The sequence below is a fragment of the Neobacillus sp. NRS-1170 genome (assembly GCF_050468025.1).
On sequence record NZ_JBITPF010000026.1, the window covers coordinates 1 to 185,760 of the forward strand.

Here is a 185,760-nt window from a genome sequence, read left to right on the forward strand (position 1 = left end):
AAAGGGGATAATATCATATTTAGGTCTTTTTCTCAAAACTATGTTAAAAACGTTTAACCACCAAGACCCTTTGTAATCAAAGTAATGACCAATGGGCCTAAAATAACGATAAAGAGTGCAGGGAAAATGAATAATACCATTGGAAAAAGCATTTTAACCGGGGCCTTCATCGCCTGCTCGCGTGCTGCCTCACGCCGCTGCTCCCGTACGCGAACAGTCAGATTGCCAAGCACCTTTGCCATCCCGATCCCAAGCTGATCGGCCTGAATCAATGAGGTAATAATGCTTTGAAATGAATCAGACGGGACACGTTTCCGGAGATCATAAAATGCTTCCCTTCTGGACTTGCCTAGCTTCATATCCTCTAATGTTTGCAGAAACTCATCTGCCAAAGGGCCTTTAATTTTTTGTGAGACCTCGGCTAAAGCCAAATCGAGCCCCATCCCTGCTTCTAGCAAAAGATTGACGGTATCGAAAAAATCAGGCATGGATCGATTAATCGTTTTAATTCTCGCAGTCTTCCTTTTACCGAGGTAAAACACAGGCAATCGGAACCCTAAAAATGCCATGGTGAGGATCATCACCCAGGTTAACATTTTGTTTTCTGAAATTGGCAAAAGAAAGAGAAAGATAGGTAAACTCATCCCTGCACTGAGGACAAATTGGAACAGCCTGAAGTCGATGGCGGACTTAAAAGGATGGCCAGCATCTCGCAGAAGAATATCTAACTTTTTTCTTTCTTCCATCGAAACCCTTTTATTTAACGCCTCTGTTCCTTTGTTCCAGTAAATTGTAATCATTATTTTAAACCTATTTTGTTTCTTTTCCTTTTTAAGGCTCTCTTTTTGTATTTTTACCGAGTCACCAAAATACGTATTTACACGTTCATGGAAGGCAATTTGCCTTTTATAAAGAGTTAACAATATTCCTGCCAGAAGCATAGTTACAAACCCGCTTAATAGAATCATCAATACAATATCCAGCATTTTCTCTACACCTCAATTCGGATGATCTTCTGGATAATCGCCCAGCCGATAAGAATGGAAACGGATGCAACCGAGAGCATCACCCAGCCCAATGGATGATGAAGCATAGGTGAAAAATATTCCTTATTCACCAAGGATAAATATAGCCCTAATGCAACAGGAAGCAAAGTAATAATCCAGGATGACATCCTCCCTTGCGCTGTTAATGTGCGCAATTCTTCCAAAATACGGACCCTTCCTCTAATCGTTTCTTCCATCGTCTCAAGCAGTTCAGCAAGATTGCCCCCGCTTTTCCGCTGTGCAAGGATGGCCCTTACTACTACTTCCAGTTCTTTATTAGGCAAACGCTCAACTAACTCTTCGAATACGTCATCTAACGGGATACCCAATCCCGCCTGTCTTACAACTCGGTCGAATTCAGGTCCAAGCGGATCTGACACTTCTTTACCGACAAGCTGCATCGCCTGCATAAAGCTGAAGCCTGCCCTCATCGAATTGGCCATCATTCCTAATACTTCAATTAGCTGATAATTTATTCGAGATAACCGTTTTTTTCTTTTACGATTTAGACTGATTTTTGGTAACACAAAACCAATAACAGCAGCCAATATCGCAAGGAACCAAGGAAGTTCAATCAATCCTGCAACGATTCCCAAACCAGCTGCAGTTAAGATTCTTAGTGCCAAAAACTCCTCCGGTTTCAGTTTACTTCCAGATTCAAGCAATACTTTTGCAGTACTCTCACTGAATCGAACATTTTTAAACATGGTAGACATGGTAAGGAAAAACTGTTTAAGTAAAGTTGTCTTTTTTACTTGATCAACAGTTGATTCCACTTGATGAGATGGTAAAAACTCTTTTATTCGGTCTTTCATTCTCCTTTTATCTGCTAACCTTTTTAAGATTAAAAACATCAATAGAGTAACGATTATAAAAATAATAAACAGTTCTATGACTATTTTCATTTCTGCCACTCTCCAACAAACCAGGAGCCAGGTATTTTAAATCCGTTCATTTCGAGCTGTTCCGTGAACCGTGGAAGAATCCCTGAACTTATGAATCTACCTTCAATTCGTCCATCCTGGGAAATACCCAATTCTCTAAAAACGAAAAGATCCTGGAGGACAATGGTTTCGCCTTCTAGGCCCAATACTTCCGTTATATGGGTTATTCTTCTCGTTCCATCCTTCAGCCTGGATTGATGAACAATGATATCGATAGCATTCGTAATTTGATCACGAATCGCCTTAACCGGCAGCTCATAACCTGCCATTAGAACCATTGTCTCCAAACGCGAAAGGATATCCCGTGGAGAGTTGGCGTGTCCTGTACTTAAGCTGCCATCGTGACCCGTATTCATCGCCTGAAGCATATCCAGCGCCTCGGCTCCGCGAACCTCACCGACAACAATTCGATCAGGACGCATCCGCAGCGAGTTTCGGACTAAATCACGAATGGTGACTTCTCCCTTTCCCTCAATATTGGGAGGTCTGGACTCGAGCGATACAATATGCTCTTGAATAAGTTTTAGCTCTGCGGCGTCTTCAATGGTGACAATTCGTTCAGTATTTGGAATAAAGGAAGATAATACATTCAAGGTCGAAGTTTTTCCCGAACCTGTCCCTCCACTAATAAAGATATTGAGTTTGGATTTTACACAGACCTCAAGAAATTCTGCCATCATTTCATTTAAGCTTCCAAAGTGGATTAAATCTTTTATTGTAAAAGGAGTATCAGAGAATTTCCGAATGGTTAAGCTCGGCCCCTTTAAAGAAAGAGGCGGGATAATCGCATTCACACGTGAACCATCGGGCAGCCTGGCATCAACCATTGGCGAGCTTTCATCTACCCTCCGGCCAATCGGTGATACGATTCGCTCAATCACCCGCATGACATGCTGGTTATCGATAAAATTGACGTTGCTCCGAAAAACCTTGCCGTTTTTCTCATAATAAACTTCATCATAGTTATTCACCATCACTTCACTTATTAAGGGGTTGTCCAGCAACGGCGAAATCGGCCCGTAAGCCAAAAGCTCATCTTTGACGTAATTTAAAATTTCCTGTTTTTCTTCAAATGTTAGTCTTCCACCCTCTACGTCGAAAAAGGCTTCCGCCAATTCCTCTATTTTCTTAATTTCTGATTCTTTGTTTTGAACTGGATACTTCTTTAACTCTTCTAATAAATAATTGTGAAGATTGCTTTCTAGATTCCAAAATTCTTTCGATCTTTTTGGGACGGAGACATCAAAAGTATCTTTAGTGGAGGCAATCGTATTAGCTCCTTCTATATACCGTTTAAATAATGACATCTACCTAACCCCCCAATTCCCAACTAAAAATCTTTTCTTACTCTTCTTAAGCTCCGTTAGTTCATTGATTTGTTGTTTATAAAGCTCTTCAGATAGATTCCAAACCGCTTTCCCAATGACGCTGCGTGAGTTTGAAAGAATAAAAGGGTGCCCAACTTTTATTGAAGCGGAAGTTATCTTAGGTTGATCTGGCAAGGTAAAATAAACCTTTATCCCTAATATTTCCTCGATCTTTTTTTGTTCCAGCCCCTGCCCTTTCAAATGGCGATTCAAAATTAGTTTAGCCTTATCTTTTAGGTTAATAGTGTCTAATGTTTCTAGATAGAGCTGGCTTAACCTTAGAACAGATATTTCATTTAGGGTGAGAAGTAAGATCTCATCGGACAAGGCCAGGCATCGCAAATGAATATCTGATAGATGTACCGGCAAATCTATCAGGACGACATCAAATGCTTCCTTTGCTGATTCGATTGCTTCCTTCATATGGTTTTCGGAAATTCCTTCAAAAAATTCAGGACGGGGTGGAGCAGCCAAAATCGAAACATCCCCATCGACAAGAGTCATATATTGGTCGATGGAATAAATGGAGCGGCCATACCCTTCCTTTACCCATTCATAAATCGTTTTCTTCGGTTTCGTATTATAGTACATGGCGACTTCGCCAAATTGGAGGTTCCCGTCAATAACAGCGACTTTCTTTCCCGTTCTTGCTAACGCAGCTGCAAGATTTACAGTAAGGACCGTCTTACCAACGCCCCCCTTTGGACTAGCGACGGCGATGACTCTGGATTTTTCTTTCTTTAAATGGTCAAAAGTATTAACCATACTTGTACGATGCTCCATGAATTTTATTGCGTGATTGATTGTTTCACTGAGTTCTTTGGACGTATTCGATGCACGTAGAGCATCCGACGCCCCCATCAGCATCGCTTTTTTTAAATTTTCCATATTATCTGGAGTGATTAAAATGATATAGACATGCGGATATCGAGCGGCGATTTCTTGGCTAAACTCATAAACGTTATACAATGTATGCGCTTTAATGAATAGGACAGTATGATTGTTTTCATTTAAGAGGGTATGCAGCTTATCCAATTCATTGGTTGCTGACAACGGAAATTGCTTTTTCTCCAAAAGTGTTTGTATTTCCCCGGGAGGAATGTTTGTATCAGAAAAATAAACCCAGTTTATCATCATTTGTTTTCCTCCTGTGAATCATCTTTGATTACTTCTCTTGTTTGCTTTAGACCTGTTTTTCCTGTTCCTGTATCCTCAGGATTTCGGAGCATTAGATAGAATCCATCCTTATCTTTAGAAGCTAAACTAAGCATGACCCCTTGTTCTGGAGTGACTTCCAAAGTAACTGTTTCATAGTTTAGTGCCTCTACTTTGCTGTCTGCCGATTTACCCGAGGATAACACTTTGATATTTTCAAGGACCAACACGGCAGATTTATATTGTTTCTTTGTTTTATCATCCTTGGTTGTTTCATAGGCCATCACATCTACCAGTGAATTTGGAGCAATATAACCAGAAACACCTTGTTCTAAATCCACTTTGATTGAAATCGCCCTTTTTCCTTTGCTTATGTCAACGAGGGGATTTTTGATGTCCCTCGCATACTTTTTCTTTTCATCAGCTTTTTTCTGTTCTTCTACTTGTTTTTCCAAATTACTGTCTGTTTTAGCTTCCTTTTTATCCTGACTAACCTCCGCTGTTGAAGTGGTTGTAGCGGCTTTTCCTTTCGAAATGATCGTCAGATAGGCAACACCTGCTACTGCGATCCCTAATATTAATGAAATGATCCAAATCTTTCTCGTATTCATAATGTCCCCCTATATCTATTCAAAAAGCTTTACACCGAATAAGTTATAATCCCCAATGGCTGTTTCGTTGCCAATCTCTCCTGGTGATACCATTTTGATAAATTGGCCGTAAAGAGTTTTATCTTGGTATTTATCAATCCAATAGGCAGCAAAGCCAACAATCGTTAAATTACTCTTTCCATTTGCATCTGCCCATGTATCAATTACCACAACGGTAATGACTCTTTTACATGAATTATCAGCCGTGGCAGCACTTTGACAATATGATTTAGACGCATCACTATCTATTAAAGATTGAATTGCATCACGCACTGGGCCCTGTTTTCCCCCCGGTTCTGTTTCTGCTATTTTAGAATCCACGTCAAATGTACTTCCATTTACGATCCCGTCCGCGAGACCGTTGGCTCCACTTCCATTTAAATCAATATAGCCGCAATTCCCATGATTTTTTCCAGGATTACTTTGTCCGCAATTTAATACAAGAGAGTTGGGTACGGAATTTTTGTCAACCGCGATAGGAGCAACACCACTGGCTTTCTTAAGAGGAGCAACGATTGCTTTTGCTGTTGCACTAACATTTGTATTTTTAAAGCCTAATACCCTAGCAAAAGTAAGCGGTACATTTATTTGTTTTGTTGCCTTAATCGAACTGCTAGTAAAAGTTAGATCCGCATCCGTTAGCGTAACTCCATTTTTTTGTGATACATCCTTTGCATTTGAAGTAGCCATCGCTTGACTTGTTTTCAATTCCTGAGCTCCAGAAAGAACCGCGGCATCTAAGGCTTTCTGCAGCCTGCTTTTTTCCGAATAGAGCCTACCTCCATCTATCGTTATAGCGGTGAATCCCAAAAGTACTACCATTGAAATAGCAACCGTTACTAGAACAGCACCGCTTTCATCCTTAAATTTTTGCAACCTTAGAAATCTCTTCATTTATTCCACCCTCATTACTGTGGTATCTGTCAAAGTTAATGGACCGATAATGTTTCCTATCATTGGAGTGAGAAATGTAACGGGATAGGTAATTTTAATTGTGACATTACTTCCAGAAGATCGAGTTCCTGTAGGTGTTACCACGATTTTATCGGCTGTTAAACCTATACTTGAGGCATTATTAACACCAGTACTTTTTATGCTGGCATCATCTTTTCCAATGCTGGCTGCACGAGCAGCTTCCCTGCCTGCATGATCCATTGTCAGATATACATGGAAAATTCGAGCAAAATCAATTATGCCTAATAACAGCAAAATCAAAATCGGTAAGATCAAAGCAAACTCTACGAGCGATTGGCCTTTTTCGGATTTCATTAAAAACCCCCCCAGATAAGTGTGCTTAATGTACCTAGGACGATAGCTACTCCATACGGGAAGGATATACTACTTTTATTGTCTTTTGGCAAAACCATGGAACCTAGATTACTTCTAAAAAAAACAACATTAAAAAATAATGATTTTATCGAGTTGGTAAAACCTCTAGTTTTAATAATGAGCAGCAACGCAATCACACCTCCAATTATGGCTGTGTAAATAAACGAATAAAAAACGAAGCTGGTTCCCATCAGGGCACCAATTGCTGCCATTAGTTTCACATCCCCTGCTCCCATCCCGCCAAGTAAATAGGGAATGATAAGTAAGCCCAAACCAGCAAGAAGGCCTTTTCCGCTAAAGAGAAATCCTGCAAACCCTGTGGTAAAAATGTTATAAACAATACCGAAAACAATCGTAGGTAGAGTCACAATATTTAAAATTTTTCTTGATTTTACATCTGTATAAAGGCAAATAAAAAGAACAATTATTAGGATGATATATTCCAAGATATCTCTCCTCCTTTCTTATAGATATGCCCTGCTTTCTTTATTAAAAAGCAGGGCTACAAATTTAAATAAAACCTTTTAAATTTTTATAAAACATCTTCCTTATTAAGGAAGCTTGGCACTAATAGCATCTGCAATATCTTCAAAGACTTTTGTTAGTTTAGGTCCAAATGCTGCAAATACTCCTACTGCAAGTGCAACAATCAATGCAAGTATCAATCCATACTCCGTTAAAGCTTGTCCTTCTTCTTGAACTACTAGATTCTTAATTTTTTTCAACATGTTTTGTTCCTCCTAAAAATGGTTTATTTTTTGAGTGGTGTTCACTTTATCGAACAACAATCTTTTTCGAGATCTGTTCTATATTCTTAACGAACATTTTGTACTTCGTTCTTTATAATGAACACCTCTTGAATAAATAATAGTATGATTGTCCCGAATTGTAAATAGAAATTATGAAAAATGTTCTAAATACTGTACGACACAATTCTACATTTTTCACTATTGAGAACAAACCGTCATTAGTATATATTCAATATATAGAACATATTTTATGATAGGGGCTATTAAATATGGACCATTCAATTAGAACTCTTCCTTATTCTATTAACCTTGCAGATTCATTTTTTAAAAGATTAAAAGGATTGATGTTTCGAAAGGATCAGCTGGTGGAGGAGGGATTATGGATTGTACCGTGCAACTCCATCCATATGTGCTTTATGAATTTCGATATTGATGCTGTGTTTCTGAATAAAGAGGGGCAAATTGTAAAAATGGTGGAGAAACTAAAGCCATGGAAGTTTGTGAAACCGGTACGAGATGCCTACTCCGTCATAGAACTTCCACCAGGTACTGTTGCAAAATTAGGTTTAAAACAAGGAGACATGCTTCAACTATAAAAAACAAACCATCTCACGAATGCGAGATGGTTTGTTTTATTGATAGGCCTTTACATTTAATAATTTGTCTAACCCGACGATTTCAAAATTTCTCTTTTGAAGTTTCTCAATGATGATTGGCAGGGCCTTTTTGGTTTCAGTTTGCTCTGGAGTGGTATGCATTAAAATAATTTCGCCGTTTCTGACATTATCCATAACATTTTTTACAATATTACCTGCTTCCTTTTGCGACCAATCAAGCGTGTCAATCGACCAAATCACAATCGAAAAGCCTTCTTTTTGGGCAATGTTAACCACCTGTTCATTCGTTTCTCCATATGGCGGACGGAGGATAGCAGGGCGATTTCCAATAATCGCGGCGATTGCATCATCTGTTTTTTCAAGTTGCGATTGTATTTCTTGATTATTTAATTTGGTTAAATCGACGTGATTATAGCTGTGATTCAGAATTATGTTGCCTCTGTCATACGCTTTCTTTACAACCTCAGGATATTTCTCTACATTGCTTCCAACGAAAAAGAAATTTCCTGTAACCTTATATTTATCTAATATATCAATGATATCAGAAGTAATCGCGGCATCTGGACCATCATCAAAAGTAAGGGCAACCCTTTTTACATTAGGACCATTAATGTAGACATTTTCCTGTCCCTTTGAAAAATTGACGATTTGTTTCCGCCATTGCAGCATTTTATCCCACGCAGTTGCAGATAGTTGATTCGAGTTCCCTTTAATTTCAAGTAGATATCGTTCCGACCTTTGTTGATTTAAAACGGAGATATGGTCTACCACCTTGGTCTTCTCTGGAATGATGAACTTTAGTTGGATTGCTGCATTGATATTGTAAGTGTAAATTTTATCATTATTGAATTCTGTTACTTGTGCTGGGCTTCCAAAATAGGCTTTAATGTCATCGAAGGTAATTTCCTGTATATCTTTAGAATAGGATCGGACATCGAATATTTTTCCTTCAACATTAAAGCCAAAAGCAATTCCCTTTTTTTCAAATGTCGCATAATAGCCTGAGCCGGCACTGTCAATTCGTTCTGGCTCTCCCCATTTTTTCTTCACTTGATCGATGGTGCTATCGAGAGCACTAAATTCGCAATCATTGACCAATCCTCTTTTTGCATTATTTTTAATTTCATCTAATTGGATTGAAATAGGATTTTCTTCTTTCGGCTTGAGTTCCGTTTGCTTTGGCGGCAAATCTTCAACCGTTTTTTTATCTCGGTTTTGAGTAGTACATCCTGCTAAAAAAGATAGAGCTATTACGATGAAGAGAAATCTCCATTTAACCACGATTAACACATCCCCTCAAATTGCCCTTCAGTTATAATAGACGTTTTATCTGATGTAGTATTTCATAAAATTGTCAAAATTAAGTTGTCGAAATCTTATTGACAATGATTCTCATTATCTTTAAAATGACGGTATAGATAACAGAGATATTTTTTTACGGAGGGAGATTATCAACATGTTTAACATGCTATATGGGTTGAAGGATATTCATACGGTTATTTCTAATCATCGTAAAATCGGCGGTGCCGCTGAAGCGGATTCGATTCGCTTATCATCCGGTGAAACCTATCAAAACCCGGTGTTTACCAATGTTGATATCTCTAAAGGACAATATGTATCCGTCGGCTTTATCGATGAAAATGGCACAAATATGATTATCCATGTCGATCAAATTGCAGTCATTAAAGGACTGCAGCACAAATTAATCTGTCAGTTGAATAATTCTTTTATTAAACAATTATTGCTTCGCGATACGTTGCAATACTTACAAAAACTTTGTGATGTAAACCAAGGCTTCGTCACAAGCTCCTTTAAAAAAGAAGCACTAAAACTTGTTCGCGATATCAGTGTGAAGGAATTGAAAAACCATAACATTTCACTTCCATTCCCAGTTGAAGAAAAATTAGTACAGTTATTTGCATAGCAAAACGAGGTCCCTTTCATGGAGGACCTCGTTTTTTATTGAAGAATTTCTGCTTGGCAGGCCAGGCGATACCCATTGTTTAATGCATTAGCCAGCTTTTTATGCTCCTGCTCATTAGGCGGAGATAGTGTTGGACCTTGTAAAACCTTCACGGTACATTGACCGCATGTTCCTTTTCGGCATTTGTACTGGATTGGTTTCCTTTGGTTAAGCGCCGCGTCTAACAGTTTCCCTTTAGCAGTGGAAATCTCAAATTTTTGGCTGCCTTGTTGAATGATAATTTTTTCAGGAATTGACCTGACAACTGGTTGTGGCTGCTGCTGAATAATTGGCACTGAAATGCTGCCTGGTATTAGGGAGCCAACAGTAAATGCTCGCTGCCTCACCAGTTAATCCCCTATCGATTCCAGCGTACAGATGGCGGACGGCCGTTTGATTCTTAAAACAACGGTTTCATATACACGGAACGGATGGTTCATCCCTTCCTGCCCCATATAGGCTGTATCAAAATCCTCTGATACGGCAAGATCGAGATTGTTTCGTCCAGTATTGAGGATGACTCCGGCCCTGCCCTTTAACATTGGTGATTGGAACACCCCGTCTGTCACCAATTCACGAATATGTTCAATTTCTAAAACATTGGTATCCTTATGTACACGATGGATAAGGGAATAAAGTTCCGGCGATAGAACAAGCGCAAATGGTCCATGGTGATTCATCTCGAGCAGCTTGCTCCTGGCTTCGACAATATCCTGAAAGGCACTGCCTGATTCATACCATTCACCAATTAAATGGGTTAAACGGCCTGAAACATTCATTAATCCTGGGATGTCAAATTCCTTTGCCCCGTGAAAAATCATTTGGTCCTCTAAATTGGCGACGTCTCTGGCTGCATTGGCAGCAGGTGAGAAATCAATCGGAATGTCTAATACCTTTGCTTGTTCAAGGTCGCGCCAAAATAAAACAAAGTCCTTATATAGGAAGGGAATCGTATGGTTGACGCGTTTGCTGGATTCAAAGGTGGTGTCAAAAGAGCCTTGGATATCCATTTTTGCTTCGTTGTTTTCTGTAAAAATGTCGTTGGCTATTGCTTGGACTCCACGTCCGAGCGGACCGTATAATTCGATAAACCGGCGGCCGACGAGCTGCCTACGGGCTGTATCAATAACGGTTTTATCTAATTGGGAAAATTCTGAATCCGTTAGGGGTGAATCAGGGAATAATTGTGATTTGTTCATTCGTTTTTCCTCTCCTTTTATAATAGTTGTTTCAGGATTTCACGCGTTTTTGAGTGATTCCCGCGAATTCAAGCCTTTATTCCGCGAAGTATGATGATAATTCCGCGGAATCTAAGATTAATTCCGCCAACTTTGCGATTTATTCCGCGAAAACCCGTTTTTTATCTCAAACTTCCGACCGTAAATCCCTTTTTCATTTTGGCTGGAACGATTACTGGAGTTGCTGCAACTGGTTCAGTACCCGAACGGTCTAAATGATCATGATGCTCATCATGATGGGCATGCGGGTCAACATAGTTAGTATCAAAACGGCTGTTGATCTCATTTAACATCCCTTTTACCTGCTGATAGTCCTGGTAGGATACTTCCCGCAATTGATTTAGCATCGTGCTCCGCTCTTCATCTGTAAAGCGAAATAAGGCTAAATCGAGGTGTTCCACAAAGTTATGTAAGCCGAATTTTTCAAGATTGAGCTCTTGCAAAAGTCGATTAAACTCATTATTAGTCGGAGCGAAATCCTTCTCGCTTTTTTCCTTTTCAAATTTGCTGATGAGTGGAATTAGTTCCACCAAGCGCGACAGCCGCTGCTCCTCCTCTTCAAAAATATGGTGGTAATACAATCGCTCATGATCGTCAGTTGCATTTTGAATAACCGGATCGAGCATGCTCATAAATTTTTCAATCGCATCCTTTGTGGTGGTAAAAATCCGATAAAATACCTTCAATTCTTCTTTCATTCTGCACACCCCTGAATAATCAACTAGGATTCATTATTGACGTTTAAGAGTATCTTTAAAACTGTCTTTCCATTATTTTTGAATAACTCTCGCTTCCCGAAACATACTAACTATGGTTATGTTCAATATCAGTAGGAGGAGATTAATATGATGCAAAACCAACAACAAGGACAAATGCACCAAAATATGCATACAGGAGCAGTACCGCCGCAAATGAATCACGGGGGACATGAACTTTTCGATGTACATGAAGTTTTATCAAGCGCTATTGGGACATTAAATTCGTATTTAATGCTGCGTCAACACGTAAAAGATCCAGAATTAATGGATATTCTCGATAGGCAGTATCAATTTATACAGGATGAATACAATATCACCTTGGAGTGTTTCAAAACAGGACAAGATCCATCGAAACCAACAGGCAAATATATGATGAAGCAAGGCAACGACTGGGTCTACGGCATGAAACCATCTCAGCCCAAAAAACCTTGGCAATCCGCATCTGAGATTAATGATGAATACATTTCAAGCTGCATGCTAGCCTCATGTAAAACAGGCGCTTCGATGAAGGCTGTGGCTGCTTGTGAGGTAACCAATCCGGTTGTGCGCCGTGTACTCGCTGACTCTATTCCGAATTGTATTGAAATGGCTTATGAACTTTCTATTTATCAAAATAAAAACCATTACTACCAAGTGCCGCAGCTTGCCCAGCAGGATATGCAACAAATCTTGAACGCATTTGGGCCTGCTCAAGGCATGCCACAGATGCAAAACAATATGAACAACATGAATATGAATAATATGAACATGAATAATATGAATCATTAAAAAAAGCTATCCTTTCCGATGTGGAGAGGATAGCTTCTTTCTTATGTTTGTTTTTCTTAAATCGGCTTAAAAAATTAATGCTCCAATGACAAGAAATATCCGTTATCATCAAACTTCATTTCATGGAGATCTTCTAATACTTCGATATTTTCTTGATCCTTCAACTCATTAAAAATAACTTCAGATACATATAACTCACCAATGTGAAGCGTATTTGGAATCCTTACGATTCTTGCCTCTTCGGAAGCAACTCCCCATGTAGCGCGTAAAGCCGCTTTTAGTGCTTCTTGGTCATTATCAAGAACAATTGGAATACTAGCCCGAGCTAAAAATGTACTTGTGACTACATTCTCATTCATCGTTTTCAAATCGATCTTTTCGAATAAACGCTTGGTTGTCAGGTCCGCCAAGCCAATCCCTAATGCATTACCATGGCTTACTTCACTTAAATTGGAAGCAATTACATATTTGATACTAGGCTTTTTCGGTTCTTCTACTCCTAAAACACGGATTCGGCCGATAATATTCGTATCCATACCCGTGCCGCTGTAGTTTTTGCCAATCTCATCAACGACCAATATATCGATTTCATCGACTGGTAGACTTGGCATCAAGTTAAAGGCTTTTTTCAATAATTCTCTTTCACGTTCTTCAATTTGCTCTGCTTCAATCGCTTCAATAATCGCCGTTTCTTCATGAGCATTTTCCACAATTGCTACACCAAAAAGGGTATTGGAATTGGCAATCGCCACTTTTCCTACTTCAGGCATCATCTCACTAATTCCATAAATGCCATAAGTATGTAAAGCCAATGCCTGCTTATGTTTGCCCATACCAATAGAAGCCATTTTTAAGACGCCGCTTTCAATTTTATTTTTAAAATCGGTATGCGGCTTCACACGGCCCATTACGATAATTCCATCAGCATTGTAAGCAATCTTATCCACATAAACAGGAATACCTGCTGACGTGACTCCGACTTCCACCACATCCATGGATGAACGAATTTCACAACCAGTGAATTCTTCCGTACAACCTAAACTTTCCACCATCTCTTTCTGCCCTTCAGCTGTTGCGCCGCCGTGGCTTCCCATGGCAGGAATGATAAATGGAGTTGCCCCTCTTTTCTTAATTTCATCAGCTACACTTTTCACAATTAAAGGAATGTTGTTAATCCCCCTGCTTCCTACGGTAATGGCAATCTCCATGCCAGGCTTTATTTTTTCGTCTGCATTCACATGATTAAATTGCTCGGAAATCGTTCCTGGAATATCCTTTAGACTTTCCACCACAAAATTTTGTCTGATTTTAGCCATTTTAGGAAAAGACATCATACAAGTCCCCTTTCTTTATTGACAATACGTGAATAGCAAGAGATCATCGATGACCTCTTGCTTGAATATCTTTATTATAATTTCTCAGGAGCCAATTCAATCGCCATCCGAATTGCTTCTTTTAACGAAAGCTCATCCGCGATATTTTTTCCGGCAATATCAAAAGCGGTTCCATGGTCAACGCTTGTACGAATAATTGGAAGACCAACCGTAATATTGACGCCAGCTTCCAGACCCAATACTTTAATTGGCCCATGCCCCTGGTCATGATATTGTGCCACAACAATATCAAAATCGCCGCGTCTTGCTCTAAAGAATAAGGTATCGGCTGGAAGAGGCCCTTGTACATTAATTCCTTCTGCCTGAGCTTTTTCTACTGCAGGAATGATTTTTTCTTCTTCTTCTCCATTTCCGAAAAGGCCATTTTCGCCGGCATGAGGGTTAATTCCGCAAACGGCGATGCGTGGAGATTTAATCCCTGCTTTTTGTAAAGTATCATGTGCAAGTTTGATAACTGTGTATTGACGGTCAACATTAATTTTTTTAACCGCATCGATAAGTCCGATATGGGTAGTTACATGAATAACACGTAATCCAGGAGCGGAAAGCATCATCGCGAAGTCTTTTGTGTTGGTTAATTCCGCTAATATTTCAGTATGTCCTGGATAAATATGGCCAGCTTTATGAAGCGCCTCTTTGTTTAAAGGTGCGGTACAAATTCCATGAATTTGTTTTTCATTTGCAAGAGCAATCGCCTTTTCTAAATAGCGGAATGCCGCATTTCCTGCCTCAGCAGAAACTTGTCCCCACGGTAAATCTTCAGAAACTAAATCCAAATCAATAATATCGATGGTTCCGTATTGGAACTTTGCTTCTTCCGGATTTGAAATGCTATTCAATTGAAAATCGCTATTGGTTACATCTAAAGCTCTTTTTAAAATTTTAAGATCGCCAATTACAAATGGTCGGCAATTTTCATAGATGTTATGATCGTTTAACGATTTAACGATAATTTCCGGTCCTACTCCTGATGGATCCCCCATTGTAATCGCGATACTTGGTTTGTTGGCTGCCATTTTTGTTTCCTCCCATTATAAAATTTCCAATTGTCATTTATGAAATATTTATATATCTTCTATCGCAGTTTTCAATATGCGCATTAACTTCAGTAATCGTTTGAAGAGCTTTTGAAAGGGCTTGTTCAGTTCCAAATGCGCCCGCCTTTGTCACAAGAGGCATCCCGTCGAAGAAGCCGCCGAACAATTTCCCGTAAGGAATACCGGCTTCTACTTCACCAATGACCCGAATTCCTTCGCCATTCAATACCTTACATGTGGCGCCTGCAATTTCACCGCCTGTTAAAACGGCCCCGCAAATCTTCCTGCTTTCTATTAATCGGCCTGCAATGATCCCCATCGATTGGGCGATGGTATTCCCTACATCAAAGTTCGATAAACCAAGCTGGCGTTGAAGCTCCTTCACCCTGTTGATGGTTTCGCGCTCCCGGTTGGTAGTGATCACTAAATCGCCTTTTTCTAATAAAGCTTGACCGGTTTTCACAATCCGATTAATTTCACGTTTTCTTCTATCTTCGTAAAAGAATTCTTCAGGAGAAATCACAATTTCTTCAACATGATTTTTCTCTTTAAGCACGTCTATTTGCCGATCAATGATCGGATTCACACTGCCTGCTACCACTAGTACCGGATGTCTTTCCCCAGTTTGTTTGCTGCATAGTTGCTCCTCAGGCTGGCCTGTGTTGAAAAGATGATAAGCAATCCCAGCTGAACCAACCCAAAGAAAATTCTCCTGTAAAATTTCTGCAGCTTCCACAATCGTCTCTAGTTCTTCATCCGTAGTGGCATCAATGATAATGATTTTCGACATTTCACCTGAGGACAGGTCATGCATTTTCTCAGATAAATGGCTTTTTCCTTTCCTTACATCAGAGATGGAAATGATTTCGATCTCCCGCTTACTTTGCTCCTGCAGCAATTTAGGCAGGTAACTTTCTTTTACGGGGGTGACCGGATCTTGAGCGATTTCCGTTTCCCCTAAAAGAACACCATTAACAAAATGATTACCATTCATTGTAATCCTGTTGCTCTTTGGGAAAGCCGGGACAACGAACGAAATCTTATAGTTAAATACATCCATAACGGCATCAATTTCCGGACCAATATTTCCTCTCATGGTGGAGTCTATTTTCTTAAATATCTTTGGAACATTTAGGTTTTTCAATTGTTCTGCCAGATGAAAAACGACACTGTAAGCCTTTCTCGAATCTACCGCTCGGCTATCTGAATTTAAAACTATGACATCTTCATTTAAATGTGATGGTTGTAATGTTGTATCTGAAAATAGCACAGTGGTGTGTAGGCCCTGTTTGGCAAATTGGACACCCGTGTCATTTGCACCTGTTAAATCATCTGCTATCACCGCTAGTTTCACCTACATCCCTACCCCCTTTACGCGCAATTTCAATATGTTTGCGTTTTATTATTTTTAGTCCGACTTCAATCGCCTATTCAAGTTTGGCTCTCATAACCGCTCTAAATACTGTTTCATTTTCAAACGTTAAAAACGCTTACAGCACTAATAATATTAAATCAAAATGTTGCATTTAGCAATATTTTTTTATAAAAAATTCTACAAATTTTCATTATGTTGCTATTTGCATCGTTTTAGCCATAAAAAAAAGGCAAGCTATTATTTTAGCTTGCGCCATAAGGTCGAGCGGTTAATCCCTAAACGTTTAGCTGCTTTGGATTGATTCAACCCTTCCTCTTCGAGCACCTTCGTGATTACTTGTTTTTCGATTTCTTCCAATGTTCCGCTTAAATCGATCGGTGCCAATGCATCACTCTTCTTATCCTGCTGATCGAATCGTTTTAAAACGACGTCAACATCCTCTTTTTCAATATAATAAGCTTTTGTTTGTAAAAACAATTGCTCGATTACTTGTTTTAGCTGTTCAACATTTCCTGGCCAATCATAGTTGGTCAATTCCATTAATGCGTCCTGTCGAATCCCCACCACCAAACTGCCATATTTGGGATGTAATTCAGAAATAAAGACATGGACCAAGTCCTCAATATCCTCTCTGCGTTCCCGGAGCGGCGGTATACAAATGGTTAATTTTCCTAACGAATGATACAATTCACCATTAAACGTGCCAGTTTTAACCTTTTCTTCCATATTGCATTCAGAAGACACAAGCCATTGCAGTTTATTATACTTTTCATTCTGGACGATTTTGTTTAATTCATTTTGCAAATAACCGTTCAGCTGATCGATGTTCTTTAAGTAGATAACCCCATTCGCAAACTTTCGGAGAAAGTCATCGTTTATCAAATCCTTTAGCTGCTCTGCGTTTAATACGTCACATTGTACGACAATAAATGGTTCATTCATCGATTTCCTTTTTGAATAAAGGGATTGGGCAGCTAATTCTTTGCCATTTCCCGTTTCTCCAATAATCCAGACGGGTTCTTCACCTATACTGTATTGATCGATTTGTTTTAACACCCGCTGAATCGCTTCACTTTTTCCTGAAATCGGGGTATACGATGCGGATGTATGAATTTCTATCGCATTCTTTTGGATACTTTCCCGATCCTGAAAATGCGTTTGATGAGGAAGGCTTTTTTCAAAAAATAAGACAACCGCATCCTCTTTAGAGCTTGCTGTTATTTTCCAAAACGAAGGATGGATGTGGATGGTTTTGATTTGAATTTCATCTCTCGTCTCTTGTATTAATCTTTTAATTTCCGGCAAATTCTCTAGGTTCATACCATGAAATTCTTTATTGAAACGCTCATTTCCATATACCATTTTTTCTTCGCGGTTAAAAACCCCGACCGCCTGTTCATTGCAATCGAGAATCGATTGAAATAAAGAAACATCCTGTTGGAGCTGCGAATATATCCGATAAGTCCTTCTCGCTTCTTCTAATGCATCAATAATAGCTTCCTTACCAGAAGTAATGAGAACTCCTGTCAGCCCCAATTGTCTGGCAGACTGGACCGTTACAACGTCTCCAATGACCACCTCATAGCCAAGGCTTTTTAAATGGGCTAATTTTTCTTGAACCTCGATCTCCTGTGTAATCGTGAATGTCTCAATATCTAAATCAAGCAGCTTACAGATCGTAGCAGCCCCATGTGTAATATTCGAGAAACCAACAATGGCAGCTTTACGTGAAAATCCTTTAACGAGTGTGATAATGCGTAATACATCATAGCCAGTCACCTGGATATCTATCACAGGTAAAGATACGGCCTCCTGGATCATCGAAGCTGTTCCGCCGCGGCTGATGATGACATGGTAGCCATTATGCTCAGCTGCTTTGGCAATAGCTACCCCTTCATGCAAGTTCCCTAATTCAATATCTAATTGAATGTCATCCACCTGTTGCTGGATTTCTTTCATCATTTCAAACAATCCCTCATAAGGGACAATCACCAATGCCTTCATCATTACCCTTCACCTACTAAGATATCCTCTATTCTTCTATTTTCCATTATTGGCTCACCTTAGTAAAGCTTGGGTTCAACACTTTATTCATACTGCCGCTGACATAGCCTTGAAGATCAAGCGTGACATATTTGTAACCGAAGTGTTGAAGGTTTTCCAATATATCTTGGTAGTGTGCCAGCACCAATGGCATATCCTGAGGCTCTACTTCAATTCTTGCGATTTCTTGATGTGTCCGCACGCGCACTTGTCTAATTCCCAAGCCTTTGATATAAGCCTCGGATTTTTCAATCTTCGTTAATTTTTCCTGCGTAATTTTTTCACCATAAGCAATGCGAGACGATAAACAGGCGAAAGAAGGTTTTTCCCAAGTTGGCAAGTTTAATTGTTTCGAAAGCTCCCGGATTTCTTCTTTAAAAAGATTCGCCTCTTGGAGCGGCCCGCGGACACCATGTTCTCTGGCTGCACGTACACCAGGACGATGCTCACTCATATCGTCAGCAATCAAACCGTATACTACGTTTTCAAACCCCTGCTGATGCATAATCGGAATAATTTGTTCAAACAAGCCATTTTTACAGAAATAGCAGCGGTTTTGGTCATTTTCTACATAGCCCGGTATATTTAATTCAGAGGTTTCAATCACTTGATGGTCTGCCCCAATCATTTTTGCTAATCTTTTAGCTTCTTCTAATTCACTGGAAGGGTACGTTTCCGAATCAGCCGTCACAGCCAGGACTTGTCCCACTCCTAAAACATCGACAGCTACTTTTAATAAAAACGTACTATCCACACCGCCAGAAAAAGCAACAACTACATTGCCCATTTCACGTAAAATTTCTTTCAAACGTTCATATTTCTCATTCATGCCGCATTCCACCTATCTCAATATTTTAAACCATTTCAGCTTTCAACTTATGCATTTTGCAACACCATTAAAAGTATAAGCTAATTTCTATTAAAGTAAAAGCAGGCAGTAATTGATTTGCAATTTTCGCAAATTTTTTGTCCATTAAAAAAAGAAACCATTTTATAGAATCTATAAAATGGCCCCTTCTTTATTTTATAAGAACATATCTAATATTAAAGTGAAGACTAATCCTGATACACCAACGATTGTTGAAAGCACCGTGTAAGTTCCAAATGCTTCTTTGATGTTCATGCCTAAAGATTCTTTAACCATCCAGAATCCAGCGTCGTTCACATGTGATGCAATCGCACTTCCAGCACCAGTTGCCAGAGCAACAAGTTCCAAGTTAACATCCGGCATTGTAGCAAGCATTGGAAGCACTAACCCAGGAGTTGTTAAGGTAGCAACGGTACCAGAGCCTAAACATACACGTAATAATGCTGCAACAATCCAAGCAAAAAGAATCGGTGACATATGAGTACCCTCGAATAACTTAGCAACATAATCACCAACATGGCCATCAATAAGCACTTGCTTTAAGGCACCGCCGCCGCCGATAATTAAAAGCAGCATTCCTAAAGCGTTTACCGCTGAAGAACAAGAATCCATTAACGTTTTCACTGGAATCTTTCTTTGTAATCCCATCGAGTAGACGGCGAATAAAACGGAAAGGATCATAGCAGAGTCAGAGTTCGTAATAAAGCGGATAAATCCAATTACCGCATTATCTTTAAATCCTAACGTTTGCTGCGAGATATCCACAATGGCACCAATCGCCATTAAGATAACAGGGAATAATGCAGTGAAAACAGAGATTCCAAAACCTGGTGTTTCTTCTGGTTTAAATGTTTTTTGTACGCCGAAAGACGAACTGCCTTCTCTAGTGAATGCCGATGGAACAATTTTTTGAGCAATTCTAGGATACCAAATACCAGCTAAAATGACCGTTGGGATGGCAACGATGATTCCGTAAAGTAACATGAGACCAACATTGGCATGATATTCTGCTGCAACCGCGATTGGGCCCGGATGCGGAGGCAAGAAAGCATGTGCCGCCAGGGCAGCTGTTACCATTGGAAGTCCTAATTTTACGATGGATACTTTTAATTCTTTTGCGATTGAGAAAATAATTGGGATTAATAATACGATTGTAACTTCAAGGAATAAAGCGATACCACAAATGAATGAAGCGACTAAAACCGCCCATTGAATTCTTTTTTCACCGAATTTGTCAATTAAAGTTGTAGCAATTCGGTTTGCACCGCCTGCATCGGCGATTAAACGGCCAAGCATGGCACCAAGTCCAAAAATAATTCCAATATGGCCAAGCGTTCCACCTAAACCGGTTTCAATTGATTTAACAACATCTTTCATTGGAATGCCCAATGCTAATGCTACAAGATAGGCAACGATGATCAATGATACAAATGTGTTTAATTTGAAGCGCATAATTAAAATAAGTAATAATAGTACCCCTAATGCAATTATTACTAAAGGCATAATTGTTTTCCCCCATCTTCTTTCTTTTTTATAAAAATATTAAATGATTTCTTTTACATATGACGTATATCGATTGTTCTTACATACAACGTTTCTGCACTTTCGCATAGTGACTCTCGGCACGTTTGCAAATGCTTTCATCAAAGCGGATAAAAATATCAGGAGTGTAGACTCACTGATCTTTATTCCCTATTATTCGCTTGAGTTAGAAATGTTGTTCTATAAAACACTATTTTCTTTGCCTAAAGATAAAATTGCAACAATATTGTCAGGCGTGATTATAGTTTTCGCAAGAACTGTCGTATATCGCATCACATGTTAACGTTATCATTTTATAATCTTCATTAAAAGTTGTCAATAGGACAAGCTGTATTATTTTTTTGTTAGTTTTTTCAACAAATATTATTTTGAATGAAAGATCACCTCTTATTCTCGCAACATAATTGGGCGAATTGACCTTTTATCGTTTGTTGGAACTATATTTATTTTCTCCTAAAATCTGCAAGGTATTACCAACTATTAATGATATAAAAAAGCGGATAAAGGCCCGAAACCTTTACCCGCTTTTTGAACATTTTTATTCATCTTGATCGAGTTTCTTCCAAACCTGCTCATATACTTGTTTCAAAGGGATACGATGAAGTTTGGCTATTTCTTTACACTCCTCATACTCTGGGGCTCTTTGGACAAGCAGGCCTTGATAATATCCTTCTTTCACTGTCACAGGGCCCCACACGGTTTCGACGCGCTTAAACTGTCTCTCAAGCCGATGGACCGTTAAGGGATAATAGCGCACCCCTAAAGTGGTGGTTTCGTTAAATAATATTTCTTTCATTTTTTCTAATTTGTGTCGTGAGGAAAGAAGCTGCAACATAACTCCCGGCCGATTTTTTTTCATATAGATGGGGGTATAAAATACATCATTCGCCCCTGCTTCAAAAAGTAAATCCATGACATAACCGAGCCATTCACCCGGTACATCATCAAGATTCACTTCCATCTTGACCATTTCATCATCAATATGTTCGTTGTTATGAGGATGTGAAACCAATTTTACTCCTCCTACGGCCTATTCTCCAACAATGACACGGAGTACATTTGGACGGTCTTTAAAAGTTTTTGTTCCAGCACCGTACCCAATTGATTCTACTTTCATAGATGGAATCGCGCAAAATTCTTCTGCCAGCACTGCTACAATAGCTGCACCCGTTGGGGTTGTAAGTTCAAATCGCACGTTACTTTGTTCAATCGGTACACCTTTTAATACCTCTAGTGTGGCTGGTGCTGGAACTGGATAAATACCGTGATCAATATGTATTTTTCCTGAGCCGACAGGAACAGCTGAAGATTTTATTTTTTTAATGTCTAACTGATGAATTAAGATGGCAGCTCCAACAATATCAATAATCGAATCGACTGCACCTACTTCATGAAAATGAACTTTTTCTAATGGCATCCCGTGAATATGTCCTTCTGCTTCACCAATTTTCCGAAAGATTTTTAATGAAGTCTCTTTCACTTCAGGTGCCAATTCGGATGATTCAATCATTTTTACAATATCACTGTATGAACGGTGATGATGATGGTGATCATGGTGATCATGGTGATCGTGTGCATGTTGGTGGTCATGCTCGTGATGGTGGTCATGTCCATGATGGTGGACATGCTCATGATGGTCGTCATTCTCGTGATGGTGATCATGTGCATGATGGTCGTCATGCTCGTGATGGTGATCGTGAGCATGATGGTGGTCATGCTCGTGATGGTGGTCATGTGCATGATGATGGTCATGTTCGTGATGGTGATCGTGTGCATGTTGGTGACCAGTTTGTGCTAACACTACATCAAACTTAGTACTTGTGATTCCGTTCTTCACAATTTTCTTCCACGTTAATTGATATTCATCTTCAAAATTAAGCTTTTTTAATTCATTTTCTAATACAGCCGAATCTGCCCCTGCATCTAAAAGCGCTCCAATGAACATATCACCGCTGATCCCCGAAAAACAATCGATATAAAGTGTTTTCATCCCTTGTTGCCTCCTTTTCTTGCGATGTTATCAATCAGTACAGCGTTGTAGGCAGCACCAAACCCATTGTCGATATTCACAACACTTATGCCAGACGCGCACGAATTCAACATGGTCAATAATGCTGATAAACCATGGAAATTAGCGCCATAACCAATGCTGGTTGGAACGGCAATGACCGGATGCGATACGAGCCCGCCAACAACACTTGGAAGAGCTCCTTCCATTCCTGCTACTACTACTGATACAGTCGCCTGTTGGATTTGTTCAATATTGTCAAATAATCGGTGAATCCCAGCAACACCTACATCATAAAAGCGGCGTACTTCACTTCCTAATGCCTCTGCAGTTACTGCTGCTTCTTCAGCCACCCTCAAATCGGATGTGCCAGCACAAACAATGGCAACGTAGCCTTGATAAGAATCCTTACTATTTTTGTTCTCTTTCCAGAAGAGAATCTGCGCTGTTTCATTATAGATAAATTCAGGATGCTCACGAAGAATAAAATCAGCCTTTTCTTCTGAAATCCGTGTAACTAAGACATCATTACCTTTTAATTTGATGGCTTGAATGATGGAAAAGATTTGTTCTTTCGTCTTCCCTTCCCCATAAATCACTTCCGGGAACCCTTGACGATTCTTGCGATGATGATCGACCTTGGCAAAGCCTAAATTCTCATATGTGGCTAACTTATCTTTCGCCTCTGAAACACTTAATTTGCCCTCTTGAACTTGCTGCAATATCTCTTCCAGCATTATTTTCACACCCTAAACAATCTGTTTTCCTAATCCATATTTCCCATTATTTTCCTTGACAGGTTCAAAAATACTTTGAAACATCATTAGATAACATTTCATACTGCCAGTATTTTTATAGCCCCCCCATTATAGAATATTTTCCGGTAAATACATAGCCAAAAGATTCTTACTATTACTTTGGTTTTGTCAATTCGTATTAATTTCCGTTTTTCACATTTCCATATTATTGAAAATTTTTGATAGTTATAGTAAAATAAAAACAGAACGAATGTTCTGTTTTATGATAATTTTAATTTTAATAAAGGAGGTATAGTCCCTAATGGAATGCTGGGAAGCAGCTTATATTGCGGGGATTATTGATGGTGAAGGCTCCATTTCTTTAACAAAAATGCATGAAAATGAACATCGGCGACCCTTGTATTTCAATCGCCTCAACAGATAAAGAACTCTTAGTTTACATTCAATCGTTAGTCGGAGGACAACTCAATACAAAAAAGAACTATAATCCTAATCGTCACAAAGATTCATTTACCTTAAATATAAAGAAAAAAGAGACAGTCTTATTAACTTTAAAAGAAATTTCCCCGTTTCTTAGAGTTAACAAAAAAAGAAATCGAGCCTTATGGATACTGGAAAACTATGAAAAGTGCACTCCAAGGAACGGTAAATATAATAAGGAATTACTTAAAAAGAAAATAGCTTTTGAGAAATTTTTTTTTCAAATATAAAAAAGACCAGCTTCTCAGCTAGTCTTGTTATCCACCTATGTATGGTGGAGACGGCGGGACGTGCGTTTCCATGCTTTCGTCATGGCACTGACTATATCTTGAACCTGCTAATGAAACAGGTCCTCCGGCGTATTATGCGAAACATATATTTGCCTTTAAGAGGCTGAATTTCGCATCCTAGTACTACCACTTAAACATGGCAGCCTATAAGTCGATACACGGCTGTTGGATTACTCCACATACCGCTCGGCATTGCCTTATCGTCATTTGAGCGACTTAGGTTTCACCGATAAAGCCGAATTTTCACTTGTGTGTTACCACACAAGGCGACTAATTACTAATCGAACCCGCGTCCAAAGATATCGGCACTTAAGCTTCTACGAGTGTAGTCGACATATTCGCGTTTCGCTGAGCCATTTGCCTATCGACAGGCGTCCGGTCAGCTAGTCTGGTTGTTCTCTTCCTTCGCCCTCAGACGGTGGACTCCGGCGTAGCCTACTAAGAGTGAGTCCGCTACCCTACCACATAGGCGATGGAGGGGCGAACAGCTATGCAGTATTAAGCTGCGAAAGCTAAGTTGTTGTTAGTTTTGCCAGTTATAGGCGTTGACGTTTTAACGAGGCCGATCCCCTCGACTCGCAACCCAAGCTCGAACTACCCCTGTCGAATCCGTAGCGTCCCCATTATAAAATGTGCTAAAACAACTTAATGTTTCTAGCAGACGATATCGGATGCTCAACAAGTTGTTTGAGCAAAAGATTGTGTCGCAACTTAGCGACAAACTTATTATAACACACTGTACGTATTTTTCAATTGTAATTATTTGTAAGTTACATTTTCTGACGATCGCGGAATGCCCGCTCGATTTCACGCTTCGCTTCTTTTTGCTTTAACGCCTCACGCTTATCATAATTTTTCTTACCTTTTGCCAGGCCGATTAATACCTTGCAAAAACCATTTTTCAAATACATTTTTAAAGGAACAAGTGCATATCCTGCTTCTTTGGTTTCACCAATCAGCTTATTGATTTCACGCTTATGAAGCAAAAGCTTTCTTGTTCGCAATGGGTCGTGATTGTAACGATTCCCCTGCTCGTATGGGCTAATGTGCAATCCAATTAATACAGCTTCCCCATTTATTATTCGCGCATAGGAATCCTTGAGATTTATTTTTCCTGCGCGAATGGACTTTATCTCTGTCCCCTGAAGAACGATGCCTGCTTCGTATGTTTCTTCGATAAAATAATCATGGTAAGCCTTTTTATTATTCGCAACGACTTTCCCTTCACCTTTTGGCATATTTTTCACCTCGTTTATGCATTTTATTTTAGCAAAATAAACTAGCATGTACAATTAAAAGAATGGCAGTCACACTGTTATTGGTTTGTGGACTTTATGAGACAGTCTCTTATCGACCGTGAAGACAATTTTTTCAGCTTCACGGGCTTTATAAACAGGTCTTATCGACCTCGACCTCCCTTTTTTCGGCTTCACGGGCTTTATGAACCAGTCTTATCGACCTCGACCTCTCTTTTTACTGCTTCAAGGGCTTTATAAACAGGTCTTATCGACCTCGACCTCTCTTTTTACTGCTTCACGGGCTTTATGAACCGGTCTTATCGACCTCGACCTCTCTTTTTACTGCTTCACGGGCTTTATGAACCGGTCTTATCCACCTCGGCCTCTCTTTTTCGGCTTCACAGTCTTAATAAACAGGTCTTATCGACCTCGATTTCTCTTTTTTTGGCTTCACGGGCTTTATAAAATGGTCTTATCGACTGTTAGCTCCCAATTATCTACTTTACGTGCTTTATAAATCTTTCTTTTCAACGGCTAATCTCTATTTTCAATTTTATAAATAAAAAAGCAATGCATGTGCACTGCTTTTTACATGTTTAAAAATTCCGTTTGTTTTTCCGCTTCGTGCTCTTATTTTTTGGGACATTTTCGTAAAATTTACGTTTCTTTTTCGTCTTTTTGCCTTGACCGCCGCCGGCGTCAGAACTACCTTGCTGGCTGCCGCCTTGATTGCGCCCTTTGTTTCGCCCTTGGCTTCTACCTTGATTACGGTCTTGATTCTGCCCACCCTGCTGTTTATTCCTGCGCGGCTTATTGGTGTCACTGCCGGTTTTAAAAACTTTTGGTGTTTCTGAACGTTCGCGTCGCGGTGTCCCCTTCATGCCGACAATTTCAAAATCAATAACCCGTTCTTCCTTGTTCACTTTCACAACACGAACAGTAATTTCATCACCGATACGGAACACATTTCCTGTCCGCTCGCCAATCATCGCATAATGGCGCTCATCAAATCGGTAATAATCATCGGTCATATAGCTGACATGGACAAGACCTTCGATCGTATTAGGAAGCTCGACAAACATACCAAAATTGGTCACCGAGCTAATAATGCCGTCATACTCAACACCAATCTTGTCCTCCATATATTCGGCTTTCTTCAATTCATCCGTTTCACGCTCGGCATCTACGGCACGGCGCTCCATTTTCGAAGAATGCTGGGCGATTTCCGGCAATTGGGCATTCCATTTTTCCCGTGTCGCTTCATCCAGCTTTCCTTCAATCAAATAAGTACGAATCAAGCGATGAACAATGGTATCAGGATAACGGCGGATCGGCGATGTGAAATGAGTATAAAACTCGGTTGATAAGCCGAAATGTCCGAGACTCTCAGGATCATACTTTGCCTGCTGCATTGAACGGAGCATAACCGTTGAAACAACCATTTCCTCCGGTTTTCCTTGAACCTCTTCGATAATTTCCTGCAAAGCTCTAGGATGAACATCGTTAGCAGTTCCTTTTACAATGTAGCCAAAGTTCGTGATAAACTCGAAAAACTTCCGCAGCTTATCTTCCTTGGGATCCTCGTGTATACGGTAAATAAACGGAACCTCCATCCAGTGGAAATGTTCAGCAACCGTTTCGTTTGCCGCTAACATAAACTCCTCTATTAATCGCTCTGCTACTGAGCGCTCACGAAGAATGACATCTGTTGGCTTGCCTTCCTCATCAACTAATACCTTTGATTCTTTAAAATCAAAATCTATGGCTCCTCGCTTCATCCGTTTGTTTCGAAGAATCGCCGCGAGCTCTTCCATCAATTCAAACATCGGAACAAGAGGTTCGTAACGTGTGCGAGTTTCTTCGTCTTTATCGATTAGGATTCGGTTCACATCATGGTAGGTCATCCGCTCCGTTGTTTTAATTACACTTTGAAAAATTTCATGCGAATCTACAGTACCTTCAGATGTAATTTCCATTTCACACGATAAAACTAACCGGTCCACCTTTGGATTTAACGAACAGATTCCATTCGATAACCGGTGCGGAATCATCGGAATCACTCGGTCTACTAGGTATACACTTGTCGCCCTGTCCTCTGCCTCAACGTCTATAGGTGTTCCTTCTTTAACATAATAGCTGACATCGGCAATATGAACACCGAGCTTATAGTTGCCGTTTTCAAGCTTCGTAACGGTTACGGCATCATCAAGATCCTTCGCATCAGCCCCGTCAATCGTTACAATGGTTTCGTTGCGGAGGTCGCGGCGGTTGGCCAATTCACTTTCATCAATGGTATCTGGCGTTTCATTTGCTTGCTTTAATACATCGTCAGGAAACGCCATCGGCAGTCCGTGCTTATGTATAACCGAAAGAATATCAACTCCAGGGTCGTTTTTGTGACCGAGAATAGTGATGACTTCACCCTCTGCACTTTTTCGCCCTTCCGGATAGGTGACAAGCTTCACCACTACTTTATGACCCTCGACGGCTCCCTTTGATGCTGATTTAGGTATGAAAATATCACTGGCAAACTTTTTATCATCGGGAATCACAAACCCGAAGCTTTTGCTTTCCACATAGGTTCCAACTACTTGTTGGACGCCGCGCTCAATGATGCGGATAATGCTTCCTTCCCGGCGCTGCCCGGACGATTCTGAAGAAACCCGGGCTAAGACCGTATCGCCATGCATCGCAGTGTTTGTTTCATTTGGCGGGATAAAAATGTCATCCATACCCGGTTCATCAGGAACGACAAAAGCAAAGCCTTTCGCATGCCCAGTCAACTTACCGCGGATTAAATTCATTTTTTCCGGAAGGCCGTAGCGGTTGCTGCGGGTACGGACAACCAGCCCTTTTTCCTCCATTTGCACGAGGGCTTTGACAAATTCCTTAAAGGCACTGGAATCTTCAATGCCAAATGCTGCTTCCAGTTCTTGAACTGTTAATGGCTTGTATGCCTCGTCTTTCATATATTGCAAAAGCCTGTCAATGTGCTTTTGTATGTTTTCTTCCAAAAAAATCTCTCCTTTTAATCGCGCCAGTCCAGTTTTTCTAAAAAGGCGAAAACGTCCTCATGCAGCTGGTCGCGTTCCTTATCAAGCGTAATGACGTGTCCAGACTCTTCGTACCATTTGATTTCCTTTTCAACTGACTCGATTTCGTTGTAAATAATATTGGCACTTTCGGTGTTGATCATATTGTCGTGGCGTGCTTGGACCACGAAGGTTGGCGCATAAATCATGTCGACATTATCGCGAACCTCTGCGATTAATCCCTGCAGCGCTTTTAAGGTGTTCATCGGTGTCTTTTTAAACTCGTTCATTTCCAATTCGATTTGCTCGTCTGTTTTTCCTTCCCGTTTCTTAAATTCCCGTGCATAATCGAGAACTCCCTCGTACATCACGTCTTCACTTTTTATATACATAGGCGCACACATCGTTACAATTCCTTTTATAGGTACAGTGTATCCTAATTTCAAAGAAAATACGCCGCCAAGGGAAAGTCCCGCCACCGCAATCTCTTCATGGCCTTTATTTTTCAAAAATTCATATCCCTTTAGAACGTCCTCCCACCAATCCTCAGGACCGGTGTGAACGAGTTCTTCTGGCGGGACCCCATGCCCTTTGTAATGCGGCGCATGGCTGGTATAGCCTTTTTTTTCAAGGAATCGTCCCAGCATCCGGACATCCGCAGAATTACCGGTGAATCCATGCAGCAAAAGAACCGCTCGCTTTCCTCCCTCAAAGGTAAATGGCTTTGGTAAAGTAACTCTCATGCAAAAAACTCCTTCTATATCTATTAGCTTATCTTAGTTTAAGCAAAGCAGTGATGAACATTCCAGAAAAAAGGCTTATGGAAAGTGAATTTCACCTGTTTACACAATTAATTCGAGAGCATCCATTTCTACACACAAAAAACCTGACCCACTGGCCAGGTTTTGCATTTTTTAATATTAGATTTTAAAGTAAGTAACAGCAAGAGCGAGCAGGAAAAATAAAACAGATAATACAATCGTAATACGATGTAGGATCAAATCAATTCCACGTGCTTTTTGCTTACCGAATAAGGATTCAGCACCACCTGAAATGGCACCAGATAATCCAGCGCTTTTACCTGATTGAAGTAATACAACAATAATAAGTCCAATACTTACGATTACTAATAATGTAACAATTAATGCATGCATGAAGGCCACCTCCTGTTAGAGCGTACATTTCACAGTATTCTTAATTTACCATATTATTTCCCTTTTAACAATAGGAGTTATTGTGACAGCTTTTGGGAATGCCGTTTATTGTTTAACTTTGAAATTCTCTTCGATAAAATCTCTTTCTTCTTTGGAGGAGGCAAGTCCATCTGCTTTCCCTACGGTCCCTTTTTGAAGGCTCCAGATTGCATTATGGTCTTCATCCGCACGGGAAAAATCCCCTTTAGCCCAGCGCTTTAAAATACCGTAATAAACATCCGTGTTTATATAGTTCGCCTGATTTTCTTTTACTACTTCTAATAATCGATTTACCCGCTTATTGGTTAGCGGAATCGCTCCCCACTTTTTATCAGCCACTACCTTTTGATGTGACATTTGGTGAATGACATCCCTCATGTCATTTTCGGACATATTTAAAGGAAAGTCTTTAGCAATTTCTTCACTGTTCTTATCCTGAATTTGAATGACGGTTTCTCCTTTGTCCGTTTTTTGTACATTTACGGTTACCGCATCCTTTTGAACTGGCAGTGCTCCTTTTGAAAAATAATAAATAAATCCTAAAGAGAGGACAGCAAAGAGAATAATGATTTGTTGAGTCCGTGATAGTTTAGATAAATATTTTTTCATCTATGTCTCCCCAGTTTTTTTGTTTATTTTTATATTAAACATGAACTGGTTATTTCCCTGCTTTTTTATTCCCAAAAATGCAAAACCCTTGCCCATTAGGGGCAAGGGTTTTTTAATAAAAATTACTTCTTAAGATTGTAGAATGATTTAAATCCGTTATATTGGCTATTTTCACCTAATTGGTCTTCAATGCGAAGCAATTGGTTGTATTTTGCCACACGGTCTGTACGTGATGGAGCTCCAGTCTTGATTTGACCTGCGTTCGTTGCAACGGCAATGTCAGCGATTGTGTTGTCTTCTGTTTCACCAGAGCGGTGGGAAATTACAGCTGTATAACCAGCGCGTTTTGCCATTTCAATCGCATCAAACGTTTCAGTAAGAGTACCGATTTGGTTAACTTTGATTAGGATGGCGTTGCCAATTCCTTTTTCAATACCTTCAGCTAATTTTTTAGTGTTAGTAACAAATAAATCGTCACCAACTAATTGAACTTTTTTGCCAAGACGCTCGGTTAATAGCTTGTGGCCTTCCCAGTCGTTTTCGTCTAAGCCGTCTTCGATTGAAATGATTGGATATTTAGAGCAAAGTTCTGCATACCAATCAACCATTTCTGCAGAAGTCTTCACAACACCTTCGCCTGCAAGATGGTATTTTCCATCTTCTTTATTGTAGAATTCGGAAGATGCAGCATCCATTGCCAGCATGACTTCTTCGCCAGGCTTGTAGCCGGCTTTTTCGATAGCTTCCACAATCGTTTGAAGTGCTTCTTCGTTAGAACCTAGGTTTGGTGCAAAGCCGCCTTCATCACCAACAGCAGTGTTAAGACCTTTAGATTTTAAAACTGATTTTAAGCTGTGGAAAATTTCTGCACCCATGCGAAGTGCTTCTTTAAAGCTTGGAGCACCTACTGGCATAACCATGAATTCTTGGATGTCCACATTGTTATCAGCATGCTCGCCGCCGTTAACGATGTTCATCATTGGCACAGGAAGCTGCTTAGCGTTGAAGCCGCCAAGGTATTGGTATAAAGGAATATCTAAGTAGTTTGCAGCCGCATGAGCAACCGCCATAGAGACACCAAGGATGGCATTTGCACCTAATTTACCTTTATTGTCTGTGCCGTCAAGCTCGATTAAGGCGTTATCAACAGCCACTTGATCAAGGACGCTGAACTCTTCGCCAACAAGCATTGGAGCAATAATTTCGTTTACATTGTCAACCGCTTTAAGAACACCTTTTCCAAGGTAGCGTTCTTTGTCGCCGTCACGAAGCTCAACAGCTTCGTATTCACCAGTTGAAGCACCGCTTGGAACTAAAGCGCGGCCAAAAGCGCCGGATTCAGTGAAAACTTCAACTTCAACTGTAGGATTACCGCGGGAATCTAATACTTCACGTGCATATACATCAGCAATAAATGGCATTTGTTTTTCTCTCCTTAAAATTGGATTATTTTATTAAAGATGTACCAGTCATTTCTGCTGGTTTTTCCACATTTAATAAGTCTAACATGGTTGGCGCTAAATCCCCAAGGATTCCGCCTTCACGTAGATCTACACCTTGCTTTGTTACGATAACCGGTACAGGATTTGTTGTGTGAGCTGTCATTGGCTCGCCTTCCAAAGTTATTACTTCGTCTGCATTGCCATGGTCAGCTGTAATGATGGCTGTGCCGCCTTTTTCAAGGATTAAATCGACAATTTTTCCTAAGCATTCATCAACAGTTTCAATCGCCTTAATGGTAGGCTCAAGCATCCCTGAATGTCCGACCATATCTGGATTGGCAAAATTTAAGATAATGGCATCAAATTTATCATTTTGAATTTCATTTAGAAGCGCATCCGTTACTTCATAAGCACTCATTTCCGGCTTAAGGTCATAGGTTGCAACCTTTGGAGAGTTGATTAAAATCCGTTCTTCGCCAGGGAACTTAGCTTCACGACCGCCGCTCATAAAGAAGGTGACATGCGGATATTTTTCTGTTTCCGCAATCCGCAGCTGCTTCAAATTATTCTGCGACAGCACTTCGCCTAAAGTATTGTCCAAGTTACTCGGTTTAAAAGCAACATAACCATTGACCGATTCACTGAAGTGGGTTAAGCAAACAAAGAACAAATCCTTCGGATGCTTTGGTCCGCGGTCAAACGCACGGAAATCTTCGTTCGTGAACGTGTTCGAAATTTGAATCGCACGGTCTGGACGGAAGTTATAGAAAATAACAGCATCATTGTTTTGAATAGTGGCAACTGGCTGGCCATCTTCTTTTGTGATCACCGATGGAAGCACGAATTCGTCAAAGATTCCATGTGAGTAGGAATCCTCCACTACCTCTAACGGATTGCTATAAGTTGGTCCCTCACCGTATACCATCGAACGATAGGACTTTTCAACGCGCTCCCAGCGCTTGTCCCTGTCCATGGAATAGTATCTTCCAGAAATGGTGGCGAACTCGCCGACACCATACTCCTTCATTTTATCCAGTGTTTGCTGAATATATGTTGCAGCAGTCTTCGGACCGACATCACGGCCATCAAGAAAGGCATGAACATAAACTTTTTCCACGCCTTCTTCTTTAGCCAGCTTAAGCAAGGCAAACATATGGCTGATGTGGCTGTGAACACCACCGTCAGATAGTAAACCGAATAAATGAAGGGCTGTACCGTTTTTCTTCACATGCTCCATGGCGCCGGTAAAGGTTTCATTTTTTTCAAATTCACCTTCGCGGATCGCGATGTTAACACGTGTTAAGCTTTGATAAACTATGCGGCCGGCACCGATATTCAAGTGCCCAACCTCGGAGTTTCCCATTTGTCCTTCAGGAAGACCGACCGCCTCACCTGAAGCTGTTAAGTGGGAATGTGGGTAGGTGCTCCAAAACCGGTCAAAATTTGGTTTTTTCGACTGTGCCACGGCATTCCCTTTCGATTCGCCCCTGCATCCAAAGCCATCGAGGATGATCAGAGCAACTGGAGATTTACTCATACTTACCTGCCTCCAGTAATTGCAAAAATGATTGTGCTTCAAGGCTTGCGCCGCCTACTAATGCACCATCAATATCTGACTCCGCCATATATTCTTTAATATTTTCCGGCTTTACGCTGCCGCCATATTGAATTCTTACTGCGTCGGCAACATCTTGTGAAAATTGCTGTGCAATTACTTGACGGATATGGGCACATACGTCATTGGCATCTTTAGAAGTGGAAGATTTACCTGTTCCAATTGCCCAAATCGGTTCGTAAGCAATGACCGTTTGTTTCACTTGCTCCTCTGTTAAACCAGCTAGTGCCTTTGCAACTTGGTCACCGACTAATTGGTTTGTTTCACCATTTTCACGCTGTTCTAACGTTTCGCCGCAGCATACGATTGGAGTTAAGTTGTATTTAAAGGCCGCAAGAGTTTTCTTGTTAACAGATTCATCCGTTTCATTGAACATTTCACGTCGTTCAGAGTGTCCAATAATCACATATTGTACGCCAAGGTCAGCAAGTGCCTTAGGGCTGATTTCTCCCGTAAACGCACCGCTTTCTTCAAAGTGCATGTTTTGGGCACCAATTTTCACATCGCTGCCTGCAGTAACTTCTAATAGGCTTTGTAAAAATAAAGCAGGTGCACAAATGACTGAATCCATCTTGTCTGGAGCTGGTACAAGTCCTTTTACTTCTTCTGCAAAGCTTTTTGCTTCCGAAATGGTTTTGTTCATTTTCCAGTTTCCTGCAATGATTGGTTTACGCATTGAGGCACATCCTTTCTGGTGAAAAAAATTATTTATCGTTCAAGGCCACAACGCCTGGCAATGCTTTGCCTTCCATAAACTCAAGTGAGGCACCGCCGCCTGTGGAAATATGGCTCATTTTTTCCGCTAAATTAAACTTTTCAACTGCTGCTGCAGAATCTCCGCCACCGATAACGGAATAAGCGCCCTCTGCTTCAGCAAGTGCTTCTGCTACCGCTTTTGTTCCGCCAGCGAATTTATCGATTTCAAACACACCCATCGGTCCGTTCCAAATCACCAGCTTAGATTTTTGAATGACATCACGATAGATTTCAGCCGTTTTTGGTCCAATATCCAGGGCTTCCCAGTCAGCAGGAATTTCTTCGATTGAGACTACTTTAGTGTTAGCATCTGCAGAGAAATCATCAGCAACAATAGCGTCAACTGGCATGTAGAAGTTAACACCTTTCGCCTTTGCTTTTTCCATAAATGACTTAGCAAGTTCAATTTTATCTGCTTCTAGCAGAGATTTTCCGATTTCATGACCTTGTGCTTTTACAAATGTATAAGCAAGGCCGCCGCCAATAATTAAGTTATCTACTAATTCTAGGAGATTTTCAATTACACCAATCTTATCCTTTACTTTCGCACCGCCGATAATCGCTGTAAAAGGACGCTCTGGATTGGAAAGAGCCTTGCCAAGTACTTCAAGTTCTTTTTCCATTAAAAAGCCAGATACAGCTGGAAGATAGTGAGCTACTCCTTCAGTTGAAGCATGGGCACGGTGTGCAGCGCCAAAGGCATCATTCACATAAACATCAGCAAGTTCAGCAAATGATTTAGCAAGTTCCGGATCATTCTTTTCTTCACCAGGATAGAAGCGAACATTTTCAAGCAGAAGAACGTCGCCTTCGTTCATGGTATCAATCGTTGCCTTAACTGAATCACCATAAGCTTCATCCGCCTTATTCACTTCTTTGCCAAGAAGCTCAGACAGTCTAACACCAACTGGAGTCAAGCGCATCTCTTCAACAACTTTACCCTTCGGACGGCCAAAATGGCTCGCTAAAATCACCTTTGCACCATTGTCTACTAAATACTGAATTGTTGGCAATGCGGCACGGATTCGTGTTTCATCCGTAATTCTTCCATCTTGCATTGGAACGTTGAAATCAACCCGGCAAAATACGCGTTTGCCTTTTACATCGACATCTTTTAAGGTTTTCTTGTTCAAGTAAAGGACCTCCCACATATGTAAGTGACGTGCAATAAAAAAGGAGAGGGGGAATCCTCCCCACTCCCCTTGGAATACCATTAACCATTATAAATGATTTATTGTTGGAAATTCAATCCAATATTATAGTCCTTTAGAAGCAATATAATCTACTAAGTCAACAACACGGTTTGAGTAACCAACTTCGTTGTCGTACCAAGATAATACTTTTACCATGTTGCCTTCAAGAACCATTGTAGACAATGCATCAATTGTTGAAGAAGCAGTGCTTCCGTTAAAGTCTGTAGAAACTAATGGAAGCTCAGTGTAAGCTAAAATTCCTTTTAATGGGCCTTCAGCCGCTGCTTTTAATGCTACGTTGATTTCTTCAGCAGTTACTTCTTTTTCTAATTCAGCAACTAAGTCTACAACAGAAACGTTTGGAGTTGGAACGCGCATTGCCATACCATTTAATTTACCCTTTAATTCTGGTAAAACTAGAGCAACCGCTTTTGCAGCACCTGTTGTTGTTGGGATTATGTTTTCAGCTGCAGCACGAGCACGACGGTAGTCTTTGTGCGGCAAGTCAAGGATTTGTTGGTCATTTGTGTATGAGTGAACAGTTGTCATCATACCGCGCTTGATTCCAAAAGTATCGTTTAACACTTTAGCAAATGGCGCTAAGCAGTTTGTTGTACAAGAAGCGTTTGAAAGTACGTGGTGGTTAGCCGCATCGTACTTGTCTTCGTTAACACCCATAACGATTGTGATATCTTCGTTAGAAGCTGGAGCAGAAATGATGACTTTCTTAGCACCTGCTTCAAGGTGTTTCGCAGCATCTTCACGCTTTGTGAAACGTCCAGTTGATTCAACTACTACATCCACACCAAGGTCGCCCCAGCCAAGCTGTGCAGGGTCGCGCTCAGCGATAACCTTTACTTTGTGTCCGCCAACAACTAGGTATTCACCGTCAACTGTTACATCTTCAGCAAGAGTTCCGTGAACAGTATCATATTTTAAAAGATGAGCAAGCATATTTGCATCTGTTAAATCGTTAATTGCCACGATTTCCACATTGTTATGTTTTAATGCCGCACGAAATACGTTACGACCAATACGTCCAAATCCATTAATACCAACTTTAACTGCCATGATAAAATTCCTCCTTTTATTTGGGTAAAGATGTATATTTTTTAAAAGGATTTACCCTTTCAATAACCTGGTTGCGACACCTTCATCGGTGATTAAGATCGTCGATGCCGGCGCTTGTTTCATATAGGCTTTGATTGCTTTTGCCTTTGATGCTCCCCCTGCCACCGCAATCACGTTCGGAATGTTTGCTAAGTCTTCAAGCTGGAGACCAATCGTCAGAACCTTGTGGACTATCTCGCCTTCTTCATTAAAATAGTAACCAAATGCTTCAGAAGCAGCTTTTTCCTGTTCAAGCTTTTTTAAGATGTCAGGACTGCTTTTTCTCCTTTTGGCCATTGTGATAGCATCCCCAATTCCGTGGAGAACCATGCTTGCTGACCTAATCAGGTTTAAAACCTCATGAATGTCAGGTTCTTTAATCAGCGATTCATAAATCTCCATACTGACTTGGTCGGGAACATAAAAGACGCGATGCTTTGAATGAGTGTTTTGAGACATAATCGAGCTGATCGTGTTTGCTTGATTATGGACATCCTCCCCCACTCCGCCGCGGGCCGGAACAAACAATAATTCCTTATTCGAAATCTCTGGCGAAAGTCTATCTGCAACAGCCGCCATCGTGGACCCGCCTGTTACTGCGATGATATTTTTTCCTTCAAGAAGCCTTTTCATGCAGGCTGCACATGCCTTGCCAAGTTCGCCTTTTACCATAGAGGACTCATCACTATCACCGGGTACAATTATAACTTTTCGAATGCCCAGACGGTGTTTTAATTCCAGCTCCATGACATCCATACCCTTTAATTCACGCATGAGGCCTTCCAAATCTTCTAGTAAATTTTTCCCTTCGTCAGTTAAACTCATTCCCACGTTGTTGATGTAAATAAGATGCTGATCTTTGAGGAAGTCTACTTCACTACGAAGAATTCTTTCGGTAAACCCAAGGCTAACGGCTAAACTTCTTCTTCCTACCGGCTGCATAAATCCTATGTAACGCAGGATAGAATAACGTTTTTGCAGAACCTGAAGGAAATCGGGTAATAATCTTTTTGTGATATCGATGAATGACTGCATGATTACCATGCTCCTTTATAATATGTTGCTGGGCAAAAAATGTCCACCCTAGACATATTATGTCCCACCTGACCCAAAAAAAATCACCCTTGCTACATTTTTCATTGTAACAGGAGTGAAAACCTATTTCAACTTATAAATCCACCTTTTTTTCCTGTAAACGGTTACTTATGTCAAATTTGTTAACCATACCATAGGCAACCTCATCCCCATCGAGATGAACAACAGGAATCATCAACCCGTAAAGCTCGGTTAATTCATCACTTTCTTCGATATCCATTTCTTTGAGTTCGAAATCCCACTCCTCTTTAAGTTCAAGAAGTACGGCCTTTGCCTTATCACAAAGCGGGCAGCGATTTCTAGTATACAACGTAATTTGCGGCATTGATTTTTTCCTTCCTTAGTTAAATCTTTTTCTTTTTGATGAGGACGGGATCCCCAGCTGGTCACGGTATTTGGCAATAGTCCGCCTCGAAACTACGATTCCCTCTGCCGTCTTCAATTGTTCCACAATTTCCTGATCCGATAGCGGTTTTTCTTTATTCTCTTTTTCTATCAGCCTGGTAATGGCATTTTTCACTTGAGTTGAGGAGGTATTTTCATCCTCTGAGACCGTTTGGATTGTACTGGTGAAAAAGGATTTTAACGTAACGGTTCCTACTGGTGTTTGCACGTATTTTTCCCTTACAGCACGGCTGACGGTCGATTCATGAATGTCTAGTTCCGCGGCCACTTCCTTCATCGTCATCGGTACTAAATATTGTGCACCTTTTTGAAAAAAAGCAGGCTGCTTTTCAACAATCTTTCCTACAACCTTTGTCAGTGTTTCTTTCCGCTGTTCAATACTTCTTAAGATCCATTGGTAATCCTGGAATTTTTCCTGTAAAAAACGGCTTACCTGAATATCCTGGTCTTTGAATTTTTTATAGTACGTCTCATTGAAGCTTATCCTTGGAATCGGATCATCAAACATCCGAACTGTTAAACCTTCCTCAGTTTGCTCAATAATCGCATCGGGCGTAATGTAGGCTGCACTAGCAGTTCCCCCGGTTAAAATCGCTGCAGGTTTTGGATTAAGAACCTGGATTTCATCGAAAACATCTTGAATTTCCTTTAAAGTAACCTTAAGCTCTTTTGAAATTTGCTTCCATTTCTTTTCAGCGAAAGGAACAAAATAGTTAGCAATAATATTAAGGGCAAGCTCATTATTAGGATTTTGATAATAAATTTGCATCAAGAGGCATTCTTGTAGGTTTCTTGCACCAATTCCCGCTGGTTCGAGCGTTTGCAGCACGGCTAAACATTCCTCTACTAATTCCTCTGATACCTTTAGGTTTTCAGCAATTTGGCTGAAGTCACCAAAGAAGTAACCGTTTTCATCTAGATTCTGTATAAGATGGCGAATGACTCTCAATTGGTCCGCCGACAATTTTTTTATGTTTAATTGAGAAATTAATTGCTCTTCTAACGAAAATTTCTTTTCGGCAATTTGGTCGATCCAGTCTTTTTCTTCTTTTTGATGTTTGCGGCGATTTCGATCGATTAGGGGATTCATCGGCTTTACATTCGCATGCTCCACTTGGATCAGGGGATTTTCTAGCGCCTTATTTTCCAAAAAAGCAGTCAGTTCCTGCGCTGAATATTGCAATAAGGCTATCGCCTGGGATAATTCTTGCGTCATCGCGAGTTTTAATGTTTGCTGTTGCCATAATCCTGCCTTTAAATTCATTTTAATCTCTCCCCCTTATTATCTATTTTACATGAAAGAGGAGTTTTGGGGTATGGAAATTGGCAACCAGCTATTTATATATACCGCTTATCGATATATTTATAATAAAGGAGTGTTTTATGAGATGAAGAAGATTCATTGTCATTTAAAAGATTTATTTAATGAAAGAAATATGTCTCAAGAGGAAATAGCTGGTCTTTCAAAAGTAAATGAGTCTACCATTAATTCACTTTATAATAATGAGCTTAACACTATTTTAAAAAAAGAAATGTGCAGATTGCTGAAGCTCTTAAAATTGACGATATTTCACAGTTATTTTCAATAGTTGAAAAATAAAAACCCCCTGTTTGCGAAAAACAGAGGGCTTTCATGACGCGCTCGGAGGGAATCGAACCCCCATTTTAAGAACCGGAATCTTACGTGCTATCCGTTGCACCACGAGCGCAAAATTATTAACGACTTACATATTATATGCCAGATTCTTTCACTTTGCAAGTAGAAAATGGGTTTAAAATGAACTAATCTGGATATGATGAATTAGGGAAAGCTGTCGAACTTTTTAAAGTCAAACTGTTTGACCTTTATTGACCATCCAGTGTATGATAACAATACATAATGTTTTTACCTTTTCTAATCAAAGGAGGAAGAAAAATGAATTTGATCCCTACAGTAATCGAACAAACGAACCGGGGCGAAAGAGCATATGACATCTATTCCCGTCTATTAAAAGACCGGATCATCATGCTTGGAAGCGCCATTGATGATCATGTAGCAAACAGCATTGTTGCTCAATTATTATTCCTTGAAGCTGATAACCCAGAAAAAGATATATCCCTATATATCAACAGCCCTGGCGGAAGCATTACTGCCGGTATGGCGATTTATGATACTATGCAGTTCATTAAGCCAAACGTGCAAACAATCTGTATCGGTATGGCTGCATCCATGGGTGCATTCCTTCTTGCAGCAGGTGAAAAAGGCAAGCGCTATGCCCTTCCGAATGCTGAAGTTATGATTCACCAGCCACTAGGCGGTGCACAGGGACAGGCAACGGAAATCGAAATTGCTGCTAAGCGCATCCTCTTCCTTCGTGAAAAATTAAATGGAATTCTTGCTGAGCGCACTGGCCAGCCGCTTGAAGTGCTCCAAAAGGATACTGACCGCGATAACTTCATGACTGCTGAACGTGCGAAAGAATATGGTCTAGTTGACCACATTATTACTCGTAATTCTCTTGATGATAAAACGAAAAAGTAATTGTTTTGAGCAACCGGCTTTAGGGCTGGTTGCTTTTTTATTTTTGTGGCCTGTGGGGGCTTTTAGGCGCCCTTCTTTCTTCGAGCATCAGCATTAGGGGATTTTCTTAATGGCAGTGAAATTTCATGTTATATGGTCATAGAAAATCCTCATAAAACCAAAAAGAGGTTTGGCATCTTAATGAGCCAAACCCCTTTTCTATTATTGATCCTTCTGAATAAAATCAGCTAAAGCGTGGATGGCGTTTTCTTCATCATCACCGTCTGCAATGATATTAATCACGACTCCTGAGCCGACTGCTAAGCTCATTAAGCCCATGATGCTTTTGGCATTTACTTTCTTGCCATCCTTCTCTAGAAAAATATCGGCAGAAAACCGGTTGGCTTCCTGGACAAAAAGGGCCGCTGGGCGCGCTTGAAGTCCTGTTCTCAATTTAACTTCTACTTCTTTCACTAGCATAATCATATTCCTCCTCATTTTTTTCTTTATATATCTTTGAAGCTTATTCAAAATTTCACAAACTATTCTAGTTTCTAACTTACATTTCCCCAACACGCAGCTTCTCGGCGATTTCATCAATTTTTCTTAAGCGATGATTGATGCCGGATTTACTGATAGTGCCGCCGGAGACCATTTCACCAAGTTCTTTTAAGGTCACATCGGTATAATTTAAACGAAGCTCGGCAATTTCTCTTAGTTTTTCCGGTAGGATTTGCAATCCGACTGTCTGATCGATAAATCGGATATTTTCTACCTGCCTGATGGAGGCTCCAATCGTTTTATTGAGATTTGCGGTTTCGCAGTTGACAAGACGATTAACAGAATTCCGCATATCCCTTACAATTCTTACGTCCTCAAAGCGGAGCAAAGCATTATGGGCACCGATGATATTTAAAAACTCGGTGATTTTCTCTGCTTCCTTTAAATAAGTAATATAGCCTTTTTTCCGCTCAAGCGTTTTACTGTTAAGACCAAATGTATTCATTAATTCGCACAAAGAATCATTATGTTCTTTATAGAGCGAAGCAATTTCTAAATGATAGGAAGACGTTTCCGGATTATTGACAGAACCCCCGGCGAGAAAGGCACCACGTAGGTAAGAACGCTTACAACACTTCTTTTTGATAAGTTCAGGTGCAATATCATGAATAATGGTAAACCCTTCACCAATAATTTTCGTGTCCTCGAGAATCTCCTTGGCCTGATCGGATAAGCGCACAATATAGACATTGTTCTTTTTCAGGCGCATCTTTTTTCGTACTAGCAATTCTACCTGAACTTGGTAGCTTTTTTTCAATAACGTATAAATTCTTCTGGCAATCGCAGCATTTTCGGTTTGAATATCGACAACTAACTTGCGATTTGAAAAGGAAAGGGAACCGTTCATGCGGATTAAAGCCGAGAGCTCTGCATGAATACAGCACGTTTTCACTTCCAAGTTAGTTAATTCCTTTTTCGTTTCCGAAGCGAAAGACATTCCCCTCACCCCAATCACTTACTTTAGTTTTACATGCATACCTTATTTACGCTTTATAACGCTTTTTGGTTTCAGTAATCAGCAAATTATATAAAATTTTCGCCACTTTTTTGGGATCGTGCCGAAGTGCCCCATTTTCTAAATAAGCGATTTCGGCATGTACGACCTCAATGCCAAGTTCGAATAACTCCGGCAAATCGTATGCCACCGGCTGAGCCAGCTCTTCTTTGTAGCGGAGCTGTACATCCGGCGGAACTTCTTCATTATTTACAAGAATGGTATCTATAAAAGCGCAGCTCATGTGATCATAAAGAGCCTTTACATGGTCGCTGGCGGAATACCCATGTGTTTCTCCAGCCTGTGTCATCAAATTACAGATATACACCTTTTTAGCATGTGAACGGCACACTTCATCCCCTAAACGGGGAACAAGCAGATTAGGCAATATGCTTGTATACAAGCTTCCAGGGCCGATGATGATTAAATCAGCCTGCCGGATTGCTTGAATCGTTTCTGGCAAGGGACGAATTTGGGCTGGAGTCATAAATACCTTTTTGATTTTTTTACCAGAGTAAGGAATTTTCGATTCTCCTGACACAATCGTGCCATCTTCCATTTCTGCATGCAAAATCACACTTTGATTCGCGGCTGGCAATACTTTACCACGAACATTTAAGATCTTACTCATTTCTTGAATGGCATGAACAAAATTGCCGGTAATCGATGTCATCGCTGCTAGGATTAAATTTCCCAGCGAGTGACCCGAAAGCTCATTCGATGTTTTAAAGCGATGCTGAAACATTTCCTCAACAAGGGGTTCAACATCTGAAAGGGATGCTAAAACATTGCGAATGTCACCTGGAGGAGGGATATGCAGGTCCTCGCGCAGCCGTCCGGAGCTTCCCCCGTCATCGGCAACTGTCACAATGGCGGTAATATCAACAGGATACTGCTTTAAACCACGCAATAATACCGGTAATCCTGTTCCCCCGCCAATGACGACAATGCGAGGCTGTCTTAACTCTCTCATGTTGTTTTATCCTTTCTCCTCTCGATGTCACGGTGTGAAATACAAGTCTTGTAATCATTTTGGAAAAAGCGTCCAATATATTCAGCTAAGGCCACGGAACGATGCTGCCCGCCAGTACAGCCAATAGCAATCACCAGCTGGGCCTTCCCTTCCCGCTTATAATGTGGAAGCATGAAACTTAGCAAATCCGTAACTTTTTCCAAAAATTTATGCGTCTCATTCCATTTCAAAACATAATTGGAGACTTCTTCATCCAGCCCAGTTTTCGGACGCATATGGTCGATATAGTGAGGGTTCGGCAAGAAGCGGACATCGAAAACAAGATCCGCATCAATCGGAATCCCATGCTTAAAGCCAAACGACATGACATTGACAGTAAAGATTAGTTGTTTATTCGCGGTAAATTCCGTTAATATCTTCTCACGTAATTCACGCGGTTTCATCTGGGAAGTGTTGTAAATTAATTGGGCACGCCCTTTTAACTCTTCAAGGAGCTCCCGTTCAAGGGTGATTCCTTCCAGTGGAGAACCAGATGGCGCAAGCGGATGTGAGCGTCTCGTTTCTTTATAGCGTCGGACTAAGGTTGCATCATCCGAATCTAAAAATAAAATCTGCGGATTCACCCAGGAAGTTTCTGCAAGCTCATCTAAGGCTTTAAAAAGGTGGTCGAAAAATTCTCTTCCTCTTAAGTCCATGACAAGGGCTACTTTATTCATTTTATTCCCTGATTCCTTCATAAGTTCAAGGAATTTCGGAAGCAAGGTAGGAGGTAAATTGTCGACACAGAAGAACCCCAAATCTTCAAAGCTTTGAATTGCCACTGTTTTTCCAGCTCCGGACATTCCTGTAATAATGACCATCTGAGTGTCGCTTGTCGAACCGGTACTCATTTCCCATTCCCCCTGTTATTTAACTTGGATCTAATCGATAGCTGATTAGTGCAAAATCTTTTGTATACGTAAAAGTACCGTAAATGATTCCTTTTCCATGAATCATGTAATCAATAATATGATAATCACCGGCGGCCATTGGCAGATTTTTAATTTGACTGATAGGATGCCACTCCAGTTTTCCTTCTTCAGATTCATCCAAATCCAGTCCATCAGAATCAGCTGCCACGAAGGTAAACATCATCCATTCAGATAAAAGCTGGTCGCCTTCTTTCATGATGAAGGTAAAAATTCCTTTTAATTGTGGGTTTTTTAAGTATACTCCCGTTTCTTCACGGTATTCTCGGATGCAAGAGTCCCGCACCGATTCGCCTGGCTCCATTTTGCCGCCCGGAGCAACCCACCAGCCGCGCCTCGGTTTCTGCAGCAACAATACTTTATCGTCTCTTATTAATACGCAATTGGTGACACGCTGCACAATACACACCTTCTTTTATAAAGCGAAAGCGCCTTGACCAGGGGCGACAAGAATAAGACGAGCCGGCAGGAAGGTTGTTCTTTAACCTTCATGCCGGATTGGCTTAGACCAGAGATCCCCTGGGCGCTGTAGCTAGAATGCTCATCCTAATATAATTCATTTCATTATACTATTTTTAGGATGCAGTCACAATGAATACAAAATCGATATTTCTGTTAATTTTTATAGTGGTAAAAACTTATTTATTTTGCAGCAAACAAAAAAAGAGCGCAGGCTGCTGGACCTGCGCTGGAAAAGGTATATATTTTTAAAGGGGGTCAATTTACCTTATCATACCTTATCAATATTTCACCATTGTTACAGGAGAGTTAAAACCGAGTTACTTTTTTGGAAGCGTTTTCCATTCCCTTTTATTGTTTTAATTTCATTTCTTCCTTTAATTCTTCTACATAATGCGCGGCACTTGATGCAGCGATGCTACCGTCACCGGTAGCTGTAACAATCTGGCGAAGTGTTTTTTCGCGTATATCCCCAGCTGCAAAAATTCCCGGCACCTTCGTTTCCATCAACTCATTTGTTTCAATATATCCATTTTCATTTGTAATTCCAAGGCTCTCAAATGGCTTCGAAAGTGGCACCATTCCGATATAAATAAATACTCCATCTGCAGGAAGTTCTGTTTCCTCCCCATTTTGCGTCGAAACAAGCGTGACGCTGCCAACTTTACCATTTGTGTCATTAATCGATTTAACCGTATGGTTCCAGATAAAATCAATTTTTTCGTTAGCAAAAGCACGATCTTGAAGTATTTTTTGCGCCCGCAGCTGATCACGGCGATGAACGATGGTAACTTTGGTGGCGAAGCGAGTTAAGTAAACTCCCTCTTCGACCGCAGAGTCGCCGCCGCCGATAACATAAAGCTCTTTACCTTTGAAGAAGGCTCCGTCACAAACCGCACAATAAGAAACACCGCGTCCGCCAAGTTCTTTTTCGCCTGGTACGCCGACTTTTTTATACTCCGCACCGGTTGAAATAATTACGGAATAGGCTTTATATTGCTTCGAACCAGCGGTCACAACCTTATATTCGCCATGGTCAACGATTTCTTTAATATCGCCATAGGCATATTCAGCACCAAACTTTTTCGCATGCTCGAACATTTTGGTGGATAAATCAGGACCTAAGATGCTCTCAAAACCCGGATAGTTTTCTACGTCTTCGGTATTGGCCATCTGACCGCCAGGCATGCCGCGCTCAATCATAAGCGTGGAAAGATTTGCACGTGATGTATAAACAGCCGCTGTCATCCCCGCAGGACCAGCACCGGCAATAATAACGTCATAAATTTTTTCTTCAGACATGCTGTTTCACTCCTTAAATAAAAAAAACGATTAAGTTTAGTATTTCCAACTTAATCGTATAAAACTATGATATTATAGTCTAATTTTATGCTCAAATTGACATCCTAATTAAGATAGTCATTCACTATTTTTACATATTTTCCGATAGTGGCCGCTGATACTCCGTAGCGACCTGCAATCTCCTGCTGCGACACTTTTTCACTACGCATTTTATGCCAGACATACTCCACTGCGGCTGCCCAGGCCCGTTTATTTTTCAAATGGACATTTGCTTTGGAAACTTCAATGAAAACCGAAAACCACATGAGGTAAAGCCCAGCCTCAATGGTGCCAATCGGCTGATGGTTTTCATAAAATATCTCAGCAATTTCTTGGGCATCAGCTGCCACCGATGGTCTTCCAGAGCGGATAAGGGAAATATATTCTTTTTCCAAGGCAGTGAATTTTTGATTTTGGATCAACCGTTTTGAAGTGAGAATCTCCTCTTTTTTATCGGAAACAGTTGTTAGGAAAAGGGCAAATAAGCGCTCTTCGGCATAGTCGCTTTCGAGTTTTTGAAAAATGGATCCGGAATGGTCCTCAAAGCCGGCAGCCTGATCCATATTCCAAGGCTCAGTACCCTCTTTATCAGGATTGATTTCTATAACTTTTTTCCAAATATTGATGGCAAAGGTTTCATTACCAGTGTAATAAGCAGAGTAAGATAGCCAGTAATAAAACGGTCCGTCACCATTAAAACCATGCTTATAGAGCTTTTTCAACCATAAATAGGCATGTTCATATTCGCCGACCAAAGCGAAAGAGGCACCTAATTTAAATTGATGCTCGCTCAGCATCGGTTGTATTTTTTTCAAGACTTCAAGCAGATTTGCAACGTTTTCGGCTTGGCCTTGATAATGAGCAAACACCAGCATGTTGCATAGTGCATGCAGATTCCCAGGATTGCGCTCCAGGACATCGTCAAGGATGGCTTTGGCCTTTTCCGCCTTCCCCAAGTAAAAATAGGCGAGTGCTAAGTTGTTATAAGCGGACCAGTATTCCGGATATTCTTTGACGACATCGTTTAACAGTTCGATTGCCTTTGGAAAGTATCCTGACTCCAGCAGGTCGCGGGCCTGTTCCTGTTTGACAATCAGATCATCCTCTTCATAAAGCTCTTCCTCAAACTCATCGGATTCAAGAGTAAGCAGTTCAAGCAAATCCTCTGTGTCCTCGGAAAAATCACCATCCGGGTCAAGCTGCAAATATAGCTTGGCATGGTGATAAGCATCTTTAAAAAATCCCAAATGGGCATAATTATTTGCTAAAAAGTAGTGGCACTCCACCATTTCTGAATCCAGTTCTTCAAGGATGAGATGCAAGAGTCGGTTGGAATTTTCAAATTCGCCAAGTTCTGTTGACACGATCGCCAACTGGCATGTAATCATCGGTTCACCCGGCTCAAGCTGTATCGCTCGCCCAAGATATTTTTTTGCTTTATTAAAATCACGTCGATGGTATGCCTTTAAACCTTTCGTGAAATAATATTCCCCCGTTGGAACAAATGTAAGGATTTTCCCCTTTTGAATTCTTGCCTTTGCGTCTTTAACCATGAAGTCCTCCATCATCCTTTAATAACTAATGTAGTATAACATATATCCGAGTTGTCCGAGAAGGGCTTCGATATAGATTTCATCCGAGTGAATTCGCTGTTTTCCACATGATTTCCAACATTTGTAGAATCCGATATTATTTTTGTAGAATTTGGACCAGTTTTTGTAGAAAGCAGCCTAATTTTTTGTAGAATGCATATCTATTTTCGTAGAATTCGGCTGTTATTTTGTATAAAAAAACCGATCCCATTAGGACCGGTCCTTGTGTCTTTCTTCTAATGTCCGCAGTACTTCGCTGAATGGCAGCCCCTGTTCCACTAACAAAACCTGAAGGTGGTATAGTAAATCCGCCGCTTCCCAACGAAGCTCTTCTTGATCGCGATTTTTCGCGGCAATAATAACCTCGGCCGCCTCTTCTCCGACTTTTTTCAATATTTTATCGACGCCTTTTTCAAAAAGATAAGTTGTATACGCTCCTTCAGGCCGCTCCTGTTCGCGCTCCGAAATGACTTTTTCTAGCGTTTGTAAAATTTGATAGTCCGCAAGGTTTGCTTTTCGCTCCAAAACGCCTTCAGAAAAACAGCTTACCGCACCAGTATGGCAGGCTGGCCCTTTTGGGTATACAAGAACCAGTAAAGCATCCTGATCACAGTCATAGTTGATGCTGACGACCTTTTGCGTATTGCCGCTTGTCACGCCCTTATGCCACAGCTCCTGGCGGGAGCGGCTGTAAAACCACGTTTCCCCCGTTTCAATCGTTTTGGCGAGCGATTCCTCGTTCATATAGGCGAGCGTCAACACTTCTTTCGTTCCGGCATCCTGAATAATTGCAGGCACAAGGCCCTTTTCATCAAATCGAACATTCATCGAACGGTCACTCCTTTTTCCCCCAAATAGCTTTTGACTTCATGAACAGAGGTTTCTTTATAATGAAAAATAGAGGCTGCGAGAGCCGCATCGGCTTTCCCGTCCACGAAAGCTTCTTCAAAATGACGGGCATTTCCGGCACCGCCGGAGGCAATTACCGGAACTGTTACTGCTTCACTTACAGCTTTTGTTAGTGAAAGATCGAATCCATTTTTCTCGCCATCACTATCCATGCTCGTTAATAAAATTTCTCCTGCGCCCAAATCTGCTGCTTCCCTCGCCCACTCGATTACTTTTTTATCAGTAGGCTTTCGACCGCCGTGGGTATAGACACGCCATTCACCTAGTTCTTCGTCAAACTTGGCATCAATGGCCACGACGATACATTGCGAGCCAAAGAAGTCGGCACCTTCCTTGATTAATTCAGGGTTCAAAACAGCAGCTGTATTCAGAGAAACCTTATCGGCACCGGCACGGAGAATCCGCTTCATATCTTCTAATGCATTAATGCCTCCGCCAACTGTGAATGGAATCGCGAGTTCAGAGGCGACTGCTTTGACGACTTCCACCATTGTTTTTCTGCCTTCAACCGAAGCTGAGATATCGAGAAACACTAGCTCGTCTGCCCCTTGTTCATCGTAAAAGCGTGCAAGCTCGACTGGATCTCCGGCATCACGAAGCTGTACGAACTGGATTCCCTTTACGACCCGGCCATCCTTTACATCAAGGCAGGGGATGATTCGTTTTGTTAATGTCATTTTGCCCCCACCTCTTCCAACGCTTCCTTCAAGGTAAAGCGGTTTTCATAAAGGGCTTTACCAACGATGGCTCCGCCAATACCGTTTTCTTCAGACAAAGCCTTTAAATCTGCAAGACTGCTGACTCCGCCTGAGGCAATGACATTTTTTCCAGTTACTTCAGCCATTTCACAAACAGCGGCAATATTAGGACCTTTTAAGGTGCCATCTGTTGCAATATCCGTAAATATAAATGTTTCCGCACCGGCGTCTGCAAAGCGTTTGCCTAGGTCCACAGCTTTCAATTCTGAAGTATCGATCCAGCCATGTGTAGCTACATAGCCATTTTTCGCATCAATCCCTACGGCAATCTTTGCGCCGTATTTTTTAATCATATCAATGGCAAACTCAGGATTAGAAACGGCAATACTTCCGATGATGACTCGGTCAACTCCATTTTCAAGATAATGGAGAATATCTCCCTCAGAACGAATGCCGCCGCCAATCTGAATTTTTACCTTGTTTAGGTTTTGGGCAGCCTCAATCACGAAACGGTCATTGACGCGCTTGCCATCTTTTGCACCGTCGAGATCAACCATGTGAATCCACTCGGCCCCTTCCGCCGCAAAGCGCTGCGCCATATCAAACGGCGAATCGCCGTAAATCGTTTCCTTTCCATAGTCCCCCTGAAGAAGACGGACGCAGTTGCCCCCGCGCATATCAATCGCCGGATAAATCGTGATGCTCATCGAATTGCCTTCCTTTCTTCTGCCATTTTTAAAAAATTATTGAGAAGGGCCATCCCCAGCTTGCTGCTTTTTTCAGGATGAAATTGCATCCCGAAAATATTATCCCTGCCAACAACCGCTGAAACTTGTTCATGGTAGTCAGCTTTTGCGAGGAGCACTTCGGAAGACTTTTCAGCATTTACAAAATATGAATGCACAAAATACACGTAATCTTCCTCAAGGTTTTTAAGTAAGGGTGATTCTTTTACGAATTCTAATCTATTCCAGCCCATATGGGGAACCTTATACAATTCACCTTCAGGGGTTCTGCCTGGGAAACGTTGAACCTTCCCTGGAAGTAAACCGAGCCCGTCGGTTAAGCCATTTTCTTCACTTTGTTCAAACAGTAGCTGCATGCCGAGGCAGATGCCGAGCAGCGGTTTACCAGTCGCGGCAAATTCCTTGATCATTTCCGCCGGCAGCCGCTCCATCGCATCGCGGAACGCACCGACTCCCGGAAGGAGTAAGGCATCTGCCTGCAGCAATTTACTTTGATCAGCTGAAATAAAATAATCAGCGCCTAATCGTTCGAGGGCCTTGCTAACGCTGAAAAGATTTCCCATACCGTAATCCACAATGCCAATCATTCTTTACAACATTCCTTTCATGATGCCTTTTCATGGTGCCTGACACCACCCGTGGACAAATCACTATATTTGTACATATGGAATGGACATTGCAGCTTTTTCACAATAAGCTTTGTCCTTTCCAGGTGGACAAATGATGTGATATGTCTTTTTGTGGTGCCTGACACCATCCATTTTTCTATAACATACCTTTTGTGGATGGAACTCCTTTGATGCGCGGGTCGATGGTGGTTGCTTCATCTAGTGCTCGTCCCAATGCTTTGAAAACAGCTTCGATAATATGATGTGTATTTTTACCGTAATGCACTATTACATGGAGGTTCATTCGTGCTTCAAGGGCGAGCTTCCAAAGAAATTCATGAACTAGTTCGGTGTCAAAGGTTCCAACCTTTTGCGACGGGAATTCCGCTCGTATTTCGAAGTGCGGCCGGTTGCTGAGGTCAACGACGACCTGGGCCAGCGCATCATCCATTGGAACAAAGGCATTTCCGTAGCGCTTGATGCCGCGTTTATCGCCTAGTGCATCGCGAAGCGTCTGTCCTAAACAAATCCCAATATCTTCGGTCGTATGGTGGTCATCGACTTCGATATCCCCTTTCGCATCAACCGTAAGATTGAATTGACCGTGTTTTGTAAACAAATCAAGCATATGGTCCATAAAAGGCACGCCTGTTTCAAGATTGGAGCGGCCTTCCCCGTCAATCGCTAACGATAGCTGAATCTTTGTTTCATTTGTATTTCGTTCAATGCTTGCTACTCTTTCCATGAGATGAGTGTCCCCCTTGAGTTATATAGTTTCACAAATAAACTATTTACGGTCGTTTTCTAATCTTATTTCGACGGCACGGGCATGGGCCTCGAGCCCTTCCATCCGTGCAAACTGTGCAATTTTTGCCCCATTATCTTTTAAAGCTTTTTCACTATATATAATCACGCTAGATTTCTTTTGAAAATCATCAACGTTAAGAGGACTTGAGAATCGGGCAGTGCCATTGGTTGGCAGCACATGGTTCGGGCCGGCAAAATAATCACCGACAGGCTCAGAACTATAACGGCCGATAAAAATGGCTCCGGCATGACGAATTTTTCCAAGCAGCTCCATTGCGTTTTCTGTAATGACCTCCAAATGCTCCGGCGCCAGCTTGTTGACCGTTTCAACAGCTTCCTCTATATTCGCTGTTACATAAATGACACCGTATTCGTTAATCGACTGGGCTGCAATGTCTTTCCGCGGCAGAAGCGCCAACTGCTTTTCAACTTCTTGTGAAACCTCTTCAGCTAGTTTATGTGACGGAGTGACAAGAACACTGCAGGCACGAGGATCATGCTCAGCCTGTGATAAAAGGTCTGCCGCTACCTCGTCGGCCCGTGCTGTTTCATCTGCTAAAATAGCAATCTCACTTGGTCCGGCAATCATATCGATATCAACGTCGCCATATACCTCACGTTTCGCCAGCGCCACATAAATATTTCCGGGGCCGGTAATTTTATCAACGGAGGCGATGGACTCGGTTCCATAGGCCAATGCGGCAATGGCCTGGGCGCCGCCCACTTTATAAATCTCTTTGACTCCAGCTTCCTTCGCTGCAACAAGAACGGCAGCAGGTATTTTTCCTTCCCGGTCCGGCGGTGACACCATGACAATTCGTTTAACCCCGGCCACCTTTGCCGGTATCACGTTCATGAGTACCGATGACGGATAAGCGGCTGTTCCGCCAGGCACGTATACACCAACCGAATCAAGCGCGGTTATTTTTTGACCAAGAATGGTTCCATTCTCTTCAGTTGTCATCCACGAAGGACGTAATTGTTTTTCGTGAAAGTTGCGGATATTTTCGGCCGCTTCTTGGACAATTGAGATGAATTGTTGGTCAACCTGCTCATAGGCCTCGTTTATTTCTTTTTCATTCACGGAAAAAGAATCTAAGAGGACTCGGTCGAACTTTTCCGTATACTCTCTTAATGCCCCATCACCGCGATTGCGAATGTTGGAAATTACCTCTTTAACGACCACCTGCTGATCAGAGGTCCCAGCTTCAATGGAGCGTTTGATTGATACTCCGTCAGCAACTTTTAGTATTTTCATGTTAACCAACCTCCACAACTTCACTGAGTCGATTCACTAGATCGTTAATTTGTTGATCCTTTAAACGGTAGCTGACAGGATTCACAACCAGACGGGATGTGACATCAACAATTCTTTCATATTCAACCAAACCATTTTCCTTTAACGTCCGACCTGTTGAAACGATATCGACAATCCGATCAGATAACCCGATTAATGGGGCGAGCTCAATCGAACCATTTAATTTAATAATCTCAACCTGCTCCCCTTGCTCGCGAAAATAAGCTTCGGCCACATTTGGATATTTAGTCGCTACTCTTGGGGCAACATCATTCATTTTTGTACCTGGAAGACCGGCCACCGCTAAGTAGCAATAGCTGATTTTGAGGTCAAGCAGCTCGTAAACATCGCGTTCTTCCTCAAGCAATACGTCCTTACCAGCAATCCCGACATCGGCGACGCCATGCTCAACATAGGTCGCGACATCCATTGGCTTTGATAAAATAAACCTCAACTCTTCTTCAGGGACTTCGATGATTAATTTACGCGAATCATCAAATTCCGGGGGAAGCTGGTAGCCGGCTTTTCGCAGTAATACTACCGCTTCTTCAAAAATGCGCCCTTTTGGCATTGCAATTGTTAATACATTATTCATCGCCGCGCCCTCCTATATAAAAGGTCGTATTGGCAAACTTCTTCGTGAAGGCATCGATATTTTTTACTCCGGTGATGTCCTGTAGCACAGCTTTTACACCCTGTTCATGCATTCTTTTGGCCAATTGAAAAGCTTCCTTGCGCCGCTCCTGGCTGAAAAAAATACAGTGGGTTGAATTGTCCGTTTTGGTTTCTCCTAACGCTTCTAAAAGCATATCGATGCGAACGGCAAATCCTGTTGCACTTGCATTTTTTCCAAACTTTTCAATCAAGCTATAGCGGCCGCCATTGCCAATTGGGAAGCCGACATTGCCCGCATATACTTCGAAGAGAATTCCCGAATAATAGCTCATATGACTAACAATAGTAAAATCAAACTTTACATGGTCTTGGATTCCATAGTCATTGACCACATCCCATAGTTCCTTCAACTGGAGGATGGCCAGCTTCCCTTGCCCATTTTCAATTAAGTCGAGGGCCTTGCCAATGACCTCTTCACCGCCGCGCAATTCTAGGAATTGGAGAAGGCGCTGCTTATCGATTGACGACAGGTTGAGCGAGTTTACATGCTCTCGATATCCGACATAATTTTTTTCATATAAAAATTTTCGTAGGGAATCAGACCGTTCTTCCGTTCCAAGGATTTGCAAAAATAATTCCTGCGCGAAGCTGATATGGCCGATGGAAACTTGAAATTCCTCCAGTCCCGCATTTTTCAAGGAGGTTACCAATAAAGATATGACTTCGCCGTCACAGGTTACCGTTTCATCGTTTAGTGATTCAATCCCGATTTGTTCGAATTCGGCTGGCCTGCCGCCCTCCCGCTGCTGGGCACGGAATACATTCGCTGAATAGGCTAAGCGGACTGGAAGATCATCCTCTAGCAGCTTTGATGCCGCTACGCGGGCAATTGGTGAAGTCATATCAGGCCTAAGCACAAGTGTGTGGCCTTCTTTATCTAATAATTTAAAAAGCTGCGCATCAAGAATGGCTGATGCCGCTCCAACGGTTTCGTAGTATTCCAGGGTAGGTGTTTCAATAAATTGATAGCCCCAAAGTTTGATCGTTTCCGCCATTAATGAACGAACACGATGCTTTTTTTCAAATAACTCCGGTAGCGTGTCCCTCATGCCCAAAGGCTTTTCAAACATAAACAAGCGACTCATCCTGTTCATCCTTTATCACTAAATTTACTTCACTCTGCTAAAGTGCTAATAAGTTAAAGTTATTTGTAGTTTACCCCTTATGTGATTTTTCGTCAATGAAAAAATCCCGATGATATAGATAGTTTCTGCAAGCCTGGGAAAAATCCCGCAGGTTTTTGAAGTTTTTCTGCAAATTTATTGGGAATTCCGCGAAATCTGAGTATTATTCCGCAGATTTGGGCTGGAATTCCGCGGATCTTCCTTTTTATTCCGCGAACTGCCATTCATTTCGCAGGAAGGCTTTCCATTCCGAATCCGCCATAAAGTTAAGTCATAAAAAAAAAGCCCGGTCACATAGACCAGACAAATAAAAAATCATTTACCATAAATCACGTCGTCGGCCCAGCGCTCTGCTAGCTGTTCCTTCGTATAAATGACCCGCATCGGATTTCCGCCGACAAATGCCCCAGCAGGTACATCCTTATGCACCAAGGTGCCGGCCGAGACAATCGCTCCGTCGCCAATCGTGACTCCGGGAAGGATCGTGGAGTTAGCACCGATCATTACTTCACTGCCAATTTCTACAGGCCCAAGCCGGTATTCTTTTATCAAATACTCATGGGCTAAAATCGTCGTATTATAGCCAATCACCGTATTTCGGCCGACACTAATTTTTTCGGGAAACATCACATCTAACATGACCATTAAGGCGAACGAGGTCTGATCCCCAACCTTTAGACCAAGGAACGTGCGATACAGCCAATTTTTCATCCCTAAAAATGGTGTATAACGTGCCATCTGAATGACAATAAAGTTTTTGACAACCTTCCAAAAAGGCACCGTTTTGTAAACATGCCACAGGGAGTTCGCCCCTTCAACAGGGTAGCGGGTCGTATTCCTCATATTCTCACACTCCGAGGATTGGTAATAAATCAGCCATGTTCTCCAGGATGTAATCAGGTTCGTATTTGGCAATATATTCTCTGCCCTTTATCGACCAGGCACAGCCAGCCGTTTGAGTTCCGGCATTTTTTCCAGCCAATATATCATGATAATTATCGCCTACCATGATGGCTTCGTCAGGCGTGGAGCCAAGCTGTTCTAACGCTTTAAAAATTGGTTCCGGATCTGGCTTGGTTTTGCTCACATGATCATAAGCAACAATCACTTCAAAAAATGGTTCGAGCCCCATCAAACGAAGGCCCTTCAAGGTGACATCATGCCGTTTTGTGGTCACAATCCCCAGCTTATAGCCGGTTTCCTTTAAGGTCTGAACCGTTTCAAAAACACCCTCGAATTCTTTAACCAACTCGTCGTGATTGGCGATATTAAAGGCGCGGTATTCTAAAATCATTTCCTCTACCCGGTCAGGATCGATGCTGCCAAAAGCTTCATGAAGGGTTGGGCCCATAAACGGCAAGACATCCTCGCGCTGGAACCGACTTGGGTAATATTTTTCAAGTGTGTGCAAGTAGGTTGTAATAATCAATTCATTGGTATCAATTAAGGTACCATCTAAATCAAACAGGATTGTTGTAATTTTGTTCGTCATAAGCTGCTTCCTTTCTTTTTACGAGTCCGGACCGTTTCCAAATGGTGCCGACAATTAAGGTTAACACAATGGCGACTCCGAGGCGGATGATAAACAGCGGCAGCACGGGGATGCCGAGCGGAGCGAAGATAAGCGTATCTTCAACAACCGCATGACAGGCCATGAGAAAAATAAACGCGAGCGTAATGTCCTTTTTGCTGACTCCATCCTCTTTCACTGCCTGAATCATCACGCCCGCCCCGTAGGCCAAGCCAAACAGTAAGCCGGCAGCCATTGTGGTTGAGGTGTTCTCTTTCATTCCAAGAGTCCGTGTAACTGGTGCCATACCCTTTGAAAATTTTTTCAACCATTGGATATCTTTTAAAATTTGAATGACAACCATAAGCGGAATGACGATCATGGCTAACTGCAAAATACCAAGACCTGCTTTATGAACCGCTTCTATTAAAATTCCCCAAACTCCTGATGGCTGACTAGTGCTCGGTTCAATCAAACCATACTTGGCAGTCTCTCCGCCGCCATGCCAAACAAGATTAATGACTACAGCAGAAAGCAGGGCCAGTCCAGGTCTTGTGACAAGCACAATCCAAAGCTTCACGCCCGCTTTCATAGCCACACTGGATTCAATGAATAAATTATGTGAGAATGAGAGCATTACCGCTAGAATAAACACTTCTTTTACCGAAAAATCAAGAGTCAGGATGGCCCCAATGGCCGCGTAGAGGTTCAGAAAGTTTCCTAGAACGAGCGGAATAGCCGCATCTCCTGATAAACCGAGCAGTTTCATTAAGGGAGAAATCAGATTAATTACCCAAGGCAACAGCGGTGTATATTGTAGAATTGCCACAATCAGGGTAACTGGAAAAATAATTTTCCCTAATGTCCATGTTGTCTTAAAGCCGACCAGTAACCCCTTTTTGCATGAGTTTAACAGCATTTCTCCAAATCTCCCTCATTTAACTATTTGCTTGGTCTAAATATCGTGTTTCCGATTGGTTTTTCTTGCGTCGAACAATTAAAATCGCGACCGCTGCCACAATTAACGCAATCGAAATGGTTTGCGCCATTCGCAGGCTTCCCAGCATTAAACTGTCCGTGCGCAAGCCTTCGACGAAAAAGCGGCCGACGGAATACCAAATGACATAGGATAAAAACAATTCCCCGCGGCGGAAATTCACACGGCGCAGCAGCATCAGCAGGATAAAGCCGGCAAAATCCCAAAGTGATTCATATAAGAAGGTCGGATGGTAATACGCACCATTAATATACATCTGATTGATAATAAAATCAGGTAAATGCAGGTTCTCTAAAAATGAACGGGTCACTTCTCCGCCATGTGCTTCCTGATTCATGAAATTTCCCCAGCGGCCGATGGCTTGGCCAAGGATAATACTCGGCGCGGCGATGTCTGCGATTTTCCAGAAGGAAATTCCTCTTTTTCTAGCAAATACATACGCAGTCAGCACGGATCCAATCAACGCCCCATGAATGGCAATCCCGCCATTCCAGATCTTAGGTATGTCTACAGGATGACTGACGTAATACTTCCATTCAAATATCACATAATAAATACGCGCTGAAATAATCGCGATCGGAATCGCCCATAACATCAAATCGGCAAAGGTGTCCTTCGGCAACCCCCTCCGGTTGGCTTCCCTTATGGCAAGAAACAGTGCTAATGCCAGGCCTGAACCAATGATAATCCCGTACCAGTGCACTTGAATCGGACCAAGTGTAAAGGCAATTGGATCAAGCGGCTGAATCTTTTCGTTCATTAAATGATTTCCCCTTTCTATTAATCGTGCTCGCCGTCTTCAATCACATCAGAAAGACGCTCGGTAAATTGCTGGGCTGCATTGACGCCCATTCTTTTTAGACGATAATTCATCGAGGCCACCTCAATAATAACAGCAAGGTTTCGTCCGGGACGAACCGGAACAGTCAGCTTCGTGACCTCAGTATCAATAATTTTCATTTTCTCTTCGTCTAAGCCGAGGCGGTCATATTGCTTCTTGGAATCCCAGATTTCAAGATTCATGACTAGGGTGATTCGTTTATTACTGCGGACAGCACCTGCTCCGAAAAGCGTCATAACATTGATAATTCCCAGTCCACGGATTTCTAATAAATGCTCAATTAAATCCGGCGAAGTCCCAACCAATGTGTCTTGGTCCTCCTGGCGGATTTCTACACAATCATCGGCAACCAGGCGGTGTCCGCGTTTAACTAATTCCAGCGCCGTTTCACTTTTTCCGACGCCGCTTTTACCGGTAATTAAAACACCAATTCCGTAAACGTCAACAAGGACGCCGTGAACCGCGGTAGTCGGAGCAAGCTTACTTTCCAAAAAGTTCGTCAGGCGGCTGGAAAAACGGGTTGTTTTCATTGCTGCCCGGAGCACTGGAACTGATTCGCGTTCCGATGCTTCAATTAATTCGACTGGAACCTCAATATCTCTTGTGACAATTATGGCCGGGGTAATGTCAGTGCATAAACGCTCCATCCTGGAAATTTTTTCACTTTTCGAAAGTTCTTCGAAAAAGGACAATTCTGTTTTTCCTAAAAGCTGAATCCGTTCTGCCGGATAAAATTCGAAATAACCGGCCATTTCAATTCCTGGACGGGATATATCACTCGTGGTAATCGGACGGTTAATTCCTTCCTCACCACTCACCAATTCAAGATTAAATTTTTCCAATATATCTTTCGTGCGTACTTTTGGCAAGAAGCTCACTCCTTCAACAGTTGAAAAATTCATTTCCCTCTATTTTAGCATTTTTTGAAGGATAACCATACTTTCGTTAACTAAAAAAAAGTACGTACCCATTAAATGGCACGCACTCTATTTTTTAGAAGACCTTGATGGCTCAAGAATAGTTTTGTGAATGATGATATTAACCAGTGACATAATCACGGCAAAAAGGAGCGCCATACCAAAGCCATGAATCTCGAAGGCATCTCCCATAAGGTAATCGGTTAATTCGAGGGTGATGGCATTGATGACAAACAGAAACAACCCCATCGTGATTACCGTCACCGGCAAGGTGAACAAGATCAGCAGAGGACGCACAAGGACATTTAAGATGGATAATAAAATGCTCGCTTGAATCGCAGCGGTAAACCCTGTTAATTCAAAGCTTTCTTTAAAATATCCTGCGAGTGCCATAAATAAAACTGCATTTATCAAACATCCAATTAGCCATCTCATGTTTAAGGTCTCCTATTTATTCGACAAGTGATTTATTAATCGTAATCGAGCCTGTTTTCGTATCAGCATTTATTTTTAACATTGTATCAGGATGGTTGATTGATTGGAAGCGAAGCGATTTTTGGATCATTTCGCTTTTCTCTTCTAAAATTTGCACACCGACCAGATTGACATGGAAGCCGCCAAGGTTGGTCTTCAATTCGCCGCTGACAGGAGTCCCCTCTGGAATGTATAAGTCAATCGGACCAGTGGTGGCTTTCGTCCCGATGAATTCGCAGCGGTTTCCAGCCAGAGTAAGATTAATATTGCCGCCAAAGGTCTGGGCTTCGACCTTTTTGAAATCACCATCCAATTTAATAGCGCCCGAAATGGTTTCAGCCTCCAGCACATCCAACTGGCTGTTCTTTACATTAATTTTTCCGTTTGCCGTTTCCACTTCCGCCCTTTTTCCGCTTACATGGTCCAGCGTTATTTTTCCATTGGCCGTTTTTATTCGTAGATCCTCGACCTTTAGTTCGCCGCCGGAAATCGAGCCATTGAACAGTCGGACACGAACCCGCTCATATTGCGCTTTTGGTACATATACTAACGCCTCGACCTTCATCCATTTTTGCTGTGTGGCGAAGCGCAGCTTCTGGCCCTCTACGGAAAAATTCACATCCCGTAAAAAGTTTTGCCGTGCATGATCCTGGTTGTCGACTCGGTAAATCTTGGCCTGACACTCAATCCGGACATCCGCCTGGTCCCAGGGAGAGATTTTCACCGAACCATTCGCCACATCAATATCCATATCCTTCAGCTCCGCATTGCCATGATGGAAAATATGAGAAATATCAACGGATTGACCAAAATTCAAATCGAGATCAATTTCTTTAATTTTTTTCAAAGCCGAATCGACGAATTCAAAAATCTTTTCCTTGGCTGATTGATATTTCGCATTGACGGGATCTTCTTTTTTCGCTTCTTCAAACTGAACGGCCGTAGATAGCTCGGTTATGATTTGTTCCTGCTTATGCTCCATGGTTTGCTTCGCCTTTTCCAATTCTTCAAGCAAGGTTAACGCTTCATCCACCGAAAGTCTGCCCTCTTCAACCATTTTTAAAATTCGCTTCCGTTCCTCTGTCATCGTTTTCCACCTCTTCTTATTAATCTCTTTAAATCCTATTCAGTGATTAGGACCTTTACGCCTTTGACAACATTCCATATGAGGACTGAGACCCATAATATGACTAGGATGACAATACTAATAATCGTTAAGACAGGGACATCTCCTACACCTTTTCCAACTTCGTAAACGACTGAAAAAAGGACAATCGGAGTGGGAATCAAGGGAATCAAGTGGGAAAGCAGCGCCTTCTTGGCATGCATTTTGGTCACTTGATCTCCGCTGGCAATTAAGACCACAAGCGGAAACAGAAATCCCGCGAAAAAAATACTGAAATAACTCAAACACGAAAGGACCTTTCTCGAATCCATACTTCATCACCTCTATTATTTATTTACGAAGTTGGAGGTTGAAAGATTCAATTTTTCATAAAATTAAAGGTCAGAGCGGAATGTCCGGTATTTTCTTTCAAACACCTTTTGCACGCCGTCGGCAAACATATTAAAGGTATAAATCGTCCAGGCAATCGCGGCAATGACGGAAAACGGAATCCATTCATACGAAAAAATATCAGCGGTGATGGTTTCAAACATCGTCGGCCATGCTAGTGAAGTATTGACGACATCATACCCCCGGCCCTCATTCGAAATAAATTTATGGGTGACATAGATATGTACAACGCCGAGCTGGGCAATGAGAAAAAGGACCCTGCCCATGTCATTAATAATTAAGATAATGATATGCAGGACAACAACAGGGAAATAGTAGTTTTTAAACATCCTAAAGGGTGAATTCCCGGCAACGATACCTGCCTCAATATATGGTCTTTTCTTCGTTTCTTTCATGTGCTGAAGAATGATTTCTGCGACACGGCCTGTCTCCAGTGCCGCCAGAACCACAATAATCCATAAAGCTCGATCCTCTGAAAAAAAAATCAGCGGCAGGGTCACAAAAAAAGAGACAAAAAAGATTGGCGGCATAAAGGAACAGATCTGCTGCCAGCCCTCTAGTATCTTTTCTATAAATTTCGAGTAAAAGCCTCCGACCGCTAAAGGAAGGGCTAACACATATCGGACAAGAACCACACTAACGACAATTGTTAGCGTTTCTTTTGCCCCCATGATGATCATGCTCAATATATCCACACCTTTGTGATCACTTCCAAGCAGAAATCCCTCTCTAGGCGGAATCGGCGGAAGGATAAAGCTTCCTTTGTCCGTTTTAATGGCACCGTGTTCTTTTAAATCCTGATCGACAAAGGGCAAATAAGGAGCTGCGAAAATAACAACCATTAAAACCAGCAAAAAGATGCTGCTAATCCAAAGCTTCCAATTCTTCAAGTCTATCCATTCCTTTCTAACGGGGATACCATACCTCGGCTAATTTGACTAAGTGTTTTGGAAATAAAAATGACGGCTGTAAAAAGAATGATGTATCCCGCTGCCGGATATATTCCAATTGACATTTGGGCTCCAACCGTGAAGGACTCAGGGGATGTCAGCGTTTCATAAAAGAAGTAGGCGGCACCGCGGTAGTTAGTCAGATATTCTACAATAAACAAGTTTGATAGAGTATAAAGGGTAATCGTATTGGTATGACTCAGAATCTTAACGAAGCAATTTTTCAACACATGGCGATATAAAATAACGGATAGATGGCTAGAAAAATGATATCGAGAATAACAACGCTAAGCTGGTCAGCTCCATAAACACTTATATGGGGAAGGAGCCCTGCCTCATAGCCTTCCATGATTAGAAGCTGTAGGGCAATGATTAGAAACAAATCCGGGATGGAAAGGAAAAATCTTGTTGTGCTCACTCCGAATAATCGACCGCGCCGCTCACGAATCCGGTAGTCAAATACTCCTTTGACAATTCCAAGGAACAAGCCAAGAAATAAGGCAGGAATCGTAATCAGCATACTTTTTTTAAAGGTGCGCCAAATATTGTCCGTAAGGGAATGGCCGTTATACACCTTTCCAAGCCTTTGTTTTCTTTTACATATTGGATGAAATCCTTGAACTGCTTTATGTGAGCTTCAAAAGAGTAATCATATTCCGCACCGATTAAGGTTCCGCCGGTTCCGGTTGAGTAGACGGCCGTGCGCGGCAAAAATAGCAGGAATAAAAAGATTATCGTGGCGATGAGCCACAAGAGCAATTGGTGGAGGATGGAACGGAAAATCATCGGTAGGTCTCCTTTAAATATTTTAATTTTCGAAATATTAGACGAACTCATTTGAAAAAGGTTGCATATTTATGATTTGCGTGGTCTTAGGGGGACGATTTCAAGGGTTTTCTGCATTTTTTCGCGAGGTATTGAATTTATTTCGCTGGTATTCAAAATAATTTCGCGCGCTTTCCATTTAATTTCTCCGATTTTCTAATTTATTCAGCCAAATCAGAAATTCTGTCTAACCTGGACATAAAAAAAGAGCCAAACCTAAAGGTTTTAGCTCTTTACACTCATTTCTTTTTCTTCAATTTTCTGTTTCATTCGTAAACGGTCACGCTCGAGGATAGGCTTTAAGTACTTTCCGGTATAAGACCCCGGAACTTCCGCAACCTTTTCCGGTGTTCCCGAAGCAATGATCGTTCCACCCTTGTCGCCGCCTTCTGGTCCGAGGTCGATAAGATAATCGGCGGCTTTGATAACATCGAGGTTGTGCTCGATACATAACACCGTATCGCCATTTTCAACCAAACGCTGCAGGACAACGAGCAGACGTGAAATGTCATCGACATGAAGGCCGGTCGTCGGTTCATCTAAAATATAGAATGATTTGCCGGTCGATCGGCGATGCAGTTCAGAAGCAAGCTTGACACGCTGGGCTTCCCCGCCTGAAAGAGTTGTCGCAGGCTGGCCAAGTGTGATGTAGCCAAGGCCGACATCTAGAATCGTCTGGAGCTTACGGCTGATTTTAGGAATGTTTTCGAAAAATTCAACGGCCGCTTCCACAGTCATATCGAGAATATCAGAAATATTTTTTCCTTTATATTTCACTTCCAGTGTTTCACGATTATAGCGTTTGCCATGGCACACTTCACATGGAACATACACATCAGGCAAAAAGTGCATTTCAATTTTGATGATGCCGTCGCCGCGGCAGGCTTCACAGCGCCCGCCCTTCACATTAAAGCTGAAGCGGCCTTTTTTATAGCCCCGGACCTTCGCCTCATTGGTGGTCGCAAACACATCGCGGATGTCATCGAAAACGCCTGTATAAGTAGCCGGATTAGAGCGCGGCGTTCTGCCAATCGGTGACTGGTCAATATCGATGACTTTTTCTAAATAGTCGATTCCTTTAATGCTCTTATGCTCGCCGGGCTTCGTTTTGGCATGGTGAAGCTTTTGCGCCAGCGATTTATGAAGAATCTCATTAATCAGCGTACTTTTTCCAGAGCCAGAGACACCCGTAACCGAAATAAACATGCCAAGTGGAATTTTCACATTCACATTTTTCAAGTTGTTTTCAGATGCGCCCTTGATTTCAATATAGCGTCCATCAGGCTTGCGGCGTTCAAGCGGAAGCGGGATGAACTTTTTACCGGATAAATACTGGCCGGTAAGCGAATTCGGGTCGGCCATTACCTCTGCAGGGGTTCCTGCCGAAACAACCTCCCCGCCATGAACCCCTGCACCTGGTCCGATATCAATTAAATAGTCGGCGGCAAGCATCGTGTCTTCATCATGTTCAACGACAATCAGTGTATTGCCGATATCGCGCATGCTTTGCAGCGTACCAATCAACCGGTCATTATCGCGCTGATGCAGGCCGATCGATGGTTCGTCTAGAATGTAGAGAACACCTGTTAATCGCGAACCGATTTGCGTCGCCAAACGAATCCGCTGTGCTTCACCGCCAGAAAGCGTTCCCGCTGTGCGGCTCAGCGTTAAATAATCGAGGCCGACATTGATTAAGAAGCCCAGGCGCTCGAGGATTTCGCGGAATATCAAATTAGCAATCTGCATTTCTTTTTCCGAAAGCTTTAGTTCTGAGAAAAATTGATGCGCTTCCTCAATGGAAAGGTCTGTTACTTGGGCAATATGGCTGCCATTAATAAGAACTGCCAACGTTTCTTTTTTCAGACGGTACCCTTTGCAGGTTGGACATGGCTGCTGGCCCATGTACTTTTCCATTTGTTCGCGAATGAAGTCAGAGCTTGTTTCTTTATAGCGGCGTTCAACATTACGGATAACGCCTTCGAATTCAATATGGCCCTCGCGGATTTGTCCAAAATCGTTCTCGTAACGGAAATAAATTTTCTCCCTACCCGAACCGTAAAGTACTTTTTCCAAAAGATTTTCGGGAATATCCTTTACAGGGATATCCATGTCGATACCGAAATGGCTGCATACCGCCTCCAATAGCTGCGGATAGTACTGCGAGCTCGTCGGCTCCCACGGGGCAATCGCATGCTGCTTTAAGGTAAGGTCACGGTTAGGAATCACGAGGTCTACATCGACTTCAAGCTTAGAGCCAAGACCGTCACATTCCGGACAAGCGCCAAATGGGCTGTTAAAGGAAAACATCCGCGGCTCAAGCTCACCAATGGAAAAACCACAAAGTGGACAGGCATGGTTTTCACTGAATAACAGCTCTTCTTCACCGATAACGTCGACGATGACCTTGCCTTCACCAAGCTTCAACGCAGTCTCAAGGGAGTCAGCGATCCTTGCAGAAATCCCTTCTTTGACGACAATCCGATCGACAACCACTTCAATCGAGTGCTTTTTATTTTTCTCTAGTTCAATCTCGTCACCTAGGTCCATCATTTCTCCATCCACACGAACACGGACAAAGCCTTGCTTTTTAATATCTTCGAATACCTTCACATGTGTACCTTTTCGACCGGAAACAACCGGAGCAAGGATTTGCATTTTTGTACGCTCCGGATATTCAAGAATCCGGTCAACCATTTGCTCAATCGTTTGCGAGGAGATTTCGATATGATGATTGGGGCAGGTTGGATGCCCGACCCGAGCAAATAATAAGCGTAAATAATCATAGATTTCGGTGACGGTTCCCACCGTCGAGCGAGGGTTTCGGCTTGTTGTTTTTTGATCAATTGAAATCGCCGGGGAAAGCCCCTCAATCGCATCGACGTCCGGCTTATCCATTTGGCCCAGGAATTGGCGGGCATAGGCCGATAAAGATTCAACATAGCGGCGCTGCCCTTCTGCATAAATCGTATCAAACGCGAGCGAGGACTTCCCTGAACCGGAAAGCCCAGTCAACACCACAAGTTTATCTCTTGGAATCGTAACATCAATATTTTTTAAATTGTGGGCTCTGGCGCCTTTCACAATCAATTTTTCCATTGCCATGTTAAAGTTATCCTTCCGCTTTTAGTTCTAATAATAGATCACGAAGCTCGGCAGCACGTTCGAAGTTGAGTGCCTTTGCTTCTGCCTTCATTTCTTTTTCCATTGTCGCAATCAACTTTTCTCTTTCCTTCTTGTTCATCTTGCTGAATGATGCTGCTGGTGTGTACTCTTCCTGTTCTTCTGCTGCATGGGTGGCACGAATGACATCCCGAATCGCTTTTTGGATTGTCTTTGGTGTAATGCCATGCTTCAAATTATATTCCTCTTGAATCGCTCGGCGCCGTTTCGTTTCACTAATCGCCAATTCCATCGAATTCGTCATCCGATCCGCATACATGATGACGTGTCCGCTGGCATTACGGGCAGCACGGCCGATGGTTTGGATTAACGATCGTTCCGAACGGAGAAATCCTTCTTTATCAGCATCGAGGATGGTGACGAGCGACACTTCTGGGATATCAAGACCTTCCCTCAGAAGGTTAATTCCGACAAGGACATCGTATTTGCCAAGACGAAGTTCGCGGATAATCTCAATCCGCTCGAGCGTTTTGACTTCGGAATGCAGGTATTGAACCTTTATCCCGATTTCTTTCAAATAGTCTGTTAAATCCTCAGACATTTTTTTCGTTAAGGTCGTCACGAGGACACGTTCATTCTTCTTAACACGATCCTGAATTTCCCCAATCAAGTCATCAATTTGACCTTCTATTGGCCGTACGTCAATGGTTGGGTCAAGCAGCCCTGTTGGACGGATGATTTGTTCGATCATTTCCGGTGTATGCTCAAGCTCATATGGGCCAGGAGTTGCTGAAACAAAGATGGCATTGTGAACATGCTTCTCAAATTCATCAAAGGTTAAAGGCCTGTTATCAAGCGCGGATGGCAGGCGGAAGCCGTGGTCGACAAGCACTTGTTTCCGAGCTTTGTCACCATTAAACATGCCGCGAACCTGCGGCAGGGTCACGTGCGACTCATCGATGACTATCAAAAAATCGTCTGGAAAATAATCGAGCAGGGTATACGGTGTAGAACCTGCCGGCCTGAGTGTCAAATGGCGCGAGTAATTTTCAATTCCGGAACAAAAGCCCATTTCCCGCATCATTTCGAGGTCGTAACGTGTGCGCTGTTCAATCCGCTGGGCCTCCAGTAATTTATTGTCTTCGCGCAATTCTTCAAGACGGACTTCGAGCTCTTTTTCAATATTCTCAATGGCTACCCGCATCTTTTCTTCTCTTGTGACGAAGTGAGAAGCTGGGAAAATGGCGACATGATCACGTTCGCCAATAATTTCGCCTGTCAGGGCATCAACTTCGCGAATCCGGTCAATTTCATCGCCGAAAAATTCGACCCGCATGCAGTGCTCATCACGTGATACTGGGAAAATTTCGACGACATCGCCGCGGACACGGAAGGTCCCCCGCTTGAAATCGATATCATTCCGCTCATATTGGATATCAACTAACCGATGAAGCAGCTGATTGCGCTCGATTTCCATGCCGGTTCTTAATGAAAGTACCATCTCCCTGTACTCTTCCGGCGAACCGAGACCGTAAATACAGGAAACACTGGCAATTATGATGACATCTTTTCGTTCGAATAGAGAAGATGTCGCCGAGTGTCTTAGCTTATCAATTTCGTCGTTGATGCTGGCATCTTTTTCTATGAATGTATCTGTCTGTGGAACGTAGGCTTCCGGCTGATAATAATCATAGTAACTAACAAAATATTCAACCGCATTGTTCGGGAAAAATTCCTTGAACTCACTATAAAGTTGGCCGGCCAGCGTTTTATTATGGGCAATCACCAAGGTCGGTTTGTTTACTTCTTTTATAACGTTTGAAACCGTAAAGGTCTTACCGGTTCCTGTTGCCCCGAGCAATGTCTGGTGGCGCTTGTTGTTTTTGATGCCTTCGACAAGCTGCCTGATGGCTTCAGGCTGGTCCCCTTGCGGTGAGTACTTTGAAACTAATTCAAATTGGTCCTTCACAAATAGATTCCTCCCGTTTTTTTAAAATCCGAGTCTATTTATTTGGCACTTTTCAGCATGAAAACCTTGTTTATGGGCCGGGATGGTGCTGAAAAATGTTTTCACTAAATTGCATATTAACATTCTACCACAATCAACCAAAAACAAACCAACAATATGCGAACTAATATTCGTTTTTTATAGTTTGTAGTGGCATTTCGCGGGTTTGGTTCGGAATTTCGCGAACTTGAGTGATATTTTCGCGTGCTTCCCCATTTATTTCGCGGAATTAAGATTTCATTTCACCGATTTTCTGATTAATTTCGCAAACCTTCATAACTCGAGCGAGCTGATTAACCCCTGATTCAATTTGTTCCACACTTAGACCGCCAAAACCGAGCATGATCGGCTGATCAAATTGAGGTGGTTTTTTCAGCCAAAACTTTTCCGTTAAATAAATCCTAATCCCAAATTCCTCTGCTTTTTCAACCAGTTGTTTGGCGTCGAGGCCTTTTAACTCAAGTAATAAATGAAGCCCTGCTTTTTGCCCGATGACGTTTACTTTATCACCTAATTGACATTCAATTGCTTTTAAAAGTGCTGCCTGCTTTCCTTGATAAATTTTTCTCATTTTTCGAATATGGCGTCCGAAATGACCTTCCTTCATGAACCGATAAAGAGCTTCTTGGATGTGCTGCGACACGGTTTGACTAATATAGAAAAGCTTAGATTGATAGACTTCAACCAGCGGCTCCGGTAAAACGATGTAGGTAACTCTAGCGGCAGGCAGGAATGCCTTTGAAAAAGTCCCTAAATATATCACTTTTTCATTGGTATCCAATGATTTTAAAGAAGGAATCGGCTGGCCTAAATAGCGGAACTCACCGTCATAATCATCCTCGATTATATAGGTTTGGTTCTTCCCAGCCCATTGCAGCAGTTTCATCCGTTTTTGAACAGGCAAAATCATTCCGATTGGAAACTGATGAGAAGGAGTCACATAAACACATTGAGCTGAGCTTTGCTCCAGTTCGGTTATATTGATTCCATCCTCATCTAAAGAAATCGGGACGACTTCACACTTCTGACTTTCAAAAACGTACCGAACCCCATCATACCCGGGATCCTCAAGCGCTACTTTTTCGTTTTGCAGGGAAAGCAGTTGAATCAACAAATTAACCGCCGTTTGGGTTCCTGCAGTAAGAATAATCTGATCCGGTGAACACCGAACCCCTCTTGCCTGATATAAATAGGAAGCAATTTCAGTTCTTAAGCCATAATGACCTTTTTTATCACCATAGGAGAACACTTCATGGCTGGGAGCATCTACAGCTCCCAGCAAACATTTTTTCCAGACCTTTATAGGAAAACGCTCGAGTTCAATATCGCCATATTGAAAATCTATTAAATTATCTGTTTTACCTTCCACATGAGGGAGTTTTAATTCGTGTTGAACCTCTTGCACCATGGGTACATCATCTAATTCCAAAACAAACAAGCCGCTTTTTTCCCTGCTCACCACATATCCTTCAGCAATAAGCTGCTGATATGCGGTATCAACGGTGTTTCGGCTAATATTTAAACTTTGAGAAAGCTCCCTAATCGAAGGGAGTTTTTCTCCTGTTATAATCGAGCCCTTTTCAATTTCCTCGCGAAAAAACTGATAGAGTTGTAGATAAATGGGAACGTTAGCGTCCTTTTTTAAAAATGGAGTGATTTGCAATAGAAATTCCCCTTCTGACCCTATATTTTTTAAAAAAACTGTCACTTTTAGCAGGTACAATTTGCTTTTATTATGAGTGTAACATGATATAAGAAAGGAAGTCAGTCATATGATACCAATGAGGCAATTGAAGTTAGAATGTACAGATCAACAGAAAATAAATCGTTTCCTAGAAACAGAGAAAACGGGATTTTTAGGATTGGTCGACGATGATGCGCCTTACACTCTTCCGCTAAATTTTGTTTGGATGGATGGTGCAATTTATTTTCACGGGGCGAGTGAAGGACGAAAGGTGAATATAATTGAAAAAAATCCAAAGGCCTGTTTTACCGTTAGCGCTGACCTCGGAACGATTTCTGATCCAGTTCCCGCCAAGACCGATACTGCCTATATGAGTGTGATGATTTTTGGAGAAGCAGAGAAAGTAAATAATCTGGAAGAGGCCGTTTTAGCGATGCAAAAAATGCTAGATAAATATGTTCCGGGCTATTATGATAAAGCCTTATCAAGTTCACATGTGGAGAAATACCGCTCCTCTTTAGGAAGCAGGACGGCTGTATATAAGATAAGAGCTGTTGAATTATCTGCAAAAGAAAACCCCGTTCAACTTGAAAAAATGTTTTATCAAGGGAAAACAGTAAAAGAGGATTAAAACAAAAAAAGTGAAAACCCTTGAAGGTTTTCACTTTTTCCATTTATTATTAAATTGGGCAGGTGATAAAAAATGAAGAAAGAAATAATCATAAAAGAAAAAATGAGTTTAATGGAATGGTCAAACACATTAAGGAACCTTCCAGAAGATTTATGGTTTAAACCCTTCAGAGAAGGTGCATGGGGAATCGCAGATGTCATTTCACATTTTATTTCTTGGGATCAATTTGTTATGAAAAATAGGATTGTTTTCTTATTAGGAAATGAGGACTTTCCTAAGCTTACTATCGATGCTGATGAAATTAATAAACAAGCTTCCAATTATGCCCGATCAGGAATATCACAAGAAGAGCTAATTAATGAATTTATCGGTACAAGAAAAGATCTCGTCACATTGTTAGAAAAGATTCCGACTGAAAAATTCGATCAGAAATATCCTGGAAAAGAAGATATGACACTCAATGACTATTTTTTAGGATTAATAGATCATGATCTTAAACATAAGCAACAAATTGAATTACATATTAAAAATAAGTAATACAAAAAACCCAAAATTAAAACCGAAATAGGATTAATTTTGGGTTTTTGTTTCGTATGGATAATTAGCCTTGTTTCATCGGCTTAGGTCTCATCTTTACTGCCAGCCAGAAACCCGCCGTTAATGAAAACGCATCAATAACAATAAGTATAAATGAGTCAGTATAACCTTTATAAACAGAACCGGCGATAAGCGCGACCGTTAAGACAAGCCCAATGACGCGATTGTAAGTAACCCGAGTAAAAAGCAAGACTAGTAACCCTGGCAAAATCAAAGTCGAAAGATATTCAATAAACGTAACCAAAGGGGCCCCCCACCTTATTCATATCTGTTTATTAATTCTAGAAATATATTCATAAAATTGCAACATAAATATGAATCGTTAAAAGGATGAATGAGCTTTTGTTTCCTGCTGGGTAGCAAAGCTAACAACCACAAAGCTGATTAAGGAGAGCACAACTGGTACGACCACTGTATGGAGGCCAAAGGCATTCGGATAGAATCGGTCTAATAAAATATAAGTACCCATTCCTAAAACCATTGAGGTGATCGCTCCATATTTATTTCCCTTCCTCCAATAAAGCCCCAAAATGACCGGCCAAATAAATACAGACTCCAAGCCGCCAAAGGAAAATAGATTCAGCCATACAATTAAATCAGGCGGGGTCAACGCGAAAAAGATAACCAAAATCCCAATAATGGCGGTCACACTAAAACTCACTTTTTTTATTTGCCCCTCGCTTGCATGAGGCTTAATATAATTCAAATAAATATCCTTCACTATAGCAGAACTTACTAAAATCAGCAGGGCATCGACGGTCGACATAATCGCAGCCATCGGAGCCGCCAAGACAATTCCAGCGACAAATGGCGGCAGCACTTTCATGGTCAACATCGGCATGACGGTATCGCCAATTTTCACACCTGGGATAACCGGTCTAGCAAAAACGCCGATGAGATGCATTCCAAGCATAATAAAACCGACAACGATTGTTCCAATAATAATCGCACTATGCATTGCCTTGGAATTTTTATAGGACATCGCACGGACGGTGATTTGCGGAAGCCCGACTACTCCAACACCAACCAAAATCCAAAAGGACGAAACATAGGCTGGGGTTAATTCGCGGTCAGCACCGAATGGGCTGATTAAATTTGGATTTTCAGCCGCTAAATCGGAGATAATCTTTGGGATTCCCCCGCCCGCTTTGATGGTCGCAATAAGAAGAATCAGGGTTCCCATAAACATGACCACCCCCTGAACGGCATCCGTTAACGCCACCGCCCGGAAGCCGCCGACAATTACAAAAACGAGAACCGATCCGACAAAAATCAGCAGCGCATATGTATACGGCAGGCCTGTCAAGGACTCAACAAGGCGTGCCCCGCCAATCCATTGAGCGGTCATCGAAGAAAAAAGAAAAATGATAATACTCGCCGCCGAGATGAGCACAACAGCTTTACTTTTATAGCGCTCTTTCAAAAAGTCGATTAAGGTAATGGCTTTGTACTGCCTAGCTACTATGGCAAATTTCTTTCCTAAAACCATCAGAACAAAATATCCAGTGGCTAACTGGGCCATCGCCAAAAGTACCCAGCCTAACCCCTTCGTATAGGCAACCCCCGGACCGCCGATAAAGCTGCTGGCACTGCCGTATGTGGCTACCATGGTCATCGCCAGGATGAACCCGCCCATTTGCCGTTCACCTAAAAAATACTCCTCAAGGAATGAATTCGTTTTGATGACGAATTTATTTGACCAAATGCCGACAGCAAAAATAATAAACAGAAAAATAAGCAGTGGTGTAATGACAGCCCAATTCATTTTACGTCCCCCTCTTCGTCTTCAAACGGAACATCTTTAAATAATAATTTCACTGTGAGGATGACTAGGACAATCATAACGATTGACCCTAAAATACAGCTATAAAAGAACCAGGCAGGCAAACCAAATATGTACGAATACTGTTCGACTTTAGCAGAGCCAAGACCGTAACCAAATCCATACCACCAGATAAAATTGATTACGACTAGAATCACGCCGATCCATGCTTCCCTATGAGCAATTCTAAAACGCTTGTCCAACGGTATTCCTCCTTCATAATCGAGTTAAGTTATTTTTAACTAATATTGAACATTTTACCAAACATATTAAAGGGGTAAAGAAAAAACTTTATCAAAATGAGGTATAGTGAAAAACAACACTCATTTCAATAAAGTTTTTTAAGATTATTTAATCATTGCCCCGGTTGGTCCAAGCTTGTAGCCGCCGATTTTGGTATTGTAGGCCATGGCGCCGGTATTATAGAAGTAATACCAGCTTTTCCCGATTTGTACCCAGCCGGTTTTCATAGAACCATTTGTGTTCAAATAGTACCAGGATGTACCTTGTTTCAACCACCCAGTTTTCATGAGGCCGTTTCCATCGAAATAATACCAGTCATTGCTCGATTTTAACCAGCCCGTCTTCATGATGCCATTTGAATCTAAATAATACCAGCTGCTCACCAAGTGGAGCCAGCCTATTTTCTTGACTCCATTATCATCCAAGAAGGTCCATTTATTATTCGTATTCACCCAGCCCGCTTTAGAAGAAGCATCAACTAATAACTCTTTAAATCGGGAGAACGTAATCGAAGGAGTGATTCCCTTTCTGCCAATTTGAAACGGATCACTCCCGATCATGGCATTCTTGAATACAGTGGTAAAGGCAAATTTATAGCCAGTCGATTGTAACATCTCGATGTTCCGCTGATTATAGGCACCAAATGGATATGCAAAATAATCTGTGTTGTTAAGCAGGGTTCTGCTAGTTTGAAAATCTTTTAAAATAACTTGTGCGGGCTCGCTTAATAAGGCTGCTACTCCGTTGGTTGAATTATGAAGTCCATTCGTATGACTGCCAAACTGGAAAACGTCCTTCATTTGTCTGACCTCAGGCCAGCTTAAAAACTGTAAACCATCAGGATCAAAGCTAACCGGAGTATCGGATACACGGCTAGTAATCAAGAAAGCCGTGGCTTTAAATCCATATTTCTTTAAAACTGGATACGCATATAAATAATTCGTTTTATGCCCATCATCAAAGGTAATGACCACTGTTTTTGCCGGAAGCTTTTTCGTACCGCGCATGTACGCATCAAATTCCGACATACTGGCAGTATAATAGCCTTGATCCTTTAAATATTTCATTTGTTCTTCAAATGCTTCTAGGTTAATAATACTAGGATTATCAGGGGAATGATTCTCGCTCTTTTTTAAAATATGATGATAAAGGAGAATTGGGGTACCGCCGCTTGAGGCATGGGCCGTAATGTCCTTAGAAACTAAAATAGCGCTTGTCAAAATGAAAAATAGTAAAATAGTTTTTCCGAATTTCATGATATGAACCTCTCAGTATGTATTTATAAAGTAACAGTGCTTTATTACTATATCACCACTGCCAAAAATAGTAAATTAGTAAAACACTATTCTTATTTTAATATCTATTTTCACTTAAGGAATAATATGCAAAGTTGCTTTTGGATGTGAAAGGGAAATGAGGAAAAAAGAGGATTTGTGTACCACTTCACGTTAGCAATAATCAAAACAACGTCAAAAACCACGATTCAAATTTCAACCGTGGTTTTTGAGTAGCTCTTATTTTGTCAAAAAAACTTCGAGTTATATTAATTACATGTTCCATGCGGACTGGGGCAGCCATTGGCTGCTTTCTCTACTTGAATGGTGCTGTGTTCAATGTGAAATTCATCATGAAGGATGCGCTGGGATTGGGAAAGAATTTCATCATGAACTCCATCATCGGAAATGGTGATATGACAGCTTAAAACAGGATAGCCGGACGTAATCGTCCATATATGCAAATCATGAACCTCTTTTACGAGCGGGATCTTCCTTAGTGCCTCTTTCACCTTCCTGCTATCAATCTGTTCCGGAGCGCCTTCCATTAAAATGTGGAAAGAATCCTTTGTCACTCGATACCCGCTGATAAGGATCAACGCGGCAACGATGACACTCGCAATGGGATCAGCGATGCCCCAGCCAAAAAACATAATCAGGAGTGCGGCGACAATGGCCCCGACCGAACCGAGCATATCGCCAAGCACATGTAAGAAGGCGCTTCTGACATTCAGGTTTTCTTCCTTGTCGCCCTTCATTAAAATCCAGGCAGCAACAATGTTCACCAACAAACCGGTAATGGAAATCATCAGCATCCCTTTACTTTGAACCTCCGGCGGAGCGAGGAAACGGCCGATCGCTTCATAAAAAATATACACGGAAATGATGATTAAGGTTAATCCGTTTAAGGCTGCGGCGATAATTTCAAAGCGTTTATATCCATAGGTTTTTTCCTGCGACCCCTGCTTTTCTCCAAGTTTTATGGCGAAAAAGCTTAATCCCAGTGCAGCCGCATCACTGAGCATATGACCAGCGTCCGACAATAGCGCCAAGCTGTTTGTAACGATGCCCCCGATCACTTCGACAATCATAAAGGCCGCTATTAATAAGAAGGAACTTAATAAAGCTTTTTTGTTGCTTGTATGTGAATGGCCGTGTGAATGGCCGTGATGATGGTGATGATGGCCCATGTTTATCCCCCCTGCTCTCATTGTAGAGTAGCCTTTCTATTTCTAAAACGAAAAAATTACGATTAAGGTTATTTTCTCCTTATTTTTCAATCCATACGCTATTCTTTCACATTCAAATGTTCGTTTGATTATATCTTATTCAAATGGGGGTTTGAATGTCAATGAATTTTTCTTTTTTTAATGGGTATCTCCTAATTAGGAAATCTTCACAATTTCAACACTTAAAATCCATTTTTTCTGCAAAATTAAGCGTTACGATGAAGCTGATAAAAGAAAGGAGTTGGAGAAAAAAATGAAAAAGTTTGCGGTCGGAATTTTAAGTACATCTTTAATTCTTGGAGCGGGAACGGCTGTATTTGCAGCAGGAACAAACAACTCAGACAATGGTTTTAGCTTTGAAAAAATGCTCCCCTTTATGCAAAAAATGCACCCTAATTCATCCAAGGAGGAATTAAAGGAAATGTACAAAGCATGCCATGGTAAAGGCGGCATGATGGATGACAGCAATCAAAAGGAAATGGGCAGTAAAAATATGATGAGCAACTTTTAATTTTAAGATATGAGAATCTATTTAACCAGGTTCGGTCACAATTCTCTTTTTAAGTTTAAACATTTTTAACTTCCCTCCATCTGTTGCTGAAACAATCAGAAAAAACAACGAGACATTCGTTGTTTTTTTGTTTTTTATATAGACCAATAGGTTATAGTATCAAAAATCCCTATTAGTAACATTAAAATTCCGGCTAACCGCCCAACAGCCGTGCCGAACTTTCTGCTTTTCTTCATTAGGACACCACTGCCGCCAAGATACCAAATGATTAAGATAACAATTAATAGTGGAAGGGCTGTCCCAAGGGCAAAGATTGGCGGAAGAATAAATCCATATGGACTGGACAACACGATAGGCATTAAGGTGACAAAAAATAAGACAAACATGGTTGGGCAAAAAGCAAGGGAAAAACTAAATCCAAGCATAAAGGAACCAAACGGATTTTCATGTTTGTACTCTTTTAATCCTTTTAACAAATAAAACGTTCCTTTTATTTTAATTACTCCAATCATAAACAACCCAACGACTATCAGTAATGGCCCCATCATTTTTCGCAGCCACGGAAAATAGAATACTAGACTTTGTTCTATTCCCTTACCAAGCAGCCACACGAGCATTCCTAATAAAGAAAAGGCAACAACTTTACCAAACGTGAACCAGAAAACATCCTGCCAAACAATTTTCTTTTGTACGGAGAGGTTCCCATATAACGTAACAGCACTAATATTTCCTGTTAACTGGCAGGGGGCTAAGGACCCGACAAGTCCCAAAATAAAAGCAAAGATGATGGGCCAAGATTCGAGACTGTTTGCTATATTAAAAAATGGTTCACTAATTACAGTGCTAATTTTGCTTAATATACCGTACATTTGATCACCCTAAATCTCTTTAAAAAAAAGACAACGTCAACCAGCAGCGTATCGGTGTCTTCTATAAAACAATTATAATTAAACTCTGTGCATCATAGGCAGTGAAAATAAGTAAATATTCGCAACAGCCAGTGCAAACATCAATACGTAATATGGAAGCATGGCTTTGAAAGCAGTTTGTTTTCCTTTACCCATTCTGTGTACAACATAAACAGTACCCACCAATCCGATTAAGATCACGATATACTGAATCATTTGTACGGTTGGTGTAGAGGCAAGACTTAAACTTGCTGTATTCGAATCGATTCCAAATAATCTAATGGAGTTGTACCATACCGCTTTACCTTCCGTAAAGATATGGAACAAGTTATGTGCCAAGTGTCCTGCTAGGTCTAACGGAATAATGGCGTATCCGAAAAGTGTAAAGTTCTTTTTGACTGTTCCTTCCATACCAAAAAGGGATGCAAGTTTTGCCGTTCCTAATAATAATAGAATCGGAATAGCCATCGCAATGATAAAGGCAACTGTAAAGTTAACATTATAGTTGGTCGTACGAGTTACTGTTCCAATTGCATTTAAAATATTCTGCCAGGGTTCAAGCATCGTAATATTTTGAACGAATACGATACCCATAATAACAGCAGCAAGGGAAGCATTCTCAAGCTTCGGATTTTTTAAGCCCCATAATTCTTTTGTTGGAACTCTTGTTATAATTTTTACGGAATTATTCGGACAGCTTTTCACACAGTTCCCACAAATATTACAATCCGCACTGGACTTCATGGTTTTTGGAAACTGGAACATTGGACATCCTTCTACTTTCTCTGTTCCTCTATAGCAAGACTGTACTTTACAGGTTTTACAAATATCAGGTGTGGCTTGAACTTTTAAGGCACCGGAGCGTGAGTAGTTTCCGGCAAGACCGCCAAGGAAACAAAGCGTCTTACAGAAGGATCTTCTTCCATAAAAAACGGACGTTGCCACAACCATTGTTACGAGCAGCAGCAGCAGGTATCCTGAGCCGCGCGGCGACTCAACAATTCCCCAAACATGGTCGCTGTAAGTAATCGCAATAAAGAATAGGTCGATTAACCAAATTCCATATTTTCTTAAAAATTTTGGCATTGGACGCTTGCTGCCGACAAATTTGCGGACAATATCGCTTAATTTACCGAACGGGCATATGGCACACCAGAAGCGGCCAGCTGTTAAAAATAGAATTGGTATGATTGGCCACCATAATACCCATGTCATTGCCGTTCCAAAGTTTTTACTAGGGTCTACTGTTCCCATTACTAATTCATATACTATTAATGAAAAAACAGAGATCACGATCCACTGGAATAATCCTGGGTACCATTTGCTTTTAACAAACTTTTTTACTACCGGAATGGATAAGAGATCAAAAGGTTCCTTTTCTGGTAATTTATTCTCGGGCATTGCCATTGTTATTCACCCTTCCTTCTTCTTAACCATTTATTCCAAATTCCTATTGCGATAAATGCCAGGTTTACTGCTCCATAAGTTCCTAACACTTTATAGTTCGGCGGGGTTTCAACTACTGGTCCATGACTATGCCCACTTTCATGTTTACTTTCTTTGTTCATGTCCATATCCTCATGGCCGCCTCCACTGTCATGGTTCATGCCCTCCATATCGGTTCCGCCGCTATGATCCATGCCTTCCATATTACTTCCGTTTCCGTGATTCATATCAGCATGATCTTCACTAGCCTTCTGTTGACTACCGGTGTTTCCATTTTTAAAATTTTCCTCTGCCATTTTGATGTTTTGGTCATGCGAATGTCCCTCATCGGCAAAGGCTCTTGAATCAAATGAAAAAATAAAAGCACATGAAAATAAAATGAGAAAAACCTTTTTCAATTTTTCCACCTCCAAAAAGTTAAATAATAAACAAATGGTTTATAGTTTTAATTTAATTGGTAAGTTTGCAGTTTTTATGCATTTTTATTGGAGAATATATGGCAAACCGTCCGTATTTCAATTTTGTTCCTACATTTGTAGAAATTTAATTCTAATAATCTAGTTAGGCTCTAGTCCTTCTGCACAAATTCTGCACAAATATGTCGTACTATGAGTGAATAACAATGTTTAAGGAGGTAACAAAAGTGAGAATAAAACAAGCCACACTACTTCTTCTTACCTTGGTCCTTGCCATATTTTTAGCAGCTTGTTCCAATGGTGATAAGGAGAACCAACATGAATCTATGAAAGGCATGAATCATTCTGGTTCAGGGGAAGTTCCAAAAGGTTTAAAAGAGGCCGAAAATCCAACTTTTAAAGTTGGCAGTAAAGCTATTATTAATGCGGAACACATGGTAGGGATGAAGGAAGCTGAAGCAACAATTGTTGGTGCATTCGATACTACTGTGTATACAATTTCTTATAATCCAACCACTGGTGGTGAAAGAGTAACAAATCACAAATGGATTATCCATGAAGAAATTAAAGATGCCAGCGAAAAATCGTATAAACCAGGTGATGAGGTTATTGTAGAGGCAGATCATATGGAAGGAATGAAGGGTGCAACGGCAGTAATTGATTCTGCCGAACAAACAACAGTCTATATGGTTGATTACACGCCAACCACTGGCGGGGAAAAAGTGACTAATCATAAATGGGTTACAGAAAGTGAGCTTTCAGCGAAATAAATAAAAGCTCTGGCATAGTCAGAGCTTTTTTCGATTTATTCACTTCTTTACTCAAGAGTGCGAGTATACTTTAGTTCTAGCATATCTTATGAATACAAGCGGTATGAAGAATGATAGGAGGCTAAGAATAAAATCCAAAACCAAATGATCAGTTTGAATGATACCTGTATTTTTTAAAACGAAATAATAAACTAGAAACACAGCCATCATATTGAAATACCAAATTTGTCGGGCATTCACAATACATAACAAAGAGAGGATCGAGCTGAATAATATCGCATTTAAACTATTAATCGCTGCACTGTCCCGGTTTAAACGTTCAATCCATTCAACATGAAACGTTTTCGTTTTAAATAGTCCATAAAGAAGGATATTTAATTGAACATATATGGCAAAACATAATGACAGCAAGGTTCCATAGGTTAGCCACTTTCCCGGGGCATTTTTTAGCCTGCCCCACCACACTTTAATGACTGGAAAATAAAAAATAAGTATGCTAAATGTATACCCTATCTTCCACCAGTTAGGTTTATATACACCCCACTCTGTAAACAACCGTTCAATCCCTGCAAAAAAGCCAGCCAAAATAATACTCCAATACCATTTACCATTACGGACTGAATACAAAAGGGCAAATGCCGGCAGGATCAAGCCATTAACAATGGCTCCAAGATGTGTATCATGCTGATTATTGACAATTCCAGGGTGATAAATATAAGCCTTTCCCCACACATAAATCAGGTAGTCGAAAAACATCGTTACTCCAGAAACGGCAAAAAAGAGGATAAAGATTAGGGGTTTTCTGGATTTCCAATAGGCAGAACCTAACGCAAAAATAGTTAATAAAAGAAGTGTAAAATAAGACCACATTCCGATACTCAAATATATTCCCCCGTTTTCCTTTAGAAATATTTTCAGTATCTGAAATTAGTTTTATACCGCAGTCCTTCATATTAACTTATAATCTGCAATAGTGAACCGCCCACGGCACCTGCGATAACAATTATCCAAGGTGGAAGCTTCCAATAAACCAGCATAGAAAACAATATGGCTGCAAAAGCAAAATCATTAGGAGCTAGGATGGAACTAGTCCAAATCGGATTATAAAAGGCGGCAATTAAAATTCCAACAACGGCGGCATTTACACCCAATAAAGCACCTTTAATTTTGGGATTACGCCTTAAAGTGTTCCAAAAAGGCAATGTGCCAAAAATGAGAAGGAAGGCAGGTAGGAAAATGGCCGCTGTCGCAAGGATTCCACCTTTCCATCCATTGATAATTGTCCCTATGTACGCAGCAAAGGTAAATAGCGGGCCCGGTACGGCTTGGGCTGCCCCATATCCAGCAAGGAATTCTTCTTTAGATAACCAATGGGTGGGTACAAATTCTTTTTCTAGCAATGGCAGTACGACATGCCCGCCTCCAAAAACTAATGAACCCGACCGATAGAAACTATCAAATAAAACAAGCCAATTAGATGATGTAATCGAGCGTACAATTGGTAATATAATTAGCAAACAAAAAAACAGGGATAAACAAATCAAGGCAAAACGCTGTGACAGTGGAAAATGAATCATATCTGGCTCATCTTTATCATCGTGTTGCTTAAAGATAACAAAACCGGCTATGGCCGCCAATACAATAATACCTACCTGTATGAAGGCAGTCTGCCATAATACCGTACTAACCAGCGCAAATAAGGCAATGGTTTTTCTATGAATATCAGGAGTTAATTTAGAAGCCATTCCAATTATGGCCTGTGCAACGACAGCCACAGCCACGATTTTTAAACCATGGAGCCAGCCTGCATCATTTATTTGCAAACCTTGAAGGATGATAGCAAAAAATATTAAGGCGATCATTGATGGCGCAGTAAATCCAATGAATGCTAATATGCCGCCTAGAAGGCCGCCGCGGATAACACCGACTCCAATCCCAACTTGACTGCTCGCCGGTCCGGGGAGAAATTGACACAAAGCCACTAAATCCGCATAGCTTTTTTCATCAAGCCATTTTTTCCGCCGTACATATTCTTCATAAAAATAACCTAAATGCGCGATTGGGCCGCCAAAGGAGGTTAAACCGAGTCTCGTTGATACCAAAAGGATTTCAAAGAGCGATTTAAGATTTTTGTTGTGGTTCACTATTTTATCTCCTATTTTTTCGTCTATATGATTGTACTTTTTATATTCGCTGATAAAATGCTCGGATTCGCTGATAAACTAGAAAAATTCGCTGATAAATTACTCAGATTACTGATAAACTAGAAAAATTCGCTGATAAAAATTTTTAGAGAGCACTTTTAATAAAAAACACAGCTGCTTTACATTAAGTATATTAAATTTAAGTAGAAAATCGAGAAAATTGAGTCAGTTTTTCCAATATTTGAAGAAAAAGAAGAACCCCAAAGGCTCTTCTTTTTCAAACCCCACTATTTTTTCACTGCATCATCCTTACCAGCAAGCCAAAAACCCGTGGCAATTGCCGCTATCACAATGATAAATGGAGCATAAAAAATGAAAAAGTTAGTCACCATTCAAAATTCTCCTCACGCATGATCATCCCGTTTCCCTTGCACATACTCCTTGTTAAACAAAAACAGCTTCAAAAGGAGATACAACGATGGCAACAGCAGGCCCAATCCAGCTACAAAAGCTATAACTAAGGCAATTGCCATCGATTCATTTGTAAAGCTGTCATAAATGGTCAAATACGGATACATTAAATAAGGATAATGTGAAATCCCATAGGCCAAAAAGGCAAAAGTAAATTGCCCAACCATTAACCAGAAGGCTAATCCATAGGCCTGCCGCTTCCAAATGAAATACACCGATCCGGCGAAGAAAATAACAGACAGGGCGAACAGCCACCATAGGCTGATCAAGCCCTTGAAATGTTCAGGATTATGAGTCCTCATTTCCACGATAATCCCAGCGGCTGTAATAATCGCTGGCCCCGCCCAGATTAACGCATATTTTCGCAGAAGGTTAGTGGCTTCCTCGTCCTTGGCTTTATGGGCATACCAAGTCAAAAATACTGCAGAAATATACAAAACGGCGGTCAGACTTAGCACCACAATACTCCATGATAAAGGACTCGTGAACAAGCTCCAAAAGTCCAGTACCGGCCGCTTTTCCTCCATCCTCACAAAGCCGCCTTCGGAGATCGTCAAAACAATCGATAAAGAGGCGGGAATAAATAACCCAGTCAGTCCATACAGAATGGTATACCGCTTGTGTTTAAGTCCTCCATAAGTAGAAAACGCATAATATGAACCGCGAATCGCCAGCAGAACGATAGCAATGCTGGCTGGCACGAGTAAGGTTGAACCGAAATAGAAAGCGGTCTTTGGAAAAAAACCAACAATCCCGACAAAGAAAAACACTAAAAAAACATTGGTCACTTCCCAAACAGGTGATAAGTAGCGCTGAATGACCTTAGTCAAAATATGCTGCTTGCCTGTGACCGTACTAAAGGCGTTAAAAAAGCCGGCGCCGAAATCAATCGAGGCCACGATAATATAGCCAAAGAGAAACATCCCCAACACGGTGATTCCAAGGATTTCAAGCGTCATACCGCTCACCTGCCTTCAAGGAAGCCCGATCGGCCAATTCCTGTTCCACCGTATTTTTGCGGAACATCCTTAGCAGAACGACTACGCTGCCAATTCCCAGAATCAAATAAAGTCCGGCAAACAATAGCAGCATGAGATCGACTTGACCACTTGAGGTTGCTGCTTCTTTTGTCCGCATAATTCCCCGTAAAATCCATGGCTGCCGCCCCACTTCATCCAGCCACCAGCCCGTTTCAATCGCCAGAACTGAAAGCGGACCGCCAAGGACAAGGAGCCAGCGAAACCATTTCGAAAAAATAAACTGCCATCTAAGCCAAGTCCCCAGTAAATAGATCAATGATAAACCGGTCAGCCCCATTCCAATTGTCACCATGGCATCAAACAAATAATGGATATAAAGCGGCGGCACCTCATCTTTAGGAAACTGATCCAGTCCAATCACTTTTGCCTGCGGAAGATCTCTAGCTAAAATACTGAGTGCATATGGAACTTTTATCGCATATTTTACTTTTCCATTATCAAGGACCCCAAACAAAATAAGCGGGGCTCCCTCCTCCGTTTCAAAGTGCCATTCGGCAGCGGCTAATTTTTCAGGCTGATACTCCGCTAAATATTTTCCAGAAAAATCGCCAATTAAAGCGGATGCTACTGAAAAGACAAACCCAAGTTTTAAGGTTAAAAATAACGCTTTTTTATGGTACAAATGATCGGAACCTTTCAGCAGACGGGAGGCTCCGATGGAAGCAAGCACGAACGCCGAGGTCATATAAGCCGTTACCAGCACATGCGCAACCTTTGTCGGCATGGCTGGATTGAACATCGCGACGATCGGGCTGACATTAACAAGCTGTCCGCCTACGAGATCAAACCCCTGAGGTGCATTCATAAAGGCATTGACAATGGTAATAAAAACGGCAGAAAATGAAGCCCCGATGGCAACAGGAATCAACAGTAAGAGATGCTTTTTCTGATTCTCAAACCGGTCCCATGTATAGATATAAATCCCTAAAAAAATGGCTTCAAAGAAAAACGCAAAGGTTTCCATAAATAAAGGCAAAGCGATGACGTTGCCCGCCAGCTCCATAAAATGCGGCCACAATAGCGAAAGCTGAAGCCCAATCGCGGTTCCAGTTACAACCCCTACTGCCACGGAAATGACAAAGCCGCGTGTCCAGCGTCTTGCTAATAATATGTAATGTTCATCCTGTTTTTTAATCCCGACCCATTGAGCAATCATAATCATTAGCGGGATTCCGACTCCAATGGTTGCGTAGATAATATGAAAGGATAAAGTTAATTCTGTGAGTATTCGGCTTAATAGAACTGAGTCTTCATTTCCCATTTCACGATTTCCTTTCTTAGCCTGAAAAAATCCTTCCAATTATGGATAGGCCCAAAATAGCAGCGACGATAAAAGCAAGTAAACTTAGCCTTTGTTCTTGTTTTTTGTATATATAAAGTCCCCCCTTTGCTGCTCTTTGTTTATCTTTTCCAATATTTATGTAATTAACAAAAAAAGAAGACCATCAATTGGCCTTCTTTTTTACCCGTAGTCTGCTTTCTATTTTTTCATAGAACTCAATTAGTAAATTCACAATTCTGTTTAGTATCTCAGTTCGAAGCAATAGGTTATGGACTGCAAACGCTGTGCAGGTCCCAATAATCATCCCAGCAGTTACATCTAAAGGATAATGGACCCCTGTCCACACTCGGGATAGAGCAATACCTGCCGATAGAAGCAGCCACAACCAGCCATCACTTTTTCGCCAAATCCAAATAGCAGTCGTAATCACGAATGCTGCCGTGGCATGGTCGCTAGGAAACGAGGCATTTTTCACATGGGGAATCAGCCAGTTTACATGATGACTGACAAAAGGACGGTCCCGGTAAAAAAAGTGACCAATCAGTACGTTCACCCCAAGGGCAACACATGCGGCAATAATGGCTTCTGCCACCATTCTTCGATTTTCTGTTCGATTCCGAGGGAGAAACCAATAAAAAATGATTCCGGCAAAGAATAAATACTCTGCTTTTTCCGCTAAAAACACCATGAATGGATTTAAAACTCGCTCACTTACCGCGAGATGATTTATGAATTGAAAGGCTTCAAAGTCAAGATGAAACATTTTCGTGACCTCCTTTGATTGGCACCATCTAACTATAAAGCCACAAGCTAAATTTTCACTTAAAGTATTATTAAAAATGAATTAAGATTTCGGCAAACTCAATTCAACTTCTGTTCCCACACCTTCGGAGCTTTTCACTTTAATTTCCCCGTGATGCTGTTTCATGATATTTTTGGCAATAGCAAGGCCAAGTCCAGTGCCGCCAGTCTCACGACTCCGTGCCTTGTCCACCCGGTAAAACCGTTCGAAGATATTATCCATTTCGTCCTCCGGTATCCCAATCCCATAATCCTTCACCTTAATCAAGGTAAATTGATCAGTTTCTGATAGATAAACATCTATTTTATCTGTGCTGTATTTGATAGCATTATCTATTAAAATAATGATCGCCTGTTTTAGTTTGAGTTCATCCGCAGAGGTGGAAATGGCATCATCCTGGTAATGAAGGTCAATTTCTCGCTTATAAGCACTTGCAATTTGCTTAAGAATATTCCCGCAAAAATGGATTAAATTGATTTCTTTTATTTCTAAAAGATTACCTGATTCAGTATCGGCTAAATCGAGGAATCTTTCCGTCATTTTTTGAATCCGCGTTGCTTCCGAATGAATTGATTCAATGGCATCATGGGCAACCTCTTCATTTTGCAATCCACGTCTCAGCAATAGATCGGCATAGCTTTTGATCACGGTCAGCGGGGTTTTAAGTTCATGAGAGGCATCCGAAATGAATTGCCTTTGTTTTTCAAGATTGTCCTCTAATCTTCCTATCATTCGATTGAATGTGACTGCCATTTTTTGCAGCTCATCCTTCGTTTCGTGCTGGATGACGATTTTTTTCGGAATCCCGCTTTGTTCAATGTCCTCCATCGTGTTAATCATATTGGAGATGGGTCTCATAATCAGATTCGAAAGCAATCTGCCGCCAAGCAGCGATAAAAGCGCTCCTAAAAACGTGCAAAAAGCTAAAATAGATAGGAGGACGTCTTTCGCTAATTCCAGTCCTGATAATTTTTCAGCGACTTCAAGTGTTCCTGCGCCAGATGGTATTGGCACCCTGACAATTAAGATTTGTTCCTCCTTATCGTTTCGGATAATCGTCCTTCGTTCCGTCTCTTTTTTGCTGACGAATTTTGGTTTTATTTTTCCGGCCAAGAACTTATCATTTGTTGCCTGATAGGAAATTTTGGAATCGTGCTTTATCGTTCTAATAAAAGAATGGTTGGTTAAATAAGGGGCGAAAATTCCCTTCACCTCAGAAGGGGATTCACCTCTTTCCATTTCCTTAATCAAATTGTTTGCTTTTTGAAGCAGGTCATTAGTCTCCATATTGACTGTTATTTTCATAAAAGAAAAAAAGACAACCGCATTTACTGCCAGTAAGACACAGAGAATCCAAGCGGTCGTCATCAAATTAATTTTCGTTGTAATCTTCATTTTGTTAATTCTCCCTTACGGTGTAACCGATACCCCTTACCGTCTGTATAATCGTTGGTTCGGGAAAACCTTCCTCTATTTTCTTTCGTAAATGTCTGATAAACACATCAATGACATTGGTTTCGCCTTCATATTCATATTCCCAAACATTTACCAGGATATTTTCCCTTGTGACGACTCTATTTTTATTTGTCAATAAATAGACGAGTAAATCGAATTCCTTTGGTGTTAAGGTAATGGAAGTTTCCCCCCGTGTTACCTCTCTAGTATCCAGATTAACGGTTAAATCCTTAAAGGATAAAAGGGGATTCTCCGGCTGTGAAGCTTTTGCAGCAAGGGAATTCTGCCTTAAGCATGCCCGAACCCGTGCTAGTAATTCCTCGATTTCAAAGGGCTTTGTAATATAGTCGTTCGCTCCTTGATCGAGCCCTGCAACTTTATCCATCGTCATGTTCCGGGCGGTTAATAAAATGACCGGAAGGATTGTATTTTCTTTCCGAATTCTTCTTAGGACCTCTATGCCATTCAATTCAGGCAGCATGACATCCAGTAAGATCAAATCTAGTTTATCATTCTGGGCCGCCTGCAAGCCTTCCTTTCCATCATAGGCAACGACGACCTCATACCCTTCATACTCGAGTTCGAGCTTTAAGATCTTAGCGATTTGCTTTTCGTCCTCTACAACCAAAATGCGCTGTTTCATTAAATCCCTTCTTTTTTCGAAATGGCCTGTAAATTGCTCCCCTACAATTTAGCACTTTTTTCTCTTATATTTCTTTTTTTTATTGAAATTTAATCAAACATTAAGAAACTCCTTCTATTTAGTCAGAAGGAGTTTTCAGAGTGTCAGGCACGCTATCAAATTCTTGTAAGGAATGCCGTCTAATCGACAATGCAAGATCGGCTAGGAAGTAGAGGCCAACTGCGCCCCAAACCCATGCCCAATACGGTTCAAAGTTCCCGTATACAAGGACAACCAAGGGATGAATCCATTTTAAGCAAAGAAACGACAGCACTGCCCAGCAGGCCGAGAAAGGCAGACAAATATGTCCATGGAGCTGGAGCGGGGTATCGGAATAATCCCACCACTGCCGCTTGAAAAATTTCAACAGCAGTGCACCGGTTAAGTACTCTACTAAAGTTGGAATCACAAAGCACAGCAGCAGAGCAAATCCCCAATGTGTTTCTGGCCTAATGAAATAAACTAATAGTACTGGTGCTAACCCATACATTGGTTTAAATGGCCCATATAAAAAGTTCTCTTTTAAAAAACGTTTTTTGGTTAGAAGGTTATAACTGTTCTCCAGCAGCCAGCCAAATAGTGCGTAGACTGTAAAATAAAATAAGATGGCCGCTGCTCCTTCCATATTAAAAATCTCAGGATTTTGAACCTCGAAACCATTCAATAAGTTAATGATCATGGCTAAACCACCTTCCATGGATAAGAAATTTCCCATTTAGGATTAGCCGTTGAAATTTCAAATATACACAAAAATTTCCAGTTTTTTATTAAAATGTATTTTATTATCTTGGCCTTTTAATGGTAAATACTTCACCAATTTTGGCATAATCATTACCTGCAAGCCTGCTGACTGCACCCAGTTTTTCTTGATTAATTCTTCCCTTTTCATACAACTCCGGCTCAATATGGTATTGTACAATTCGGCCAATAATGAAGTCGCATGACGGCTCACTGTTGTTTCCGCCTAATTCTAAAGAGTGCTCAAGGATACATTCAAAACGGATCTGAGCTTCCTTTATTCCTGGAACAGATATTTTCTCGCTTGACGTTGGTGATAATTCGGCCAGCTCGACTTCACTTTCATTTGCAGGCGGAGTGGCAGAAGTGATATTAATTTTTTCCACATTCTTTTCATCGGTAATATGAACGACAAATTCCCGATGATGAAGGATGTTTCTAGCTGTGTCCTTTCGCTTCCCACCGTTTCTTTGGATGGAAATCGAAAGAAGCGGCGGGTTCGCCGAAACGATATTGAAGTAACTAAATGGCGCTCCATTTAAAACTCCTTCTTCTGATAAAGAAGTAACAAAAGCAATTGGCCTCGGAATAATGCTGCCAATTAAAAATTTATAATTTTCCTTTGCCGGCAAATTAGAAGGATTGATTGAAAGCATTGGTATTACTCCTATCCAATTATTTTTTCTATGTAAGAGAAGGGATGGCCTGCATTTTGCCATCCCTTTTTAAACTTGCCCTTTTTTTATTAAAATTTACCAGATAGTAAATGTCCAGCATTGGGAACTTCTGCTTTTAATCCAAGCCCTTTTAAAATTTTATAAACAGTAGAAGTGGCTGCAGATAATACCGGAATACCTAAACGGTCCTGAACTTGTTGAATAGCAGGAAGGGATGGCATTTGAACGCAGGCTGACAATACGACAGCATCAGCACCCTCAATATTCAAACGGTCTGCATGACCAATTAGATTCATAGGATCTAATCTGCCAACCTCAAGGTTATCTGCCACTTCAAGACTAATTGAGTCAATGACTTCAATCCCCGCTGTATTTAAATACTCTATCACCATATTCGTTAATGGCTTCATATATGGTGTGATAATCGATACCTTTTTGGCGCCAATAGTTCTAATTCCTTCGATTAAAGCACCGGCGCTGCTCACAATAGGTGTTGGTGCACCATTTTCAGCCGTGGTATTTCCTAAACGCTCTTCCGAAATCTGGTGGTAGCCGGGACCCTGACACATGATCGCGACTAAACAAGCATACGCCAACACATCACAGCGGGCATCTGATAATTCCACAGCACAACGGTCGCTTTCCACATCCATCTTTTTTAACTCCTCAGGATTGACATGCATCATTCTCATTCTGGAGGAATGAAAAGTAAAGGTTTCTTTATTAAATAGCTGTTGTCTTGCATGCATCATGGCCGGAATTTCTGTTTCCATAGTAGTATTTGAACTTGGGACAATTAATCCCACACGATAATTTTTAGTCATTATTGTTCCCCCTTAATATGATTTACAGGTTTTTACTTTGTGAAGATGGCCGGTTAAATCCCGGTTTGTAAATGGCTTAACGATTTCGATGCAGGCGAGGAGCTGATCCATATCGATCCCCGTATCAATACCCATTTCGTGCATCATAAAAACAATATCCTCCGTTGCCGCATTCCCGGCCGCCCCCGGAGCAAACGGACATCCGCCAAGTCCGCCGATTGAAGCATCAAATCGTGTCACATCTGCCTGCAAGGCGGCCATTACATTGGACATCGCCATTCCATATGTATCATGGAAATGAGCCGTAATCATCGCTTCGGTTTTTAAAGAAACAGCCTCCTTAAACAAGTCGTATACTTGCTTTGGATTCGCCCTTCCAATCGTGTCGCACAGGACAATTTCGTCTACCCCAAGCTGCTCCATTCTTTCTACCATGCTTAGAACCAGTTTGTAATCTACTATTCCATCAAACGGGCACCAGAAAGAAGTCGCAATATTATAGCGGATAAAAATATCGTTCACCTTTGCTTTTTCAATCACCGCTTCGAAACTTTCCATGGACTGCTCTCGTGTCATTTTGACATTTTTCAAATTAAAGCTGTCACTTGCACCAACAACAAGTGAAAGGGCCTTGATGCCGCTTTCGACCGCCCGTTCATACCCTTTTTCATTGGGAATCAGTGCCATGTATTGAATAGAAGGGTCTTGTTCGATTCCATCGAGTACTTCTTTGGCATCCCTCATTTGCGGTACATATTTCGGATGGACAAAGGAAGTGGCTTCCATTCGTTTAATACCTGTTTTGTTCAATTCATTAATGAGCTCGATTTTCTTTTCTGTCGGGATAAAATTGGATTCGTTTTGAATTCCGTCCCGTGGTCCTACCTCGATAATTTCAACTTTTCCCGGAAGGTTCATTTGATAACCCCTTTTCCATTTAGGAAATTCCTAGTTTTTTAGCTAAATAGGGTTCTAGTCCCCCAAGCTTCACCATTTCTATTAAATGCTCCGGCAATTTCGTTCCAGCGTACTCTTTTTCTTGTGTATGATTAATGATTTTGCCTGCCAACAGGTCAATTTCGATTTCATCGCCTTCCTGAATCAAGGAAGTATCCGCCATCTCTACGACAGGAAGGCCAACATTAATGGAGTTCCGGTAAAAGATGCGGGCAAAGGAGTTTGCCACAATGGCCCCAATCTGATGATGCTTTAGAACCATTTGCGCCGTTTCCCGGCTGGATCCTGACCCAAAATTATCCCCAGCGACGATAATATCACCCGGCTGTACCTTTTGATAGAAGGTTGGATCAATCGCTTCCATCGCATGCTTTGCTTGCTGCTCGATCGGCAGGCTCATATATTGGCCGGGAGAGATAATGTCTGTATTAATGTTGTTTCCGTATTTCCATACCCGTCCTTTGATAATAAACGACATTTACATCACTCCCTGCAAAAGGTATTTTCGAGGATCGGTTATTTTCCCTTCCAGCGCCGTGGCCGCGACTGTAGCAGGAGAGCCCAAATAAACCTCACCCTTTGGACTTCCCATTCGCCCTCTGAAATTCCGGTTGGAGGACGACATCACCACTTCACCCGCGCCGATCACACCGCTCGTAAATCCGCCGCAGGCCCCACAGGATGGCATATTGACAATACAGCCTGCTTCCGTGAGGATTTCCAAAAGACCTTCTTTATTTGCCTGCATCCAAATATGCTGGGAAGCAGGCACCAATAAACAGCGAATGTTTTTGGCAATTTTTTTTCCCTTTAAAATTTGCGCAGCAATTCTAAGGTCGCTGATCCGCCCATTTGTACATGAACCTAAATACACCTGATCAACCGGCTTCCCTTCTACACTGCCAACAGGATGTACATTATCCACTTCGTGCGGGCAGGCTACCTGTGGTTGTAATTCTGATGCATTATAGTGGAGAGTTCGGATATATGTGGCATCTTCATCACTTGCCAGCATCTCTATCTCTTCTGTTACACCCTTGGACCGCAAATATTCCACAACTTTTTCGTCTGTTTCAATCAGTCCTGTTTTAGCTCCTGCTTCTACAGCCATATTGGATAAGACAAGGCGTTCATCGATCGATAAATTCCGGATGGCACTGCCTGAAAACTCCAAGGCCTGATAGGTAGCCCCTGCATGTCCCAGGTCCTTAATTGTTTTGAGCACCATATCCTTGGCAAACACACCTTCCGGCAGCTCGCCATCCCAAATGACTTTTATTGTTTCAGGAACCTTAAGCCATGTTTCACCGGTTAAGAGAACGCCAATCATTTCAGTAGACCCAATCCCTGTAGCAAAGGCACCAAGTCCGCCTGCCATACAGGTGTGGGAATCTGTACCGAGAATCAATCTTCCTGGGCGGACATGTCCATGTTCAGCGATCACTTGATGACACGGTCCTTCAAACTCATAATAATAGGAAAGATCCTGCTCTCTTGCCCAGTCACGCGTGAACTTTAAAATATCTGCCTGCTGGACAGTCGCAGGAGGTGTACAGTGATCGGAAACGACGACTACTTTTTCTTTATCAAAAAGTTTGCCGCCGAGGCGTTTAAAACCGCCATCTACCAGCCATGGTCCCAGCAGGTCATGCATGAGAGCAATATCCACGTTTACCCAAACAATATCCCCTGCCTTCACACCGGCCTGCCCGGAGGCCCTGGCAAGGATTTTTTCTGACATGGTCATTCCCATGAAACTTGCACTCCCTTCCTAAATAATTCCTTTTTCTTTCAAATCGCTGATTTGCTCTTCGGTTAGGCGGAGCTTCTCCTCCAACACATCTTCTGTATGCTGGCCCAATTTTGGACCTGCCCACTCAACCCCCCCAGGAGTTTCACTCATTTTTGGAACGATACCTGGCATCTTCAGCATTCCCAAGCCTTCCACCGCTACCTCTTGAATCATTTGCCGTGCTTGATAATGCGGGTCATTCATAATATCTTCCACCGAATAAATGGACCCTGCAGGAACCTTCGCTTTATCCAAATATTCCATTACCTCCAAGAATGGAAGACTCTTTGTCCATCCTTCAATAAGACCATCCAAGTATTCAGCGTGTTCAGATCGTTTTGCGTTATTTTCAAAGCGCGGATCCTCTGCTATGTCGTCCCGTCCCATTGCATACATCAGTCGTTTAAAAATGGCATCCCCATTGGCGCCAATAACAACATACTTCCCATCGGAACACATATACGTGTTAGATGGTGTAATACCAGGGAGTGTGCTGCCTGTTCTTTCCCGGATTAATGCAGCACGATCAAACTCAGGAACCATGCTCTCCATTAAGCTGAATACTGATTCATACAAGGCAACATCGATGACCTGCCCCTCGCCTGTTCCATTTACATCACGGTGATAGACAGCCATTAACGCACCGATAACCGAATAAAGTGCAGATAAAGAGTCTCCTATACTAATTCCAACTCGTGTTGGCGGACGGTCTGGGTATCCTGTAATATAGCGGAGTCCCCCCATTGCTTCCCCAATCGAACCAAAACCAGGTTTATCCTTGTAAGGTCCATCCTGTCCATAGCCTGAAACACGAATCATAATTAAGCGAGGGTTAATTTTCTTTAATTCTTCATAACCAAGCCCCCATTTTTCCATGGTACCCGGACGAAAATTCTCGATTAGAATATCAATTTCTTTTACAAGCTTTTTTATGATATCCTGGCCTTCAGCTTGTCTTAGATCAATGGTGACCGACTTTTTATTTCTTGACTGGACATACCACCAAAGGCTTGTCCCGTTTTCGACAACACGCCATGATCGAATCGCATCGCCTGTGAGAGGGGATTCCACCTTAATGACCTCAGCGCCAAATTCGGCCAATAATCTTGATGCAAATGGCCCTGCAATCAGTTGGCCCATTTCCAACACCCTTAATCCTTCGAGTGCTTTTTTCCCCATTTTAAGTTCATCTCCTAGTTTTTTCATTTTCCTGATTAAAACGAATAAACTTCTCTTCCCCCATAAATAGCGGGAAGAGAAGTAATTCTGTCATTGTTTTTTCAATTAATTTCCGCTTGTCAGTTCCACACCTTTTGTTTCTGGAATCGCCAATACAAGGAATGCGGCGATGAAGTATGAAACGGCTGCAAGAGTAATAACGACTGGATATGTAAAACCTGATGCAATAAGGACTGGTACAATCAGAATTCCGGCAATCGCTCCGACGCGTCCAAAGTTAAAACAGAAACCTGCTGCTGTCGCACGGATACTTGTCGGGAATAATTCCGAATACCATGCGCCGAAACCGCTGAAATAGCCGGTAAAGAAACCTAGTAAAGAAGAAATAATACCTAAGGTGAAAACATTGGATCCATTTAGTAAAAGTTTTCCATCTGTCAATGGCATATGACTTGAAACATAGGTGAAAATTGGCACCATGATTGTCATACCCAGAAAAAAGACCATGAACGAAAATCTGCGGCCGATTTTATCAGCAAGATAGCCGTATACGATATAACCGACCATTGCGCCAACGCCTGTCCAAATTAGAAATACAGGTGCCTGGTCAATTCGGATGCCAAGTACTTTTTGAAGATAGGTTGGAACGAAAGTAAAAATAATCCAATAGCCTAACATTCCAAGAACGGATACAAGTAGTGCTAGAATGGTAACTTTTAAGAATTCAGGTTTAAAAATGGCGCCGATGCTGGCTTTTTTTGCGTTATTCTTAATGAAGTCACGGTTGGCGAGCCAGACTGGTGATTCTTTTACAAATAATACAATGTACAGAACAGTAGCAAAGGCAGGAATACTGGCAATCATAAATAGATTTCTCCATGATTCCGGATCTTGTGGATTTAAAATCGACCAGGCGAAGATAGCTGCTAATAGGTTACCGCCTGCCCAGCCTGTTTGCATGAAAGAAATCGCTTTTGCCCGTTTTTCCGGCTTCCAAACTTCTGAAATCAAGGCTGCTGCAGCTGACCAAAGGCCGCCGACCGCTACACCTACTACAAAGCGGTAAATATTTAATTCTATTACACTATGAGCGAAACCACACAGCAATGTTCCAATACCATAGGCTAGGACCGAAATGACAAGAGTCTTTTTTCTTCCTATACGATCGGAAATGTTCCCTAAGAAATATCCGCCAATACCAGTAGCAAGAAGGAACCAAGCTACAGTGGAAACAACAGCACTAATTTCTACTTTAAAAGACGCTGCAATGGCAAGGATCACGAAACCAAAAATCCCCGCATCTAAAGCATCGAAAAGCCATCCAAGCCAAGAACCAATAAGAGTATGATATGCACCTTTTTGTGATATTGCTGGTTGATTTGCTATCAGAACCTTTTGTGGCATTGCCATATTGTGTTACCCCCTATGTTTTGTAAAGTGATACGAGTGCAAGTAAATCTTGCTCGATATGACCGTGCATTTCCTTTTCCGCTTTATCCCCATTCCGTTCTTTAATTGCTGCGACGATGCGCTCATGCTCCCCTATAAAACTCCCATCACGAACGCTTCCTTTAAAACCGAAATTGCGAAGATAGGTAACCTTATCCCGAATCATATTTGTTAACGAAATAAGCTGGCGATTACCTGATGCCTCGAGAATAATTTCGTGAAATTGAATGTTTAATTCCACCACTCGTTTCATGTCTTTTTTAATCCAAACGTCATTTGTTTCTTCTATAATCATTTCCAATAATTCTATTTTAGCTGGATTAATATTGACTGCAGCCAGCTTAGCTGCAAGCGCTTCCAATCGCTGCCTGCATTGATAAATATCAATCATGTCTCTTAGTGTAGGCTCAAACACATGCAGCGCGCTTCCTTTTTGTACAAGCAGTTCGTCTTGAACAAGCATTCTAAGCGCTTCCCGCACTGGTGCCCGGCTGACGCCAAATTCTTCGGCAAGCCTTACTTCTACTAATCTTTCACCAGGATTATAGTAACCATCTATTAAACGCTTTTTTATTAATTGATACATTTGAGCATGCAATGGCTCGGTTTTTACGACTGATAACACTGAAAACCACTCCTTTCTTTTAGTATTCAGAATCTAGCAAGCGGTTTCATGTTGTGATTCTAATATATTCTATTTTCTGTCGACAGTCAACAGTCAACAATTCGATTTTTTAGAAAATTTGATTCATTTCGACAAAAAAAGAGCCCTCGGGCTCTTCTATTCTAATCATTAAGGTTTTTGGTATCAGGAATTGAGGTCAATTTGCTTTTCAATTTCCTTTTTAACCCCTGGCTTAGCAACTGAAGCAAAAATAACCACCATACTCACCAACCCAATCCATACTAAAACTGATGTCGGGTGGTTCCAGCTTATGCCTTTGCCAAAGAAGAATAATTCACGAAGTCCGTCGACCATGAAGCCCATTGGCAGCCACGAATGAATCCAGTCACGATAAAACGAAGACATAAATTCTGGTGCCATTGCAAGCAGCGGTGCGCCGAAGAAAAGAATCAGGACAAAGATTGGAATCCCCTTTATACCCGTCCAAGAAAGAACTGCTGATATCATTAAGAAAAAGCTGAAGCAGGTCATAGATAGGAATAAGGCGATAACGACGAATTTAGGAATGTGAACACCGATAGTTTCCGCCATCCACGTTAATCCAAAGCCGGCAACAAGGGCGATAACTGCTCCCATAAGTATTTGAGCAACGTGAACAGCGAGTTTTTCCTTCCGATTCGCAAAAGGTAATTTACTTACCATAAGGAAAATGATGGCTGCCCCTGCGATACTTGCCATCCAGAGCGGCTGAAATAAGGAGACCGGAGCATTGCCATTCATGCTCGCCGTCCCAACTTCATTAACATTCGTTACTTTCTTTGTGATCGGTGATACTAACGCTGCTGCTTGTTTCGTGGTAACTGTGCCGCCTTGTTTTTCAAAGCCCGCGAGTAACTGGGCCCTGACATTATTATTGATATTGTCGACCATTCCGTTAAGCGCGGTGGTTACCATCGTCGAAGCAATCGTGTTCATCCCTTGATTGACCATTATCTTAATTTCCGGTGAAGTTGGTGAAGGGCCCATTAAGGATGCTTGTTTCTGTGAAAAATCCTTAGGAATGACGATAGCTCCGTAATACTCTCGGTTGTTTAATCCCTTCCTTACTTCCTCATTGCTTTTAATAAAAATAAACTTAATGGGCGACTCTTTTTCAGTTTTTGCCTGTATCATTTCACTAATCGTTTTTCCCATATTCAAATGGCCCTGATTCGGAATTTCCACGCCTTGGTCCTCGTTGACAAAGGCAATTGGTACATTTTTCGGAGTGGGTTTGACCGATGGCACAAGCGTTAAGCCAAATATAAGCACCACGATTAAAACAATAACAGGCGATAAAATGACCAGTTTATTTTTAAACAAACTCATAATTGAGTATTCCCCCTTTATTGAACAAGCTGTTGATTATTGTTCACACTGTTAATTATAATGGGTCTATCGGGTATCGCAATAAACAATATTGGTCGCAATGTCGAGTAATTAACAGAAATGAATAACATGTTGAATTTAATAAAAAATTTTTTGGAGGGCTAAAAAATGTCCGATAAAGCAGCAGATAGACGAGTCATCCGGACCAAACGAATGATCCGGGATGCTCTCACCGAGTTGATGGAGGAAAAAGGCTTTGAAGGAATTACGGTGCGCGATTTAACGGAAAAAGCGAGTATTAACCGTGGTACCTTTTATTTGCATTACCGGGATAAGTACGATCTTCTGGAGCAAAGCGAAGAAGAGGTTATTACAGGAATTGGGCGACTAGTAAATAATATCAAGCCAAAAGAGGCTGTAAGCTTTACCAGTCAAGACGAACCTTTTCCCATTATCTTGAAGCTTTTTGAATACTTCCAAGAAAATGCGAGTTTCATGAAGGTCATTTTAGGCCCAAAAGGGGACGCCGCCTTTCAGGGCAAAATGAAGGAATTAATCAAAAAAACCTTTTTTCAAAAAATAGCGGAAGATCTAAAAATCGAAGAAATGCTCGTCCCAGTCGATTATTTGATTTCCTATGTCAGTTCCGCCCACCTTGGGGTCATTCAGCATTGGCTGCAAAGCGGAATGGAAAAATCACCGCGGGAAATGACCTTAATTTTAACAAAAATGACCCTTTTTGGACCGGGACATGTGGCAGGGCTAAAAAAATAAGGTAATCGTCATCTTTTCGAATCTAACCAGTAACAATGAACACTTTCCTCACTATTGTTCATTGTAATTCCTGCCATGGCATTTTAATATTAAGGTATAGATGGTCAACACGGTGTTCATTACAGTGTTTGATTAGGAGGCGTTTTTTGATGAATCCAACCATTAAAGTGGAGCAGGTTAGCAAGAGCTTTGGAAAGAAGCCTGTTTTAAATGACGTCAATTTGACGATCGAAAAGGGGCAATTATACGGTCTAATTGGTCCATCGGGTGCAGGAAAAACCACATTAGTTAAAATGATTGTTGGCATGGAAAAATCGGATCGAGGATCGATTCATGTATTAGATGTACCGATGCCAAATCTCGGTTTGCTGCAGGAAATAGGTTATATGGCGCAATCCGATGCCTTGTATGTTGAGCTGACCGGTGAAGAAAATCTTAAATTTTTTGCTTCTTTATATAAGCTTAATAAAGAAGAACAGAAGAAGCGAATTGCTTATGCGGCGGACTTAGTCAACCTGACGGGTGATCTTAAGAAACGTGTGGCGGCTTATTCTGGCGGGATGAAGCGGCGGCTTTCCTTGGCGATTGCGCTCATTCAGGATCCGAAAATTTTAATCTTGGATGAACCAACTGTAGGGATTGATCCCGAATTAAAGCTGTCGATTTGGAATGAACTATTACGCCTAAAAAATGAGGATGAAAAAACGATAATTGTGACCACCCACGTGATGGATGAGGCCGTTAAATGTGATTATATCGCCATGGTTCGCGACGGCCGCATTTTGACAAACGGTACGCCAAATGAGTTAAAAGCATTATACGGTACGGATGATTTCGATGAGGTTTTCCGGAAAGCCGGGGTGAAGCAGTCATGAGAACGATGGCGCTTATCAAAAGAATCATAAAGCAAATGGTTCGTGACAAACGAACGCTAGCCTTAATGTTTGTTGCACCGCTGTTGATTTTGACCTTGATGTACTTTTTATTTAATGGGAATACAGTTGAACCGAAATTAGGCGTATCGGGTGTGGATAGCAGTCTTGTAGAAGCGTTAAAGAATGCCGATATAAAGGTAAAGGTATATGAGAATGCAACAAAAGATACAGTAGTGGATGACGACCTGAACGGGCTCTTGGTCCAAGAAGACGGGCAAATAAAATTGACACTTCAAAATGATGATCCTACGTCAGCTAAAGGCTTGCAGGCAAAGGTTAATCAAACCGTTGTGGCCATTGCGGAGTCCAAGCTGATACAGCAAAATCCGGCACTGGCAGGCATGATGCCTAAAAAGATTGAAACAAACTATGTTTATGGAAATAAAGATACGGTCTTTTTTGATGTGTTAAGCCCGATTTTAGTTGGATTCTTTGTCTTCTTCTTTGTATTCATCATTTCAGGGATTGGCTTATTGCGCGAGAGGACAACAGGAACATTGGAACGGTTATTGTCGACTCCAATTCGCAGGGGAGAAATTGTTACAGCTTACCTCGCCGGTTATGGCATGTTTGCGGTGATTCAAACATGTATCGTCGTTTTTTATGCAGTTAATGTTTTGGATATCGTGCTGGTCGGATCGATTTGGAATGTCCTTCTGATTAATTTGCTGTTAGCATTGGTCGCTCTTTCTTTAGGTACCTTGTTATCAACTTTTGCCGCTTCTGAATTTCAAATGATGCAGTTTATCCCCATCGCGGTTGTTCCACAAATCTTTTTTGCCGGGATATTCCCGCTTGAAGGAATGGCCGATTGGCTGCAGGTGATTGCAAAGCTGTTCCCAATGTTTTATGCAGGGGACGCTTTAAGGGGTGTTATGTATAAGGGTTTTGGTTTTAGTGAAATCAGCGGTGATCTTTTGGCTTTGGTCATTTTCGCATTGATTTTTGTCATTTTAAATATCTTATCTATAAAAAAATACCGGAAATTATAATAAAGAGAGGGGATGATTAATATAATCATCCCCTCTAGTTTTTTATCGGATTGTTTTTAATGCGCCGCTCCAAGAAACGACTTCGTCAAGCATAGCCGTTACATTTGTAAGGTGTAATTCAGCTGGCTTGAATTCACTTCCGTTAACGAAATCAGTGAATAATGACAATGTTGGATGTGTACGAACATCAGCCACTTTTAATTCTCCAAGGATGCCGCGTAAGTGTTCAGCCGCACGCGCTCCTCCAGTTGATCCATAGCTGACGATTCCAGCAGCTTTGTTATTCCAAGCTTCACGGGCAAAATCAAGGGCATTCTTTAATGCACCTGTGATGCTGTGGTTGTATTCTTGAACGATGAATACAAAACCATCAAGGTCAGCAAGCTTTTGGTTCCATGCAGCAATGCCTGGTTCAGAACCGTCAGTTGTGCCTAAGAATGGTAAATTGAAATCTGCGATATCGACGATTTCGTAATTAGCATCGCCGCGTTTGTCAGCAATTCCTTTAACCCATTCTCCCACTTGTGGGCTTACGCGTCCTTGACGAGTGCTTCCTAAAATAATACCAATGTTTAATTTTTCCACAGTTTTTTCCTCCTCGGATGTTTTTCCAAATAATTTATCTAATAATCCCATTATTAGCACCACCTAAAAGTGAAAATCTCAAATTAAGATATTTTAATTCAACTAATCTCAAATTTAAATATCTTTAATTCAAAGTAATAATATGATATTTTTCTCATTTTGTCAACCATTTTTAACTTATAAAAATACTCGGAATTCGTGCTGAAAGAATTCCAGCAACTTTAGATCCTGTTAAGGGGATTAAAAAAATAAAGGGCAGAATCACTGATGGTGATTTCTGCCCTCATATTGTTAAGTTTTTTTTTAAATGGTATGGTAGTGGAAATTACAACATCCTTATGCCTCATTAACGATAAACGAAGCAGTAATGCTGTTTGATTGTGCAATAAGTTATGCCACTATTTTTTAGGAATAAATTGAGGTATAACAATATGGCTATTTTAATAATGATACCGGAATATAAAAAGGGCTGCCGGAAGCAGCCCTTTCTTTATCCAATTTTTTCATCATACCTGCGTTCATCATGTACGAAAAGAATCCCCAGCTCGTGGTGATCCCCCTCAAATAAAACACGCTGAACGAAGCGAATTTCGCCATTTGTATCCAGAACATCGAGTTTGCAATGGGCACGATTTTTTTGCAGGGCTTCGTAAAACTCTTTTTCATCAAGAACCAATACTCCGTTGACTTTTGCGATGATTTCCCCGGCCTGAAGTCCCATTTTATCTGCAGGAGATTCCGGTATAATCCCGATAATCATCAGGCCTTGATTTTTTTTCGAAAAATAAAATGGCAGCCCTTCATCCTTCAAATAAGCAAATAATGCTAAAGATTCACGACCAATGATAGCCAGTGAGGCAACCACAATGCCGAATAGCGGATTCCAATAGCCAGCTGCGGAAAGGATTGTAACCAGGACTCCAAGGGTGATAACTCGCCGGCCATAGAGCTCGACCGCTTCTTTTGGCAGTGTCCCTTTAATTTGTTGGTGAAAGCCAATCGCAAATGGAACAAGAATAAGCGAAAATTCCTTTGCCCCGATATGAAAGACCGGCCACCATTCGAACGGAAGATGGAGGGTATCACCTGGTACCAGCATAAACAATGGGAGCATCCAGATGCGTTTCACTTCGTGGACACCAATGCTTTGCCCCCGCTTGCTTTTCGCTAGTTTTGGAGAAGTTCCTCTAGTGCCATTTTTTACAATCAAAATCCCTTCCGCGATTAACAAAAGCCCCAATATTACGACAATGGAAGGATACACCTTGTCACCAATCGAATGGAAAGCATCCGAAAACGGGGGAATGGACCAGTTATTTTCCGAAAACAAAATGATTGCAAAAAAGGCTGCACCTACCGTGTAGGCTGGTGATACCCAGCGAACATTTGTTGTAAGAGACCACAAGAACGTAAATCCAGCGATCAGCAAGATTGCGGCAAAAGGTACGGCAATCCCTGCCGCGACCACAATAATAGAAATCACCAGACCAATTAAAAGGCCAGTTGGAAACAACTGCCGGAGCTCGAAATAGGCATCATACGCCCGAATATGGAAATTTTTCCGTTCACGTTTCACCCTCAAGACGCCTAAAATCCCTGCAAGGAAAACGAGATAGTATAAAACAGGATGAAGAAATAACTTGCCTGTCCCTTTAAGAAGCTCTACAAGCCATATTTGCACCAATTCCTGTCACCTGCCTCTATTAAATTTCTAGCATTCTAGTATAAAAAATCTCTTAAAGATTATTTTACCAAATAACACCCATAAAACATATTGCTAGTTTCTAGAAAAATGAAAAAATGTCTTTCTTACTAATTTCCGCCTGGCCATATTGTGGATTTACGAGCATCACCCCTAATTCCCGCGAACTTGGCTGCTATTTCAGTGGAAATTCTCGATAATTCCGCAAAAAACTGCAGTATATTCTGCGAATCCACTAAAATATTAGAATAAAAGACAAAAAAACAGAGGCCAAAAGCCCCTGTATTCTATTTTGTAATCAACCTCAACGCCGTCTGCAGCTGAAGGTCATTTTTCTCTTTTTTCATTTCTTTAATCACAATTTCTTCCAGTTTGGCTGCTGTTTTGCTATCAATTTTCCCGGTTGATGTCAGATTATATTGCTGTTGGAAGCCTTTTACAGCAATTTTCGTTTCGGAACTAAAGTATCCGTCTGTCCGGCCTGGAGCAAATCCAAGGGCGTCAAGAATTTCTTGGGCGCTCTTCACCTGTTCATTGTTCATGTCCTCCACAAGCGGCTTCTCAACCTGTAGCGGATGGGTTCCAAAAATGGCTGGCTGTTTAATGGCGACATCCGGCTTAATGCCTTTTTTATGAATCCAATTTCCATCCGGGGTCAGCCATTTAGCTAACGTTAATTTAATATTACTTCCATCCCCCATTGGTACAGCCTGCTGCACCGTTCCTTTGCCAAAAGTAGTTTCACCGACCAGCTGGTAACCATCGGCCTCCTTAAGAGATCCAGCTAATATTTCCGATGCTGATGCACTGCCCTTGTTTACCAAAACGACAACAGGATAATCCTTCTTTTCGGAAATAGTAGAGAAATAGCGCCTTTTATCTCCGTTTCGTTCTTGTATTTGCACATATGGCTTATCCTTCGGCACAAATTCTTTTAAGATTTCACCAACACTTTCCAAAAATCCACCCGGATTCCCGCGCACATCGATAATCAGGCCTTTGATATGATCGTTCTCCAAAGCCTTTAAGTCCTTTTTAAAATCCGCTGCTGTATCTTCTGAGAATGATGTTACTTCAATATAGCCGACCTTTTTGCCATCATGCTTTTTAACCGAAGCATGAACGGTTTCAAGCGGAATTTCATCTCGCTTCACGTCAATGGTGAGCGGTTCTTTTAGTCCATTACGGGCTATTTCCAGCTTTACGGTGGTGCCCTTTTTACCGCGGATTTTTAACGTCGCCTTATTTAGGTCAAGTCCCTCCACACTCTTGCCGTCTACCTTTAGAATTTGATCGTTTGGCTTAATGCCTGCTTTTTCAGCTGGGGAGTCTTTAAAAGGAGAGACGATAACAATTTTGCCATCCACCATGCCGACCTCAGCGCCGATTCCTTCAAAAGATGATTCTAACGATTGGGTGAATTGCTGGGCTGTATCCTTGTCCATATAAACGGAATAAGGGTCCTTTAAAACGGAAAGCATTCCTTGAATGGCCCCTTCAACCAGTTTGTCACTGTCTACTTTTTCAACGTATCGGCTTGAAATCAAATCATAGGCTTGTTCGACTTTTCCGAGGTCGGCAGTTTCTGTTGCAGAATTTTCGGCTTTATTTTTTGGAGATAGTGCTTGCTCGAGGGCGGAGCTTGTTTGTTTATTTTCAAAAAACTGCATTCCTGCATATGTGCCCCCCGCTCCCGTGAGAAGCGAACCCGTCATTAACAGGGCAATCCATTTTCGATTCATTGAGATCCTCCTCAGCTAAAATGCCTATTTACTATCTATTTTTATATAAAGGCATCATTTTCCTGCCCGATTATTAACATATATGAGCGGAATGGACGAGTTATGAATAGAAATGTGGACGAACTATTAGACGGATTATTAAAAATAAAAAAAAGAAGAAGCAAAAAGCTTCTCCTGTATCTTATTATGGAAGTGGAACAATTCCTCTTGGATCGATGGCATTGTGCTTATCCTGCGTCCACGGACCTTTATGAAGTTCAAAGTGTAAGTGCTGTCCTTCAGATGAACCTGTATTACCCATAACACCGATTTGCTGGCCTTTTTTCACAACAGCGCCATTGCCAACTATCCGTGAGCTCATATGGGCATATACAGTCGTATACACTTGTCCATTAATGGAGTGTGAAACGAAAATACAGTTTCCATAACTGCTAGATAGATAGGATCTAATGACGACACCGTCTGCTGCTGCAACAATTGGTACCTTAGTCTTATTTGCAATATCTACACCATAGTGCATGCCGTCACTTCGCATACCAAAACCTGATGAGGGTCTGCCGACTGCTGGCTGTGTCCAATAGCCACTAGAAATTCCTGGAACTGAACCAGAACTCGCTCCGCCGCCGCTGTTTGAGCTTGAGCTTGTGCTTGAGGAGTTGTTTTTATTGGCTGCTGCTGCTGCCTGTGCTTGTTTTTCTTGTTCTAATTGGATGGCCTTTTTAATTGCTGCCTCTTGTGCTGCCAAGAGTTCTTCCTGCTCTTTCAAGTCCATTACATGTTCATGTTCCTCTTGTTCTTGCTCGACTAGACCGGCTAATAATTTATCTTTTTCCGCCTTTTGAGCAGCCAGCTGCTTGTTCATTTTTTCTAAGTTTGCCACCATGGTTTGCAGGCTGGCAAGGTCTTTTTCCACTTGTGCTTGCTTTGTTTCAAGTTCCTTTTTATCGGCTTCATGCTGCTTTAAAATATCCCGGTCCGCTTGCATGATAGTGGCGACTGCATTGGCACGGTCAATGAAATCACTAAAGCTTTCGGAGCCCATTAAGACATCGAGATAGTTGACCATTCCGCCATTTTCCTGATAGTTGCGTGCACGGTCCTTTAAGAGTATATTTCTCTTTTTAATTCGATCCTTTAAAACCTTTGTTTCTTCTTGAAGTTTTGTAATTTCAACTTTAGTTTTTTCTATTTTGGCCGTTTCATTATTAATCTTATTAGTCGCGTCAGTGATGGCATAGTCCAGGCGCTTCATTTCGCTCTTTACGTCTGCCTGCTGATTTTGCAGGTCACTGATTTTATCATTTGCTGCATTAATTCCTGATTTCACATCGGAACGCTGCTCTTGGATTTTATTTTGGTCGCCTTTTAGTTTGGAGATGGATTCTGCGTTTGTCTTTGCAGGAACTCCCGCAAAAATGGTCCCAAACCCCACTGCGGCAACAGTGGCGAGAGTGATAAATGTTTTCCTCATCTCGATTTCTCCTCCCATTTCTCTATGTACAGGTAAATCGTTCTTTATCTGTTTGTTTGTTTGTTTTTTAACGAAGAAATCAGGAAGGGCCTCGTAGTAAGCCCTCCCTGATGATTTTTAAACCTTGGGTCTTTTAAACTTAGTAGTTGATTTGCGCTTCAATCCACTGTGTTAAAAATCAACATGGCCTTTAAAGCAGCCTAAACCTTTAAAAACTTCCTAACGGACATGACGCTTCCCCATACTCCTATCAAGGCCCCCATTAAAATGAGGATGCCGGAAACCTGATAGACGAATGGATCGAAAGGCAGAACTTTAATAAACGTTCCCTGAAGCTTTGGTCCGATATAGTCATAAGCACGATAGTAGGCAATTGCGATCAGGATAATCGGTAATATGGAACCAAGAATACCGAGCCATAAACCTTCAAGGAAAAATGGCCAGCGAATAAAATTATTCGTCGCTCCTACTAATCTCATAATCTTAATTTCTCTGCGTCTAGCAATAATCGTAATTTTAATGGTGTTAGAGATTAAGAATATCGCTGTAAAGAATAAGCCGATAATTAAGACAACCCCGACATCTCGGCTTGCCTTGATAAATTTAAATAATTTTTCAACCTTGCCCTGCCCGTATTTTACTTTTGCCACGAAATTGTCTTTTTCTATTTGTTTCGCAACCTTCATGGTATCTGTCGGTTTTTTCGTTTTTACGATAAATACATCGTTTAGCGGATTATCCTGTTCAAATAGCTTAAAGGCCTTTCCTTCTTCACCAAGGCTCTGCACTAAGTCTTTTAATTCTTGTTCCTTTGGCGAGAATTTGACACTTTTTACTTCAGGTATCTTTTCAATCTCACTTTTTAATGCTTGCTGATCTTGTTTGTTGGCAGCCACGTCGATGTGAACGCGGATTTGCACGTCCTCTTCAATGGTCTCAGCCACTCTATTAAGATTCATCATAATAACGAAAAAGACGCCGACTAAAATTAATGTAACGGTAACGGCACTAACGGATGCAAAAGTCATCCAGCCATTTCTGCCAATGCTTTTTAAGCTTTCGCGGGCGTGACGGCCAATTGTTCTAATTTTCATAACCGTAATCACCTTTCTGCTCATCACGTACGATTTTTCCGCCTTCGATAGCGATCACGCGATGCCTTAATGTATTAACGATTTCCCTGTTATGGGTTGCCATCACAACCGTTGTTCCTCTTTCATTTATCTCTTCAAAAATCTTCATAATTTCCCATGACGTATCCGGATCCAGGTTTCCAGTAGGCTCGTCTGCAATAACTACTTTCGGTGAGTTGACGATGGAGCGAGCGATGGAAACACGCTGCTGCTCACCGCCGGAAAGCTCGGAAGGCAGCATTTTAATCTTATGTTTTAGATTCACAAGGTCAAGAACTTCCATGACTCGTTTTTTAATATACTTTGGCTGTGCTTCAATTACTTCAAGAGCAAAAGCTACATTTTCATAGACTGTAAGAGTTGGAAGCAACTTAAAGTCCTGGAAAACAACACCTAGATTCCGTCTGAAAAGCGGAACCTTTTTCATTTTTAATTTTGCTAAGTTTACACCATTCATCATGATGGTTCCTGAGGTTGGTACCTCCTCACGGTACATCATTTTAATGAAGGTCGATTTCCCGGCACCACTTGGACCAACAACATAAACAAATTCGCCCTGGTTAATCCGGACATCTATTCCATTAACGGCCGTTACGCCGTTCGGGTACTTTTTATATACCTCTTGCAGTTCTATCATTTATATCACCTAGTTTTAAAGTTATTTTAGAAAATTCGACAAAAATCTTCTTTTATTTTCAAAAGCAGCCAAAATACAAGACAATGTGCGCAAAATTTCGCATGATATTATTATAACATCATAAATCGCCAAAAAAAGCGGTAAAAATATTACAGTTTCTTTTCAAAGAATACAAAGTCCGCCATGTTTATCTAGTATTACGGCCTTTTTTAACAAAAGGATACGGCTGTTTTGTCGATTTTTTTTGCTTGCATATTTATTCAGTAGGCAAGAAGGACTATTCATTTTATAGGGAATTGGGGATTTCGCGGGAGGGAACGGGGATTCCGCGGAATTTAGAATTTATTTCGCCGATTTCCTTCTTTATTTCGCGAACTGCCACAATTTAGATAGAATGAAAAAAACGCTCTGCCGATTTCACAGAACGTTTTTCAATGGTTTTATTTTTTTTCTGCAAGCCATGCAGCTACCGTTTCAGCGTCATCACCTTCCACTACGTTAGCTGGCATACCGCCTGACTTGCCATTTTTAAGAATATCTAAAATTTCATCCTTGGAGTATTTAGATCCAATCTTCGTTAAGTCCGGACCCATTGCCCCTTTTAAATCTCCGCCATGGCAGCCTGAGCATTTTTGATCAACAATCTTTGCTGCCTCACCGCCAGAAGCGGTATCCTTGCCATTGTCATCGTCTGAACCGCCGCCGCAAGCAGCAAGTCCCATTACTAAAGATGTCCCCATTAACAACGTTAGTAGCTTTTTCTTCATTATTTTTCCCCCTACAGAAAAAAATTCCATTACTATTATAGTATAAACTAGTACTAAGCCCGTTTGAAACCCTCACCTAGTACCTCAGCAGCATCCATAACGACGACAAATGCAGATGGATCAAGGGTTTTAACCAATTGTTTCAATTTTGTGAACTCCGATTGATCGACCACACACATTAACACGGGACGTTCATTATCGGTAAATCCCCCATGTGCAGAAAGCTTGGTCACGCCCCGTTCCACTTTTTTCAAAATACCTTTCCGGACTTCCTCCTGCTTATTGGTAATAATCATCGCCATTTTCGACCGTCCAAATCCAACCTGTATCAAGTCAATCGTTTTACTTGTCACATAAAGAGCGATTAAAGCATACAGCCCTTTTTCGATATCGAATACGATGGCAGCAGTCAGAACAATAACGCCATCAATCAAAACCACACATCTACCCAACGTAAATCCTGTGTATTTATTAATAATCTGAGCTGCTAGATCCGTTCCGCCAGTTGATGCTTTCCCTCTAAAAACAATCCCGAGACCGAGACCGACACCAATTCCGCCGAACAAAGCTCCAAGCAGCGCGTCATGTGTCCATGGTTCTATATTTTTTGTAGCGAATACTACCATCGGTAGAAAGATTGTTCCAACTAACGTTTTTACCCCAAATTGCTTTCCTAATAAAATAACGCCGGCAATAAATAGTGGAATATTAAATGCCCACTGGACATAAGCGGGCTCCCAGCCAAGGACTGTTTTCAGAATCGTACTTATGCCGCTGACACCGCCAGAGGCAATTTGGTTTGGCAAAAGGAACACGTTAAAGGCAAACGCAATGATTGCGGAGCCGATTAGGACAAATAGATAATCAATTGCCACTCTCGTTTTCGGATATGTATCGGTGATTTTGCTTAAAATATTCATGATTGCTTTCTCCTCTAAAATTCTTCATTTCACTGACCGAGAGTGAGTATAGCATGACCCATTTAGGCTGTAAATGGCATTGGGCTACCGCGATAAAGGATTAAAATTATATTTAGCATTTGCAATAATTGTGATTTTCATAAAGCTTTACATAAGGGAATTTTTTGTCGGAATTAATTTTTAATATGCTATAATTTGTAAAAAGGAGGTGAGTAAGGATGGAGCACTTGTTAAAACAAATGATGGAACAAATGAACCAGCGGTTTGATACAATTCAGAATCGGCTCGACGTCATGGACCAGCGGTTTGACGCAATTGAGAATCGGCTCGACGGCATGGACCAGCAATTTGTGGGGATCAATCAAAGGTTAGATAACGTTGATATGAGTATTCAAACTCTTAAGGACACAGTTGAAAACAATGCCTCTGAGTTTAGAAGTCATTTTAGACATATTGAAAACAAATTAGAGGACCACGATAAGATGTTTGAGCTAGTATCAGAAGAGATGAGGCGTGGTAATTGGATGTAATTTTAGAATGAACCCCTTAGAAGACTTCAAAAACACCCTCAATTCCTCCAAGATCGGCAAAAATCACAAAAAGTATAGCCTTTGCCGAACCTATCGACAAAGGCCTTAATATTTATTATGAAATTCTCGAACGCAAGTAAGCGTTTATAAACTGATCTAATTCCCCGTCCATAACAGCCTGAACGTTACCACTTTCCGTACTGGTTCGGTGATCCTTTACCATCGAATAAGGATGGAAGACATAAGAACGGATTTGACTCCCCCAGCCGATTTCCTTTTGTTCACCACGAATTTCCAATAGCTCTTGTTCCTGGCGCTCAATTTCTCGTTGATAGAGCTTGGCCTTTAGCATTTTCATGGCCGCTTCACGGTTTTTAATTTGCGAGCGCTCTGACTGGCATTGCACTACCACACCTGTTGGAAGGTGAGTAATCCGCACCGCTGAATCCGTCGTGTTGATATGCTGTCCGCCCGCGCCAGTCGCACGATACGTATCAATTTTTAAATCCTCTGTCCGGACCTCAATTTGAATATCATCATTCATTTCAGGCATCACTTCACAAGAGACAAATGAAGTATGGCGGCGGCCTGAGGCATCAAACGGCGAAATCCGTACAAGCCGGTGAACCCCTTTTTCTGCTTTTAAATAGCCATAAGCATTATGACCTTTAATCGACAGCGTCACACTTTTTATCCCCGCTTCATCGCCAGGCAGGTAATCCAGTGTCTCCACTTTAAAGCCCTTCTTTTCTGCCCATCGTGTATACATCCTTAATAGCATTGATCCCCAGTCCTGTGATTCCGTTCCACCAGCGCCAGGGTGGAGCTCTAAAATCGCATTACTTTTATCATACTCTTCACTTAAAAGAAGCTGCAGTTCAAATTGATTTAAGCGCCCAGTTAACTGAAGAAGCTCGTCTTCAAGCTCCGTACGCAGCTCGGCATCATTTTCTTCTTTGACAAGCTCATAGGTCAGTTCCAAGTTTTCTAATGAGTCATTCAATTCATTGAACTCATTCACCTGTTCTTTTAAACCGTTAGCTTCACTGATAACCGTTTGTGCAGCCTGCTGATCATTCCAAAAATCAGGATGAAGCATGGCATCCTCTAGCTCAGCGATTCTAGCTTCCTTATTTTCCAGGTCAAAGAGACCCCCTAAAGTCCGCCAATTTCTTAGCTGTTTTTTCAAGTTCATTCCGAATTTCTGCTAATTCCATTTTCGTCACCTCTATAAAAATAAAAATCATATCCTGTATTTAGTTTATTTTGAAGGCATCGCTCAGTTCCCTATCCATTATAGCGTGATTACCGTATAAAATTCAAAACTTGACCGCCTGATAGTAAAAATACTTCGTATATTTCATCTATCATCCTGTTAAAAATGGTACTATTAAATAAGAACATATTGGACGAAATGCACTTAAATTCTTTTAGTTTTCTACATAGCATTTTCACAAAAATTGGGAGACAAAGGAGCGGAGTGAGTTGGAGAAAATAAACCGGAATGACCCTTGTCCCTGCGGCAGCGGGAAAAAGTACAAAAAGTGCTGCGGCGCAACCGAAGCTATTTCTATCACGCAAATCCTTGAAGGGGAAATTGATGACCTGCAAAAGCAGCTGATTCATTTTGCTGTCTATCACTATGGACATGACATCCAAGAGGATTTTGAAGACTTTGGGACTTTCACTGACATTGATAATGAACAGGAATTGCATTTCTATGAATTGATCCATACCATTTGGTTTTCGCTTTTTGAAGAATTAGAAGACGGAAATACAATAGTTAAGAAATTCATTGCTTCGGAAACTAGCAAAATGAAGCGGCCGAAACTGAAGCAAATATTACAAACCTGGACGAATGCCAGAACCATTGCCGGGCAGGTCATTACCCTGGAAAATAACAAAATTACTGTAGAGGACGGGTTTACCGGTGAACAATTGGATGCGGTCGTTACGGGCATGCCGGTTACGATTGAGGAAGGCTCCTTCTTCGTTGGAATCTTGGTTCCCTACGAACAAAACTATGTCTTTTTCCCATCCCCATTTGATTTGCCGGATATAGAACCCGAACATGCCTTCCAATATATTGAGGAAGGCAGCATAGAGGCTGATTATGACTCACCACAAGATTACCTCACTGATTTTTTCATGGAGGTCTTGAATGAACTTCCGATGATAGGCGGCCTGCTTGATATTGACGAAATGGAATGGCCGGCACCGATTTATAAAGAAGTTGCGGATATTTTCAAAAACAGGCTAGAGGCCTTGGGAGTGCCGACTCCGATTGTCGATACCGGCGTAATTCTTTGGCTGAATTTTTGCCTAAAAAAACAAAAGCGAATTCAAAATCCCTATCTTTATGTAGCTGCCCTGCATTATTTACTTTCTACCATCGCTCCTATGGAAAAAGTGTTTACCCAAAAGAAATTAGCTGAACTTTATGGAGTTTCCCCAGGAGGTATCAGCTCAATTTATTCGGAGCTAGAATCTGCACTATCAATGGAAATCGCTGAGCTGATGGGACTCGTATTCAACGCCGACGAAGACCCGCCATTTAAGGAAGCAACCGTGATTGAGTTTCCTAAAAACCAGGGTATACATGTGGTTGAATCAAATGTGCAGACATTGCCAAGTGTTGAAAAGACTGCTAAAAAAGTAAAAAGCACTTCGGGAAAGATATCGAGATCCGCTCAAGAACGAGCTAGAAACATCATCTACGATGCCATGCAGACTGAAGGAAAACATCGATATAAACTAGCTGAAGAAGCACTAAAGCTTAATCCAAATTGTGCAGATGCCTACGTCATTCTCGCAGAAAAAACAAAGAGTCTTGAAGAAGCGATTCTACTTTACGAAAAAGGAATTCAAGCCGGAGAGAGAGAACTAGGCAAAGCCTTTTTCAAAGAAAACACAGGCTCCTTCTGGGGCTTAATCGAAACAAGACCGTTCATGCGGGCAAAGCAGCATTATGCCGAAGCTCTTTCTCTTTTAGGAAAAATCGCTGAGGCAGCGCAGCAATACGAAGAGTTGCTTGAGCTAAATCCAATGGATAACCAAGGTGTACGTTACTCTTTGTTTGTGGCATATGTCGATTTAGGCGAAATAGATAAGGCCCGAGCTTTGCTTGCACAATATGAAGAGGAAACAGCACAGTATTACTTCAATAAGCTGTTGATTGATCTTTACGATAATGGTTTTACTAAAAATGCAGTCATGCTTCTTATGCAAGCTAAGAAAGCGAACAAGCATGTCATTGCTTACTTAACTGGCAGAAAGCGACTCCCAGCCTATGCTCCTGAGTTTTACGGGTTTGGTGATGAGAATGAAGCGATTGTTTATGCGGATATGCATTTGCATTTGTGGAGGAAGATCGAGGGGCTGCAGGAGTGGTTGAAAAATAAAAAGGCCTGAAAAACTGAATTTGCACTGAAAATATTTTGTCCCAAGTGAAACTCCTTCACTTGGGACTTTATTTTGGATAAAACAATTTTACCTTAATCTTTTGGAATGCTGCATAAATTTGTGTATTATTCGGATGTATGACATTTTTTTACAATCACACTATAAAAACACTAAGTATTCTTAATAATGAACCAATCGTTTTTAATTAGGCATAATATATAGAAGGCAAGAGATATGTAGAATTGGGTCGCAATAAAAAGAACTTTCTTTCTGCAAAAGATAACATTTTTTTACAGAAAAGAAAAAGGAGGAAGCACCTCTCTTTTTATAAGAATTAAAAAAATCGAGAAATGGGATCTCGATTTTTTTAGCTTTTATGGTGCTGTTCCAGTGTCTATTGGTGTTGTTCCTGTTCCTTCCGGTGCCGTGCTTGTTCCTCCTGTTGGAGTACTTGTTCCTTCCGGTGTCGCGCTTGTTCCTGCTGCTAGAGTACTTGTTCCTTCCGGCGTCGTGCTTGTTCCTCCTGCTGGAGTACTTGGTGCTGCAGATGTTGTACTTGTTCCTCCTGAAGGAGTACTTGTTGCTTCTGACGCTGTATTTGTCCCCCCTGATGGAGTGCTTTTTGCTTGGAGCTGAGGTGTCGCGACTGGCAATTGTCTATTAGATGCCTTAGGCGCATGAGCCGCTTCCATAAATGTTCCTGATGTACTGTGACAAGCAGAGCATTTTTCCGAGCTGGTTAATTCATGACCTTGTGATGGCAGCCCAGCAGCTAATCCAAATATGGAAGTATTAGATGCATTATGACATTTCATACAGAATTCCCGTTCTTTTGCTGTATCCCAACTCATTCCTGTGGTAAAGCTGAATACTGCATCCTCTTGATTTTCATGGCCGTATTTTGATTTCAATAGATAAAGATTTTTTGAACCATGGGTTTGATGACACTCGGAACATGGTATATTTCCATTAAGTATGCTGCCGTCCATTGCTGTAATTAAATGTTTTGAAGTGGAATCGTTATAGTATGTTAGGATATCCTTTGTCCCATCTTTAGCTTCCTTCTGTTCGTTGTGGCAGCTAAAACAGAGGTCGTAATCTTTGATATTACCTTTGGATGAAAGCTTTCGATAATGCATTACACGGTAGGCATCTGGATTATTAGGATCATTTAGTTGTTTTACCAAGTCTCTTGCTAGATTTTTGTAATAATTGGTGTTTAATTCATGGCATTTTTCACAGAGCTGATATCGGCTGTCGACTTCGCCAACTTTTACTCCGTCCACCTTATCTTCGTCTTTATGTTTGTATACATAATGGTCCATCAAAAAATTAGGATTCTCCATACTCCAAGTAAGATGCGGATTGTGGCAGGATGTACAAGATCCGGCCTTTGAATGGTGGTCAGAACTTTGTGTTTCGTGCTTTGATAAACTATCAGAACCATAGTTTTCAGGCATAGGAGCTGCAGTAGTTCCATCATGGCAAGCCATGCAGTAGCTATCCATCAGTGATTGATCCTTTGGAGAATATGTACTTTTTGGACTTTCTAAATTTGAACTTTCTGACACGTGGGTATTATGGCAATTTATGCAAGTATTTACATTGTTTGTATAGTACCCATGGGGCTGTTTATCCGAATCAGCCGGGTATATATCTATATCGGCATCATTAACTGTACTGCTAACAGTGGTAAATTTCTTAATAACAGGGAAAACAGCATTGCCTGCGTCATCAGTTAATGATGAGTTAAACATAATGTAGTAGGTGGTACTTGGTGTTAAGTCCTTTAGTGCAAAAACAATTTGTTTTTGGTCATTTACTGAAATCGTTCCATTGACATTACCTTTTTTATTAAAAACAGTTAGCGGGTTTGTAAAATTTTGATTATCTAAAACGTCGTTATCTAGCAGATCAATTGTTATAGTTGGGTTTAAAGAAACTCTTGTCATATCATCTGTTTTTATGAGATCCACTTGTTTAGTTACTTCTTCTTTTGTGTTTCTGTCTTTTGATAGAAAGACAGAAATATTTAAAGCTTTTACATGGGGACGAGTGTTATCCACCGGTACCGTTTTTATATTTCCAGCAGTATCAGTGGCTTTAATAAAGAGGGAATTTATCTTAACAGACAATTGACCACTATAAGTCCAAGTACCATCAGTAGTTGGCACTATTGTTTGAACAAGTTGGCTATTTTCATCAACTAATTCGAGTAATATTTGACCCGATGGAGTTTGATTATCAGACACTTTACCAGTGATATTGGTGATTCCATCCACAACTTTAATATTGCCTATTGAGACTGCTGTTGGAGGAGGAGTATCCGTGATTACTTCAGCTAAGGCTTGTATCGGGAGAAGCAGGGAGAAGGCCAATAAAAAAAGCGGGAAGTAAAAATAAATCTGGTATTTGTTATTAAAAGACACAATTGGTCACCCCTTTATATGTATCAATTTGTTGGCAGCATGCAGAGGAATTTTAACAAATTTCACCTGTTCAATATGTAGTAATCCTATTATCTACATTAATATTATACTTTTATTAAAAATGAAATTGGGTAACAGTTCTGTGAAAGAAGATTGACAGATTTGTGAAGCTAATAATTGACAATATTGTGAACAGGTGTTTTAATAAAAATAGAATAACAGCCCACCAAGGTGAGCTGTCATCTTTAACTTAAATATTCCATTCGGGGCTATCAAATAGTGCAGCTATTTGGTAGCTTTTTTTAATAGTCGAACTCAACACCGTTACGATCTGTATCGATACCAGGAGTTGGGTTGTATTGGTAAGTATCTGTATTTCTTGTTCCTTCAGAGTGTGAAGAAGTATGACATGCCCAACATACAGCCATGTTTGTGTATCGTTTTAAGGCAGAAGATGGGTTCTTATCCAATAGATACTCTTTAACTGCTCCGGCACGGTCAGTTGCACCAGTGAATGGATAGTTAGTTGTATCAGCCAAGATTTGGTCGTAAGTTAAACCACGAGCATCACGCATAACAGTTACGTCTGTACCGTGAGCATAGTGGCATCGTACGCATGTGTAGCTATCAGAAGTTGTAGTGTGGCGGTATGCATGATCAAATGTACCAGTTTCTTTACCAGATCCTGCAAGATAGTCAGTGTGACAAGCAGAACAGAATGTAGACATTGCAACACCGCGGTTTGCTACATAACCAGGATTGTTTTGACCATTCGCTAATTTGCTTGCCCATAAAGAAGATGCAGTTGTTGTTGTTACGTTGTTTACATCTGGAGCTGAAACGTCAAGTTTAACAACATAGCCACGTGCAACGTTACCAGAAACTAGTGAATTAACTGTAGCTACTAAAGCAGTTTTTGATGCGGGTACTCCAGCAAATCCATTTCCTAAAATTTCACCTTTTTTAAGTTGGTCAGTATCAAATACTTCTTTACCAGTATTGTCTTTAAATGCAGTCCAGTAGTGTTTTACGTGAGCAGCATCGAAATCATAACCATGTAACCATGGGTCAGTATCATTTACGTATGCAGTGCCATTCCATTTCATTAATTGCAAAACAGTATCACCAGTTGTTAATCCCTTTGCAGAATAAGCAGCTGGAACAGTTGCTCCAATTGTAGAACGATAAAGAACATAGTTAATTGTTACATTAGCGCCAGTTGCGTCTTTATAAGTAACGTCTGCACTACCAACCTTTGCTGAAATATCAGTAACAACAGGTACGTTTTCTAATCTCTTACCGCCTTTATCAGCAGTTAGGTTACCCATTCCATTTGGATCTGGATGTAATAAACGATCAGAGTAAGACCCGTGTGGTGCGTGACAGCTAGCACAAGTGAATTCCGCAGTCCAGTTATCAGTACCGTTCTGATTTCCGCCAGGTGCTGCTGTTAATTGAACTGTTCCGTTAGCTAAGTGAACAGACATGTTACCATCATGTGTTCCGCCGAAAGTACCTGCAGTTGAGGTTGTAGTAGTAGCGCTGCTAGAAAATACGTTATAGAAGCCTAATGTACCATCATGACAAGCAGTACAGGTTGCATATTCCCCATCTTTGAACAATAAGTTTTTAGATGCTCCTGTGTGTGTTTGGTGGCAGCTTGCACAAGAGTTAGTGTTGTTCATGTAAGAACCGTGGGTACGTTGTGTTCCGTGAGAACCATCAGCCTTCATCATGTCATCTGATTTGATAACTTCGCCAAAATTGGCAGAGTTGCCGCCAACACCAGAACCAGTTTTGTTAGCGTTACTTTTATCAACTGTATTGTAATTATTGTCGTTACCTCTATCATCGGTAACTAAACCATTGGTAATATCTGCGGGATCACCAGGCGGTGTCTTAACAGGGTTACTACCAGCCGCAAAAGCTACTGCGCTAAACATCCCTACTAAAAGTAGCGTTAGCAGGAATGAAAAGCTTACTTTAATCTTACTCATTCCAAAAACCTCCCAAAATTTCTCTCTTTTTTCTCTCTCTTTTTGTTTTTAAGAATCTAAAACTATGAAATTACCCGCTTACGATAATTTGGCGCATCACCTCCTTAAGGTACATGATAGGTTAATAGTATAATGCTACACGTTCGTTCAACGTGTCGGTAATATAGACTCGGTCATTGTCATCTACGTATAATCCGTTTGGCAAATAGAACTGTTCATTCTGGTCTCCCATAGAACCGAAGGTAAAGACTTGCTTCCCTTTTTCATTAAATCCATAAATGGTATGAGACAGGTTGTTTACAACGTATAGAATGCCGCGTGAATCAACGCCTATTCCGCGTGGGTTAACGAAAACAGAAGAGCCATTTCCATCTTTTGAACCGTTAATAGTTCTAATGTAATTACCTTTACTGTCGTAGGCTAGGATCCGTTGATTTCCAGAGTCTGAAATAAATAGTTCATCTGATTTTTTGTCTAAAGCAATTGCATTAGGTGCCTTAAATGTGTCCTTATCATTTGCTCCGGCTTTAATTTCCAGAAGCTTTTCACCGCTTAGCTTAAAGACATACACTTTGTTTTGCTGCACATCCGTCACATACAATTTTTCATCATAGATCCGAAGCCCAGCAGGTGATTTTAAGACTTTATCCTTATCCTCAAAATATTTAATAAACTTTCCTTTTGGTTCAAAAATAGAAATTTTTCCGTTATATAAATCAGCAACGTACACATTTCCTTCTTTATCACCGGTAATACCGTAAGGGAATTTAAAATCCCCTTTTCCCTCTCCTTCCTTTCCAAACTTAAAGAAGGATGTTCCGGAGGTATCAAAAACTTGGACTCTCTTATTATTAGTATCTGAGACATATAGAAACTCACCAATTTTGGCAACATCCATCGGCTTATCTAAGGAGTTATCAAAGTCCCCATAAATTAACTGGCTGAAGGTTGGGGGTGCATTTGGATCTATTACATTTGGTGCCTTTTTTACAACAGATTGCATATTTAAGAAGTAGATGGCGGCATAAGCTGCAATGGTTAAAATAACAATCCCGCTCATCAACTTATAGACCGTTTTTTTCTTCATTGGTTTTCAACCCCTTTAGCTATTTTTGGCGACTCTTTTGAGTCCATCTAATGCTGGTTTGTACATAGGGTCATAATTAAGTGCATCTTTGTAGATTTGCTCAGCATTCTTTTTATCACCTTGGTCTTCTGCCACACGGCCGATTTCATAAATAATGTCGGTATTAGCGGGCATTAGCTTGTTCGCTTCATTCAGTGCTTCAATGGCATCTTTATACATTTTAAGCTTCCGATAGGACATTCCCTTTAAAAGATGACCTTTGTAATCCTTTGGAGATATATCAGTTGCCTTTTGGGCCATCTTCACTGAGTCATTGAGTCTATTTTCTTTGTTATAGACAAGTCCAAGATTAAAGTAGGCATCGAAATAGTTTTTATCTAAATCTAGAGCCACTTTATATTCTTTAATTGCTTCATCGTTATCATTATTTAAAAAGTAGGCATAACCAAGACTTACATGCGACTTTGGATCATTTGGTTTTTTGTCTACTGCTGTTTTTGCAGCTTCTAATTGCTGCTTGAGCTGATCCTGATCGTAATTTGACCACAAATACTTGCTGCTTACGTAATACCCTGCTCCTATTGAAATGACTAAAGTCATTGTTAAGATGAGAATTGTTTGCCACCATTTAAATTTTTCGTTCTTTTGCTTATTCGTTTTTTTCTTCTGTTTTTCAGGTTCTTGTTCCGAATGTGTTTCTTGTTCTTGATTGAGTGGTTTATCTAAAGCTTCCATATGAACCCTCCTAATCTAGCAAATGTGCTTATTGTTTATGGCAGGCAGAGCATGTCCTTTTAACGTGACAGGTATAACAAAAATCAGTAACCTGCTGATTAGCTGATAATGGCACCGGATGCCTTTCTTTATCAAATCCCTTATGCATTGCCGGGTGACAGGAAGAGCATGCAACCATTGTTGTTTTTACCCCGCCAGCTGCTTGATAGTTATGACACGCTAAACATTGTTGTTTATCCTTTGCTGACTGATTACCGTGATCCATCATCCAACGCTGAGTATGACTGGCAGGGCGTTTGCTATGGCAATCCTTACAAAAGGTATTATCTTTTGCGTAATCATAATGGCTCTTTTTCTTTTGGTCTGTTACGGTATCCTTGTTAAGATATTTTGTTAAGGTTGGAACATCATCATAGCCTTCTACTGGAACTGCGGACATATCTTTATGGCACTGGTTACATTTCTGTAAATCCTTTGCAGCTAATTTTCCATGTGTTTTTGTAGAAAAATCAGCCTTTTTATGATTTTTTGGAACCATTCCTGTCGTATGACAGGTTTTGCATTCGGTTGAAACTTTTCTTGCCTTATGACACTCCATACATGTATCCATATCAGGCCGAATAAATTTGATGTCCGCCATTGCCGCTTTTCCTATTTTGCTGTCCCATTTATCCAAGTCTGTTAAGAAGGTCATTTTTCGATCGGCGACTTTGCCGTGGGCAACGCCGCTATGACACTGGACACATTCAACTCCTTTGTTTTTATGCTTATCATGTGGGATGATGATATCACCTGAGGGAGTGAATTCACGTGTATAAACATTGTGGCAGCTCTCACAGGCACTATCCTTTATTTCATTCGGCATTCTTATTGGTGCAGCAGAGGTCCCAGATGATTGTTTTTTTAATTTTTCTACTAACTCTCCAGCTTTATCTTTCGCTAAATCTTTGTACACCGTGTCGGTATGACAGCTGGTGCACTCTACTTCGCTGTGCGCGGAGGCTTTCCACGTGTAGTATTCTGGTTTCATCTCATGGCAGGATGAGCAAACCTTTGAGCTTGACGTTGCTTCTAGCCCTGAAAATCCCAGAAAGAAGAACAGGGCTAGAAAAAACAAAGTAAGCGTCAGAAATTTAAATCCTTTATAGCGAAATCGGGGAGGGGCCGGCATCTCGGGTAGTTCTTTTTGTTCTTCATCCATAATTGAGACCCTCCTATTAATTTATTAATCTTTTACATCTGATTTAAAGCCAGTTCTGTGGCAGTATTCGCAATAAACATCTGTTGGTGCTTTTGCTGTTGTAAACCCTGGGACTGGTTTTTGTTGATCGTGGCAGACAAAACATTCTGCTTTTTGATCGGCTGTTTTTGCTTTAGATGCATGAGCTGTCAGCCATTGATCGCTCTTTACGTGTCCAGGAGGTCGGTTACTGTGACATGCACTACAGAATTTATTGATTCGCGATTGGTCTTTTACAACAGTGAGGTTAGCTTTATATTTTGTTTTGGACTCTTTCATTTTAAGGAGTGAGATAATGTCTTCTTTTGGAATTTCTCTAACCCATTTAGAATCTTGGTGACAGTTCACACATTTATCTAACTCGTTAACAGCCGTTCCGCCGTGTTTTTGGTTCCATTGAGCTGTTTTATGTGACTTAGGAACTTTTACTTTCTTATGGCAGGTTCCACATTCCATCGAAATTTTAACATCCTTTTGTTCTTTGCCGATTGCTTGTAAAATAATATCTTGTGTTTTTTCCTCATGCTCAGCTGCAATCGTTTCTGCATTTTCTCCTTCAGTTTTCAATTCAGTTGCTGCTACAGTTGTTGCTTCAGTGGAGGTTTTTTTTGCAGATTCCTTTGAATTTTCCTCTAATTTTTTCTCAACTTCTTCAGGATTTGGCGGAACACTGTATGCCGCATTTTTCCAAGGCTTCTCGCCGTTGTTTACTTTATCGTGGCAATCAATACATGTTCCCATGTTTGGTCTTAAATATTTCTTTTCCATCATTTTTTCAGCGTTTTCTTTTGTCCACTCGCCGCGAACTTCTTCAACGTTTATTCCGCGGGTAGCCATTTTGGCATGTACAACACCAGCGTGACAGGTAATACAAGGGATCTCTTTTTCAATATGTCCTTTGTGGTTAACCTTCAAGTCACCAGATGCCGTAACAAGACGGTTCTTGGAGTGACATTGTAAACAGTTTTCGTTTGAAACGGCTTCCTCTTCCGTTTGCACAATTTGTTTCGGAACTCCAGTTACGTGGTAGTACACTTCTTTCATGGATTTCATTTTGTGCGTAAGCATGTTTATCGCACCTGGCTTAATATGACACTGTACGCAGGAAATCTGGTTATGGGCACTGGCAGTAAATGTTGAATACTCAGGTGCCATTTCATGACAGCTGGAACAGAATGCAGGCGAGTTTGTTAAAGAAAGAACACCATATCCCCCACCAAAAACAACAATACAACCGATCAGTGAGACAAAAAGTAATTTCCATCTGTTCACTGGATTCTTCCAATCTATATTTCGGAACTTTTGCCAAAGTCTCCGAATAGGGCCAACTTTTTTTCTATCTTCTCTAGTTTCGAGATTATTTTCTTTATTTTTTTTTCCCCAAAAGGCCACTTTTCTCACCCTTCCCATATTGGATTCATTATCTATTTATTTTCCATTTGAACCTCTCTAAAGGTAGTATCTAACATTGCAAAGGGTTATTCCAATGTACAATTTGTGAATATTTTTTCATTCCAATCAGATGGTCCATTATCTCTAAAAACACTGTTAATATGTTGTTTTTAAGGATTACTAAGCACCATGGTCGTAGTGTAATTTTGAATAAAAATTCACTTTTTATTCTTTTTATACATACCTTTAGTGGAGGTTATTACGATTTTAATCTTGCTTACATTGCATTTTCCATAAAAAGCCATCAATCTGTCATATTTGACAAAAAAACGAACTTACCTTTCATGGAAAATTAGTCTTAATAATAGACTGACAATATTTGCTTCTATACCAACATTGTTGTCACTGTATAGAGGAAATGGTAAGATGAAAAGGGAAATTATCGAAAAAGTTTGATATGATTTTTTTTGAAAAAGTGTTTTTGTAGTCTCGATAAAAAGGAGCGTTCATCACATGATGGGGATTTTAAATAAAGTATTTGATCTTAATAAACGTGAACTTAAGCGTCTGGAAAAGCTTGCTGTACAAATTGACGCCTTAGCGGCAGAAACTGAAAAGCTCACAGACGATCAGCTTCGTGAAAAAACAGAGGCATTTAAAGCCCGCTATCAAAATGGCGAAACCCTTGATGACCTTCTTGTGGAAGCCTTTGCGGTCGTTCGTGAAGGTGCACGCCGTGTGCTTGGGCTGTATCCGTACCATGTTCAGCTGATGGGGGGTATTTCACTCCACGAAGGGAACATTTCGGAGATGAAGACCGGGGAAGGTAAAACGTTAACAGCGACGATGCCGGTTTATTTAAATGCTCTTTCCGGAAAAGGCGTACACGTTGTAACGGTCAACGAATACTTAGCTAGCCGTGACGCCAACGAAATGGGTCAACTTTACCAATTTTTAGGATTAACCGTCGGGCTTAACTTAAACAGCATGGATAAAGATGAAAAACAGGCTGCATATGCCTGTGATATCACCTATGGTACAAACAACGAATTGGGATTTGACTACCTTCGTGACAACATGGTTCTTTATAAAGAGCAAAAAGTGCAGCGCCCGCTTTTTTATGCGGTCATTGACGAAGTTGACTCCATTTTAATTGACGAAGCGCGGACACCATTAATTATCTCGGGCTCAGCACAAAAATCCGCTGCGCTTTATATTCAAGCCAATGCTTTTGTCCGTATGTTAACAAAGGACCAGGATTATACTTATGATGAAAAAACGAAGGGCGTTATGCTGACTGAAGAAGGTATCAGCAAAGCAGAAAAAGCGTTCGGCATTGAAAACCTTTTTGATATGTCTCACGTTACCCTAAACCATCATATTAACCAGGCATTAAAAGCAAATGTCAGTATGCACCTAGATGTTGATTACGTTGTACAAGAAGGCGAAATTGTCATCGTTGACCAGTTCACCGGCCGTTTAATGAAGGGCCGCCGTTATAGCGAAGGCTTGCACCAGGCGATTGAGGCAAAAGAAGGCCTCGAGGTCCAAAACGAAAGCATGACAATGGCAACCATTACGTTCCAAAACTATTTCCGTATGTATGAAAAATTATCTGGTATGACCGGTACGGCTAAAACAGAAGAAGAAGAATTCCGAAACATTTATAATATGAACGTTATCGTGATCCCAACAAATAAACCAATTGCGCGTGATGACCGGCCGGATTTAATTTATGCATCGATGGACGGTAAGTTTAGAGCAGTTGTTGAGGATATCGCTGAACGCCACCAAAAGGGACAGCCAGTTCTAGTTGGTACGGTAGCGATTGAAACGTCTGAGCTTATTTCCACTTATTTATTCAAAAAACGTATTCATCATAATGTCTTGAATGCGAAAAACCATGAACGTGAAGCGGAAATTATCGCAGAAGCTGGTCACAAAGGCGCGGTTACGATTGCGACAAACATGGCAGGGCGCGGTACCGACATTAAGCTTGGCGAGGGAGTTATTGAATTAGGGGGTCTTGCTGTAATCGGAACAGAGCGCCATGAGAGCCGCCGGATTGATAATCAGCTCCGCGGACGTTCTGGACGTCAAGGGGACCCAGGGGTTACCCAGTTCTATTTATCCATGGAAGATGAATTGATGCGCCGATTTGGTTCAGATAATATGAAGACCATGATGCAGCGCCTTGGCATGGATGATACCCAGCCGATTCAGAGTAAGATGGTATCTAGGGCTGTTGAATCCGCTCAAAAACGCGTTGAAGGCAACAACTTTGATGCCCGTAAACAGCTTCTGCAATATGACGATGTTCTTCGTCAGCAGCGTGAAATTATTTACACTCAGCGTGACGAAGTATTAGAATCAGAAAACCTTCGGGAAATTGTTCATAAAATGATCTTAAGTACCATTCAACGTTCAGTCGATGCCCACGTTTCCCACCATGAGGATGAAGAAGAATGGAACCTCCAGGGAATTGTTGATTACGTACATGCCAACCTGCTTCAGGAAGGTGATATCACGTTAGAGGATTTAAAAGGTAAGGATCCAGAAGAAATGGTCGATGCCATTTATGCAGAAGTGAAGGAGCGCTACGAGGAAAAAGAACAAATTCTTTTCCCTGAGCAAATGCGGGAGTTTGAAAAAGTGGTTACTCTTCGTGCGGTTGATTCCAAATGGATTGACCACATTGATGCGATGGATCAGCTTCGCCAAGGTATCCATTTACGTGCATACGGTCAAATCGATCCGCTTCGTGAATACCAGCATGAAGGCTTTGCAATGTTTGAAGCAATGATTCAATCAATTGAGGAAGAAGCGGCCATGTATATCATGAAGGCTGAAATCCGCAACAATTTGGAGCGCCAAGAGGTAGCGAAAGGCCAAGCCGTGAATCCAAAGGAAGACGGAGAAGCTGTTAAGAAGAAGCCGAAAGTAAATCAATTAGATGTCGGCCGCAATGATCCATGTATTTGCGGCAGCGGCAAGAAATATAAGAACTGTTGTGGAGCAGCGAAATAAATAATATTTTTAATGAGAGCTGGCATTGAAATCGCCGGCTCTTTTCCTATCTTGGGGATGGATTTTGTGGATTTGTAGATAAGTGATGTGAAATTGTAGATAACTCTCTGAATTTTGTGGATATTCATCATGAATTTGCAGATATCCACATGGGGATAACTTTTATTTAAACAAAAACGACCATCATTTTTGACGGTCGTTTTTTTATCACTTATTCGGTGTCGTTATTTTCACCCTGATCATCATTGTTATCGTCAGCTTTTTCAGATTTCTTATAGCCATCTTTTTTAGCTTCTTCTTGCTTATTTTCTTTTGATTTTTTTGCCGCTTCTTGCTGCTGCTCTTGAGCTTTTTTTGCTGCTTCTTGTTTATTAGCTTCGGCCCTCTTAGCCGCTTCTTGTTGCTTTTCTACCGTTTTGTTTGCAGCTTCCGAATGATTTACTTTACCTGATTTAGCCTCTTCTTGCTGGTCATCATCTTGGTCTTGTTTTGCCTCAGTTGATTCCTGTTCCACTTTTTCAGGCTCAGTTGCTTCCTCATCATGCTTATGCTGTTTCTTTTCAAGTTTACTTTTTGCACGAGCGGCTTCATCTTCTGACATTTCTCCACTCGCAACTTTATCTTCGATTTCGCTCATTTTTTTAGCAAATTTAGCATCTTTTTCTTCAAGTTTTGCTGCCTTTTTTGCTAATTTGGCAAATGATTTTTGAACGTTTTTCATGATTGAATGCTGTGCAGTTGGGTTCTTAACTTGTGCCAAAGCTGCACATAAAGCATCGATGTTATGGGCAAGCTTTACTTCAACTTTGCCTTCCTCGACACTTTGAGTGTTATCTGAAGAATCTGCTTCAGTTCCTTCCTCAGTTGCAGGTAATGTTTGACTAGCTTCTTCTTGTGTGGCAAGCGCTTCTTTTAATATTGCTGCTGCATCTTCCGTTTTGCCTTCTGCAAATAATGCATTGGCTTCGGCAATACGTTCAGACGCAAAATCCGCTAAAAGTTCAGCTTGTTTATAATCATCAAAAGTGAAGGCAAGCTGGATTTTTTCAGTCATTGTTTTAACAAAATAGAAGAAATCACCAGGTACTAATGAAGGCGTTTCTACTTTTTCTTGGTCTGTTACTTCAGAATCGGTTTGGTTTGTTCCATTTTGAACTTGATCAGTTGTCACCGCTGTATCCGTTGTTGCTTCCGTGCCATCGCCACTTGCAAAAGCACTGCCAGCACCAAATGAAAAAATTAAGGTTGAAGCAAGCATACCACTTGTTATTAAACTAGAAATTTTTCTGTTTTTCATATCGACATTTGTTCCCCCTATTATAAATCTATTAAAGATTACGCTCATCATTATAAAATTACGTCGGTACCTATATATAATAAAGTTTAGCTAAATTTTACAGGACTATAAATCCTAATTTTTTCCCATGGAAAAATAGCCCTCATTAATTTTTAGGGGGCCATTTTTTTATCAATCTTTTTTCATATATTGAAGAATTTCTAAATCAATGAATCCTGCCGGCTGTTCTCTCATTTCAAAATTTTCTGTATGAATGTAAGCAGTAAGAGCTTTTAAAATGTCTTCCTCATTAACTTGACCATTGGTGAGATAGCCGAAATTGGTAAGGCAAGCAACCAACTCTCGTTTAACCTCTCCTTCAATTGCGACAACTTGCTCCGGCTTGGAAGGAGCAAAGTATAATTGTTGGAGGTGATAAATTCGAATTAATTCTTTAATTGGATTTTGATGGTCATCCACCCGTAAATCGATATAGCGATCATTAAAACCGCCATATCCGCCTTTTTCTTTTACAACATATAGTGCCGCAGATTGTTTTCCTCTGCTATCACCTCCGGCTTCCTGTCCGGCATCAAGTGCGGCAAGAAGTCTTTCACCAAGGGTACCCTTCGTCTCGGTAAAAACGTGCGCCATCGCTTCAACCGTATTTCCATCAACTAAAATGTTTCCTTGTGCAGCAAAATGGGTACCCGTCACCCTGCCTGCCCAATGATAACACTCTTTTCCGGTAAAGGTCGCTGCGTTCCCGTTTGCATCAATTAGACCGACCTGGCGCATCTCTCTTTCAGAGTCTTCTGCCAGAAGCGTTTGAAGCGCTTCTTCGGCTGATTTCCCCTGTTCCATCAATTCCAGGGCCATTGGGCCATAAGAGGTATTCGCATATGATTGCGTTTCGACTGCTCCGGCACCTGCCCTGGCCCAAGGAACAACAGCACCAACACCTAAAAATTTGGATTGTACTACTATACCCCATTCTTTTTCAATTGGATCATAACCTACGATTGAAAATGTCATGTTATTCCCTCACAAACTATGTATTATAATTGTTCTTTATTAACATTAAATAATAAGGATGCTTCTATTAATTTCATTTTTATTATATAGAAGATTCAGAATTTAGTATACCTATCTCGATTATGTAAGAGGAGCCCTTTATTGAAAAAAACGCCGCTCCGGCCATCCGGTGCGACGTTCTTTTTCATATTAATGTGCTTCAATTAAGCCATAGCGGCCATCTTTACGCTTGTAAACAACATTAGTACGGTTTGTATCTGAGTTCGTGAAAACGTAAAAGCTGTGACCCAGCATGTTCATCTGCAGGATTGCTTCTTCACTATCCATTGGTTTTAGGTCAAAGCGCTTTGTACGCACTAACTCTAAATCTTCTTCATCTAAATCATGTACTTCGGTATTTTCTGAAGTTGCAAAGGTAATAGGAAAATCACCTTTTTCACGGAATTTACGGTTTACTTTTGTTTTGTGTTTGCGGATTTGACGCTCAAGCTTATCTGAAATTAAATCAATTCCAGCGTACATATCAACATTTGTTTCTTCAGCACGTAAAACTAAATGCGGCAGCGGGATGGTTACCTCTACTTTAGAAGTTTTATCCTGATTGAATCTAAGATTCACATTTACTTTTGCGTCGGGTGCTTCCGTAAAATAGCGCTCCAATTTTGAAATTTTCTTTTCTACATACTCTCTAATTGCTGGAGTAACCTCAATGTTTTCGCCACGAACGTTATATTTCATGTGGACTCCTCCTTTAGTTAAGGCTATGTATTAACATTTCTATTCTACCCTATGATAATCCTGCTAAATCAGAACAAAAATTTTGTCGAATTATTGACAAAAACAATGGGTAAATAGTGACAATGTTTGGCACAGCCTTTGACATCAATAGGAAACATTTACTAAAATGAATTGTTATTCATATAAATATTAATATTAATTGGGACAATTTGCCACTAATATGCTTTTGGGTGTCAGGCACCTTAAAAAGACATTCCCTCAAATTTGTGCACTAGAGGCGGACATTTATTTATGTCCATCCCACGTGGACAAATATTTGTAATTGTCCACGAATGGTGTCAGGCACCTATCTAGCTATCGTTATTGATTGAATGGCAGCAGCCCCTGCGCCTTTTAAAAGCTTTGCTGCATGCCTTAGGGTTGATCCTGTTGTATAGATATCATCGATTATTAAAATGTTTTTGTCTTTTAAATTTACGTCATTGCAAATCTTAAAAACTTGGGGTAGATGGATTCTTTCCGACCTTGATTTTTTCGATTGTTTTTCGGAATGGATGCGGGTAATGATTCCTGATGGGGCAAAGCCTGACTCGGCCAGTAGTGCTTCCGATTGATTAAACCCGCGCTCATATAGGCGCTCATCACTTAATGGAATCGGAACAAACAGGTCCGGCGCCATTTTTGTCAACTTATCTTTCATAATTTCTGCGAATACTTTTACCAAGGCATAATCTCCACGAAATTTAAATTTCCCAAGCACTTCTTTTAAAAAGTCATTATAGAGAAATAGGGAGATGTTCTTATCAAGAAAACCCTGCCATTCCGAATCATCCTCCCACCGCTTACAATCATGGCATAGATCCCCATGACGAAATTTCTCGTCTAAGAGAATAAAGGGACGACTGCAAATTTGGCATGTTTCTCCTTCTATTTTTTCTAGCTTGTTTTCACATGTGGAGCAAATCGGCTGCTCTTTTTCAATCGAAACCATCGCCCTCCAGCTTACGTTTGGGCTGATTGGCTCGTGGCATAATAAACAGCGGTCTTGCAGGAATAAATTCATTCTTCTCATCCCCTTTTAACTAATCTATTAATCCCCTTTTTACGCCATCACGATTCATCCCAACAATTTGTTTTTTGGCTTTTACCATTTCCTCCGTTTTTCCGTAATGAAAGAAGGTCACTACTCCATCCGGGTATTCCTTACTCCTCCCTGCTCTTCCGGCAATTTGCACTAATGCACTTTCTGTAAAAATTTCATCTTCAGCCCCGACGACCGCCACGTCAATATTGGGAAAGGTTACTCCTCTTTCCAAAATGGTCGTTGTGAGGAGTAAGGGAATTTCCTTTGCGCGCATTTTCTGTACTTTTTCCTTCCTGTTAGGATCCTCTGCATGGACGGACTCAGTATTCGGGGCAAGTCTATGGATGATGGGAAGGGCTTTTTCCATTAGCGGGATGTGCGGAAAGAAGAGTAAGGCTTGTTTGTTAGAGTCGGTTCTGTCTTTTATCCATTTGATAACATTCGGAGGTAATCTATTTTTGTGAAGCTGCTTTTGCCAGTTCCCACACCAAATGAATTCGGGGACAGGGAGTGGGTGGCGGTGAAAGCGGGCAGGTATCGTGGTAAAGGCTCTTTTTCCAGTCCGGCATTCTCTTTGCCATTTTTGATTGGGTGTGGCGGTTAGATAGATCATGGCCGAGTTTGGCTTCCGCGCTTGAATGGCAGCATATTGGAGTGATTCCTCGACCGTGTAGGGAAAGGCATCGACTTCATCTAAAATGATTGCATCAAAGGCATGGTAAAAACGGAGCAGCTGGTGGGTGGTTGCAATCGTGAGCGGGGCGAATAAATGTCGGTCTTCGCTGCCGCCGTATACGGATGCGATTTTTATTTTAGGAAAGGCGGCCTTCAATCGGGGTGTAAGTTCGAGAACGACGTCTGTTCTGGGTGTGGCGATGCAGATTCTTTTTTGGGCGGCTAAGGCGGCTTCGATTCCCGCGAACAGCACTTCTGTTTTTCCAGCTCCGCAAACGGCCCAAATTAGGTGTTCTTTATTTTGTTTGATTGCGTTGACGACATCATTGGATGCGGATTGTTGTCCCTCTGAAAGTTTCCCCTCCCAAGCCATAATTTTGGGCGGGAGTGGGGTGTCAGGCACGGGGCCATTCCAGCCAAGCAGCGGAGTGCATTCGCTTATCCGCCCCATCATAATGCAGTGCCGGCAATAGAGGCATGTTTCGCCGCACCTTTTGCATGGGTAGGTTGAAAACCACTGTGGGTCCTTGTTTCCACACCGTGTACAGCTCGGCTTTTTACCATTGTATTGGATACCTGGCCGGTAAGTAACATATCCATTTTCGTAATGAGTGTGAATTTCGTCGAGGGGAAATGGGATATCGTCAAGAAGGAGCTGTTTGCCGGTAAGAAGCTGCTGCAGGTCTTTGTTGTAAGGAAAGTTTGGGTTTAGCTGTAGCCGTGGGATAAGTGGGATTTGGGAAATTCTAAATGATTTTTCATGTGGAAATTTGACTGGGGTTAACTGCTCGTTTTTTAAGATAAAGCGCATAGGGAATCTCCTTTGGAGTGAAGTGGTATTTTCGATTTTTGGTTGTGCCTGTGGATGGTAATTTTAATGATAATAGTATTTTTTGAGCGATATCATCGGATGGGATATGGAGGAAATAGCGAAATTCACTGTTGGAAATAGATGGCTTATACAGGTAAAAGTAATCATTTAGGCTTTCGATATGTGCCTCTTTGCAAGAAGTTTTACAGATCGGACATATCCATTTCCCCCTTTTATAAATCATTATAATATAAGGACAAATCGGACAACGAACACCACTGAGGATGTCTTTTGGCGTAAGGCTATATTTCTCTAAAATATTAATTTGCTTTGGGGAATGCTGACCTAACAGGATTTTGCCCATATTGTTAATTGTCTGATTATCAATCCTTTCGTGAGTATAACGATTTTCCATTTCTTCTATTTTGTTAAAAATATCTCTTGCTCTATACACTCTACTAAAATCAGCTTTTTCTCCGGGGTTAGTTTTTAAAATGGTATTAACGCTCTTAAAAAATACAAGATAATCGATTGGCAGTAAATTAAGACCGTTATTAATCAGCCACCCCCTTAAAAGTGATTGAAGGCGTTGGCATTGGACACTGGGATCTTCAAACGCTTCTTCGGAGCCTTCAGCATTTTTTCGAATCAGTTGCTTAAATACATTATCAAAAATCAAAGTACCTACTATATTTTTTGCTTCTATGATGAGTATGTAGCTTTTTGAGATGAGAAGTGTATCAATTTGAAAATGAATTCCATTGAGTTGAAGTTGGAGGTCGTGAAAAATAAGGTATTTTTCTTGAGGAAGTTCTTTTACATAGGTGGCTAATGCAATTTCGCCCCAGAAACCAGCCCATCTTTTGGCCAGATCTTTTTCAATTTCAGCATGTTTGAAATTACGGGATATTAACCGATATTTCACGATTTCCGTTAACAAGAGCATAAGTGGAATGGGTAAATCTTTACATATCAAAATTAATCACTCCTTTTTCTTTTTTGATAATTTTCTATTCCGCTTCTAAAAATTCCTGTGAAAAAATATTGTCGATTTTTCGAACTTGTTATTGGGGGTTGAATGGAGATTCCGCGGATTCGGGCTGGAATTCCGCGAAATATCAAATTTATTCCGCCGATTCTTGTATTTATTCCGCAAACTCTTGCCGTAATTCCGCGAACATCTCCTCTTTTTCCGCAAACTTACCTGCGATTTCCACGAAACATAGAAACCCTGCCTATATAAACGAAGAAAGCCCAAAATAAAAACCATTCCGGCCAAAAGACCGGAATGGTTTTTATTTTAAAGTTTTTTCATCCAGCCCAAGCCCATGGCGCCTTCGCCGAGGTGGGTGCCGATGACGGCGCCGAAGTAGCTAACAGAGAATTCTGTGTTGGGGTACAGACTAGCCAGCTCTTGACGCCATTCCTCAGCTTCCTGCTCGCGATTGGCGTGAATGATGACAGCCTGCCAATCGCCGCCGCTCAAGGCATCCTCTCCAAGCAAATCGGCAATCCGCTTCATCGCTTTCCGGCGGGTGCGTATTTTTTCAAACGGAGCAATAACCTTTTCCACAAAATGCAGTAGTGGTTTCACCTGCAATAAGCTGCCAATGAAGGCTTGGGCGCTTGACAGGCGGCCACCGCGCTGCAAATGTGCCAAATCATCGACCATAAAATAAGCACGTGCCGTCTTTTTCAACTCATAAAGCCGAGCCATTATCACCTCGACATCCGCGCCCGAAGAAGCCATCTCAGCTGCTTCCAAGGCATAAAACCCCTGAACCATACAGCTGATTTCCGAATCAAATGGATACACCTTGATCCCCTCAACCATCGTACCTGCGCTAACCGCCCCTTGATACGTGCCGCTGATTCCACTGGACAAATGAATACTGATAACAGCGTCATAACCTTCAGAAGCTAGCCGCTCAAACAATTCCACGAATTGGCCGATCGGCGGCTGGGAAGTCGTTGGCAGCGCCTTGACGCGCACCTCCTCGTAGAACTGGCTCCACGTGATATCGATTTCCTCCTGATAAACCTCATTCTCGAAAATGACATTTAACGGGATCATATGTATATTAAATTTTTCTCGCAATTCCTTGGTTATGTACGCCGTGCTATCCGTGACAACTGCCGTTTTCATATATGTCTACCATCCTTGTCTTAAAATACAGTATGACTATTTTATATGAAAATCCTAAATAATGCACCACAAAAAGAGCATGCCCATTCAGAGCATGCTCTTGGAGAAACTATTAACGTACTTCCACCCAGCCATTTTTGATCGCAACGACAACAGCTTGTGTACGGTCGTTGACGTTCATTTTTTGCAAAATGTTGGATACGTGGTTTTTGACCGTTTTTTCACTGATAAATAAAGCTTCCCCAATACCCCGGTTGCTTTTTCCGTCTGCAAGCATCTGCAGCACTTCACATTCACGGCGAGTTAACAAGTGCAATGGACGGCGAATTTCAATCGTCTGCACGTAGGAACCTGCACGGACCACACCGGAAGCGAGCTTGCGGTATTCGTTAACTAAGTTGTGAGTGACCTTTGGATGCAAGTAAGAGCCGCCATCAGCCACGACACGTACTGCTTCTATTAAGGCATCAGCATCCATTTCTTTTAATAGATAGCCGCAGGCACCCGTTTGCAGCGCATGGGTCACATAATTTTCATCATCGTGAATCGACAAAATGATTACCTTAGTTTCAGGATATTTCTCGACTAATTCACGTGTTGCTTCGACACCATTCTTTTCTGGCATATTAATATCCATAATGACTACATCTGGACGATATTCTTGAACAAGGTTTAACGCTTCGCTGCCATCGTCGCCTTCTGCCACGACTTGAAACGATTTTTCAAATTCTAGTATTCTTTTAACGCCTTCTCTGAATAGTTGGTGATCGTCAATAATGACAATTTTAGTAGTCATTTGCTACGCCCCCTCATTTAGTTGATTAATGGAACATGGATTAAAACTTCTGTTCCCTTGCCAATTTTTGAATCAAATGTAATTTCTCCATCGAGCAGGTCGACCCGCTCTCTCATCCCAATCATTCCAAAAGACTCTGGCTTCTTATGGTTAATATCGAAACCTACACCATTGTCTTTGATCAAAACGCTAATAGTCGAATTGGTTATTTCCAGTCTTACTTTAATTTCACAGGCATTCGCATGCTTAAGTGCATTTTGCACTGATTCTTGAATCATGCGGAACAATGCGACTTCGTACTTAGTCGGAAGCCGGCGTTCTAGGCCAATATTCTCAAAACTAATTTTCGAGTGGTTATGATATTCTTCGATAGTACGCAGATATTTTCTGAGGGTAGGCACGAGACCTAAATCATCTAAAGCCATAGGGCGTAAGTCGTAAATAATTCGCCGCACCTCATATAGGGCTGAACGGACCATTTTTTTGAAACTGTCAATTTCTAAAAATGCCTCTTCAACTCCCCTATCACGATAGACCCGTTCAATTAAATCGGAACGGACGATAACGTTGGCGAGCATTTGCGCCGGTCCATCGTGAATCTCTCGAGACAGCCGCTTCCGCTCTTCCTCCTGTGCCTCAATAATTTTCAGTCCAAAATCCTGCTTCGCTTTGGCTACCTCGCCGACTTGTTTTAAATCACTCTGCAAATAGTTCATGACGACAGAAATTTGTGAAATGAGCTGGTCAGCCCGATCAATTGTGTCAACTAACCCAAATAGCCGGCGTTCAAGGTCATCGCGTTTATCCAAAAGCTGCTTTTTATACTGCCAATTTATAGAAAGATCCATTTGTAACTGATGCGCTTTTTCATAGGCATCACGGACCTCTTCCTCTGAATACTTTTTAATATTCATACTCACTTCAGACAGCATGACCCTCGCGTGGTGCACTTGTTTTTCAAGCTGATCTCCTTCATCATTAAGCTTGACCATCATTTGTTTGATATTGTCTAATTCCGTTGTCATGTTGTCGTAATCTTGACGGCATTTTTCACTAATGCGAAAGATGTCACCCTTACTGCAGGTAACTGTCTCAATCATTTCTTCGCGGATTTCATCAATGGACTTCATATTAATCTGTTTAATTTTCATTTTCATTCCTCCAGGGATTGCATATTTTTCCCTTTAGGCCTTCTAACATATTTTACTTATATATGGAGCGTTTTGCATTTTGAAGGCACTATCTAAAGACTTAACCCTCAAAGTTCAGTAATAAGTAGTATAATGATAATATTATTCTACTACTTTCATCCTATAACCCATTTCAACCTCACTGAACTATGATTATTATATCATTCGAATTTTACTATCATATTAAAGGTATATTACAACCATATTTTATATTTTTTTAAAAAAGAAAGGAGTTTAACATGCTCGCAACTTATTTTACAGTAAAAGAAACAGGTGAACACGAAATTGTAATCCAAAAATCCCGGTTTATTGCTCATATAAAAAGAGTCGAAACGGAACAGGAAGCCCAGGAATTTATTCAAGTCATTAAGAAAAAGCATTGGGACGCTACCCACAATTGTTCTGCCTATCTGATTGGCGAGCAGGATCAAATTCAAAAAGCCAATGATGACGGGGAACCAAGCGGAACTGCCGGCGTCCCGATCCTTGAAGTTTTGAAAAAGAGAAAGCTTAAAGATACCGCCGTTGTTGTTACTCGCTATTTTGGCGGGATTAAATTAGGTGCAGGCGGTCTCATCCGTGCTTATGGCAAAGCAACCTCTGAAGGTCTTGATGCCGTCGGAATCGTTGAAAGAAAACTTTCCCAAATCATCCATGTGAAAATTGATTACACTTGGCTCGGAAAGTTAGAGAAAGAACTTAGGGCATCTGAATATAAAATAAAAGAAATTCACTACCTAGATAACGTCATCATTGATACGTTTGTCGAGGTAAGAAGAGTCGATACTTTTGTCGAATGGATGGTCGAACTCACCAACGGCCAGTGCACCATCGAAAAAGGTGAAACAGTATACCTTGAGGAAGATTATATTAGGTCTTGAGATAGAATACAATTGGGAAAATTTAAAGGGGCTCAAAGTATGAGTCCCTTTTGTCATGAGCGGTCTTTTGCAGTGGTAGTTTTTAGCGTCTGGACAATATTTAGTAATGGGCGGTAGTCCCGTCCCATAAGGCCGATTTTTTCGGCAATGATTTCAATAAAAAGAATAACTACAGCGATTAAAAATAAGGCGCCGCCAATTCGGGCTTGTGAATAAATGACAGCAACAAGTCCAAAAAACGCTGCCATTGCATAAATAAGCAGAACAGTCTGGCGGTGTGAATAGCCCATGCGCAGCATACAATGATGCAAATGAGATTTATCAGGTGCAGACAAAGGCTTTTTGTTAATGATACGCCGAAGTATTGCGAAAAATGTATCCGAAATCGGCACTCCAAGAATGATTACAGGAATTACAAAGGAAATAAAGGTGACATTTTTAAAACCAAGAAGGGACAAAACTGAGATGATAAACCCTAAAAACAATGCCCCGGTATCTCCCATAAAAATACTGGCCGGATGGAAATTGTAAAATAAAAATCCTAGTGTACTTGCCAGTACAATTAACCCAACCGCAACAACATATAAATTCCCCTGAATGATCGCCATCCCCGAAATCGTAATTAACGCAATTGACGATACCCCTGCAGCTAGTCCGTCCAATCCATCAATGAGATTAATGGCATTGGTGATTCCAACAATCCAAAGGATCGTAATCGGAATACTTAAAAAACCAAATTGCAGCTGACCGCCAAACGGCAGATTAATAAAGACAACTTGCAGGTTACCGAAAAAAACTACGGTACAGGCGGCTGCCAGCTGGCCAATTAGTTTATATTTTGCGGGCAGCTCAAACAAATCGTCACAAAGTCCGGTAATGATGATAATCAAACAGCCGATAAGTATCGCAAGCGAGTAGGGGTTTCCAGGCCTTAAGAGGATCATTCCAACCATAAAGCTGATAAATATCGCTAAACCTCCAAGTCTTGGCATAATCGATTGATGGACCTTTCGCTGATTTGGCCTATCGGTCGCTCCAATAAGGAAGGCTAATTTTTTTATGAGTGGTGTAATAAGAATTGACACAAAAAAACATACTATCAAGGTAAGAAAAAGCATAAAAAAATCCTCCTTCGTAGTAAGTTTGTCCATTAAACAGAAATCGAAAACAAACAAAACATAGTAAAAATCGGAAAAAATAAAAAGAGGCAATTCCTCAAGGAATTGCCTCTTCTTCAAGACAGATTACTTAATCCAAGCTCCGTCTTTACCTATTTTGTATTTGCCGATTGTAGTATTAGCAGCCATTTTACCATCATTGTATAGATAGTACCACTTATTGCCAACCTGTACCCAGCCAGTTAACATAGCACCGCTGTTTGCAAGGTAATACCAATTCTTGCCAGTGAATACCCAGCCAGTCTTCATAACGCCGTGAACATCAAAGAAGTACCACTTGCCATCTACTTTTGCCCAGTTAATTTTCATATCGCCATTAACTTTGTCTAAGTAGTACCATACTTTACCTTCTTTAAACCAGCCAGTCTTCATTGCACCGGCAGTTTCTTCATCTTCACTAAAGTAGTACCATTTGCCGTTTACTTTCACCCAGCCAGTTTCCATGATACCGTCTGCGTTGAAGTAGTACCAAAAACCTTCTTCATTTAACCAGTTGCTTGTAATTTCTTTACCAGTAGCAGGGTTGATATAGTGGTAACCATCTTCATCACCATACCATCCAGTATATTGTTCTACAGTAACAGTTGCTGCTTCACTTACATTACCAGCGGCATCCTTCGCTGTGACAGTAATAACTGTTCCTACATCAAGTGCATCAAAATCAATTGAAAAGAATCCTTCTTCATCAGCAGTAACTGTACCAAGTACAGTGTCGCCAACTTTAGCTTCTACTGTTGAACCTGGTTCTGCATATCCAATTACAGATGAATCAAAGTTTGTTACAGCATAAACCTCTGGAAGTGCAGGGGCAACACCGTCTGTAACAGTTACTTTTGTTTCCGCACTTACGTTATTAGCAGCGTCGGTTGCAGTAACAACTAATTCAGTGCCAACTGCTTGCGGAGCAATTGTAACAGTAAATTTACCGTCTGTTCCAGCAGTTGCTGTGCCGATAACAGTACCGCTTGCTTTCACTTCCACTTTTGCAGAAGCTTCGGTAGTACCAGTTACCTGTTTTGCCACATCTGTTACAGCAGCAACTTGTGGAGCAGCTGGTGCAGTCGTGTCAAGCAGAGTGATACGGTCTTCAATTTCAGCGTAAATTGGTCTTGATTGAGCTTTTACGTAATCAATTAATGTGTCTAAATCTGTTTTTAATACAGTCCGGTCTGTTCCTTGTTTAAGGATGGTATATCCATCTCCACCGTCAGCCATAAAGTTATTTACAGCAACCGTGTAAGTGGCAGTTTCATCAATCTTTTGGCCGTTTGGTAAGAAGATATCCACTACCTTTTGACCGATTGGATACTTATTATCCCAAGAGTAAGTTAAGCCAGCAATAGACATGATTTTGTTTCGGTCCGCTGCAAATTGCTGATTTAATAATGTTCTTACTTGTGCACCAGTAATCTTTAATGTAACAACATCATTACCGAATGGCTGGATTGCGAATAGATCACCCCATGTGATGGTCCCTTTCTTAAGGTCATCACGGATACCGCCTGAATTCATGAAAGCAAAATCAGCACCTGTTTGAGCTTGCATTGCATCAGCAATTAAGTTACCTAAAGATGACTCTCCAGCAGGAGTTTGTGTACGTGTTAAAGCAACAGCAGATTTTCCAACAACTTGCCCAATAATTGGCGCGATCTCTGCTTTATACCCATCAAGTTCTGCCTTGATTTTTGCATCAGGAGTAATACTGTCTTTGAATGTTGAAGCAACTTCAGCTTTTTTCGTAACGATGTCTTGTGTTACTGGATCAATTGTTAGATCAACATCAGAGAAAGCAGTTCCATATGAATAGGATTGAACAAGAAGCTTCTCTTTTCCAGTATTATCAACAATTGTTGAGTTTAAGTATTTATGGTCATGCGCACCGTATACAACGTCAACTTCTGGGTCAATTGCCTTAGCAATATCTACAACTTTACCAGTTGGGTTAGAACCGTTAGAAGCTGATGTACCCGGATCATGAGCTAGAACCACGATGGACTTAATGCCCATACCTTTTAACTCAGCAGCATACTTGTTGATTGCTTCTGTTTCATCAGTGAATTTAACGCCTTTTACCCCTGCTGCAGTTACAATACTAGGAGTTTCAGTTGTAACAACACCAATGAAGCCAATCTTCACGCCGTCTACTTCTTTAATTGCATATGGAGGTAAAATTAGTTCATTTGTATTTTCATCCACAACGTTGGCAACAACATAGTCGAAGTTTGCGCCCTCAAAGGCACCATATTTTGCTTCCGTCTTCGGATGTGCGCCGCCATTGATTAGACGCTTCATTTCTGCTACGCCCTCATCAAATTCGTGGTTACCGATTGTACCCACGTCCATACCAATTTCATTCATGAAACGGATTGTCGGTTCGTCTTGTAATAGGGCAGATACCGGACGGCTTGCACCTACTAGGTCACCAGCTTGTACCATCAATGTGTTTGCTGGGTTTGTTGCTTCTCTTTGCTTTAAGTAAGCAGCTAAATATTCAATACCGCCGACTTCTCGGTTAGATACCTTAGTTGAGTAATCTAATTGACCGTGGAAATCGTTGATGCCTAATAATTGAACGTGAACATTTTGGTCTAGCGTGTATTGTTCAAATCCATCTGCTACAGGAGCAACATCTTTCACATTTGGCGCAGATGCTAAAACATCTTTTGCTGCCGGTGAAGATTTAAATGTTAGATTTTTTGCCACTCCGCCAACAGGTGCGATTTTCCAGTTGTTATCTGCTGAAGGATTTACAACGCCTTGCTCTTTAATATAATCCATTAAAATCTGACGGTTTTCATATGGTGAATCCACAACAACTTTGGCAATTCCTCCCTTTGTTCCAGGGAAGTTGCCTCCACCGCTAGCACGATAGTTATTCGTTGCAACGATGAATTTTTGAGCTGGATCAATTGGGTTTCCATTCATATCAGTGAAGTTAATGATACGGTGTGCATCTGCATTTAGGATAGTTCCATCACTATATTTGTATCTTGCAGGCTGCGTTACATCGATTTGATACTTGACACCATCAATTACATCAAAATTGTAAGTTGGGAATCCGTAATCGATTAATTCTTGTGCATTTAGATTAGTTGGATCAATTTTATTGAATTGGGATGCAGACATTTCTAACCATTCTTTAACTTCAGCACCCGTTAATTCAACAGCCTTTAATGTGTTGTTGAACAGGTACAGGTCATTGGCACTCTTAATAGAAAGATTGCCCTTTGCAATATTAGTGTAGTCTCCAGCTCCGCCGCGGCCTGCTTTGAATGGAGCACCCGCTGAAATAACTGGAATATCCTTCAATTCAGGCTTATTCGTTGCAATCCACTTTTTAACATAATCAGTTTGTGCATTGTTAACGATTTGGATTGTTGGATCATCCATTACACGTGAGAAATAGCTTTGCATACGTGATGTTGTTTCACCTATTTTTCCATTAACATATGCAACCGTTGCATCATGCTCTGGTTTTACAGCATCAACAATTGATTGATCAACAGCTGTTGTAGCCGTAACAGGCATGTCAACAGATTTGGATGCAGCTTTATCTGCTGTCCATTTTCCATTTTCATCTTGTACTAATGCTAAGTCTAGTACACCAAGGTTATTACCCCAGAATCCAGCCTCTACTGCAGGTGTTCCGTTGATGGTACCTTGAGCTGTATTCAGGCCAGTTAAATCTGGATTTGTTGCAACTCCACCTTGGTGGAATTCTTTACCAGCAGGGAAAGCATAGTGAGCATGTCCAAAAAGAAGGGCATCAATACCAGCCACTTTACTTAAAGAGAAAACGGCATTTTCTGCATCTTGTTGACCATCATTTGTAACGTCACAGCCGGAGTGGGCAATCGCAACAATTACATCTGCACCCTTGGTTTTCATTTCAGCCACATATTTTTCTGCTGTCTTAACGATATCTTTTACGATGACTTTTCCTTGAAGGTTATCTTTATCCCATTGCAGGATTTGTGGTGGAGCGAAACCAACGATACCAACGTTTACAGTTTGTTCAACGCCATTTTTATCCTTAATCTTTTTAGGAATAATTTGATATGGAGTGAAGTAGTTTTGATCATTTGTTGGATCACTGTCATGATCATCCTTGTAGATGTTAGCGTTTACAATAGGATATGGAGCATTTTTCATGGCTGTGTCTAAAAACCCTAGTCCATAGTTGAACTCATGGTTTCCGACAATACCGCCATCATAGTTTAAGAGCTTCATAGCTTTAAACATTGGGTGTGTTTCATCAGCAGTTAATGGCTTTACTTTTGCTACATAGTCAGCCATTGGATTTCCTTGCAATAAATCACCAGCATCAAACAACATCGAGTTGCTTGGGTCTACCTCTGAACGTGCTTGTTGAATCAAGCTGGCAGTTTTCGCCAAGCCGTAGTTTATCCCCTTATCCGTATCTTGGTAATAATCGTATGCCATTGCAGCATCATGCAAGTCAGTCGTTTCCAAGATACGAAGTGTAGCAGTGTTTCCTGTTACTGCAGCTTTCGCAGTATGTGGAAAAATATTCATAGGAACTGTTGTAAGCGCTAACGCAACAGCTAGAGAACTATTAAGCATGCGTCTCTTCATGCTTCTCTTTATCTTTCTCTTCACACTTTTTCCGCCCTTCGACAAAAAATATTTGTATTGCAAGACTATTCTACTAATTTTACCAATAGATTCATAGTCTTTTTTGTAAAATATTTGTTGGTATTTAGTTGAAAGTTCGTAAATTGTTTTTAGCTCGAATATTTAGAATTTTCAAGGGTTCAAGCTTCTTATTATTCTTAATCTTATGTAACATTTCCTAGCTGAAAAACGTCTAGTATGGGGAAGAATTCTGCAAGAAAGGTGGAATAATGTAAGAATTATATTTTTTCAAATTTCGACACTAAACTACAGTTTACGTAGCTGTAAAAAAAGGGTAAAATGTAAATTGGTCTTTTATACTTTTAAAAAATGAATCATGATGATATTGATATAAAGGAGAAAATATATGTCCGAAATTCAACGCTCACAGCGTAAAGCGCAGAAGAAGAGAAAGATCCGGAAAAAGCGGGTTTTTATGTGGATTTTCGTTCCGTTTTTAATTGTTGCCCTATGTAGTGCCGCATATGCGACTTTTATCCTTAAAAAAGCGGAGTCAGTCGTCAATAAATCATATAAGCCCGTTCAGACAGTATCAAAAAGAACAGTCAAAGCCAACCCTGATATGGATAATATCTCAATCCTCTTGATTGGAGTCGACGAAAGTAAGAGCCGAAAAAAGCAATATGGCGATGCGGTTCGATCTGATGCCCTGTTGGTGGCGACCTTAAACAAAAAGGAAAAGTCCGTCAAGCTGTTAAGTATACCGCGTGATTCGTATGTGTATATTCCCGACAAAGATAAATATGATAAAATTACCCATGCTCACGCTTACGGCGGTCCGAAGTATACAATCGATACTGTACAAAACCTTCTTGATATTCCGATTGATTATTATGTAAAAGTAAACTTTTATGCCTTTATTGATGTGGTAAATGCTTTAGATGGGATTGATGTGGATGTCCCTTATGCTATTTCAGAAAAGGATTCCGAAGACCATCACAATGCCATCCGCTTAAAACCTGGCCTCCAAACGCTGAATGGTGAGGAAGCGCTGGCCCTTGCAAGAACGCGTCATAAGGATACCGATGTAATGCGCGGGATGAGACAGCAGGAAATTATTAAAGCGATTTTCAAAAAAGCACTATCACTTGGTTCCATTACCAAACATGCTGACATGATTGAAGCAGTTGGCGACAATATGCAGACGAATATGTCCTTTAATGATATGAAGTCGTTGATGGATTATGGCCTTGCAGGCAGCGGCGGCTTACAAATCGACACCTTGAACTTAAAGGGTGCGGATGATTATATTAACCGAGTTTACTACTACAAGCTTGATGAAGCATCGCTCGAAGAAACAAAATCAATCTTAAAAGCACATTTAGCTGACGATTCGACTGCTGACGACACCAGCACAACAGACAGCACAGATAATAGCAGTGATTCTGATTCAAATAATGCTGATACAAATTCAAGTGAAAAAAATAACAATTAGGAAAAAAAGCCGCATCATATTTCGTGATGTGGCTTTTTTTTATTGAATGTCCATTTTTGATTTAAGAAGAAATTTACGACCATGCCCAGGAAAGTAGAAATAATTTGAGCTGTTGCAGAATGGATATTTAACTGATCAACCAATATGTATAGAGATAAAGTGTTAAATCCAAGCGTAATAAGATTAACGACAAAAAATTTTAGAAATAGCATCAGAGTCCCTGACTTTTCTTGAAACACCCAGTTTTTATTCCAAAAAAAACTGTTGATGGTTCCCAAGCCATAGGCAATGGTGTTCGCTATTAAATAATTTATTCCCAGATAAACGAACAGAGTGAAACTCCCTATCGTAATGAGAGTATTGAAGATACCAACAGCACCAAACTTTAAAAACTTCGTCATATTTTTAAATCCACCATTTTTTAGGTTCATTATACATTTTTTTATAACATAGAAAAAGCCTGACCGCTTTGGCCAGGCTATACATCTTATCTATTTCGTGCTGTAGTAACTAGTAAAACTCGCATCATTTTGATTAATGGGCGGTAGTTCTTGCCGACAAGTCCAACGGTTTCCGCTATCAATTCTATTAGAATTAATAAGACTAAAATGAGGAAGAATCCTCCCATAAGCTTTGCCTGCGAAAAGATAATCGCTGCAAGACCGAAGAATGCAGCCATTGCATAGATGATTAATACCGTCTGACGATGGGTAAAGCCGGTACGCAGCAGACAGTGGTGTAAATGCGATTTATCTGGTGCTGATAATGGCTTCTTATTCACAATTCGGCGAATAATCGCAAAGAAGGTATCAGAGATCGGAACGCCGAGAATAATAACAGGAACGATAAAGGAAATCAGTGTTACGTTTTTAAAGCCTAATAAGGATAATACCGAAATCATATAGCCCAAGAATAATGCCCCTGTATCACCCATAAAGATTTTGGCTGGATGGAAATTGTAAAGCAAAAATCCAAGAGTGCTTGCTAGAACGATAGAGGCGACTGCAGTTACATAGCCATCTCCCATGATAATCGCCATTCCAGAAATCGTAATCAAGGCAATGGAAGAAACACCGGCAGCTAGTCCGTCTAAACCGTCAATTAGATTGATAGCATTAGTAATCCCGACGATCCAGATAATTGTCAGCGGGATACTTAAATAACCGAATTCAATTTGGCCGCCAAATGGCAGGTTGATAAATTGAACGTGAACACCGCCCCAGATAACCACAAGGGCTGCTGCTGCAATTTGAGCTATAAATTTAATTTTCGCCGAAAGTTCTAACATATCGTCGAGTATTCCAGTAATGACAATGATGATACTGCCAACAATAATCGGCAGCGCATATGGTCCGCCTGGACGAAGGACTAACAAACCAATAATAAAGCTTAGGTATATAGCTAATCCGCCAAGACGCGGCATGATTTTTTGATGCACTTTTCGTTGATTTGGTTTATCTGTTGCCCCAATTTTAAAAGCGAGTTTTTTTACTAAAGGAGTAAGCAAAATGGAACTAATAAAGCAAATTAGCAAGGTGATGTATATCATCATGATCCTCCCGAATTTTTTGTCTGCCTATTTTGTTAGTTTCATAGTAATAGGCAAAATAGGGATTTTAAAGTTTAATAGAATCTTCAATCCTGCTGCCCATAAGGATTATAACATAAGAGTTTTTTAAAGAAAATAGAAATCCTTGGCTTCTCCTTCTTGGAATCAATAAAGTTAGCAATCTGATAAAAAGCTGTAAACAACGTAACAAATAATTCGCGAATGACCTTTTCCCCAAGTGGGGCTGGTCATTCGCTATTATTTATTCTGCAAAAGGGCGGTAGTCTTTCTTGCTTAATTCCTTTAAATAATCAACAAGAGAGTTTCGTAAATCATCTCTTTCCAAAGCAAATTCGATCGTTGCCTGAAGGAAACCGAATTTATCGCCCACATCATAGCGGATTCCATCAAAGGCATAAGCTAACACCTTTTCGTTAGCGGCCATTTTTCTAAGGGCATCAGTTAACTGAATCTCGCCGCCATAGCCAATCTCGACTTCTTCCAGAAAGCCAAAAATTTCCGGATTCAAAATATATCTGCCCATAATAGCAAAATTAGAAGGGGCATTTTCCCTTGGTTTCTCCACCATATCCTTTACTTCGACAATTTTATTAGAAATTCCTTCATTGCTAGGAGCAATAACTCCATATTTATAAAGTTCCTCATTTGGCATGATCTTCGTCCCAATCACACTGCAGCCGAATTGTTCGTGTACATCCATTAATTGCTTTAAGCACGGTTTATCACTTTTAACGATATCGTCACCTAAAAGTACGGCGAATGGCTCATTTCCAATAAACCTTCTCGCACAATGAACCGCATGCCCGAGACCTAACGGCTTCTTTTGTCTAATGTAATGAATGTTGACCATCGTGGAAATATCCTTCACCATAGTCAACAGCTCTTGTTTGTCTTTTTCTTCTAACTCAAGTTCTAATTCAATTGAATAATCAAAATGATCCTCAATCGCTCGCTTGTTCCGTCCCGTTACAATAATGATGTCTTCAATCCCAGAGGCAACGGCCTCCTCGACAATATATTGAATCGTTGGTTTATCAACGATAGGAAGCATCTCCTTAGGCTGTGCCTTTGTTGCTGGAAGAAATCTAGTTCCTAATCCCGCTGCGGGAATGACTGCTTTTTTAATTGACATGGTTATAGCTCCTTTGATATCCTTTGAAAATTTTAATTAACAATGGCTTGATATGTTCAACTTCATATCTTTCTGCCGTTTTTAATGCCGCCTTTTTCATCTGTTCTGTTTTAGTTTCATCCATTGAGAAAAATTCAATCATCTTTTCTTTCAGGTCATCGTCATTTCCAACCTCAAAAAGTATGCCGTTTTCTCCATCCTGAATATAATCTAATAGTCCGCCGATTTTACTCCCAATGACAGGAACACCGCAGGCCATCGCTTCAAGACCAACTAACCCTAAGCTTTCTCCTTTACGTGTAGTGGGAAAACAAAACACTTCCAGACAATTATAAACTTCACTCAACTTTTGCTGCGGGAGAAGTGGAAAATAAATAATATCATCCTGTAAATGCAAATCCTCTACTAATGTTTCATAATCTTTTTGCTGGCTTCCCTTACCCACGACGATTAACTTCCGCCCTTGGAAATGGCCTAAATCCTTAATTTTTTTTACGGCAGGCAGGACAATGTCCCAGCCCTTACCTACATCTAAACGTCCCACAAATCCAACATACTTGTAATTATTACTCAAATTCAAATCGGCAAACACATTCTGGCGATTTTCTTTTTGATGAAAAATATTTTTATTCACGCCCCCAGATGGAAAAACCCTAATCTTTTCGATATCAACTTGGTATTTTTCAGCGACTAGGTTTTTGTAATAATTCGATGGCGTAATAATAATGGTCGAAAGATGCAGAAGTTTTTTCACATACTTCTGATGCTTTTCTTGAGACTGTACCTCGGGTACGACATCACTGCCATGAACATTGGTAAAGATTTCAGAACTTTTTTTCAAACTTTTTAAAATAATTAATGGGTAGGAATTATGGGAAGCATAGTGCACATAGATAGCATCATATTTTCCAAAAAAACCTTTTATGATTATTCTTAAATAATAAAGTATGTATGAAAGTAACTTGCTCAGTTTACTATGACTTTTATAAAGGACTGCTTTCTCAACTGTCCAGCCTTCACTTTTAAGTATTTCTTCGGTGTTTTTCACAAATATTCCATAATTCGGATATTCATCACTTGGATACATATTTGAAATTAAAAAGATTTTCATGTGAATCCTCATCTCTGTATATAGAACTGCTTTGTATTTATTATAACCATGAAATTTGACGAAAATGAGAAAGGAAAGTTACAAACTAAAGACTTTCCTATTACGGTTAAAAGAATAAATTTAGAAAAGGCCAAGGATCTCTCCCAGGCCTTTATACTTCAACATACAATTACGGATGGTTTGCCAATTTGCTTTTTTGATAAACTAAACCAAACAATATAAAGAAGTACATCATAAAGGAGTCATTCTCCAAAATATTATATACGGCACTGCCCACTATAAGGGAGATAATGAAGTAGACTAGGAGAGGCCCGTAAAATTCCTTTCTATTTTTCCAGGTGGTAACAAGTAAAAAGTATGCCGTCATAAAAATCGACAACATGCCAAGTGCACCTGTTTCAGCAAGAATTAAAATATATTGGTTATCCGAATAAAAATTCCTGTCAATATTATACTCTTCATAAACAGGAGATGAATACGTAAGCGTCGCCGCTCCTCCAAATGTCCCAAATCCTGTTCCAATGAGTGGATGATCTTTAAAAATTTCAATTGCTTTTTTTACATAATAAATACGTCCACTCTCGCTGCTTTGGCCAATTTCTTCATTTGAAAAGGTATTTTTAAATCTTTTGCCGCTCTCAGCTCCTCCCTCTTCTCCACCATTTTGTTGATAATAATGGGCATATGGTGAAATACGTTCATAAGTTTGATCGGCAATTTGGTTAATCCCGAAAAATAATCCGGCGGAAATGAATGTGACAACTCCGATTGAGACAAACGGTCTCCATTTTCTACTTAACACAAAATACACAACTACAAAAACTACAATAGTCAACAGAGTACCTCGTGAATAGGTCAGCAAGATAGTAGTTCCTATCAGCGTTAAACCAGTATAAATGAAATATCGCCATTTTCCTTGGACATGTTTAAGCAAATATAGCGATATAAAAAAAGTAATGACTAAAAACAGTGAAAGCTCATTTGGTCCTTTTATCAACCCGTAAACGCGGATTCGATTTGTCGGCGATAACCACCACTCCTGCCATACTTGCGGCATTAGCATAGTCTTATGAAAAATTTTTTCCACAAACCCATGAATCGAGAGGATGACACCCAAAATAAAGGATGTAATAGACATTTTTCGAATGGTATCAAAAGATAGTTCCATCCGTTTTACCACATAGAAAACAATATAAAATAGAAAGTAGGCTCGTAACTGAAAAATAATTGCTTTTAACGAAACACCAGTTAGGAAGGCAGAAATGACACCAATAACAGCAAAAGCGAAAAAGGCCCATTCAAAGGGATGAAAAGTGAAAAGATTTTTGATATCCTTCCGCTTATCAAAAATTGTTCTTAACAGCAGAAAAGCAATTATGGCATCTCCTAATATTTTAAAACCTGGATTAACTGCAATTAAAAAAGGGCGGATTGGAATTAAAACAAGAAGAAATAATAGACCTGTTTCTTTGTTCAGTAAAGAACAAATGGCAATGACTAAAGATATTAGCATGGCAAGTTTGCTATTTCCGATGGCCAGCGCTGCGATAACAGCTAATATCCCAAGAATAAGTATAGAAAAATGGCTTTGAAGTAATTTCATTGATTTTGTACTCCTATTTTCTAAATTAATGCTTATAAAGTGCAATTGTTTCTTCAATCATCTTGGCAAGTGTAAAATGGTCATCAAAGTACCTTCTTCCATTACTAGAAAGCTTATCCATCAACTCCTGATTGATGAGCAAACTGTGGAGTGCATTCGCCAGTTCTTCAAGATTGCCATATTTGACAAGCAAACCGGTTTCTCCATGTTGAATTACCTCAGGCAATCCGCCGACATTCGTCGCCACTACAACGCGGCTATAGGACAACGCCTCCATCGCCACATAGGATAAAGCTTCATTACTGGATGGAACGACGACAATATCACTACTTAGGTATAGTTTATCCTTCTCTGTAGAAAATCCCTTAAATTGAATAAAAGTATTAAGTTTTAGTTCGTGAATTAAAGAAACTAACTCTTCCTTTTGCGGTCCTTCACCATAAATATGGCATTCCCATTTAATATTTGGGGCTTTATCCCTTAACACGGCTAAGCTTTTTAATAAAAAGGCTTGGCCTTTTTCTTCACGCAGTCGTCCGATCACAGAAATAACAGGAACCTTACCTAGGTTTGATACTCGATGTTGATTAGCAGGCCCCTCCACTCCATTATAAATTAATTTCATCTTAGCGGTAGAAACACCCTTTATTCTTAGCTGCTGATACATAAACCGCGAAACGGTAATAACTTTGTGATTGAAGGAAGTCATAATTTTATTGAAGCTTCGAATAGCTTTACCCATTGGGACATCCACATGATAAGTCCACAGTACTTTAGATCGTGCACCCATCATTTTTGCGAGGATTGCCAGGTAATTTTCGCGTAAAAATTGTGCATGGACGACCTCCACTTTTTCCGCAAGGATAATCTGCTTTATTTTCTTTGCAGCCCTAATGTCAAAGGGACCGTTCATTTTTACTTGAAACATTTTTACGTTGGTGCGTTCAAAATCGGCCAGGCCAGGACCTTCTTCAGAATAAATAAATCGGCAATTTTCAGGTCCAACCGCTTGAATTAAATCTAATACGTATTTTTCTGTTCCGCCTTTACCAACGAAATTTAATAAATAAAGAATGTTCGTCAATAGAAACCCCTCTGTAAAAAATATGAATTTATTTTACCAAATCAAAATAATGTTATCGTTTATCCATGTAATTATCAAGTAATAAAGTGATGCCAAAGTAAAAACAACGCATGGTCAAACTCTGCGTTGTTTAATATAGAGAATTTTTTTCATCAATCCAATTGCAATTTTTTCCCTCAATAATAATAGCAGTGAAGAATAAACAATGATTCCTGTCATTACCTTTACCAAAATCGACAAGAATAAAGAGAAACGCAAATATGAACTTAATTGATAAGCGATAAACGCCATTGTAATTGAAGCAAGCAAGTAAATCAAAATATCCTGCTTGGAACGGGCTTTTAAGTCGAGCACATCCTTCAAATACCACAATTGAATCGACAGAATGAGTCCCTCTGTTATAGTAGTGGCAATGGCTGCTCCTACCGCCCCATAGCGGGGTATCAACAGTATATTAAGGGCAAAGTTCAAAGCCGCCCCAATCACGATCGGCAATGTATACTCCTTGTTCTTTTGCATGGGCACGAGATACCACGAACCGAAAATGACTCCTAATGATTTAAAGATGATAATGGGTGCCATCACCATCGTAATCGTCACGCTCGGTTTAAATTTGTCCCCTAAAAACCAGAGAACGAAATCATGTGAAATGATTAGGAATCCAAACGTAATCGGCAGGACAATAAAAATGGTTAAGGTAACGCCATTGCGGAGCACATGTATTAGCTTTTCAAACTTTTTCTCCGCAATGAGTGAAGACGTTCGTGGGAGCATCACGACCCCAGATATATTTATAAGTGACGATATCATATAGACAATTTTATAAGCCTGCTCATAGTATCCGACCTGTTCAGTAGTTGACATGATTCCAAGCATGGTTTTATCTAGTACAGAGTAAATCATGGCAGAGAAGCTCGGAATGAACAAGATGAGCATTTGATGAAAATGACGCTTAATTTGTATATTTGTTAATGTTATATGGACATAGTCATTTAACCGGTAAAAGAGAGCGATATTCCCGACCACAACGGCAGCGGCCATGATGATAGTATATAAAACAATGTCATTTTTATCTTTTACAAAAATAAACACACTGCCAAACCCTAAGAGCTTTAGTGTTATATTACGTGTGACTACCTTTTTGAATTTTTCTAGTCCTTGAAAAAGCCACGTGATGTCAAAGAAAGCGCCGAATAGGTTCAGTGACTGCCAATAAAAAACAGCATCGTTTTCCCAAACAAGCGGGACGCAAATAAAGTAAACCCCCGTAGCTAGTAATAATAATCCTGTTCTAATCAGGAAAATTTCGCTGAAGGAACGTGAAAGTTGCTCAGGCTTTGCCTTGTCATTTGCAATTTTTCTTACCGCGTACAAATTGGAACCGAGCAGGAACACATTGATGAAGAGCGTAATATAGGAAAAACTATAGCTATAATGCCCAACATTAGAAGGCCCTAGAACCCTGGATATATAAGGGATTGTTAAAAAAGGGAGTCCAAGGAGGACAAATTGCTGCAACAGCACATAAAGGAAATTCTTTTTTAATGTAGACATATCTAACCTCGTAAATAAGACTTCTTTATTAAATTATAATGAGAAACTATGAATACAATATTGGAGTTTCCTTAAGATTTTCTTAAGAGTTAATTTCAAAATAATTTCAAATATTGATATAAATCGATTGATTTATTTTTTCAAAAATTTCCCTTTCATTTTCGAAGTAAACAAGGTAATGATTTCGTCTTTTGATAGAACTAATATGACCATGTATAAAAGACCACAGGCTGCAACAATGAGAATAAAAAGCAAGATTGTTCCGTTGAATACGGAGCGAATCACCAGTGATATAGGAATAAATGGTAATGAAAAAACGAGATATTTTAAATTGGCCCATGATAATAATTGGAATGGTATTTTTAAATATCTTCGGATGTATTGGTATTCGAGAGCAATCAGCAAGATATTGGCAACAGCTGTTGTCAAGATGGCCGTTTCAGCGGTTAGAACACCGAAGTATAAACACAGAGAATTTAAAGCTGCGTTCACAATCCCAGAAAGAAAAATTAATCGGACCAGGATATTTTCTTTCTTTTTAATATATATAACTTGGTTAGATAATATCGATTCAAAACCAATTGTAATCATATAAAGGGCGAAAATCTTTAAAACCGGACCTGCAGGAATAAATTCTTTAGAACCATAAATGACAACACCAAGGTCAGCAACAACATAAAGACCAATTGCTGCCGGAAATAATAGTGCGGAGTAAATTTTCGCGATTCTATTAAGCAGACCAAGATATTGATTGTCATTTTCACTGCCCACTAAAAATGAAAGCCTTGGAATGGTTACTTGAATAATACTAAGCATAATGGCGTTAATCATTGTTGCAATTTGCTGGGCCATCGTATAATAAGAAACCGATTTTTCACTAACAAATTGTCCAAGCATAAAACGGTCAAGTTGGGTATACAAAATGTTTCCGTTTGAAAATATTACCACGAGAAATAACGGTTTAAGATGTGGGGCAAACCGAATATTTGAAAAATCAAATTTCACTCTTCTTTTCACATAAATAAAGCTGATGATATTATTTAATCCAGTTGTTAAAGCTAACAAACCAATAAAAACCAAGTAGTTATCTGAACTTTTTACAAATGTCAGCAACAATATGACATAGATAATTTTGACAATGACCGTCTTTATTGTGATGAAACCATAATCCTCATAGGCTTCGTTGACCCATTCGACGAAGAAAATGTTTAGAAAAAAATTCGTTCCATAAACCATTAAGACGGGAAATAACGCTTTACTGCCATATCCTAGATAGGAAACGACCAGATAAATGATAAGAGTTACCACGTTGGTCATTAAGCTAAAGGTAAATAAGCTTGTAAATAGCTGATTCACCTTTTCTTTATCAGTTCTGATTTTGCTGACCTCACGCAGCCCATATTGATAAACACCAAAGGCGGCAAAAATAAAAAAATAGTTAAAAATGGTTTCCCCGGTCTTCACTCGACCGATGGCATCCGTTCCTAAAGTACGATAAACATATGCACCGATGATCACTGGCACGATTAAATTAAAAAAGTTTAACGTAATTTTATATATTGCATTTTTTATTAACGATTTTTGCATGAAACAACCCTCAAATCAAAAAGTAAGGGCTGTCTAATACCAGCCCTAAACCTTCCTAGATATATTCTTTAACAATAACTGGGGTATCAATCCGTTTAATGTTATCAGGTGATTCCCCTGCAATCCAGCTTTCATCCTTTTGCATATAAGTTGTCCCGTAATTATCCACCAGATACTCATGGGAATTTTCTGGAATCTTGAACATTTCGCCTTTAAATTGATAGTCCATTAATCCTTTAAAATGCGAAACGACTGTACTTGTACGGTATCCTTTTGCTACTTGATAGGTCGGGAAATTTTCGAATTCCATATCAAAGCCAATCTCACTGAAATAACACCAAATGAGGTCCTCACCTTTTTTCCAATAATAGAAAATATCAATATGTAGGCCATTATAATGAAAAGCCTGCTCAAAAATCTTTCCGTCCATTTCATACTGTTTATATAGCATAACACCTTTTTTCTCTAACACTTGAACCAGTTGATCCTTCTTTTTATCGTCAAAATCGAAGCAGCCGATATCCAAGTCTTTGTCATGGCTGATAAAATCCTTTTCCCTTACGGCCCCCAGCAGTGTCCCATAATCAAGCCAAAACTCCTCACCAATTTCTTCAAAGCCTTCTTTCATATACTTCAAGGTTTGTAGACCATGTACATGTACCATATCCTTTTGTTTTTGATATTGAGCCTTATCATATTTTCGCTTCACCTTAATTAAAACTGGATTATTCCTGGCAACCCTATAGAATTTGCTTGCCCGTAAATGTTTAATCAAATTATCTACAAACGACCCCATCTTTCTCCCCCTAAACCATGAAGTAAAAGCCTCTCTCCATAAAACACGAGAAAGGCTATTTAAAACATTTATTAAATAGTGCCAATTTATCCATTCTATCTTTTTAACGTTTTTATTAGGAATTTTGGTAAGATTAATTGTCTTTTCCAACGCCATGGTTCTTTCATAAGCCGGTAGAACCATTCGAGTCCCAGTGACTGGAATATCTCCGGTGCTCTTTTAAGGTTTCCTGATATCACATCGTATGAACCGCCGACTCCTTGAAATACAGATGGTGTAACCTTGTTCATATGATTAACAATCCAATATTCCTGTGCAGGACTTCCTAATGCAACAAAGATAATTTCCGGATTATTTTGATTGATTGTATTAATGACCGCTTTTTCATCCTTCTCATAACCATGTAATGTGCCCACAATTTGAATGCCAGGGATTTGTTTTTCAAGCACAATTTTTGCAGCATCTGCTACTCCTGGCTTACCGCCGTACAGAAAAACCCGTTTCCCTTTTATTGCCGCCATATGACATAGTTTTAGCATCATATCAATGCCGGTCACACGACTTCTTATCTGACCGCCTTTTAACTTAGAAGCTAAAATAACACCAATGCCATCCGGAATTTGATAATCAGCACGGTTTAGAAGCATTCTTAACTCTTCGTCTTCTTGCGCCTTCATAATTTTTTCCGGATTTATCGCTACAATAAACGACTTTTTCTTCTTTTCGATATCCTGCATTAATAGTGAGGCGAGCTGGTCGTAATTATAATAACAAACATCAACCCCTAGAAAGTTTTCTTTCATAATGTACCACCTGTTATTGATTTGGAGTTCACACATAAGAAATGCATAGCCTTCCTTTGCACAATCTGTGACATCAGTGCAAATTAACTATGTTTAGAATCCCCTAACACACGAACTTCAAAACCTGATTTAACCCAAGCCTCACGAGGAAGGCAATTTTTTGTATCAAACACAATTTTAGAACGGACAAGGTTTGACGTTTGCTTTGGATCTAGAATCTTAAATTCGTCATGCTCTGTTAAAATAAGTAGGATGTCCGCATTTTGCAAGGTTTCATCAAGCTTTAATGATTGCTGCGGCAGTTTCTGCTCCTTAATATGCGGATCAAAAGCAGAAAACTCCAAATTCATCTCTTTTAAGTGATGAACAACCTCAACGGATGGGCTTTCGCGCATATCATCGATATTGGCCTTAAACGACAAGCCCAATACTGCTACTTTTGGGTTTTTAATTTGATGTTGTTCGGCAATCATTTTTACTTTTTTCGCAACAAATTGCGGCATGGAATCATTTGTTTGACGTGCAAGATGGATGATTTTTGCATTTTCCGGATCCTGCTCTACAAGAAACCACGGATCGACTGCAATACAATGTCCACCTACACCAGGGCCTGGGAGGTGAATATTTACTCGTGGGTGGTGGTTGGCAAGCTTAATGGCCTCCCAAACATTTACCCCAATATTTTCACTAACTCGTGCTAGCTCATTAGCAAATGCAATGTTAACATCTCGGTACGTATTTTCAATAACCTTAACCATTTCTGCAGTCGTCGCATTCGTTAAGAAAATTTCACCCTTTACAAAGGCACGGTACAAATCACGAGTTTTTTCCGAAGACTCACGGTTAATACCGCCGACAATTCGGCTGTTATTAACAAGCTCCTCAAACACCCGTCCTGGAATCACCCGTTCCGGAGAGTGAGAAATAAGCAATTCTGTTCCTATTTCGAGCCCGCTTTCTTTTAAAATCGGGATCATCACATCTTCAACAGTCCGAGGCGGTACCGTTGATTCGAGTATGACAAGGTTCCCTTTTTCAAGATACGGTACAATCGATTTCGTTGCCGCTTCAACATATTTCATATCTGCCGTTTTATCCGGGTTAATTGGCGACGGAACGGCGATAATAAAAACGTCCGCTTTTTCCGGCGTAGTGGAAACGGTAAAATTGCCGCTGTCAATTGCCGCATTCAAACGTTCTTGCAAACCATTTTCTTCAATATGAAGCTGTTTATTTTGAATTTTTTCTACTGCCGCAGCATTTACGTCTACACCGTGAACATGAATGCCGTTGTTGGCAAACATAACAGATGTTGGAAGACCAATATAACCGAGGCCGATGACACAAATTTTATTCATAAGAAACTTCCTTTCAAACCTAGCTTAAAATGTTCTATAAGCTTATATTTTACTTTAATGGCGCTGTCTACCCGCCAAAAAGTATGACGATTAATTTTTACCCAACTAATTTTAACAAAAATCTTTATTAAAAGAAACTCTAACGGGTGAACGATGTCGGATTTTGGCCTTTCTGCTCATTTTTTCACGTAAAAGTTGATTTTTTAAATAATTTTGTCGCCAAATAATATTATGATTGACGGATAGAAAAGTCGACAAAAAAAACGAGTGAGGAAGATTTTCCTACCCGCTCATTTAGAATTTTACTTATTCGGTCTAGCTCCGCCCCACGTTCCATTTTCGTTAAAATAATGAACTTCCGAGCCAATTGTTAAATATCCTCCATGTACCATATAACCATTTGAATTAAAATAGTACCAATTATTGCCCCATTTCAACCAGCCGCGTTGCTCAGCTCCATTATTGTTATAATAACGATAGTCATATGCGGAGCCTTCTTGTTTAACCCATCCAGTCACCATGTCACCATTTTTACTAAAATAATAATAATTATTTGTGATGTAGTTTCGACCAACAACTGAGTAACCATTATTATTGAAGTAATACCACTTGTTTTTATATAGTAGCCATGTTTTGTTATATAGAGCGCCGCTGCTCTTAGCATAGTGCCAGTATTTTCCGTCAAAATACCAGCCGTTTGCTTTCATCACACCATTGCCATCAAAATAGTATGGTGTGCTGCCAACCATATGAACGCCCGTTACCATTTGACCGTAGGAATCTTGAGCTGGATTTAAATAGTACCATTTACCGCCAAGGTTGAGCCATCCTGTTAAAAGATTGCCTTTGCTATTTGCATAATACCAATAATGACCATCTTTAGCCCAGCCAGTTTTCATCACTCCCATGTTATCAAAGAAGTAATGGGCATTACCAATTTCTTTTACACCAGTTACCTTCATACCTTCTTCATCAACATAATACCATTTTGTGCCATCTGGAATCTATTTGCTAGTAGCCAATACACCCGTATTTGGATCAAAGAAGTATTTTACACCATCAATATCATACCAGCCAGTAACCATATTGCCATCTTCATCGTAGTAATAAAGATTTCCTTCATCATCCACTGTCCAGCCATAGTCGATTCCCGGGTCGTAATTTCCATCATACTCCACTTCAATTCCGTTTGCCATTAAACCGCTGATAATCTGCATCGCGGCAGAACCTTCAGTTAAGTCAAGATTTGGCATATCAAGAAGCATAACAAATTCCAAACTGCCTAAATCCTTTAATGGGGTTAAATCAGATACTGGATTGGAAGAAATAAATAAATATGATAAATTATCAAGGCTGATTAACGGCAATAAATTCGTAATATTATTGGACTCTAAATCCAAAGATGCTAAAACTGTTAAATTTGATAAAGCGGAAATATCGCTAATATTATTTTCCCATAGCGATAGAGATTCAAGATTGGTTAGACTGCTTAAAGGGGAAATATCTGTAATAGCGTCATTGGTTAAATCTAAGGTCTGCAGATTTGTAAGTCCGCTAAGAGAAGAGAGATTACTGAAATTGCTTTCTGAAAGACCCAAGCCCACTAGCTGTGGTACTCCACCCAATCCCGAGACATCATTAATATTATTGCCGGATAGGTCTAAATACTGTAAAACTGACAATCCATTAAGAGATGCCAGGCTGCTATTGGAGAGTGGCTGGTTATAGCCTAAGCCTAAATACTCTAATTTCGTTAATTTACTTATTACTGATAGATTACTAATTTCATTGTTCGATACATCTAGAAAAGATAAATTTACAGCATACTCTAATCCTGTTAGATCACTAATATTTAAGTCCATTGCGGTTAAGTCCGTAAGTGTAGCCAGTTTGCCTTGGGTGATGGCTGCTGTTGAACTGAGTGCTAAGGCCTGACGAACAGCTTTTGCCAAATTGGCATCTTTGAACTGAACCACATCTGTTGCACCTTGTGTCAATGCATTAGGTGCAGCGCCATTTGGTGTTTGCTGGTTTAATTTTGGGTTTTGTTTCAGCAACTCATTTAATGCTTTTTGTTTAAATGATTCTTTTGTCCACTTTGCCGGCTTGACAAAGGCTGGAGCTATTTGTGAAACCGCTTTCGTATTCAATGGTGGCATGATTGAAAGCGATAGAATAGAAGCTAGCATGATCTTGCTAAATTTCTTCATCTCTATTAACCTCCTTATTTACTAGGTACATTATATCAAAGCCTTACCTATTAGGTGGAAAAATATGAAAATATTTTATTATAGTAGAAAAAATAAAAGCGAAACCACTTTAGTGATTTCGCTTTTCAACTTTTATTAAGTTTTTATTCGGTCCATGCTCCATCACTGCCAAGTACATATCCGTCGATTGTTGTACTTTTGGCCATTGAACCGTCAGATTTTAAGAAATACCATTTGTCAGCGGAACGAATCCAACCCGTTGCCATTTTACCGCTCGCCTCCAAATAGTACCAGTTGTTATTCCAGAATAACCAGCCCGTTTCCATGGCACCGTTTGAGTCCAAATAGTACCATAGGTTATTATCTTTAATCCATCCGGTTTGCTTAACTTCATTTTTATAAAAATACCATTTGCTCCCAGAATGAACCCAACCGTTTGTGGTGTTTCCAATTCGTTTCGAACCTATATATGTACTGGTATAGTATGATTCTCCCAAAGAACTAATCTTCACACCTGAACTGGAGGCATGTACAAATTTATTATCACCTAAGTAAATTCCTACATGGGAAGCTCCTGCTTTATAGGTGCTGAAGAAAACTAAATCGCCTTCTGTTAAATTGCTTTTTGAAACCGCTTGCCCTTTTGTGTATTGGTCTGAAGCAGTTCGAGGCAATGTAACCCCGGCTTGTTTATATGTAAAGCTTGTAAAACCAGAGCAATCAAATCCCTTTGGAGACGTTCCTCCCCAAACATATGGAACCCCAATATAATCAAGTGCAATATCCGCTACCTTGTCGCCAAATGTTGCTGCTTCTGTTTTATGACCGCCCATTAATCCGCTCAAGAGTAAAGAACATGATAGTAAACCCCTAACCATTAACTTCTTCATGACAACCTCCGTGCTTTTTCTCTCTCTTTTTTGTTAATTCTAGTATCTCATAAAATTTGAAAGATAAAATTTACAGTTATTTTTTAATATTATTACAAAAATATTTCAAAAACTGACTTTTTTCGACTCTATCAGAAATATTTCTACGTTTTCAGCAGAGAAATTCAGACAATATTAACAAAATATTGTTCTAATTAAAAATAACCCCGGGTAATAAAACCGGAGTTATTTCTGATTTCGTTTTCATTTGAATATGTTCCATTAATGCGGAGATTCGCTGCTCATTTATGTTGAAGCAAACAACTGCAATTTTACAATTTATTCTTATTTACCTCATAATAGTTTACATACCAGTCTATAAAATGGCTTATGCCATCCTTAATGGAAGTTTGTGGTTTAAATCCAATATCATTGATTAAATCCTGATCATCTGCAAATGTTTCTGGTACGTCACCTGCTTGAAGCGGCATGAATTCTTTTTTCGCTTCAATTCCTAATTTTTCTTCGATGGTTGTTACGAAATCCATTAAATTCACAGGGCTATTGTTTCCGATATTATAGACCTTATAGGGAGCATAACTAGCCCCTGGATCTGGAACCATTCCATTCCAGTCAGGATTAGGTTCCGGCTTTCTTAGAGACAAACGATAAATACTTTCGACGATGTCATCAACATAGGTGAAATCGCGCATCATCTTACCATTGTTAAATATTTTGATTGGTTTACCTTCAATAATGGACTTCGTAAATAAAAACAATGCCATATCAGGTCTACCCCATGGACCGTAAACGGTAAATAATCTTAATCCTGTAGTTGGTAATCCAAATAAATGACTATATGTATGAGCCATTAATTCATTGGCCTTTTTGGTTGCGGCATATAAACTTAATGGGTGATCGACATTATCATGGACAGAGAATGGAAGCTTTGTATTTGCTCCATAAACGGAGCTTGATGAAGCATAAATCAGCTGTTCAACTTTATTATGCCTGCAAGCTTCAAGAATGTTGGTGAAACCAACCACATTAGAATCGATATATGAATGTGGGTTTTCTAAACTATATCGCACGCCTGCTTGTGCCGCCAGATTAATGACGAATTTAATATCATGGTCGGAAAAAGTTTTATTAATAGCTTCTCTATCTTCCAAATTCCCTTCAATAAAGGTAAAATTTTGATGCTCCACATTCTTTAACCGATCTCTTTTTAATTGAACATCATAATAATTATTAAGGTTATCGTAACCTACAACCTTATAGCCTTCCTTTAAAAACCTTTTTGACAAATGTGAGCCAATAAAACCTGCAGCACCAGTTATTAAGACTGACAAAATAAACACCTCTATAAATATAATTCTAAAAAAATAACCCCGATTAGGAAACCGGGGTTATTTAATCTAAATTTAAAGATGTGAGTTAGGGGTCTTCATATTCTCATTTAATTTTTTATAAAAGAAATTATTCATCAGTATACAATAAACTAAATTGGCAAGTGAGGTACCTAACGCTATAAATTCAATGCTTTTCGAATATAAAAGGAATATCATGCACAACATTATATTTACGATAATAGCTGTTATTTGGATATACATATAGGTCTTCTGATTATGGGTTGAATTAAAATAATTTGCAGCAAAGCCTACTAAAGTTAATGGATAAATTCCTAATATTAATATTTGAGCTGCTTTAATTCCCTTCACATATTCAGGCATTAGCCAGGTTATTAAAAAAGGAAGTGTTAAATAGCCAATTAAAACAACCAGACCCAGTAAAATAGCTATTATTTTGTTTACTTTCCAGGATAATCTCCTAATTTCCTCATAATTATTTTTACTAACAAGCTCCACAATCTTTGGATAAAATACTTGTCCAATTACCTGCGGAAATAACATCATCGTACTAAATACGAGTATTCCAACTCCATAATTCCCCATATCTACCGGGGTCATAAATAAGGATATGATAATACGGTCACTTGCAATCATCAAACTCCAAATGAGTCCAACTAGTAAAATAGGAAACCCTATCCGTATCAGCTCTTTATACTTTTCATTATAAAATTCCAATTTTACCTTACGAAATGAACCCCTTCCAAAAATAACTTGGATTATTAAAGATAAAATCATTCCTATATATAAACCTGTATACCCCATCACATAAACGAAAATAAGTGTTAAAACGGATTGTGAGATACTTTTTATGAAAATAAGTCTTGAAGCTGTTTTAAATTCCTGGTTTGATTTATAATACATTTCTATATAACCGGATAGAAACGTTAAGACACCTATAAATGTTGTTGCAAATATTCCAATTTTATATTCGATATCTATATTAAAAAACAGGAGAAAAATACTTGAAGCGAATAGAACAAACATGCTGATTAACGGGACGGAAAACATAAATGAGAAGGTTAAACTTCTGATTTCCTCAACCTTCTTGTCTTCATTTCTCGCTAAATAATAAGGAACTTCTCTATTCATTGCATTTAGAGTACCAAATTGCAGTAATCCAAGGAATGGAAAAACCATAGAAATAGTTAACCAGTATCCATAAATTTCAGGACCCAGAAGATTTCGTGTCAGTACTCCTACAATAAAGGATAGGAATGATGATAGTAACGTCACAGAACCAAAGGAAAAAATGCTTCCGATTATTTTATTCTGTTTTAATTCATTCAATAGTAACATGCTTACAAATCCTTATTTTAGATTACTTAAACAAAAATGACTTTTATTTTTCAATAAAACTCCAATCTACTGGTGTTCCCTTTTTCAAGTCCTTTATAGCCTTTTTCCCTATTATATCGTTATAATATTTTGGATGTAGACCATAACCCGGTCTTATAGATCGTACGTTATTTGCAGTTAATTCTTGTCCTGCCTTGACATCTTGAACTATAAATAACGATCTGGAAAATTCTCTATTTTTTTTCTTCTTATCAGTTAAACTATAGTCAACAGCACCTAGAGATTTTTCTGCATCTCTTACTGCATCTACCATTTGCTTAAACTCATCTTTTTCTAATGAGAATGAGGCGTCTGGGCCTCCTATATTTTTATCTAGTATGAAATGTTTTTCAATAACCCTTGCACCAAGTGCTACAGATACTGCTGGAACAGATATTCCTAATGTATGATCAGATAAACCAACCTCGACACCAAAAGTATCCCGCAAATTCGGGATTGTCAATAAATTCGAATCCTCTATTTTTGCAGGATACGAAGATGTGCATTTTAGCAGTACAATTTGATCATTCCCCACTCTTTTGCAAGCATTAACCGCTTCTTCGATATCTGTCAATGTTGCAATCCCGGTAGAAATAATAATCGGTTTCCCTTTTGATGCAGTGTACTCGATTAAAGGAATATCGGTTATTTCAAATGATGCTATCTTATATGCAGGGACATTCAATTCTTCTAAAAAGTCTACTGCACTTGGATCAAAAGGACTTGAAAAGCATAATAACCCTAACTCTTCCGCATATTTTTTTAGTTCATCATGCCATTCCCAAGGTGTATAGGCTTCTTTGTATAAATCATAAAGCGTTCTTCCATCCCAAATCGTACCTTGTTTTACCTGAAAATATTCATTATCGCAGTCAATCGTAATGGTATCAGCTGTATATGTTTGCAACTTTATTGCATCAGCACCAGCTTCTTTTGCCGCTTTTATTGTCTCTTTGGCAATGTTAATATCATGTCCATGATTCGCAGATAACTCAGCAATGATAAAAACCTTTTTTGTAATATCAAATTCACCAATTTTCATAGCTGCAAGCACCTCAACTAGTATTTATAGATATATTGATTAAAGTTACTATCTTCCTTAAATAAAGTAAAATTTGCTTTTACAAACAATTTTTGAGAAGGTACGTTATCCTTAGAAATATACGCAATTATATTTTCTATGGAAGGACATTCTTTTTTTAATAAAACCATACTTTCCGTTAATAAGGACCGACTTTTTCCTTTACCGACAATTTCTTTACTTAGGCTAATACTTACAGTGGCATTCTTGTTTTCTACCTTATATCTTATCTGACCTAAGAATTCATGATCTTTGTTTGAAACTACATAAAAGAAATTATCATTTTGTAAAACTTTTTCAAACCATTTTACATGCTCATCCCATTCAATCTTTTCTTTATTTAGGGAGTATTCTCTTACGTAATCTTCATTTGAAAGATTGAATACATTTACAATATCATTTTTTTCAACTTTTCTAAGAAAAATATCCTCTAACAACAATTACCTACTCCTCTAACAATTTACTCACAATTCTTGCACTACCAGCCCCATCAATAAGACCATGTAAATTATTGATCAAAAACAAGCGGTTTTCCTCATGTAATAAAAATTTTATTTCTGCTGATAATTTATCCATAACATCTTCATCATCACTATGAAGGACTCGATTTACAAGATTATAGGTCAAAATTGCCTTAACATTGTTTCGTTGATTATCAATTACTTGAATTGGAATAAATGGAGTTTCAGTCTTTATTAATTCATGTATGGTTTGTCCAGCTGCGGTAATAGTGATATCAGACTTCAACATTAAATCCTTCATTTGATTTCCGTCTACATTGTAATACAGGGTAACATTTTGATCATCAATATTTTCAATATCTTTTATGTTCGTAAATCCTTTACCAACCACGACATTCTTTATTAAATAAGGATATTCCTTTTTAAATAAAGTTAATATTTTTGGGGTTAGGTTCCGAATATCTGCGCCACCTAAAGTAATTAAAACCTCTTTAACTTGATTATTTGTGCCCTCTCTTTTGCTTTTCAAGAAAGAATCTCTCAAAATGACATATTCTGGTCCCAAAAGGTACTCGATTTCAGTATTTTTAGGATAGTTTAATTCTTTTCCATAAATTGACGGATTAACTACAATCCCTTTAGGATAATTTAATCTCATATTATCATCGATAAATAATGATTTATCCGTATAGGCAGAGATGAAATGATATATATCGAAATTAGCTAAATATGAATCGACGATTGTATATACTTCGCCATGTAATAGCTGGGATAAGAAGTCTATAGAAAGCCAATTTACGATTCTATACTTTTTATTTTTTACAACCTCTACAGCCTCATGGTCACCGTTTATTATTAATTCTACATCTATTCCCCTGCCGGATAACTCAGAATATAACGAAGAACATCTAACCAAATGCCCGTACCCATACATTGAACCAGCTTCAGTTAATATATATACCTTCATCTCTAAACTCCTATTTAATCACTACTTGATTTTTTTCTGTTCAATTTCCGCATTTATTTTCATTAAATCAGGATGTACCTCAAATAAACGTATGATGTCATCAAGATAAAAATTATGCTCCCCATGATACAGATACTCGTATACCTTTGTAATTAATTCAAAATCTTCAATGGTATCCAAAGTCCAACGAAATTTCGAGTAGTCGATATAGTTCTTATAAAAATAAACCTTGTCACTATTTTCATAAATAAATGGCGTTACATGTTCCTTTTGATACCGTTCAGTTGCATTGTTGAATGCATTTTCAAGCTGTTCAAATGAAAATACCTCTGTATCAAGGCCTCTTGGATAGGTCCTTTGCGATGGTTCAGCACCTGCATTTGAAACAATATCATAGTTTTTTGTTTTATAAAAACCAATAATTTGATCTGTAATAACGGGATCGATTAAAGGGCAATCAGACGTTATTCTTACAATTATATCTGCGTCGTTTTCTTTTGCCGAAAAATAATACCTGGATAAGACGTCATGTTCTGAACCCCTGTAATAGTTTACCTGCAACCGGTCAGCTTCTATAGCAATAGGGTCATCTTCAGCTTTATTTGTGGTAGCAATAACAATTTCATCTATTTGATTTGATTGTTTTACCCTGGTAACAACATGTTCCAAGATGGTTTTACCAAGGATTTTTTTCATAACCTTTCCAGGCAGCCTGGTTGAGCCCATCCTAGCTTGAATGATTGCTGCTGTTGTCAAACCAATCACTACTTCCTAAAATAATTGATAATTTTATAAAAACCATTAATAACATCATTAACATCCTCATCTGACATTGCAGGGAATAGCGGAACTGTAAGCATGCAGTTATATAACTCTTCAGCATTTGGGCAAATTCCTTTTTCATAACCCATTTTTTCATAGTAAGGAAGCCAATAAACAGGAATATAGTGAACATGCACTCCGATATTTTCAGCAATAAATGCATCAAAAATTTCTCTTCTATCAGCTTTTAATTTTGGCAAATCTAGTTTAAGAACGTATAAATGATTAACAGTATCGGAGAAATCGGCATTTTTTTGGATGATTACGCCATCTAAATCCATAAAGGCATTGTTGTATTTTTGGACAATTTCCTTTCTCCTTGAAATAAACCAATCCAGCTTCTTCATTTGACTTATTCCAAGTGCACATTGAAAATCAGTAATTCGATAATTATAGCCCAAAAATAATTGTTCATAATACCAGCCGCCAACATCTTTATGTTCAAGCTGGTTTTTATCCCTTGTGATTCCATGGCTTCTAAAATTAGTGAGAGTCTTATAATACTCTTCGGAGTTTGTAGTGATTATGCCGCCTTCCCCAGTTGTTATTGTTTTAACCGGGTGAAAGCTAAACTCAGTCATATCTGCTTGTGTCCCTACACGCTTTCCTTTATATTTGGTTCCAAGGGCATGTGCTGAGTCTTCGATAACTACGATGTCGGTACCTTTTACTAATTCCTTGATGGCATCAATATCAACAGCTTGCCCAGTATAATCGACTGGAATAATTGCCTTTGTTTTTTTCGTAATCTTCTTTGCGATTTCTTCAACATCAATGTTAAACGTTTCTTTATTAATATCAGCAAACACGGGCGTTCCACCAAGGTATAAGACGCAATTCGCTGAAGCAGCAAACGTGATTGGAGTTGTAATAACTTCATCACCAGGTTTAATTCCAGCCGCATAGCAGGCTCCATGGAGAGCGGCTGTTCCATTGGCAAAAGCAACTGCATATTTTGAACCAACATAATCCGCTATGACTTCTTCAAATTCCTTGGCCTTTGGACCTGTTGTTAAAAAATCACTTTTTAGAACAGCGTTCACAGCTTCACAATCATTATCATCTATATACTGTTTTGCATATGGCAGTGGCTTCGTTCTAATTGGGTTTCCACCCAAAATTGCTGGTAACATTTCTTCTTCCTCCTGTTATTTTAAAGATGTCAATATTTGTTTTAATTCCTGAATGGTTTCTGGTATGAAAAATTTATTCGGATTTTTATAGCTGTCTCTGACCCTATATACAATATCAAATGTTTGTTCATTCACATGTGAAAGTCTAGTAATATCTACCAACTTAAATAGTAAAATGACATAAGGCTCTTCATCAAAAATTATTTTTGGATTTAAACATGCAGTTGAGAAAACAGAAATTAATGCCATATTATCAATATCCGCATTAAGCTCGATAATCTCAAAGCTAATGGGATCGTTAGATATCGTACATTGATTATCATACCGGTGCTCACTTGTGCGTGGATGCAGTTTTATAATCGTATTATCTCGTTCGTTATGTGATAGAATTATCTCTAAAATCCCTTCACTCTCAAGATCAATTTCTTTGTTTCCGAATGGTTGGTCAAAATAAATATATTTCTTTTGATGAAATGGTAATAAATAATCATCTTTAAACTGAAAAATGCTATTATAAAAATTCTTTAACCTAGTATTACTTTTATCAATCGCATGAATCTTCTCAATCGGGAATAATCCAATGTTATTTATAAATTCCGGTTTATAAAGCAGCATGCCTTTTAATCCAGTGTCTAATTTATCACCAAAAAAAAGCTTATGCAATTTTTGTTTAAGAAAGCTTCTATTCCTCACTGCATCAATAAAGCTGTAGGAAGCTACTCCATCTTCATATAAGAGTACTTCTACATTCGGATTATATCTTGATTGATATGTATAAATTATTTGTAATTTATAATCAGGAAGTTCTGCGTAAATTTTGTCATAAATGGAAATGACATTAAAATCGTCACACATCTTTTTATAATATTTTTCATTTTGAAAGACACTGATTGTTCTTCTCACATAATTAAAAAGCTTATTCGTGCCTAAGCTCGCTTGCAGTTCTTTAAATTTTATAAAGTAAATCTTATGAAAAATATTTAATTCTTTCAGTTTTCCATAAATATCATAATTTTGACTTGCACCATCCGTAATATACATATCGATTTTTTCATCTTGCAGACGGTCATTTATAATATTTAAAGCGTTCATAACTTGAAATGGTGTATTACAGATAAAAAGTATCATCTAATGACCTCACTACTTAATCGGTTAATATACTATCGTAAGGTGTATATGGCTGTTTTATTCTATTTCCTTGATTGATTGGACCCATCATGGTATTGATTGCCATCACTACGATGACCACTAACAATCCCAACTTTCTAATCTTTGTTTTTAGCTGGGTAAATAAGATTGGTATGAGAAAAATTTGGAAAAATTGCAATCCAGCGACTCCACGTCCTGCTATCGTATCGATGCTCGAAAATAATCCCATTAAAATAATTGATAAGAAAAAACCATTTAAAAACAACAAAGATTTAGCGTCATTTATACCTTTTCTAATAAAGAACTCCACACATATGATAAATAAAACCATCCTTTTCAATAATGAAAGGGTTATATTAGCAGTATTTATATTGGCATAATAATTGACTTTCTTCACAATCATTTCAAATGGCAACAGGTTAAAAACTGTAATTAATATATACTTACCTATATCAAATAGTGAAAATGCAAGTAAAACAATCAGTATTCCATAGATAGCCTTTCTTGTAAATCGACTGGAAGAGATAAAATACAATGGAATGAATACTAGTGCTGTAACATGAAAAGATGAAGCCAGCAGGATTACCGCCAAAAACTTTATTAGGGATCTATTTAAGATATATTGAATACTAAAAAATGCGATGGCAATCGATATTCCTTGCCGAATAACTCCCATATCGTACATAATAAATACACCAGTAAAGTAGATAAATAAACTCAACAATTTATCTTCACTATATTTGTTAATGACGAATATTTTAAGTGGTATCGCCAAGAGAGCTGAAATAAAAATGACCCAATGAAAATTACCACAAAGATAGTTAATTAAATAGAATCCAGGTTCTATATTCCATACGGATTCATGGTGTTTAACAAGGCGAAAAATCTTTCGATAATTTTTAAAGTCAAATCCAATGCCATCTCTCAATGCAGCAAAAAGGAATAATACGAAAGAAACAGAAAAAAACCATATATTTTCGATTTTTTTTTGCGGTTTAAATGTAAGATATAAATGAGATAATAAAATGGCGCCCACTATAAAAAAATAAATCACACGAATTTATAGCCTCCTATTCCCTCTTGGAATCCTTCACATATAGGTCTACAACTTTTTTTGTATTGTAAGGAAGTGAATAACCATTTTTCTCCAATTGGTTTTTTATTATTGTTTGATCATATATTTTACTTTTGGCTCGTTCTGCGATCACATCGCACCATTCATCTTCATTATGTGAAATATCGAGAAACTCAACCAAATCCAAGCCCAAATCAACATCTTTTGTTATTTTATTTGATATAACACAAGGAGTACCAGAGCTTTGCGCCTCCACTAAAACCACCGGTAATCCTTCATATAATGAAGGCAGTATGAGTACATCCATAAGGTTTAACCATAAACTTATATTCTCCTGCAAACCTAAATATAAAACATACTCTTCCATATTCCTGTCCCTTATTTGTTCCAAGACTTCTTCTTTAAGCTCTCCATCTCCAATAAGCAGAAATTTGAAGTCTTTTCTTCGTGTTTTCATTTTATCTATCAAGGAAATAATAAATTTATGGTTTTTTTGCTTCGAAAACCTGCCTATATGACCGATAATCAGTTTGCCATCCAATCCAAGTTCTTTTTTCTTTTGTTCAATAATTTGTTTACGTTCCTCATCTGCTGGCCTAAATTTATTCATATCTACGGCATTGTTGATCAGCTCAAAATTCACCTGTTCACCAAAAACAAATTCACCTGCTTCTTTACCACATGCGAGTAGGTTGTCAGCAAAAAGTGACAGTAATTTCTGTTGGATAAAAATTTCAATTTTTCTTTTTAAACCTGACCCATCATCCTGGGTATTATGAGCATGTGCAATTACCTTTTTAACCCCGGCCAGCTTTGCAATGAACGCCGCGATCCCGCCATAAAAGTTATTGTGGGTGTGGACGGCAAGGTATGGACCATTTTCTTTAATACACTTATATAAATAATAACAATTCTTTAAATTCCCGACCTCTTGTCTTGGAGGAACATAAATAATTCTTCCGCCCATTTTACGAATTTCTTGATCATAGGCAGATTCTTCCTTGTTGAATGTTGTAAAGTCAAATTGAATATCATCTCTATCGATTGTATGGTACCAGCCCATAATGACGGCTTCTGTTCCGCCTCTATTCATTCCACCTTGTACTTGTAAAATTCGACCCTTCATTTTTCCACCTCAATTCGCTGCTGGCTCTTCACTATTTAGAATACAACGTCAATTAAACTTTTATTTTCATCCACATCAATATGTGAATGAACTTGATTATACTTGGTCTTACCCGTAATAAGGTTCATCATTATTCCTGCAAGGTCCACAGCATTAAATGGATCAAAAAAATAAGCATTTTCATACGTATCTAATATCTCATGTGAAAAAGGAGAATCTGAAGCTATTATTACACCTTGATGCAACCTTGCTTCAATCATTGGTAAACCAAAGGTTTCAATATAGGATGGAAACAAAAGCACTGATTTAGTGTATAAATCAAAAACTTTGTCTCTAGAAAGACTGCCGACAAATTCAATCGGAAGATTCTTTTCCTTAATTTCCCTATACATTTGCTTTACATGATCGGTTTCGTCACCTTTTAGTGTAAAGACTACCTTGAAGTTTTTACTTTTTCCTTGCACAATTTTTTCACAAGCCTCAATAATAATTTGATGATTTTTATAGGCATACGGGCTTGCAGGGTAAAAAAAGCTGGATAGTGCCTCTTCAGAAGGAACAAAATAATGCTTTATATCCAGATTGATTTTGGGAGGTACAATCTCTACCTTACTTTCTTCCACACCGGACTTTTCCACACAAGCCTGTTTCATCCATTTGGTTTGAACAATTACCTTTTTTGCGCTTCGGATAGACTGGAACATATTTTTACTCAAAACATTCTGATAAGCCCAAAGGATTTTGTTATTTTTTAATGAAAATCTGTAATTAACAAAGGGTAGAGGGTTATGCAAATATAAAACCTGTTCCACATCTACATTTGGAATGATGACATTCTGCAGTGAAAGTACTTTATCAACTTTATACTTTTTTACAAGCTTGGGGGCAATAAAATGATCAAAATATAACCGATGCCCCCAGCTCTTCTTGACCCATGGATACCTTAGGACTTTTATATGATCTGTATTTTGAAAGTTTGGTTTACTAACTACAAAAATCCATTTGTTATCCTTGGCATTTCGTTCTTTGACCTCGTTATAGAATTCCTCCAAAATGGAAAGGGCACCGCCAGAATCTGCCGGTACATCAATTACTAGGATATTCATATTATATTAATCCTTTCCCCATACAACCTTGTTCACAATTCTCGTATAACTCTGAATGATTTTCACTACCTTGACAGAAACATTTGTATCTGTATAATCTGTGACCGGGGAAACCTCTTCAACCCCCCACATATTTCTACATAATTCAACTGACTGCACAATACTTTTTTCCGTAATCCCGCCAATTAACACTGTCCCTTTGTCTAACACCTCTGGACGTTCCGTCGACGTTCTGATTAATACACCCGGGAAACCAAGGATGGCTGACTCTTCTGAAAGAGTTCCACTATCAGACAAAGTACAAAAAGAATGCAGCTGCAGCTTATTATAATCAAAAAAACCAAATGGCTTTAATTGCCTCACTAATGGATGAAACTTAAAGCCTCTTTCCTCAATCTTCTTCCAGCTTCTTGGGTGTGTGGAATAGATGATAGGCATTTGATAAGTTTCCGCTATCCGATTGATGGCATTCATTAGTGAATTAAAGTTATGTTCATGATCGATATTTTCTTCACGGTGTGCTGATACTAAAATATATTTTCCCGCTTCCAACTCTAGTTGAGTTAATACGGAGCTATTATCGATTTTATCACGATGTTTTGAAAGAACTTCTGTCATAGGTGACCCTGTTACAAACACATGGTCCTTTCTGATGCCTTCTGATAAAAGGTATCTTCTGCTATGCTCTGTGTACGCAAGATTAATATCAGATGTATGATCGACAATTTTCCGGTTAATTTCTTCCGGAACATTTTGATCAAAGCATCTATTACCCGCTTCCATATGGAAAATTGGGATTTTTAAGCGTTTTGCTGCTATTGCGCTCAAGCAGCTATTGGTATCCCCTAGTATTAAAAGGGCATCAGGCTGCTCTTGTTTTAAAATTTTGTAAGATGCAGCAATAATATTGCCCATTGTTTCACCTAGGTCCTCACCTACAACTCCTAAAAAGTGATTAGGCTGTCTTAATCCTAATTCCTCAAAAAAGATTTCGTTAAGTGTATAATCCCAGTTTTGTCCAGTATGTACCAATACATGGTTAAAATATTTATCACAAGCCTTTATGACTTCTGATAATCTGATGATTTCCGGTCTTGTACCTACAATAGTCATTACCTTTAATTTATTCAAATTGCTACACCTCTACCCAATAAGTATCTTTCTTTTCCGGATTAAGTATCTCACTTGCCCAGAAAAGAGTAATCAGTTCACCATTTCCAATATTTGTAATAGAATGCGTATATCCTACAGGAATGTCTACAACTTCTGGAGTATCCCCATTCACGTTGTATTCAATTACTTCCTCAGTATCAATTTTTCTAAACTTAATAACCGCTTCACCTTGAATAACAAGGAATTTTTCTACCTTCGTATGGTGCCAGTGATTGCCCCTTGTAATTCCAGGCTTTGTTTTAGAAATAAAGATTTGACCCATACTATTAGATTTAATAAATTCTGCAAGCCAGCCCCTGTCATCTTCATTCTTTTTCAGATGATAAGAAAAGTTATCTTCTGGAAGATAAGATAAAAGCGTGCCATATAAGGCCTTATCAAATTTATTCTCAAGTGAAGGCATTATGAGTGTTTCTCTGTTTTTGATAAAATCTTTGATTTTAGTTGCAAGCTCTCCAACCTTAATGGTATGTGTTACAGGAACTTTACAAAAATCTCCGTCTTTTGTTTCATTTCCATCTAAGCTGTTTAAAAATTCTTCAAGAACATCATCTATGTAACATAATGTTAGCTCCACATCGGGATCATGAATTTGAATATCCAAGCCTCTGGCAATATTATGACAAAAAGTGGCCACTACACTATTGTAGTTGGGTTTGCACCATTTTCCGAAAAGATTTGGCAATCGATAAACCAATGCTTTAGCACCAGTTTCCTTACTGTAAGAAAAAAGCAAGTCCTCGCCTGCTTTTTTACTTGTTCCATATGGATTTTCCTTTTCTGCTTGTATAGAAGAAGTAAGTAGAACTGGTGCTTTATTATTATGTTTTTTTAACAATTCCAGTAATTCAGAGGTCCACCTGTAATTTCCCTCCATGAATTCCTTATCATCTTGCGGTCTATTTACTCCAGCTAAATGGAAGACAAAATCACATTCTTTTGTATAATGCTCTAACAGGGAGCTATCACTTTCTCTGTTATACTCGAAGATTTGGGTATACCCCTTATTTTTCAACTCCGCAACCAAGTTTTTCCCTACAAATCCATTTGATCCAGTGACAAGTAATTTCATATTATTTATTCCAATCCTTTAACTCATTTCGCACTGTATCTAAACTAAGCAATTTTTCTTTTATCTGTTCGATATTAAGTATTTGTGTGTTATGGGAGTTATACTCCTGATCTTTAGAAAGGTTAGGGTCCCCATTGTCGAAGTATTTTTCATAGTTCAAATCTCTTTTATCGGCAGGGACTCTGAAAAATCCTCCTAAATCCTCGGCAACTACATATTCCTCTCTGGTCAATAATGTTTCGTACAATTTTTCTCCATGGCGGGTACCAATGATTTTGATTTCGTTATCTGCATTGAACAGTTCCTTTATCGCTTGGGCAAGATCCCTTATCGTACTGGCAGGAGACTTTTGAACCATGATGTCACCGGCTTCGGCATTATGAAACGCAAATACCACAAGCTCTACCGCTTCATCAAGGCTCATAAGGAATCGAGTCATATTAGGGTCTGTAACTGTTAAAGGCTTTCCATTTTTTATTTGATCAATGAATAATGGAATGACTGAACCACGGGATGCCATAACATTCCCATATCTCGTTCCGCAAATGAGCGTTCTTTCTGGTGAAATCGTTTTAGCTCTGGCTACGAATACTTTTTCCATCATGGCTTTTGAAATCCCCATTGCATTGATGGGATAGGCTGCTTTATCTGTTGAAAGACAAATCACTTTCTTAACTCCGTATTCGATAGCAGCTGTTAGTACATTGTCAGTACCTAAAACGTTTGTTTTCACAGCCTCCATTGGAAAAAATTCACATGACGGCACTTGTTTCAATGCTGCAGCATGAAAGATATAATCCACTCCATACATCGCATTTTTAACACTTGCTAAATCTCTTACATCCCCTAAGTAAAATTTTAATTTATCATTCTTGTATTGCTTTCGGAGATCATCCTGTTTCTTCTCATCACGAGAAAAAATACGTATCTCTTTTAGATCCGTATCGAGAAATCTTTTCATAACGGCATTGCCAAATGAACCAGTACCACCTGTAATGAGTAAAGTTTTATCTTTGAACATGTTCAACATCCCCATCCGAACTTATTTTTTTAAATAATGAAATTAATCTATCCATATACTTCTTTTTTGAGAAATTATTCTGATAGTAACTCCTAGCATTTTCTCCATACTCGATATGTTTATCTTCTTCATTAATAAACTTCTTTATTACTTCAGCAAAAGATTTGTAATCTTCAGCAGGAGCACAAAAGCCGCAATTGGCATCCTTAATTACAATTTGGGTTTCTCCATCGATTGCGCCTAATATTGGCTTTCCAGCTGCCATGTATGATTGTACTTTGTTAGGAAGAGTATAGGAAATGATTTTATTCGCTTTCAATGTGATTAGAAAGGCATCTGCCATTTCATAAAATCTTGGCATTTCCGTTACTGGAAATTGCCCATGAAAAATCACATTTGTTAGGTCCAAATCCTTGGCTAGAGTTTCACATTTTTCTCTTGAGGAACCATCACCAACAATATGAAAAATAACATGTTTTTCGTTCTTGAGTTCATTAGCAGCAAGAAGGATTGTTTCTACGCTTTGCATCTCTCCTATATTGCCAGCAAACAAGAGATTAATATGATCATCTTTCTTCCGATTGTCTCCGATATTTTCAAATAAGGACTCTGCATATACAGGAAGATAGGTAATATTTTCATGAATATCGAGTGTCTCTTTAAAATATTTCTCAAATAGTTTAGAGCTTGTAAATATTTCATCCGCACTCTTATAAATCCACTTGCTTACATGGAACAGGATTTTATAGATGATGCTATCGGATGAAATCCCACCTGAAGCAATGCTTTCTGGCCATAAATCAAAACAGTATATAATAAGTGGCTTTCTGGTCAATTTTTTCAACAAAATACCTGGTATTACTTTTGTAACTGGAGATGTCTGAAAAACAATGATAAGGTCAAAGTCTTTCTTCATAAAAAGTGCTTTCAATGAAGCAGACACAACAAAACTAAGGTAGTTCAACGATAACCTCAAATTCCCTTTACTTCTTTCTAAAATCCAAGAGCGGTGTACCTTTACTCCATTGATCACTTCATATCTATTTTTAAATCGTTTGTATTTTGGTTCTACAATTCCACTCGGGTAGTTTGGAAGGCCTGTAAGGACAGTTACTTCATGTCCTTCTTTTACTAATTCAAAGGAAATATCATTCACTCGGAATTGTTCAGGATAGAAGTGCATACCGATGACAAGTATCTTCATTTTTTTTTTCCTCTTTGAATAGATTTTAATACTTTGCTGCCATAATTTATTTTACTACTTAAAAAGTGAATACACATTTTATTATAATCTATGCTATTGACAATTTTCTACTTATCACGACATTGTTTGCTATAGAATATCATACATCATTAGACATATTTCATAAAAATAATACAACGCGCACAAATAGAGCAATTAGGAAATTCCTAATTGCTTTTTGCTATATCCTTCAACTCATTCTCTGCGTCTTCTGATTCTTTATTGATAAACAAATTCAAGAAGAAAACGATAGACGGAAATATGTAGGCAAATAATGGATTGTTTGATTCAGCAAACTGAAATGTAATCGCAAAATATAACACTCCATCTGATACGGTAAAATGATTTGCTTTTTTACGAATTCCAAAAATCATGAAGCAAAGATAGAGAATCAAAACGATTATCCCATTGTAATTAAGTAAACTAATAAAGGTGTTATGTGCTCCCAATCGTGTCAGAAAGTTTATACCAATTTTATTATCGATAACCCATAATCCAGAACCCCCTATTAACGTACCAAATGAAGAGGCAGCATTATCCAGATAGGCTCCCCATAATAAATTGCGGTATGTTAATATCCGATTAATCAAATCACTTTGCATATTGGACATAAAATAAACCAGGAAAAGTCCTAATACTATTAAGATTGTAAAAAGGATTCTCGGTCTTTTTACTCTGTTAAAAACAAACATAAATATTGGCAATGTTACAAAGGAAAGAAGGGTTGTATGTGCGCCTGAGGAATATATTAATAAAGATCCAATAACAAAAACAATGACTCGAATAACTGCCTTTTTATATGTAACAAATAAATAAATTAAATATGGCGCCAGGAAAAGCCCCCATGTATTTTCATTTAAATATTGGTTCCTAACAAACGCACCGGTAAGAGTAGAAAAAACATAATAACACCCAAACAAAAACGCAACAAGATAATAGCGATTTAATGTACTATTTAATACACTTGATTTTACAATTAGAACACCTAATAAAGTTACAAGAATTATCTGTAATCCATTGATGTTTTCTAAAAACATTAACTCATATTTCGGCAGATTGAATTTCATGTAAAAAAGCAGATTGAGAACAGGAATACATAAAATAAAAACACTATGCCATATTTTTTTATAGTTTGCTGCCTGCATTTTATTAAATAACAGAACGGCAAGTAAGAATAGAAGCAGATAGCTAATAGTCATGATCTTATTAGATAAATCCTTCATGTCGGTAGTTACGTATCGAAAGTAACTAAAAAATGTAGATGTAGCTAAAACAAAGGCTAACAACCAGTATTTCAAATTAATTACTATTTTGTTTTTCATTTTGATAACCCTCATTATAATTTATTTGAATATCTTGCCGCTTTGAAAGATTTCCTTAGAAATTATAACACAAATATAAAGTAAGTAAGCAAGTTCAAGGTATACCGGATTAAGCTGGACCATTGTTACCAGTAAACAAAAAAGCAATCTTGGTCCTATTAAATAAAGAATGACCAAGATTGCTTATGTTCAAACTATTAGATCATTGCACCATCTTTTCCTAGACGGTAGCCGCCAATAGTGGTGTTGGCAGCCATATGACCATCGCTGTATAAATAATACCACTTGCCGCTGACTTTTACCCAGCCGGTTTTCATGGCGCCGCTTTGATCGAGGAAATACCACTTGCCGCCGGAATACAGCCAGCCGGTTTTCATATCTCCAGCAGGATTTAAATAATACCATTTGTCGTTAATATATTGCCAGCCTGTGAGCATGACGCCCGATGGGTTGAGGTAGTACCATTTGGCGCTTGATTGCAGCCACCCTGTTTTGAGTGTCCAATCATTATTATAAAAATACCAATTACCGCTTAAATTTTTCCAGCCTGTATTAGCCGTAAAAGCATTAAATTCCTTTGCAATTTGAGCTATTTTTCCAGCCCATGCCTGGTCTGTTGAATATTGATGGAATGTATGGTTGAATCTCATATTATCAAGCGTTGGCTGTGAAAACGGATAATCAACATTGGATTTTTCTCTGCTTATATAATTCTCATTGATCCATTTTGCCCCATCCACGATTCCACTTCTTGCTGCCGAAAACGTATCGGCATTGCCAGCAGGCTGATTATCATCTGCTCCAATTCCATAGAAATTCATTTTTGTTTTCACGATATCTGATGTGCCCCATTTGGTTTCGAGACCGGAATGTGCCAATAGATAGATGGCATTGACGCTGTAATTATTTTGGGCTTCCAAATAAGCTGAACCCATACCAGTCATCAAGGTTTGTTTCCATCCAGTTTTATAGTTAATAAACTGGTTAAGTTGATTAACCGTAACATTGGCTTTCGTATTTAATGGGGTAAAAATGGTAATATTGTTTGTGAGCTTTCCTTCATTTTCAAATTCATACGGAATAATATTGCTTCCTGCACCCGGTTTATATGATTCATCCTTCAGATACAAACCATAGATCCAGCCTTCTAGTAAGCCATCTGCGGTACGCACCTTAAAATAATTACTTGCCGGGTCATAATCAAGGACATATACCTTTGTATGATTAGGAATGATTTTCCCGCTTGTTGGAGGGGTAGCAGGGTTCTCTCTGACATTTCTCCACTCCTTCACCAACCAGGTTAGTTTGGATAGGTCACCGATTAAATAGTCTTTATGAACCCATCCCGTTCTGCCGTCAGCCATTTGAATTTTAGCAGCATAGTCTTTTTGGCTGAGGATGGTTACCTTGTCGTTAAAACTCAATTCAGCATATTTCTGATAATTGGGGTCCAAATGAATGCGAAAATCTGACAGTTCTTCAAAGCTGCGATAAACTGGGAGATTAGTGGCGAATACACTCATTTCGTTAGAGGCTCCTGTGGCCGTTGTTTGTGCCGCCGCTGCTTTGCTATGAAAAATCCCCATCAACAATAGGACAACTAAGAAACTACGAAAAACTACTTTTTTCACTATTTTCTCCTCTCAATCTATTATTCTCTTTATAAGAGTATCATATTTTCCAAGCGTTCCCCCCCTATTTCGACATTTGTTGCCAAGAAATGTTATAGAATATTCATACATTTTTTTTTTGATTTCTGAGTCTATAACTTTTACAGTGACCGTAATGGTTCCTTTTTCCTGATGTAGTAATTGTGGATTTTTCACAATTACCGAGACAGTTTTTTTTTCACTTTGATGGGCACTCTGAGCCCTTCACAGTGACCGCTACAGACTTTTTTCCACTTCAACTGGCACTCTGAACCCTTTACAGTGACCGATGCACACTTTTTTCCACTTCGATGGGCACTCTGAGCCCTTCACAGTGACCGTGGCGCACTTTTTTCCACCTGAATGGGCACTCTGAGTCCTCATCAGTAACTGTTGCAACTTTTATCACATCTTTCAGGCGCAAAAAAAATAAACAGGCACTCAAGCACCCGTTTATTTTTTCGCTGCTAATAACTTATTTACTTTTTCAAGATCTGCTACGGAGTCGATTTCATAACTGTCATCAGGGTGGATTTCTTGAAGGTAGACATTTAAGTTAGGCAGGTTATTCTTGACGATTTCATCCCACCAGAACTCCACAAAATTTCCGCCTTCAACAGCTTCTTCTAATTTCCCAACAATATAACGTCCATCTTGCTCAGACCAGTAGGAAACGCCGCAAAGAATGTACTCTTGATCACCGTCGCCAACCTCGATATCGGTTACCTTGTAATCGTCATTATAGCGAATCATCCATTCCCCTTTAAAATCGGGTTTGCGGGCGCTGAAATACATGGACGTCTTCGGTGCCTCTAACATGAAATTACGGTCCAAGTAATTATCGCCATCAATTACATAAGAATCCGGCAGATATTCCCTCACTAAATACATAGTGTACATATTGTTATAAACATCGTATTTATCATTGTGAATGAGTTTTACACCATACTTCTCTTTTAAATACTCAAACTTTTCCGCTAAGTAGCCGGTGACCACGATGATTTCCGAAACGCCGACTTCTTGTAAAAACTCCACCTGTCTCTCAAGCATTGGTTTCCCGTTTACGACAGTAAGTGCTTTAGGTGTTGTCAACGTTAGTGGACGTAATCTTGTGCCCATCCCTGCTGCAAGAATTATTGCCTTCATTTTACTGTAATTCCTTCCTCTTGAAAAATTTTATTACGCTGTCTTTCTGCCCCTAGCAAAATTCAACCATTTAAGTTCCTCTTGGCTCGCAACCGTAATAATAGATCCTAACAGAATCATTATACTAAAGAACACAAGCTTAAAGGTGATCGGAGTGCCTAAAATAATGAAGCTTAACGGGATTGCCCACGCAGCATAGGTAATATTCAAGGCCATTGCACGGGTTGGACCCATAACGTAAATCGCTTTGTAATAAAATACATATGAAGCTGTTCCGGAAAGAGCAATCAATGCGATCAAGAAAAACTCACTGCTCTTAAACACTTCGCCCACAAGCGGATACGCCTTGAAAAATGGTAAAATCAATACGCCGTACGTGACAGCTGAAACCAATTGACGAATTTGCAGTGCTTGCTCTGGTGAGATTTCATCATCCTTCATACCGTATGCAAGAATAACACATTCCATCCCCCAGCCGAAAATACATAAAAGGATAAACGAGAAACCAAGAATGTAGCTTGGTGATGGTTCACCGCCCGCAAACCCTAATAAGAAAATAAATAAAATACTAACAAAAAGTCCAATCCAGTTTTTTAATGTTAATTTGTCCTTTAAAATCACGAAAGCAAAGAATGCACCAATCGCCGGGTAAACGGCTGAAATGGAAGCCGATAAGGAAGCACCCAAATACTTAACCGCAAGCACGTAGCCCGTCATCCCAATTGGTCCGCCGAGTAACGCGCCCAGCATGACGAATCGTCCGCTTCGGGTAGTTAATTTTTGAAAAGGAATCTTCACTTCCCCCCTGATTGTCATATAGATCAGCATCCAGACGCTGGACAATAAATCATGGAAAAAGGTACTCACTAACGGTGCAAGGAAAATCACCAAATCGGAGGATACGAATAATGCTTTTGATAATACCATTCCGATTAATACGGTGTCGAGCGCCCAAGTGAACCCGGAAAACAATCCGAAGAACAATCCTTTATTTTTTGTATTCATATGCCATCTCCCTTATTAAGTCATGTTTTAAATTCTCTCTACATCTGTTAAAGCGGTCAATTCCGTAGGTGCCAAAATCATCGCCCTTCGCCTCTTTAATAACCGTCCAAGTGCTCCAAAGGAAATCCTGGAAAATTTTATTCATCATTACGCGCTGCTGAATTTCAAGCGGGATTTCATCCTGTTGCAAATAAAGGGATAAAAATAGCTCCTCTTCTTCAGGGGTAAAGCTGCTTTCTATTGAATGTGCTGCGAGATCCCACATTGGGTCGTTCATGCCGCTGTATTCCCAGTCAATGAAATAAAGTTTATCTTCCCCGCTTTTCACCATGTTTTCAGGCACCGGATCAATATGACACGGTGTAAGTTTTATATCCATTCCTTGATAAATTCTCTTTAAAACCATAACCTGTTCTTTTACTTCCTTAAATGGGTGATACGGCTGCCCACCCGCCTCGATCATCAATCGTTCGTACTCATCCATTTTTTCAAACACATCAAAGCGGTTGGCCATCTCGAGACCAGAGTTGTGCAGCTTTCTAAAGTTAGCTGTTGTCAGCTCCATGATATCCTGGCGCTTCGCCATTTTGCTGTTTAATGTTTCCGCATTTGGAATGAGTTCGGCAATCTTAACGCCAGTTTCTTCATTAAAATAAAGCAGCTCGGTATCGATGCCCAACTTACTTACCAGTGCGGCATTGAATTTTTCCTCACGGCGGTTAATCATCGATTCCGTTCCATTGCCTGGGATTCGGAGCACGTACTCGTTGCCTTTGATGACGACTTTAAAGTTTTTGTTCGTCATGCCGCCGAACGGCTGGATGTCCTCAATGTCCTCATAGGTGAGGTCAAGGGCCTCCATTAAAAGACTTTTAATATATATTTCCCGGAATTCTGCTTCCTTCCGTTTTAACATCGGATAGGTTTTTTCAATAACTGTTTCATAGTGCTGCCTTGTGTCAATTTCGCCCCAAATCAGATTATGCATCTTTAAGTAGCCGATATTGAAATGGCGGGAAATGTCTAACAGCATATATTCATAGTGTATAAGTGGATTTTTATTGTTTTGTTGATATTCATTGACCATTTTGGAATACACATCATAGGAAATCTTGCTGATGCCAATCATTTCGCCATTGATGCGGTTAAATTGATGAACATCTTTCGATATTTTATGAAGATAGCCATTTTGGATTTCGACAAACGCTTCGTCTCCGGAGCCGCTTTCATTACTGATCAGAACCGTATCACGCTGCGGATGCTGCAGGATTTCTTTAATCGCCTGCTCTTCAATTAAAATATCATCTTCGACTAACAGAAAATCGCTGGTGATAAATGGCTGTGCCACTGCTAGGGATGCCATCGATCCAGTCCATTTGTATTTAGGATTATGGACAAACTGGATATGGCTGAATTCAGGATGATCCTTGAACGCTTCCGGCTTGTAGCCTGTAACCAAAATGATATGGTTGATGCCGTTTTCCTGGAGGATATCCAAATTTCTTTGCAGGAGTGTGGTGCCGTCGATTTCCATTAATCCAGCCGGCTTGTTGAAATCTTTACGTGTACCCGCTGCTAAAATCACGGCCTGTTTAATTTCCGTTAATGGTTCTTGATGGATATTAACCTTTTTATGTTGGTAAGCTTCGATTCCGCTTTGTAAAAATTCAATTCCTTTTTGTGTTAAATAATAGCTGATATTTCTGCCTTTTTTTTCACTATATATAAAGTCCCCGTGGGTTAAATCATGGATTAAATAATTCACCTTGCCGATAGAGATGCCGCAAAGCTCCGCCATTTTCTTTTGATTTATGTTTGAATTTTTATTAATTGCCTCTAATAATTGAAGTAAGTGCTGTTCCATATGGGGTCGGCCCCCTCCTCTGATGAATTCAATATTTGAACGCGTGTTCATTGTAACGCAGCCCAGAAATTCTGTAAATAAAAAAGTCGTTTTGGGGTTAGTATTCGCAATATGGAGAGGAAATAAAAAAGAAGATGGAATAATCCATCTCCTTTAAAGATTTAGGGCTTCCTGTGCCAGCATAAGTCCTGCTGCCTGATTTTCTTTCCAAATGGTATCAAAATTAGCAAGCGGCACCGGTTTACTAAACGTATGAGTAGAAATTTCCGGTGTGAAGCCCGGCATCTTCATGTCTTGAATAAACCAATCCGTAAATCCGCCGCCACTAGGATTAGGACCTGGGAATACAAGACTGTACCCTGTTAGACTAGAATATTTAACGGCAATTCTATAATCACGATCATACTCTGCCTTTGCTTGATGGAAATTCCAATAAAGGATGCGGCCTGAAGAGTGATAGGCAACTGCTACTTTAAACTGATGGGCTTTAGTAAAATTGTAAACCGCCTGTACTTCAGGTTCACTTAAGGGCTGGTAACCTTTAAAGTTATCAGGGGAAGGCTTGCCAGTGTTACCCGCAATATTCGCCCAGTCCGCCGGATATTGACGATTTAAATCTACCCCTCTGATATTCGCTTTCCATGAGGAAAAATCCGTCTTGTTCCCGTTTAATTGTAAAACATAATTGGGGTTTTTCGCAGTAAAGCGGCCTTCCTGGACAAGCATGACACCGTCCGGATTAACCATTGGTACGAACCAGATGGAAACCTTATTGAGAAGCGCTTTAACATTATAACTATTGAAAATGCGATTTGCCGAATAAGATGCTGCATATTGATCGAGCATTTCCATTAATACATTCGTGGTCATATGCTCTCGAGCATGATGTGAACCATTTAAAAAGATTTCCTTATTCCCTTTTCCCAGCTTTATTGCATAAATGTTTCTGCCATCGACAGACTTTCCAATTATCTGAGTCTTGATAAAACCCGGGAAATTCTTTTGAAATTTATTAATGTCTGCTACCATATCATTGTAGGAATAGGCCTGCTTTGGATTTACTAAATTGGCAACCCAGGCTCCATTGCTTCCTAAAGTGGATCCTTGAATCGTCGTATTTTTAGCCATTATTCCATTAGAATAAAAATAATACCAGGCATCGTCAACCATCAGCCACCCTTTTGTCATTGCACCAGAAGCTTTCAAGTAATACCAATTGTTTTGATTATAGAGCCAGCCTTTTTGCATTACTCCATTTGGTCCTAGATAATACCACTGGTTATTCACAAACACCCAGCCGGTCGCCATCGCACCAGTGTTTTTCAAAAAATACCACTGGTTTTGATAAAATAACCAGCCAGTTTGCATTACACCTTTTTCATCAAGGTAATACCATGTATTTTGGTTCTTAATCCAGCCGGTTTGCATAGCCCCTGAGTCTAGATTAAAATAGTACCATTTTCCATCAATGAGAACCCAGCCTAATTGTACAGCACCCGTTTGAGCATCAAGGTAATAGGTTTGCTCTCCTTCTTGAAAAAAACCTTTCTGAAGAGCTCCTGACTCAAGATCAAAATAATATCTATTTCCGCTGATTCTCATCCAGCCTTTTGCTTTTTCCTCACCGATATAATAGTAAGTTACTCCATTTTCCTCAACCCATCTTCCAGCTGTCATAACTTCAGCCTTCACGTTATTGGAATCCTTAGTAACCGATTGGTCGATTGAATCAACCGTTGGGGTAGTGGTATCGGCATTTGTTTCTCCATTTAAAGTTTCATCTTTTTCTGGCAAGCTTTCGCTTCCAGCAGATACTGCACCTGTATTTACCGTATCCTCAGCAGCCGCTTCAATTGGAAAGGCCAAAAGGTTAAACAGTAAAAGGTTAATCAAAATTTTTTTCATTCTCCTTCTCCCAAATAAAAATATATGAAACTATGAAACTCTAATTTCACCATTTATCAGAATATCATAGACAAATTTCGAGAAAAAGTGACAAAAGGACTGTGCACACGCACAGTCCTTTTAGCCCTATTTATATACCGGAACATCAAAATATAAAGTATACGAACTTAAAGAATCGTAGATTTTTTTGATATTATTGACCTGCTTGACTGCCCAGCCAATATCGGTCGCATATTGATGATTCACATTAAATGCGTTCCATCTCATTTTATAAAGTGTGTTTTGTGGAGTGGCAGCGTTAATATAGCCATTTCCAATGTAAGCTGCACCACCGATAATCGCTGCTTCAGGTGTAAACCAGCCCTGCTTATACGCATATTCTGACCCGCATGTATTTGGGCAGCTGTCAAAGGCATTAATGCCATACATGTTATAAACCGCTTTTGGTTCTACCGGTTTTCCATCCACCGTACTTACGATTATTTTTCCAGTTGATAGTGGAGAGGTACCATTTCCAGTTTCAAGCAAGGCATGGGAAATGAGATATACTTCATTGACATTGTTTTGCTTGCCGGCTTGAATAAACGCTGCCCCCATATTCTGTAAAACACCTTTTCCAGACAGAACTTTTGTATTGATATCCTGTGGATCGACACCAGCACTCTTATTCAATAGCAGGAATTGGAAATACTCTAAACTTGTTGAACTAAAGTTGTTCGGATTCACATAATAAGCGAGATCCGATTCTTTAGCATTCCGCCATGTGTCATATTTAATTTGGTACCAGGTACCGACAGTTGCGACAATTTGGACTTGAGCATTCTGCTTTAAGGCACCGAAAATAAAAGAATTTGCATTTGTCTCTTCCCGAACATTTAGCGTAGATGAAGTGACCACACCCTTTGTTGGGTCCTTGGCATCTTTTAATACATACGTACTGCTGACATATGCCGGGCTGTTTCGATATTTATCCGTTTGTGGACTTTTTTGCATTTCCATATCAATCATTTGCTGCAAAGTCATGTTATAAGTAGTGGTTTTTATAACCGGACCAGAATTCCAGACACCATTATCGAAAAAGTTATAGGTCTTGCCGTCGATGACTTGCTCGCCGGTAACCATTTTTCCATTATCATCAAAATAGTACCATTTGTTATCCAGCGCCAGCCATCCAATAAACATATCGCCATTTTTGGTTAAATAGTAAGTAGCGCCCTTATCCGTTAACCAGCCGGTTTGCATGATACCATCGATGTTCATGAAATACCATTTTCCATTGACCAATGACCAGCCAGCAGCCATTTTCCCGTCGCTGTTCAGATAGTACCATTTATTATCCTGTAATAACCAGCCGATTTGCATCTCGCCGGTTGTGGAAAAATAATAACGATAGCCACCGTCAGTCAGCCAGCCTGTTTGGGCAGCCCCATCGGCTCCAAAGTAATAGGATTTGCCATCAGCAGTCATCCAGCCGGTAATCATAATACCATTCGAATCAAAATAATACTTCCTGCCACCGTCCGTCAGCCAGCCGGTCACCATTGCTCCATCGGATCCAAAGAAGGACTTTTTATCGCCTTCGGTCAGCCAGCCTTTTAAGGCCTTACCGTCTGTACCAAGATAGTACATTTTATTCTCAATTTGCTTCCAGCCGCCGGTTTGCATAACGCCATCGGTACCAAAATAGTATATTTGGTCCTCTATGGTTTGCAAGCCAGTCAGCATTTTTCCTTCTGAATCAAAGTAAAAGGTTTTTTCTTCCTCGATCAGCCAGCCTTTATGCACGATGCCGTCTGTGCCGAGATAGTAAGAATTTTCGCCTTCGGTCAGCCAGCCGGATTGCAAGGATCCGTCTTGAGCAAAATAATAGCGTGCACCATCAATGGTTTGCCAGCCTTTTGTCATTGTGCCGTCTAAACCAAAATAATACTTTTTATCACCTTCGGCCAGCCAGCCTTTGTACATGACACCATTTGTTCCGAGGTAGTAGGAGTTTTCACCGACTTGGAGCCAGCCTGTTTGCATTGAGCCATCTATACCAAAGTAAAAGCGTTTATCCCCATCGCTAATCCAGCCGACCTGCATCGTACCGTCCTTAGCAAAAAAATAATTTTTTTCATTTTCGGTCAGCCACCCAGAATAGATTTGCCCATTCTGGTCAAAATAGTATTTCTTATTCCCCTCGGCCAGCCAGCCTTTGTGCACCGATCCATCTTGGTCGAAGTACATTGCAATAGCTCCATCGTGGAACCAGCCGGTAATCGGGGCAGTATTTAGGGCTCCTGATGAGGCAAAAACATATGGTTTCCCATCAATCATTTTTTGACCGGTAACCATAGCTCCGCTTGTGCTTAAGTAATATTTTAAATTTTTATCTACGATCCAACCGGTTTTCATTGCGCCGCTTTGGTCGAGGAAATACCAGCTGTTTGCATTAGATAACCAACCAGTTTTCATAACACCGCTCGGCTGCAGAAAATACCAAAGATTATTATCCTTGAGCCAGCCCGATTTCATGATTCCTGTTTTCTTATCCAGGAAGTACCATTGATTATTATACTTTAGCCAGCCGGTCTTCATCACCCCATTACTTCCAAGATAATACCAGCTATTTTTGTATTGGACCCAGCCGGTTACAACTTTGCCTGTTGAGGTATAGTAATACCAATTGTTATTCTGAAACTTCCATGTATAGGTTCCAGCTGCTTGAGTACCTGATGCAGACGAAGAGAACAACATGCCCGCCAAGACCAAAGCAGTGATCCGTTTTTTCTTCAATCTCTTTCCCCCCACTATAAATTACTCTATCTATTAAACTATTTATTTTACTTTTGAAAAAGTTGCTTAAGGATGAGGATGTTACGTGGAAAATAAGCACTAATAACCACTTGATTTATAAAACACTATGACGATTATACTAAATTCCCAAATTTATGGATATGAAAAATCTAGTAAAGAACTCTACTAGCCTATCCTTCCCAAGACAACTTTCCCGTTTAAAACTATTATGTATACCTATATTGTCTCATTTTGTCACATTTTTTCAACAAAAAATTGAAAATTGTGTCGTATTTAACATATTTGTCATATGAAGTTAATAATTGGAACTACAAATAGAGTAGGCG

At 40.0% G+C, this 185,760-nt stretch carries 168 protein-coding genes, 1 tRNA gene, 1 other RNA gene and 1 pseudogene; 18 read left to right on the forward strand and 153 right to left on the reverse strand.

The window, feature by feature from the left end:
* Positions 1-53: 53 nt before the first annotated feature.
* From ACIFOT_RS11590 to ACIFOT_RS11630, 9 genes are all read right to left on the reverse strand, one after another.
* Positions 54-986, reverse strand: coding sequence for a type II secretion system F family protein (locus tag ACIFOT_RS11590; protein ID WP_430064644.1), 933 nt, complete (start codon positions 984-986; stop codon positions 54-56).
* Between the two features lie 5 nt (positions 987-991).
* Complete coding sequence (locus ACIFOT_RS11595; RefSeq protein ID WP_430064645.1) at positions 992-1,951, reverse strand: type II secretion system F family protein; 960 nt, start codon at positions 1,949-1,951, stop codon at positions 992-994.
* The gene (locus ACIFOT_RS11600) at positions 1,948-3,297 is read right to left on the reverse strand and encodes a CpaF family protein (protein ID WP_430064646.1); all 1,350 of its coding nucleotides are present in this window, start codon (positions 3,295-3,297) and stop codon (positions 1,948-1,950) included. The genes ACIFOT_RS11595 and ACIFOT_RS11600 overlap by 4 nt, the downstream gene beginning before the upstream one ends.
* The gene (locus ACIFOT_RS11605; RefSeq protein ID WP_430064647.1) at positions 3,298-4,494 is read right to left on the reverse strand and encodes an AAA family ATPase; all 1,197 of its coding nucleotides are present in this window, start codon (positions 4,492-4,494) and stop codon (positions 3,298-3,300) included.
* A complete protein-coding gene (gene cpaB, locus ACIFOT_RS11610; protein WP_430064648.1) occupies positions 4,491-5,123 on the reverse strand; it encodes a Flp pilus assembly protein CpaB in 633 nt (210 codons plus the stop codon). Before cpaB ends, ACIFOT_RS11605 begins: the two co-directional genes overlap by 4 nt.
* A 15-nt stretch (positions 5,124-5,138) precedes the next feature.
* Positions 5,139-6,056, reverse strand: coding sequence for a TadE/TadG family type IV pilus assembly protein (locus tag ACIFOT_RS11615; RefSeq protein ID WP_430064649.1), 918 nt, complete (start codon positions 6,054-6,056; stop codon positions 5,139-5,141).
* Complete coding sequence (locus ACIFOT_RS11620; RefSeq protein WP_430064650.1) at positions 6,057-6,431, reverse strand: TadE/TadG family type IV pilus assembly protein; 375 nt, start codon at positions 6,429-6,431, stop codon at positions 6,057-6,059.
* Positions 6,431-6,937, reverse strand: coding sequence for an A24 family peptidase (locus tag ACIFOT_RS11625; protein WP_430064651.1), 507 nt, complete (start codon positions 6,935-6,937; stop codon positions 6,431-6,433). The genes ACIFOT_RS11620 and ACIFOT_RS11625 overlap by 1 nt, the downstream gene beginning before the upstream one ends.
* A gap of 105 nt (positions 6,938-7,042) precedes the next feature.
* Positions 7,043-7,219, reverse strand: a complete 177-nt coding sequence (locus tag ACIFOT_RS11630) for a Flp family type IVb pilin (RefSeq protein WP_430064652.1) — start codon at positions 7,217-7,219, stop codon at positions 7,043-7,045.
* A 290-nt stretch (positions 7,220-7,509) separates the two neighbouring features.
* On the opposite strand from ACIFOT_RS11630, the gene ACIFOT_RS11635 reads away from it, so the two are divergent.
* On the forward strand, positions 7,510-7,836 hold the full coding sequence (locus ACIFOT_RS11635; RefSeq protein WP_430064653.1) for a DUF192 domain-containing protein: 327 nt from the start codon (positions 7,510-7,512) through the stop codon (positions 7,834-7,836).
* 36 nt (positions 7,837-7,872) lie between these two features.
* On the opposite strand, the gene ACIFOT_RS11640 is transcribed toward ACIFOT_RS11635, so the two are convergent.
* Positions 7,873-9,138 carry a polysaccharide deacetylase family protein gene (locus tag ACIFOT_RS11640; protein ID WP_430064654.1) on the reverse strand — a complete coding sequence of 422 codons (1,266 nt, stop codon included), beginning with the start codon at positions 9,136-9,138 and terminating at the stop codon, positions 7,873-7,875.
* A gap of 175 nt (positions 9,139-9,313) precedes the next feature.
* Here ACIFOT_RS11640 and ACIFOT_RS11645 point away from each other — a divergent pair, with 175 nt between their 5' ends.
* On the forward strand, positions 9,314-9,781 hold the full coding sequence (locus tag ACIFOT_RS11645) for a hypothetical protein (protein WP_430064655.1): 468 nt from the start codon (positions 9,314-9,316) through the stop codon (positions 9,779-9,781).
* Positions 9,782-9,816: 35 nt separating this feature from the next.
* Here ACIFOT_RS11645 and ACIFOT_RS11650 read toward each other — a convergent pair whose 3' ends face one another.
* From ACIFOT_RS11650 to ACIFOT_RS11660, 3 genes are all read right to left on the reverse strand, one after another.
* Positions 9,817-10,167 carry a 2Fe-2S iron-sulfur cluster-binding protein gene (locus ACIFOT_RS11650; RefSeq protein ID WP_430064656.1) on the reverse strand — a complete coding sequence of 117 codons (351 nt, stop codon included), beginning with the start codon at positions 10,165-10,167 and terminating at the stop codon, positions 9,817-9,819.
* A 3-nt stretch (positions 10,168-10,170) separates the two neighbouring features.
* The gene (locus tag ACIFOT_RS11655; protein WP_430064657.1) at positions 10,171-11,019 is read right to left on the reverse strand and encodes a family 1 encapsulin nanocompartment shell protein; all 849 of its coding nucleotides are present in this window, start codon (positions 11,017-11,019) and stop codon (positions 10,171-10,173) included.
* A 161-nt stretch (positions 11,020-11,180) separates the two neighbouring features.
* Positions 11,181-11,756, reverse strand: coding sequence for an IMEF encapsulin system ferritin-like cargo protein (locus ACIFOT_RS11660; protein ID WP_430064658.1), 576 nt, complete (start codon positions 11,754-11,756; stop codon positions 11,181-11,183).
* 150 nt (positions 11,757-11,906) lie between these two features.
* Between ACIFOT_RS11660 and ACIFOT_RS11665 the strand changes: the two genes are divergently transcribed.
* A complete protein-coding gene (locus ACIFOT_RS11665) occupies positions 11,907-12,584 on the forward strand; it encodes a spore coat protein (protein ID WP_430064874.1) in 678 nt (225 codons plus the stop codon).
* Between the two features lie 74 nt (positions 12,585-12,658).
* On the opposite strand, the gene ACIFOT_RS11670 is transcribed toward ACIFOT_RS11665, so the two are convergent.
* The 8 genes and pseudogenes from ACIFOT_RS11670 to larB all read right to left on the reverse strand — a co-directional run bounded on the left by ACIFOT_RS11670 (position 12,659) and on the right by larB (position 23,588).
* Positions 12,659-13,918 carry a lactate racemase domain-containing protein gene (locus ACIFOT_RS11670; RefSeq protein ID WP_430064659.1) on the reverse strand — a complete coding sequence of 420 codons (1,260 nt, stop codon included), beginning with the start codon at positions 13,916-13,918 and terminating at the stop codon, positions 12,659-12,661.
* 74 nt (positions 13,919-13,992) lie between these two features.
* Complete coding sequence (gene pdxA, locus ACIFOT_RS11675; protein WP_430064660.1) at positions 13,993-14,994, reverse strand: 4-hydroxythreonine-4-phosphate dehydrogenase PdxA; 1,002 nt, start codon at positions 14,992-14,994, stop codon at positions 13,993-13,995.
* 37 nt (positions 14,995-15,031) lie between these two features.
* Positions 15,032-16,369, reverse strand: a complete 1,338-nt coding sequence (locus tag ACIFOT_RS11680; RefSeq protein ID WP_430064661.1) for a four-carbon acid sugar kinase family protein — start codon at positions 16,367-16,369, stop codon at positions 15,032-15,034.
* 258 nt (positions 16,370-16,627) lie between these two features.
* Complete coding sequence (locus ACIFOT_RS11685; RefSeq protein WP_430064662.1) at positions 16,628-18,397, reverse strand: PrpR N-terminal domain-containing protein; 1,770 nt, start codon at positions 18,395-18,397, stop codon at positions 16,628-16,630.
* Positions 18,398-18,440: 43 nt separating this feature from the next.
* Positions 18,441-19,262 carry an ATP-dependent sacrificial sulfur transferase LarE gene (gene larE, locus ACIFOT_RS11690; protein WP_430064663.1) on the reverse strand — a complete coding sequence of 274 codons (822 nt, stop codon included), beginning with the start codon at positions 19,260-19,262 and terminating at the stop codon, positions 18,441-18,443.
* 195 nt (positions 19,263-19,457) lie between these two features.
* Entirely contained in the window at positions 19,458-20,804 is a 1,347-nt protein-coding gene (locus ACIFOT_RS11695; protein ID WP_430064664.1) for a gluconate:H+ symporter, read from the reverse strand.
* A gap of 577 nt (positions 20,805-21,381) precedes the next feature.
* A pseudogene (larC, locus tag ACIFOT_RS11700) lies at positions 21,382-22,833 on the reverse strand (nickel pincer cofactor biosynthesis protein LarC).
* Positions 22,830-23,588: a nickel pincer cofactor biosynthesis protein LarB gene (gene larB / locus ACIFOT_RS11705; RefSeq protein ID WP_430064665.1), complete on the reverse strand. Its 759-nt coding sequence runs from the start codon at positions 23,586-23,588 to the stop codon at positions 22,830-22,832. The pseudogene larC and the gene larB overlap by 4 nt, the downstream one beginning before the upstream one ends.
* Positions 23,589-23,910: 322 nt before the next feature.
* Between larB and ACIFOT_RS11710 the strand changes: the two genes are divergently transcribed.
* Positions 23,911-24,033, forward strand: coding sequence for a hypothetical protein (locus ACIFOT_RS11710; protein ID WP_430064666.1), 123 nt, complete (start codon positions 23,911-23,913; stop codon positions 24,031-24,033).
* Positions 24,034-24,657: 624 nt separating this feature from the next.
* Here the strand turns inward: ACIFOT_RS11710 and ssrA are convergent.
* The 14 genes from ssrA to rpoN form a co-directional block, all read right to left on the reverse strand.
* Positions 24,658-24,993: a transfer-messenger RNA gene (gene ssrA / locus ACIFOT_RS11715) on the reverse strand.
* A 156-nt stretch (positions 24,994-25,149) separates the two neighbouring features.
* Positions 25,150-25,617, reverse strand: coding sequence for an SsrA-binding protein SmpB (gene smpB, locus ACIFOT_RS11720; protein WP_430064667.1), 468 nt, complete (start codon positions 25,615-25,617; stop codon positions 25,150-25,152).
* A gap of 596 nt (positions 25,618-26,213) precedes the next feature.
* Positions 26,214-28,631 carry a ribonuclease R gene (rnr, locus tag ACIFOT_RS11725; RefSeq protein WP_430064668.1) on the reverse strand — a complete coding sequence of 806 codons (2,418 nt, stop codon included), beginning with the start codon at positions 28,629-28,631 and terminating at the stop codon, positions 26,214-26,216.
* Positions 28,632-28,645: 14 nt separating this feature from the next.
* Positions 28,646-29,392, reverse strand: a complete 747-nt coding sequence (locus ACIFOT_RS11730) for an alpha/beta hydrolase (protein ID WP_430064669.1) — start codon at positions 29,390-29,392, stop codon at positions 28,646-28,648.
* A gap of 177 nt (positions 29,393-29,569) precedes the next feature.
* Positions 29,570-29,803: a preprotein translocase subunit SecG gene (gene secG / locus ACIFOT_RS11735; protein WP_223592061.1), complete on the reverse strand. Its 234-nt coding sequence runs from the start codon at positions 29,801-29,803 to the stop codon at positions 29,570-29,572.
* A gap of 105 nt (positions 29,804-29,908) precedes the next feature.
* Complete coding sequence (locus tag ACIFOT_RS11740; RefSeq protein ID WP_430064670.1) at positions 29,909-30,451, reverse strand: DUF6241 domain-containing protein; 543 nt, start codon at positions 30,449-30,451, stop codon at positions 29,909-29,911.
* A gap of 122 nt (positions 30,452-30,573) precedes the next feature.
* Positions 30,574-31,872 carry a phosphopyruvate hydratase gene (gene eno / locus ACIFOT_RS11745; protein ID WP_430064671.1) on the reverse strand — a complete coding sequence of 433 codons (1,299 nt, stop codon included), beginning with the start codon at positions 31,870-31,872 and terminating at the stop codon, positions 30,574-30,576.
* A gap of 25 nt (positions 31,873-31,897) precedes the next feature.
* Positions 31,898-33,430 carry a 2,3-bisphosphoglycerate-independent phosphoglycerate mutase gene (gene gpmI / locus ACIFOT_RS11750; protein ID WP_430064672.1) on the reverse strand — a complete coding sequence of 511 codons (1,533 nt, stop codon included), beginning with the start codon at positions 33,428-33,430 and terminating at the stop codon, positions 31,898-31,900.
* Complete coding sequence (tpiA, locus tag ACIFOT_RS11755) at positions 33,423-34,184, reverse strand: triose-phosphate isomerase (RefSeq protein ID WP_430064673.1); 762 nt, start codon at positions 34,182-34,184, stop codon at positions 33,423-33,425. Before tpiA ends, gpmI begins: the two co-directional genes overlap by 8 nt.
* 28 nt (positions 34,185-34,212) lie before the next feature.
* On the reverse strand, positions 34,213-35,397 hold the full coding sequence (locus tag ACIFOT_RS11760; protein WP_430064674.1) for a phosphoglycerate kinase: 1,185 nt from the start codon (positions 35,395-35,397) through the stop codon (positions 34,213-34,215).
* A gap of 123 nt (positions 35,398-35,520) precedes the next feature.
* The gene (gene gap / locus ACIFOT_RS11765; protein WP_430064675.1) at positions 35,521-36,528 is read right to left on the reverse strand and encodes a type I glyceraldehyde-3-phosphate dehydrogenase; all 1,008 of its coding nucleotides are present in this window, start codon (positions 36,526-36,528) and stop codon (positions 35,521-35,523) included.
* A 51-nt stretch (positions 36,529-36,579) separates the two neighbouring features.
* Positions 36,580-37,602 (reverse strand): sugar-binding transcriptional regulator, encoded by a 1,023-nt coding sequence (locus tag ACIFOT_RS11770; protein ID WP_430064676.1) that lies wholly within the window; start codon positions 37,600-37,602, stop codon positions 36,580-36,582.
* A gap of 133 nt (positions 37,603-37,735) precedes the next feature.
* Positions 37,736-37,987 carry a glutaredoxin family protein gene (locus ACIFOT_RS11775; RefSeq protein WP_430064677.1) on the reverse strand — a complete coding sequence of 84 codons (252 nt, stop codon included), beginning with the start codon at positions 37,985-37,987 and terminating at the stop codon, positions 37,736-37,738.
* A 15-nt stretch (positions 37,988-38,002) separates the two neighbouring features.
* Entirely contained in the window at positions 38,003-39,331 is a 1,329-nt protein-coding gene (gene rpoN, locus ACIFOT_RS11780; protein WP_430064678.1) for an RNA polymerase factor sigma-54, read from the reverse strand.
* A 52-nt stretch (positions 39,332-39,383) separates the two neighbouring features.
* Here rpoN and ACIFOT_RS11785 point away from each other — a divergent pair, with 52 nt between their 5' ends.
* Positions 39,384-39,656 carry a helix-turn-helix domain-containing protein gene (locus ACIFOT_RS11785; RefSeq protein ID WP_430064679.1) on the forward strand — a complete coding sequence of 91 codons (273 nt, stop codon included), beginning with the start codon at positions 39,384-39,386 and terminating at the stop codon, positions 39,654-39,656.
* A gap of 48 nt (positions 39,657-39,704) precedes the next feature.
* Here the strand turns inward: ACIFOT_RS11785 and ACIFOT_RS11790 are convergent.
* Positions 39,705-39,776: transfer RNA gene (locus ACIFOT_RS11790), tRNA-Arg, on the reverse strand.
* Between the two features lie 206 nt (positions 39,777-39,982).
* On the opposite strand from ACIFOT_RS11790, the gene clpP reads away from it, so the two are divergent.
* Positions 39,983-40,588: an ATP-dependent Clp endopeptidase proteolytic subunit ClpP gene (gene clpP, locus ACIFOT_RS11795; protein WP_430064680.1), complete on the forward strand. Its 606-nt coding sequence runs from the start codon at positions 39,983-39,985 to the stop codon at positions 40,586-40,588.
* A gap of 201 nt (positions 40,589-40,789) precedes the next feature.
* On the opposite strand, the gene ACIFOT_RS11800 is transcribed toward clpP, so the two are convergent.
* From ACIFOT_RS11800 to ACIFOT_RS11940, 29 genes are all read right to left on the reverse strand, one after another.
* Entirely contained in the window at positions 40,790-41,047 is a 258-nt protein-coding gene (locus tag ACIFOT_RS11800) for an HPr family phosphocarrier protein (protein ID WP_430064681.1), read from the reverse strand.
* A 79-nt stretch (positions 41,048-41,126) separates the two neighbouring features.
* Positions 41,127-42,065, reverse strand: a complete 939-nt coding sequence (whiA, locus tag ACIFOT_RS11805) for a DNA-binding protein WhiA (RefSeq protein ID WP_430064682.1) — start codon at positions 42,063-42,065, stop codon at positions 41,127-41,129.
* Between the two features lie 46 nt (positions 42,066-42,111).
* Positions 42,112-43,095: a gluconeogenesis factor YvcK family protein gene (locus tag ACIFOT_RS11810; RefSeq protein WP_430064683.1), complete on the reverse strand. Its 984-nt coding sequence runs from the start codon at positions 43,093-43,095 to the stop codon at positions 42,112-42,114.
* Entirely contained in the window at positions 43,092-43,985 is an 894-nt protein-coding gene (rapZ, locus tag ACIFOT_RS11815) for an RNase adapter RapZ (RefSeq protein ID WP_430064684.1), read from the reverse strand. Before rapZ ends, ACIFOT_RS11810 begins: the two co-directional genes overlap by 4 nt.
* Positions 43,986-44,004: 19 nt before the next feature.
* On the reverse strand, positions 44,005-44,463 hold the full coding sequence (locus ACIFOT_RS11820; RefSeq protein ID WP_430064685.1) for an 8-oxo-dGTP diphosphatase: 459 nt from the start codon (positions 44,461-44,463) through the stop codon (positions 44,005-44,007).
* Between the two features lie 410 nt (positions 44,464-44,873).
* On the reverse strand, positions 44,874-45,824 hold the full coding sequence (gene trxB, locus ACIFOT_RS11825; RefSeq protein ID WP_430064686.1) for a thioredoxin-disulfide reductase: 951 nt from the start codon (positions 45,822-45,824) through the stop codon (positions 44,874-44,876).
* Positions 45,825-45,928: 104 nt separating this feature from the next.
* Entirely contained in the window at positions 45,929-47,416 is a 1,488-nt protein-coding gene (locus ACIFOT_RS11830; protein ID WP_430064687.1) for a tetratricopeptide repeat protein, read from the reverse strand.
* Positions 47,417-47,665: 249 nt separating this feature from the next.
* Positions 47,666-48,283, reverse strand: a complete 618-nt coding sequence (hisIE, locus tag ACIFOT_RS11835) for a bifunctional phosphoribosyl-AMP cyclohydrolase/phosphoribosyl-ATP diphosphatase HisIE (protein ID WP_430064688.1) — start codon at positions 48,281-48,283, stop codon at positions 47,666-47,668.
* Positions 48,280-49,041: an imidazole glycerol phosphate synthase subunit HisF gene (gene hisF, locus ACIFOT_RS11840; RefSeq protein WP_430064689.1), complete on the reverse strand. Its 762-nt coding sequence runs from the start codon at positions 49,039-49,041 to the stop codon at positions 48,280-48,282. Before hisF ends, hisIE begins: the two co-directional genes overlap by 4 nt.
* Positions 49,038-49,769, reverse strand: coding sequence for a 1-(5-phosphoribosyl)-5-[(5-phosphoribosylamino)methylideneamino]imidazole-4-carboxamide isomerase (gene hisA, locus ACIFOT_RS11845; RefSeq protein ID WP_430064690.1), 732 nt, complete (start codon positions 49,767-49,769; stop codon positions 49,038-49,040). Before hisA ends, hisF begins: the two co-directional genes overlap by 4 nt.
* Complete coding sequence (gene hisH, locus ACIFOT_RS11850; protein WP_430064691.1) at positions 49,766-50,395, reverse strand: imidazole glycerol phosphate synthase subunit HisH; 630 nt, start codon at positions 50,393-50,395, stop codon at positions 49,766-49,768. The genes hisA and hisH overlap by 4 nt, the downstream gene beginning before the upstream one ends.
* A gap of 178 nt (positions 50,396-50,573) precedes the next feature.
* Positions 50,574-51,161, reverse strand: a complete 588-nt coding sequence (gene hisB, locus ACIFOT_RS11855; protein ID WP_430064692.1) for an imidazoleglycerol-phosphate dehydratase HisB — start codon at positions 51,159-51,161, stop codon at positions 50,574-50,576.
* Positions 51,162-51,203: 42 nt separating this feature from the next.
* Positions 51,204-52,481, reverse strand: coding sequence for a histidinol dehydrogenase (gene hisD / locus ACIFOT_RS11860; protein WP_430064693.1), 1,278 nt, complete (start codon positions 52,479-52,481; stop codon positions 51,204-51,206).
* A gap of 1 nt (position 52,482) precedes the next feature.
* Complete coding sequence (hisG, locus tag ACIFOT_RS11865) at positions 52,483-53,115, reverse strand: ATP phosphoribosyltransferase (RefSeq protein WP_430064694.1); 633 nt, start codon at positions 53,113-53,115, stop codon at positions 52,483-52,485.
* Complete coding sequence (locus tag ACIFOT_RS11870; RefSeq protein WP_430064695.1) at positions 53,108-54,280, reverse strand: ATP phosphoribosyltransferase regulatory subunit; 1,173 nt, start codon at positions 54,278-54,280, stop codon at positions 53,108-53,110. The genes hisG and ACIFOT_RS11870 overlap by 8 nt, the downstream gene beginning before the upstream one ends.
* Positions 54,281-54,634: 354 nt before the next feature.
* Complete coding sequence (locus tag ACIFOT_RS11875; protein ID WP_430064696.1) at positions 54,635-55,162, reverse strand: acyltransferase; 528 nt, start codon at positions 55,160-55,162, stop codon at positions 54,635-54,637.
* 4 nt (positions 55,163-55,166) lie between these two features.
* Positions 55,167-55,811, reverse strand: a complete 645-nt coding sequence (gene ppaX, locus ACIFOT_RS11880; protein ID WP_430064697.1) for a pyrophosphatase PpaX — start codon at positions 55,809-55,811, stop codon at positions 55,167-55,169.
* The gene (locus ACIFOT_RS11885; protein WP_430064698.1) at positions 55,780-56,748 is read right to left on the reverse strand and encodes a nucleoside recognition domain-containing protein; all 969 of its coding nucleotides are present in this window, start codon (positions 56,746-56,748) and stop codon (positions 55,780-55,782) included. The genes ppaX and ACIFOT_RS11885 overlap by 32 nt, the downstream gene beginning before the upstream one ends.
* Positions 56,749-56,767: 19 nt before the next feature.
* Complete coding sequence (gene lgt / locus ACIFOT_RS11890) at positions 56,768-57,586, reverse strand: prolipoprotein diacylglyceryl transferase (RefSeq protein WP_430064699.1); 819 nt, start codon at positions 57,584-57,586, stop codon at positions 56,768-56,770.
* A gap of 20 nt (positions 57,587-57,606) precedes the next feature.
* Positions 57,607-58,536: an HPr(Ser) kinase/phosphatase gene (gene hprK, locus ACIFOT_RS11895; protein ID WP_430064700.1), complete on the reverse strand. Its 930-nt coding sequence runs from the start codon at positions 58,534-58,536 to the stop codon at positions 57,607-57,609.
* Positions 58,537-58,653: 117 nt separating this feature from the next.
* Positions 58,654-59,019, reverse strand: a complete 366-nt coding sequence (locus ACIFOT_RS11900; RefSeq protein WP_335444559.1) for a phage holin family protein — start codon at positions 59,017-59,019, stop codon at positions 58,654-58,656.
* Positions 59,020-59,035: 16 nt separating this feature from the next.
* The gene (locus ACIFOT_RS11905; RefSeq protein WP_430064701.1) at positions 59,036-60,145 is read right to left on the reverse strand and encodes a DUF4097 family beta strand repeat-containing protein; all 1,110 of its coding nucleotides are present in this window, start codon (positions 60,143-60,145) and stop codon (positions 59,036-59,038) included.
* A 35-nt stretch (positions 60,146-60,180) separates the two neighbouring features.
* Positions 60,181-60,495 carry a DUF4870 domain-containing protein gene (locus ACIFOT_RS11910; protein WP_430064702.1) on the reverse strand — a complete coding sequence of 105 codons (315 nt, stop codon included), beginning with the start codon at positions 60,493-60,495 and terminating at the stop codon, positions 60,181-60,183.
* 63 nt (positions 60,496-60,558) lie between these two features.
* The gene (locus ACIFOT_RS11915) at positions 60,559-61,464 is read right to left on the reverse strand and encodes an ABC transporter permease subunit (RefSeq protein WP_430064703.1); all 906 of its coding nucleotides are present in this window, start codon (positions 61,462-61,464) and stop codon (positions 60,559-60,561) included.
* 283 nt (positions 61,465-61,747) lie between these two features.
* Positions 61,748-62,044, reverse strand: a complete 297-nt coding sequence (locus ACIFOT_RS11920; RefSeq protein ID WP_430064704.1) for a hypothetical protein — start codon at positions 62,042-62,044, stop codon at positions 61,748-61,750.
* Complete coding sequence (locus tag ACIFOT_RS11925; protein ID WP_430064705.1) at positions 62,038-62,310, reverse strand: hypothetical protein; 273 nt, start codon at positions 62,308-62,310, stop codon at positions 62,038-62,040. Before ACIFOT_RS11925 ends, ACIFOT_RS11920 begins: the two co-directional genes overlap by 7 nt.
* 264 nt (positions 62,311-62,574) lie before the next feature.
* Positions 62,575-65,451, reverse strand: a complete 2,877-nt coding sequence (gene uvrA / locus ACIFOT_RS11930; RefSeq protein ID WP_430064706.1) for an excinuclease ABC subunit UvrA — start codon at positions 65,449-65,451, stop codon at positions 62,575-62,577.
* A gap of 7 nt (positions 65,452-65,458) precedes the next feature.
* The gene (uvrB, locus tag ACIFOT_RS11935; RefSeq protein ID WP_430064707.1) at positions 65,459-67,438 is read right to left on the reverse strand and encodes an excinuclease ABC subunit UvrB; all 1,980 of its coding nucleotides are present in this window, start codon (positions 67,436-67,438) and stop codon (positions 65,459-65,461) included.
* 268 nt (positions 67,439-67,706) lie between these two features.
* On the reverse strand, positions 67,707-69,140 hold the full coding sequence (locus ACIFOT_RS11940; protein ID WP_430064708.1) for a PLP-dependent aminotransferase family protein: 1,434 nt from the start codon (positions 69,138-69,140) through the stop codon (positions 67,707-67,709).
* A 109-nt stretch (positions 69,141-69,249) separates the two neighbouring features.
* Here ACIFOT_RS11940 and ACIFOT_RS11945 point away from each other — a divergent pair, with 109 nt between their 5' ends.
* Both ACIFOT_RS11945 and ACIFOT_RS11950 read left to right on the forward strand, forming a co-directional pair.
* Positions 69,250-69,792 (forward strand): pyridoxamine 5'-phosphate oxidase family protein, encoded by a 543-nt coding sequence (locus ACIFOT_RS11945; protein WP_430064709.1) that lies wholly within the window; start codon positions 69,250-69,252, stop codon positions 69,790-69,792.
* Positions 69,793-69,864: 72 nt separating this feature from the next.
* The gene (locus tag ACIFOT_RS11950) at positions 69,865-70,329 is read left to right on the forward strand and encodes a DinB family protein (RefSeq protein ID WP_430064710.1); all 465 of its coding nucleotides are present in this window, start codon (positions 69,865-69,867) and stop codon (positions 70,327-70,329) included.
* A 64-nt stretch (positions 70,330-70,393) separates the two neighbouring features.
* Here ACIFOT_RS11950 and ACIFOT_RS11955 read toward each other — a convergent pair whose 3' ends face one another.
* The 5 genes from ACIFOT_RS11955 to ACIFOT_RS11975 form a co-directional block, all read right to left on the reverse strand.
* Positions 70,394-70,621: a DUF2198 family protein gene (locus ACIFOT_RS11955; RefSeq protein WP_430064876.1), complete on the reverse strand. Its 228-nt coding sequence runs from the start codon at positions 70,619-70,621 to the stop codon at positions 70,394-70,396.
* 90 nt (positions 70,622-70,711) lie between these two features.
* On the reverse strand, positions 70,712-72,154 hold the full coding sequence (gene panF / locus ACIFOT_RS11960; protein ID WP_430064711.1) for a sodium/pantothenate symporter: 1,443 nt from the start codon (positions 72,152-72,154) through the stop codon (positions 70,712-70,714).
* Entirely contained in the window at positions 72,151-72,414 is a 264-nt protein-coding gene (locus ACIFOT_RS11965) for a YhdT family protein (protein WP_430064712.1), read from the reverse strand. The genes panF and ACIFOT_RS11965 overlap by 4 nt, the downstream gene beginning before the upstream one ends.
* A gap of 144 nt (positions 72,415-72,558) precedes the next feature.
* Positions 72,559-73,710 (reverse strand): polysaccharide deacetylase family protein, encoded by a 1,152-nt coding sequence (locus tag ACIFOT_RS11970; RefSeq protein WP_430064713.1) that lies wholly within the window; start codon positions 73,708-73,710, stop codon positions 72,559-72,561.
* A gap of 287 nt (positions 73,711-73,997) precedes the next feature.
* On the reverse strand, positions 73,998-74,918 hold the full coding sequence (locus ACIFOT_RS11975) for a cation diffusion facilitator family transporter (protein WP_430064714.1): 921 nt from the start codon (positions 74,916-74,918) through the stop codon (positions 73,998-74,000).
* 292 nt (positions 74,919-75,210) lie between these two features.
* On the opposite strand from ACIFOT_RS11975, the gene ACIFOT_RS11980 reads away from it, so the two are divergent.
* On the forward strand, positions 75,211-75,468 hold the full coding sequence (locus ACIFOT_RS11980; protein WP_430064715.1) for a hypothetical protein: 258 nt from the start codon (positions 75,211-75,213) through the stop codon (positions 75,466-75,468).
* A gap of 134 nt (positions 75,469-75,602) precedes the next feature.
* On the opposite strand, the gene ACIFOT_RS11985 is transcribed toward ACIFOT_RS11980, so the two are convergent.
* From ACIFOT_RS11985 to ACIFOT_RS11995, 3 genes are all read right to left on the reverse strand, one after another.
* Positions 75,603-76,337, reverse strand: coding sequence for a sulfite exporter TauE/SafE family protein (locus tag ACIFOT_RS11985; protein ID WP_430064716.1), 735 nt, complete (start codon positions 76,335-76,337; stop codon positions 75,603-75,605).
* A 78-nt stretch (positions 76,338-76,415) separates the two neighbouring features.
* Positions 76,416-77,783 carry a 4Fe-4S binding protein gene (locus ACIFOT_RS11990; RefSeq protein ID WP_430064717.1) on the reverse strand — a complete coding sequence of 456 codons (1,368 nt, stop codon included), beginning with the start codon at positions 77,781-77,783 and terminating at the stop codon, positions 76,416-76,418.
* 2 nt (positions 77,784-77,785) lie between these two features.
* Positions 77,786-78,220, reverse strand: coding sequence for a hypothetical protein (locus tag ACIFOT_RS11995; RefSeq protein WP_430064718.1), 435 nt, complete (start codon positions 78,218-78,220; stop codon positions 77,786-77,788).
* A 245-nt stretch (positions 78,221-78,465) separates the two neighbouring features.
* Here ACIFOT_RS11995 and ACIFOT_RS12000 point away from each other — a divergent pair, with 245 nt between their 5' ends.
* On the forward strand, positions 78,466-79,008 hold the full coding sequence (locus ACIFOT_RS12000; protein ID WP_430064719.1) for a YdhK family protein: 543 nt from the start codon (positions 78,466-78,468) through the stop codon (positions 79,006-79,008).
* Between the two features lie 51 nt (positions 79,009-79,059).
* Here the strand turns inward: ACIFOT_RS12000 and ACIFOT_RS12005 are convergent, their stop codons facing one another.
* The 18 genes from ACIFOT_RS12005 to ACIFOT_RS12090 form a co-directional block, all read right to left on the reverse strand.
* Positions 79,060-79,890 (reverse strand): hypothetical protein, encoded by an 831-nt coding sequence (locus tag ACIFOT_RS12005; RefSeq protein WP_430064720.1) that lies wholly within the window; start codon positions 79,888-79,890, stop codon positions 79,060-79,062.
* Between the two features lie 71 nt (positions 79,891-79,961).
* Positions 79,962-81,152: a chromate transporter gene (locus ACIFOT_RS12010; RefSeq protein WP_430064721.1), complete on the reverse strand. Its 1,191-nt coding sequence runs from the start codon at positions 81,150-81,152 to the stop codon at positions 79,962-79,964.
* Positions 81,153-81,439: 287 nt separating this feature from the next.
* The gene (cydS, locus tag ACIFOT_RS12015; protein ID WP_430064722.1) at positions 81,440-81,544 is read right to left on the reverse strand and encodes a cytochrome bd oxidase small subunit CydS; all 105 of its coding nucleotides are present in this window, start codon (positions 81,542-81,544) and stop codon (positions 81,440-81,442) included.
* Positions 81,545-81,556: 12 nt separating this feature from the next.
* Positions 81,557-82,582, reverse strand: a complete 1,026-nt coding sequence (locus ACIFOT_RS12020) for a cytochrome d ubiquinol oxidase subunit II (protein ID WP_430064723.1) — start codon at positions 82,580-82,582, stop codon at positions 81,557-81,559.
* The gene (locus ACIFOT_RS12025; RefSeq protein WP_430064724.1) at positions 82,572-83,924 is read right to left on the reverse strand and encodes a cytochrome ubiquinol oxidase subunit I; all 1,353 of its coding nucleotides are present in this window, start codon (positions 83,922-83,924) and stop codon (positions 82,572-82,574) included. Before ACIFOT_RS12025 ends, ACIFOT_RS12020 begins: the two co-directional genes overlap by 11 nt.
* Before the next feature lie 184 nt (positions 83,925-84,108).
* Positions 84,109-84,708, reverse strand: a complete 600-nt coding sequence (locus tag ACIFOT_RS12030) for an undecaprenyl-diphosphatase (protein ID WP_430064725.1) — start codon at positions 84,706-84,708, stop codon at positions 84,109-84,111.
* An 81-nt stretch (positions 84,709-84,789) separates the two neighbouring features.
* Positions 84,790-86,142, reverse strand: coding sequence for a sensor histidine kinase (locus ACIFOT_RS12035; RefSeq protein WP_430064726.1), 1,353 nt, complete (start codon positions 86,140-86,142; stop codon positions 84,790-84,792).
* Positions 86,143-86,146: 4 nt separating this feature from the next.
* A complete protein-coding gene (locus ACIFOT_RS12040) occupies positions 86,147-86,845 on the reverse strand; it encodes a response regulator transcription factor (RefSeq protein WP_430064727.1) in 699 nt (232 codons plus the stop codon).
* Between the two features lie 118 nt (positions 86,846-86,963).
* The gene (locus tag ACIFOT_RS12045; protein WP_430064728.1) at positions 86,964-87,563 is read right to left on the reverse strand and encodes a putative ABC transporter permease; all 600 of its coding nucleotides are present in this window, start codon (positions 87,561-87,563) and stop codon (positions 86,964-86,966) included.
* Between the two features lie 103 nt (positions 87,564-87,666).
* A complete protein-coding gene (locus ACIFOT_RS12050) occupies positions 87,667-88,278 on the reverse strand; it encodes a flavin reductase family protein (RefSeq protein WP_430064729.1) in 612 nt (203 codons plus the stop codon).
* 89 nt (positions 88,279-88,367) lie between these two features.
* On the reverse strand, positions 88,368-89,123 hold the full coding sequence (locus ACIFOT_RS12055) for a maleate cis-trans isomerase family protein (protein ID WP_430064730.1): 756 nt from the start codon (positions 89,121-89,123) through the stop codon (positions 88,368-88,370).
* Between the two features lie 12 nt (positions 89,124-89,135).
* Positions 89,136-90,041 carry a hydroxymethylglutaryl-CoA lyase gene (locus ACIFOT_RS12060; protein WP_430064731.1) on the reverse strand — a complete coding sequence of 302 codons (906 nt, stop codon included), beginning with the start codon at positions 90,039-90,041 and terminating at the stop codon, positions 89,136-89,138.
* A gap of 19 nt (positions 90,042-90,060) precedes the next feature.
* Entirely contained in the window at positions 90,061-90,558 is a 498-nt protein-coding gene (locus ACIFOT_RS12065) for a 3-isopropylmalate dehydratase (protein ID WP_430064733.1), read from the reverse strand.
* A complete protein-coding gene (locus tag ACIFOT_RS12070) occupies positions 90,559-91,833 on the reverse strand; it encodes a 3-isopropylmalate dehydratase large subunit (protein WP_430064735.1) in 1,275 nt (424 codons plus the stop codon).
* A gap of 18 nt (positions 91,834-91,851) precedes the next feature.
* Positions 91,852-93,051, reverse strand: coding sequence for a CaiB/BaiF CoA transferase family protein (locus tag ACIFOT_RS12075; RefSeq protein ID WP_430064737.1), 1,200 nt, complete (start codon positions 93,049-93,051; stop codon positions 91,852-91,854).
* 105 nt (positions 93,052-93,156) lie between these two features.
* Entirely contained in the window at positions 93,157-94,461 is a 1,305-nt protein-coding gene (locus ACIFOT_RS12080) for an MFS transporter (RefSeq protein ID WP_430064739.1), read from the reverse strand.
* A gap of 13 nt (positions 94,462-94,474) precedes the next feature.
* Entirely contained in the window at positions 94,475-95,125 is a 651-nt protein-coding gene (locus ACIFOT_RS12085) for a GntR family transcriptional regulator (RefSeq protein ID WP_430064741.1), read from the reverse strand.
* Between the two features lie 183 nt (positions 95,126-95,308).
* Positions 95,309-96,487, reverse strand: a complete 1,179-nt coding sequence (locus tag ACIFOT_RS12090) for a YhgE/Pip domain-containing protein (RefSeq protein WP_430064878.1) — start codon at positions 96,485-96,487, stop codon at positions 95,309-95,311.
* Positions 96,488-96,661: 174 nt separating this feature from the next.
* Between ACIFOT_RS12090 and ACIFOT_RS12095 the strand changes: the two genes are divergently transcribed.
* The 3 genes from ACIFOT_RS12095 (at position 96,662) to ACIFOT_RS12105 (ending at position 99,194) form a co-directional block, all read left to right on the forward strand.
* The gene (locus ACIFOT_RS12095) at positions 96,662-97,267 is read left to right on the forward strand and encodes a TetR/AcrR family transcriptional regulator (RefSeq protein ID WP_430064743.1); all 606 of its coding nucleotides are present in this window, start codon (positions 96,662-96,664) and stop codon (positions 97,265-97,267) included.
* A gap of 149 nt (positions 97,268-97,416) precedes the next feature.
* Positions 97,417-98,142 (forward strand): ABC transporter ATP-binding protein, encoded by a 726-nt coding sequence (locus ACIFOT_RS12100; protein WP_430064745.1) that lies wholly within the window; start codon positions 97,417-97,419, stop codon positions 98,140-98,142.
* Positions 98,139-99,194 (forward strand): ABC transporter permease, encoded by a 1,056-nt coding sequence (locus ACIFOT_RS12105; RefSeq protein ID WP_430064746.1) that lies wholly within the window; start codon positions 98,139-98,141, stop codon positions 99,192-99,194. The genes ACIFOT_RS12100 and ACIFOT_RS12105 overlap by 4 nt, the downstream gene beginning before the upstream one ends.
* A gap of 42 nt (positions 99,195-99,236) precedes the next feature.
* On the opposite strand, the gene ACIFOT_RS12110 is transcribed toward ACIFOT_RS12105, so the two are convergent.
* The 8 genes from ACIFOT_RS12110 to ACIFOT_RS12145 all read right to left on the reverse strand — a co-directional run bounded on the left by ACIFOT_RS12110 (position 99,237) and on the right by ACIFOT_RS12145 (position 108,151).
* Positions 99,237-99,830 carry an NADPH-dependent FMN reductase gene (locus ACIFOT_RS12110; RefSeq protein WP_223592154.1) on the reverse strand — a complete coding sequence of 198 codons (594 nt, stop codon included), beginning with the start codon at positions 99,828-99,830 and terminating at the stop codon, positions 99,237-99,239.
* 439 nt (positions 99,831-100,269) lie between these two features.
* Positions 100,270-101,463, reverse strand: a complete 1,194-nt coding sequence (locus ACIFOT_RS12115; protein WP_430064748.1) for a PDZ domain-containing protein — start codon at positions 101,461-101,463, stop codon at positions 100,270-100,272.
* A gap of 305 nt (positions 101,464-101,768) precedes the next feature.
* Positions 101,769-103,223 carry a S41 family peptidase gene (locus ACIFOT_RS12120; RefSeq protein WP_430064750.1) on the reverse strand — a complete coding sequence of 485 codons (1,455 nt, stop codon included), beginning with the start codon at positions 103,221-103,223 and terminating at the stop codon, positions 101,769-101,771.
* A gap of 184 nt (positions 103,224-103,407) precedes the next feature.
* Positions 103,408-104,694 (reverse strand): murein hydrolase activator EnvC family protein, encoded by a 1,287-nt coding sequence (locus ACIFOT_RS12125; RefSeq protein WP_430064752.1) that lies wholly within the window; start codon positions 104,692-104,694, stop codon positions 103,408-103,410.
* Between the two features lie 200 nt (positions 104,695-104,894).
* Positions 104,895-105,788: a permease-like cell division protein FtsX gene (gene ftsX / locus ACIFOT_RS12130; RefSeq protein WP_430064754.1), complete on the reverse strand. Its 894-nt coding sequence runs from the start codon at positions 105,786-105,788 to the stop codon at positions 104,895-104,897.
* Entirely contained in the window at positions 105,778-106,464 is a 687-nt protein-coding gene (gene ftsE / locus ACIFOT_RS12135) for a cell division ATP-binding protein FtsE (RefSeq protein ID WP_289988700.1), read from the reverse strand. Before ftsE ends, ftsX begins: the two co-directional genes overlap by 11 nt.
* A 440-nt stretch (positions 106,465-106,904) precedes the next feature.
* Entirely contained in the window at positions 106,905-107,231 is a 327-nt protein-coding gene (gene cccB, locus ACIFOT_RS12140) for a cytochrome c551 (protein WP_430064756.1), read from the reverse strand.
* Positions 107,232-107,284: 53 nt separating this feature from the next.
* The gene (locus tag ACIFOT_RS12145; protein WP_430064758.1) at positions 107,285-108,151 is read right to left on the reverse strand and encodes a YitT family protein; all 867 of its coding nucleotides are present in this window, start codon (positions 108,149-108,151) and stop codon (positions 107,285-107,287) included.
* 218 nt (positions 108,152-108,369) lie between these two features.
* Between ACIFOT_RS12145 and ACIFOT_RS12150 the strand changes: the two genes are divergently transcribed.
* A complete protein-coding gene (locus ACIFOT_RS12150; protein ID WP_430064760.1) occupies positions 108,370-108,681 on the forward strand; it encodes a hypothetical protein in 312 nt (103 codons plus the stop codon).
* A gap of 115 nt (positions 108,682-108,796) precedes the next feature.
* On the opposite strand, the gene prfB is transcribed toward ACIFOT_RS12150, so the two are convergent.
* Positions 108,797-109,898 (reverse strand): peptide chain release factor 2 gene (prfB, locus tag ACIFOT_RS12155; protein WP_430064762.1). Its coding sequence is split into 2 segments (ribosomal slippage): positions 108,797-109,825 and positions 109,827-109,898, totalling 1,101 coding nucleotides; the frame shifts between segments, so codons are not numbered across the junction.
* 268 nt (positions 109,899-110,166) lie between these two features.
* Between prfB and ACIFOT_RS12160 the strand changes: the two genes are divergently transcribed.
* Entirely contained in the window at positions 110,167-112,092 is a 1,926-nt protein-coding gene (locus ACIFOT_RS12160) for an SEC-C metal-binding domain-containing protein (protein ID WP_430064764.1), read from the forward strand.
* A gap of 365 nt (positions 112,093-112,457) precedes the next feature.
* On the opposite strand, the gene ACIFOT_RS12165 is transcribed toward ACIFOT_RS12160, so the two are convergent.
* The 6 genes from ACIFOT_RS12165 to ACIFOT_RS12190 form a co-directional block, all read right to left on the reverse strand.
* Positions 112,458-114,512, reverse strand: a complete 2,055-nt coding sequence (locus tag ACIFOT_RS12165) for a hypothetical protein (RefSeq protein WP_430064766.1) — start codon at positions 114,510-114,512, stop codon at positions 112,458-112,460.
* 302 nt (positions 114,513-114,814) lie between these two features.
* Positions 114,815-116,509, reverse strand: coding sequence for a cytochrome c3 family protein (locus ACIFOT_RS12170; protein WP_430064768.1), 1,695 nt, complete (start codon positions 116,507-116,509; stop codon positions 114,815-114,817).
* 121 nt (positions 116,510-116,630) lie between these two features.
* On the reverse strand, positions 116,631-117,596 hold the full coding sequence (locus tag ACIFOT_RS12175) for a 6-bladed beta-propeller (RefSeq protein ID WP_430064770.1): 966 nt from the start codon (positions 117,594-117,596) through the stop codon (positions 116,631-116,633).
* A 15-nt stretch (positions 117,597-117,611) separates the two neighbouring features.
* On the reverse strand, positions 117,612-118,331 hold the full coding sequence (locus tag ACIFOT_RS12180; RefSeq protein ID WP_430064772.1) for a tetratricopeptide repeat protein: 720 nt from the start codon (positions 118,329-118,331) through the stop codon (positions 117,612-117,614).
* A gap of 28 nt (positions 118,332-118,359) precedes the next feature.
* The gene (locus tag ACIFOT_RS12185; protein WP_430064774.1) at positions 118,360-119,532 is read right to left on the reverse strand and encodes a NapC/NirT family cytochrome c; all 1,173 of its coding nucleotides are present in this window, start codon (positions 119,530-119,532) and stop codon (positions 118,360-118,362) included.
* Positions 119,533-119,556: 24 nt separating this feature from the next.
* Positions 119,557-120,843, reverse strand: coding sequence for a NapC/NirT family cytochrome c (locus tag ACIFOT_RS12190; protein WP_430064776.1), 1,287 nt, complete (start codon positions 120,841-120,843; stop codon positions 119,557-119,559).
* Between the two features lie 633 nt (positions 120,844-121,476).
* Between ACIFOT_RS12190 and secA the strand changes: the two genes are divergently transcribed.
* Positions 121,477-123,990, forward strand: coding sequence for a preprotein translocase subunit SecA (gene secA / locus ACIFOT_RS12195; protein WP_430064778.1), 2,514 nt, complete (start codon positions 121,477-121,479; stop codon positions 123,988-123,990).
* Positions 123,991-124,201: 211 nt separating this feature from the next.
* Here the strand turns inward: secA and ACIFOT_RS12200 are convergent, their stop codons facing one another.
* The 9 genes from ACIFOT_RS12200 to ACIFOT_RS12240 form a co-directional block, all read right to left on the reverse strand.
* Positions 124,202-125,287 carry a DUF5667 domain-containing protein gene (locus ACIFOT_RS12200; RefSeq protein WP_430064780.1) on the reverse strand — a complete coding sequence of 362 codons (1,086 nt, stop codon included), beginning with the start codon at positions 125,285-125,287 and terminating at the stop codon, positions 124,202-124,204.
* Positions 125,288-125,458: 171 nt separating this feature from the next.
* Complete coding sequence (locus tag ACIFOT_RS12205; RefSeq protein WP_430064782.1) at positions 125,459-126,301, reverse strand: DUF1028 domain-containing protein; 843 nt, start codon at positions 126,299-126,301, stop codon at positions 125,459-125,461.
* Positions 126,302-126,490: 189 nt separating this feature from the next.
* A complete protein-coding gene (hpf, locus tag ACIFOT_RS12210; protein ID WP_223592184.1) occupies positions 126,491-127,039 on the reverse strand; it encodes a ribosome hibernation-promoting factor, HPF/YfiA family in 549 nt (182 codons plus the stop codon).
* Positions 127,040-127,385: 346 nt separating this feature from the next.
* Positions 127,386-128,102 carry a ComF family protein gene (locus tag ACIFOT_RS12215; protein ID WP_430064784.1) on the reverse strand — a complete coding sequence of 239 codons (717 nt, stop codon included), beginning with the start codon at positions 128,100-128,102 and terminating at the stop codon, positions 127,386-127,388.
* Positions 128,103-128,121: 19 nt separating this feature from the next.
* On the reverse strand, positions 128,122-129,609 hold the full coding sequence (locus ACIFOT_RS12220) for a DEAD/DEAH box helicase (protein WP_430064786.1): 1,488 nt from the start codon (positions 129,607-129,609) through the stop codon (positions 128,122-128,124).
* The gene (locus tag ACIFOT_RS12225; protein ID WP_430064788.1) at positions 129,557-130,534 is read right to left on the reverse strand and encodes an NERD domain-containing protein; all 978 of its coding nucleotides are present in this window, start codon (positions 130,532-130,534) and stop codon (positions 129,557-129,559) included. The genes ACIFOT_RS12220 and ACIFOT_RS12225 overlap by 53 nt, the downstream gene beginning before the upstream one ends.
* Positions 130,535-130,909: 375 nt before the next feature.
* Positions 130,910-131,755 (reverse strand): DegV family protein, encoded by an 846-nt coding sequence (locus ACIFOT_RS12230; protein ID WP_430064790.1) that lies wholly within the window; start codon positions 131,753-131,755, stop codon positions 130,910-130,912.
* Between the two features lie 112 nt (positions 131,756-131,867).
* Positions 131,868-132,551: a response regulator gene (locus ACIFOT_RS12235; protein ID WP_430064792.1), complete on the reverse strand. Its 684-nt coding sequence runs from the start codon at positions 132,549-132,551 to the stop codon at positions 131,868-131,870.
* A 17-nt stretch (positions 132,552-132,568) separates the two neighbouring features.
* Complete coding sequence (locus ACIFOT_RS12240; RefSeq protein ID WP_430064794.1) at positions 132,569-133,702, reverse strand: sensor histidine kinase; 1,134 nt, start codon at positions 133,700-133,702, stop codon at positions 132,569-132,571.
* Between the two features lie 278 nt (positions 133,703-133,980).
* On the opposite strand from ACIFOT_RS12240, the gene ACIFOT_RS12245 reads away from it, so the two are divergent.
* On the forward strand, positions 133,981-134,622 hold the full coding sequence (locus ACIFOT_RS12245; protein ID WP_430064796.1) for a YigZ family protein: 642 nt from the start codon (positions 133,981-133,983) through the stop codon (positions 134,620-134,622).
* Positions 134,623-134,675: 53 nt separating this feature from the next.
* Here ACIFOT_RS12245 and ACIFOT_RS12250 read toward each other — a convergent pair whose 3' ends face one another.
* Together ACIFOT_RS12250 and ACIFOT_RS12255 are read right to left on the reverse strand one after the other, a co-directional pair.
* Complete coding sequence (locus tag ACIFOT_RS12250; protein ID WP_430064798.1) at positions 134,676-135,740, reverse strand: glycosyltransferase family 4 protein; 1,065 nt, start codon at positions 135,738-135,740, stop codon at positions 134,676-134,678.
* A gap of 126 nt (positions 135,741-135,866) precedes the next feature.
* The gene (locus ACIFOT_RS12255) at positions 135,867-140,420 is read right to left on the reverse strand and encodes a bifunctional 2',3'-cyclic-nucleotide 2'-phosphodiesterase/3'-nucleotidase (RefSeq protein ID WP_430064800.1); all 4,554 of its coding nucleotides are present in this window, start codon (positions 140,418-140,420) and stop codon (positions 135,867-135,869) included.
* A gap of 382 nt (positions 140,421-140,802) precedes the next feature.
* Here ACIFOT_RS12255 and ACIFOT_RS12260 point away from each other — a divergent pair, with 382 nt between their 5' ends.
* A complete protein-coding gene (locus tag ACIFOT_RS12260) occupies positions 140,803-141,891 on the forward strand; it encodes an LCP family protein (RefSeq protein ID WP_430064802.1) in 1,089 nt (362 codons plus the stop codon).
* A gap of 14 nt (positions 141,892-141,905) precedes the next feature.
* On the opposite strand, the gene ACIFOT_RS12265 is transcribed toward ACIFOT_RS12260, so the two are convergent.
* The 36 genes from ACIFOT_RS12265 to ACIFOT_RS12440 all read right to left on the reverse strand — a co-directional run bounded on the left by ACIFOT_RS12265 (position 141,906) and on the right by ACIFOT_RS12440 (position 185,413).
* Positions 141,906-142,292, reverse strand: a complete 387-nt coding sequence (locus tag ACIFOT_RS12265) for a GtrA family protein (RefSeq protein WP_430064804.1) — start codon at positions 142,290-142,292, stop codon at positions 141,906-141,908.
* An 86-nt stretch (positions 142,293-142,378) separates the two neighbouring features.
* Positions 142,379-143,440 (reverse strand): glycosyltransferase family 4 protein, encoded by a 1,062-nt coding sequence (locus ACIFOT_RS12270; RefSeq protein WP_430064880.1) that lies wholly within the window; start codon positions 143,438-143,440, stop codon positions 142,379-142,381.
* Positions 143,441-143,702: 262 nt separating this feature from the next.
* Positions 143,703-144,593 carry a UTP--glucose-1-phosphate uridylyltransferase GalU gene (galU, locus tag ACIFOT_RS12275; RefSeq protein WP_430064806.1) on the reverse strand — a complete coding sequence of 297 codons (891 nt, stop codon included), beginning with the start codon at positions 144,591-144,593 and terminating at the stop codon, positions 143,703-143,705.
* Entirely contained in the window at positions 144,583-145,704 is a 1,122-nt protein-coding gene (locus ACIFOT_RS12280) for a glycosyltransferase family 4 protein (RefSeq protein ID WP_430064808.1), read from the reverse strand. Before ACIFOT_RS12280 ends, galU begins: the two co-directional genes overlap by 11 nt.
* A 169-nt stretch (positions 145,705-145,873) precedes the next feature.
* On the reverse strand, positions 145,874-147,307 hold the full coding sequence (locus ACIFOT_RS12285) for an O-antigen ligase family protein (RefSeq protein WP_430064810.1): 1,434 nt from the start codon (positions 147,305-147,307) through the stop codon (positions 145,874-145,876).
* Positions 147,308-147,332: 25 nt separating this feature from the next.
* Positions 147,333-148,391 (reverse strand): glycosyltransferase family 4 protein, encoded by a 1,059-nt coding sequence (locus tag ACIFOT_RS12290; RefSeq protein WP_430064812.1) that lies wholly within the window; start codon positions 148,389-148,391, stop codon positions 147,333-147,335.
* Between the two features lie 114 nt (positions 148,392-148,505).
* The gene (locus tag ACIFOT_RS12295; protein ID WP_430064814.1) at positions 148,506-149,945 is read right to left on the reverse strand and encodes a flippase; all 1,440 of its coding nucleotides are present in this window, start codon (positions 149,943-149,945) and stop codon (positions 148,506-148,508) included.
* 132 nt (positions 149,946-150,077) lie between these two features.
* Positions 150,078-151,532 carry an oligosaccharide flippase family protein gene (locus tag ACIFOT_RS12300; protein ID WP_430064816.1) on the reverse strand — a complete coding sequence of 485 codons (1,455 nt, stop codon included), beginning with the start codon at positions 151,530-151,532 and terminating at the stop codon, positions 150,078-150,080.
* Positions 151,533-151,587: 55 nt separating this feature from the next.
* Entirely contained in the window at positions 151,588-152,328 is a 741-nt protein-coding gene (locus ACIFOT_RS12305; RefSeq protein WP_430064818.1) for a LicD family protein, read from the reverse strand.
* 95 nt (positions 152,329-152,423) lie between these two features.
* Positions 152,424-153,131, reverse strand: coding sequence for a WecB/TagA/CpsF family glycosyltransferase (locus ACIFOT_RS12310; RefSeq protein ID WP_430064820.1), 708 nt, complete (start codon positions 153,129-153,131; stop codon positions 152,424-152,426).
* Positions 153,132-153,214: 83 nt separating this feature from the next.
* Entirely contained in the window at positions 153,215-154,489 is a 1,275-nt protein-coding gene (locus ACIFOT_RS12315) for a nucleotide sugar dehydrogenase (protein WP_430064822.1), read from the reverse strand.
* Positions 154,490-154,791: 302 nt separating this feature from the next.
* Positions 154,792-155,451: a hypothetical protein gene (locus tag ACIFOT_RS12320; protein ID WP_430064824.1), complete on the reverse strand. Its 660-nt coding sequence runs from the start codon at positions 155,449-155,451 to the stop codon at positions 154,792-154,794.
* A gap of 42 nt (positions 155,452-155,493) precedes the next feature.
* Positions 155,494-156,699 carry a leucine-rich repeat domain-containing protein gene (locus tag ACIFOT_RS12325; RefSeq protein ID WP_430064826.1) on the reverse strand — a complete coding sequence of 402 codons (1,206 nt, stop codon included), beginning with the start codon at positions 156,697-156,699 and terminating at the stop codon, positions 155,494-155,496.
* A 143-nt stretch (positions 156,700-156,842) separates the two neighbouring features.
* Positions 156,843-157,589, reverse strand: coding sequence for an NlpC/P60 family protein (locus tag ACIFOT_RS12330; protein ID WP_430064828.1), 747 nt, complete (start codon positions 157,587-157,589; stop codon positions 156,843-156,845).
* A 311-nt stretch (positions 157,590-157,900) separates the two neighbouring features.
* Positions 157,901-158,920: an NAD-dependent epimerase gene (locus tag ACIFOT_RS12335; RefSeq protein ID WP_430064830.1), complete on the reverse strand. Its 1,020-nt coding sequence runs from the start codon at positions 158,918-158,920 to the stop codon at positions 157,901-157,903.
* Positions 158,921-158,992: 72 nt separating this feature from the next.
* The gene (locus ACIFOT_RS12340) at positions 158,993-160,276 is read right to left on the reverse strand and encodes an oligosaccharide flippase family protein (RefSeq protein WP_430064832.1); all 1,284 of its coding nucleotides are present in this window, start codon (positions 160,274-160,276) and stop codon (positions 158,993-158,995) included.
* Positions 160,277-160,319: 43 nt separating this feature from the next.
* Positions 160,320-161,357: a pseudaminic acid synthase gene (gene pseI / locus ACIFOT_RS12345; protein WP_430064834.1), complete on the reverse strand. Its 1,038-nt coding sequence runs from the start codon at positions 161,355-161,357 to the stop codon at positions 160,320-160,322.
* Positions 161,358-161,374: 17 nt separating this feature from the next.
* Complete coding sequence (locus ACIFOT_RS12350) at positions 161,375-161,833, reverse strand: GNAT family N-acetyltransferase (protein ID WP_430064836.1); 459 nt, start codon at positions 161,831-161,833, stop codon at positions 161,375-161,377.
* Positions 161,834-161,840: 7 nt separating this feature from the next.
* Complete coding sequence (locus tag ACIFOT_RS12355) at positions 161,841-162,824, reverse strand: PseG/SpsG family protein (protein WP_430064838.1); 984 nt, start codon at positions 162,822-162,824, stop codon at positions 161,841-161,843.
* 21 nt (positions 162,825-162,845) lie between these two features.
* Positions 162,846-163,589 (reverse strand): cytidylyltransferase domain-containing protein, encoded by a 744-nt coding sequence (locus tag ACIFOT_RS12360; RefSeq protein WP_430064840.1) that lies wholly within the window; start codon positions 163,587-163,589, stop codon positions 162,846-162,848.
* On the reverse strand, positions 163,589-164,779 hold the full coding sequence (pseC, locus tag ACIFOT_RS12365) for a UDP-4-amino-4,6-dideoxy-N-acetyl-beta-L-altrosamine transaminase (RefSeq protein ID WP_430064842.1): 1,191 nt from the start codon (positions 164,777-164,779) through the stop codon (positions 163,589-163,591). The genes ACIFOT_RS12360 and pseC overlap by 1 nt, the downstream gene beginning before the upstream one ends.
* A gap of 15 nt (positions 164,780-164,794) precedes the next feature.
* Entirely contained in the window at positions 164,795-165,907 is a 1,113-nt protein-coding gene (locus tag ACIFOT_RS12370; RefSeq protein ID WP_430064844.1) for a hypothetical protein, read from the reverse strand.
* A gap of 16 nt (positions 165,908-165,923) precedes the next feature.
* On the reverse strand, positions 165,924-166,982 hold the full coding sequence (locus tag ACIFOT_RS12375; RefSeq protein WP_430064846.1) for an EpsG family protein: 1,059 nt from the start codon (positions 166,980-166,982) through the stop codon (positions 165,924-165,926).
* Positions 166,983-166,998: 16 nt separating this feature from the next.
* Entirely contained in the window at positions 166,999-168,129 is a 1,131-nt protein-coding gene (locus ACIFOT_RS12380) for a glycosyltransferase family 1 protein (protein ID WP_430064848.1), read from the reverse strand.
* A gap of 35 nt (positions 168,130-168,164) precedes the next feature.
* Positions 168,165-169,235, reverse strand: a complete 1,071-nt coding sequence (locus ACIFOT_RS12385) for a glycosyltransferase (protein WP_430064850.1) — start codon at positions 169,233-169,235, stop codon at positions 168,165-168,167.
* A gap of 6 nt (positions 169,236-169,241) precedes the next feature.
* Entirely contained in the window at positions 169,242-170,366 is a 1,125-nt protein-coding gene (wecB, locus tag ACIFOT_RS12390; RefSeq protein WP_430064852.1) for a non-hydrolyzing UDP-N-acetylglucosamine 2-epimerase, read from the reverse strand.
* A 4-nt stretch (positions 170,367-170,370) separates the two neighbouring features.
* The gene (locus ACIFOT_RS12395; protein ID WP_430064854.1) at positions 170,371-171,480 is read right to left on the reverse strand and encodes a capsular polysaccharide biosynthesis protein CapF; all 1,110 of its coding nucleotides are present in this window, start codon (positions 171,478-171,480) and stop codon (positions 170,371-170,373) included.
* A gap of 1 nt (position 171,481) precedes the next feature.
* Entirely contained in the window at positions 171,482-172,501 is a 1,020-nt protein-coding gene (locus tag ACIFOT_RS12400; RefSeq protein ID WP_430064856.1) for a polysaccharide biosynthesis protein, read from the reverse strand.
* Positions 172,488-173,705 carry a glycosyltransferase family 4 protein gene (locus ACIFOT_RS12405; protein ID WP_430064858.1) on the reverse strand — a complete coding sequence of 406 codons (1,218 nt, stop codon included), beginning with the start codon at positions 173,703-173,705 and terminating at the stop codon, positions 172,488-172,490. Before ACIFOT_RS12405 ends, ACIFOT_RS12400 begins: the two co-directional genes overlap by 14 nt.
* Positions 173,706-173,911: 206 nt before the next feature.
* Complete coding sequence (locus ACIFOT_RS12410) at positions 173,912-175,066, reverse strand: hypothetical protein (protein WP_430064860.1); 1,155 nt, start codon at positions 175,064-175,066, stop codon at positions 173,912-173,914.
* Between the two features lie 197 nt (positions 175,067-175,263).
* Positions 175,264-176,697: a glucosaminidase domain-containing protein gene (locus tag ACIFOT_RS12415; RefSeq protein WP_430064862.1), complete on the reverse strand. Its 1,434-nt coding sequence runs from the start codon at positions 176,695-176,697 to the stop codon at positions 175,264-175,266.
* Between the two features lie 471 nt (positions 176,698-177,168).
* Entirely contained in the window at positions 177,169-177,861 is a 693-nt protein-coding gene (locus ACIFOT_RS12420; RefSeq protein ID WP_430064864.1) for an NTP transferase domain-containing protein, read from the reverse strand.
* A gap of 33 nt (positions 177,862-177,894) precedes the next feature.
* On the reverse strand, positions 177,895-178,866 hold the full coding sequence (locus tag ACIFOT_RS12425; protein WP_430064866.1) for a DMT family transporter: 972 nt from the start codon (positions 178,864-178,866) through the stop codon (positions 177,895-177,897).
* Positions 178,850-180,730: an NTP transferase domain-containing protein gene (locus ACIFOT_RS12430; protein WP_430064868.1), complete on the reverse strand. Its 1,881-nt coding sequence runs from the start codon at positions 180,728-180,730 to the stop codon at positions 178,850-178,852. The genes ACIFOT_RS12425 and ACIFOT_RS12430 overlap by 17 nt, the downstream gene beginning before the upstream one ends.
* 153 nt (positions 180,731-180,883) lie before the next feature.
* Positions 180,884-182,635: a M14 family zinc carboxypeptidase gene (locus ACIFOT_RS12435; RefSeq protein ID WP_430064870.1), complete on the reverse strand. Its 1,752-nt coding sequence runs from the start codon at positions 182,633-182,635 to the stop codon at positions 180,884-180,886.
* Positions 182,636-182,761: 126 nt separating this feature from the next.
* Positions 182,762-185,413: a glucosaminidase domain-containing protein gene (locus ACIFOT_RS12440; RefSeq protein ID WP_430064872.1), complete on the reverse strand. Its 2,652-nt coding sequence runs from the start codon at positions 185,411-185,413 to the stop codon at positions 182,762-182,764.
* Positions 185,414-185,760 lie beyond the last annotated feature (347 nt).

What these genes read in the sequence shown, in the direction of transcription:
- ACIFOT_RS11590 (WP_430064644.1), bottom strand. Translation starts at nt 986, where the DNA reads ATGCTGGATATTGTATTGATGATTCTATTAAGCGGGTTTGTAACTATG.
- ACIFOT_RS11595 (WP_430064645.1), bottom strand. Translation starts at nt 1,951, where the DNA reads ATGAAAATAGTCATAGAACTGTTTATTATTTTTATAATCGTTACTCTA.
- ACIFOT_RS11600 (WP_430064646.1), bottom strand. Translation starts at nt 3,297, where the DNA reads ATGTCATTATTTAAACGGTATATAGAAGGAGCTAATACGATTGCCTCC.
- ACIFOT_RS11605 (WP_430064647.1), bottom strand. Translation starts at nt 4,494, where the DNA reads ATGATGATAAACTGGGTTTATTTTTCTGATACAAACATTCCTCCCGGG.
- cpaB (WP_430064648.1), bottom strand. Translation starts at nt 5,123, where the DNA reads ATGAATACGAGAAAGATTTGGATCATTTCATTAATATTAGGGATCGCA.
- ACIFOT_RS11615 (WP_430064649.1), bottom strand. Translation starts at nt 6,056, where the DNA reads ATGAAGAGATTTCTAAGGTTGCAAAAATTTAAGGATGAAAGCGGTGCT.
- ACIFOT_RS11620 (WP_430064650.1), bottom strand. Translation starts at nt 6,431, where the DNA reads ATGAAATCCGAAAAAGGCCAATCGCTCGTAGAGTTTGCTTTGATCTTA.
- ACIFOT_RS11630 (WP_430064652.1), bottom strand. Translation starts at nt 7,219, where the DNA reads ATGTTGAAAAAAATTAAGAATCTAGTAGTTCAAGAAGAAGGACAAGCT.
- ACIFOT_RS11635 (WP_430064653.1), top strand. Translation starts at nt 7,510, where the DNA reads ATGGACCATTCAATTAGAACTCTTCCTTATTCTATTAACCTTGCAGAT.
- ACIFOT_RS11645 (WP_430064655.1), top strand. Translation starts at nt 9,314, where the DNA reads ATGTTTAACATGCTATATGGGTTGAAGGATATTCATACGGTTATTTCT.
- ACIFOT_RS11655 (WP_430064657.1), bottom strand. Translation starts at nt 11,019, where the DNA reads ATGAACAAATCACAATTATTCCCTGATTCACCCCTAACGGATTCAGAA.
- ACIFOT_RS11660 (WP_430064658.1), bottom strand. Translation starts at nt 11,756, where the DNA reads ATGAAAGAAGAATTGAAGGTATTTTATCGGATTTTTACCACCACAAAG.
- ACIFOT_RS11665 (WP_430064874.1), top strand. Translation starts at nt 11,907, where the DNA reads ATGCAAAACCAACAACAAGGACAAATGCACCAAAATATGCATACAGGA.
- ACIFOT_RS11670 (WP_430064659.1), bottom strand. Translation starts at nt 13,918, where the DNA reads ATGATGTCTTTTCCTAAAATGGCTAAAATCAGACAAAATTTTGTGGTG.
- pdxA (WP_430064660.1), bottom strand. Translation starts at nt 14,994, where the DNA reads ATGGCAGCCAACAAACCAAGTATCGCGATTACAATGGGGGATCCATCA.
- ACIFOT_RS11685 (WP_430064662.1), bottom strand. Translation starts at nt 18,397, where the DNA reads ATGATGAAGGCATTGGTGATTGTCCCTTATGAGGGATTGTTTGAAATG.
- larE (WP_430064663.1), bottom strand. Translation starts at nt 19,262, where the DNA reads ATGAATGAGAAATATGAACGTTTGAAAGAAATTTTACGTGAAATGGGC.
- ACIFOT_RS11695 (WP_430064664.1), bottom strand. Translation starts at nt 20,804, where the DNA reads ATGCCTTTAGTAATAATTGCATTAGGGGTACTATTATTACTTATTTTA.
- larB (WP_430064665.1), bottom strand. Translation starts at nt 23,588, where the DNA reads ATGCTGGAAGAGATATTGCAGCAAGTTCAAGAGGGCAAATTAAGTGTT.
- ACIFOT_RS11710 (WP_430064666.1), top strand. Translation starts at nt 23,911, where the DNA reads ATGGAATGCTGGGAAGCAGCTTATATTGCGGGGATTATTGATGGTGAA.
- smpB (WP_430064667.1), bottom strand. Translation starts at nt 25,617, where the DNA reads ATGCCAAAAGGTGAAGGGAAAGTCGTTGCGAATAATAAAAAGGCTTAC.
- ACIFOT_RS11730 (WP_430064669.1), bottom strand. Translation starts at nt 29,392, where the DNA reads ATGAGAGTTACTTTACCAAAGCCATTTACCTTTGAGGGAGGAAAGCGA.
- secG (WP_223592061.1), bottom strand. Translation starts at nt 29,803, where the DNA reads ATGCATGCATTAATTGTTACATTATTAGTAATCGTAAGTATTGGACTT.
- ACIFOT_RS11740 (WP_430064670.1), bottom strand. Translation starts at nt 30,451, where the DNA reads ATGAAAAAATATTTATCTAAACTATCACGGACTCAACAAATCATTATT.
- eno (WP_430064671.1), bottom strand. Translation starts at nt 31,872, where the DNA reads ATGCCATTTATTGCTGATGTATATGCACGTGAAGTATTAGATTCCCGC.
- gpmI (WP_430064672.1), bottom strand. Translation starts at nt 33,430, where the DNA reads ATGAGTAAATCTCCAGTTGCTCTGATCATCCTCGATGGCTTTGGATGC.
- tpiA (WP_430064673.1), bottom strand. Translation starts at nt 34,184, where the DNA reads ATGCGTAAACCAATCATTGCAGGAAACTGGAAAATGAACAAAACCATT.
- gap (WP_430064675.1), bottom strand. Translation starts at nt 36,528, where the DNA reads ATGGCAGTTAAAGTTGGTATTAATGGATTTGGACGTATTGGTCGTAAC.
- ACIFOT_RS11770 (WP_430064676.1), bottom strand. Translation starts at nt 37,602, where the DNA reads ATGCAGTCATTCATCGATATCACAAAAAGATTATTACCCGATTTCCTT.
- ACIFOT_RS11775 (WP_430064677.1), bottom strand. Translation starts at nt 37,987, where the DNA reads ATGCCGCAAATTACGTTGTATACTAGAAATCGCTGCCCGCTTTGTGAT.
- rpoN (WP_430064678.1), bottom strand. Translation starts at nt 39,331, where the DNA reads ATGAATTTAAAGGCAGGATTATGGCAACAGCAAACATTAAAACTCGCG.
- ACIFOT_RS11785 (WP_430064679.1), top strand. Translation starts at nt 39,384, where the DNA reads ATGGAAATTGGCAACCAGCTATTTATATATACCGCTTATCGATATATT.
- clpP (WP_430064680.1), top strand. Translation starts at nt 39,983, where the DNA reads ATGAATTTGATCCCTACAGTAATCGAACAAACGAACCGGGGCGAAAGA.
- ACIFOT_RS11800 (WP_430064681.1), bottom strand. Translation starts at nt 41,047, where the DNA reads ATGCTAGTGAAAGAAGTAGAAGTTAAATTGAGAACAGGACTTCAAGCG.
- whiA (WP_430064682.1), bottom strand. Translation starts at nt 42,065, where the DNA reads ATGTCTTTCGCTTCGGAAACGAAAAAGGAATTAACTAACTTGGAAGTG.
- ACIFOT_RS11810 (WP_430064683.1), bottom strand. Translation starts at nt 43,095, where the DNA reads ATGAGAGAGTTAAGACAGCCTCGCATTGTCGTCATTGGCGGGGGAACA.
- rapZ (WP_430064684.1), bottom strand. Translation starts at nt 43,985, where the DNA reads ATGAGTACCGGTTCGACAAGCGACACTCAGATGGTCATTATTACAGGA.
- trxB (WP_430064686.1), bottom strand. Translation starts at nt 45,824, where the DNA reads ATGTCTGAAGAAAAAATTTATGACGTTATTATTGCCGGTGCTGGTCCT.
- ACIFOT_RS11830 (WP_430064687.1), bottom strand. Translation starts at nt 47,416, where the DNA reads ATGGTTAAAGACGCAAAGGCAAGAATTCAAAAGGGGAAAATCCTTACA.
- hisIE (WP_430064688.1), bottom strand. Translation starts at nt 48,283, where the DNA reads ATGAATGTTCGATTTGATGAAAAGGGCCTTGTGCCTGCAATTATTCAG.
- hisF (WP_430064689.1), bottom strand. Translation starts at nt 49,041, where the DNA reads ATGACATTAACAAAACGAATCATCCCCTGCCTTGATGTAAAGGATGGC.
- hisA (WP_430064690.1), bottom strand. Translation starts at nt 49,769, where the DNA reads ATGAGCATCACGATTTATCCGGCGATTGATATGCGCGGGGGCAACTGC.
- hisH (WP_430064691.1), bottom strand. Translation starts at nt 50,395, where the DNA reads ATGATTGGCATTGTGGATTACGGTATGGGAAATCTTTTCAGCGTTAGC.
- hisB (WP_430064692.1), bottom strand. Translation starts at nt 51,161, where the DNA reads ATGGAAAGAGTAGCAAGCATTGAACGAAATACAAATGAAACAAAGATT.
- hisD (WP_430064693.1), bottom strand. Translation starts at nt 52,481, where the DNA reads ATGAAAATACTAAAAGTTGCTGACGGAGTATCAATCAAACGCTCCATT.
- hisG (WP_430064694.1), bottom strand. Translation starts at nt 53,115, where the DNA reads ATGAATAATGTATTAACAATTGCAATGCCAAAAGGGCGCATTTTTGAA.
- ACIFOT_RS11870 (WP_430064695.1), bottom strand. Translation starts at nt 54,280, where the DNA reads ATGAGTCGCTTGTTTATGTTTGAAAAGCCTTTGGGCATGAGGGACACG.
- ACIFOT_RS11875 (WP_430064696.1), bottom strand. Translation starts at nt 55,162, where the DNA reads ATGAGGAATACGACCCGCTACCCTGTTGAAGGGGCGAACTCCCTGTGG.
- ppaX (WP_430064697.1), bottom strand. Translation starts at nt 55,811, where the DNA reads ATGACGAACAAAATTACAACAATCCTGTTTGATTTAGATGGTACCTTA.
- ACIFOT_RS11885 (WP_430064698.1), bottom strand. Translation starts at nt 56,748, where the DNA reads ATGCTGTTAAACTCATGCAAAAAGGGGTTACTGGTCGGCTTTAAGACA.
- lgt (WP_430064699.1), bottom strand. Translation starts at nt 57,586, where the DNA reads ATGAACGAAAAGATTCAGCCGCTTGATCCAATTGCCTTTACACTTGGT.
- ACIFOT_RS11900 (WP_335444559.1), bottom strand. Translation starts at nt 59,019, where the DNA reads ATGAGATGGCTAATTGGATGTTTGATAAATGCAGTTTTATTTATGGCA.
- ACIFOT_RS11905 (WP_430064701.1), bottom strand. Translation starts at nt 60,145, where the DNA reads ATGACAGAGGAACGGAAGCGAATTTTAAAAATGGTTGAAGAGGGCAGA.
- ACIFOT_RS11910 (WP_430064702.1), bottom strand. Translation starts at nt 60,495, where the DNA reads ATGGATTCGAGAAAGGTCCTTTCGTGTTTGAGTTATTTCAGTATTTTT.
- ACIFOT_RS11920 (WP_430064704.1), bottom strand. Translation starts at nt 62,044, where the DNA reads ATGCTGATTACGATTCCTGCCTTATTTCTTGGCTTGTTCCTTGGAATT.
- ACIFOT_RS11925 (WP_430064705.1), bottom strand. Translation starts at nt 62,310, where the DNA reads ATGATTTTCCGTTCCATCCTCCACCAATTGCTCTTGTGGCTCATCGCC.
- uvrA (WP_430064706.1), bottom strand. Translation starts at nt 65,451, where the DNA reads ATGGCAATGGAAAAATTGATTGTGAAAGGCGCCAGAGCCCACAATTTA.
- ACIFOT_RS11945 (WP_430064709.1), top strand. Translation starts at nt 69,250, where the DNA reads ATGATACCAATGAGGCAATTGAAGTTAGAATGTACAGATCAACAGAAA.
- ACIFOT_RS11950 (WP_430064710.1), top strand. Translation starts at nt 69,865, where the DNA reads ATGAAGAAAGAAATAATCATAAAAGAAAAAATGAGTTTAATGGAATGG.
- panF (WP_430064711.1), bottom strand. Translation starts at nt 72,154, where the DNA reads ATGAATTGGGCTGTCATTACACCACTGCTTATTTTTCTGTTTATTATT.
- ACIFOT_RS11970 (WP_430064713.1), bottom strand. Translation starts at nt 73,710, where the DNA reads ATGAAATTCGGAAAAACTATTTTACTATTTTTCATTTTGACAAGCGCT.
- ACIFOT_RS11975 (WP_430064714.1), bottom strand. Translation starts at nt 74,918, where the DNA reads ATGGGCCATCATCACCATCATCACGGCCATTCACACGGCCATTCACAT.
- ACIFOT_RS11980 (WP_430064715.1), top strand. Translation starts at nt 75,211, where the DNA reads ATGAAAAAGTTTGCGGTCGGAATTTTAAGTACATCTTTAATTCTTGGA.
- ACIFOT_RS11985 (WP_430064716.1), bottom strand. Translation starts at nt 76,337, where the DNA reads ATGTACGGTATATTAAGCAAAATTAGCACTGTAATTAGTGAACCATTT.
- ACIFOT_RS11990 (WP_430064717.1), bottom strand. Translation starts at nt 77,783, where the DNA reads ATGGCAATGCCCGAGAATAAATTACCAGAAAAGGAACCTTTTGATCTC.
- cydS (WP_430064722.1), bottom strand. Translation starts at nt 81,544, where the DNA reads ATGGTGACTAACTTTTTCATTTTTTATGCTCCATTTATCATTGTGATA.
- ACIFOT_RS12020 (WP_430064723.1), bottom strand. Translation starts at nt 82,582, where the DNA reads ATGACGCTTGAAATCCTTGGAATCACCGTGTTGGGGATGTTTCTCTTT.
- ACIFOT_RS12025 (WP_430064724.1), bottom strand. Translation starts at nt 83,924, where the DNA reads ATGGGAAATGAAGACTCAGTTCTATTAAGCCGAATACTCACAGAATTA.
- ACIFOT_RS12030 (WP_430064725.1), bottom strand. Translation starts at nt 84,708, where the DNA reads ATGTTTCATCTTGACTTTGAAGCCTTTCAATTCATAAATCATCTCGCG.
- ACIFOT_RS12035 (WP_430064726.1), bottom strand. Translation starts at nt 86,142, where the DNA reads ATGAAGATTACAACGAAAATTAATTTGATGACGACCGCTTGGATTCTC.
- ACIFOT_RS12040 (WP_430064727.1), bottom strand. Translation starts at nt 86,845, where the DNA reads ATGAAACAGCGCATTTTGGTTGTAGAGGACGAAAAGCAAATCGCTAAG.
- ACIFOT_RS12045 (WP_430064728.1), bottom strand. Translation starts at nt 87,563, where the DNA reads ATGATCATTAACTTATTGAATGGTTTCGAGGTTCAAAATCCTGAGATT.
- ACIFOT_RS12050 (WP_430064729.1), bottom strand. Translation starts at nt 88,278, where the DNA reads ATGCTTTCAATCAATCCTTCTAATTTGCCGGCAAAGGAAAATTATAAA.
- ACIFOT_RS12055 (WP_430064730.1), bottom strand. Translation starts at nt 89,123, where the DNA reads ATGACTAAAAATTATCGTGTGGGATTAATTGTCCCAAGTTCAAATACT.
- ACIFOT_RS12060 (WP_430064731.1), bottom strand. Translation starts at nt 90,041, where the DNA reads ATGAACCTTCCGGGAAAAGTTGAAATTATCGAGGTAGGACCACGGGAC.
- ACIFOT_RS12065 (WP_430064733.1), bottom strand. Translation starts at nt 90,558, where the DNA reads ATGTCGTTTATTATCAAAGGACGGGTATGGAAATACGGAAACAACATT.
- ACIFOT_RS12070 (WP_430064735.1), bottom strand. Translation starts at nt 91,833, where the DNA reads ATGGGAATGACCATGTCAGAAAAAATCCTTGCCAGGGCCTCCGGGCAG.
- ACIFOT_RS12075 (WP_430064737.1), bottom strand. Translation starts at nt 93,051, where the DNA reads ATGGGGAAAAAAGCACTCGAAGGATTAAGGGTGTTGGAAATGGGCCAA.
- ACIFOT_RS12080 (WP_430064739.1), bottom strand. Translation starts at nt 94,461, where the DNA reads ATGGCAATGCCACAAAAGGTTCTGATAGCAAATCAACCAGCAATATCA.
- ACIFOT_RS12095 (WP_430064743.1), top strand. Translation starts at nt 96,662, where the DNA reads ATGTCCGATAAAGCAGCAGATAGACGAGTCATCCGGACCAAACGAATG.
- ACIFOT_RS12100 (WP_430064745.1), top strand. Translation starts at nt 97,417, where the DNA reads ATGAATCCAACCATTAAAGTGGAGCAGGTTAGCAAGAGCTTTGGAAAG.
- ACIFOT_RS12105 (WP_430064746.1), top strand. Translation starts at nt 98,139, where the DNA reads ATGAGAACGATGGCGCTTATCAAAAGAATCATAAAGCAAATGGTTCGT.
- ACIFOT_RS12110 (WP_223592154.1), bottom strand. Translation starts at nt 99,830, where the DNA reads ATGGGATTATTAGATAAATTATTTGGAAAAACATCCGAGGAGGAAAAA.
- ACIFOT_RS12120 (WP_430064750.1), bottom strand. Translation starts at nt 103,223, where the DNA reads ATGAATCGAAAATGGATTGCCCTGTTAATGACGGGTTCGCTTCTCACG.
- ACIFOT_RS12125 (WP_430064752.1), bottom strand. Translation starts at nt 104,694, where the DNA reads ATGAGGAAAACATTTATCACTCTCGCCACTGTTGCCGCAGTGGGGTTT.
- ftsX (WP_430064754.1), bottom strand. Translation starts at nt 105,788, where the DNA reads ATGAAAATTAGAACAATTGGCCGTCACGCCCGCGAAAGCTTAAAAAGC.
- ftsE (WP_289988700.1), bottom strand. Translation starts at nt 106,464, where the DNA reads ATGATAGAACTGCAAGAGGTATATAAAAAGTACCCGAACGGCGTAACG.
- cccB (WP_430064756.1), bottom strand. Translation starts at nt 107,231, where the DNA reads ATGAAGAAAAAGCTACTAACGTTGTTAATGGGGACATCTTTAGTAATG.
- ACIFOT_RS12145 (WP_430064758.1), bottom strand. Translation starts at nt 108,151, where the DNA reads ATGAATATTTTAAGCAAAATCACCGATACATATCCGAAAACGAGAGTG.
- ACIFOT_RS12150 (WP_430064760.1), top strand. Translation starts at nt 108,370, where the DNA reads ATGGAGCACTTGTTAAAACAAATGATGGAACAAATGAACCAGCGGTTT.
- ACIFOT_RS12170 (WP_430064768.1), bottom strand. Translation starts at nt 116,509, where the DNA reads ATGAGTAAGATTAAAGTAAGCTTTTCATTCCTGCTAACGCTACTTTTA.
- ACIFOT_RS12175 (WP_430064770.1), bottom strand. Translation starts at nt 117,596, where the DNA reads ATGAAGAAAAAAACGGTCTATAAGTTGATGAGCGGGATTGTTATTTTA.
- ACIFOT_RS12180 (WP_430064772.1), bottom strand. Translation starts at nt 118,331, where the DNA reads ATGGAAGCTTTAGATAAACCACTCAATCAAGAACAAGAAACACATTCG.
- ACIFOT_RS12185 (WP_430064774.1), bottom strand. Translation starts at nt 119,532, where the DNA reads ATGGATGAAGAACAAAAAGAACTACCCGAGATGCCGGCCCCTCCCCGA.
- secA (WP_430064778.1), top strand. Translation starts at nt 121,477, where the DNA reads ATGATGGGGATTTTAAATAAAGTATTTGATCTTAATAAACGTGAACTT.
- ACIFOT_RS12200 (WP_430064780.1), bottom strand. Translation starts at nt 125,287, where the DNA reads ATGAAAAACAGAAAAATTTCTAGTTTAATAACAAGTGGTATGCTTGCT.
- ACIFOT_RS12205 (WP_430064782.1), bottom strand. Translation starts at nt 126,301, where the DNA reads ATGACATTTTCAATCGTAGGTTATGATCCAATTGAAAAAGAATGGGGT.
- hpf (WP_223592184.1), bottom strand. Translation starts at nt 127,039, where the DNA reads ATGAAATATAACGTTCGTGGCGAAAACATTGAGGTTACTCCAGCAATT.
- ACIFOT_RS12215 (WP_430064784.1), bottom strand. Translation starts at nt 128,102, where the DNA reads ATGAATTTATTCCTGCAAGACCGCTGTTTATTATGCCACGAGCCAATC.
- ACIFOT_RS12220 (WP_430064786.1), bottom strand. Translation starts at nt 129,609, where the DNA reads ATGCGCTTTATCTTAAAAAACGAGCAGTTAACCCCAGTCAAATTTCCA.
- ACIFOT_RS12230 (WP_430064790.1), bottom strand. Translation starts at nt 131,755, where the DNA reads ATGAAAACGGCAGTTGTCACGGATAGCACGGCGTACATAACCAAGGAA.
- ACIFOT_RS12235 (WP_430064792.1), bottom strand. Translation starts at nt 132,551, where the DNA reads ATGACTACTAAAATTGTCATTATTGACGATCACCAACTATTCAGAGAA.
- ACIFOT_RS12240 (WP_430064794.1), bottom strand. Translation starts at nt 133,702, where the DNA reads ATGAAAATTAAACAGATTAATATGAAGTCCATTGATGAAATCCGCGAA.
- ACIFOT_RS12245 (WP_430064796.1), top strand. Translation starts at nt 133,981, where the DNA reads ATGCTCGCAACTTATTTTACAGTAAAAGAAACAGGTGAACACGAAATT.
- ACIFOT_RS12250 (WP_430064798.1), bottom strand. Translation starts at nt 135,740, where the DNA reads ATGCTTTTTCTTACCTTGATAGTATGTTTTTTTGTGTCAATTCTTATT.
- ACIFOT_RS12260 (WP_430064802.1), top strand. Translation starts at nt 140,803, where the DNA reads ATGTCCGAAATTCAACGCTCACAGCGTAAAGCGCAGAAGAAGAGAAAG.
- ACIFOT_RS12265 (WP_430064804.1), bottom strand. Translation starts at nt 142,292, where the DNA reads ATGACGAAGTTTTTAAAGTTTGGTGCTGTTGGTATCTTCAATACTCTC.
- ACIFOT_RS12270 (WP_430064880.1), bottom strand. Translation starts at nt 143,440, where the DNA reads ATGATATACATCACCTTGCTAATTTGCTTTATTAGTTCCATTTTGCTT.
- galU (WP_430064806.1), bottom strand. Translation starts at nt 144,593, where the DNA reads ATGTCAATTAAAAAAGCAGTCATTCCCGCAGCGGGATTAGGAACTAGA.
- ACIFOT_RS12280 (WP_430064808.1), bottom strand. Translation starts at nt 145,704, where the DNA reads ATGAAAATCTTTTTAATTTCAAATATGTATCCAAGTGATGAATATCCG.
- ACIFOT_RS12285 (WP_430064810.1), bottom strand. Translation starts at nt 147,307, where the DNA reads ATGAAATTACTTCAAAGCCATTTTTCTATACTTATTCTTGGGATATTA.
- ACIFOT_RS12295 (WP_430064814.1), bottom strand. Translation starts at nt 149,945, where the DNA reads ATGTCTACATTAAAAAAGAATTTCCTTTATGTGCTGTTGCAGCAATTT.
- ACIFOT_RS12300 (WP_430064816.1), bottom strand. Translation starts at nt 151,532, where the DNA reads ATGCAAAAATCGTTAATAAAAAATGCAATATATAAAATTACGTTAAAC.
- ACIFOT_RS12305 (WP_430064818.1), bottom strand. Translation starts at nt 152,328, where the DNA reads ATGGGGTCGTTTGTAGATAATTTGATTAAACATTTACGGGCAAGCAAA.
- ACIFOT_RS12310 (WP_430064820.1), bottom strand. Translation starts at nt 153,131, where the DNA reads ATGAAAGAAAACTTTCTAGGGGTTGATGTTTGTTATTATAATTACGAC.
- ACIFOT_RS12315 (WP_430064822.1), bottom strand. Translation starts at nt 154,489, where the DNA reads ATGAATAAAATTTGTGTCATCGGCCTCGGTTATATTGGTCTTCCAACA.
- ACIFOT_RS12320 (WP_430064824.1), bottom strand. Translation starts at nt 155,451, where the DNA reads ATGAAGGTAACTGGTGTAAAAGAAATTGGTAATGCCCATTACTTCTTT.
- ACIFOT_RS12325 (WP_430064826.1), bottom strand. Translation starts at nt 156,699, where the DNA reads ATGAAGAAATTTAGCAAGATCATGCTAGCTTCTATTCTATCGCTTTCA.
- ACIFOT_RS12330 (WP_430064828.1), bottom strand. Translation starts at nt 157,589, where the DNA reads ATGAAGAAGTTAATGGTTAGGGGTTTACTATCATGTTCTTTACTCTTG.
- ACIFOT_RS12340 (WP_430064832.1), bottom strand. Translation starts at nt 160,276, where the DNA reads ATGTTACTATTGAATGAATTAAAACAGAATAAAATAATCGGAAGCATT.
- pseI (WP_430064834.1), bottom strand. Translation starts at nt 161,357, where the DNA reads ATGAAAATTGGTGAATTTGATATTACAAAAAAGGTTTTTATCATTGCT.
- ACIFOT_RS12355 (WP_430064838.1), bottom strand. Translation starts at nt 162,824, where the DNA reads ATGAAGGTATATATATTAACTGAAGCTGGTTCAATGTATGGGTACGGG.
- pseC (WP_430064842.1), bottom strand. Translation starts at nt 164,779, where the DNA reads ATGTTACCAGCAATTTTGGGTGGAAACCCAATTAGAACGAAGCCACTG.
- ACIFOT_RS12370 (WP_430064844.1), bottom strand. Translation starts at nt 165,907, where the DNA reads ATGATACTTTTTATCTGTAATACACCATTTCAAGTTATGAACGCTTTA.
- ACIFOT_RS12380 (WP_430064848.1), bottom strand. Translation starts at nt 168,129, where the DNA reads ATGAAGGGTCGAATTTTACAAGTACAAGGTGGAATGAATAGAGGCGGA.
- ACIFOT_RS12385 (WP_430064850.1), bottom strand. Translation starts at nt 169,235, where the DNA reads ATGAATATCCTAGTAATTGATGTACCGGCAGATTCTGGCGGTGCCCTT.
- ACIFOT_RS12395 (WP_430064854.1), bottom strand. Translation starts at nt 171,480, where the DNA reads ATGAAATTACTTGTCACTGGATCAAATGGATTTGTAGGGAAAAACTTG.
- ACIFOT_RS12400 (WP_430064856.1), bottom strand. Translation starts at nt 172,501, where the DNA reads ATGTTCAAAGATAAAACTTTACTCATTACAGGTGGTACTGGTTCATTT.
- ACIFOT_RS12405 (WP_430064858.1), bottom strand. Translation starts at nt 173,705, where the DNA reads ATGAAGATACTTGTCATCGGTATGCACTTCTATCCTGAACAATTCCGA.
- ACIFOT_RS12410 (WP_430064860.1), bottom strand. Translation starts at nt 175,066, where the DNA reads ATGAAAAACAAAATAGTAATTAATTTGAAATACTGGTTGTTAGCCTTT.
- ACIFOT_RS12420 (WP_430064864.1), bottom strand. Translation starts at nt 177,861, where the DNA reads ATGAAGGCAATAATTCTTGCAGCAGGGATGGGCACAAGATTACGTCCA.
- ACIFOT_RS12425 (WP_430064866.1), bottom strand. Translation starts at nt 178,866, where the DNA reads ATGAATACAAAAAATAAAGGATTGTTCTTCGGATTGTTTTCCGGGTTC.
- ACIFOT_RS12430 (WP_430064868.1), bottom strand. Translation starts at nt 180,730, where the DNA reads ATGGAACAGCACTTACTTCAATTATTAGAGGCAATTAATAAAAATTCA.
- ACIFOT_RS12435 (WP_430064870.1), bottom strand. Translation starts at nt 182,635, where the DNA reads ATGAAAAAAATTTTGATTAACCTTTTACTGTTTAACCTTTTGGCCTTT.